We start from the raw sequence: 170340 nt of genomic DNA, 5'->3' as shown, positions 1-170340 counted from the left end.
CCCCCCCCCCCCCCCCCCCCCCCCCCCCCCGCCAGCACGTAGGCCTTGAGGTCATCCAGGGTCTGCTGCATGTGCGCGTCCATCGCGTCCCGCGCCCGGTGCGGATCCCGCGTGGAGAGCGCATCCGCGATCTTCTGGTGGTGGCCGATCGCGTGCGCCTGGATCTCGCGCACTTCCGAGGTCTGGGTCCGCCGCCGTTCCAGCACCCGGTGCAGCGGCGCGAACAGCACGGCCACAAAGACATTCCCCGCGGCGCGCAGGATGAGGTCGTGAAACGCAAGGTCCGCTGCCACAAACGCCGCAACATCGTGTTTTTCATGCGCCGCGCGCATCGCTTCCAGCTCCCCGTAAAGGGTCTTGAGCTCGGAGTCGTTGATCCGCGCGGCCGCCAGCTCGCAGGCGCCCGACTCCAGCATCCGGCGCAGCTCGATCAGCTGGACGGCGGCGGCGGCATCATTCTTTCCCTCCGAGGCTGCCCGGAGAACGGCTTCCAGCGACGCCCACCGGCTCAGCGGGTTCACAAAGGTGCCGCGGCCGCGCTCCACGCTGAGGATCTGCTGGGCCTCGAGGGTCTTCATCGCCTCGCGGACCGTCATGCGGCTGACCTCGTGGCGGGCGCTCAGCTCAAGCTCGCCGGGGACCGCGGATCCGGGCGGGAATTCGCCGGCAATGATGCGGTCCAGCAGTTCGTCGGCCACGACGCCGACCAACGATTTCCTAGCCAATTGTCCCCATTCGCCGTCGCCGAGTTGCGTGATTGACAAGTCTACTTGCGCGTCTTTGTGCCGTGTGCCACACTAGCATTCAAATGTTAGATGTCAGACATCTTACAAATCACTTACGTAGCAGAGTTCCCCACAATGGAGTGCAAGTGCCTTTTGAATCAGAGCTTTTTGAAGCAGATGTGCTGGCCGCCTTCCCGGCCGAGGTCCGGATTCCCGCGCGGACCGTCGCCGCGGCCCTCGATGCCGCCGCTGAGTCGTCCCCCCGGATCCTGGTGGTGCTCGACGACGATCCGACGGGGACGCAGTCCGTCGCGGACCTGCCGGTCCTCACCCGCTGGGACGTCTCCGACTTCACCTGGGCCTTTACCCACCGCATCAACGGCCGCCGCCCGGACGCCGTATATGTCCTGACCAACACGCGGAGCCTTGACCCCGCCGAGGCTGCCGCCCGCAACGAGGAGGTAGTCCGGAACGCCCTCGCGGCCGCCGCCCTCGAAAGTAACGGCGCAGGTTCCAGCGGCACCGGTTCCGGGCTGCGCCTGGGGTTCGTGAGCCGCAGCGACTCCACCCTCCGCGGCCATTACCCGCTGGAACCGGACACGATCGCGGCGACCGTCGCCGCTGTCAGCGGCGAGGTGACGGACGGCGTCGTGATCGTCCCCGCGTTCCCCGACGCCGGGCGCGTCACGATCGGCGGCGTGCACTTCATGCGCGGCACCGGCGACGACGCCGGCAAGCTCACCCCGGTGGCCGAGACCGAATTCGCCAGGGACGCCAGCTTCGGCTTCGCCAATTCCGAACTGGCCAAGTACGTGGAGGAGAAATCCCAGGGCCGCTTTGCGGCGGAATCCGTGATCGTGCTGACCCTGGACGTCATCCGCGCCGCGGGCCCGGACGGTGACCCCCAGGTCTCGGCCAAGGCCATCGCGGACGCCATCGATCCCGCCACCGGCTCCACCCCGATCGTGGCCGACATCGTTACTGAAAACGACCTCCGGGCCCTGGCGCTGGGCCTGCAGGAAGCGGAACGGCGCGGCAAGAAGCTGCTCTACAGGGTGGGTCCGCCGTTTGTCCGCGGCCGCATCGGCCAGGAAATCCGCGCCGAGCTCAGCGGCGAGGAAGCCTACGCGGGGAACACGCCGTCCGACGCCGGCGGCCTGATCGTGGTCGGCTCGCACGTCGGTGTCACCACACGCCAGCTCCAGGCCCTCGTCGAACAGCACAGTTCCGCGCGCATCGTGGAAATCAACGTCGAAAAGCTGCTCGGCGGCAGTGCTGGTAGCTACCTCGACGATCTCGTCCGGAACGTCGTCGAATCCCTGCACAGCGCCGACGTCATCCTCCACACGAGCCGGCTGCTCATCAGGACCGACGACGCCGCCGAGAGCCTCCGGATCGCCCGCACCGTGTCCGCCGCCATCGTCGCCGTGGTGAACCGGACCCTGAAAACCTTCCCGCCGCGCTTTGTGATCGCGAAGGGAGGCATCACGTCCTCGGACGTCGCCGCCCACGGCCTGGAAATCCGCCATGCCATTGTCCGGGGCCCCATGCTGCCGGGCATCGTCAGCCTGTGGGAGCCGGTGGACGGCCCCGCAAAAGGCATTCCGTTCATCGTCTTCGCCGGCAACGTCGGTGACGACCAGTCCCTGGCCCAGGTCACCCGCAAGCTCAGCAACACCTTCTGATCCCCACCCCAAGACCCTCATTTCAATGGAGAAAACCATGAACTACAAAGTCACCGTCCTCGGCCTTGGCGCCATGGGCCTGCCCATGGCCACCCGGCTGGCCACCCAGCTGACCGTCCACGGCTTCGACATCGCCGCACCGCGCCTGCGGCTCGCTGAGGAGGCCGGCGTCCGCACTTTCGCGTCCGCCCGCAAAGCGGCCGAGGGCGCCGACGCCCTGCTGCTCGCCGTGCGCAACGGGGAACAGCTGGACGACGTCCTCTTCGGCGAGAACGGCGTCGCCCCCGTGCTGAAGCCGGGCGCCGTCGTGATCCTGGGCAGCACCGTCGGCACCGACGCCATTCCCGCCACCGTCGCCCGGCTCGCGGCATTTGGCGTCTCCCTCGTGGACGCACCGCTCTCCGGCGGACCCAAGCGCGCCGGCGAAGGCGATCTGCTGATCGTCGTCGGCGCCGAACCGAAGGCGCTCGAAGCGGCCCGCCCGGTCCTGGAGCTGCTCGCCTCCACCCTCACCGTGGTGGGGGACAAGCCCGGCGACGGGCAGGCCCTCAAGACCGTCAACCAGCTGCTCTGCGGGATTCACATCGCCGCCGCGGCCGAGGCAATGGCCCTCGCGGACGCGCTCGGCCTTGACCAGGCCAAGACCCTCGCAGCCCTGGAAGCCGGCGCCGCCGGGTCGTTCATGCTGTCCAACCGTGGACCCCGGATCCTCGAGGCCTACACGGAAAACGGTGCGGAGGTCCTCAGCCGCCTTGACATCTTCGTCAAGGACATGGGCATCGTCGGCAAGGCGACCCGCGCCGCCGGCCTGGCCGCCCCGGTGGCCGCCGCAGCCGAACAGCTGTACCTCCTCGGCCAGGCCCAGGGCCTCGCCGCTGCAGACGATTCCGCAGTCATCAAGGTCCTCGCGCCCACGAAGCGCACCGCCTAGATTCCCCGCAGCAAGTCCAGATCCCCCAAGCCCGACGACGGCGGATCCCCCCTCCGCCGTCGTCGTCGAAACACCCGCTCACTGGCTACAGTGACGTCAAAGGAGACACCCGCATGAATGCCCTGCTCAATTCCCTGATGGTGCGCGCGGCCGACGCGCCCGTCATCAAGCCGGCGGTGGAGCTGGGAACTCCGCTGCTGCTGGCCATCGCCGTGGCCGGCGTCGCCCTGCTGCTGCTCATGATCATCCGCTTCAAGATCCAGGCCTTTGTGGCCCTGCTGACCGTCAGCGTCCTGGTGGCCGTGGCCGCGCAGATCCCGCTCAAAGACGTCTTCACCGTGGTGGCCAACGGAGTGGGAAGCACCATGGGCAAGGTGGCCCTGCTGATCGCCCTCGGCGCAATCCTGGGGCGGATGATCGAGGTCTCCGGCGGCGTGCAGTCCCTCGCCGACCACTTCACGGCCAAACTCGGTGCCCGGCGGGTGGCCGTCGCCCTCACCGCCGTCGGCTTCCTCGTCGCGATTCCGGTGTTCTTCGAAGTCGGCATCATCGTCCTGGTGCCGATCGTCTACGCCTTCGCCAAGATCGCCAATGTCCATCCGGTGAAGTTCGGCCTGCCCATGGCCGGCATCATGCTCGCCATCCACGTGGCCGTGCCGCCGCACCCGGGGATTGTTGCCGGTGCCGGCGTGCTCGGCGCTGACATCGGACTCATCGCCCTGATCTCGCTGGTGATCTGTGTGCCCCTCGGCTTCCTGTCCTACTCGGTAGCATCCATCATGAACCGCAAGGAATACGCACTCCTGCCCGCCGTCAAGAAGCAGGTGGACGAGTTCGGCTCCGCTTCCCTGGTCCGTGCTGGCCACGAGGGCCCGGGCAGCAAAGCCATCGCCCCGCCCCGCCCCGGACTGATCATCTTCCTCATCGCCACCCCGATCGCGCTGATCCTCCTCGGCACCGTGGGCACCCTCGTGATTGACAAGAACAACTTCTGGTACGGCGTCGCCGCCTTCGTAGGCAATCCCGTCTTCGCCCTCCTCGTCGCCGTTGCGCTCTGCTTCTTCCTCCTCGCCGTCCGCCGCCAGTGGTCGCTGACGGAAACCGGAGAAATCTTCGAAGGCGCCCTGCCCCCGATCGCCTCCATCCTGATGGTGGTTGCCGCAGGCGGCGTCTTTGGCAGCGTCCTGCAGGTGAGCGGAATCGGCAAGGCTCTCTCCGAATCCCTCGACACGCTCGGCGTGCCGTTGCTGCTGCTTGGTTTCATCATCTCGCTGGCCCTCCGCGCCGCCCAGGGTTCGGCCACGGTCGCAGTCGTCACCACGGCCGGCCTGCTCTCCTCCGCCGTTGCCGGCGGCGGCTACACCCCGGCGCAGATTGCCGTGATTGTCATCGCCATCGGCTTCGGTGCCCTCGGCCTCTCCCACGTGACCGACGCCGGCTTCTGGGTGGTCGTGCGGTACTACGGCCTGAGCGTCGCCGACGGCCTCAGGACCTGGACCGTGCTCACCACCGTGCTGGGACTGGCGGGCTTCGCCCTAACGTTCGTGGCCTGGCTACTGGTGGGAGGCCTGAGCGCCTGATGCGTGCCCGTCTCGACACCCTGGTCAGTGCCGCCCTGCAACAGGGATCAGCCGTCCCGGCGTTCACCTGCTACGACTTCACCACCGCGCTCGCCGTGGTGGCGGCCGCCGAAGCGGCCGGACGCGGAACCATCCTGCTGGTCTCGCCCAGCACCGCGGCCACGCCGAACGGTCTCCGGCTGATCGCGGCGCTGCGCGGACTCGCCGACGGCGCCAGCGTCCCGGTTGCTGTGCAGCTGGATCATGCCTCGGACCTCGGTGTGATTGCCGGTGCCGTCACCGCGGGGGCCGATTCGGTCCTGGTGGACGGATCATCGCTGCCCTATGAGGACAATATCGCGCTGGTCCTGGCGGCGCGGGCCGTGCTCGACGCCGCCGGAACGGACACGGTGATCGAGGCGGAACTTGGCGGCCTGGCCGGCGACGAGGACAGGGCCTTCGGATCCGACGCCGCAGGCAGCGCCCCGGCGGCCGGCGCGGCCGGGCTCACCGACTCCGCCCAGGTGGAGGACTTCGTGTCCCGGACGGGCGCCCAGCTGCTCGCCGTCGCGGTGGGCAACGTCCACGGCAAGTACCACGGCGAGCCGGAGCTGCGGTGGGACGTGCTGCAGGACATCGCCGTCCGGACCCGCCTGCCCCTGGTGCTCCATGGCGCCTCCGGAATCCCCGCCTCCGAGCTCGTCAAGGCCGCCGCCATGAACGTGGGCAAGGTCAACTTCAACACCGAGCTGCGCACCGGCGTGCTGAAAACCCTTGAGGCGCGCACGGCGGCGCACCGGAGGGATGGCGAGAACCTGCAGGGGCTGCTGGCCGAATGGGACGCCTCGGCCGGGGCCTTCGCGGCCACGGCGCTGGCGACGCTCACCCGCTGACGGGCTGACCCGCTGACGGGCTGGGAACCGGGGGAGGCTAGGATCAGACCATGGTCCTGGCCTCCCTTGTTTTCGTGCTGCTTGCTGCCCTGCTGCACGTCTACATCTTCACGATGGAGTCCATTACCTGGACACGGCCGGCGACGTGGAAGCGGTTCAGCATCACCTCGCAGGAGGACGCGGACACCACCCGGCCGCTGGCCTACAACCAGGGTTTCTACAACCTTTTCCTGGCCGTCGGGGCCCTGACCGGCACGGGCGCCGTCGCCCTCGGCCACGCGGCCGTCGGCTGGACCCTGGTCCTCAGCAGCTGCGGCTCCATGCTTCTGGCCTCGGTCGTGCTCGCCCTCAGCGGCCGCAAGTACCTCCGCGCGGCCGCCACCCAAGGCGTGACGCCGCTGCTCGCCGTCGTCCTCGGGGTGCTGGGGCTGCTGACCGCCTGAGCCGGCCCACCTGGGCCCGGCCGCCTGAGCTTGGCCGCCAACCTGGCCGCCGAGCGTATTAGTAGCCGGCAGCGGAGGCCGGGAACGACGGCACTGGCCGCCGGCCCGGATAAGGCCGACAATGGGGGCAAACACAGCAGCGTTGGCGCTCAACAGCCCAGGAGGGTGCGTTGGCCGGTTCCTTAGGGGGCTCCATGATTCCACCGCGGCGTGCAGAGGCCGGCCAAGTCCTGCAGCCGGAACGCGACCGGGTGATCGATCTCGCCCGCTTCTTCTGCCTTGCGCTCGTGGTGGTGGCGCACACCATGATGGTGAGCCCCGTGCTGAACCCTGACGGCACCGTGACCTCCTACAACACCCTCGGCAACGAGCACTGGTTCGAACCCGTGGTCTGGGTGCTTCAGGTCATGCCCCTATTTTTCGTCGCCGGCGGCATCACCGGCGTGCAGTCCTGGCGCCGACTCCGTGCCCGGGGCGGCAATACCTTCGACTTCATGCAGGCACGGATGCTGCGGCTCATCCGCCCGGCGGCCGTGCTGCTCGCCCTCATGTTTGCCGGGCTCTGGGTGGCGCAGCTTGCAGGCGTCGACCCGCAGGTCGTAGAGCTGATGGTTGCCGGAGCCGGCATGCCGCTGTGGTTCCTCGCCGCATACCTCGCGGCGCAGCTGAACCTTCCGCTGCTGGCGAGGCTGCACGGCCGGGCGCCCTGGCTGACCCTGGCAGTTCTCACCTCGCTGGTGGTGGCGGTGGACTGCCTGCGGGGGACCATGCCGGCTCTGGCCAATCTCAACATGGTCTTCCTGTGGTGCGCCGTGCAGCAGCTCGGATTCTTCCTCGCCGACGGCGGACCGCTGGTCCTCGGCCGCCGCGCGCTGGCGGGCATCATCCTCGGCAGCAACCTGGTCCTCGGGCTGCTCGTGTGGCTGGGACTGTACTCCGGGAACATGCTGGTGAACCTCAATCCGCCCAACCTGACCCTGTTGCTGCTGGGATTCTCGCAGGCCGCCGCGCTGCAGCTCTTCCGCCCCGGGCTGGCGAGATTCGGGTCTCTGGCCACAGTGCGGCGGTTCATCGCAGTGGCCGGACAACGGTCGATGACCGTCTACCTCTGGCATCTGCCCCTCCTCGCGGCGATGTCCGGCCTGCTGCTGCTCACTGACTTTCCCCAGCCGCCAGGGGGAACGGCCGCCTGGTGGTGGGGGCGGCCGCTGGTGCTGCTGGCGTTGATGGGCCTCCTGCTGCCGGTCCTGGCGCTCTTCGGCCGGCTCGAGGAACGCCCGACGTCGCCGGCAACCGCCCCGTCCCGCCCGGCGGCCGCCGTGGTGCTGGCCGCCGTCGTTATCTATGTCCCGGTGGCCGACGCAGCGCTCAACGGACTCACGCTGGGACTGCTTGGCGGGGGAGCGGCGTGTTTCGCACTCGCCGTGCTGCTGCTGGGCCGGATCCCGGTCCGGCTTGTAGCCGGTTCGGGTCCCGGCAGATCGGGCCCGCCATTGCCACGTCCGCCTTTAAGTGCCAATGTCGAACCATGACGGAGAACTCGGCAGCCACTGAAGACACGTTCAGCCCGGACGTAACGACCACCCGGAATGATGAGCTGCACCGCTATGAGCTCCACGTTGGCGGCAAGCTGGCCGTCCAGATCCGCTTCATCGATGAGCCCGGCCACGTGGACTTCATCCACACGGATACGGCGGAGCAGTTCCAGGGCCAGGGGCTCGGCAAGGTGCTGGCGCACTTCGCGCTGGACGACGTCGTGGCCTCCGGCAAGCGGATCATCCCGAACTGCCCCTTCATGTACCGGTACCTGCGCAAGCACGACTCCTATACCCAGTACATAGACTGGCCGGAGCAGCCCCCGGCCGGAGCCTGACTCCCGACCGGCTGCCACCGGCGCGCCAACGGCCGGCGGCGCCTGCTTGTGAGCGGGGCAACAACCTCGTAAAGTTCTGAACAGAGTTATGCAGTTGGCTCTTGGACGTGTCCCTTTGGAGAACCCCATGAACCACAAACTGCGTGTCCTTGTCCGTGTGGATGCCGATCCCGGACCTGTGACCCTCGAAGTCACCGGCTGCCTTACCCAATCAGACTTCCCCGCGCTGCTGCATATTATGCGGCGCGGGGGCCGCCTCGGTGCCGGCACGGATGTCATCATCGACCTCCACGGGTCGTCCCACTTGGACCCGGAGATCCTCCTGCAGCTGAGGTCCATCGCCGACACCAGCGCGGCAGCCGCCGCTCCGGGCATCGACTCCCCTGCCAGGGAGCCGTTCCGGGTCACGCTGGCAGAGCCCGCGGAGCTGCCGATCTGCCTGCTGCACGTCGGATCCGACGGCCTGGTCCTCGCCGGCCTTGAGGGGGAAACCACGGGTCTTCCCCCTGGTCTTCCCGCCGGGGGGCCGCTGAGTCCGGGATTGGCCGAGGCCTGCACCCCGATTGCTGCCGAGCTCAACACCTTCAACGGCCAGGAGCTGTCCGAATACTTCGAAGAAACCCTCGACCCGGCCGCAGCGGTCCGTGCGTTGTCCGATGCCGCCCTGGGACAGCTGTCCGACGCCCTGTACCGCCACCTCGACACCAGCAGCCCGGCTTTTGGCGCGCACACCTGGTACGAGCTGGCGACCGAAGAGCTGCAGAACCGGAACCTCAGCGCCGCGGCCGCCCCCGCAGGGGGTGAACTGGCCGCCGGGCAGGCCCTTGCCTGAGACAGGATCTGGCCGGGTTAGGCTATCGCCATGACTGCACCTGTTGCGATACCGGCCCTCACGACCGCACTGATCACCGGAGGGACCGCAGGGATCGGGGCGGAATTCGCCCGCCAGCTCGCCGAACAGGGGCACAGCCTGGTGCTGGTGGCCCGGGACGCCGCCCGGCTGAAGGCCACTGCCGAGGAGCTGGAGAAACGGTATGGCGTCGGAGTCGAGGTGCTCGCCGCCGACCTTGCGGACGACGCCGGAGTGGCAACCGTCGTCGCCCGGCTCACGGACCCGGCGCGTCCGGTGGAAATCCTGGTCAACAACGCCGGGATGGGCCTGCTGCACTCCTTCGAGGAAAACGATATTGCGGAGGAGGCCAGGCATCTCAAGCTGCATGTCGAGACGGCCATGCAACTGACCCACGCCGCCCTGCAGGGCATGCTCAGCCGCCACTCCGGCAGGATCATCAATGTCGCCAGCGTGGCCGCGTTCCTTCCCCGGGGGAGCTATTCGGCCGCTAAGGCGTGGCTTGTCAGCTTTTCCCGCTGGGCCAACCTCGCGTACGCCAAACAGGGTGTGAAGGTGACGGCCGTCTGCCCCGGGTTCACCCACACCGAGTTCCACGACCGGATGGGCATGGACAAAACGGTGACGCCGCGCTGGATGTGGCTGCAGGCCGACCGCGTCGTGCGTGAAGGCCTCGCCGACAATGAAAAGGGGAAGGCCGTCTCCATCCCGACCAAGCGCTACAAGGTGCTGACCACGGCCGCCCGCATCTTGCCGCCCCGGCTCGTGGCCGGGCCGCCCCGCCGCGCCAAATAAACCGTCAGTGCGGGCGGGCCGGTGGCCGGCGTCGGCGGATCAGGACCACGACAAGGATGCCCAGTCCGGCTCCCATGATGGTCTCGACGGCGCGCTCGGTCACCAGCAGGTGCGGGTCGGCAGGGGCGGCGAGCTGCGTCATCAGCAGGATCACGGGAGTGAAGGACACCATGGCCAGCCCGTAGTGCCTGGTCATGAACAGCTCCGTTGTGAACTGCAGGACAATCACCAGCAGTGCCAGGGCGGCTGCCTCGTGGCCGGGAAACAGCCGGAGAGGCGAGAAAGCCCAGGGAAACAGCACCACGGCAACCACCACAAGGCCCGCCAGGGTGCCAACAATCCGGTGCAGGCCGCGGTGCACGCTGCTGGGCATATCCGCCCCCGCCAGGGGCACCGCGGCGGCTGCCATGGCCCAGTGGGGGTGCCCGCTTCCGCTGAGCACCCCCAAGGAGCCCGCCGCCCCGACGGCGGTGAGGTACCGGGCGGCATGGATCAAGGCGGCCCGGCCTCGGGCCCCGCGCAGCGGCGGGATATCCCGTCCCGCGCCGCGTTCCCAGGCCCGGCCCCGCACCCAGCCGCCAAAGCCGACCACCATGGAAAAGGCGGCGGACAGCGCACCGATCAGGACCGCCGTGTGCCAGTGCACACTGGTGGGGATGGAGGCGCACGCGCCCAGGGCCAGGATGCCGAAGAACGGGCCGTTGGGCTTCAGCGCCACCTTGTCCGCGAACAGTGACCCCGCTGCCGCAAGAAGCGTTTCGATGATGACGAGAACCCAGGAATGGAGCTGGTTTACCGAAAGGAAGACGCCGACGGCCAGCCCGCCCACCAGCAGGAGGGCAGCCTGGCCTTGGTGCCGGAGCCGCAGCTGATGCGGCTCGTTCCGGCCGTACATGCCGGTCAGTGCGCCGAACACCGCGTAGATCATCAATTCCGGGCGGCCCGCGGCGAGAAGCACGAGGGACGGGACGGCCACGCTCACGGCCACGCGAACTGCCGAGACATGGTCCTTGTTGGCCGGCGCCAGGCTGTGCAGGCTGCGAAGCTGCGCGCTGAGGGACTGCACGGGCTCCTCCTTTTTCGGGTTGGCCGGTCTTGCCGGAAGGGTTGGCTGCCCGGCCTGCTGCCGGACGCGCCTAAGGCCCGCCCTGTGTGCTTCCCTCGATGGGCAATCACGCAAGGCAGGCCTCAATGGGCGGGACTTTGCTACAGAATCCGGGTTAGCCGGCCGGGCTCAGGATGAACACTACCGGGCTGCCAGAGTGACAAGCTCAGGCTTTGGCCGGAACCCTTTCGGCGTCGCGGAGCGCCGACGAATCAGCACCCGAACCTGCCGCCGCGGCGGCAAAGGGCATGTCCATTTCCACCAGGTCGATCAGCGGGTTCTCGTCCTGGTTGGCAACAAGCTCCTTGGCCTCCGCCTGCGTGTCCACGCTGGGCATGGAACCCGGCAGGGGGCGCTGGGCCGATTCCTTGAGGAAGTAGATCGCCACGGCACCGATCGCCGAGGTGGCCATCAGGTAGTACGCCGGCATCATGTCATCGCCGGTGGCGCCGATGAGGGCGGCGACGATGAACGGCGTGGTGCCGCCGAAGATTGCCACGGAGAAGTTGTACGCGATGCCCATGGCACCGTAACGGCTCGACGTCGGAAACTGCGCCGGCAGGGCTGAGGCCAGGTTGGCCACGTAGAACGTGACCGGGAAGGCGATCATGCCGAGACCCAGGAGGGTGGACCAGATTTCGCCGACGCCGATCATCATAAACGCCGGTGCGGCCAGGACTACGGTGCTGAGTGCGCCGATCCACAGCACGGGGCGGCGGCCGATACGGTCGGACAGCTTTCCGGTCAGCGGAATGCAGAGGCTCATGATGACCAGCACCGGGATCGTCAGCAGGGTGCCGTGCACGGGGTCGTAGCCCTTGGACTCGGTGAGGTAGGTCGGCATGTAGGACGTCAGGGCGTAACCGGCCGTGTTCGCGGCTGCCACCAGGATCATGGCAACGATCAGTGAACGCCAGTAGGCCTTCACGATGCCGACGGGGCTCTTGGACGCGACGGAGTCTGAGGATGCGGCGTCCTTGGAGAGGATCTCCTGGGCATCCAGGGTGGCCTGGAACTGCGGGGATTCCTCAATCTTGCTCCGGAAGTAGACCGCGATCAGGCCCAGCGGACCAGCGAGCAGGAACGGGATCCTCCAGCCCCAGTCCTCCATGGCGGCCTGACCCAGGGTCAGCTGCAGCACGGAAACGAGGGCGGCGCCGGCCGCGAAGCCGAGGTAGCTGCCCATGTCGAGGAAGCTGGCGAAGAACCCACGCCGTTTGTCCGGGGCGTATTCGCTCACGAAAGTGGTGGCACCGGCATACTCGCCGCCGGTGGAGAAGCCCTGGATGACCTTGAACAGGACCAGCAGGACCGCAGCCCAGATTCCGATCTGCGCGTAACCGGGCAGGAGGCCAACTGCGAAGGTGCTGGCCGCCATGATCATGAGTGTCGTGGCGAGAACCTTCTGCCGGCCAATCTTGTCGCCAAGCCAGCCGAAGATGACTCCGCCGAGGGGGCGCGCAATGAAGGTGGCGGCGAAGGTTCCCAGCAGGAACAGGGTCTGGACGGACTTGTCCGCCTCGGGCAGGAATACCGGTCCCATGGTGGTGATCAGGTAGCCAAACACGCCGACGTCGTACCATTCCATGGTGTTACCCACGATGGTGCCGCCGAGTGCCTTCTTGAGCATCGGCTTGTCGACGACGTTGACGTCAGACTCTTCGAGTCGACGGCGCGTCCGGAGCTTTGGTTTCCTCACACCCGTGGGTGCAATTTGGTTGGTTCCGCCGGCGTTCATAACGCCTGCTGAAGAGTCGGTCGTGCTTCGGTCTTTGGGCATTTGGGCCGCTCCTATGGAGGTCATTTGCTTGCGACTTGTAGCTGCCCCGCTCTGGGCAGACCTTCAATTTTACGCGATTTCCATGGCGTTTCCGAGTTTAGTGCCGTATGATCCGGTGATTCTGCCCCGATCGGGGCCGAACGGCGGAATTCTTTTCCGCTGTTTCACCGCGCCAACGTTGGGAAACCCCATGTCCGCCGGGGCTGGCGCAAACTTTTTCCCGCAAACCCGGCCGGAAGCCGTTTTTTCGGCCGGAATCAGGCCTTTGCAGCGGCGCCGTTCACCCGCAATGAGGCCCCCGCGGGACCGCTCAGAAGGGGTACCCAAGGGATCCGGAAAGCGCTTAGGGTTGAATTCAGCGGAGCGCTGATACAAGCCACACAAGGAGAACAGTCGATGACCAGCAAAGAGAGCAAAAAGAGCAGCGGCAGCGGAGCCGAGGCGGCCGACATGTCCCAGGCCAAGCAGGAGGATGGGAAAGGCATTAAGTCCCGCCTCACCGATGCCCAGAAGGAGATGCTCGCCAGCAAGTCGCGGGGCGGGGCCGCCTCGCAGAGCGTCGGCCACAGCCACAAGCCCACGCACGTCAGCGGCAAGCAGGGCCCGGCCGAGAAGAAAGTCCGCTGGTAGCCCTACAGACATCGCCGGCCGGCCGACCTACGATGGGTGAACACTTCATTTCACAGCGGTAATTGCACAGGGAAAGGAAGAGCAATGGCAGATCATCACTTAGGAGACGAGATTGAGCCTGAGGTGGCCAGCCACTTGGCTGAGTCCATGGATGAGGCTCCTGGCCCCGAGCCTGTGCATCACCTTCCGCCCCCCGCTTCCGAGGGCCATTCCTGGCCGGATGGCAGCGGCAAACACCGCCACCCGAAGGACCGCGATGAGGTCCGCGGACTGCAGAGCCAGCAGGTGGTGGAGGCCGCTGAGCACCGGACCAGCCGCCCGGACATCCCGCACCGCGACAAATGAGAGGACGGCCGGGCCGGCGTTGAGTCCGGCCCGGCCCTATTCGAACACCACGTCTTCAGGCTCCTTGTCCAGCCTCCAGCCGCGCCAGACGGGGTGCCGGAGCTTGCCGCTGCCCGTCCATTCCCCGTAGGTGACCTCCCCGACCAGTCTGGCGCTCACCCAGTGGGCGTCCGAGGCATCGGCCGCGGGCACCTCCTCGAACGGCGAGGTCTTCCGCGGGAGGGCATCGAGTTTCTCGCGGAGTTCCTGGAGCTCGCGGGTGCTGAAGCCGCTGCCCACGCGCCCGACGTAGCGCAGCTTGGAACCGTCCGGGATCCCCAGCAGGAGCGAGCCCACGGACTGTCCGCGCTCTCCCTTGCCCGGCCTCCAGCCGCCGACCACCACCTCCTGGGTGCGTTCGAACTTGAGCTTGAGCCAGGACCTGCTGCGCTGCCCGACGTACCGGCCGCCCGTGCGCTTGGCCATCACGCCCTCCAGCCCCAGCTCCTCGGCGCTTTCCAGGATGTGCCGGACCTCGCCCTCGATCAGCGGGGAAAGCTCGGCCGGGCAGCGGGAGGGGGTGAAGAACGCTTCCAGCATGGCCCGGCGTTTGCTGAGCGGCAGGCGGCGCAGGTCCTGGCCGTTCTCGGACAGGAGATCGAACAGCATCAGCCGCACCGGCGTCGTGGACTGCGCCTTCGCGACGTCCAAGGCACGGGTGAGCTTCATCCGCCCCTGCAGCAGCCCGAAGTCGGGCCGTCCCGAGGGGCCGACGGCGATGACCTCGCCGTCGGCGATGAAATCCTGATCCGGCCAGCAGGAACGGTCCGTCAGTTCCGGGTACGTCGCGGACATGTCATTGCCGTTCCGGCTGACCAGGCTGATCTTCTCCGCGTCCCCGACGACCAGGGCCCGCACGCCGTCCCACTTGAGCTCAAACTGCCAGTCCTTGCCCGGCAGCTCCGCGGCGGTTCCGGCGCTGGCCAGCATCGGCCTGAAGTCCGCCGGGTCGGGCACGGCGCTCTCCGGCGCCGGCGCCTCCGCCGGCGTTTGCGCCTCCGCCGGGGCGGGCCGATTCCTCCCGTCGTGCGGGTCCATCAGGTGGATGAGCCACTGGTCGTCGCCCCGGCCGGTGTGGATCAGCGCGAACCTGCGGACGCCGCCCATGCCGCCGTCGTCCTGGCCGGTGAGGGTGGCAATGACCTCCTTGCCAGCGATCCACTTCTCGCACTCGTAGGTGCCGTGGTCCCAGATGCTGACGGTCCCGGCGCCATACTCGCCCTTGGGAATGGTGCCTTCGAAGGCCGCATAGTCCATCGGGTGGTCCTCGGTCTGGACCGCCAGGTGGTTCTTCGTTTTGCTGGTGGGCACCCCTTTGGGCAGCGCCCAGGACACCAGCACGCCGTCGCGCTCCAGCCGGAAGTCATAGTGCAGCCGGCTGGCGTGGTGTTCCTGGATGACGAACTTCTCCCGGAGCGTGCCGCATTCTGTCGCCGCTGCCGTCGCCGCGCGGTGGCGTTCCGCGGTGAACGGTTCCGGGGTGGAGGCCGCGTCCCGCTTGGCGCGGTACTCTTCCAGCCGCGGGTCGGTGTCGCCGCCGTCGGCGGGCGCTTCTCCGGCGGACGCGCGGCCCGGCGCGCCGCCCGGCTGGGCTGCCGGCCGCCTCCCGCCGGAGATGGCGGCGAAAGGATCCCTGCCGGACCTCACCCGTTTCAGGACCTCCAGGTAGTCCAGCTGGTGCAGGGACGGTGAGTTGAGTTCGCGCCAGGTCCGGGGTGCCGCCACCATGGGCCGGAGCCGCCCTCGCAGTGAATAGGGGACGATGGTGGTCTTCGCGGCACTGTTCTGGCTCCAGTCCACCAGGACCTTTCCGCGGCGCAGCGCCTTCTTCATGTCGCTCACGGCCAGCTCCGGGTGGTCGGCTTCCAGCGAGCGTGCCAGTTCACGGGCGAATTCGGAGATCTGCTCCGAGCTCTGCCTGCCGTCGAGGGCAGCGTACAGATGGATGCCCTTGCTGCCGCTGGTCACGGGCACCGGGTCCAGCCCCACATCCTGCAGGATGGTGCGGGCGAGCTTCGCCACCTCCACGCAGTCGGCCAGCCCGGCCCCCTCGCCGGGATCCAGGTCCAGCACCAGCCGGTCCGGAGGCAGCTGGTTGCCGTGGGAATCAACGCGCCACTGCGGCACGTGGATCTCCAGGGCCGCGATCTGCGCGAGCCAGGCGAGGGTGGCCGGATCGTTGACCAGCGGGTACTGGATGGTCCGTTCCTTGTGCGTGATGGAGGCCCGCGGCACCCACCCCGGGGTCGAATGGTCCAGATTCTTCTGGAAGAACATCTCGCCGGGGGCATCTGCCGTCCCGACGCCGTGCACCCAGCGTTTCCGGGTGGCCGGGCGGTTCGCGGCGGCCGGGATCAGTACGGGCGCCACCGCGGCGTAGTAGGCCAGCACGTCGGCCTTGGTGGTTCCGGTCTCCGGATACATGACCTTGTCCAGATTGGTGACCACCAGTTCGCGGCCGCCAACCCGGACGCGCTCCTTGCTCCTGGCCGGAGTCCTTTCAGCCAAGGGACTTCACCTCCGCGCAACTGTGCTGTTCACTTGATCCATGAGAGCCATCTGGAAAGGCGCAATTGCATTCGGGCTGGTCAACGTGCCCGTCAAGGTCTACAGCGCGACCGAAGACCACGACATCAGCCTGCACCAGGTCCATAACGCCGACGGCGGCCGGATCCGCTACCAGCGCCGCTGCGAGGTCTGCAGCGAGATCGTGGAGTACGAGGACATCGACAAGGCCTACGAGGACGACGGCCGCACGGTGGTCCTCAGCCGCGAGGAGCTCAAGTCCATCCCGGCTGAGAACAGCCACGAGATCGACGTTGTGCAGTTTGTTCCAGCCGACCAGCTTGACCCGATGATGTTCGAAAAGAGCTATTACCTGGAGCCGGACTCCAAATCGCCCAAGGCCTATGTCCTGCTGCGCCGGGCGCTGGAGGACACTGACCGGGTGGCCGTAGTCCAGTTCGCGCTGCGGGACAAAACCCGGCTGGGTGCCCTCCGGATCCGCGGCGACGTGCTGGTGCTGCAGGCTTTGCTCTGGGCCGACGAGGTGCGGGAGGCCAGCTTCCCCGCGCTCGAAACCCCCATCCGCATCTCCGCCCAGGAGCGCGAGATGTCCGCTGCGCTGGTTGATTCGATGGCAGCGGACTTCGAACCGGACCAGTTCACCGACGACTACCAGCTGCAGCTGCGCCAGCTCATCGAGGCGAAGCTGGAGAAGGGCGAGTCGCTGGACACCGAGGAAACCTTTGGCGTCCCGGCCGCCGAGGCCGGCGGCGGCGAGGTGATCGACCTGATGGAGGCACTGAAACGGAGCCTGGAGAAGAAGCGCGGGGCCGGGGCGCCGTCCGCGGACGACACGTCCGCCGCGAAGTCCGCCGCCACGTCCGCGACGAAGCCCGCTGCTAAGCCAGCCGCGGCCAAGGCGGCTCCGAAGGCGCCTTCCGGGGCTGCGGCCAAGGCCGCGCCCAAGTCTGCAGCGAAGGCCGCCCCCAAGACCACTGTGAAGACTGCCCCGAAGACAGCTGCTGCGAAAGCCCCGGTCCGGAGCGCGCGGAAGGAGGCCTGAGCAGTCGGCTGTCCGGCCGGTGGCCACCGGGATCAGGAATTCCTGAGGGCGGAAATGAGCTCGCTTTTCTTCTTCCCCGAGTAGCCCTTCAGGCCGATCTCCTTGGCGCGTTCCCTCAGCTGGGGGACGGTCCAGTCCTCGTAGTCGCCGGCCTTTCCGCCTTTGCGGCCTACAGCCGACCGGCCTCTCTTCGCGGCCGCGTTGGAGATGCGGGCGGCTTTCTGCTTCGACGCACCGTCGTCCAGAAGCTCTTCGTAGAGTTCAGGGTCCTTGATGCTGGGGCTTTCGGAGCCGCGCGGGGAATTCTTCTTCGTAGGCATGGCTACCTCGGACGCTCGGTGGTGGCGGGCCCGGCGGTGTCGTCCACTTCGCCCCGGTCGACTGAGGACCGCCATTCGCCGGTTTCGATCCCGCGGGATTCGATGAACTGTTTGAAGCGGCCGAGGTCTGCGGTGACCTGGCGGCTGTCCGCACCCACGGCCGGGCCGGCCTTTTCCACCAGCCCCTCGGGCTCCCACTCCAGCTCCACGCTGACCCGGGCCCGTCCGGCGCCGAGGGGTTCGAACGTCACGGTGCCCGCGTTGCGGGGCTTGTCCGTGCTTACCCAGGTGATCGTCCGGTCCGGGGTCTGCTCGGTGATCTGGGCCAGGTATTCGCGCCGGACGCCGGCGATGTCGGTGCGGAACTGGAGGGAGGTCTCGTCGATCTGCTCCACGGCCTCGACCCCCTTCATAAACTCCGGGAACGTCCCAAACCGCGTCCACCGGTTGTACGCGGTGGACACCGGGACGTCGACTTCGATGCTTTCCTGCACGCTTGCCACGGGGCTTGCTCCTTCTGCCGGGAATCCGTCCTGCGGCAACCGCCGGTGGCGGTGCCGCGTTTTCCAAACTAGCGGCGACGCCGGGCCATGACAAGCATTTACTAAGGATGCTTAGCGGCGGGTCGGTATGGCATCGGTACCCGCCGGATCACCCGCCGCGACAGGAACTGTGTCCCCCCGCTGCGGGCGGCGGGCACGCCATCCCGTCAGTTCGATGACTGCCAGCGCGAGGACGGTGAGCACGGCGCAGGCCGCGAAAACGCCGTGATACCCAAGCATCGTCACGGCCGCGAAACCGATGATCGGTCCGGAAGCGATGGCCCCAAGCCGCCGGGTGTTGGTGTAGAGGCCGGAATCTCGAGGGCGGCGGCGCCCAGCGCCAGTCCGGCCCACATCACATCGAGGCCCAGTCCGTTCACCACGAATAGCCCCATGACCGACACCGCCGCGCTGTTGGTTGCCTGCAGCGCGATGAAGCCGACGACGACGGACACGAGCACCGGCCTGGAAGTCCCGGCCGCCTCAGGGCCGCCAGCGGCAACGGCCGGAAGGCCGGGCTCGGCAGGGGCCGGCGGCCGCCGGGCAATCATGAGGGCGGTGGTGGCGATGTTGAGGACGGCTACCGCCGCGAGGGCAAGCAGGATGGCCCGGTTTCCCAGCGCGCCCATGATGAATGTTGCCAGCGGCGGCCCGGCCACCCAGGCGACGGAGACGATGGCCCGCGTATTCACGATGTCCGAGGGGCGTGCCCCCGCGTGCTTGAGGTGCGCGAAAAGGAGTGAACTTCCCACTCCGGCGGGACCGCCGAGGGCGATCAGGCCGACGACGGCGACCGGAAGCGAGCTGGTGAAGGCCAGAAGGCCGGTGAGGGCCAGGGTCAGTGCCCCGCATGCCAGCAGGGGCCGCAGGTAGTCCCCGGTGCGGTCGGCGTAGGCCGGCACCAGCAGCGAGGCGACGAAGCCGCTGGCGTTGTGCACGGCAAGCACCCAGCCCACGTCGGCGGGCGTGGCGTTGAACAGCGCGACCAGCAGAAGTGCCAGTGCGGGGTTGAGGAAGGCGAACTGCAGTCCCCACAGCAGCGCGGCTGAGGGGACCAGCCCTCGCCCCTCAGGCATCGCTTCCGGGACCTTGCGGTTTTCTCTTGTTTTTCGAACCCTAGAAGGCTCCGGCCCTTCGGTGGGAGGCCCTGTCTGTACCTGCCTCAGGCGGCGCCGCCTGCACTTAACCCGAAAGCCCGGCCGCACCCTTTCCAGGGTGCGGCCGGGCCTCGTCGTCCCGGCGGCCGGGCCACCGTGAGGTGATGCTATTCGGCGTCGTGATCCGTTTCGAGGATCTGGACCAGGCGTTCGAGGGCGGCGTCGGCGCCGTCGCCCTCGGCGCGCAGGACCACAACTTCGCCGTGGGACGCGCCCAGGCTCATGAGGGACAGGATACTGGCGGCATCCATGGCCTCGTCGACGGGTTCGCCCAGCCGGGCAATGGTGATTTCGAGATCGAACTCGCCTGCAGCCTCGGCAAAGATGGCCGCCGGGCGGGCGTGCAGCCCGACGCGGCTGGCAATGGTGGCGTTACGTTCGGTCATTGGTGCTCCTTGGTTTCAGCGTGCGGAATATCAGCTAGGAAAGGCGTTCCTGGACGGCTCAGGCGGCTACGGGAACCGCCTCCACCGTATCAACCGGCTTCTTGACTGCCCAGCGCTTGAGCCCGATGACGGCGAAGGCAGAGATGACGGTGCCCACCGCGATGGCAACGACGAACATCAGGAAGTTGTCGATGGCGAAGAAGACGAAGATGCCGCCGTGCGGGGCCTTCGATCCCACCCCGGCTGCCATTGAGATGGCACCCGTCACGGCCCCGCCGAGCATGCAGGCGGGAATGACGCGCAGCGGGTCGGCCGCGGCGAAGGGGATGGCGCCTTCGGAGATGAAGGAGGCTCCCAGCAGCCAGGCGGCCTTGCCGTTTTCCTGCTCCGCCAGGCTGAAGAGCCTCTTGTTGAGAACAGTCGAGGCGAGGGCCATGGCCAGCGGCGGGACCATGCCGGCGGCCATGACGGCCGCCATGATCTGCCATGGCGCCTGGTTGGTGACGGAGGCTGCGCCGAGGCCGGCGACGGCGAAGGCGTAGGCAACCTTGTTGACCGGTCCGCCAAGGTCGAAGCACATCATCAGGCCGAGGATGACGCCGAGGGCAATGGCGCTGGCGCCGGTGAGGCCGGACAGCCAGTTGTTGAGGCCCACGGTGATAGCGGCGATCGGGCCGCCCAGGACCACGAACATCAGGCCGGAGGCCACGAGCGATGCCACGAGCGGAATAATGACCACCGGCATCAGGCCGCGCAGCCAGCGGGGGACGCTGAGCTGGCCGATCGAATGTGCCACATAGCCGGCCAGCAGGCCGCCCACGATGCCGCCCAGGAAGCCGGCGCCCATGAACCCGGCAACGGCACCGGCAACGAAGCCCGGGGCGATGCCCGGCCGGTCAGCGATGGCGAAGGCGATGTAGCCGGCCAGCGCCGGGACCAGGAAGCCCAGGGACAGGGCACCGATCTTGAAGAGCACTGCTCCGAGGTAGGCGCCCAGCGGGCCCCAGGCCAGTTCCGGGTACGCCGTGGGCAGGTTGCCGATGGTGTTTTCCGCGAGGATCTTGTCCGCGTACCCAGTGATGTCGTAGCCACCCAGCAGGAAGCCGAGGGCGATCAGCAGACCGCCGCCCGCCACGAACGGGATCATGTAGCTGACACCGGTGAGCAGGGCCTTCTTCAGCTTCGTGCCGAGGTGCTCGCCCTTTTCCTCGGCCTCCTGCTGCGCCTGTTCCTCGGCACCGTAATGCGGGACCCGGCGGGCGTTGGGGTTGTCCGCGGCGGCGAGGGCTTCCTGGACCATCTTGTCCGGCTCGTCAATGCCGCGCTTGACCGGGGCGTTGATGACGGGCATGCCGGCGAAGCGCTCCTTGCCGCGCACGTCCACGTCCACGGCGAAGATGACGGCGTCGGCGGCGGCGATGACGGCGGGGTCTAGCGGCTTGGCGCCGGAGGACCCCTGCGTTTCCACCTGGAGGTCGATGCCTGCTTCCTTGGCCGCGGCCACGAGTGAATCAGCGGCCATGTAGGTGTGGGCGATGCCCGTGGGACAGGCGGTCACAGCGACGAGGCGCTTGGGGCGCGCTGCCCCGGCGGCTGCGGGCTCGGTCGCCGCGGCGGCCGCAGTTGAACCGGCAGCAGCAGCGCCGGCAGCGGCAGCCGGGGCAGCGGCGGAGTGGGCCGCGGGCTTGTCCGCGAGGGCACCTTCGACGAGCTCGACGACCTCAGCCTCTGAGCGGGCGGCGCGCAGGGACGCGGTGAAGTCCTTTTTGATCAGCGACCGGGCGAGCCTCGAGAGCAGCTTGAGGTGCTCCTGGTCCGCGCCTTCGGGGGCCGCGATGAAGAAAATCAGGTCCGCAGGTCCGTCTTTGGCGCCAAAGTCGACCGGCTGGGAAAGCCTGGCCATTACGAGCGTCGGTTCGGTAACCGCCGTCGAGCGGCAGTGCGGAATGGCGATGCCGCCGGGCACGCCCGTGGCGGTCTTCTGTTCCCGGGCGAAGGCGTCCGCGAAGAGGCCTTCGACCTCGGTGGCGCGTCCGTTGGCGGCAACTTTGCCTGCCAGGTGCCGGATCACGTCCTCGGGCGAGCTGCCCAGGTTCTGGTCGAGCTCGACCAGTTCGGTAGTAATGAGCTGAGTCACTGTCAATCCTTCCGGAGGGCCGTGATGGTTACGGCATCGGGGGTAGTTTGGTGGACCGCCGGGACTGTGGAGCCCGGCAGCGAAGCGGCGGCGGCACCATGGGCCACAGCCTGACGGAGGCAATCGGCCGGGGCGGCGCCCTGGCTTGAGGCGAGCAGGTAGCCGGCCAGCGAGGAATCGCCCGCGCCCACCGTGCTCACCGCAGTAACCGGCGGATGCGTGGCCAGCCACGCGCCGTCGGCCGTTACAAGCACCGCACCCCTGGAGCCGAGCGTTGCGAGCACGGCACCCACTCCGGACCGCACGACGGCGGCGGCGGCCACCGCGGCAGCCTCCGGATCCGCTTCGAGTTCCTCGGCGGATTTGTGCGTGGCGAACCCGGCTGCGGCAGCCAGCTCCACCAGTTCCTCGGCGTTGGGTTTGAGGAGATCCGGTTTCCCCAGCGCGTCGCCGGAGATCGCGGCGGCGAGCGGTTCGCCGGAGGAATCGACGGCGATGAGGGGGACCTCGTTGCCGTGATCCATGGAGCGCAGCCGCCGGGTGACGGTGGCGTAGAAGTCGGCCGGGACCCCGGGTGGGAGCGAGCCGGCCAGGACAACCCAGCTGGCACCGCGTGAGTGGTCCAGCAGCAGCCCGATCAGGGCTTCCTGCTGGTCCGCGCTCAGCACCGGGCCGGGTTCGTTGATTTTGGTGGTGACGCCCCCGGGCTCGGTGAGTGCCACATTGCTGCGCAGCGGCGCGCCAATCGGGAGTGCGGCAAACGGGACGTCGCCTTCCCGGAGCCCGGCAAGGACCGGGTCCGCCTCGGCTCCGGGCAGGACGGCGACCGTCTTCAGGCCGGAGGCGACGAGGGCACGGGAGACGTTGACTCCCTTGCCGCCGGATTCCTGCCGGACGGAGACGGCCCGCTGGACTTCGCCGCGGAGCAGTGGGCCGGGCAGCGCCACGGTGCGGTCCAGGCTCGGGTTGGCGGTCAGGGTGACAATCATGCGACCACCACCTCCACTCCGGCATCCGCGAGGGCGTCGGCCAGCTCCTGGCTGGGTTTCGTGTCAGTGATCAAGGTGTCCAGATCTTTCAACGAGGCGAACTGGACCAGTGTTTCGGTGTCCAGCTTGGAGGCATCAGCCAGCACCACAATGCGGCGCGCTGATTGGACGAAGGCAGCCTTGACAGCTGCTTCTTCAGGATCGGGAGTGCTCAGCCCGAAGGCTGCATGGATGCCGTTGGTGCCGATGAAGGCGATGTCCGGGCGGATCCGGCGGGCGGCTTCCACGGTGGACTGGCCAACGGCGGCCTGGGTGATGCCGCGGACCTTCCCGCCCAGCAGGTGCAGGGCGATGCCGGGTTCGCCGGACAGTCTGGCCGCGATGGGCAGCGAGTGGGTGATGACCACAAGTTCCGCACCGGGTCCTGAAATGGCCGCCGTTGCTGCAGTCCGGGCGGCCAGGAGCTCCGCGAGGTACTCGGTGGTGGAACCGGCGTCGATCAGGATGCTGCCGGTCCGGTCCTGCGGGATGAGTGCCAGGGCGGCTTCGGCGATCCGGGTCTTTTCCGGCTGGTGCTGATCAGTCCGGACCAGGATGCTTTCCTCGTTCGTGCTGAAGCGGTCCGGGGATACGGCGCCGCCGTGGACCCGGCGCACGCTGCCGGCGGCTTCGAGGGCGGCGAGGTCCCGGCGGACGGTCTCGGTGGTGATGCTGAAACGCTCGGCGAGGTCCGTAACGCTGGCACGGCCGCTGGCGGTGATGAGCCCAACGATCAGCTGTTGGCGTTCCTCGGCGAACACTGGCTCTCCCTTGCGTCAGTACAGCGGGCCTTCCTGCCACTCCCGTGATAGCCATCACAGGTAGTGGAGTTGATTGACTTTATCTTTGCATTTGTGGCTTTGTCAATGGAAAACAACATGAACGCAGAAGAGTTACCGCCCCTCCCGGGGGACATGCCCAGTGTTCAGGGTGAGGAGTGGGCACATTGGGACTATGTCCAGCCGCGGCTCCGCGGGCTGGGCATGCGCGGGCGTGCGGCCGTGAGTCGTTGGACATGTCCGGTCTTTGCGCCGGGGAGTGGGCATATTGGAACTATGTCCAGCCGCGGCTCCGCGGACTGGGCATGTGCTCTCCGGGGGCCGCGGCCGGGGGAGCCTGCGCGGAAGGCCGGGTGGCCCATATGGCAGATGCCGGGCCAGACCCTGGGTCCGGCCCGGCATCCGGGTCGTTCGTGCGGCGGCGCACCGCGGTGCATTGTGGCGCCCTGGGACTAGATGCCGGCGTCGCGGCTCTCGTTGCGGGTGATGGTCTCGCCGGTGTTGGGATCGACGACGGAGCGGGTTTCACTGACCCGGCGGGTGCGGCTGCGACCCGGAGAGGCCAGGACCAGGGATGCAATCAGTCCGATCACGCCCACCGCCATCAGGATGTAGCCGATCATGGTCTGGTCAACATTGGGGATCAGTCCGGGGGTGACGGCCCACGCCAGGATGGCGCCGAGGGCGATGAGGAAGATTGCGGAACCGATTCTCATGACTTGCTCCTTGTGTCCGGTATGACGGATAGGTATTGCTAAGCATGCTGTCCAGCGTCACGCTACAGCCCGGTGTGTGTTGTTTCAACGATCTGGACGCCGCCACACCGGTCAGTCTTGCCCGGCCCGGGGCTTAACTTCGCACCTTCGGGCCGCCCGGCGCAGCAGATCGCACGTATTCTTAAGGGGCAGGGCGGTGGCGCTCCATGCACCCCGCCCCGCCCGCAGCCCGCCCGCATCCAGCTTCCTGCCCGCTCCCGCACCCCGCCTGCCCCTTCCCGCCCCCGCACTTCCCGCGGGTCCGCGGCGGCTCTCACAGAAATACCGGTTACCCATGCCTGAAGGTTCACCCAAAGTCGTAGTCACCGGACTGGGTGCGGTGACCCCAGTTGGCGGCACCGCAGCCGAGACCCGGGCCGCGCTGCTGGCCGGACGCTCCGGAATCGTGGCCCTCGACGACGACTGGGCCCAGCCGCTGCCCGTCCGCATGGCCGGCCGCGTGACCGTTGACGTCGCATCGCTGCTGTCCATCCCCGAATACAAGAGGATGGACCGGTGCGGGCAGCTCGCCCTGATCGCAGCCCGTGAAGCGTGGGCGCAGGCCGGCCGTCCGGAGGCTGACCCGGAGCGCCTGGCGGTGGTGATCGGCTCCGGTTACGGCGGCCTGGACACCACCCTGGACCAGACCCGGACGCTGGATGCCAGCGGCCCGCGCAGGGTCTCCCCGCACACCCTCACCCGGATCATGGCCAACGGCCCCGCGGCCTGGGTCTCCATCGACGTCGGCGCCAAAGGCGGTGCGCGCACCCCGGTGAGCGCCTGCGCCTCCGGGGCCGAAGCCATCTCGCAGGCGGCGGACATGATTCGGTCCGGCGCGGCGGACGTTGTGATCGCCGGCGGCGTGGATTCCTGCATCAACGGCCTGATTGTCAGCGGGTTCGCGCAAATCCGGGCCCTGTCCACACGCAACGGGGACCCGCAGTCCGCCTCCCGGCCCTTCGACCGGGACCGGGACGGATTCGTGCTGGCCGAAGGCGCCGCGGTCCTGGTCCTGGAACGTGAAGACCATGCCCGCGCCCGCGGGGCCGAAATCCTGGGCGTCGTGGCCGGGACCGCGGTGACGTCCGACGCCGTCGACATCGTCGCTGCCGATCCGGCCACCCAGCGCCGGGTGATGGAAAAAGCGATCGCGGCCGCCGGCCTGGGTGCCGCCGACATCGGCCTGGTCCATGCGCACGCAACCTCCACGCCGGTCGGTGACCGCCTGGAAGCGGAAGCGATCAAGGCCGTGCTCGGAACCCAGGTTCCTGTCACGTCCACGAAATCCCTCACCGGGCACCTCCTCGGCGGCGCCGGCGCGCTCGGAGCCATCGTTATGATCCAGGCCCTGAAGACCGGCGCGGTTCCCGGCATCAGCAACCTGGACCAGCCGGATGATGGGATCGACCTCAACCTCCTCCACAGAACTGTTGAGAGCCAGCCGGCCCGGGCGGGCATCGCCAATGCCTTCGGATTCGGCGGCCACAGCACCGCGCTGGTGATCACCGAAAGCTAGGCTGTTCCGATGGAGACAGTCGTCTGGTCCAAGCCGGAACACGAACGCGCCGGCACGCCGCTGCTGGTGATGATGCACGGCTACGGCCGGGATGAATCCCGGATGGTGAAACTCTTCGACCGCCTGCCAGCCGGGTTCAGTTGCGCTGCGCTGCGCGGCCCCAAGGTGATCGGGGACGGCTACGGCTGGTTCCTGTTGGACTACTTCCTGACCCATGACTTCGCCGACGTCATCTCCTCCACGAATGCGGTCTTCAACTGGATCGAATCCGTCAAGGACCAGCACAGCAGCGTCAGCCTGCTCGGCTACTCCCAGGGCATGGCAATGGCCACCACCCTGCTGCGGCTGCGGCCGGCGCGGTTCCAGGCCGTCGTCGGGCTGTCCGGCTTTGTCCTGGAAAACGAACTCCTGGCGATGAGCGAATCGTTCGACTCGCGGCCGCCCTTCTTCTGGGGCCGGGACCGGGAGGATCTGGTGATCAACGACGCAGCCACGGACCACACCGAGGAATGGCTCCACGAGCACACGCAGCTCACGGCGCGGACCTACCCCGGAATGGGCCACGCCATCTCGGCGGCCGAACTGGTGGACGTCAGTGCCTTCCTCCGCCATTACGTGCTCCGCCAGGAGAGCTGAAACCGGCCCTGTTCATAGCCCGCGGCGCGCCCGCGCGACAGGGGCAAAGGACCCAAGTTCATTCATCCAGTTGCGCGCCAATTTTGTCAGCGTTTAGACTTGTCTTTGGCCATGTTCACGGCCCACAACTTCAGGGGGAAGAAAGGGCTGAGCCCGTGCTGCAGGCCAGGACGCCGCGTGCCACCATTCAGGAGGCCGGCGCACTTTCCATCTGCACCGCCTTCCGGGCCCTCCGGAACCCGCCGAGCATCTCCCGGCCAGTGGCCCAGCAAGGCGCGATTGCACCCAGACTGCTGATTGCAAGACTCCACGGCCACGGACTTCCACATCCCCCATCCAGCCACGTGCTGGGGACCAAACAGGCTGACCGCAGGAACACCCGCCGCCGGCGTTGACCAGCGCCCGGCCCGGGGCGCGCCCGCGGCCCGGAACCTCCGGGGCTTCCCCTCTCCACGGCGCCTCCCGCCGCCGGCCCGCCCGCGCGCCCCACCCACTTCGCTACCGCCGTCTGAAAGGACAACCGATCCATGACTGAGCTTCCCAACAGCACCCCGTCAAGCTGGACCGGGGCCGCCGCGATTCTTTTTGACCTCGACGGCGTCCTGACCCCCACCGCGATCGTGCACGAGCGCGCCTGGCAGGAACTCTTCGACGGATTCCTCGCGACCGTGCCCGGGGTGCCCGGATATCGGGAAAGCGATTATTTTGACCACATCGACGGGAAACCGCGCTTCGACGGCGTCCGCGACTTCCTGGCCTCCCGGAACATCGTCCTGCCGGAGGGCCCGCTGGATGACGACCCGGCGCACAACACCGTCCATGGCCTGGGCAACCGCAAGAACAAGGTCTTCAACGACATCGTCGAGGCCGGCGGTGTTAAACCCTACGAAGGCTCCGTGCGCTTCATCGATGCCGCACTGGCCCGCGGGCTCAAGGTCGCCGTCGTCTCCTCCTCCCGCAACGCCCCGGCCGTACTGAAGGCCGCAGGACTCTCCGACTACTTCCCGGTGGTGGTCGACGGCGTCGTCGCCGTCGCCGAGGGGCTGCCCGGCAAGCCCAGCCCGGCGACCTACGAGTACGCCGCCCGGCTCCTGGGCCTGCCCAGCGAGGACTGCGTCGTCGTCGAGGACGCGGTCTCGGGGGTCCAGGCCGGACGGGCCGGGAGCTTCCACTCGGTGATCGGAGTGGACCGCGGCGCCGGCCGGCAGACCCTGCTGGACGCCGGCGCCACCCTCGTGGTCAATGACCTCGACGAGCTCCTCTAGCCCGGCTTCCGCCCGCACTGCCCCAGCGAACACTTTTCACCGCAAGACTTTACCGCCTGAAGGAAACCCCACCATGGCTCTCATCACCTCGGACCGAGCACGGTTCCCCAACGACCCCTGGCAGCTGGTCGAGACCGTCCACCTCCCCGGCAACGCCGGCACGCTGGAGACGCTCTTCAGCCTGGGCAACGGCCACCTCGGCATCCGCGGCGCCCACTGGTCGGCCGCCGACGCCGATCTTCCGGGCAGCTTCATCAACGGCTTCCATGAGACCTGGGACATCAAACACGCGGAGAACGCCTATGGCTTTGCCCGCACCGGCCAGCGGATCCTCTACATCCCGGATGCCAACAACTTCACCGTGGTCATCGACGGCGAGACCCTCAGCCTGGACGAATCCACCGCGCTGGACTACCGGCGCAGCGTCGACTTCGCCACCGGCGTCTACGAATGCCGGATCACCTGGCTGTGCCGTTCCGGCGCCACCGTCACCACCACCGAACGCCGCGCCGTCGGCTACGAGTCCCGCGGTGCGCTCGGCATCTCGCTGGAACTCGCCGCGGACCGTGACATCTCCGCGGACGTGACCTCCTCGGTGATCAACCGCCAGGACCAGCCGGTGGATGACCACTCGGCCCATGACCCGCGCCGTGCCGGCCGGCACGCCGGCCGGGTGCTGCTTCCCATCCGGCTCGACGGCGGCGACGGCTCGCTGCGCCTGTCCTGGGAGACCGCGGAATCCAAGCAGCGCATCGGCCTGGCCGTGGACCACTGGACGAACGCCGGGGTGCAGCCCTTCGACACCCAGGTGCACGAGGACGACAGCAGCGTCCGCTACGTCCTGGCCGTCGGCGCCGACGAGCCGTTCCTCCTCGAGAAGAGCGTCAGCTACGCCGTCGGGCAGTCCTCCGAGGACCTCGCCGACGACGCGGAGGCAGGCCTTAGGCCGCTCGCGGAGATCTTCGCCGAAAGCGCGGCGCACTACCGCGAGTACTGGACCACGAGCGACATCGTCCTGGCCGGCCAGACCGAACTCCAGCAGGCCGTCCGTTGGAACCTCTTCCAGCTGGCCCAGGCCACGGCCTGCGCCGACGTTGCCGGCATCCCGGCCAAGGGCGTCAGCGGCTCGGGCTACGACGGGCACTACTTCTGGGACCAGGAGGTGTACCTGATGCCGTACCTGACGTACACCAGTCCGGGCAACGCCCGCCAGGTCCTTGAGTTCCGCCACGAGATGCTCCCCGAGGCCAAGGTCCGCGCCGAGGAACTCAGCGTGGACGGCGCCCTCTTCCCGTGGCGCACCATCAACGGACTCGAAGCCAGCGCCTACTACGCCGCCGGCACGGCGCAGTTCCACATCGCCGCCGCGATCGCCTTCGCCACCAACCGCTACATCTGGGCCACGGGCGACCAGGCATTCCAGGAATCCCTGGGCTCCGAACTGCTGATCGAGACCGCCCGGATGTGGGTCTCCCTGGGCTTCTTCGGCAAGGACGGCCTCTTCCACATCCACGGTGTGACCGGCCCGGACGAGTACACCGCCGTCGTCAACGACAACCTGTACACCAACGTCATGGCCCGGTTTAACCTGCGCGCTGCGGCGGCCCTGGACCATGTGGGGATCGACGACGCCGAACGCCAGCTCTGGGAGCAGGCCGCCAACCGGATGCAGCTGCCCTACGACGAGGACCTCCAGGTGCACTCGCAGGACAACGACTTCATGACCCTGGAACCGTGGGACTGGGCCACGCCCCGGTCGAAGTACCCGCTGCTGCTGCACTTCCACCCGCTGGTGATCTACCGCCACCAGGTCCTCAAGCAGGCGGACAGCGTGCTGGCCATGTTCCTGCAGTGGCAGGACTTCACCGCCGAGGAAAAGCGTCGCGCCTTCGACTTCTACGATCCGATCACCACCGGCGACTCCACCCTGTCCGCCTGCGTGCAGGGCATCATGGCCGCTGAGGTCGGCTACGCGGACGCGGCGCTGGACCACTTCACGCACGCGCTGTTCATCGACCTGGACGACACGCACGGCAACACGATCGATGGCGTGCACATCGCCTCCACCGGCGGGGTGTGGAGCTCGCTGGTCAGCGGCTTCGCGGGCCTGCGCGACCAGGGTGCGGTGCCGTACTTCGACCCGCGGCTGCCCTCCGAATGGGACGGTCTGTCCTTCCACCTGAAGATCCAGGGCCGGCTGCTGGAGCTCGACCTCGAACAGGGCGCCATCAGCCTGACCGTGCGGAAGGGCGCACCGCTTGAGGTTGATGTGCGCGGCGAACTGCTCACGATCGACGGCGACACGGTGCGGGTTCAGCTGGCACCGGTTGCCGCGCCGGAGCCGACCATCTTCCCGAGCGGACTTCCGACGGCGTCGATCCCGATCGTGCGCGCCGCGGTCTAACCTCCGCCAAAGCGACGCGGGGTCATTTAGCGCCCATGATCCGCACCGACATGGGCGCTAGCTGACCCCGCGTTGGTTCTCAACTGCCCGCGCGGCGGTCACCGGAACTGTCCGCGGCCCCGATGTCTCCGGGGCCTTCGCCAGCGCCGAAGCTCTCACGGCCGTTGTCCAGCGGATGGGCGAGTTCGTCGGCCGGCATCCGGGCGACGGCGGTGGCGATAACGGCCATCACCGGGCACACCGTCCCGGCGGCCAGGAAGATCAGCCACACCGGCAGCACCTCGGCGGCGGGGCCGGTAAGGGCCATGGAGACCGGCATCAGGGCGAGGGAGACGAAGAAATCCAGGCTCGAGACGCGGCCCAGCAGGTGCGGGGGCACGCGGCGCTGCAGGAGGGTCCCCCAGATGACCATGCCGACGCCGCCGGTGGCACCGAAGATGAACAGGGCCGCGGCCAGCGCCCAGAAGTTGTCCATGATCCCGACGGCGGCGAGCGGCAGGCTGCCCGCTCCCCAGGACACCATCATCACGGTGAGGTAGCGCCGGGGGAGCGGGAACGAGGCCGTGGCCAGGGAGGCAGCGGCACCCCCGACGCCCATGATGGCGAGCAGGAAGCCGAACATCCGGGAGTCGCCGCCCAGCTGGTCGCGGACCACAAACGGCAGGAGCACCTCAATGGGGCCGATCAGGAACAGCACGGAGATGCAGGCCCACAACAGGGTCCACAGCAGCCAGGGGGTGCGGATCGTGTAGCTGACTCCCTCGCGGAGATCGTGCAGCAGGGACGTCCTGGCACGTTCGCCCGGGCCCGAATCAATGCTCTCCTTCGGACCCTCCGCGCCGTCCGCCTCAGCGCCTCCAGCCTCCGCGCCCGCCCCCGTTCCGGGCACGGCTTCCGCGCGTTCCACTCCGGTCCGGGGCTGGCGCCGGAGCAAATTGAGGATGGAAAACGCCAGCAGATGGCACACGGCCACTCCCGTCACTGCGTGCGCGGGGGAGAGGGCGGCGACCAGGATGCCTGCGACGGCGGGGCCGGCGGCCTGCTGCAGCAGGGGCCGCATGCTCCCTTCCATGCCGTTGGCCGCCAGCAGATCCTCCGCCGGCAGGATCCGCGGGAGGATGGCGGAATAGGCGGGGAAGAAAAACGCGGCCCCGACTCCGAGTACAAACGCGCCGAACGCGAGGTGCCAGAGCTGCAGCAAGCCCAGGATGGCCAGCCCGCTGATGCTGGCGATGACGGCGAGGTTGGCGCCCTCCACCGCGATGATCAGGAGCCGCTGCGGGAACCGGTCCGCCGCAATGCCGCCCGCGAGTACAAACGCGACCAGGCCCACGCTTCCCGCCCCCGCCACGAGGGAGAGCTCCAGCGGGCCTCCGCCGAGATGGATCACCTCATAGACCATCGCCACGGCCCACATCCCGGAGCCGAAAATGGAGATGGCCAGAGCCGCAATCAGCACACGGTATTCCCGGTGCGCAAACGGACGGAGGGCCCTCAGGGAGCGCATGGCTCCAGTCTAGGTGCCCGTCCCGCCCGGGAACCGCGAATTCCGGCCGCGAAGGGTCCGATGGAATAGGCGGCGGGGTGTCCGGGTTGCCGCCTAGTGGGACGGGCCACCTCATCGGGTCAGCCCGTTCCGACGTACTGGGCCCGGAAAGCCGCCTTGCCGCCACAACGCGGCGGCGGCCGCCGGCCTGATTGAGCTCGACTACCCAGAATCGGAGATGGTGGATTAATGACTGCCTACAAGACAGTGAACCCCGCGACCGGAGAAACGTTGAAGGAATTCCCGCTCGCTACCGCGGGCGAGGTCGAGCACGCGCTCGCGGCCTCGAAGGACGCCTTCAGGGACTGGCAGACGGCCCCGGTGGAGGCTCGGGCCAAGGTAATTGCCCGCGTGGCCGAACTGTACCGGGAACGCCGCGACGAACTGGCCCGGCTGATTGCCACGGAGATGGGCAAGCCCCTGGCCCAGTCCCGGGGCGAAGTGGGCCTCGTGGCCGACATCTACTCGTACTACGCGGAAGAGGGCCCGTCCTTCCTCCAGGACGAAGTGCTCGACGTCAAGGGCGGCGGCGAGGCCATTGTCCGCTCCGCACCGGTCGGGCCACTCCTGGGCATCATGCCGTGGAACTACCCCTACTACCAGGTGGCGCGGTTCGCGGCACCCAACCTGATCCTCGGCAACACCATCCTGCTCAAGCACGCCGGCAGCTGCCCGCAGTCTGCCCTCGCCATCGAGCGGATCTTCAAGGATGCCGGACTCCCCGAGGGTGCCTACATCAACCTGTTCCTGAGCAATGAGCAGGTTGCCGAGGTCATCGCTGATGACCGCGTCCAGGGTGTCTCACTGACCGGCAGCGAGCGGGCCGGCTCGGCGGTTGCGGAGGTGGCCGGCCGGAACCTGAAGAAGTATGTGCTGGAACTCGGTGGAAGTGATCCCTTCATCGTCCTCGACTCCGGCGACCTCGACGCCACCGTCAAGGCGGCGGTCAGCGGGCGGATGGGGAACGCCGGGCAGGCCTGCACCGCCTCGAAACGCTTCATCATCCTCGAGGACCTCTATGACGCGTTCGTGGAGAAGTTCACCGCCAAGATGTCCGCGATCAAGCCCGGCGACCCGCTGCTGGCTGACACGCGGTTTGGCCCGCTCTCCTCGCAGAGCGCCGCCGACGGCCTGGTCGAGCAGATCCAGGACGCCGTGGACAAGGGTGCCACACTGCGGACCGGCGGACACCACGTGGAGGGTCCCGGCGCCTACGTCGAGCCCACCGTGCTGACCGATGTGACCCCGGGGATGCGGGCGTTCTCGGAAGAGCTCTTCGGCCCGGCGGCGGTCATCTACAAGGTCGCCAGCGTGGAGGAAGCCATCGAGCTGGCCAACGGCTCCCCGTATGGCCTCGGCGGCGCGGTCTTCAGCACCGATACCGAGAAGGCCAAGGCCGTGGCGGACCGGCTGGACACGGGCATGGTGTTCATCAACTCCGTGGCCGAAACCCAGGCGGACCTGCCGTTCGGCGGAGTGAAGCGCTCCGGCGTCGGGCGCGAGCTGGCACGGTTCGGCATGAACGAGTTCGTCAACAAGAAGCTCATCCGGACCCCGCGCTAATTACGGCGGCATCCCGCGGGCAGTTGGGGGCGAATGCGCGACGCCCATCCGCCCCCAACTGCCCGCTCCCGTGCCTGCCGGGGCGCGGACCGACGGGCCCGTGCCCTAGTGTTAAGCCAGGACGAAGCTCAGCACACTTACGGTTCAGGGAGAGGCGATGATGGCCAAGCGAAGCAACCCGGCAATGCGAATTGCCCAGCAGTCAGCACACAACGCGATGTTCGACGCCCAGGGCAAGCCCAAGCCGGGCGTCCACAACGTGCTCCTGCGGGCCGTTGAAGTCCAGCGCCCGCTGGTGCTGGCGAATCTCCGCCGGCTCCAGCGAAAGCATCCGCACGCCACAGCGGCGCAGCTCGCCGCCACGCTGGAACGGGACTACATCATCGCCGTCACCGGCGGCGGCGCACTCGTGGGCGGAGCGGCCGTGATTCCCGGCGTCGGGACCGCAGCAGCGCTGGGCCTCTCGGCGGCTGCCACCGTTGGCTTCCTCGAAGCCACCGCCCTGTTCTCAACTTCCCTCGCGGAACTCCACGGCGTGCGGATGGTGGACCCCGAGCGGGCCAGTACCCTGGTCATGGCGATCATGCTGGGCGAGGAGGGCACTGCACTGTTGAGCTCGCTGAGCGGGCAGGCCGCGGGGCAGGGCAAGGGCCCCACGCAGGCCTGGGGTTCCCTCTTCGCCCGCCGGGCTCCGCTGGCCGGCTTTGGTTCGGTGCGGGAACGGATGCAAACGATGTTCCTGCGGACGCTGCTGAAAAAGCAGGGCACGGCCCTGCTGGGACGGGCGCTGCCGTTCGGCATCGGCGCCGTCGTGGGCGGCGTGGGCAACCGGATCATGGGCCGCGCCGTTGTCGCGAACGCGAAGGAGGCGTTCGGCCCGATGCCGCTGATTATCCCCGGGGAACTGGGGGCCATGGCGGAAGCCGAATCCCCGGCGGCAGTGCACGGCCGGGCCCCCAAGGACGCCAAGGACGCCAAAGACAACAAAGCGAACGGGGGCGGCACATTTTGGATCTGAACGCTGACCTGGGGGAGTCCTTCGGGACCTGGACCATGGGCGACGACGCCGCGATGTTCCCGCTGGTTACAAGCGCCAGCGTCGCCTGCGGGCTGCACGCCGGGGACCCGGTGACCATGCTGGACACCTGCCGGGCTGCCTACGAGCTCGACGTCCGCGTGGGCGCGCACCTCGGCTACCCGGACCTCGCCGGGTTCGGGCTCCGGGCCATGGACATCACCTTCGACGATCTCTTCGGCGCCGTGCTGTACCAGCTCGGCGCCCTGGACGGGGTTGCGCACGCCGTCGGGGCCTCGGTGGACTACATCAAGCTGCACGGGGCGCTCTACGACCGGACAGTGCGCGACGCCGAGCAGGCCTCCGCCGTCGTCGCCGCCATCCAGGCCTACGATCCGGGACTTCCCGTGCTGGGCTTCCCGGGCTCCGCCCTGCTCGGCATCGCCCAGGAGGCCGGCCACCCGGTCTTCGCCGAAGCCTTCGCCGACCGCGCCTACCTGCCCGACGGCACCCTCGTGCCGCGCTCGCAGGACGACGCCCAGCTGCACGACGTCGGCCAGATCACCGAACGCGCCGTGCGCCTCGCGACGAAAGGCGAAGTCGAGGCCGTGGACGGCACCGTGCTCCGGATCGAACCGCACTCGCTGTGCATCCACGGCGACGCTCCCGGCTCGGTCGCCACCGCCGCAGCGATCCGCGCGGCCCTCGAAAGCGCAGGTGTGGAGCTGGAGAGCTTCGCCTGAGCCCGGCCTGGCCGGTCCGTGGCCGGATCCCCCCGCAGGGCTCCTGCCCAGTGCCGTAAGGCCCTATCGGGGCCGAAGTACGGCCCATAGCTTGAGGGCATGACTGCCGGAGGCCCTGCGGGGTTAGATGGACCCGCCTCGGATGCAATGTTGAAGCTGGGCCGTTTTTTCACGAAATGGGACCAGACCGACGACGGCAGGGCGGTGTTCCGTGAGGGCGGCCGCAAAGGCGACATCTTCTACCGGGACCGGTGGAGCCACGACAAGGTGGTCCGCTCTACCCACGGAGTGAACTGCACCGGCTCGTGTTCCTGGAAGGTGTACGTCAAGGACGGCATCATCACCTGGGAATCCCAACAGACGGACTACCCCTCAGTGGGTCCGGACAGTCCGGAATACGAACCGAGAGGCTGCCCGCGCGGGGCGGCCTTTTCCTGGTACACCTACTCGCCCACGCGCGTCCGCTTCCCCTACGCGCGGGGTGTCCTCGTTGAGATGTACCGGGAGGCCAAGGCCCGGCTGGGGGACCCGGTGCTGGCCTTCGCCGACGTCGCGGGGGACCCGGAACGCCGCCGCCGCTACCAGCAGGCCCGCGGCAAGGGCGGCATGGTGCGGGTGTCCTGGCAGGAAGCGATCGAGATCGCGGCCGCCGCTCACGTGAACACCATCAAGACCTACGGGCCGGACCGCTGCGCTGGCTTCTCGCCGATCCCCGCGATGTCCATGGTCTCGCACGCGGTCGGGACCCGCTTCATCCAGCTGATCGGCGGGGTGATGACGTCCTTCTACGACTGGTACGCGGACCTGCCCGTGGCCAGCCCGCAGGTCTTCGGGGACCAGACCGACGTCCCGGAATCCGGGGACTGGTGGGACGCCGGCTACCTCATGATGTGGGGTTCCAACGTCCCCGTCACCCGGACCCCGGACGCACACTGGATGGCCGAGGTGCGGTACCGCGGCACCAAAGTGGTCACCGTCAGTCCGGACTACGCGGACAACACGAAGTTCGCGGACGAATGGCTTCCCGCCCAGGCCGGAACCGACGCCGCGCTGGCCATGGCCATGGGGCACGTCATGCTCAAGGAATTCTTCGTCGACCGCGACGTCCCGTTCTTCTCCGACTACGTCCGCCAATACACGGACCTGCCGTTCCTGGTCCGGCTGGAACGGCGCGACGACGGCTCCCTCACCCCGTCGAAGTTCCTCACCGCCAAGGACCTCCCCGCCGAGTCCCTGGCCGAGGACGCGGCGTTCCGTACCGTGCTGTTCGACAAGAAGGCCGGGCGCCCGGCCGTGCCCAACGGCTCCATGGGATTCCGCTATTCGGGCAGCGGCGAGGGCAAATGGAACCTGGACCTCGAAGGGATCGAACCGGCGCTGTCGCTGCGCGAGGTCTCGGCGGCGAGTGCCGAGATCCTGCTCCCTTGCTTCGAGCAGGCGGACGGCACCGGCAGTGTGCTCCGGCGCGGGGTGCCCGTCATCGAGGTGGAGGGCCAGCTGGTCACCACCGTGTTCGACCTCATGCTGGCCCAGTACGGTGTGGGCCGGGAAGGGCTCCCGGGGGAGTGGGCCGCCGGCTATGACGACGCCGCGACGCCCTACACCCCGGCCTGGCAGGAGGAGATCACGTCTGTCCCCGCCCAGGCCTGCATCCGGGTGGCCCGGGAGTTCGCCCGGAACGCCGAGGAGTCCAAGGGCCGCTCCATGATCATTATGGGCGCCGGAATCTGCCAGTGGTTCCACGGCGACACCACCTACCGGGCCGTGCTGGCGCTCGTGATGCTGACCGGCTGCATGGGACGCAACGGCGGCGGCTGGGCGCACTACGTGGGGCAGGAAAAGACCCGGCCGGCCACCGGCTGGGTGTCGCTGGCCAATGCGCTGGACTGGGCGCGGCCGCCGCGGACCATGATCGGCACTGGCTACTGGTACATGCACACGGACCAGTGGCGGCAGGACGGCTACTCCGCGGACGCCCTGAAGTCACCGCTGTCCACCGGAGCCCTGGACGGTATGCACACCGCGGACGCGCTGGCCCAGTCGGCCCGGCTCGGCTGGATGCCGTTCTACCCACAGTTCGACCGCAACCCGCTGGACCTCGCCGACGAGGCGGAGACCGCCGTCGCCGCCGGAACCGCGGAAGACACCCCCAGCTACATCGCGGACGCGCTCAAGAACCGCACCCTGAACCCGGCAATCGAGGATGTGGACGCCCCGGAAAACTGGCCGCGGACCCTCGTGCTGTGGCGCTCCAACCTGTTCGGCTCCTCGGCCAAGGGCAACGAGTACTTCCTCCGGAACCTGCTGGGCACCCACAACAACGTCCTGGGCAAGGACCACGCCGAGGGCCTCAAACCCCGCGACGTGAAATGGCACGAGCAGGCGCCGGAAGGAAAACTGGACCTGCTGGTCTCCGCCGACTTCCGGATGACCTCCACCACGCTGCTCTCCGACGTCGTGTTCCCGGCCGCCACCTGGTACGAGAAGCACGACTTGTCCTCCACTGACATGCACCCGTTTGTGCATGCCTTCACCCCCGCGATCGACCCGCCGTGGGAGACCAAAACAGATTTCGACATGTTCCACCTGTTGGCCCAGGAGTTCTCCCGGCAGGCCAGGACCCATCTGGGCGTCCGCCGCGACCTGGTCAGCGTGCCATTGCAGCACGACACCCCCGGACAGCTCGCCCAGCCCGGCGGGATCGTGCGGGACTGGCGGGACACGTCCATCCCCGCGGTGCCGGGACAGAACATGCCCATCTTTTCCGTGGTGGAGCGGGACTACACGGCCATCGCGGACAAGCTGGCCGCCGTCGGGCCGCTGGCCGACAAGCTGGGCTTTACGGTCAAGAACGTCACCTACAAACTCGCCGGGCCGTTGGAGCGGCTCAGCCGCTCCAACGGAGTGATGCTCGGCGGCGCCGCGGACGGCCGTCCCGCAATCGACACCGACGCGAAAATGGCGGAGGCCATCCTGGCGTTCTCCGGCACCACCAACGGCGCGCTGTCCGTGCAGGGCTTCAAGGATCTGGAAGTCCGCACCGGCCGGAAGCTGGCGGACCTCTCCGAAGGGTCCGAGGAAAAGTTCATCACCTTCGCCCAGACCCAGGCCGGCCCCGTCCCGGTCATCACCTCGCCGGAGTGGTCCGGCTCCGAAACGGGCGGCCGGCGCTACGCCCCCTTCACCATCAACGTGGAGCGGCTCAAGCCGTGGCACACCCTGACCGGGCGGATGCACTTCTTCCTTGACCACGACTGGATGATCGACATCGGCGAGGCGCTGCCGATCTACCGGCCGCCGCTGGACATGCACCGGCTCTTCGGCGAACCCAAACTCGGCCGGGACGGGCAGCTGGAGGTGGTGGTCCGCTACCTGACCCCGCACTCCAAATGGTCCATCCACTCCGAATACCAGGACAACCTCCTGATGCTCTCGCTGTCCCGCGGCGGTCCGACGGTCTGGATGAGCCCCGCTGACGCTGAAGCCATCAAGGTCAGGGACAACGACTGGGTGGAATGCCTGAACACCAACGGCGTCCTGGTGGCCCGGGCGATCGTCAGCCACCGGATGCCGGCCGGCGTGGTCTACGTCCACCACGCGCAGGAACGCACCATCGACGTGCCGAAGTCCGAGGCGACCGGCCGGCGCGGCGGCATCCACAACTCCGTCACCCGGCTGCTGGTCAAACCCTCGCACCTGATCGGCGGCTACGCCCAGCTGGCCTACGCGTTCAACTACCTTGGCCCCACCGGAAACCAGCGCGACATGGTTGCCACCGTCCGCCGTCGTTCCCAGGAGGTGCAGTACTGATGCGTGTAATGGCTCAAATGGGCATGGTCATGAACCTGGACAAATGCATCGGCTGCCACACCTGTTCCGTGACCTGCAAGCAGGCCTGGACCAACCGTGCGGGCACCGAATACGTCTGGTTCAACAACGTCGAAACCCGCCCCGGGCAGGGGTATCCGCGCCGCTACGAGGACCAGGACAAGTGGCGCGGCGGCTGGGTGCTGAACAAGCGCGGCAAGCTGGTCCTCAAAGCTGGCGGCCGGGTCAAGAAACTCTTCGGGATCTTCGCCAGCCCGGTCCAGCCCGAGCTCAAGGACTACTACGAGCCGTGGACCTACGACTACAAGACGCTCGTGGACGCGCCGCTGGGCGACGATTTCCCCGTGGCCCGGCCCAAGTCCCTGATCACCGGCGAGGACACCAAAATCACCTGGTCGGCGAACTGGGACGACGACCTGGGCGGCTCCGCCGAGTACGGCCACCTGGACCCGATCGTGGAGAAGGTCCGGCGGGAGTCCGAGGACAAGATCAAGTTCGCCTACGAACAGACTTTTATGTTCTACCTGCCGCGGATCTGCGAGCACTGCCTGAACCCGTCCTGCATGGCCTCCTGCCCCTCAGGCGCGATCTACAAACGGGTGGAGGACGGGATTGTCCTGGTGGACCAGGACAAGTGCCGCGGCTGGCGGCAGTGCATCACCGGCTGCCCATACAAGAAGATCTACTTCAACCACAAGACCGGTAAGGCCGAGAAGTGCACCTTTTGCTACCCGCGGGTGGAGGTGGGGCTGCCGACGGTCTGCTCGGAAACCTGCGTGGGCCGGCTGCGGTACCTGGGGTTGTTCCTCTACGACGCCGACGCCGTCACCGCGGCGGCCGCCGTCACTGATCCCCAGGAACTCTACGACGCCCAGATGGATGTGCTGCTGGACCCGAACGACCCCGCCGTCCGGGCCGAGGCCCGGGCCCAGGGCATCCCGGAGGACTGGATCGACGCCGCCCGGCGCTCGCCGGTCTACGCCCTGGCCAAGGTCTACAAGGTCGCCCTGCCGCTGCACCCCGAATACCGGACGATGCCGATGGTCTGGTACGTGCCGCCGCTCTCGCCCGTGGTGGACCTGCTGCGGGACCAGGGGCACGACGGCGAGGACGTCGGCAACCTCTTCGGCGCCATCGACGCGCTGCGCATCCCGGTGGAATACCTCGCGGAGCTTTTCACCGCCGGGGACGCGGACCGGGTCACCACGGTGCTGAAGAAACTCGCCGCGATGCGCTCCTACATGCGCGGCATCACCATGGGCAACGACCCCGACGATTCCATCCCCGAAGCCGTGGGCATGGACGGGCAGACCATGTACGAGATGTACCGGCTGATGGCGATCGCGAAGTACGAGGAGCGCTACGTCATCCCCAAAGCCCACGTGGAACAGGCCCATGACCTGGAGGAAATGGGCTGCTCGCTGGACTTCGAGGGCGGCCCGGGAATGCAGGATTCCTCTCCGTTCGGCGAGGCCAGCGGCAGGCCCGTCCCGGTGGCGGTGGAAACCTTCAACGCCCTCCGGGACCGGCAGACCTCAGACGAGGCTCCCGGCGAAACAACCCTGCGGGGACGAGTTAACCTGCTGAACTGGGACGGCACCGGGGCGCCGCCGGGGTTGTTCCCCGAGAAGGCGTTCGTCCCGGAGAAGCAGGCCGCCCCCGCTCCTCCTCCCGCACCGGCTCCCAGCAGCCGGCCGGGGGAGCAGCCGTGAGCCGGCGCGAGCGGGTCGTCTACCTCGCGGCGGCATGGTGCCTGTCCTACCCGGACGAGGACCTCATCGGCAGGGTGCCGCTCATGCGCGCGGCGCTCGGCGAGTTCCCCGGCGCCGTCGAGGACTTCCGGGAGGTGCTGGGCGCGCTGGAATCCACCCCGCCGATGGACAGTCAAGCCCACTACGTGCGCGAGTTTGACCTCGGCAAACGCCACGCCCTGCACCTGTCCTACTGGACGGACGGGGACACGCGGCGCCGCGGTGAAGTCCTGGGCAACTTCAAGAAGACCTACCGGCAAAGCGACATTCTGGTGGACACCCACGGGGAACTACCCGACTACCTGCCGATGGTCCTCGAATACGCCGCCCGCGTGGACCTCGCCGCCGGCCGCGAGCTGCTGACCCGTTTCCGGGCGAGCCTGGAGATGCTCCGCTTCGGGCTGCTCCGGGACGGGCTTCCGCACGCCCGGATCCTGCAGGCCATCTGCGCCACCCTGCCCGGGAAATCCCCGGCCGACGAGCAGGCCGTGATGCGGATGGCCGGCTACGGACCGCCCACCGAAGCGGTGGGCCTGGACCCCTATGATCCGCGCCTGCTGCCCGTGAAGGGGGCCTGACCATGCTCGCATCGAGCCTGGCCATGCTGGAAGCCGAACCCGGATCCGCCGTCGTCATCTCCGCACTGGACATCGTGCTCTGGGGCGTGCTCCCGTACGTGATGGTCGTCGTCCTGGTCGGCGGGCTTCTCTGGCGCTACAAATACGACCAGTTCGGCTGGACCACCAGATCCTCCCAGCTCTACGAGTCCCGGCTGCTGCGGATCGCCTCACCGCTGTTCCACTTCGGCCTCCTCGCCGTGATCGCGGGCCACTTCTTCGGCCTGGTCATTCCGATGGCCTGGACCCAGGCGGTGGGGATGAGCCAGGAGTTCTACCACTTCAACGCGCTCGTTGTGGGCGGGATCGCGGGGGTGGGGACCCTGGGCGGGATCCTCCTGCTGATCTACCGCCGCCGCACCACCGGGCCGGTCTTTATGGCCACGACCAGGAACGACAAGACCATGTACGTGGTGCTCACCGCAGCCATTGTGTTCGGCTTGTGGACCACCCTGGCCAGTGTCTTCGAGGGCGAGCACGGGCACAACTACCGCGAGACCGTCGCCCCGTGGTTCCGTTCCCTGTTCGTGTTCCAGCCGGATCTTGGGGCGATGGCGGCTGCGCCGTTCTCCTTCCACCTGCACACCCTGGTGGGCATGGCGCTTTTCGTGATCTGGCCCTTCACCCGGCTGGTCCATGCCTTCACCGCCCCGTTCCACTACCTCTTCCGTCCCTACATCGTCTACCGCTCCCGTGACAGGGACCGGGACGGCAACAGGGCAGGCGCCGCGGCGGCGCGGTCCTCCGGCACCGCCGCCCGCCGCGGCTGGTCCGCCGTCGGAACCCGCGACCGGGACACCCGGAACCGCTGAACCGGGCCGGTGTCCGCACCAGAGAACGTCGAACTGAAAGGAAACCCGTGGCCGGATCCGCGTCCCTTCCTTCGGCCGCCCCCGCCGGGCGGACACTCAACCTCGTCCTCGCCACCTCGGCGTCGGTGGTGGGGTTCTGGGCCTGGAACTCCGTGGCCACCCTCGGAGCCTTCTACACGCTGAACCTGCAGCTGAACCCGGCCACTACGGGGGTGCTCGTCGCCATGCCGGTGTTCGTCGGCTCGCTGGGCAGGATCGTCGTCGGCGCCCTGACGGACAAGTACGGCGGCCGGGCGATGTTCACCTTCGTGCTGCTGGCGTCCATCGTGCCGATCCTGCTCGTGGCGGTCGGCGGCACCATGCGCTCCTTCGCCCTGGTGCTGTCCGCCGCGCTGCTGCTGGGCGTCGCCGGAACGGTCTTCGCCGTCGGGATTCCCTTTGTCAGCGCCTGGTATGAGCCGTCCCGGCGCGGCTTCGCCACCGGCGTCTTCGGCGCCGGGATGGGCGGCACGGCGCTGGCCGCGTTCCTGAACCCGCGGCTGGTCGCGGCGATCGGATACTTCCCCACTCACCTGCTGATCGCCGCGATCCTGGCCGGCATGGCGGCCCTGGTCTGGTTCCGAATGAAGGAAGCCCCGGGCTGGACCCGCAACAGCCTCCCCGTCCTGCCCAAACTGGTTGACGCCGCGAAGACCCCGGTCACCTGGAAAATGTGCTTCCTCTACGCCGTGGTCTTCGGCGGCTTCGTCTCTTTTGCCACCTACCTGCCCACCTACCTCCGGGACGTCTACAGCTTCGATCCAAGCGGCGCCGGGGCGCGCACCGCCGGCTTCGCGCTGGCGGCCGTGCTGGCCCGGCCGGTGGGCGGCGTGCTCGCGGACAGGTTCGGGCCCAAGCCCGTGGTGATCGCCTCACTGACGGGCGTCGCGGTCCTCGCCTGGGCGGTGAACCTGCAGCCCGACGGCGAAGTCCCCGCCGGCCTGACGTTCGTCGCCATGGCGGCGGCCCTGGGACTCGGAACGGGCGGGGTTTTTGCCTGGGTCGGTGTGCTCGCCCCTCCCGGGAAAGTCGGCAGTATCAGCGGCGTGGTCAGCGCGGCCGGGGGACTGGGCGGCTATTTCCCGCCGCTGGTCATGGGAGCGACGTACGACGCCGCCACGCACAGCTACTCGATCGGGCTGACGCTGCTTGTGGTCACGGCGCTTGCCGCGCTGGCCTTCACCGTCTTTGTTATGCCGGGCCGGGCGAAAGCGAAGGTCGCGGCCGCCTAGGGCGCCGGGGACCGCCGGACTGCTAGCCGAAGGCCAGATGCGCCACCGTAAAGATCGCCAGCCCGGCGAGGGCACCCACCACGGTGCCGTTGATCCGGATGAACTGCAGGTCCTTGCCGATCTGGAGTTCGATTTTCTGCGAGGTCTCCTCGGCGTCCCAGCGGGCCACGGTATCGGTGATCACGCCCGCGATGTCCGAGCGGTACGTCTTCACGAGGTACCCGGCGGCGTCGCCGATCCACTTGTTCACCTTGCCGGCCAGTTCGGGGTCAACCACCAGCCGGGTGCCGAAGTCGTGAACTGCGGCTTTGAACCTGACGGTCAGTTCGCTGTGCGGATCGTCGACGGCGGAGAGCAGCGCGGCCTTGATGGTGCCCCAGGTGCGGGAGGCGAGTTCGCGGATCTCGGGATCGCCGAGGACCTGCGCCTTGATGCCCTCGGCCCGGGCGATCATCACCGGGTCGTGCTGCAGGTCCTGGGCGAGGTCCTTGAGGTACTTGTCGATCGAGCGGCGGACCTGGTGCTGCGGATCGGACTGCACGGCCCGGGTGAACTTCAGGATCTCCACATAGACCTTGTCGCCCACGAGCCCGTCCACGAACGACGGCACCCACGTCGGGGAACGGTCGGTGACCAGCCGGTTGACCGTGTCCTGATTGTCCCGGACCCAGTCCACCGTGCGGTCCACGAGCACGTCCACCAGGGCGTGGTGGTGCCCGTCCTCGAAGATCCGCTGGGCGACCCGTCCCACCGGAGGACCCCACGGCGGGGCGAGCAGATGCCGCCGGACCATGCCTTCGATCACGGCCTGGACGTCGTCGTCGTTGAGGACCGTGAAGGCTCCGCGGATGACGGCGGCGCCCTCCCGGGCGACCCGTTCGGCGCCGCCGGGCCCGGAGAGCCACGCGCCGGCCTTGCGGGCGATGTCAACGGAGGCCAGTTTCTCCTGGACAACCTGCTCGGACAGGAAATTGGTTTCCACGAATTCGCCCAGCGAGGCGCCGATCTGGTCCTTGCGCTGCGGAATGATGGCGGTGTGCGGGATCTTGAGGCCCATCGGGTACTTGAACAGGGCCGTCACGGCGAACCAGTCGGCGAGGGCGCCGACCATGCCGCCCTCGGCCGCGGCCCGGACGTATTCGAGCCATGGGTACTGCTTCTGCAAGGCGAAGGCGACCACAAAGATGATCGCCATCAGGATCAGCAGCGAGAGAGCCAGCAGCTTCATCTTCCGCAGCGCGGCCGCCTTCGCGGCGTCGCCGGTGGCCACGGTCTCGCGGCGGCGCGGACGGTCGTCCGCGGCTGCTCCGGCGCCGCCAGGGCGCTCCGAACGGGTACTTGGCTCAGTATTCACCTGCATGTGCCCAGCCTAGCCCCGGTTTGGCAGCGGCCGTCGGCTAACGTGGCAGCATGACGCCTGACCAGTCCGCCGCAGCCCGTCCGCTGGTCTACGCCCACCGCGGCTCAAGCGAGGCCTTCGCCGAGCACACCCGCGCCGCCTACCTGCAGGCCCTCGCCGACGGCGCCGACGGCGTCGAGTGCGACATCCACCTCACCCGGGACCAGCACGCGGTGCTGCTGCACGACGCCAACCTGGACCGCACCTCGGACGGGACCGGCCCGGTGGCGGACCGGTCCCTTGAGGAGCTCCGGGAATTGGACTTCTCCTCCTGGAAAGGCGCCAGGATTCCGGAGATTTACGGCGCCAGGTCCACCCAGTTGCTGACACTGCCGGAGCTGCTGGCACTGCTGCGCGCCGCAGGGCGGGAGATCGGGCTGGCGATTGAGCTCAAACACCCCAGCCCCTTCCAGCTCAAGCTGGAGGACCGCGTCCTGGAAGTCCTCCGGTCCGAAGGCTGGGACCCGGCGACGTCCCGGCTGGGCAACATCATGGTGTCGTTCATGAGCTTCAGCCCGGACTCGGTGAAGCACCTGCTGAAGAAAGTCCCGGCGTCCGCTGTGTGCCAGCTCGTGGACGACGTCAACGTCGAGGAGATCCGGGAGGAGCTCGGCCTGGGGGCGCTCACCGGCGCGGCGCTGGCGAACGTGATGAAGGCCGCGCAAACCGAAGCCGAGCGGATCCTGGACGACCGCGAGACGGGCCTGGCCGGGCCGGGCATCGACTACGTCCGCGGGCATTCCCGCACCATCCGGCGCTGGCTCGACTCCGGCCGCCGCTTCCGGGTGTGGACCGTGGACTCGGAGAACGACGTCGCCCTCTGCCAGCAGCTCGGGATCCACGAGATCACCACGAATCGGCCCGCGCAGGTCCTCGCGCAGCTGGCGGCCGGATCCCGGAGCCTCCACTAGACGGGCAGCGTCACGGCCCTAGGCTGCCAGGTCGCGGCGCCGCCAGCCGGCATAGCCCAGCGCCGCGAGCACCGCGGCGGCCACGGTGAGCCCGGCCAGATCCGGCACGCTCCCGGAGCCCACCGGGAGCATCGGGGAGTGCCGGAACGGCGAAAGGTCCATGAGCCAGTCCGGGGCGTTCCAGAGCACCCCGAATTCGCCTAGGGCGACGAAAGCCAGCAGGAGGCCCCAGACCGCCCCGGTCAGCCGGGGCGCCCAGCCAAACACCGCAAGCACGGCGCTGGTCACCACCCACGCGGCCGGGATCTGGGCCACGGCGGCGACGGTGCTGCTCCCCACCAGCGCCGAGTCGTGGACGGCGAAAGCGGCTCCGACGCCGATCGAGACCCCCGCCAGCAGGAGCAGGAAGGCTACGCCGGCCAGGGCGAACGCGAAGTGGCTGCTCGCCCAGCGGATCCGGGTGGTGGCCGTGCCCAGCAGGGCTTCGGTGTGGCCCGCGGCCTCCTCGCTGCGCAGATGGCCGCCCGAGGACACCCCGAAGGCGGCGGCCAGCAGCCCCATGATGCTGATCTCGGCGGCCAGGAAAGCATCCGTCAGGGCCTGCCGGCCGCCCAGCATCTTGATCAGGTCCTGGGCGTTGGGTGAACTCAGCAGCTCTGCCACGTTGCTGACCAGGGATCCGATGACGACGCCGAAAACGAGGAAGGCCACGGCCCAGGCCAGCAGGACGCGGTACTGCAGGCGCACCGCCAGGTCCCAGACGCCGGAGAGCGCACCGACGGCCGGGCCCGGGCGTTCAGCGCGGAGACCCGCGCCAAGGTCGCGCCTGGCGCGGAGTGCAAAAGCCGCGGGGACCAGCACCAGGCACAGGCTCACGGGCAGCACCAGCACCCACCAGCGGTCCCCGGCGAACGCCCGGATCTGCTGGTTCCACCCGATGGGCGACAGCCAGGAAAGCACCGACGGGCCCGGTTCGGCCAGGTCTCCGACGGCGCGCAACGCGTACGTGACGGCCACGACGCCGATGCTGAGTCCGGTGGCGGCCCGGGCGCTGGCGGTCAGCTGGGCCGCCAGCCCGGCCACGGCACTGAACGCCATGCCCGTGGCGGCCCAGCCCAAGCCAAACGCGAGGGAGCCCGCAGCCGGCAGTCCGCCGGCGGCCAGCGCGGCCGCCGAGAGCAACCCCAGCACCACGTTGGCGCCGAGGCTGATCGTGAGGGCGGCCGCCAGCGGGGCGTCCCGGCCCAGCCTGCCGCCGCCGAGCAGTTCCAGGCGTCCGCTCTCCTCATCGCTGCGGGTGTGCCGGATGGCGAGGATCACCATGAGGACGGCCAGGATGGCGGTCATGAACGCGGTGTACTTGATCAGCGAGAGGGCGCCGATGGAGGTGGGATCGTAGATCCGTCCAAAGAGTGCCACCATCGAGGCGGTCGCGTTCAGGGCGGTGGCGGCCTCGACGCGGCTCGCCACATCCGGGTAGAGCTCCGTTCCGGCCAGCGCCGTCGAATAGGCGATCAGGGCGAAGCCGGCGATCCAGAGCGGCAGTAACCAGCGGTCCCGCCGCAGTCCGAGCCTGATCAGGATGCCCGTTCCGGCCAGGGTCTCAGGCACCGCCGGGCCGCCGTCCGCCCGGAGCTGGAACGGTGGACCGGCCCGGGGAAGAGCCGACGGCCGCGGCAGGAACCCCGGCGGGGATGTCACCGTAATGGCGCAGGAACAGGTCCTCCAGCGTTGGCGGATGGCTCGTGAGGGACTTCAGCCCCGCCGTCGTCAGCGCCTGCATCAGGTGGGTCAGGCCGGCCGGGTCCACCTGGGCGGTGACCCGGTGGTTGGTGATGACAACGTCGTGGACGCCGGGCAGCAGGTCCAGCCCGGGCGGGACCGCCGCGACGTCGGCCGTGACCGAGGTGCGGGTCAGGTGCCGCAGCTGCTCAAGCGGGCCGGTCTCCACCACCCTCCCGGAGCGGATGATGCTGACCCGGTCGGAGAGCGCCTCGGCTTCGCTGAGGATATGGCTGCTCAGCACGACGGTGCGCCCCTGCGCGCGCAGTTCGCGGACGCAGCCGCGGAATGCGTCCTCCATCAGCGGGTCCAGCCCGCTCGTCGGCTCGTCCAGCAGGAACAGCTCGGCGTCGGTGGCCAGGGCGGCAACGAGGGCCACTTTCTGCCGGTTTCCCTTGGAGTAGGTGCGTGCCTTCTTGGTGGGATCGAGCTCGAATAGTTCCAGCAGGCGGTCCCGCCGCGCGCGGTCCTGGCCGCCCTGCAGCCGGCCCAGCAGCTCGATCACTTCGCCGCCCGCCAGGTTGGGCCAGAGGGCCACGTCCCCGGGGACGTAGGCCAGCCGGCGGTGCAGGGTCGCCACCTCGCGCCACGGGTCCAGCCCGAGCACCCTGATGGAACCCGCGTCGGAGCGCAGGAGACCCAGCAGCAGGCGCAAGGTGGTGGACTTCCCGGACCCGTTCGGGCCGAGGAAGCCGTGCACCTCCCCGGCGGCCACCTCGAAGTCCAGTCCGTCCAGGGCTGTCACCGCCCCGAAACGCTTTACGACACCCGTCATTTCCACGACACCGCTCATAGTCATCAAGGTACGCCGATCGGCGTACATTGACCCCTGCGGAAAGTCCCGTTTCCGCACGCCAGCCGCGGTTAGCAGGGGGTCTGTGGCTGTGATTGAGTTATTCCATGCCATTTCGCTGGTCCGGCCGGGACACCCAGACCCTATCCGCCGTGGCGATGAGCGCCCTGCTGCTGGCGAGCGCCGCGAAGCACTTCGACGATCCCGGTTTCTTCGGCCCGGTGGTTCCGGACTTCCTCTGCCGCGATGACACCGGCGAGCAGTCCAACAGCCCCCTCGCGGTGCTGTCCCGGGAGGAATGGGTGGCGCTCACCGGCCTGCTCGAGGCGGGAGCCGCCGCCGGACTCCTGATCCCGGCGACCCGTCGCGCGGCCGCGGGCTGCACCGCGGCCATGTTCACCGTCTTCCTCGCCGGACACATCGACGCGCTGCGTAAGGCCTACGGCCCGGCGGGGACCCCCGGCCAGCGACGGGCGCACACCCTGCGGCTTCCGCTGCAGGCACCGCTCATTGCCTGGGCCTGGAGCCTGCGGAACCCCATTTTGGGGAAGCCGCACCCGCGGAAGCCGGTCCGGCAGTGAAACTCCTGCAGTCCCCGGCGGTGCGGGTCGGGCTTTCCATCAGCATCGCCACCGGTCTCTATGGCGTGTCCTTCGGCGCCCTGTCCGTCACCTCCGGGCTCGACTTCTGGCAGACCATGGCTTTGAGCCTGCTGCTGTTCAGCGGCGGCTCACAGTTCGCCTTCATCGGGGTGGTGGCCGGGGGCGGCTCCGGCGTCGCTGCGATGGGCGCGGCCACCCTGCTGGGCATGCGCAACGGCATCTACGGAATGCAGGTCAACGCACTGCTGCAGCCGAAGGGCTGGTTGCGGTTCGCGGCAGCCCACGTCACCATCGACGAGTCCACCGCCACGAGCACCGGCCAGACGGACCCGTCCGAGCAGAAGCGCGGCTTCTGGACTGCCGGCCTGGGCATCTTCGTCCTGTGGAACCTGTTTACCGCCGTGGGCGCGCTGGCCGGCGCGGCCCTGGGCGATCCCAAGCAGTGGGGCCTCGACGGGGCCGCAGTTGCGGCGTTCCTGGGCCTGCTCTGGCCCCGGCTCAAGGGCGGCGAACCTGTGGCGATCGCGGTCGTCTGCGCCCTCGCCACCGTGCTCGCTGTTCCCTTCGTGCCGGCCGGGGTGCCGATCCTGGTGGCCGCGGTGGTTGCGGCAGCCATCGGTTGGTTCAGCCATGGCCGCAGTGACGAGGGACTGGAACCGGACATGGACCCCTACGCCGAACACCCGCACCAGCCTGCACGGCCCTCCGGGGAGGCGTCATGACGCTGTGGATGTGGCTGCTGCTCTCCTGCCTGCTGGCCTACGCCTGGAAACTGCTGGGCTACCTGGTCCCCGCCAGCGTGCTCCGTGACCCGCGGATGTCGCGGATCGCCGGGACCATGACCATCGGGCTGCTGGCGTCCCTGACGATCGTGAACACCGTGGCCTCGGGGCAGACGCTGGCACTGGATGCGCGCCTCGGGGCACTGACCGCGGCCGGCATCGCCCTGGTCTTCCGGGCGCCTTTCCTGGTGGTCGTCCTCGCCGGCGCCGGCGCGGCTGCCGGGCTCCGGCTGCTTGGCTGGGGCTAGCAGGCTGCTCTGTGAGTCGCACCGGTCCAGGATCGCCCGGAGCGGCCTTACTGGTGGCCGACCGCTCCCCGAGGAGCTTTTTCATCTCTGAGGCCATGATGTTTCATGGCCTTTCTGAGTGGATCACGTGCCCGAAAGCGCCCAACGGAGATTTACGTGGGCACGCGGGAATTGATGGGGGGGCATCAGGTGGATTTCATCCGGACTGCTGGTCGCGGCGCAGGCATGGCGAGCGAGTAGTTGTTTACAGCGCCTCAGCGGCGCAGTATGGTGCACCTCTAGCAAGGGTGAAGACCACCTTGAGAACGGAAGGTTGAGCACCATGAAGAAGAGGAAGATTGCCGTGACGGCCCTGGCCGCCGCGAGCTTGGTCCTGGCCCTGCTGGCCGGCGGCCCCACCGTGGCAGCCCAAGCCGCCGACAAACCGCTGATCGGCCTGACTTTTGACGACGGGCCCTCGCCCCAGCGCACCGCGTTCGTCCTCGACGTCCTCAAGCAGAAGGGCGTCAAGGCGACGTTCTTCCTCGAGGGCTCCCACGCCCAGCAGTACCCCGACCTCGTCCGCCGGATCAAGGCTGAGGGGCACGTGATCGGCAACCACTCGTGGGATCACGCCAACTTCCCCGACATCAGCAAGGCGCAGCAAAAGCAGCAGATCGACCGCACCAACGACGCCATCAAGGCCATCACCGGTGAGGCGCCCAAGATCATGCGCTTCCCGTTCGGCAACAGCACCTCTTACTCGTCGGGCTACCTCAAGACCATCGGTATGAGCGGCGGGGTTCTCTGGCACTGGAACGTCGGTAACCCCGGCGACTTCGAGTGCCCCGGTGCGGCCGGCGTCAAGAAGTATGTAATGGCGGAGGCGGTGCCCGGCGCCATCATCCTGCTCCACGACGCTGAGGACGTCCTTTCCTGCCGCTCAACGCAGTGGACGTACTTGGCCTCCACCATCGACGCACTGCGGGCCAAGGGCTTCGAGTTCGGGGTGGTCGCTCCATCCGCCAAGGCCAACCCGATCAACCAAGGCTCCCCGGCCGTCGTGGTCGCGCCCGCCGGAGGCTAGGTGGCGTTTGCGGTTCGCTTCCTGGTCGGAGCGCTCCGGGATCACTGCCTGGATGCCGCGCCGGTGCAGAAGACCCTTTGGCTTTCGAGGAGTAATCCTTGTCCGCCGAGTCCCGCTCCGGGCGGAACGTGCCCTGACCAGACCCGGTCGGGAAACGCTGCGGAGTCCAGTAGGTGCGGGAATATCGGGGAGTCCCCGCCCTGCCCGGGACCAAGCAACTTGACCCGCGGGCGCATCTTGCCGGCACAGAGGCGATGAATCTTCGTTGTCAGCCAGCCGCGGGACCTCCCGATCCCGTGGTCGAGCGGTTCCTCCAACAGATTCACGTAATTCGACAGGTCCACCCCGTGTGGAAGCGGCGGTGGGGTTTCCCGACTGTCTGCGACGTGCCGAAGGTCTCCGCCAGGTCGCGTCAAGGAATTCCCGCCCGGAAACGGTAGATAATGCCCTTGACGATCGGACGGTGGTTTGGAACGGTCTCCCGCGGCTCCCGTCGGAACTGGGCATCAACGATTCAATCCGCTCCCATTGGGCATCGGTGAGGATCGCGGTACGCGACATGTTTCCAGCGCGCCAAAGCCGACAAGAACCAATTGGGAGACTCGCCCTAGCAGCCCCGCCACTTTTGCCGTACCGCTCCGTAACGGTCTTTAGTCCCTACTTGCCGCCGAATCCCCGTGGGAGCATTCGGATATGAGCGACAACGACGATCCGGCTACCCCTGCGCCCGGCAAAGGTCAGCACTCCAAGCCGCACGAACCGTTCGTTCCGCCGGGGGCGGAGTCCACCCGCGAGCTAAGGGAGATGGCCCGGCGCCGGCGGGAGGCTGAAGAGAAACTGCAGCACCACTTGCTGGAAGCCAAAGAGAAGCCCGCGGAGGATTGATGCTGAAAACCCGGCTCTCGGAGCACCTGCAGGATCTGTTGCTGGACAATGAAGTCCTGGAGGATTTCCTCCGTCAACTGTCCGACCTGGCGGCCGATTTCGCCGCAGCTGAAACCGGGCGCCCGGTGGTCTGTTCGGTGCGGGTCGCCCGGAAACGCAGGCCGCTGGCCCTGGCCGCCGGTGACCCCGACGCCGGGGCCCTGGACCGGCTGCAGGACGACGTTGGGGAGGGCCCGGGGCTGGAGGCGCAGCAGACCGGGATGCCGGTGCTGGTGCCGGACACGACGATGGATCCCCGCTGGAGGCGCTACCAGCGGGCGGCTGCCCAGCGTGGGAGCCGCAGTATTTTCGCCGTTTCGCTGATTGACGACCCGGACGCAGCGGCCACCCTGACCTTCCTTTCGACGTCCCCCGAGGCTTTCGACGACGGTGCCGTGGGAGCCTGCGGGGCGTTCGCCGTCCGCGCCGCCAAAGTGACGAAGCTGGCTGTCCGGTTCGAAGCCGCCCGGGGCGTGAACCGGGACCTGCTGATGGCCATGCGGTCGCGGACCGACATCAACCTGGCCACCGGCATCCTCATGGCACAGAGCCGCTGCTCGCAGTCGGAAGCGTTTTCGATGCTGTCCAAGGTCTCCAACACCAGGAACGTCAAGCTCCGGATCGTCGCCGGTGAGATCCTGCGCAGGTTCGACGGCGGTCCCGAGGCAACGGCCTTCAGTGCCTGAAGTCCCACAGCGCCCGCATTCCTACAGCGGCGCTCCGAGGCCGCCGAGCCTGAGGGTGAGCTGCAGCCCCTCTGGCGTTCCCGGCCAGTGCCGGCGCAGGGCATCCTCGCCCGCCCGCGCGATCACGGCGCGCAGGACGAGGGCCACAATAACCACGTCGTCGGCGTACCCGATCACGGGCACGAAATCCGGTACAAGGTCGATCGGTGAGAGCAGGTAGGCCAGGAGCAGGGCTAGCCGGATCCGCACCCCGGCGCCCAGAGTCCGGTCAGCGACCAGCCGCGGCAGAAGTCTCAACAGGTCCGGCAGCAACCGCAACGCATCCTTCATCGTCACCGTTTCCGGGTGCCTGCGCGCATAGCGCCACAGGAGTTCTAGCCGAGCACAGCGTCGAACGCGGTGCCAGGCAGCGGCGCCTGGGGCGGCAGCGGCCGTTGCGGGCGCTCCGTGCGAATGGCGTCCTCGACGAGGGCGACCGGTCGGCGCCAGGCATCCGAGCCTGCCTCCATCGTGTCCACGACGCCGATCAGCATGGCCAGCAAACGGATCAGGTCCGTCATCGAAATGTCGCTGCGCAGGGTGCCCTGGCCCTGACCGCGGCCCAGGAGCACAGCCACGGATTCGATCAGGTCCCCCGTGATCCCGGTCAGCAGCCCGCGCCGGCCGGCGACGGCTCCCAAGAGGTTGGCTTCCTCGCTGGCCACGCCCATGAGCGCATCAATGACACGGAACAGGCCATCGGCGGCGTCCGGTCCGGCGAGGGCCTCCTCAATGACCGGATCGACGATCAGCCCGAGCTGCCGGTGCAGTGCCGCGAGGACCAGTTCTTCCTTGTCAGCGAAGTTTCTGAACAGTGTGGCCGGTCCCACTCCGGCGGTCACGGCGATGGTCTGCAGCGGGACCTCGGGGCCATGCTCCCGGAAGCACTGGCGGGCGGCCGTGATGATTTTGTCCACGTTCCGCGCGGCATCGGCGCGGAGCGGCCTGCGGTCTGCTACCCGGTTCATTTGCCTAGGTTAGCAACGCACGGCCGGGGCCGGGAGATTACTCCCGGGTAGTGACTAATGTGACGGATTCCGCGGATTGCTCCAGGCCGCGTCCGGACCGGGAGGGGGGACAGATCCAGGCCCCGTCCACACCGCCACTAACTGGGAGTACGTGAAAGACTGGTGCCATGTTGTTAGCATTTTCTGTCGCACCCTCAGGCCGTCCCGCGCGCCAGGCCGATGACGCACCCGCCGGTTCGGCGGCCATAGCGGCGGACGAGGCCTCGGTCCACGACGCCGTCGCCGAAGCCGTACGGATCGTCCGTGAATCCGGCCTGCCGAACCACACCGACTCGATGTTCACCACGATTGAAGGGGAGTGGGATGAGGTCTTCGACGTCGTGAAGCGGGCCACCGAGGCGGTGGGCCGCTACGGCAGCAGGGTCTCCCTCGTCATCAAGGCAGACATCCGCCCGGGCTACATAGGAGAACTCAACGGGAAGCTGGACCGCCTGGAACAGGCCCTCGGCGACTAGTGCGGCGGTGCCGCAGGACATCCGGCTCCAGTAGGCGGCCAGCGGCCTACCGCCGGGCCGGGTCAGCTGGAAGACTTGGGGCATGTTCGAGCATCAGCCCACCGCCCGCTGGACCGCCGTCGAGGAATTCCTGTCCGAGGTTGTGGTCCGCCCTGACAGCACCCTGAAACGCGCCGTCAGCACCGCCCGCGAGGCGGGCATGCCGCCTATCGAAGTCGCCCCCACAGCCGGCAAACTGCTCAAACTCCTCGTCCAGCTCGCGGGTGCCCGCCGCGTGCTGGAAATCGGGACGCTAGCTGGGTTCAGCACCATCTGGATGGCCCAGGGGCTGCCCGACGGCGGCCGGCTGATCACGTGCGAATACCTCTCCAAACACGCCGCCGTGGCCCGCGCCAACGTCGACTTCGCCGGTTTGGGCCACCTCGTGGAGATCCGGGTCGGGGCGGCACTCGATACCCTGCAGGCGCTCGCCGACGAGGGTGCCGAGCCCTTCGATTTCGTGTTCATCGACGCGGACAAGGAAAACAACCCGCACTACCTCGACTGGGCCATCCGCCTCGGCAGGCCGGGCACCGCCGTCGTGATGGACAACGTGGTCTGGGAGGGCGCGGTGCTGGACCCCGCCCTGGACGCCGTCAACGCCCCGGGCATCATCAGCGCTGTGAAGATGCTGGGCGGGGACCCCCGGCTGGACGGCACCGTGATCCAGACCGTGGGCTCCAAAGGCTGGGACGGCTTCGCCCTGGCGCGGGTGGTGTAGCCGCGCGGCGGCCATCGCGCCGGCACGGGAGCTACGAGCGGAATCCCGAAAGTGCTAAGTGTGCTTAGATTTATGGAGCGGCCTGGAACTACTCGGCAGTAGCCCGGCCGTCAGGCATGGACGCCGACAGCAGCAGACGCACCTCGAAGGAGAACAGGCCACCACATGAACCGGACCCCCGATTCCCAGCGGCCCCTCGCCGTGCGGATCAGCTCCGCACCGGATCGCCTGGCCGGGCTCAGCCCCCTGCTCGCGGCGGCCGCGTCGGCCGTCGGCGACGTCCCGGCACTGCTGGAGCTGGCCAAAACCGCCGCAGCAGCAGCCCCGAATCCCGGCGAGGGCCGGACCGCGTTCCTGTGGGAAATCCTGGCGTCCGTCACGGCCATTGACGTCGCCGCGGGCCGGGCCATCGAACCCCACTTGGACGCCTCCGCAATCCTCGCCCAGGCCACCGGGCAGGCGGTCCTGAACGGCGGGGACTGCCCGGACGTTGACGGCGTCCACTTCGACGGCGCCTGGGGTGTGTTTGCCGCCGAAGCCGCCGGCCTGCGGCTTGAGGCCAAGCCGGCGGACGGCTGTTTCCTGCTGCACGGTTCCAAACCGTGGTGCTCCCTGGCCGCCCAGCTGGACCACGCCGTCGTGACCGCCCATCTGGACGACGGCGGCCGTGCGGCCTTCGCCGTCGACCTCCATGCCCATGGCGTCAGCTTCGAGGATCCGCAGTGGACCAGCCGGGGACTCACGGAAATCCCCAGCGGCACCGTGCACTTCGACGCCGTTCCGGCCGTGCCGCTGGGCGACTCCGGCTGGTACTACCGCCGGCCCGGCTTCGCCTGGGGCGGCATGGGCGTGGCGGCCTGCTGGCTGGGCGGCGCCGTCGCGGTGGCCCGCGGCTTCACGGATTCCCTGCTCAAGGCGGCCGGCGGCGGCCGCGAACCGGACCAGCTGGCGCTGGCCCACCTTGGCGAGATCGACCGCACACTGACTGCCCTGACCGGATACCTCGCCCGGTCCGCCGCGCGGATCGATGCCGGGGAACTCTCCGGCACCGGGGCCTGGAGCGAGGCCCTCCGGGTCCGCGGCAACATCGCCACCGCCGTCGAACGCATCCAGACGCTGGTCAGCCGCAACCTCGGCCCCGGCCCGCTCGCCTTCGACCCCGTCTACGGAAAACGCATGGCCGACCTCTCCCTCTACATCCGCCAGCACCACGGCATGCGCGACGACGCCCAGCTCGGTGCCCTCACACTCAAGGGGGACCACCCGTGGTGAGCTTCACTCACGAGGACGCCGGAACCAGCGAGGACGCCTGGGCAGCCAGCGGACTGGCTGCCCTTCCGGAACTGCCGCTCGACGCCGGGGAACTCGCCGGGCGGGCGTTCATCGTCCTGGCCGCACACCCGGACGACGAATCCCTCGGGGCCGGCGGGCTGATGGTCCGGCTGCGGAGGCTCGGGGCCCGCATCACGGTGCTGTTGTGCACGGCAGGGGAGGCCTCGCACCCGGACTCACCAAGTACGACGCCGGAACAACTCGCCGCCGTCCGGCTCCGGGAATTCGGCGGCGCGCTCAGGCAGTTGCTCCCGGACCCGGGCTGGCGGTTCCTCGCCCTGCCGGACGGCAGGCTCGCCGACCACCGGGCGGAGGTGCACGCGGCGCTGCAGCGCGCCATCGCAGAAGCTGCCGCTTCGGGACTGCCGGCGGAGCGCATCACCCTCGTGGCGCCCTACCGGCATGACGGCCACACCGACCACGAGGCACTGGGCTCCGCCGCCGCCGAGGCCGCCGGTGCCGGCGGCCACGGGTTGCTGGAGTACCCCATTTGGTACTGGCTCTGGGCGGACGCCGCGGACCCGGCCTGGCAGTCCTGGCTGCGGCTGCCGCTGGATCCCGCCGAACGGCAGGCCAAGGCTGCGGCCATGGCCTCCCACACCTCGCAGGTCCGGGCGCTGTCCGGCCAGCCGGGGGACGAGGTGCTGCTCCCGCCGGCCTTCCTGGAGCACTTCGAACGGCCGTTCGAGACCTTCGCGTGGCAGCGCCCGGCCGCCGCCAGCAGCACCAATTCCTACGCCGCCGCCGACGCGGAAGGCGTCTTCGACGCAGTCCACACCGGAACCGACGACCCCTGGCAGTACACCACCAGCTGGTACGAGCACCGCAAACGCGCGCTCACCCTCGCGGCCCTCCCCGGCCTGAACTACAACGCGGGACTCGAGATCGGCTGTTCGATCGGGACCCTCAGCGTGGACCTCGCGCAGCGCTGCGCCAGCTTCCTGGCCGTCGATGCCAGCGGCGCCGCGCTGGCCTACGCCGCCCGGCGCCTCGAGCACCTGCCCGGCGCCCGGACCCGCCACCTCACCGTCCCGCAGGACTGGCCGGAGGGCCGATTCGATCTGATCGTGGTCTCCGAGGTGGGCTACTACCTCGCACCCGGCGAGCTGGCTCAGCTGTTCGGGCGGGTCGAGGCCGCACTCCTGCCCGGCGGCACCCTGGCCCTGTGCCACTGGCGCCACCCCATCTCCGGCTGGGAGCTCGACGGCGATTCCGTCCACGCCGCCGCGCGCCGCCAGCTTGGCTGGGCAGACGCCGGGCTCTACCGGGAACGCGACTTCATCCTCGAGGTCCTGATCGCGCCCGGGGCCGGCGGGGACCCGCGGCCGGCAGCCACCACCGACCCGGGCCCGGAGAGCTAACCGGAATGGCCGCCCTGCCGCTGCCGCTGCCCCTGCCGCTGCCGCTGCCCCGCGGACACAGCATCGACCGGATCTCCGTCGTGATCCCGGCCCACAATGAGGACGAACACCTGGGCCGGGCCCTGAAGGCGGTGCAGCGTGCCGCCGATGCCCTGCACCGGCGCCGCCCCGACGTGGACGTCGGGGTCACCGTGGTGCTGGACAGCTGCACCGACGGTTCCGCCGGCATCACGGCCCGCTACGTCGCGGCGGACCGGCGCTTCAGCGCCCTTGAAGTGGCCGTCCGCAACACCGGGGCCAGCCGCGCGGCCGGAATCCAGGCCGCCGGCGTCGGATCATCCCGGCGCAGGCCGCCCGGCAAACGCTGGACGCCGCCACCGTGGGCCGGACGGACCTGGCTGGCCAACACGGACGCGGACTCGCAGGTTCCGGAAAACTGGCTCGTCCGCCAGCTGGAATTCGCCGAAGCCGGAGCCGACGCCGTGCTGGGCTCGGTGGAACCGGACCCCGCTGGGATGGACCCGGAGCTGCTCCGGCGCTGGCTGGAACGCCATCCCTTCGAGGAGAACCACCCGCACATCTACGGAGCCAATTTCGGCGTCAGGGCCTCGGCCTACCTGGCCGCCGGGGGCTTCCCGAAGCTCGCCTCGCACGAGGACCGGACCCTGGTGCAAAGCCTCCGGAACCGCGCTTTCACCGTGACCGCCACGGACAGCATGCGCGTGCTGACCTCGGGCCGGATCCATGCGCGGGCGCCGCACGGCTTCGGCGCGTACCTCCGGACGCTGGGACGGCACCGGCCAACTGCGGTCGACTGACGCGGGGGAGGCGCCGGTCCGGTCCGCGCCCCGGACCCGGGCTAGGCTTCGCAGATGCCAAGTTCCCTGGAAGAGTCTGTTGAAGCTGCAGGACTGGCGGTATCCGCTCGCAAGAAACTTTCGCTCGATGCGGCGGCAGACGTGAGGTTACCGGGGCGGTTTGAATCGTTCGGCAGTCAGGGGTAACTGCCACCGCAGCTCCGGGATCACCAAGCATCAGCAACCTAACAATATTGGTGCCGACGCCCCGGGTGACTGTGCGTCTGGCTTCCCGCCGTAGCGACCCTTATGGCTGCGCGAGGGCTCGCTCCAACACCGCTTGATTCCGGGCGACGTAGTGAGCAGCGGCACGCCAGAGCTCTCCATGTCCGTTGATATACATGTCCGCCCAGGGCTGGAACCCAGTCTCGTTCGGGGAGTTCAGGAGATTGAACATCGCTGCTGTTCGTTTCGCCATAGCGGCCGGCAGTGCCTTGCGTAGTGCGTCATCAGCGTCGTATCCGTCAACAACGGCACGAAGCCTCAAGGCAGCGACTTCCACCGGTTGTCCGTCGAACAGCTGGCCGAATGACTGCGCGACGTACGCCAGATCCCACAGCCGCGTGCTTGGGCCGTTGCCGTCCCTGCCCAGCGGCTCCGGAACATCCACCCGGATGACCGGAGCGCACCAAGGTAGTTCTGGAGGCGGCAGAGTTTTCCAGCCAGGGTTTTCGGACGGTGTGACCAACGCGCACAACACTTTCGGACGCATTTCCGCCCGTCAGTTCTTGCTCGTCCTCGACCATCCCAGCAGGCTACAACGAAAGACTGTTGCGGCCAGAGAGCCGGCTCGCCGGCCTCGCCGCCGGGGGCCGCGCACTACGGCTGGGCTGCCAGCGGAGCGACCACGGCGTCGTCCTCGTCTTCGCGGCGCATGGCTGGAAGCGCGAAGGTTGCGAGCAGGCCGAGGAGGATGATGCCGGCCGCGCTGAGGGTGGTGATCCGGGCGGCGGTCACCATTGCCGCCTCGGCCGCGGCCTGGGCGGCCGGACTGCCCTGGGGCAGCGATCCGACCTCGGGAATCGCCGCTCCGGCCGAGTCCTTGACGATCGAGACGATCTTCGTACGGGCATCCGTATCGAGGCCGGGCACTGTGTTCAGGTTCTCGGCGGCCTGGGCGGCCAGGGTCGAGACGAGGAGTGTGCCGAGCACGGCGATGCCGAGTGCTGAGCCGAGTTGCCGGAAGGTGCTCTGCAGGCCGGATGCCTGCCCGCTCTGGCTGACCGGGACATCCGCGAGGATCACGCTCGTCAGCTGGGCGGTGGCCATCCCGACGCCGATGCCGTACAGGAACAGCCAGGCCGCCAGCACCCAGCCGTTCGCGGTGAGGCTGATGCTCAGGCCCAGCCCGGTGATGGCGACGGCCTCGAGTAACAGGCCCGCGCGCACGACGCCGCGACCGCCGAGCCGGCGGGTGAGCTGGGCTGAACCACCGGAGATCAGGAAGGTGCCAACGGCCAGGGACAGGATCAGGAGTCCCGTGTCCAGCGCCGTGTAGCCGAGAGCGCCCTGCAGGAACAGCGGCAGCGCGAAGAGCATACCGAATTCGCCCAGCGCCACCACCAGGGCCGCGATGCTTCCGTAGCGGAAGCTCCGGATGTCCAGCAGCGTGAGGTCAAGCAGCGCCGGTTTGCGGGCGTGTGCCCTGGATCGCTCGACGAGCACGAACGTGAAAAGCATGGCTGCGCCGAGCGCGAAAGCGGCCGGGACCGGGGAGATCGGCCAGGTCCAGCGGAAGCTGCCGGCGGTGAGCTGCTCCGTGGTGGTCAACCAGCCGTAGCGCTGGCCCTCGATCAGGCCGAAGACGAGTGCGCCAAGTCCGAGGATGGACAGCACGACGCCGGCAATGTCGGCACCGCGTTCGGCGTGCGGGTCCTTCGTCTCCGGCACCCAGCGCAAGGTGCCGATCAGGACGATCACGGCGATCGGGATGTTGATCAGGAAAGCCCAGCGCCAGCTGAAGTCGGTGGTCAGCCAGCCGCCGACGAGCGGCCCGACCGCTGCCATGCCGCCGATGGTCGAGCCCCAGATCGCGAAGGCGATCCCACGTTCCCGCCCGGTGAAGAGAGCGTTCACGGTGGAGAGGGTTGCGGGCAGGATCATGGCGCCGCCGGCACCCTGGAGGAGCCGTGCAGCGATCAGGGTCGCGCCGGAGTCCGACATGGCGGCCAGAACGCTCGCGATGCCAAAAACGACGATGCCGACGATGAGCAGACGCCGCCTGCCGAAGATGTCGCCGATCCGGCCGACCGTGATCAGGAGCGCGGCGAAGACCAGCGCATAGACGGAGTTGACCCATTCGGCGTCGGAAGCGGTCAGGCTGATGTCGCGGATCAGCACGGGGAGAACGACATTGACGACCGTGGCATCCATGATGATGATGGAGACGGCCAGGGCGATGATCGGCATCGCTTTCCAGCGCTTCGGGTTCAGCGTGGTGTCGGCAGGGCGGGGAAGCGCATCGGTCACGGTCGTTCCTGATCTCTCGTTGTGCGTGTCATGCAGGAGCTTACTGACGCTTCTGTCAGTATCCTAGGCCTTTGGCAGGAGAACCTCGTAAACTGGAGGCTTCACTGGCCCGCTCACGAAAAGGACTCGCATGCCGAAGATCTCCGCCCCGACCGTTGCGGAGCACCGTGTGCGCCAGCGCTCCGCCCTCCTCGAAGCGGCAACGGAGCTGCTCGTCAGCGGGGGAGTCAACGCAGTGACGCCCGCAGCGGTGGGGGCGGCCGCGGGTCTGGCCAGGCCGAGCGTCTATCAGTACTTCTCCTCCGGCGCAGATATCCTCGCCGCCGTGATCGAGGATGCCTTTCCGCGCGCCAATGCCAGGCTCGCGCTGGCCCTCGACGCCGTGAGCGGGCCGGCCGAAAGGCTCGATGAGTATGTGCGCGTGACACTGCTGCTCGCGAACGAGGGCGCGCACCGGCCGGCCGCCGCGCTTGCCGCCGCGCAGCTTCCGAAGGAGTGCCTGGCCCGGCTGGATGAGTTGCACCGTGAGCAGACTGCGCCGTTCATGCAGGCGCTCCAGGAGCTCGGGGTGCCTGAGCTCCTGATCACGGCGCAGCTCCTGGGCGGAGTGCTCGAGGCGGCCATGGCGGCGGTCGAGTCGGGGGCATCCGTGGACACGGTGACCGAGCGCACCCTGGCCCTGGTGCACATGGCTACCGCTTAGGCGAGCCGCCCTACCGCCCGAGCGGGCCGCGGTGGAGCCTCGCCGGCACCTATTGTGCTGCAATCATTGCCGCCACCTCGACCGCGGCCGGGGTGAGCGTGCCGTCGACCATGGTGAACACGGCATCCATTCGGGTAAGGTGCGACCGGTCGTGGGTCACGAGAATGGTCGCGGTGTTGCGGGCGAGCGTCATCTCCAGAATGAGGTCGATGATCGCCGCTCCGCGTTCCTGGTCGAGCGCGCTGGTCGGCTCGTCAACGATAAGGATGGAGGGGTCGTTCATCAAGGCGCGTGCGATGTTGACCCGCTGGCGCTGCCCGCCGGAGAGCGCGCTCGGGCGCTTGCCGGCCTGGCCCTCGAGGCCGACGGACACCAGCAGGTCGGTGGCCCGGGCCCGAAGCTCCTGTGCGGAGCGCTTCGTCGCGTTCGAACTGCCGAGATGGCCCATGACCTCGAGCTGTTCCAGTGCGGTGAGCGAGGGCAGCAGGTTGGACTGCTGGAAGACGATGCCGATGCGTTCGCGCCGCAGGGTGGCGGTCTGGGTGCGGCTGAGGGTCGAGGCATCCACATCGTCAATCAGTACGCGCCCGGAGTCGGGGGCGATCAGGGCGGAGGCGACGGCCAACAGGCTCGACTTGCCAGAGCCGCTCGGTCCGGTGATCGCCGTGATCGTGCCGCGCTCCACGGCGAGGTTGGCATGGTCGATGGCGGTGACGAAGCCGTCGCCGTCGGGGAAGGTCAGGGTGATGTCGTCGAGACGAATCATGGCGGTCTCCTAGTTGTTCTGGCCGTTGAGGGCCGTCAGCGGGTCTGTCTTGATCACGCTGCGGAGCGCGAATGCGGCCCCGATCAGGCCGAGGCCGACCATGGCGACGGCGGGAAGAATGGTGGTGACCGGGCTGACGACGAACGGCACCGCCGCGGGCAGCATGGCCCCGGTTGCGGCGGTGATGCCGATGCCGAGACCCACCCCGATGACGAGAACCACCAGTGCCTGGCCGAGCGCGTCGCGCACCAGGCTGGCGGTTGACGCGCCCAGGGCCTTCAGTACTGCGATGTCGCCGCTGCGCTGAATGGTCCAAACGGTGAAGAACGCGCCAATCACGAGCGCGGAGATGCCAAGCAGAAGGCCCAGCATCATGCCGAGCGAACCGATCTCGCTCTTGAAGCTCTCGATGGCCATCAGCGACAGCAAGAGGGGGCTCGACGTCGTATTGGCCCGGGCATCCAGTGCCGTGAAGTCCCCGCTGCTGTCGGCCTGTACAGCCAGGGCGGTTGCGAACGGCGCGGCCTTGACGGTCTGCTGGGCGACGATGTCACGCCAGTCGGTGAGGGACATCCAGATGACCCCGGTATGGCTGAATTCGGCGCTCCCGGAGACGGCTGCGACGGTGAACTCGTGCCCGAAGACGGTCACCGGGTCACCGGGATTCGCGTGCAGCGCGGCTTGGGCGCGTTTGGACAGCACAAGCGTGCCGTCCTGGGTGGGCACCGTCTGCTCCGGTGAGATGGAGGTAAAGGTCTTCTCCACGCCGAACAGCGACACGGTCGCCTCGCGGTCATGTGCCGCCGTGACCTTGCTGATGGTGATTCCCAGAGGTTCGACGGCGGTGACGCCGGGTGCCGCACTCCACGCGGTGGCGGATTCCTCGCTCAGCTGCGAGTCGATGAAACTCAGGGTCTTGCCCATTCCCGGCTGGGCCAGCACGACGCGGTCGGCGTGGAACGGCGTCAGGGCGGAGATGTTGGCGTTCGCCAGGCCCTGCGTGAGGCCGCCGAGGAATCCGACGAGAAGGGTGATGAGGAGAACGACGGAGCCGATGAGAATGAATCGACCGCGGGCGAACCGCAGGTCGCGCAGGGCGACGAACATAAGGGATCCTTACTGACAGTAGTGTTGGGAACAGTGTAGATCATCGGATAGACCCGATTGACGCCACCCGGTGACCTTTGGCCCTAACGTGGGCCGACGGTGGGGCGCACCCTCAATCCATGAGCTACCTGACCAGGGCCGGTCTACGGTGTTGCGCCTAAGCGGCCGCGGCCGGCCGTGACGCCGGAGGCCCCCGCCGGGGGGCAAAGCGCCGAGGCGCTCCGGGCCGCTCCCGGGCTGAGCTCCGCGGAGGCGGCGCGGCGGCTGGAACAGGTCGGGGCGAACAGGCTGCCCGAGGCCGGCACAGTCCCCGGCTGGCGGAGGCTGCTCGCCGAACTGACCCACTTCTTCGCCATCCTGCTCTGGTGTGCCTCCGTGCTCGCCTACCTGGCCGGCATGCCGCAGCTGGCCATCGCGATCGTCATTGTGATCCTGGTGAACGGGGTGTTCGCCTACATCCAGCAGGAACGCGCCCAGCATGCCGCCGCGAAGCTCCGCGAGCTGCTCCCGGCAATGGTCTCGGTCCGCCGGGACAACCGCGTCATCAAGGTCCACACCACCGAGCTGGTCCCGGACGACGCTGTGGTGCTGGTTGCCGGCGACCGGGTCCCGGCGGATCTGCGGCTGGCGGTGGCGGCGAGCTGTTCCGTGGACGAATCAATGCTCACCGGTGAAAGCGAGGCGCTTGCCAAGGTTCCCGGCGACACCGTCTTTGGCGGGACCTTCCTGGTCAACGGCCAGGCCGAAGGCATTGTCGCGAGCACCGGCGGTCAGACCCGGCTCGCCGAAATCGCCGCCCTGACGGGAAAGGTCGAGGCGCCGCCCAGCCCGCTGGCCCGGGAACTGCAACGGATCGTCCGCATCACCGCCGCGATGGCCCTGGGCATCGGCGCGCTGTTCTTCGTGCTCTCGCTCCTCGTCGGGATCTCGTGGCGGGACGCGTTTCTTTTTGCCATCGGCGTGATGGTGGCGCTGGTGCCCGAGGGCCTGCTGCCCACGGTCACCCTGTCCCTGGCCGTCGGGGCCCAACGGATGGCGCAGCGGAACGCACTCGTCCGCAACCTCGAAGCGGTGGAAACCCTCGGCTCCACCACGTACATCTGCACGGACAAAACCGGCACCCTCACCCAGAACAGGATGAACGCCGTCGAGGTCTGGACCCCGTCCGGGGTGCTCAGCATCATCGGCGGAGGCTACAGCCCGGAGGCGGAGGTCACCGGGAAGGGAACCGTGGAGGCGCAGCACCTCAGCACCGCCGCGCTCGCCGCCTCCGTGGGCCGTGCCGTGCTCCACGAGGGCAAGTGGGTCGCCGAGGGCGACCCGATGGAGGCCGCCATCCATGCCCTGGCCGCCAGGCTGGCAGGACCCGGGCAAGGCCCCGGGGAGCCGGACGTCTCGCACCGCTTCGCCTTCGATCCCCGCCGGCTGCGGGAGTCCGCCATCGTCGGGACCACCCTGTATGTCAAGGGTGCCCCGGAGTCCGTGGTTCCGCTGTGCGGCGAGGACGGCGCCGGCCGCGCCCTGCGGATGGTGGATGAGATGGCCTCCCACGGGCTGCGGGTGCTGGCCGTGGCGGAGCGGACCCTGCCCGGCCTGCCCGGCGCCAGCTTCAAGCTTGAGGAGGTTGAGCGCGACTTGACGCTGCTGGGGCTGATCGGCCTGCACGACCCGCCCCGGGCCGAGGTCCGGGTGGCACTCGAAGCGGCCCGCGACGCCGGCATCAAAGTGGCCATGGTCACCGGCGATCATGCCTTCACCGCGGCGGCCATCGCCCGGGAAACCGGGCTGATCGGATCGCCCGAACTGGTGCTGGAGGGACACAACCTGCCCGAGGACGACGCCGTCCTGACCGCGCTGCTGGACCGCGACGGCGTGGTGGTCAGCCGCGTCACCCCGGAACAGAAACTGCGGGTGGCCCGCCTGCTCCAGCGCCGCGGCCATGTGGTGGCGATGACCGGCGACGGCGTCAACGACGGGCCGGCCCTGCAGCAGGCCGACATCGGCGTAGCCATGGGGCTGAGCGGCACGGACGTGGCCCGCGAGGCGGCCGACCTCGTGCTGCTGGATGACGATTTCGCCACCATCATCGCGGCGGTGGAGCAGGGCCGCGCCACGTACGCGAACATCCGGCGCTTCCTGACGTACCACCTGACGGACAACGTCGCCGAGCTCACCCCCTTCGTGATCTGGGCGCTTTCCGGCGGCCGGTTCCCGCTGGCGTTGAGCGTGCTGCAGATCCTCGCCCTCGACATCGGCACCGACCTGCTCCCCGCGCTGGCGCTGGGCAGCGAGGCCCCGAGCAAGGGAACGCTGAAACGCGCGCCGGAGCGCAGGCACCTGATGGACCGGGCGCTGATCATCCGGGTGTTCGGCCTGCTGGGCCCGGTCGAGGCACTTTTCGAAATGACGGCGTACACGGCGGTGCTCCTCGGTGCCGGCTGGACCCCCGGGGCGGAACTGCCGGCGTCGGACGTCCTGATGGCTGCCTCCGGCGCCGCCTTCACCACCGTGGTCCTGGCCCAGCTCGCCAACGCCTTCGCCTGCCGCAGCGCCTCCGTACCGCCATGGCGGCTCGGCTGGTTCAGCAACCGGCTGCTGGTCTGGGCCGTGCTGGCGGAACTGGGTCTGCTGGCGGTGTTCCTGTTCCTGGGACCGCTCGCCACCCTGCTGGGCCACGCGCCGCCGTCGCCCGGCGGCCTGGCCGTGGCCCTCGCCGCCATTCCCGCGGTGCTGCTCGCGGACTGGCTGTACAAGATCGTCCGCCACCGCCGGGTCGCGAAGGCCGCGCCGGCCACCAAGGTCTAAAGCCTCTGACATCGGACGGCCCGCCGCCACAGGATGGGTCCAGAGGCGCCGGGCTCCGGGCGGTAACCGCCGTGTCCGGTGCGTTCCTTCCTATTGCCGAAAGCAGGAGCTGCGACATGGCTGAATCCACGGTGCTGTGGTTTGACGAGATCGGGATGGGCGATGTCCCGCAGGTGGGAGGCAAGAACGCCTCCCTCGGCGAACTCATCCAGTCCCTCAAAGCCCAGGGCGTGCGGGTGCCGGACGGCTTCGCGACCACCGCTGATGCGTACCGCCGGTTCATCGAGGCCAACGGGATCGAATCCGCGATGCGCTCGCGGATCAAGGCCTACCGAACCGGTGAAACCTCGCTGCGCGCCACCGGCGAAGCCATCCGGGAGCTGTTCCTGGACAGTGAATTCCCCGAGGACATCGCAGCGTCCATCCGCGCGCACTACCGGGAACTGGGGCAGCGCGCCGGACTGGACCGGCTCTCGGTCGCGGTCCGCAGCAGCGCCACCGCCGAGGACCTGCCCGACGCGAGCTTCGCCGGGCAGCAGGAGACATTCCTGAACATCGCCGGGGAACGCGAACTGCTGGACGCCTGCCGCCGCTGCTACGCCTCGCTGTTCACCGACCGGGCCATCAGCTACCGCGAGGTCAAGGGTTTTGACCATCTCGACGTCGCGCTCTCGATCGGGGTGCAGCGGATGGTGCGCTCCGACGTCGGTGCCTCCGGCGTGATGTTCTCCATCGACACGGATTCAGGTTTCCCCCGCGTGGCCGTGGTCAGCGCCGCCTGGGGCCTGGGCGAAACCGTGGTCCAGGGCACCATCAACCCGGACAAATACCTCGTGTTCAAGCCGCTCCTGGCGGAGCAGGAGTTCACGCCGATCATCGAAAAGACCCTCGGTTCCAAGGACCGGAAAATGGTTTACAGCAGGGGCGGCCACGCACGCACGAAGATGGTGGACACCTCGGGGGCCGAACGCCGCGCGTTTGTCCTGGACGACGCCGAGATCCTCGCGCTGGCGCGCTGGGCCGTGAGCGTCGAGGAGCACTACGCCCGGGCGATGGACATGGAGTGGGCCAAAGACGGCGTGACCGGGGAGCTGTTTATGGTCCAGGCCCGGCCGGAGACGGTCCAGTCGCGGAAGTCGGGCTCCCGGTTCATCCTGCACCACCTGCTGGAAACCGGCACCGTGCTGGCGCGCGGCGCCGCGATCGGCGACTCCATCGCGCAGGGCACGGCGTGTGTGATCAGGAGCGCGGCGGACATCGAAAACTTCCGCGACGGCGCCATCCTCGTCACCGAGATGACCGACCCGGACTGGGTTCCCATCATGAAGCGGGCGGCCGGCATCGTGACCGACCACGGCGGCCCCACCAGCCACGCGGCGATCGTGAGCCGCGAACTCGGGGTCCCCGCCGTCGTCGGCACCGGCAATGCCACCACCGTCCTGGCGGAGGGCCTGGCCGTGACGATCTCATGCGCCGAGGGCGATGAAGGCCGCGTGTACCGGGGCAGCCTCGCGTTTGAAACCGAGGAGGTGGACCTCGGGGAGCTGCCGGAGACGCGCACCAAAGTCATGGTCAACATCGCCAGCCCCGCGGCCGCGTTCCAATGGTGGCGGCTGCCGGCAGACGGCGTCGGGCTGGCCCGGATGGAATTCATCATCAGCACCCTGATCCGGGTCCATCCGATGGCGCTGGTCCACCCCGAGCGGGTCACCGACCCCGGGGAAGCCGAGCAGATCCGCGCCCTGACCAGCGGCTACGCGGACCCGAAGGACTACTTCGTGGACGCCTTGGCCCTGGGCATCGCCAAGATCGCCGCGCCCTACCACCCGCGGCCGGTGATTGTCCGGCTCAGCGACTTCAAGACCAACGAGTACGCGCACCTGATCGGCGGTTCGGCCTTCGAGGAGCCGGAGGAGAACCCTATGCTCGGCTTCCGCGGCGCCTCCCGCTACTACGACGAGCGCTACCGCGAGGGATTCGCGCTGGAGTGTGTGGCCCTCAAGCGGGTCCGGGAAAAGCTCGGGTTCGGCAATATCATCGTGATGGTCCCGTTCTGCCGGACCCCGCAGGAAGCGGACCACGTGCTGGCTGTGATGGCGGAGAACGGCTTGGTCCGGGGTGAGAACGGACTGCAGGTCTACATGATGTGTGAGATCCCGTCCAACGTTGTCCTCGCCGAAAAGTTCGCCACCCGCTTCGACGGCTTCTCCATCGGCTCCAACGACCTCACCCAGCTGGTCCTGGGCGTGGACCGGGATTCGGCGCACCTCGCCTCACTCTTCGATGAGCGGGACGAGGCCGTCATGGCGATGATCAGCGAGGCCATCCGCAAGGCCCACGCCGCCGGGATCAAGATCGGCATCTGCGGCCAGGGCCCCAGCAACCACCCCGAGTTCGCGGCGTTCCTGGTCGGCGAGGGCATCGATTCGATCTCGCTGAATCCGGACAGCTACCTCAGGACCGTTCCGCGGATCGCGGAAGCCGAGAAACAGGCCGCGGCCCGGTAACTCCGCCGGCAGCCTTCTGCCCCGGCGCCCTGGTTCCGGCCCGCTTTCCCGGGCTGAGCGCGCGCAGCGCATTGAGGATGGTGGCCAGGTCCACGAGTTCCTGGGAGAGGGCGCCGGCGATGGCCGGGATGTAGCCGGCCGCGGCGGCGACCATCAGCGCCACGCTCAGCGCGATCCCGATCCAGATGCTCTGCAGCGCCACCTTGACGGTGCGCTGGCCCACCCGCACGGCGGAGGCCACCTTGGACAGGTCGTCGAGGATGATCACGACGTCGGCCGACTCGCCGGCCGCCGTCGAGCCGCGCGCCCCCATCGCGATCCCGACGTCGGCGACGGCCAGGACGGGGGCGTCGTTGACGCCGTCGCCGACCATCATGACCGGGCGCAGCGGTAGGGACCGGACGGCTTCGACCTTGTCCGGCGGCAGGCACTCGGCGCGGACATCCGTGAGCCCGGCCTCGGCCGCGATGTGCTGGGCGGTGCCGAGCGCATCGCCGGTCAGCATGACCGTCTCCGTGACGCCGAGTTCCTGGAGCTCTGCCAGGGTGCGGCGGGTTTCCCGGCGGATCGGGTCGCTCATGACGAGGGAGCCGGCGAATTTGCCGGCCACGCCCACGTAGATGGCGAGTTCGCCGCTGGCCAGCTCCGTTTCCTCGACGCCAGCGGCCGATTCCGCCACGAAATTGGGCTTGCCGACCACCACGTCGCGGCCGTCGAAGCGCGCCCGGACGCCGTGGGTGGCGAATTCGGTGGCCTCCGTGGCGGATTCGAAGACCAGCCCGCGGGTCCGCGCGGCGTCCATTACCGAGGCGGCGAGCACATGGGAGGAATACTGTTCGGCGGAGGCCGCCAGCCCGAGCACCTCGTCCTCGGTGAAGGACCCCGACGCCCGGACCCCAACGAGGGCGGGGCGGCCGTAGGTCAGTGTGCCGGTCTTGTCGAAGGCGACCGTTTTGATCCGGCTCAGCTGTTCCAGGACACCGGCGTATTTGACGATGATTCCGCCGCGGGCGGCGCGGCTCATGCCGCCCAGAAATGCCACGGGGGCGGCGATCAGCAGCGGGCACGGGGTGGCCACCACCAGCACTTCCGCGAAGCGGGCCGGGCTGCCGCTGACGATCCAGCCGACCGCGCCAAGGAGGTAGGCGAGGGCCGTGAACGGAACGGCGTACCGGTCAGCGAGCCGCACCATCGGCGCTTTGCTCTCCGAGGCTTCCTTGACCAGGGCGACGATGCGGCTGTACTGCGAATCCTCCATCCGGGCCGTGACCTGCATCCGGACCGCGGCTTCGCCGTTAAGGGAGCCGCTCATCAGCCCCTCGCCGGCCACCCGCTCCACTGGAAGGCTCTCCCCGGTGAGCGAGGACTCGTCGAAGCTGCCGGATTCAGAGAGCAGGACGCCGTCCAGCGGCACGACCTCACCCGGCCGCACAAGCAGGATGTCACCGATCTTGACAGCCGTGGCGGCAACATCCTCGTGCTGGCCGTCCTCATGGTTGCCGCCGCGTTCCCGGTGGGCCGTCTGCGGGACGCGTTCCAGCAGGGACGTCAGTTCCTTTTTGGCCCGGCCGGCGGCGTAGTCCTCGAGTGCTGTTCCGCCAGCCATCATCAGGACAATGATCATGGAGGCGATGAACTCGCCCACCAGCACGGTGCTGACGATGGCGGTAACGGCCAGGATATCGATGCCCCATTGGCCGCCGATCAGGCGGCGGACCATGCCGACGCCGAGGTAGACGGCCACCGCCAGGGCGTAGACGCTGGCCGCGAGCTGGGCAATCAAGGGCTGCCCGGACAGGAGCAGTATAAGCACCGCGAGCAGGGCAGCGACTGTGCCCGCAACAAGCGGATACCGGAGCAAAAGTTTCACGGATATCCTGCCTTAGCATTCGCGCTATCTTTACGCGTCTTCCACTCTTTCATCCTACTGCGGGGCCCTCCCCGGGAGGGCTGCCCGGGATCAGGTTACGCGGCACCCCTCCGCTGGCGGGCGGCCCGGGCGCAGGTTACGCGGGCGGCCCCCGCGCGGGCGTGAGACGCTGGAGCGGGGCGGCGGAGGACCCGTCCAGGCCCAGCCGGCCCGCATGGTGGGGCGGCGACGGCGCCGCGGGACAGTAACAGGAGGAATGGCGTGCAAAGCAGTTCAGACACCGTTGATACCAGGACTGCCCTGGTGGTTGGGGCCAGCGGAATTGCCGGATCGGCCCTGGTCGACAGGCTCGCCGACACGGGCTGGGACGTGCTGGCCCTGTCCCGCGGCCGGATCCGGCGCAGCGATGTCCGCCATGTGAGCGCGGACCTGCACTCGGTGGAGAACCTGCGTGAAGCCCTGGCCGGCGAACGGCCGAGCCACGTGTTCTACACGGCGTGGTCACGGATGAACACCGAGCAGGAGAACATCGACACCAACGCGGCGATGCTGCGGAACCTGCTCGCCAGCCTCAGCGGCCATCCGGTGAAGCATGTGGCCCTCATGACCGGGCTGAAGCACTATTTGGGACCGTTTGAAGCGTATGCGGCGGGCGAGATGCCGGACACGCCCTTCCGCGAAAGCGAGCCGAGGCTGCCGACGCCCAACTTCTACTACGCCCAGGAAGACGAGTTGTGGGCGGCCGCCGGGAAGCAGGGCTTCGGCTGGTCCGTGCACCGGGCGCATAGGGTGATCGGGCATGCGGTCGGCAACGCCATGAACATGGGACTCACGCTCGCCGTCCAGGCGTCCATCTGCCGGGAACTCGGGCAACCCTTCATCTTCCCCGGCTCCGAGACGCAGTGGAACAGCCTCACTGACATGACGGACAGCGGGCTGCTGGCGGAACACATGATCTGGGCGGCCACCGCCGACGGGGTCGGCGACGAGGCCTACAACATCGTCAACGGCGACATCTTCCGCTGGCGGCGCATGTGGCCGGCGCTGGCCGCCTACTTCGGCGTCGAACCCGTAGGGTACGCCGGCCGGCCCCGCCCGCTGGAACAGCAGATGCTCGGCAAGGAGGGCATCTGGACCGGCATCGCCGCCCGCCATGGGTTGGCAGAACCCGATCTCGCCCGGGTCGCCTCCTGGTGGCACACCGACGGTGATCTGGGCCGGAACCTCGAAGTGGTCACCGATATGAGCAAGAGCCGCCTGGCGGGCTTCACCGGGTACCGCCGGACCGAAGACTCCTTCATCCGCCTGTTCGACCGGTTCCGGGCCGACCGCCTGATTCCGGCAGCGCCCTCCGCCTCAGCCTAGCAACGCGGGGTCACTTAGCGCCCATCCGAGGGGTCATTATGGGCGCGATCTGACCCCGCGTTGCTTGGAAGGGTTGGCGGATACTGGGCACTTCAGCCCTAGTTCGACTGTGGCCGGTGGTGCCACAGTGAAGCATGTGGTCGATCTTTTCCGACCGGCGCCGCTGGCTGCCAGCCGCTGCTGCGGTGCTGTTGCTGGCCGCCGCCGTGGTGCTGGCGGTCGTCTTTTCGGCGGGCCCGCCGTCGGCTGGTCCGGCGGCGGGCAGCCCGACGGCGTCCCCGGCGGTCCCAGCGCCCTCCTCGGCGTCGGGCCCGGCCACCGCCGGCCCGTCGGACAGCCCAACGCCGGGTCTGCCGCCGTCGGACACCCCGCTCCCCAACCCCAGCGAAACGGTTCCGGCCGGGCCGGCCCCGGCACCGTCCATTCCCGAACCCCCTGCTCCCGAACCGCCCGCTCCGGAGCCGCCACCCCCGGCACCCGCCGTCCCGTTCCCCGCCGCCCTCGCCGGACGCGACGTCGAGGTGATCCCGGGGGCCGGGGCAGTTGTGGCGCTGACGTTCGACGCCGGAGCCAACGCGGCCGGGCTGCCGAGCATCCTGCAGACCCTGGCCGCCACCGGTGTCCGCGGCACCTTCTTCCTCACCGGCAACTGGGCCGCCGCCAACCCGTCAGGCGTCGCCGGGATCGTCGCGGGCGGCCACCGGCTGGGCAACCATTCGATGACCCATCCGGGCTTCACCGGGCTTCCGGACGCCGCGATCGGGCAGCAACTGTCGGGAGCCGAGCAGGCCATCCGGGCCGGCGGCGGGGATCCGCGGCCGCTGTTCCGCTTCCCCTTCGGCGAACGCGACGCCCGGACCATCGCCGCCGTCAACGCCTATGGCTACCTTCCCGTCCGCTGGACCGTGGACACCCTGGGCTGGAAGGGCAGCAGCGGGGGAATCAGCGCGCAAATCGTGGCGGACCGGGTGCTCGCCGGGCTTCAGCCGGGGGAGATTGTGCTGATGCACATCGGCTCCAACCCCGATGACCGGACCACCCTCGACGCCGACGCCCTCCCCGGGATGATCGAACGGATCCGCCAGGCCGGCTACAGCTTCACCACCCTCGACGCGCTGCTGCGCTGATGTCCGCCCTTCGAATCCCGGACCGGCCGGACATTGCGCCGGGTCGCCACTGTCGCGTTGACCGGATGCCTGATACGACTATGGCATGACGGAGTCGCCCACCCTTGCCGCAGCCCTGGCGCCCGTCGACGCGGTGATCTTCGACCTCGACGGCGTGGTCACGGACACGGTGGAGCTTCGCGCGGCGGCATGGACGCAACTCTTCGACGAAGTCCTCCAGGACCCGCGGCTTCCTGACGGGACCCGCCGGGACCCTTTCAGCACCGAGGACTACCAAGACCTGGTCGCGGGCCGGACCTGGGAGGACGCGGTGACAACCTTTCTCGAATCCCGCGGCGGGGCCATCCCGATGGGCTCACCGTCGGACGGCTCCGGGGACTGGACCGCGTTCGGGCTCGCGGCCCGCCACCACGAAGTGTTCGAAAAGCTGCTCAGCAACAACCCGGTCCGGGCCTTCCCCGGCACTGCCGACCTGCTCGGCCGGCTGAAGGCGGGCCGGATTCCCGTGGTGCTTGCCACCTCGGCCCGGAACGCGGGGGCGCTGTTGTCTGCCGCCGGGCTCGGGGACGTCTTCGACCACATCATCGACGGGCAGACAGCCCTGGACCGCGACGTCGCGGGCAAACCGGCCCCCGCCCTGCCGCTGGAGGCGGTGCGCCGGCTCGAGATCCCGCCCGCCCGGGCGATGGTCATCGAGGAATCGGTGACCGGCGTGGAGGCCGGCCGGCGCGGCGGCTTCGGGCTGGTCGTGGGGATCGACCGGGCCGGGCGCCGGGATCCGCTGGAAGCGGCGGGCGCCGACGTCGTCGTCGAAGATGTCAGCCAACTGGACATCGGACTCGTCATTTCGCACCCGTGGCTGCTGGTCTACGAGGGCTTCGACCCGGCGCACGAGGGCCACCGTGAGGCCCTCACCACCCTGGGCAACGGGTACCTGGCCACCCGCGGCGCCGCCCCCGAACACCGCGCCGGCGCGGTGCACTATCCGGGCAGCTATCTCGCCGGCGTCTACAATAGCCTGCGCAGTGTGGTGATGGACCAGGAAACGGTCGACGAACACATGGTCAACATCCCGGACTGGCTGCCGCTGGACCTCCGGATCGGCGACGGCGCGTGGTGGTCCGAGGGCGGCCTTGCACTCCGCAGCGAGCGCCGCACCCTGGACCTGAAGCGTGCGGTGCTCACCCGAGAGGCGCTGCTGGAGAACCGCGATGGCCGGCAGCTCAAGCTGCTGCAGCGCCGTCTCGTGTCGATGGCAACGCCGAACCTGGCCGCGCTGGAAACGGTCATCACGGCTGTCGGCTGGGACGGTGCCGTCAGCATCCGCAGCGGCTGCGACACTGGGGTGACCAACTCCAATGTCCCCGAGGACGCGGCGCTGTCCAGCCGGCATCTGGGGTCCGTGGAGGTTACCGCGTCCGAGCCCGGCCCCGGGGTCGCCGGCCTCACCGTGGAAGTCCGGACCGTCACCAGCGGGATCGGGATTGCCCTGGCGCTCCGGACCGACGTCTCCGGGTCCGGCGGCCCGCAGGGGGCAGGGATCCCCGAGGAGCTGGGCGGGCTGCACTCGCACCGCTTCGAGCTTTCCGTGGCTGCGGGGGAGCCGCTGACGGTTCTCAAGACCGTGGCCGTGGCCTCCTCCCGCGACCACGCCATCGCCGCGCCGCTGACCGCGGCCCGGGCCGCCCTGGCCCGGGCCCCGGGCGGTTTCGGGGCGCTGCAGGCCGAGCACGAGGCCGCGTGGGCGATCCTGCTCAAACCGTTCATCATCGAGCTCGACGACGGCTCGCAGGCACAGCTCATCCTGAACCTGCACGTCTTTCATCTGCTGCAGGCACTCACCACCCACACTGCGGAACTGGACGCGGGCGTGCCGGCCCGCGGGCTGCATGGCGAGGGCTACCGGGGACACGTCTTCTGGGATGAACTCTTCGTTCTTCCGCTGCTGAACTCCAGGCTGCCGTCCGTCGCGCGGGAGCTGGTCGATTACCGGTGGCGTCGGCTCGGCGCGGCGCGGGATGCGGCCCGGGCCGCGGGGCTGAAAGGGGCGATGTTCCCGTGGCAGAGCGGCAGCGACGGCACGGAACAGACGCCGCAGCTGCTGTTCAACCGGCGGTCCGGGCACTGGATGCAGGACCATTCCCGGCTACAGCGGCATGTCGGCCTCGCCGTCGCCTACAACGCCTGGCAGTACTTCGAAGCGACCCAGGACCGCGGGTGGCTGACCGAGCACGGTGCGGAAATCATCGTCGACGTCGCGCGGTTGTTCGCGTCGATGGCGGAGCTGGACCCGGCGGAGGACCGCTTCCACCTCCGCGGCGTCATGGGTCCGGATGAATACCACACCGGAAATCCTGGCGACCCCGGCGGCGGACTGAACGACAACGCCTACACCAACATCATGGCGGCCTGGGTGTTCGACCAGGCCGTCTGGATCATGCACTCAGTCCAGGGGTTCGACATGGACGAACTCCGTGTCCGGCTGCTGGTCACGGCCGCCGAAATCGAGGCCTGGGAACACCTCAGCCGCCGCATGTTCGTTCCGTTCCACGACGACGGCGTCATCAGCCAGTTCGACGGCTACAGCGCGCTCCGGGAACTCGACTGGAAGCACTACCGCCGGACCTACGGGCTCATCGAGCGGCTGGACCTGATCCTGGAGGCCGAGGGGGACAGTGCGAACCACTACCGGCTGGCCAAGCAGGCCGATGTCCTGATGCTGCTGTACGTCCTGGGCGAGGACCAGCTCATCGCGTTCCTGGCCCGGCTGGGCTACACGGTCACCTCAGCCCAGATGGCCGCGACGGTGGACTTCTACCTGGCCAGGACGGCGCACGGCTCCACGCTCAGCCGGGTGGCCCACGCATCGGTACTGGCGCAGCGGGATCCCGAGCGGGCGTGGGCGGTGTTCCGTGAGGCCCTGGACGCGGACCTGGATGACACCCAGGGCGGAACCACCAGCTCCGGCATCCATCTGGGCGCGATGGCCGGGACGATCGACGTCGTCCAGCGCAGCTTCGCCGGGCTGCGGATCACCCGCGATGCCCTCGACTTCGCGCCGCGGCTGCCCGTCGAGCTCAGCCGCGTGCGCTTCCAGGTCCGCTACCGGGACCAGATGCTCGCCGTCCATCTGGAACGCGACCGCCTGTCGGTGTCAGCAGCCCCCGGCGACGCCGCCCCGGTGCTGGTGCGGGTCGGGACCCAGCGGGTGCTGCTCCGGGCCGGCCAGGACCATGTGTTCCTGCGGCAGGACGACTGAATCCGCCGGCGCCCACGGCCCGCTAGGGGGAGTCCATCCGGAGCACGGCCGCGCCCGTGACCCGGTCCTCCGACAGGTCCAGCAGCGCCTGGTCCGCGGCCGAGAACGGATAGGACACCGTCGTGGGGCGCAGCGGGATCTCCGCGGCGATGCGGAAGAACTCCTCGCCGTCGGCCCGGGTGTTGGCGGTGACGCTGCGCAGCTGGCGTTCCTGGAACAGTTCCGTGGCGTAGTGCAGCGGCGGGATGTCGCTGAGGTGGATGCCGGCGACGGCGAGGGTGCCGCCCCGGTCCAGGGCACGTAGGGCCGCCGGTACCAGGCTGCCCGCCGGAGCGAAGAGGATGGCGGCATCCAGCGGATCCGGCGGTTGCTCATCGGCGCCGCCGGCAAAGGTCGCGCCCAGCTCGAGGGCCAGAGCGCGCGCTTCCTCAGACCGCGTCATGACGTACACACGCGCGCCCTGGAACAGGGCGATCTGCGCGGCCAGATGCGCGGATCCGCCGAAGCCATAGATCCCCAGCCGTCCGCCGATGGGCAGCTCGGCCCGGCAGAGCGCGCGGTAACCGATGATCCCGGCGCACAGCAGGGGGGCGGCCTCCTCGTCCGAGAAGTTTGACGGGAGCCGGTAGGCGAAGTTCTCGGACACCGTGATGAGTTCGGCATAGCCGCCGTCACGGTCCCAGCCCGTGAACACGGGGGTCAGGCACAGGTTCTCCGCTCCACGCAGGCAGAAGCGGCAGGAGCCGCAGGTCCTGCCGAGCCAGGCGACCCCGATCCGTTCGCCGGGGGAGAACCGCGTGGCGCGGGACCCGCACGCAATGACGTCGCCGACGACCTCGTGGCCCGGGATGACGCCCGGGCGCCGCGGGCGGAGGTCGCCCTCGGCGAGGTGCAGGTCGGTCCGGCAGACTCCGCACACGTGGACCCGCACCAGCACCTCGCCGGGGCCCGGCCGGGGGTCGGGGCGCTCGCCTGCCACGAGGGGGCCGCTTCTCATCGGCCCGGGCTGTCCTACCCGCCAGGCTCGCACGGGTGTCCTCCTCTGCTAGGACCTCCAGCTCCCCTCTGAAGGCAGTGGTCCGGTGGAGCGGTTCAGCGCGTTATCAGGACGTTGCAGCGCGCCTTGTTCAGGACGGTCGTGACCGTGTTGCCCGGGCCTCCCTCCCGGTTGTGGGTTCCAATCACCAGTACCTCGGCCCCGCCGGCGGCCGCCAGCAGTTCTTTGGACGCCGCGTGGCCTTCCCGCAAGTCGACTGAGATCGACAGATGCGGGGCAAGGTTCCGGGCCTCCTCCAGCGCGTGGTCCAGGAGTTCCTGGCCCTGCATCGGGCCATGCCGGCCATGCATTTCACGGGTTCCGCCACGGCTCTGGTCGATGGTGACGATCTGCAGGGTTGTGCCGAGCACTCCCGCCAGCCGTGCGGCGCCGGCCAGGGCCGCGGAGCTCCGGGAGGTCCCGTCGATGCCGACGACGACGGGGCCCGCGGCTTCCCCGGGACCGCGCAGCCGGCGGATCACCATCAGCGGACACGGGGAGGAACCGGCCAGGTCGAGACAGACCGAGCCGGCAAGCTGCCCCAGCACGCCGCCGAGCCCGCGGCTGCTGACCACCAGCAGGCGGGCATCCTGCGCTGCGTCGCGCAGCACCGCCGCCGGGAGCCCTGTTTCCATGACGCCCTCGACGTCGGGCCCGGTTCCGGCGGGGGCCTCCGCCGCGGCGTCCGCAGCGGTTCCGGCTGGGGCGGGTCCTGCAGCCGTTGCCGCGCCCGGGGTTCGAGCAGCCGCGAAGGCCGCGCGTGCCAGGTCGACGCCTTCGGCAAGGATCGCCTCGGCTGAGCGCCGCAGTCCGCTGCCTTCCACGCCTTTGACCGGGCCGAGCTTCCTGGTGAACATCGGCCAGACCCAGGCGTGGACCACGCGGAGCCGGTATTGTCCGGCGGCTGCGTACTGCGCGGCCCACTGGACGGCCTCTTTCGCTGCCTCCGACCCGTCGTAGCCCACGGCCACCGTGGTGCGTTCGGGCCCTGCCGCGGGTGCCGTCATTCGTCCTCCCCGTCAGCTGTGTCCGCCTCCGGGCGGTACTTTGCCCCCAGTAGAACGCGGCGGGCAGGAAAGGGCTAGGGGCTTTGGTCCCGCGGGTTGCGCGGATCCGCGTCCTGGACCCGCCCGGAGCGCGCCGCGGCTCCCGCGTCCGCTTCGCCGCTCCGCTCACGCAGTTCGCGGCCGCGCTGGATGTCTTCCTGCTCACGGGCCTGCAGCTTGTCGCTCTGTTTGGTGTCGCGGGGCGGCAGCTGGATGGTTTCCTCGGCTTCGATGCCGGCCTGGAGCTGGCGGCCACGTTCCATTTCGGCGTCGAATTCGGCGCCGAAGAGCAGCGACATGTTCAGGATCCAGAGCCACAGCAGCGAGATGATGACGCCGCCGATCGTGCCATAGGTCTTGTTGTAGCTGCTGAAGTTGGCTACGTAGAACGCGAAAGCCACGGAGGACAGCAGGAAGACCGCCAGGGCAATGAAGGAGCCAAGGCTCATCCAGCGGAACTTGGGCTGCTTCACATTGGGCGTGGCGTAGTACAGGATGGCGATCGCGAGCACCACGAGCAGCAGGATGACGGGCCACTTGGCGATGTTCCAGACAACGAGGACAGCCCCGCCCAGCCCGATCGCGTTGCCGACGGACTCGGCCACCGGTCCGCTCAGGACCAGCATGGCAGCCAGCAGCAGGACGATCAGCACCGTGGCGATGGTGACGGCGAGCATGGTGCCGCGCAGTTTGATGAAGGGCCGGCCTTCGTCGATTTCGTAGATCCGGTTCATGGCCCGGCCAAATGCCCCGACGTAGCCGGACGCGGACCAGAGGGCGGTGAGGATGCCGAGCACCAGGGTCAGTCCGGCAGCGGAGGAGCTGCTGAGCTGCTCGACCGGCTGGCGGATGGCATCGACCGTTTCTGCGGGCGCGAAGCCCTGGACAATGTCCAGGAGCGCGGCCGTGGTCTTCCCGGCCTGCCCGAAGATGCCCAGCAGGGACACGAGAGCCAGCAGGGCCGGGAAAATGGAGAGTACGGAGTAGTAGGTCAGGGCCGCGGCGAGGTCCGGGCACTGGTCCTTGGTAAATTCGCGCAGCGTCTTTCTGGCGATGTACTTCCAGGAGGGCTTGGTCACCTCGGTGGGGCTGTCCGGTTTGCGGGAGTCGTCCGGGGCGGGGGCCGTGCGGGCCTTGGCGGTGCTGCTCTCCCGGGTTTCGGCGTCGGCGGTGGTGTCTGCCGGGGCGGGGTTCTTGGCCATGGGAATTCTTCCTTTGGGGTTAAGTGCAACGGCCGGCCGTCCGGCGCGTAAGCGCAGGACGGCCGGCCGGGTTCGAACGGGATCAGACCTGCTGGACGTTGTCCTTGGCCTCAACGGTCCGATCCTTGACGTCCGCCACGGCGCCCTGGCCTTCGGCCTTGACGTGTTCGGTGGCGGCGGTGGCCGTGGCCTTGACGTTCTCCACCGCAGCCTGGGCAGGCTCCCTGAGTCCTTCAGCCACGTGCTTGGCGGCATCCGTGAGTTCCGTCGTGAGCGGCTCGGCAGCAGTCTTCAGGGAATCTGCGGCTTCGCGTTCCTTCTGGCTGGCAGGAATCAGGGAGGAGACCAGCAGGCCGGCCCCGAACGCAATCAGACCTGCCGCCAGCGGGTTCCCCTGGGTCTTCACCTTGACCTGCGTGGGGGCATCCCCGATAACTGCCCCGGCGTCGCCGAGGTGCGACCCGGCACTGCCGGTGGCCGAGTGGACATTGCCGGCGGTTTGGTCGGCAGCTCCCATGACTTTCTCCTTCACTCCAAAAACGGCGTCTTTGACGTTTTCTTTGACTCTGTCGGTTTGCCGCTGGACGATGTGGGACGGGGTGACCTTGTCCGCTACGGCATCGACATTCGTGCCCAGCCGCGCGCGGGTTGCTTCAATATCTGCTCGGATGACATCCGGGTTTTCACTCATCGTGTTTCCTCGCTGTATTTAGGGGGTGGGCTTGAGCGTGGGCGGGATTTCCTGAAGCGTCTCTGCGGTCTGGGGCATGCCCTTGATCGCGTTGAGTTCCTTGCGGCCCATGGCTGCCAGGACTGCGGCGACGATTCCCCAGATGATCGCGACAACGACGCCGGACCATCCCAGTCCCATGACGTTCCCAAGCGCCCACCAGAGCGCCAGGGACAGGAACAGCAGGACGAAGTGGCCTGCGACTCCGGCGCCGGCGAGCATTCCGCTGCCCTTGCCGGCGCGGGTCGCCGACTGCTTCAGCTCAACCTTCGCCAGTTCGACTTCCTGCCGCATCAGGGTGGACATGTCCCGCGTGACCTCGCCCAGGAGATCGCCGAGGGACGAGGTTTCGGCCTTCGCGTGCGCGGCGGTCTGGGGCATTTCGCTGGTCATCGACGGCCGCCGTCGAAGGGGTCATCGCGGAAAGGGTCCTGCCGGAGCGGGTCAGTCACCACGGGCTCAGATTCCCAGCGGTCCTGTCGGTTGCCGCCGGCCAGCGGGTCGGCGTCGAGCGGGTTGGGCGGGTAGGTGTCCGCAAAACCCGCGGTCGTGGTTTCCGGGGCCGGCATCTGCACCGGCGGCGGCGGAACTGCCGTCCCGGTGTCAGGGATCCGGGTGGCCGGCATGCCTGTGCCGGCGGCCGCGCCGGGCGTGGACTCGGGGGCGCCTGCGCTGAGGCTGCGGCTGAGCCGGCCTGCCAGGATGCCGGCTCCGGCCGCGAGCAGCAGGAACGTGCCGGGGCGCTGGCGGGCAAAGGATTTCACCTCGGTCAGCAGCGAACCGGGATCGCGGCCATCCAGCCAGCCGGCGACGGCGGAAGACCGCTCGGCGGCCTGGCGCACGAGGTCGGTGGCAACCCCGGGCTGATCGGAGGCTGCGGCCATGCTGTGCAGCTCCGTGGAAATGGAGCGCAGACCTTCGGCGACCTTCTGCTGCTGTGTGCCGGCCTGGTCAGTCAGGTCGGATTTCGCCTGGTGCAGCAGATCCCGGGCGTTCGTCTTGACCTCGGCCGCCACATTGGTGACCTCGGTCTTGGCCGTCTCGGCCACGTTCTGGGCGGAATCCGCGGCCTGGCGCGTCACGTGGGCTGCCTCGTCCTTGGCTGCGTCGGTTTTTGAGGCCCCGCCGTCGGTGGAGGTGGTGGAAGCGCCGTGGGCGCCGCCGTTCGGAGTCGGCGGGAACGTGCTTGCCGGCCGGAGGGGAGTCTGCTGGGTGGCCGTGGGCGTGCCGTAGCTACCGTCCTGGGGCCATGTGTTCTCTGTCATCTTCGCTCTCTTTTCAAGATCGGCTGCTGATCACAACCAGCAATAACTGGAGAGTTAATAGTAAGCATGATTACTAAAGATAGTAAGTACCCTTTGCTTTATTTTTCCCGCGGGTTCCTTCCGGCGGGGCAGTTCAGGTGTCAGCGGCTGGCCCCCGTACAAGCCAGCCACTCCGTCTTCACTCGGTGGGCAGATCAGGGCGGATGTGCGACGCCGGGGCGCCCTGATCTGCCCGCGCGACGCGAACGACGCCGACGCGGGCGCCGCGAATGTCGCCGACGCCCGTCCCCCCGAACGACGCCGACATCGACCCAGGCGCCCCGAATGACGCAGACCCTCGCCGCTCGTGCCCGGCGCCAGGGCTCAGCCGCGGGTGAAGCCCGCCCGACCGGTGAACTAGGCTTGAAACATGAACAAAACGGTCGGTGGCTGATGGCGAAGCGGGGCAGGGCTGCCAGCCGGAGCACCACCGAAAGGACTGCCGGAGTGGTGGATCTGCCGAAGGGCAGCCGTCCCGAGGGGCCCGTGGAGGGCGTCTACTACATCGACACCGGTGACTGCGAGCTGATCGCTGACCAAGACAACTCCAACGGCTGGCTGCTGCGGATCAACGGCGTGATGAGTTCGCACATCGACCTGGCGGATCCGTTGTTCCTCGACTTCGAGTACATGCGCTGGATCTCGGCCCTGGTGGAGTCGCGCTGGCCGCGGGAATCCAGGCCGAAGCTGCGCGCCCTGCACCTTGGCGGCGGAGCATGCTCACTGGCGCGCTACTTCCACGCCGCCTACCCGGAGGCCCGCCAGGTGGTGGTGGAACTCGACGGAAAGCTGGCGGAATACGTCCGCGGCTGGTTTGACCTGCCAAAGGCGCCGCTGATGCGCCTGCGCGTGGGGGAGGCCCGCGAGGTGACTGAAAGCCTGACCCCGCAGACCCGGGACCTGGTCATCCGCGACGTTTTTGCGGGCTCGCTGACGCCGCGGCCGCTAACCACGAGGGAGTTCAACGAGCACGCCAGGCGCGTCCTGGCTCCCGGGGGGATGTACGTGGTGAATTCCGGCGACGCACCGGACCTGAGGAATGCCCGCGAGGACGCCGCCACCATCGCGGACGCTTTCAAGCACACCGCGATCATCGCTGATCCGGCCATGCTCAAGGGCCGGCGCTACGGGAACATGATCATGGCCGGCAGCGACATCCCGTTCGACGACGACCCCGGGCTGGCGCGGCGCCTGCTGGGCGGCGCGGTCCCCGCCCACATCTGGAATGACGCCAAGGTCCGGGCCTTTGCTGCGGGCGCCCCGGTCCGCCATGACCCGGAGGTTCTACCCGCGGGCTGAACCCCGGCCCAGGAGCGCCTCACGGTGGGCTTTCGTCTGTTCGCGCAGGGCCTGCACCACTGCCGCGACGGCGGGGCGGCGCATGGAGTCGGGCCGCAGCACCATCCAGTAGGGCAACAGTTCGGCGAACTCCTCCGGCAGCAGCCTGACAAGGTCCGGATGCAGGTCCGCCGCGAAGCACGGCAGGAAACCGATCCCGGCGCCGGCGCGGGTCGCCTCGACGTGGACGAAGACGTTGGTGGAGCTCAGGCCATCCCGCATCGTCGGCACCAGACGGCGCGGGGCATCCAGATCGTCCACCTGAAGCATGGAATCCACGAAGTAGACCAGCGAATGGGTGGTCAGTTCCTCGACGGTTGCGGGGGTGCCGTACTCCGCGAGGTAGTCGCGGGAAGCATACATGCCCAGCATGTACTCGCCGAGCCGGGCCGCAGCGGCTCGGTGCACCTGCGGTTCACCGACCACCACTTCGATGTCCAGCCCGGAACGCTGTTGGAGCGCCCGCCGCGTCACGGTGATGATCTCGACGCTGAGGCCGGGGTGGTTCCGGCGCAGCCTGGTCACCGCGGGGGCTGCGATGTAGGCGCTAAAGCCGTCCGTTGCGGTCATCCGAACGACGCCGGTGATCGGGTCCGGAACCCGGCCGGGCTCTTCGAGGGTCCGGATCGCCGCTTCCACCCGTTCGGCCACCTGCACGGCTTCCGCGCCCAGATCCGTGAGCTCCCAGCCGCCCGAGGCGCGGGACAATACCCGCCCGCCCAGGGCCTTCTCCAACGCCGCTATCCGGCGCGACACGGTGGTGTGGTTTAGCCCCAGGGATTGCGCGGCCGTGGTGAACTTCGCGGAGCGGGACACGGCCAGGAGCACCAGCAGGTCATCCGGGTTTGCATTCATATCTGCAATTCTGCACATACGGGGTGCCTGTTTGACCATTGAATCGCCAACTTTGTGCGGCAATACTCAGTGGAGTTGCTCAGTGCTGTGCATCGCACCTCCTCTGGGCCGTTGACGACCGCGAACTTGAGGAGTGCAGACATGGAGAGCAGCTTGAACGGGCGTAAGGCCCTGGTGACCGGCGGAGCCGGCGGAATCGGCGCGGCCAGCGTGCGCGCGCTCGCGGCCCGGGGCGCCAAGGTGGTGATCGCGGATGTGGATGAGGCAGCGGCGTCAGCCCTCGCCGACGAGGTCGGCGGCACCTGCTGGGCGGTCAACCTGCTCGACGTCGAATCACTCGAGGCCGTCAGCCTGGACTGCGACATCCTCGTCAACAACGCCGGCATCCAGCGAATCAGCCCGATCGAGGACTTCGACCCGGCCGACTTCCGCCGCATCATCACGCTGATGCTGGAAGCGCCGTTCCTGCTCATCCGCGCCGCGCTGCCGCACATGTACGCGAACAACTTCGGCCGGATCATCAACCTGTCATCCGTGCACGGGCTCCGCGCCTCGCCGTTCAAGAGTGCCTACGTGTCGGCCAAGCATGGCCTGGAAGGCCTGAGTAAAGTTACGGCACTGGAGGGCGGCTCGCACGGCGTCACTTCCAACTGCATCAACCCCGGCTACGTCCGGACGCCGCTGGTCGAGTCCCAGATCGCGGATCAGGCCAAGGTGCACGGGATCCCGGAATCCGAGGTGCTCAGCAAGATCATGCTGACCGAGGCCGCGGTGAAGCGCCTCGTCGAGCCGGAGGAGGTCGCTTCCCTGGTGGCCTGGCTGGCCTCCGACCATGCCGGCATGGTCACCGGCGCAAGCTACACCATGGACGGCGGCTGGTCCGCACGTTGACCAACCACTGATCAATCGCTTGGCTTGTCGTCGCCCTTGTCCTGGTGGTCCTGGTGGTCCTGGTCCTGGGTGGCCGGCTCGGTTGAGCGGCGGATGTAGTCGTTGACAGCCTCCTCTGGAACCCGGAACGAACGGCCCACCCGGACGGCCGCGATGGCGTGCGCTTTCACCAGCCGGTAAACGGTCATCTTGGACACCCGCATTGCAGCGGCGACTTCCGCGATGGTCAGGAAGTGGGAGGACACATTCGCTGAGCTCATGTCTTCGGGCCCGTCCACTATTCTGGGTACCGGAGTTGCCGGTAGTCGTAGAAGACGACGTGCCCGGGGCTGTTGCCGGCTGTCCGGAGGCCAACGAAGGGGGCCTCAATCACGTCCACCGTGCCGAGGTGCCGGCCGTTGAACGGATCATCCCCAATCAGCACTTCCCCCAACCGGAACGGAATCCTCGGCGTTCTGACGAGGCTCACCGTGTTCGAAAGTAGGCGGGCCACGCGGCGTCGCTGGTGTTGTGCCTGCGGAGATACTGGGAACCCCATCGGAACCACTCCTTCGGAACTGTGCCACTCGGACAGTCGACAGGTTCCGGACCAGCTTTGGGAGGGCTCCCAAGCCAGCTTCCCCGGCCGTTCCAATACCGCCGTGAAGCAACTGTAGCCGCCAGCCCCTTTCGTCACACGAGTAACTTCTACCCCTGCGGGACCGGGGACCACTTGGGACGCGGCGCGGACTACTTGCCGGACGGAGGTTCCGCGACATTTCCGACGAAGGCAAGCGTCCCGCCGAGTGCAACCATCATCACGCCCCCGGTCGTGCCCAGCGCGGCGATCCGCCGGGGCGAGCTGGCGAACCAGTGCCGCGCCGTCCCGGCGATCAGGGCCCAGCCGCTGTCCGAGGCCAGGGCGATCGCGAGGAACAGGGCGCCCAGCATCGCGAGCTGCAGCGGAATGCCGCCGGCCGAGTAGTCCACGAACTGGGGCAGCACGGCGACGAAGAAGACAATCGACTTGGGATTGGTGGCCCCGACGATGAACCCTTGCCGGAGGATCTGCCAGGTCGACGCCGGGCGCGGTTCCCCTGCCGCCGTCGGGACCCCGCCGCGGTGCCGGATGGCCTGGATCCCCAGGTAGATGAGATAGGCCGCACCGGCGAACTTGACCAGGCTGAAGAGCAGCACGGACTGGGCCAGCACCACTCCCACCCCCAGCGCCACCGCGGCGATCTGCAGCAGCTCCCCGGCGGCGTTGCCCAGCACGCTCAGAAGCCCTCCCCGGCGGCCCAGGGCGAGCGTCCGTCCGATCACGAAAAGCACGCTGGGTCCCGGTACCGCGATCAGGAGGAGGGCCGCGAGGGCAAAGGCCAGCAGGTTGGGAGCGGGGACCATACCTGAGTTTAACTCCGCCGGGGAGCCTCCGGCAGATCCCGCCGGCGTCCCTACGCTCCCGCCGGAACCTGCGGGAGCCGCGAGGTTTCGTCGGCGAGTTCGGCCCAGGCCCGGGCCCTGGTCGTGGACCCATAGCGCCGTCCCGTGTCTTCGATTGCAGACAAACCCCGCACCGCGGGAGGAGGTGTTGTCCTAACGGATGGGCGTCAGGCGTGGTAGAACCGACCCGGGGCTGAAACTCCATCCGACAGTGAAGGTGATGCATCATGAAAGCCATCGTCCAGGACGTGTACGGCTCTGCGGCTGCGCTGGAGTTGCGCGACGTCGACACGCCGGTGCCCGGGGACAACGACGTGCTGATCCGGGTGCGCGCCGCCGGCGTCGAGCAGGGGGTCTGGCACCTCATGACCGGATTGCCGTATCTGACGCGTGCTTTCTTTGGGCTCAAGGCGCCCAGGAACCCGATCCGCGGCCGGGAAGTCGCCGGCCGGGTGGAGGCGGTGGGGCGGAACGTCGTCGGGTTCCGTCCGGGGGATGAGGTCTACGGGACAGCCGAGGGAACCTTTGCCGAATTTGTCTGCGCCAAGGAAGCCAGGATCGCCAAGAAGCCGGTGAGCTCCAGCTTCGAGCAGGCCGCCGTCGTTCCCATCTCCGCCACCACGGCGCTGCAGGGCCTCCGGGACAGCGGCCGGCTCCAGCCAGGGCAGGACGTCCTGATCATTGGCGCCGGCGGCGGGGTGGGTTCCTTTGCCGTTCAGCTCGCCAAGGCGCTCGGAGCGCAGGTCACCGGAGTGTGCAGCACTGGGAAGTTGGAGCTGGTCCGGTCAATCGGTGCCGATCATGTCATCGACTACAAGCACGACGACTTCGCGGACGGGGCGAGGCACTTCGACCTCATCCTGGACACGGCCGGCAACCGCCCGCTCGCAGTCCTGCGGCGCGCGCTCAAACCCCGGGGAACCCTGGTGATCGTCGGAGGCGAAGGCGGCGGCCGATGGACCGGAGGGTTTGAGCGCTCCCTCCGGGCCTCGATACTCTCCCTTTTCGTAGGCCAGAAACTCAAGGGCCTGATGGCAACGGAGCGGCAGGAGGACCTTCGCTTCCTCGCCCAGCTCATCGACGCCGGCTCCCTCACGCCCGTCATCGATAGGAGCTATCCGCTGGGCGACGCTCCGGAAGCCATCCGGTACATGCATGACGGCCACGCCCGCGGCAAGGTGGTCGTGACGGTCTGAGGCGGCCGTGCGGGCGCCGGCCGGCCCGGCGCCATGCCGGACGCCGTTCCGGGCGCCGGCGGGCCCGGACTCCGGCGCGGGGAGTCCGTCGCGGGTTCGAACTAGACGGACCCGCCACGTGCCAGCCGGTCACGGTCTGCCAGGTAGGCGGCGTTGCCGCGCAGGGCCACCTCATGTCAGGACGGATCCTGTCCTGAGGCCATGCGCTCAGCCGGTCTGCTGCACCGCGAGGACAACGATCGCGGCGTTGATCCCGAGCCCGATCAACCACCAGCGGTTGAAGGTCAGCAGCAGCAGTCCGGCCGAGACCAGGGCGCCCGCGACCGTCACCGGAATCCACCAGGATGCATCCCCGATCAGTCCCAGGCCGCCCAGCCCGAGGATCACGGCGGCCAGCATCGCCAGCACGGACGCCGGCCGTCGGACGTCGCCGGCTAACGGCGAATGGCCGACGTCGAACGGCGCCTTCTCGTCCGGCTTCGGCAGCCAGATGGCCAGATGCACCAGGCCGTGGGCAATCACGAACAACCCCGCAATCCAGCGCATGGCGGCCCTCCTTGCGTCCCGGCCTTGTTTCCCGGCCGACGCGTCCATGCAAGCACCGCCGTGGCGGTGCGGCAAGGGGCGGAAGCCCCTCCGGCTCTGGGCCGTTTCCGATTCCGGCGCAGAAGCACCTCCGCTTCCGGCGGCGGAAGATAGGGGGAAGCGGGGCAATTGTCCGGTATTCCAGACATTGCGGGGCGGGCCGGGCTGTCCGGGACGCCGGCCCGGGCGCATGCTTAAGTACGGGATACCGGACACGCACTATTTGAAGAGGATCCATGCCTGCCACCAGCACCACCGCGCCTGCCGCCGCGGCAGCGCCCAAAGCCGCCCCGCCCAAGGTGGCCTCCAAGGTGCCGGCGGCGGAAAATACCCTGCGCATCCTCAAACTGCTGGCCTCGAAGCGGGGGCCGATGGCGGCGTCGAACATTGCCACCGCGCTGGGGCTGCCGCGCTCCAGCGTTTACCACCTGCTTGGCGTGATGGAGGCCAACGGCTTTGTGCTGCACCTCCACGAGGAGCAGCGCTACGGGCTGGGGATCAGCGCCTTCGAGCTCAGCTCGGCGTATTCGCGGCAGGAGCCGCTCTCCCGCCTGGGCCGGCCGATGCTCGCCTCGCTGGTGGATGTGATCGGCGAAAGTGCACACCTCGCCGTGCTGCACGGCCGCGATGTGCTCTACATCGTTGAGGAGCGGGCCAAGAACCGCCCCTCACTGGTGACCGACGTCGGCGTGCGGCTGCCGAGCCACCTCACCGCGAGCGGGCGGGCCATCCTCGCGGCGCTGCCGAAGTCGCAGGTCCGGGCGCTGTACCCGAACGCGGCGGCTTTCACTGCCCGGCACGAGACGGAGTCGCCGATCATGAAGTATTCGGCGCTGTCCTCGCATCTGGACCAGGTCCGGCAGCGCGGCTACGCCACCGAACACGGGGAGGTCACGCCCGGCTTCGGCTCGATCGCCGCCGCCGTCACCGACCACGTGGGCTGGCCGACTGCCGCCGTCGCCGTGACCTTCCTGGAGGACAAACTGCCGGCGGAGGAATGGCCCGCCCTGGCCGCCCGGGTGCAGAAGGTCGCGGACGAACTCTCGGTCCGGATCCACGGCCGCCCCCAGCCCAACTGACCGGCCACCCACTTCCCACCCCCACCACCTCCAACCACCCACTCCGTCCCCCTGGTTGCGCTATCACTTATGGTGCTCACCGGCACGTTTTAGCAACCGGAAGTGACAGCGCAACGTGGGGGAGGGAAGGCTGCGGGAGCGTCTGGAATCCCGGACAGCACCCGCCCGCAGGCCCTGTTTCCGGGGCCGCCCACAGGCTTTAGTTGATACAGGACCTCATTCCCCTCAAGCCCGTGCTTGACCAACCAATACACGAAGGAGCCCCTCATGGCACCCGCCGATTTCACCACCGGTGCCCGCCCGGTCAAAGCAGCCCGCGGCACCGTGCTCACGGCCAAGAGCTGGCAGACGGAAGCCCCGCTGCGCATGCTCATGAACAACCTGGACCCCGAGGTTGCCGAACGCCCCGATGACCTCGTCGTCTACGGCGGCACCGGCCGCGCCGTCCGGTCCTGGGCGGCGTTCGACGCGATCACCCGCACGCTGGAGACCATGGAAAAGGACGAGACCCTGCTGGTCCAGTCCGGCAAGCCCGTCGGCGTGTTCCGCACCAACGAATGGGCGCCGCGCGTGCTGCTGGCCAACTCCAACCTCGTCGGCGACTGGGCGAACTGGCCCGAATTCCGCCGGCTCGAGGCCGAGGGCCTGATGATGTACGGGCAGATGACCGCCGGGTCCTGGATCTACATCGGCACCCAGGGCATCCTGCAGGGCACCTTCGAGACCTTCGCCGCGATCGCCCGCAAGCTCACCGGGGACGAGGACGGCACTCTTGCCGGCACCCTGACCCTCACCGGCGGCTGCGGCGGCATGGGCGGGGCCCAGCCGCTCGCCGTCACCCTCAACGACGGCGCCTGCCTGATCGTCGACGTCGATGAAAGCCACCTGCGCCGCCGCCTCGGCAAGCGTTACCTCGACGAGGTCGAAACCGACCTCGACACCGCCATCGCCAAGGTCATGAAGGCCAAGGAAGAACGACGCGGCTGGTCCGTGGGCTACGTCGGCAACGCCGCCACGGTCTTCCCCGAGATCCTGCGCCGCCACAACGCCGGTGAGCTCACCGTCGACATCGTGACCGACCAGACCTCCGCGCACGATCCACTGAGCTACCTGCCCGAAGGCATCACCGTCGCGGAATGGCACCGCGAGGCCGCCGCCGACCCGGAGGGCTTCACCAAAAAGGCCCAGGCCTCGATGGCCAAGCACGTCCAGGCCATGGTCGAGTTCCAGGACGCCGGCGCCGAGGTGTTCGACTACGGCAACTCCATCCGCGACGAGGCGCGCAAGGGCGGCTACAACCGCGCCTTCGAGTTCCCCGGCTTCGTCCCGGCGTACATCCGGCCGCTGTTCTGCGAGGGCCTCGGCCCGTTCCGCTGGGTGGCGCTCTCCGGCGACCCGGAGGACATCGCCGTCACGGACAAGGCCATCAAGGAACTTTTCCCCGACAACAAGCACCTGCACCGCTGGATCGACGCCGCCACCGAGCGCGTCGAATTCGAGGGCCTGCCGGCCCGGATCTGCTGGCTGGGCTACGGCGACCGCGCCAAGGCCGGGCTGCTGTTCAACCAGCTGGTCAGGGACGGCAAGGTCAAGGCGCCCATTGTGATCGGTCGCGACCACCTCGACTCCGGCTCCGTCGCCTCGCCCTACCGCGAGACCGAGGCCATGGCCGACGGCTCGGACGCCGTGGCCGACTGGCCGCTGCTCAACGCCCTGCTCAACACCGCCTCCGGCGCCACCTGGGTCTCCATCCACCACGGCGGCGGCGTCGGCATCGGCCGCTCCATCCACGCCGGCCAGGTTTCGGTCGCGGACGGTACCGACCTTGCCGCACAGAAACTCGAACGCCTGCTCACCAACGACCCCGGGATGGGTGTGATCCGCCACGTCGACGCCGGCTACGACCGCGCCGTCGAAGTCGCCAAGGAACGCGGCGTCCGCATCCCCATGCAAGACAAGAACTAGGACTTCACCATGACTCTCACCACGCACTCACCGCTCACCGTCACCCTCGGCTCCAGCGGCGTCACCCCCGAGGACGTCGTCGCCGTCGCCCGCCACGACGCCCGGGTGACCATTTCCCAGGAAGCCCTCGACGCCGTCGCCAAGGTCCGGGCCCACATCGACGCCCTCGCCCACAGCGAGGTCCCGGCCTACGGTATCTCCACCGGCTTCGGGGCGCTGGCCAACCGGCACATCCCCGAAGAGCTGCGCACCCAGCTGCAGAAGTCGCTCATCCGCAGCCACGCCGCCGGCATGGGCCCGGCCGTGGAACGCGAAGTGGTCCGCGGCATCATGTTCCTGCGCGCCAAGACCCTCGCCTCCGGCCGCACCGGCGTCCGGCCCGTCGTGCTGCAGACCATGGTGGACGTGCTGAACGCCGGCATCACCCCGGTCGTCCGCGAATTCGGCTCGCTGGGCTGCTCCGGCGACCTCGCACCCCTCTCGCACTGCGCCCTCGTCCTCATGGGCGAAGGCGAAGCGACGGGCCCCGATGGCGAGCTTTACGGCGCCAAGGGCGCTCGTACCGTCGCCGAGCTCCTCGCCGGGCACGGCATCGAACCCGTCACCCTGGCCGAAAAGGAAGGCCTGGCCCTCGTCAACGGCACCGAGGGCATGCTGGGCATGCTGCTGATGGCCATCGCCGACATCCGGCAACTGCTTACGACGGCGGACATCACCGCGGCACTGAGCGTGGAGGCGCTGCTCGGCACCGACCAGGTGTTCCTGCCCGAGCTGCACGCGGCACTCCGCCCGCACCCCGGCCAGGCCGCCTCCGCGGACAACATGCTCCGCGTCCTGTCCAATTCCCCGATCGTGGCCTCGCACCGGATCAACGACACCAAAGTCCAGGACGCGTACTCGCTGCGCTGCGCCCCCCAGGTGGCCGGCGCCGTCCGCGACACCGTGGACCACGCCGCCATGGTCGCCTCCCGCGAGCTGGCCGCCGCGATCGACAACCCGGTGGTCCTGCCGGATGGCCGGGTCAGCTCCAACGGCAACTTCCACGGCGCCCCGGTCGCCTACGTGCTGGACTTCCTGGCCATCGCCGTCGCGGACCTGAGCTCCATCGCCGAGCGCCGGACCGACCGGATGCTGGATCCGGCCCGCTCGCACGGGCTGCCGGCCTTCCTGGCCGCGGACCCGGGCGTCGACTCCGGCCTGATGATCGCCCAGTACACCCAGGCCGGGCTGGTCTCGGACAACAAGCGGCTGGCTGTCCCGGCGTCGGTGGACTCGATCCCGAGCTCCGCGATGCAGGAGGACCACGTGTCGATGGGCTGGCACGCGGCCCGCAAGCTCCGCCGCGCGGTGGAGAACCTGCGCCGGGTCCTGGCGATCGAACTCGTGACCTCGGCGCGGGCGCTGGACATCCGCACCCAGCTCTCCGGCGGCGAGCTGACCCCCGGGCCCGCCGGCGCCGCCGTGATCGCCGCGCTGCGCGACGTCGTCGACGGTCCGGGCACGGACAGGTTCCTTGCCCCGGAACTGGAAGCGGCGGACGCCCTTGTCGCCGCCGGAACGGTCCGGGCGGCGGCCGAATCCGCCGTCGGAATTCTGGCCTGAGGGAAAACAAAATGCAATTTTGCTGAACAATTTCCGGCGCCTGGGAAATAGTCGGCAACATGGCCAGCGGAGGCCCGGGAACTGTAGTAGAAATGGAAAGTCACACCAATGAAGTTGTGACAAAGAACATATACAAAGGGGTAGAAGTTCATGAAAGCACGCGGGACGGTTATGTCCAGACGCATGGCATCCACAACCACGGTTTCCGACTGGCGGAGCCTGAAGGCCGGCGATCCGGTCGAAATCCTCAAGCATGCGCAGGTTTTGGCGGCCGGCGAAGTCGAGGAAGTCTCGTTGAGCGGCAATGTCCTCTGGCTGGTGCCGGCGGTACCGTCTGAGACCGAGCTCTTCCTGAAATCCGACGGCGTGCAGGTGCGGCGCAGCTAGCCGCACCCGGTCCCACCAGAAAGTCCCTGCCCTGGCCGGCGGGGACTTTCTGCGTTCCGGTGCCCGTTGGACGGTACCGCTCCGTTAGCGCGGAGCAAACGGGGGCGGCCCCAGCAGTTCGATTCCGCCGTTCCGGCGCGCGGACTCCTGCACCTTGCCGAAGTCCACGGGGCCGGTCCCGGAGGGATCCCCGTCGGCGAGTGGTGTGCTCGCGTCCCAGTAGAAGGCCTCGCAGCAGCCGGGGGTGTGCAGGCAGAGCATCCGCGCGGACCCGGAAACCACCATAAAGGCGTGCGGAACACCCCGCGGCGCCACGGCCAGGCCCCCGGCTCCGATCCGGTGTTCGACACCGTCCATGTGCATGATGATTTCGCCCTCGAGGATGTACATGGACTCATCCGAATCGGGGTGCGTGTGCAGCGGCGTCATCTTGCCGCCGTCCATCCGGTCCTCAAACAACAGGAAAGCGCCGCCGGTCTCGGCCGCCTTGGCCTTCCAAGTGTGGACGCCGCCGCCGAAGAACCAGCGGCGCTCGCCCTGTCCTTCCGCGCGGATGATGGCTGCAGGGCTGCTGACCGTTTCCATGGGATCGCCTCTTAGATCGCTTATGGGACACTCGTCCCATCACAAGACTGATGTACCATAAAGTGCATGTCAACCCCCTATCAGGATGCCGGCCGCACCGGCCAGAAGCGCCGCACCCTTGAGGCGCTGGTGGCGGTTGCCCGGGAAGCGGTCGCGGCGGGGGAGACCCCGACGGTTGACAGCACGGCGGCAGCGGCCGGCGTGGCGCGGAGCACCGCCTACCGCTACTTCCCGAGCCAGCGGGAGCTCCTCGCAGCCGCCCACCCGGAAACTGCCAGGAAATCGCTGCTGCCGGCCGACGCACCGGAGGACCCGGAGGCGCGGCTGGACGCCGTCGTCCGGGAATTCACCCAGCTGATCGTGACCACCGAAGCCCAGCAGCGCACGATGCTGCGGCTCTCCCTGGACCCGGACCCGGCGGAGCCGGCACTCCCGCTGCGCCAGGGCCGGGCGATCGCCTGGATCGAGGAAGCCCTCAATCCCCTCCGGGACAGGTTCTCCGCGCCTGAGATCCGTGCCCTGGCCCTGGCCGTGCGCAGCGCGACCGGAATCGAGGCCCTCGTCTGGCTGACCGATATAGGCGGACTCTCGCGGGAGCAGGCCATGGAGTCGATGCGTTGGTCCGCGCGGGCCCTGCTCCAACAGGCCCTCGCCTCCGGGCCCCCGCCGGGGGTCCAGCGCTGACGCGGGCTACCCCAGCAGCGTATTAATCAGCCGCGCCGCCACCTTCGCGGTCCGGTGGTCGAGGTCGAACACCGGGTTCAGCTCCGCGACATCGAGGTGCAGGAGTTTCCCGCTCGCGGCCACCTGGCGGCAGACCGCGCTGATCACCGCCATCGGCACGCCGTACGCGGCCGGTGCGCTCACCCCCGGAGCCACCGAGGCCGGCAGCACGTCCAGGTCGATGGTCAGGTACAGGGCGTCCACCTGCGCCAGGAACGCTGCCACGAAAGTGCGCGCCGCCTCCGCCGAGCAGTCCTCGTCGAGGAGGTAGTCGACGCCGAGGTCCTCGGCCGTGCGGAAAAGCGCCCTGGTGTTGTTCGGTTCGGAGATCCCGACGACGGCGTAGTTCAGTTCGCGGCCCGCGGCGGCTTCCGCGCGGGCCATCTGCAGGAACGGGGTGCCGGAACTGGGCACGGCCTCGTCGCGGAGGTCGAAGTGGGCGTCCAGGTTCAGCACGCCCACACGCAGGCCATCGCGGACCGCCGCCGAGCCGGCCACACCCAGGTAGCTTGCGAATGCGGTCTCGTGCCCGCCGCCCAGCACCACAGGGAGCTGCCCGGCGTCGAGCAGGCTGGTGATGGCGAGCCCGGCACGCGCCTGACCGGCCTCCAGCGCATCGCCGGCCACGGTGACGTCGCCGGCGTCGTGGACTTCCCGGTCGAGGTGGAAAGCGAGCGGGCCAAGGGCGCCGCGGATCGCGGCGGGCGCCGCGGCGGCGCCGGTGCGGCCCTTGTTGCGGCGCACCCCGGCATCGCTGCCGAAGCCGAGGATGACCGCGGGGCGTGCGGAAGCTGGCCCCGCGGTCATCCTCGCCACAGACGCGGGCCCCGCCGCAGACGCAGGCCGGGCCGCAGACGCAGGCCGGGCGCGGCGCGGGGCGTACGGCGTGACGGCCTGCCACCAGCGGAGGTGCTCGGCGCCGTCGCCGTCGAACCGCCCGGTCCAGGGCTGCGGCGGGACATCAACGGCGGGTGCGGGAGAAACCATGCCACTAGCTCACCGCAGCCCGGGCCGGAAAACCAGACGCGCCGCCCTCGAACTGTCCGAAATCCCGGAATCCGCCCCGAAACACCCCCAAACGCCGCCGAGGTGAGACTTCGCGCCGATGTTTTGGACAAACATGGGCGCCAAGTCTCACCTCGGCGGAAGGGGGCGGAAAGGGGCGGGAAGGGCAGGGTGTGGTGGCTAGTGGATGCCCAGCGCTGCCTCGATCGGGCCGATCGCAAAGAACAGCAGGAACGCCGCGGCCACAGCCCACATCAGCGGGTGCACCTCACGGGCGCGGCCCTGGAACGTGCGGATCAGGACGAACATGATGAAGCCGGCACCCAGGCCGTTGGCGATCGAGTAGGTGAACGGCATCAGGGTGAAGGTCAGGAAGGCCGGGATCGCGATGCCCAGGTCCTTCCAGTCGATCTTGCCAACCTGGGAGACCATCATGAAGCCGACGACGACGAGCGCGGGGGCCACCGCCTCGAACGGCACAAGGTTGATCAGCGGGGTGAAGAACATGGCCACCAGGAACAGCAGGCCGGTGACGATTGAGGCCAGCCCGGTCCGGGCGCCTTCGCCGATGCCGGCGCCAGATTCGACGTAGATCTGGTTCGAGGAGACCGAGGCGCCGCCGCCGATGATTGCGCCGAGCGCGTCCACCTGCAGCACGCGGTCCACGTTGGGGATGTTGCCGTCCTTGTCGATCGTCCCGGCCTCGGTGGCCAGGCCCACCATGGTGCCCATGGCATCGAAGAAGATGCTCAGCAGGATCACGAACGCCAGCAGGGTCGCGGCGACAAATCCGAGGTGCTCAAACGCGCCAAACGGGTTGGCCTTGCCGATCAGTGACAGGTCCGGGGCCGCCCATTCGGAGAACTTCGGGGCCACGAGGGACCAGCCCGCCGGGTTGTGGGTCTTGCCGTCGAAGCTGGGGCCGATGTGCAGGGTGAATTCCAGGATCACGGACAGGATGGTCGAGGCAACGATGCCGATCAGTATCGCGCCCTTGACCTTGCGGACCACGAGGGCGATAGTCAGGATCAAGCCGAAGACGAACACCAGGGTGGGCCAGCCCAGAAGCTTGCCATCGAAGCCCAGACCGACCGGAACAGTGGTGCCGGCGACATCCGGGATGCGGCGCACGAAGCCCGCGTTGACCAGCCCGATCAGGGCGATGAACAGGCCAATGCCGACCACGATCGCGGTTTTCAGCCCCTCCGGGACCGCCTTGAACACGGCGGTCCGGAAACCGGTGAGCACCAGGATCAGCATGGTGACACCCGAGAGCACGACCAGGCCCATCATGTCGGGCCAGGTCAGGCCGGGGTTGGTGGCCACCGTCACGGCGACGAAGGCGTTGACGCCGAGGCCCGTGGCCAGCGCGAAGGGATGCTTGGCCCAGGCCCCCATCAGGATGGTCAGGATGCCGGCCACAAGGGCGGTGACGGCGGCGACGGCGGGGAAGCCGAGCGTGTCACCGGAGGAATCGGGGCCCGAGAGGATCAGCGGATTCAACACCACGATGTAGCTCATGGCGAAGAAGGTGGCGAAGCCTCCGCGGATCTCGCGGGAGAAGTTCGACCCCCGCTCGGATATCTTGAAGTACCGGTCGAGTGCAGAGCCCTGCTTAAGCATTAATCCTCCGGGGGATGTGGGTGGTTACTTGAATCCTATTAGGCGGGCACCCGGCGTCCGGCCGATTTCACCTAGTCTGTAAGGAAGCCAACACTAGGAGCAGTTCCATGCGCCTCATCCGACAGTTTCTGCGCGCCCTGCTGGGCGCCGCGATCCTCGCCGCCGCCGTGCTGGGGGCCATTGCTCCGGCCTCGGCCCACGACGTCGCCGAGTCCACCAGTCCGGCCGCGGGCGCGACGGTGGCCGCGCCGCCCGAAAAAGTCTCGGTCACGTTCAACCGGAACCCGCTGGCGCTGGGCTCACAGATCGTGGTCAGCGACGCCGCGGGCACCAACTGGGCCGAGGGCGCCGTGGAGATCGTGGACAACGTCGCCGCGCAGAAGCTCAAGTCCGGCGCCCCGGCCGGGCTCTACACGGTCACCTGGCGCGTCGCCAGCTCGGACGGGCACCCCATCGAAGGCAGCTTCACGTTCACTGCCACCGCCCCGGCCACGGACTCGACGGCGGCTGCCGCAGTTCCCACGATGGGAACCGCCCAGCCGGGCATCACGCCGGAGCCGTCAAAGCCGGCCAGCTCGGCGGAACCCTTCCCGTGGAGCATTGTGATCTTCGTCGGAACGGCGATCGGCATCCTGGTGGTCCTGGGCCTGATGGCCAAGAGCCGGCTCAAGCCGGGCGCCGGCGACCACCCCGAAGGCTGACCGGAAGCAATGCGGGGTCAGCTACGGCCCATCCGGCGCCGCTTGATGGGCCGTAGCTGACCCCGCGTTGGGGTTGGTGAGTGCGCGACGGCGGTCCGGGACGTGCGCGGCGGCGGTCTCGGAAGCAGCGGGGCCGGTTAGGCCGGTGCGGCGAGGGCGTAGCCCCCGGGGAGCGCGGCGGGAAAGCCGTCGGGGTAGACCTTGGCGGAGATCGCCTGGCCCACCACTTTGGCCTGGCGCAGCACTTCCTTCGGCGTCGGCGTGATGAGTTCGCCCACGCCCACGAGGTACATTCCGAGGGCGTGCATGCCCGTCATCAGGTTCTGGCCCGCGGCCATCCCGAGCTCGGAGAGCATCCGGCGCAGCTGGCTGTGGGCGCAGCGGGTCAGGACGAGATGGTCCGCCAGGAGCAGGCCTCCCGGTGTGCGGACGGCCCACTGCTGGGTGGGCCCGCTGACGCCGGCGTCGAGGTGGTCCAGCTGCAGGGCCCGGATGTTGTTGCGGACATCCAGCTTGTGGCTGGCGGCGTAGTTCCGCAGGTGCCGGAGGATCTCGTTGCGCTCCCGCAGGCTGCCGGCGTCGGCCGCGTCGCAGCGTTGCAGGGAGGAAGTGTTGGCCGGCTGCCCGGCACCCAGCAGATCGAGGCCGTCCACGATGATGGATCCCACGCCGCGCCGCTGCAGCTCGCTGGCGACCGCCAGCCCGGACAGACCGGTGCCGATGACGACGGCGGCGGTCCGTTCGATGCCCCCGGATATAGGCATGCTCGACACTGCAGGGTCCCTCCTCGAATGGTTCCAGGTGCCGGGACGCTGCCCCGGACGCGTTGCCCGCTCCGCCCCGCGCCCTCAACGCACCACCAGCCGGCACTGCGTTTCTGAAACACGTGTCTCGGTTCAGCAACGCCTCGAAGACTACCTAACATTCCCCGCCTTGGATAGAGCAGCTGAAACATTGGCTCGTCCGTGGATTTCCGGGCTTTCCCGGCGGTGCGGAGGACCTCATCCGCCGTCATCCGGGGTCACCGGACGACGTGTAAACACTGGGTAAATCCTGGGCGACGTCCGCCTTTCGAATGGTGTTGCTGCCGCTTGATTGTTCCCGGCAAACCGAGAATAGTGAGGAAAACCAGGGGTTCTTGCCCGCAGAATCCGGTGTGCGTCGCCAGTGGACGCTGCACGGGGACACGTCTGGCAGAATAGCCGCAACATCAGGCAAGAATCGCAAGGAGGCGGACCCCATGGGCCGAGAACAGGTTCATCCGGATCCGGCAGGGGATGCCCCCGGCGGGTCCGCAGCTCCCCGGGCGATCGTCGTCGGCGTTGACGGGTCCGACCACAGCAAGTGCGCCCTGGTGTGGGCGGCCCGCGAGGCCGAGCGCCGCCGTCGTCCGCTGCACATTGTGACCGCCTATTCCGTGCCGATCTTTGCTGCCTCGGGGCTCGACGGGGGCTACGCCACGGTCGACGATTCGGTGATCCGCGAAGGCGCGGAGGCCATCCTGCAGCAGGCCGTGAACAAGGTCGCGGGGTACAACATCGACGTCGACGCCTCCGTCGAAAACGGCGACGCCTCCGGCGTCCTGCTGGAAATGTCCGAAACCGCCGAGCTGCTGGTCTTCGGCACCCGCGGCCGGGGAGGCTTCGTCGGCCGGCTGCTCGGCTCCGTCAGCAGTGCCCTGCCCGCGCACTCCAAATGTCCCACGGTCACCGTGCCCCTGATCTGCGCGGACCGGCTGGGCGAAACCACCGACGACCGGCATGTTCTCGCGGAGCGGGCGAAATCCGGGCACGTCCCGGTCGAAAACGTTGTGGTGGTGGGGGTCGACGGCTCTGAACAGGCCCGCGTGGCGGTATTGGAGGCGGCGGCCCAGGCCGAACGGCTCTCGGCGCGGCTGCGGGTGGTGTGCGCCGTCCCGCAGTACAACGGCTCGCTGGCCTGGGTCCCGGCACCGATGGACCGCGAAGCGCTCTTCGCCGACATCAGGGTCCAGCTCGACGCCGGCACCGCCTGGATCCGGAGCCACTTTCCGCACCTCACGGTGGAGAACCAGCTGGTGGATGGATCTCCCGTGGACATCCTCGTCGAGGCCAGCCGGCACGTGGAACTGGTGGTCGTCGGCACCCGCGGCCGCGGCGGCTTCGCCGGGATGCTGCTGGGTTCCACCTCGGACGGCATCCTGCACCACGCCAAGGGCCCGGTTATGGTGGTTCCGGACCGGGACGATCCCCGGCTGGCGGACCGGGTGAACTTCGGGCCCATCCTCGGGGATTCGTAGCCCGGGGCAGTCCAGCACCAGGTCGAGCGACCCGATCGAGCGCGAAGGGAGGACCGCCAGGTGGAGCAGCTCCCCGGCCCCGCTGCGCCGCAGCCGGAACCGCACCAGGAAACTCAGCAGGCCCCGCAGCAGGAACAGCGGCACAAACCGCGGCACGCTCTGGTGCTCGCCCTGGAGCTGGTCGGCGCGGAGCTGCTTCCCGACGTCGGCGGCAAGGCGGCCAACCTCGGTGAACTGCTCCGGGCCGGGCTGCCGGTTCCGGCCGGTTTCTGCCTGACCACGCACGCCTACCGGCGTGCCACCTCGCCCGCCGGACTCGACGCCGTCCACGCCGGCCTGGCCTCCACCGCCCCGGATGACCTTCCGGGGCTCGCCCGCCGGGCCGCCGACGCCCGCCGCCGCGTCCTGGCAGCGGCGGTTCCCGCTGACATCGCCGAGGCCGTCCGGAACGCCTACTCGGCACTGGGACCGGATGTGCCCGTTGCGGTGCGCTCGTCCGCGACCGCCGAGGACCTGCCGTTCGCCAGTTTCGCCGGCCAGCAGGACACTTTCCTGAACGTCGTGGGTTTTGACGCGGTCCTAGCCGCCGTCAGGCAGTGCTGGGCGTCGCTCTGGACGGACCGCGCCGTGAGCTACCGCGCCAGCCACGGGATCAGCCCGTCGACGGTGGCTCTTGCCGTGGTGGTCCAGCGGATGGTGGACGCAGCCGTGGCCGGGGTCCTGTTCACCGCTAATCCGGTGACCGGCAGGCGGCACGAGGCGGTCATCGACGCCAGCCCCGGGCTCGGCGAATCGGTGGTTTCCGGTGCAGTCAACCCGGACCACTTCGTCGTCGACAGCGGCACGCAAACGGTCCTCGAGCGCAGGATCGGGAACAAGAGCTTGGCGATCCGGCCGATGCCCGGCGGGGGAACCGAACGGATCAAGTTGTCCGGGGCCGGGTCGCAGCCCTGCCTGGACGACGCCCAGCTTGCCGCACTGGAGCTCCTTGGCCGCCGCGCCGAGGTGCACTTCGGCGCTCCGCAGGACCTCGAATGGGCCGTCGACGGCGGCGGGGAAGTGTGGCTGACGCAGTCGCGGCCCATCACCACCCTGTACCCGTTGCCGGAGCGGCAGCGGATCCGGGACGGGACACGCGTCTACCTGTGCTTCAGCCTGGCCCAGGGCCTGACCCGCCCGCTGACCCCGATGGGACTGGCAGCGTTCCGGCTGATTGCCTCGTCCGTGGCGCGCGCGGCGCATTTCGACGTTCCTGACCCTCGCGAGGGGCCGGCACCCTATGTCCAGGCGGGTCAGCGGCTGTTTTTCGACCTCACCCCGGTGCTGCGCAGCGCCGTTGGACGGGCGATCGTGCCCCGGGTGTTCGACGTCATGGAGGCCCGCTCGGCGGCAGTGTTGCGCCGGCTGTTCGCGGACCCCCGGTTCGCCGTCACCAGCAGGTCCCCGTGGCGGCTGCTGCGGCATGTCGCGCCCGTGGCAGCCCGGGCCAGGGTCCCGGAGTCGCTGCTGCGCGCCCTGTTCCGTCCCGAGGCCGCGCTGCGCCGGGCGGAACGGTTCGGCGAACGGTTCCGGGCCGCCCTCGTGGTGCCGGTAGGGTCCACGCCGGTGCAGAGGCTGGACCACGTGGAGCGCATCCTGGGACAGGAACTTTTCCCCGTGGTGCCGAGCATCCTGCCGCTGCCCGCCCTGGGCTTTGCCCTGCTGGCAGCCGCCGGCAGGCTGCTGGGACCCGACGGCGGCGCGGGGGCACTGCAGCCGGTCCTGCGGGGGCTGCCCAACAACGTGACCACCGAAATGGACCTGGCACTCTGGCAGCTCGCCTCCGACATCCGGGCCGACGCCGGATCCGCCGCGGCGTTCGACGGCGCTGTGTTCGATGAAACAGGGGTCCCGGAGCTGGTCCGCCGCTACCGGGCCCGCGAGCTTCCCGCCGCCGTGCAGTCCGGGCTGGCCGGGTTCCTCAGCCGCTACGGGCACCGGGCTGTGGCGGAGATCGATGTGGGCATGCCCCGCTGGTCCGACGACCCCGCCCACATCCTCGGAGTCCTGGCCAACTACCTGCGGCTGGAGGACACCGGGCAGGCCCCGGACCGGCAGTTCAGCAGGGCGGCACGCGACGCCGAGGCCCAGATGGAGCGGCTTGCCGCAGCCGCGGAGAAGCGGAGCAGGCTGCGGGCTGCGCTGGTGCGGGCGGCACTGAAGCGCACCCGGATGTTCGCCGGGCTGCGGGAGCTGCCGAAGTACCACATCGTCGAGGCCCTGGCCGCGGTGCGCGGGCAGCTCCAGGCCGTTGGAACGGAACTGGCCGGCTCCGGCTGCATCACCGAAGCGGACGACGTCTTCTTCCTCGACCTGGGCGAGGCCCGCGACGGCCTCGCCGGGAAGCCGCTGCACGACGTTGTGGCGCAGCGCCGGGACGCTTATGCCCAGGAACTGGGCCGCCGCCGCATCCCGCGGGTGCTGCTCTCGGACGGGACGGAACCCGAAGCGCTGCAGGCCGGGACCGATCCCGCAGCCGCGGGGGTGCTGACTGGCACCCCGGCGTCGGCCGGCACGGTGACCGCCGCGGCCCGCGTCATCCTGGAGCCGCAGGGTGCGCAGCTGGAGCCCGGCGAGATCCTCGTGGCACCGTCGACCGATCCGGGCTGGACGCCGTTATTCCTTACTGCCGGCGGCCTGGTGATGGAAATGGGCGGACCCAACTCGCATGGCGCCGTCGTGGCCCGTGAGTACGGGATCCCGGCAGTGGTCGGGGTTCCGGACGCCACCTCGCTGATCGTCACCGGGCACAGCATCACGGTCGACGGCGCCGCCGGCACCGTGGTGCCGGGCGCCCCGCCGGCGGGGCCTTAGCGACAGGGTGGACATGAGCGATGCGCAGGGCCCCCCTCCGCCGGTGCGAGACGAAACCGTGCCGGAACACCGGCAGGAAAACCAGCCGGAAAACCAGCCGGCGGCGACCCCGCCGGCGCAGCCCGGCGTCGACGACCCCTGGCTCCCCGGCTGGCTCGTCCGCCGGCCCCTCACGGCCGGCTGGGCCTGGACGGGATTCTGGGCGGTCCTGATCGTCGCGGACGAATTCCTCGACTTCGCCCGCTGGTCCTGGTACGTGATGGTCGGCATGGCTGCCCTGCCCACCCTGCTGGCGACCATCGCCCTGCTGCAGGGCACGCCACGCCGGTATCTCAAGCCGCGGAAGGACTCCGTGCTGGGGCACTTCTTCGTCCGCTTCCTCGCCCTGACTGCGGCGTTTCTCGTGTGGGGGGTCTCGGTGGTCATGAGCGCCTCGATCTCCACCACCATCCAGTCCCTTGTCGGCGCCTCCGAGCGGGAGGTCACGGCCCTCGGGTTCAATCTCCTGCTGGCCGCGGTTCCCCTCGTGGTATCAGTGCTCTGGCTGGCCTTCATCGTCCGCTGCGCATGGTTCCTCCGGCGGCTCCGCGGCTGGCGGCTGGACCCCGCGCCGGGCGGCCTGCCCAGGAAGTTCCTGCGCGGCAGGCCACGTCTCAGGCGGGTCGTCGTGGGACTCGCCCACCCGGGGTTGTTGCTCGTTGCCGGACTCGGGACTTCGGTCCTCGCGCTCCTGCTCGGGGCGGTCGAGCTGACGCTGAACGTTTTTACCGAGCCTTAAAGCCGGGCCACGACCACGGCGGCCGCACACCCGGACTCCGAGACGGACCAATCCGCCGGTCAGGGGTGAAACGGGCCAATCCCGGGCGTACTGTTGAATCATGAGCTGCAAAGTTGGAGCGCGGTTGCCATGACGCGCAAATGGCTGCGTTGGATCCCCGCTGTGGCGGTGCCCGCCGTGATCGCGGCCGGTGTGCTGTCCGGATCCCTTCCCGCGAGCGCCGGAGACCCGCTGCCGGAGAAGACTCCGCAGCAGGTGCTGCTGATGGTCGCCCAGCACGGCGAAAAATCACTGTCCGGGACGCTGGAACAGAGCTCCGAGATCGGCCTGCCGGACCTTCCGACGTCCGGGTCCGGTGCGAGGTCCCCGGAGACCGCCTGGCTGGAGCTGCTCGCCGGACCCCACACCGCCCGCATTTACCTTGACGGTCCCGGAAAGGCCCGCGTCCAGGTCATGGACAAGATGGCGGAACGGGATGCGGTCACGAACGGCAACGACCTCTGGTTCTACAACTCCAAGGACAACACGGCCGCCCACGCCCAGCTGCCTGCCGATGCCGCCGACCGCCAAGAGGCCCGTCCCGGAACGCAGACCCCCGCGGAGCTGGCCGACAAGCTGCTCGCCAAACTCGACCCGGGCACCGCGGTAACCGTGGGACCGGATACCAGGGTGGCCGGACGGGCAGCCTACAACCTCGTGCTCACCCCGAAGTCGGACGTCACCCTCCTGGCGTCCGTCGCCATCGCGGTCGACGGCGAAAGCGGACTGCCGCTCGGCGTCGAAGTCAAGGCCCGGGGCCAGTCCGGGCCGGCCTTCAGCGTCGCGTTTACCAGCCTCACGCTTGAGGCCCCGGATGCCTCCCTCTTCAACTTCACTCCGCCGCCCGGTGCCACGGTGAAGGAAATCCCGCTGGCGGACCATAAGGCCGATGCCGCCGCACTGCCGCCGGACGCCCGCACAGCGAACGCTGCGAAGCGGCCCACCGTGATCGGAACAGGCTGGGAGTCCGTCCTCGAATTCCCGGCGGGGTCCATCACGCTCCCGGACCAGACCCCGCCTCAAACCGGAGCGCCGGACCAGGCGGCCGCCAACCCGCTGCAGCCTGGCACCGCCGACCCGCGCGGAACCCGGCCCGACGCCGCCGCGCTGCTGGAACAGGCCGCAGTGGCCGTCCCGGGCGGCAAGCTGGTGTCCACATCGCTGGTGAACGTGCTGATCCTCGACGACGGGCGTGTCCTCGCCGGTTCCGTGCCGTTGGAGCGGCTGCAATCCGCCGCCACGCAGCGGTGAACCATCCGGTGACCGCCGCGTGACCGCCGTCGGACCGGCGACGGAACTAAGCATCGAGACCTCCGGTCTCAGCAAGCGCTTCGGACACCAGCTGGCCGTCGACGGCGTCGACCTGGCCGTGCCGAAAGGCTCAGTCTTCGGCTTCCTGGGCCCCAACGGCTCGGGCAAGACCACCACGATCCGGCTGATGCTCGGTCTCGCCGCGGCCACGTCCGGATCCGTCCGGCTCCTCGGCCAGGACATGCCGGGGCAGCTGCGCGAGGTGCTGCCCCGCGTGGGCGCCCTGGTTGAGGGACCGGCCTTCTACCCGTTCCTCTCCGGCGCGGCCAACCTGCACCGGCTCGACGCCGCGGACCCCCACGTTCCGGCCGCCACCCGCGCTGCCCGGGTCCACTCGGCGCTGGAGCGGGTGGGGTTGACGCATGCCGCGGACAAGAAGGTCAGGGCCTATTCGCTGGGCATGAAACAGCGGCTGGGCATCGCCAACGCCCTGCTGGCGCCGCGCGAACTCCTGGTCCTGGACGAACCGACCAACGGCCTCGATCCGCAGGGCACCCGGGAGGTCCGCAGCCTGGTGCGCTCGCTCGCCGCCGATGGCGCCACGGTGTTCGTCTCCAGCCACCTGCTGGCCGAAGTGGAACAAATCTGCACGCACGCGGCCATCATGAGTGCGGGCCGGCTGGTGGCACAGGGGACCCTGGCGGAGCTGCGGCAGGCAGGGCAGGCCCGGATCCGGGTACTGACCCCGGACGCCGGAGCCGCGGCCGAGGTCCTGGCCCGGCTGGGCCTGAGCGCGGCCGCGGACGGCACGGCCACCACTGCGGTGCCCGGCAGCACAGATTCCAGCAATGCGGGTGAGGTGCTCTACGCCCCGCTTCCCGCGGCGGCGACAGCGGCGGCGGGCGCCGGGGCCGTGGCGCCGGAGGCGGTTGTGGCGGCGCTGGTGGCCGCCGGCGTCCGGGTCCGCGGGTTCGCGACGGAACAGGTCAGCCTGGAAGAGCGCTTTGTGGCGCTGACGGGGGAGGGCTTCGACGTTGTCCAGTGAAAAGTCTTCCGGTGAAAAGTCCGGTCCGCGGAATGGGTCCGTTGCCAGCAGTGCCTCCGGCTCCGGCGGCAGCCCCGCCGCGGCGCCCACCCGGCAGGGCCGGTGGGGGCGGGGCCTGCTCGCATCCGAACTCGGGGTGCTCTTCCGCCGCCGCAGGACCTGGGCCATGCTGTGTGCTTTGGCGGCCATTCCGATCCTGATCGCCGTGGCGGTCCGGCTGTCCTCCGCGGTGCCGGCGGGGCGGGGTCCGGCGTTCCTGGACCGGATTACCCAGAACGGCTTGTTCGTCGGCGTGACCGCGTTGCTCGTGTCCGTTCCGCTGTTCCTTCCACTGACCGTAGGGGTGGTCGCGGGGGATACCGTGGCCGGCGAGGCCGGACTGGGAACACTGCGCTACCTGCTGGTGGCGCCGGCAGGCCGGGTCCGGCTGCTGCTGGTGAAATACGCCGGGGCGGTGGCCTTCGCCATCACGGCGCCGCTCGTGGTGGCACTTGTCGGCGCGGCGATCGGAGCAGCGCTCTTCCCGGTTGGCCCGGTCACCCTGCTCTCCGGCGACTCGATCGGCGCGGCCGAGGCATTGTTGCGGCTGCTGCTGATAGCGGCCTACCTCGCCGTCTCACTGATGGGCCTGTCGGCGATCGGGCTCTTTATGTCCACCCTCACGGACGTGCCAGTGGGTGCGATGGCGTCCACGGTGGTGCTCTCGGTGGTCTCGCAGGTCCTCGACGCGCTGCCCCAGCTGGACTGGCTGCATCCGTGGCTTTTCAGCCACTACTGGCTGGACTTCGCGGACCTGCTCCGCCAGCCCATCGCGTGGGATTCCTTCCTCACGAACCTGCTGCTGCAGGGCGGCTACGTCGCAGTCTTCGGTGCCCTCGCCTACGGCAGGTTCATCACCAAGGACGTGCTCTCCTAACGGCGCTCAGTACCGGGCGACCGCCGGGTACAGCTGCATTCCGGACATGGCGGCAACGTCGGTCACGGTAATCCCGGCGTCGGGATTCAGCGCCTGGACCACGCGTCCGCCGCCAAGGTAAATCGCCACATGGTAGAAATCCGGTGCCGACCCCCAGACCAGCAGGTCGCCCGGCTGGGCCTGGGAGAGCGGGACATGCACGGGGGCCTGGGCAAACTGCTGGGAAGCGGTGCGGGGCAGGTGCTTGCCGGCTGCGGCGAACGCGTTCTGGACCAGTCCGGAGCAGTCGAATCCCCGCGCACCGGTCCCGCCGTACTGGTAGAAATAGGGCGCGCCGACCTTGCCGAGAGCCGCCGAGATCGCCGTCTGGTTCGAGCCGCCCGGCGACGGGGCAGGGGCAGTGGCGGGCGGCGGAACGGGCGCAGGAGCGGGTGCAGGAACGGGCGCGGGCGGGGCCGCCGGCGCGGCAGGGGCGGCTGGACCTGGAACGGGGACAACGGGCGCGGGCGGCGGTACGGGGGCAGCTGCGGCCGGTGCCTGCGGACTCTGGTTGACCGGGGCCGGGTTGCCCGGAGCGGCGTCGGGCTGAGGGTCAGCGCTCTGGCCGGAACCCTGGGCGGCAGCCGCCGTGACTGCGGCAAGCCGGTCCTGCTGGCGCTGGCGGTCCAGGGCGTCCACACGGGCCGATTCCAGAGCGACGGTGGTGTTCTTGAGGCTCGCGAGCTGGTCCACCAGCACGGTCCGCTGCGCGCTCGCCTCGGACATCGCCTTCCGCTGGGCGTCGTTGGCACGCCCGGCGTCGAGCTTGCGCGTCTCCGCCGTCCGCGCGGCCTCGTCGGCGGCACGGTTGGCGTCCTCGGCGGCAGCGGTCAGCGATTCGGCGGCGACTGCGGCGGTTTCGGCCGACTGGAAGGCCCTGGTGCGCCCGGCCGTCACCGCTTCGAGTGTGGCGGCCTGTTCCAGGGGGTTGCCGTTCCCGCTGACAAAGCTGCTGAGGGCGGGATTCAGGCCGCCGTTGCGGTAGAGATCGCCGGCGAGTTGGCCGATCTGCTTGCGCATCTTCTGCTCCTCCGCCCCGGCTGCCGAAGCCTTGGCGGCGGCAACCGCGGCGGTGTCGCGCCGGGTCTGGAGCTCGACGAGGGCTTCGCCGTAAGAATTGTTGGCCCGCAAAGAGGCTGCGAGGCTGGCTTCCTGGGCCGTGGAAGCATCCGCCAGGAGGTGGTCGATCGCGGTGACCTGCTCCGCCGTCGCGCTCTCACTGGTCTTGGCCGCGGCAATATCCTCCGGCGACGGAATTTCGGGTGAAGCGGGGACCTGAAAGACCGTGGGGAGCGGGTCTGCGTGCGCGGGCAGGGCCACTGCTCCCAGGAAGACGACGGCGGCGCACAGCGCGGCCGTCTTTCGGCCGGAACCGGTCCAAGTCATGGGCAAACCTCGCTGCAGTGTCGGGCTGGAGCGGGAGAATGTGGATTTCCGGCGCGTGGAAACGTGCGGCTGATCCCCAGCACGGTCGAGGCTACGTGCCAATTGCCACTTTGGCAACACTGGTCACACCAATAACATAAACAACAACTATGTCATTCGGTCACATTCCGGCGGGGCGTGTCGGCTCCAGTCGCCGTCAAGCCCGGCTCAGGCGTGCTGGTGCGATTCGTGCTCCGCATGGGAGAGCGGTTCCAGCTGGAAAGTGCAGTGTTCGGTGTCGAAGTGCGAGCCGAGGCAGCTGACGAGCTTGTCCAGGACCTGGTCGGCGCCGCGGGCGCCCAGGGCCGCATCCTCCACCACCACGTGGGCGGAAAACACGGGCACGCCGGAGGTGATGGTCCAGATGTGGATGTCGTGCACCGACACGACCCCCGCCACCGCGAGGATGTGCTCGCGGATCAGCTGCACTTCCACCCCCTTAGGGGTCGCCTCGAGCAGCACATCCACCACATCGCGGAGCAGGTGCCAGGCCCGCGGCAGGATCATCAGCGCAATCACGATCGAGGCGATGGTATCCGCCGTCTGGTAGCCGGTGACCATGATGACCAGTGCGGCGGCGATCACGGCGAAGGAGCCGAGCAGGTCGCCCAGGACTTCCAGGTAGGCGCCGCGGACGTTGAGGCTCTCCTTTTGGCCGCCGCGCAGGATCAGCAGGGATACGAGGTTGGCGATCGCGCCGAGGACGGCGGCGTAGAGCATCACATCGGTGTGGACCTCGGGGGCGGAACCCATCCGGCGGATGGCCTCGGTGAAAATGACCACCGAGATGACGATCAGCACCAGGGCGTTGGCCAGGGCGGCCAGCACCTCGGCGCGCTGGTAGCCGTAGGTGCGCTGGTCGCTCGCCGGCCGGGTGGCGATCCAGGCGGCCAGCAGGGCAATGAAGACTCCGGCCGCGTCGGAAAGCATGTGGCCGGCGTCGGCCAGCAGCGCCAGGGATCCGGAAACCAGTGCCCCGATGATCTGGATCAGCACCACGGCGAGGGTGATGGCCAGTACCGCGATCAGGCGCTTCCGGTGCTTGGCAGTGCCGGTGGCGGAGGCCGAGATGCCGTGTGAGTGGCTGTGGTCGTGTCCCATGCCTACAAGGCTAGCCCCAGCCGAGCTCGTGCAGGCGGTCGTCGCTGATGCCGAAGTGGTGCGCGATCTCATGGACCACGGTGATCGTCACTTCCTCGATCACGTCCTCGCGGGATTCACAGATGTCCAGGATCGGCTGTCGGTAGATGGTGATGCGGTCCGGCAGCGATCCGGCGTCCCACCACGAGTCCCGCTCGGTCAGCGGCACGCCCTCGTAGAGGCCCAGCAGAACGGTGTCCGGGTCCTCGCCGGGCTGCGGCGTGTAGTCGTCGTCGATGAAGATGGCCACGTTGCTCATGGTCTTGGCGAGGTCCGGCGGGATCCGGTCCAGAGCGTCGTTCACCGCCGCCTCGAAATCGTCTTCGGACATCGGGAACGGTGGGTGGTCGTGGCCGGCCCCGGCCCCGCCGTCGTCCGGGCTGCCCGGACTGCCCGGGCCGTTAGGGCCGTTAGGGCCGTTCGGAACGATCGGAACGATCGGCAGGCCGGGCGGGAGGGAGGCGGGCATAGCTGAAACTCTAGCGCCGAATCAGCGGGACCGGCGCCGGGTCAGCCCCACTCCTACGAGGCAGATGGCGCCGCCCGCCAGGCCCCAGACGGTGGGAATCTCCCCGAGCACCAGCCACGAGATCAGGATCGTGGTGCCGGGCACCAGATAGGTGGTGGCGGCCAGCCGGCCGGCGTCGATCAGCGACAGCGCATAGGCCCAGGTGGTGAAGGCGATCGCGGTGGGGAAAACGCCAAGGTAGACCAGCCCCAGGGTGGCCGGCAGCGGGGCCGCCTGCAGTTCGCCCACCAGCTGGCCGCTGAAGGGCAGGCAGCAGAGCGCGCCGACCATGATGCCGAACCAGGTGGCGTGCGCCGCGGGGAATTTCCGCAGCACCGGCTTCTGCACGATGACACTGACCGCGGCGAGGGCGGCCGCCAGCAGGCAGAGCAGCACGCCGGCGACGTCCGCCGTCGACCGCTGGCCGGAACCCAGTGCGATCACCGCGACCCCGCCGAACGCGACGAGGCTGCCGATGATCAGCCAGCGCGGGAAGCCCTCCTTGAGGATCACCCCGGCCATGATGGCGACCAGGATCGGGTTGACGTTGATCAGCAAGGCGGCCGTGCCGGCGTCGAGGAGGTGTTCGGCGGCGTTCAGCGCGACGTTGTAGCCGCCAAACCACATCACTCCGTAGGACAGGATGGGCCACCATTCACGGCCCCGGGGAAGATTGCCCCTGAGCTGCGGCAGCACCACCAGGCCCAGCACGACGGCGGCAATCGCCAGCCGGCCGAGCGTCAGGGCGCCGGGGGAGAAACTGGGTCCGACGGCCCGGATGCCCACAAAGGCGGAAGCCCACAGCACCACGGTGACAACCACTGCGGCGATGCCGAGCCTGCTGATCTGGCCCGGCTGCGGCGGGTGCTTTGCGGGCTGGAGCGACGGAGCTGGCGGCGGCACTTCGTGGGTGCCGTACGCGTGCATGCTGTCGTGGTGCGTGCGGTCCGGTCGGGGGGAGCCTGTCGGGGCGGTTCTGGCCATGTTGCCAATCTAGTCCGTGCGGCGTCCCGGGGACTGGCGGAAATCGGCCACGTCTAGTCGAGTTCCTGCCAAGGCCGCTGCGCCGGCCCCGGCGCACTCACCGGAGCGGGTGGGAGGCGGCCTGGATAGCCGCTGCGACCTCGTCGAGGGCTGCGGATCCGTGCCGCCATTGCTGCCAGTGGAGCGGCACATCCACGTGCGCCCCGGGGTCCAGGGAGACCAGCGTCTGGCGCCTCAGCTCCTCCGAAACCTCAATTTCGGGGAGCAGCCCCCAGCCCATCCCCCAACGGATGGCTTCGCCGAACTCGTGGGCGGCGGGGACATAGTGCCGTGGCGGCTGGAGTGCCCTGCGGCTCACGGACCGCAGATACCGGTCCTGCAGCTCGTCCTTGTGGTCGAAGACGATGACCGGCGCCACGGCGAGTGTTTCCGTCACCGCCCCGTCGGGGAACCACCGGGCGGCGAAGTCCGGAGTGCAGACCGGCAGGTAGCGCATGACACCCAGCCGCCGGGAGGAACAGCCCGGGGCGGCCTTGGCCGTGGTGGTGATGGCCGCGGCTGCGGCGCCGCTGCGGAGGAGCTCCAGCGAGTAGTCCTGGTCCTCGCGCAGAATTTCCAGCTGGACCTTTGCCGCCACAGCGGCCAGGCCGGGAAGTGCCCAGGTATGCAGGGAATCACTGTTGATGACCAGGGTCAGCCGGACGCTGGAGGGCTCCGCGCCCGGCTGGAGTTCTTCGGCCAGATCGGCCGAGAGCATGTCCAGCTGCCGGGCATAGCGCACCACCGCGTGGCCGGACGGGGTGAGTTCAACGGGGCGGGTCCGCTTCAACACGGGCCGGCCGACCGCGACCTCAAGGGCGCGGACGCGCTGGCTCACGGCCGACGCCGTGACCGAGAGGTGGCCGGCGGCGGCCTCGAAGCTGCCGAGCGCCACGATGGCAGCGAGGGTCCGCGCCTGGTCGGGGTGGATGTCGATCATTAGCTCATCTTATGTTAGCCAAGAAATATTAACTGGTTTCATGTGCCCGCTGCCCCTAGCGTGAAACCTGTGATCCTTTCCCTCGTATCAGGCCTCGCAAGCGGGCTGTCCCTCATCGTTGCCATCGGTGCCCAGAACGCCTTCGTGCTCCGCCAGGGCATCCAGCGCGCGCACGTCCTGCTGGTGGTTGCCGTCTGCGCCCTGTCCGACCTCGTGCTGATTGGGCTGGGGGTGGCCGGGGTGGGCGTCCTTATTGAGCGGGCGCCCGGGGTTCTCGAGGTGGTGCGCTGGGCCGGGGCCGCCTTCCTCCTGGCCTACGGCGGGATGGCGGCCCTGCGCGCGATCCGCGGAACGCAGGCGGCCCGGCCGGCGGCCGGGAAGACGGGATCCTGGGCGGCCGCGCTGGGCACCTGCCTCGCGCTGACGTGGCTGAACCCCCACGTCTACCTGGACACCGTCCTGCTGCTGGGATCCCTGGCCGGCACCCACGGGCCGGACGGGCGCTGGTGGTTTGCTGCCGGCGCGGGGCTGGGCAGTATCGCGTGGTTCGCCGCGCTTGGCGCCGGAGCCCGGTTCCTCGCGCCGGTGTTCGCCCGCCCGGGCAGCTGGCGCGTGCTCGACGGCGGCATTGCCTTGGTCATGGTCACCCTGGCTGCCATGCTCGTAGCCTGAGCTGATCAGCCTTCACGCACGGTTCTTGACAACTATCTTTACTTCACGAAGGAAACGCCCATGTACGTCCCCTCGCATTTCGCCGCCGACCAGGACGCCGTCACGGAGTTGCTCTCCCATCCCGGCGCGGCCAACCTGGTGACCTCCACGGAACACGGACTGCTCGCGACGCTGCTGCCGTTCATCTATGACTCCGGGGCCGGCGAGCACGGGGCACTGCTGGGGCATGTTGCCCGCAACAACGACCAGTGGCGGCTGCCGGCGTCGGGCGAGTCCCTGGTGATCATCCAGGGGTCCGATGCCTACATTTCCCCGACCTGGTACCCGTCCAAAGCCGAACACGGCCGGGTTGTGCCAACGTGGAACTACACCACGGCGCATGTCTACGGCCGGCTCGTCATCCATGACGATCCGGCCTGGCTGGAGGACCTGGTCCGGCGGCTGACCACGGTGCATGAAGCGGCATCGGAACGGCCCTGGACCGTGGACGATGCGCCCGCCCGCTACATCGCCGGCCAGCTCCGGGCGATTGTCGGCGTCGAACTTCTCATCACGCGGGTTGAAGCGAAACGAAAGCTGAGCCAGAACCGGCCGGCTGCCGACGTCGACGGCGTCATCGCCGGGTTGCAGGCCAAGGGTGATCTGGCATCGGCTGCCGACGTCGAGCGGGCGCAGCAGGAGCATACCCGTGGGAGCTGAGCGCTTCCGGCGGCAGCCGCCGCGGATTTTGGATAATCCGGGGGTCTGCCCTTATAGTTTTATAGTCCAGTTCGGAGCAACCCGAAAGGACAAAAACGAAAGGCTTCGGCCCTTAATTTTTGTCTTTTATTCAGTGGGTTTAACCGAATGGCGTCCTGGCCCCCATCGTCTAGCGGCCTAGGACACCGCCCTTTCACGGCGGCGGCACGGGTTCGAATCCCGTTGGGGGTACGCAAGGAACTGGTCAAACCGGATGTGAAAGTCTGGTAGGCTAAAGGCCTTGAAAAATTGCGGTAGCGATACTGCAGAGAAGCAAGAAAATAGCAAGGCCCTGTAGCGCAGTTGGTTAGCGCGCCGCCCTGTCACGGCGGAGGTCGCGGGTTCAAGTCCCGTCAGGGTCGCTCTGATTGCCAGAAGAAATTCCGGCTCTCAAGGTGACGTGTCACCTAGGCTCTGTAGCTCAGTTGGTAGAGCGTTCGACTGAAAATCGAAAGGTCACCGGATCGACGCCGGTCGGAGCCACCAGCTAGAACCCCGCAGTTCCCAGTGTTTTCACGGGATCTGCGGGGTTTTTTCATTGTGCGGGGAAGCCGGCGGTTCAGTCTGAATCGTTGCTAGTCTGCCCAGATTGGGACCAGGCCCCGGGTTTCCCCCTGGTGGAGGGCGCCGGCACAAGGGCGCCGGCGCGGACATGAGTGCGGCTGCGGCCCACTAGATCCAGTGGCGTTGGCCTCCTTCAATGGATTGCGCCCAGTGGATTGCGGCATGCCACGCACACGAGACAGTCGTTCCGATCGCTTACCGCCCTTCTCGACGACGGGCCGGCTTCGCAGATCTTCTTCGCCCGGAACCGAAAACATGACGCTGGCAGTTGCACGACCTTCCGGACCGATTGGCGACGCTTGATCAACTTCCGGACACGCGGACCGTCAGATCAGCTTCAAAGATGCCCAAGATGAGCCTTGCCTGGTCTTGGTAAGGCCGGCATCGGCCGCGACCGCCGCCAGCGCATCAGGCCGGCTGTCATCCCGGTCATCACGACGATTGGTTCCGGCACTGGGTCTCAAGCTCAGTCACGGGCCGGTCTGGACCTGCATTCCGGCCCGGGTTACTTTCCAGCCAGAGCGTTCTTCTTACGGAAGGTGCCGGCGATGGAGAGCTTGCTTGAGTATTGGATGGACCCGTAGCGGAAGAGGTGCACGGCGAGTCTGAGGACGAGGAATCCGGTGATGAAGAGTTCGGCGATAATGATCGCGGATTCGGCCGGGCTGAGGGTGCCGAAGCCGTTCCGGAGCATGGCGGTCACAGGGGCGGAGAGCGGGAAGTAGGAGAAGATCTGCACGATGGGTGCGCGCGGGTCGGAGATGATCAGGCTGATCGCATAGAACGGGGCGAAGATCAGGGCCATCAGGGGCCCGAAGATCGTGCCGGCGTCTTTGGCGGTGGGCATGATCGCGCCGATCGCGACCAGGACGCCGGTGAAGACGGTGAAGCCGCCGAGGAGCAGCAGCGCCCCGACGATCATGGTCCCGGGCTCGAATGTCACGGTCGACAGATCCAGATCTGGTATGGCCAGTTTGTCTCGGAAGAAGAGGTAGCCGACGGCGATGGGGGTGAGGAAGACCAGGATCTGCACGAGGCCGACCATGAACAGGGCGATAACTTTTCCGATGATCAGGGTGGTCGGGTTCAGGGTCGTGAGGATCATTTCGGTGACCCGGTTTTCCTTCTCTTCCAGGGTGGAGTTGAGCATCTGGTTGGAGAGCAGGATGATCGAGATGTAGAAGATCAGCAGGAATAACAGCGGTGGGATGGCGGAGCCGAAGCCGCCGGTGGCCTGGCCGTCCTTGAAGGTTTCGGATTCGGTTTTCACGTCGCCGCTGGCCGCGGCGGTCAGCTGCGGGGATCCGACCTCGGCCTGGGCGGAGGCGGTGAGGAGCTGTTTGGCGACGGCGTCGTACTTGCCGTTTTCGAAGATACCTTTATCCGTCCCGTAGACCTTCACCGGCTGCGTGGCCGGTTCGGCGGGGTAGGCGAAGTACGCCTCCGTCAAACCCCTTTTGACATCCTGCAGGGCCTGTCCGGGGTCGGTGGCCTTCGTCCCGCCCATGGCCGTGGCGATGCCCGGGGTGACGAGGCCGGAGGCGTCGGTGTAGGTGAAGGACACGGCGGCGGTCTTCTGGGCGTCTTCGCTGGCGGCTGTGGAGGAATTGCTCATGTAGATGAGCGCGAAAACAATCGCCATGACGACCGGGATGGACAGCGTTGCGATCCAGAAGCCGCGCTTTTTCATGGTGCGGGTGAATTCGAAGTCCACGACCGTGCGGAGGTTGTGCCGGGCGAAGGGGCGCTTGGGCGGTGCCGGCGGCGTGGGCAGTGCCGGGGCGGGGGATGGGAGCTGGGTGGATGTTTGCTGTGCCATCGGGTTTCAGACCTCCGCCATTTCGTGGTTCTCGCCGTAGACCTTGATGAAGACCTCATCCAGGGACGTCCTGGCGGTGGTGAAGGACCGCACGGCCACGCCCCGGTCGATGAGTTCACGCAGGACGGCCCTTTCGTCCCCTCCGGGGCGGGGGGAGAGTTCGGCGTTACCGCCGGCATCGGTGACGATGTCGTAAAAGGCCGAGGGTGGCAGCGCCCCGTCGTAGGAGAGCCGGTAGCGGGTTCCGCCGAATTGTTCCTGGACTTCCGCGACCGTGCCGTAGGCGCGGGAGGTGCCGTCTTTGAGCAGGATCACCCGGTCGCAGAGGCGCTCGACTTCTTCCATTTGGTGGGTAACCATGATGACGGTCGCGCCGGCGAGTTTTTGTTCTTCGATGATGTCCATCAGCAGGCGGCGGTTGACCGGGTCGAAGCCCTTGGTGGGTTCGTCCAGGATCAGCAGCTCGGGGTCGTTCATGATGGTCACGCCGAGCTGGATTTTCTGCTGCTGCCCGCCAGAGAGCTTATCCAGCCGCATGGTCGCCCTGTCGGCGAGGCCGACGCGTTCCAGGTACTGCCGGGACCAGGCTTTGGCGTGGGTTTTGTCCAGGCCTTTGAGCCGGCCGAAGTAGACCATGACGTCCAGGACAGACTCTTTCTTGTACAGGCCGCGTTCCTCGGGCAGGTACCCCAGGCGCGCCCCGTCGCGCGGGTCGAAGTTTTTGCCGCCGATGTGCAGGGTCCCGGCGCTCGGCTGGTAGATCCCCAGCAGCGCCCGGAGGGTCGTGGTTTTACCGGATCCGTTGCTGCCGAGGAACCCGAACGTTTCCCCGGCCCGGACGTCGAAGGACAGGTCTTTGATGACCGTCGTGTCCCCGAAATCCATCCTGAAATCCTGAATGTGTACCAGCGGCTCCGTGGCCGCGTCCCCCAACGTCATGCCCACCACTGTAACCGGCACATCGCTGACATCCGTCGTGAACCGTCCCAAAATTGTCCGTGTAAACCTGTGGTCGTCGCGGCACCTTTGGGACAACTGAAAGGATGGTCCCGGTTGCGTGGGGTTGCGTGGGGTTGCGTGGGGTTCCGCGGAATATGGGCAACGGGGGGAGTGCCCGGCTTTGAGTGTCCCGATGGAACTGGGGCTTTTCTTCTCTAACGCCAGGCCGACGGCGGCCGGCTCGCCGGGTTAGCCGCTAACCGCCCCTGCCCGCAGCGGGACCCGGACGGGCGCCTTGTCGTTGGCAGGTACTAGGGTGGTCACAAAGAGAAGGGGGAGTGCCTCGTGGAATACCAGAATTCTCAACCCATTCCGGCTGTGGTGCCCGAACTGCCAGTCAACGCGCCAATGCCCGGCGGTGGCCGGACCGTCATTTCCGAAGCCGCCGTCGCGAAAGTCGCGGGCATCGCGGCCCGGGCAGTTCCCGGTGTCTACTCCCTGGGGACAGGTCCGTCCCGCGCGCTCGGCGCCTTCCGTGACGCCGTCGGCAGCTCGGACCACGCCGCCGGTGTCCGCGCCGAGGTCGGCGAAACCCAGGTGGCTGTCGATATCGACCTGGTGGCGCTCTACGGCACGCCCCTTCACGCCCTGGCGGACCAGATCCGGGCTGCCGTGTATTCGGCGGTCGAAGAGCTTGTGGGGCTCCAGGTCATCGAAGTCAACATCGAAATCACCGACGTCTACGTGCCCGGCCCGCCGAAGCCCGGCGCCCCGGCCGAGAACCGGACCGCAAGGGAGGCAATCCAGTGAATCTGACGGTTGTGGGGATCGCAGCGGGTGCCTTCGTGGCGTTCATGGCCTTCCAGTTCGGCGTCTGGGGTTTCCTGGGCGCCCTGCTGTTCATGGGGATCGGAGCCCTGCTGGGCCGCGCCGCGGAAGGGAAACTGGACCTGCGCAGCGTGCTTGACGCCCTCACAGGCCGGCGTTCCTCCTCATGAGCGGCACCGCTGGTGCTGTCCACGCCGCTGCCATGGCAGGACACACCAGGATCAGCACCCAGGCGCTCACCAGCGTGGCGCGGGCCGCCGCGGCGGAATCCCTCGGCGTCACACTGCAGGAGGTCCGGGCCGAGTGGTCGGACGACGACGGTCTCCTGGCCCTGTCACTTGTCGCGCCCATCACCGTCCCCTCGCTCACGGCAGTGCTGCGGGACGCCGCACGGGTCGCGGCCTTCGGCGGTTCCATCTGGGACCGGGCCGTGGCTGCCAAAGCCAACATCCTGGACCGCGTGACCGAGCTGAGCGGTGCCCAGCTGAGCCGGGTGGACATCCGGATCAGCGGCGCCAGCGTGAGTGAAGGAGGCCGGGTCCAGTGAGCCAGGACACCGATCACGATTCCGGCCACGGGAGCTACGGTCCGCCCGCTCCCGGCGCCGCACCTTCGGCGGCCGGTCCCGCCCCCGAGGCGAACGGCGCCGCGGGCATGGCAGTGATCCTCAAGCGCGAAACCCACTCCTCGAGGGCCGTGGCCTCGATCATTGCCGCCGTCCTCGTGATCGCGCTGTGCGGCTATGCCCTCCTCGAAACCGCCGTCCGGGCGGTCGGGCAGCCGCCTTGGCTCGTGGATCCGCAAATTGCGGCGGAGCAGCTGGTGGCGCTCCCGGACGGGGTCCCGCCGCTGTTGCTCGGTGTCCTAGGTGCGGTGCTGGTGATGGCCGGGCTGTTTTTCCTCCTGAACGCGGTACTGCCCGGACGGAGGGCCCGCCATCTGCTGCGGGACCGCCGCGCCGCCGTCGTCGTGGACGACGAGGTGATCGCCTCCGCCCTGGCACGCCGGGCACGGGTGGCGGCCAATTTGAGTCAGGAACAGGTGATGGTGACCGTGTCCCGACGGCAGGTGCAGGTCAATGTCCGGCCGACCTCCGGCGTGCCGCTGAGCCCGGACGCCGTCCGCGCAGCCGTGCTGGATGAACTCCGGGACATGAACCCGTCACCCCTGCCGGACGTTCGAGTCAGTGTCTCCTCGGCAGGGGTGGTTGGCGCGTGAACGGCACCCCCCGCATCCTCAACCGGATCTTGCTCGGCATCCTGGGCCTTAAGCTCCTCGCCATCGGAGTCCTGCTCATCCTGCTCGCGAGCGTTCCCGCCGTGGGACGGTGGTGGCAGGACTGGGCCGCCGGGGTCTGGAGTATCTGGCGTGACCTCTTCGAGCGCACGCGTTTCCCGGGGCGCTCGGAGAGCTGGCTGTGGCTTGTGGTGGTCCTGGCACTGCTTCTGGTGGTCGGCGTGATGGTGGCCTGGGCCGCCCAGCAGGGCAGGGGCAGGGCCAACCTCCTCGTCTCGGAAGAGGACCCGGGCGAGGTGCCCGGAAACGTCAGGATCGGCAGCGCGGTGGCCGAGCAGGCGCTCCGAGCCGCCCTGGCAGACCGTCACGACCTGGCCGGCGTCAGCGTCGCCACCTACGAGTTCCGCGGCGAGCCGGCCCTGAAAATCCGAATCGAGCCACGCCAGGGCGTGGCCCCGCAGCGGCTTGCGGCCGAGGTGTCCGCCCTCGTGGGGGCGCTCGATGTCGCGATCGGCAAACGCACCCCCGTGCTCATTCATATCGGCGCCGGTGCCCGGTCGAGGTTCGGGCGGGCCGAGCGGGTCCGGTGACCCGGCGGGGTGAGCTTCCGGCAATAGGTCTGCACGATGTTTGCGCGGCCCGGCGGGGCTGCCCCGCAGGCCGGTTGCGTTGAAATGGTGCCGATCGGCTCATAAAACTGTGCGCCGCACAAGGGTCTCCTTTCCGTAAAGCTTCTGTGTAAACGCTTGCATTCCTCACCGCATGATGATTATTGTGATGGGCACCACATGAACGCACGCCGTTTTTTGTCCGGTACTCAGCGAGGAGACCCCCCAGAATGAAGAAATCGAAGTTCCTACTTCCCGTAGCCACAGCAGGCGTTCTCGCCATCACCCTGTCCGCCTGTGGCGGCGGAGGAGGCGGCGGTACTGCTGCCGGCGGCAGCGGCGGCGGAGACGCCGCGAACGGCCTGGACGGGCGCGGCCCCATCACCTACGTCCAGGGCAAGGACAACAGCAACGTGGTCCGCCCGCTGATCGACAAGTGGAACGCCGCCCACCCGAACGAGCAGGTCACGTTCAAGGAGCAGACGGACAACGCCGACCAGCAGCACGATGACCTTGTGCAGAACTTCCAGGCGAAGAACGCCAACTACGACGTGGCGAGTGTCGACGTCGTCTGGACCGCCGAATTCGCCGCCAAGGGCTGGCTGCAGCCGCTCAAGGACAAGATGGCGCTTGACACCTCGAAGATGTTGAAGCCGACCGTCCAGGCCGCGTCCTACAAGGGCACGCTGTACGCGGCGCCGGAGTCTTCCGACGGCGGCATCCTGTACTACCGCAAGGATCTGGTCCCCACACCGCCGAAGACGTGGGACGAGATGATGAGCATGTGCTCCATCGCCACGGCCAACAACATGGGTTGCTATTCCGGCCAGTTTAAGAAGTACGAGGGGTTGACGGTCAACGCCTCCGAGGCGATCAACTCCGCCGGCGGCTCCGTGCTGGACAAGGACGGCAAGCCCAGCCTGAACACGCCTGAGGCAAGGGCAGGCCTCGGTAACCTGGCCAAGGCCTACGCCGGCGGCCAGATCCCGAAGGAAGCCATCACCTTCCAGGAGGAGGAGAGCCGCCAGGCGTTCCAGGACGGCAAGTTGCTGTTCCTGCGCAACTGGCCCTACGTGTACAACCTGGCCACCACCGAAGGCTCCTCCAAGGTCAAGGATGTCCTGGGCATGACTGCCCTCCCGGGCAAGTCCGGTCCGGGCGCCTCGTCCCTCGGCGGACACAGCGCCGCGGTCAGCGTCTACTCCAAGAACAAGGCCACCGCGCTGGACTTCCTGAAATTCCTCACCACTGAAGAGACGCAGAAGTTCTTCGCCACCCAGGGTTCGCTCGCACCGGTCCTCGGCTCCCTGTACGGCGATGCCGAACTGGTCGCCAAGCTGCCGTACCTGCCGGTGCTGAAGACCTCGATCGAGAACGCCGTGCCGCGCCCGGTCACGCCGTTCTACCCGGCCGTCACCAAGGCCATCCAGGAGAATGCCTACGCAGCCATCAAGGGTGAGAAGACTGTCGACGCGGCATTGTCCGACATGCAAAAGTCCATCGAGTCCGCTAGCGCGGGACAGTAGGTACATCATGGCAACTGAATTGGGCCCGACGCCGGTCAAGGAACCGGCGTCGGGCGGGGCTCCGGTCCGCCACGCACCCAAGGGCGTCGGGGAGGACAATGTCATAGCGAGCCAGGGCAGGTGGGCAGCGTGGCTCCTGGCGCCAACCATCATCGCGCTGGGAATCGTGATCGTCTACCCGATCATCAGCGCCGTCATAATGTCGTTCCAGAAAGACGCCGGCCTTGACCCTGAGACGGGGCTGTTCGTTGCGGGCGGCGCGGCTGGTTTCTCGAACTACGCCAACTGGATTTTCCAGCAGTGCGCCGCGCCGGACGGCGGAACGGTGGCCTGCCCGCCCGGAACGCTCGGCGCACAGTTCTGGTCCGCCACCGGGACGACCTTCTTCTTCACCATCGTCACCGTCACCCTGGAAACAGTCCTTGGCTTCTGGATGGCAATGATCATGGCGCGGGCCTTCAAGGGCCGCAGCCTGGTCCGCGCAGCCGTTCTGGTGCCGTGGGCCATCCCCACCGCCGTCACGGCCAAGCTGTGGCTGTTCATCTTCGCTTTCGAAGGCATCGGCAACAAACTCTTCAGCACTACGATCCTGTGGACCGGCAGCGAGTGGCCGGCCCGGTGGGCAGTGATCATTGCGGATGTCTGGAAGACGACACCGTTCATGGCGCTGTTGATTCTCGCCGGGCTGCAGATGATTCCCGCCGAGGTGTATGAGGCGGCAAAGGTCGACGGCGCTTCCGCCTGGCAGCGGTTCCGGATGATCACCCTGCCGCTGGTGAAGCCGGCGCTGATGGTGGCCATCCTCTTCCGCACCCTGGATGCCCTCCGGATGTTCGACCTCCCGTACATCCTCACCGGCGGAGCCAACAACACCACCACGCTCTCGATCCTTGTGATCAACCAGATCAGGCAAGGGTTCAACGCTGCCGCGGCCTTGTCCACCATTACGTTCATCATCATCTTTCTTGTGGCCTTCATCTTCGTGCGCTTCCTCGGGGCGAACGTCGTGGAGCAGCAAACCGGCGCAGCTAAGGGGAAGAAATGACCGCCGCGACCGAACTCCGGGCCAGGCAGGACCGTGGCCGCAAGGTGGCGCAGAACCGCGAAAAGTGGGCGAGCGGCCGCACCTACATCAGCGCCGTCGTGATCCTCATCTGGTGCCTGGCTCCGGCCTACTGGATGGTGGTGACGGCGTTCCGCGACGTCGGCTACACCTACGACACCTCGGTGCTGCCGACCCATGTGACCCTGGACAACTTCAGGACGGCGTTCGACGAGTCCTTCGGCAACCACTTCGGCCAGGCTCTGCTCAACAGCTTGTTCATCGGTGCCGTCGTCACGATCGTTTCGCTGCTGATCGGCGTGTTTGCCGCCTACGCGCTGGCACGCTTGAACTTCCGTTTCAAGTACCTGGTGCTCGGCTTCATCCTGGGGGCCTCCATGTTCCCCGGCGTCGCCCTCATCACGCCGCTGTTCCAGCTGTTCACCACCATCGGATGGATGGGCACGTATCAGGCCCTGATCATTCCGAACATCTCCTTCGTCCTCCCGCTGACGGTCTACACGATGACCTCCTTCTTCCGGGAAATGCCGTGGGAGCTCGAGGAAGCGGCGCGCGTGGACGGCTGCACCCAGGGACAGGCGTTCCGTCGGGTGATCATGCCCTTGGCCGCGCCGGCCATCTTCACGACGGCGATCCTGGCGTTCATCTCCTCCTGGAATGAATTCCTGATCGCCAGCCAGCTCTCCAGCGACAAGACCCAGCCGGTGACCGTTGCGATCGCCAGCTTCGCCGGTGCCCAGCCGAACCAGATCCCCTACACGGCCATCATGGCCGCCGGAACGATCGTCACGATTCCGCTGGTGGTCCTGGTGCTGGTCTTCCAGCGCAAGATCGTCGCGGGCCTCACGGCCGGCGCTGTGAAGTGACGGGTTGGCGATGAACAAGGAGCCCAACCACGGACTGGTGCGGAGCGAACACCGCCGCGTCCGCTCCGGGGAGGATTTCGACATCATCATCGGCTTCCTGGGTTTCTGGGCGGTCGTGCTGCTGGTGGTCACCGTCTGGATGGAGGTCACGGCCCAGCCGGCGCTGGGCTGGGCCCTGGGCCTGCTGGCCATCCTCGCGGCGTTGTACGGAATGATCCGGCTGCGCCGCCGCCTGCCGCAAAGAACAGCAACCAGGCGCAACTGAACGCGGGGTCACATCGCGCCCATCCCGGGGGCATTTATGGGCGGTAAGTGACCCCGCGTTGCCTGGGCGGGCAGGTGTTGCCGTGGGGGAGGCGGACTAATCCAGTGCTGCGGAGGCCGCGAGCCGCCTCCGCACCCAGTTGACAAGGGAACACAGTGGCTAAGACAACAGACAGGGCGCAGCGCGGCGGCCACTCCGGCGTCAGCATCGAGGATGTGGCCGCCGCCGCCGGAGTGTCCACGGCCACCGTGTCCCGGGCCGTCCGCGGCCTGCCCAGGGTTTCGCCGGCCACCCGGGAGAAGATCCTGGGCATCGCCGAGGCCCTGGGCTACGTTGCCTCCTCCTCGGCGTCCGGCCTGGCCACGGGACGCACCATGACCATCGGTGTCCTGGCACCGTTCGTCAGCCGCTGGTTTTTCTCCAAGGCCATCGAGGGCGCGGACCGGGAACTGCATGCCCGGCAGTACAACCTTTCGCTGTTCAACCTCGGCGGCCACGGCAGCAACCGTGAACGGCTCTTCAGCAAGACCATGGTCTACAAGCAGATCGACGCGCTGCTGGTGCTCTGTATGGCACTGACGCATGAGGAAATCGAACACCTCCAAAAAATCGACATCCCTATGATCGTCGTCGGCGGACATGTCGAGGAATGCCCCTACATCGGCATCGACGACTACGCCGCCGCCGCAACGGCCGTGCGGCACCTGATCAGCCTCGGCCACACCGAGATCGCCCTGCTGCACGGCGACGACGAAACCGACCTGAACTTCGACGTGCCGCGGGTCCGGATCAAAGCCTTCCAGGACGTAATGGCGGAAGCCGGCCTGAACGTCCGGGAGGAATGGGACGAATGGGGGGACTTCACCGTCCGCAGCGGCCAGGACGCCTTCCGCCGGCTCTGGGACCGGACCGGACCGAAGCCCACCGCAATCTTCTGCGCCTCGGATGAGATGGCCATGGGGATCATCTTCGAAGCCCACCGGGCCGGGGTCCGGGTCCCGGAGGATCTGTCCGTGATCGGGATCGATGACCACGACTTTGCGGAGGCCATGGGTCTCACCACCGTCAGGCAGCGACCGGACGAGCAGGCCGAACTGGGCACCAAGATGCTGCTGGACGAGCTTGGCGGGATCGCCGGGGCGGTGCGCTCCACGGTCGCCCCGCACCAGCTGATCGTCCGGACCACGACGGCGCCGCCGCGGAAAGACCCGCAGTCAGGAAGCGCGGGCCAGCTGCCGGATCGGGATCCAGCGGGACGCCAGCCGCCGGTAGGCGGCGGCAGCGCCGGTCATGTCCCCCTCGGCCAGGCACTCGATGCCCAGCCGCACATCCATGGGTGAGTCGTCCGGGTAGACCTTGTCCGCCACTGCGCCATAGTCCAGTTCCACCACCGACTCCGGGTGGAAGAGCTCCAGCCATTCCGTGAGCTGGGTCAGGTCCTCGAGCATGTCCAGATCCGGCGCGGCGAGGGCCAGGTGGGCAACCGCATAGCGGACCCGCTCCAGGGCTTCGCCGATCGTCGCGCGGATGCGCACGGTGACAATGTGCCCGTCTGATTCCACCACGTCCGTGGGGTCCGACTCCTTGAAGAGGCAGAACCAGCTGAAAGGGATGCCCCAGGTGGAGGCCCTGGTGTGGACGCGGCCGAGCCCCGCCTGCGCCCGCACTTCCTTGATGCGCTCCTGGTGCCTGTCGCGCTGTTCCTCCGGGATCAGCAGCTGGGCCAGCGGCCCATGAATGCCCTCCATCAAGGCGTTGGCGGCCAGCCCGGCGCGGAGCACCAGCTGGCTGGGGCAGTACAGCAGGCTGTCCGGCTCCCCGGCGGCGGGAGTCTTCGCACCGCCGTCGGCAGCAGGCGCTGCCGGGGGAGTGTCGTCCGTGCGGGGGGCAAGGACGCGGACCAGGTCCGTCGCCCCGGTGGGAAACGGGTCCCCGCCCGGGCGGGTGATGCGGCCGAGGGAGGCGAGCAGTTCGGCGTTTTCGACGGCGGCGCGGGAGACGCTCCGGGCGGCCGCCGTGCGCAAGGCCTCCTGCTGCTCCGCCGGGAACGCTTTCAGGGGCTCGTAAACCCGCAGCGCCGAGGAGAACGGTAGCCCGGCCTGTCCGCGGTAGAGGTTGCCGGTCATGGGGCCACGCCGCTTCCCTGGCGGGCGCTCATCAGTCGCTCAGCTCCACGATCACGGGGGCGTGGTCCGAGGCGCCCTTGCCTTTGCGTTCCTCGCGGTCGATCGCGGCGCCGGTGACCCGGGCCGCCAGGGCGGGGGAGGCGAGGACAAAGTCGATCCGCATGCCCTCCTTCTTCGGGAAACGCAGCTGGGTGTAGTCCCAATAGGTGTAGACGCCGGGTCCGGGGGTATGCGGCCGGACCACATCCAGGAAGCCGGCCTCTTCAAAGGCGTGGAACGCTGCCCGTTCCGGCTCGCTGACGTGGGTGAGGCGCTCGGAGCGGAAGTAGTCGATGTCCCAGACGTCGTCGTCCTGCGGGGCAATGTTGAAGTCGCCCATCAGTGCGATCTGCGCCTGGGAGTCCTCCCGGATCCAGCCTTCGGCGTGGGACCGGAGCGTGTCGAGCCAGCTGAGCTTGTACGGCATATGCTCATCGTCGAGGGCCCGCCCGTTGGGGACATAGAGGCTCCATACCCTGATCCCGCCGCAGGTCGCGCCGATGGCGCGGGCTTCCTGCACGGCGTCCTTGCCGTTCTTGCCGAAGACGGGCTGGTCCAGGAAGGTGCGCTCGACGTCGGCAAGCCCCACCCGGGAGGCGATCGCCACGCCGTTCCACTGGCTCAGGCCGAAGTGCGCCACTTCGTAGCCCAGGTTCTCGAACAGCTCCCAGGGGAAGTTGTCGTCCTTGCACTTGGTTTCCTGGATGGCCAGGACATCACAGTCGGTGCGCTGAAGCCAGGCTTCAACGCGGTCGGCACGGGCGCGGAGCGAATTCACATTCCAGGTAGCAATCTTCACAATCCCTAACTTACCGAACTTGGCTGCCGGACGAAGCTGCCCGCCGGGCACGCCCTCTGGAATTTAGTAGGAAGTCCGAGTATATTCAGAGAGGAAGATGACGTGGGTCACAGGCGGCCCCGGCCGTCACTACGGCAATCACACGGTGCAAAGGAGCATTCCATCATGGTTCGCGAACTATCCCATTACATTGACGGACAGCATGTTGAAGGCACCTCGGGGCGTTTCAGCGATGTCTACGATCCGTGCACCGGCGAGGTCCAGGCCAGGGTGCCGCTCGCCAGCGCCGAGGAAGTCCGCAACGTGGTCTCCAACGCGGAAAAGGGCCAGCTCGAATGGGCGGCCATGAACCCGCAGCGCCGCGGCCGGATCCTGCTCAAGTTCGTCGACCTGGTCAACCAGAACCTGGACCAACTCGCCACCTTGCTGTCCTCGGAGCACGGGAAGACCTTCCTGGACGCGAAGGGCGACATCCAGCGCGGCATCGAGGTCGTGGAGTTCGCCGCCGGCGCCCCGCACCTGCTCAAGGGCGAATTCTCGGACAACGCCGGGACCGGCATCGACGTCCACTCCCTGCGCCAGCCCCTCGGCGTCGTCGCCGGCATTACACCCTTCAACTTCCCGGCGATGATCCCGCTCTGGAAGTCCGGCCCGGCCCTCGCCGCGGGCAACTCCTTCATCCTTAAGCCGTCCGAACGGGACCCCTCGGTGCCGCTGCGTCTCGCCGAGTTGTTCACCGAGGCCGGCCTGCCGGCGGGCGTCTTCAACGTCGTCAACGGCGACAAGGAAGCGGTGGATGCGCTGCTGGAGGACCCAAGGGTCCAGGCCATCGGCTTTGTCGGCTCCACGCCGATCGCCCAGTACATCTACGCCACCGCCGCCGCGAACGGCAAGCGGGCCCAGTGCTTCGGCGGCGCCAAGAACCACATGGTGATCATGCCGGATGCGGATCTGGACATGGCGGCCGACGCCCTGATGGGCGCCGGCTTCGGCTCCGCCGGAGAACGCTGCATGGCGATCTCGGTGGCAGTACCCGTCGGCAAAGCCACCGGCGACGCGCTCGTCGCGAAACTTCAGGAGCGGATCGCTGACCTCAAAGTCGGCCACAGCCTGGCCAAGGACTCGGACTTCGGCCCCGTCGTGGCGGCCTCCGCCAAGGAACGGATCGAAGGCTACATCCAGGCCGGCGTCGACGAGGGTGCCACCCTGCTGGCCGACGGCCGCGGACTCAAGGTCGAAGGCTACGAGGGCGGCTTCTGGGTCGGCCCCACGCTCTTCGACAACGTCACCAAGGACATGACGATCTACAAGGAAGAGATTTTCGGCCCGGTGCTGAGTGTGCTCCGCGCGGAGGACTACGACGAGGCCCTGCGCCTGTGCAGCGAACACGAGTTCGGCAACGGCGTGGCCATCTACACCCGCGACGGCGACTCCGCCCGGGACTTCGCCAGCCGGGTCCAGGTGGGCATGGTGGGCATCAACGTCCCCATCCCGGTGCCGATCGCCTACTACACCTTCGGCGGCTGGAAGGCCTCCGGCTTCGGCGACCTCAACCAGCACGGCGCGGACGCGTTCCGCTTCTACACCAAGACCAAGACGGTCACCACCCGCTGGCCGTCCGGCATCCGCACCGGTGCCAGCTTCGTCATGCCGGAAGGCAGCTGATGGCGGGCAAGCACTCCGAGGAGTCCGGCGCGGCGGAGGTGCTGTTCGAACGCCGCGGCCGGCTGGGCGTGGTCACGCTCAACCGGCCCAAAGCCGTCAATGCGCTCACCGCGGGCATGGCGTCGGCCATGCTGGAGCAGCTCACGCTCTGGGCGGACGACGACGCCGTGGCTGCGGTGCTGGTCCGCGGCGCCGGTGACCGGGGGCTGTGCGCCGGCGGCGACATCGTGGCCATCTACCGCGACATGCTCGACGGCGGCGACGCGACGGCCGACTTCTGGGCCGAGGAATACAGGCTGAACTCCTTGATCTCGGGCTACCCCAAACCGTACGTGGCGTTCATGGACGGGCTGGTCCTCGGCGGCGGGGTGGGGATATCCGCGCACGGCTCAGTCCGGATCGTCACCGAACGCACACGGATGGGCATGCCGGAGACCACCATCGGTTTTGTGCCCGACGTCGGCGGAACACTGCTGCTCTCCCGCTCACCGGGGGAGACCGGCACCCATGCAGCCCTCACCGGCGCGCACCTGAGCGGTGCCGACGCACTGTTCCTGGGCCTCGCGGACCACTTCGTCCCGTCCGACAAGCTGGCGGAACTTGCCGGGGCGCTGGAGAACGAACCGGTGGACGCCGCCGTCGCCCGCTTTGCCGAGGAGGCCCCGTCCTCCGTTCTCGCGGCGCAGCAGGAATGGATCGACGCCTGCTACTCAAGCGGTGACGCCGAGGAAATCGTGCGCCGGCTGCGCACCGTGGGCGGCGAAGCCTCCGACGTCGCCGACACCATCGAAGCGAAGTCACCGACCGCCGTGAAGGTGGCGCTGGCATCCCTGCGCCGGGTCAGGGGCCTGAGCCTCGAGGAAGCCCTGGAACAGGAATACCGGGTGGGGCTGCGGTTCCTCGCCGGGCCCGACTTCCGCGAGGGCATCCGCGCCCAGGTGGTGGACAAGGACCGCGAGCCGCACTGGCAGCCCGCCACGCTGGCGCAGGTCAGCCGCGACGACGTCGAATCCTATTTTGCGCCGCTGGGCGACCGTGAACTGATGCTTTCGAAGGAGCGCGACAATGTCTGAACCATCGCCGGCTGAACGATCGTCTGAACCGGGCCGGCCCGGGGCGCCGGGCGGCACCGTCGCCTTCCTTGGCCTCGGCCACATGGGCGGGCCGATGGCCATCAACCTGGTCAAAGCCGGCTATACAGTGACCGGCTTCGACGTCGTGCCGGCCGCACTGGAAACTGCCCGGGCACACGGCATCGCCACCGCGGACACCGCCGTCGAGGCCGTGGCAGGTGCAGCCGTGGTGCTGACCATGCTCCCCAGCGGCAAACACCTGCTGGACGCCTACCGCGGCAGCCCCGGCCAGCCGGGCCTGCTCGCCACCGCGGCCCCCGGCACCCTTTTCCTGGACTGCTCCACGATCAACGTCGATGAGGCCCGCGAGGCCGCCGAACTCGCCGTCGCGGCCGGCCACCGGGCCGTCGACGCGCCGGTGTCCGGCGGCGTCGTGGGGGCCGAAGCGGGCACCCTGACCTTCATGGTGGGGGCGCTTCCGGCGGACTTCGAAACGGTCGAGCCGATGCTGGAGGTGATGGGCAAGCGTGTGGTCCACTGCGGGGAGCACGGTGCAGGACAGGCCGCGAAGATCTGCAACAACATGATCCTCGGCATCTCGATGATCGCGGTCAGCGAAGCCTTTGTGCTGGGCGAGAAGCTGGGCCTCACGCACCAGGCGCTGTTCGACGTCGCGTCCGCGGCCTCAGGCCAGTGCTGGGCGCTGACCACCAACTGCCCCGTCCCGGGACCGGTGCCCACCAGCCCCGCCAACCGCGACTACCAGCCCGGCTTTGCGGGAGCCCTGATGGCGAAGGACCTCAAGCTGGCGCTCAACGCGCTCGAAACTACCGGCGTTGCCGCCAGGCTGGGGCCGCTCGCTTCCGAAATCTACGATAGCTTTGCCGCGGAAGGCGGCGCGGGCCGGGACTTCTCCGGCATCATCACCGACATCCGGGACAAATCCGCACACTAGCCGGGCCCGGGCCCTGACAAGCAGGGCAGCGGACATTTCTGAACAGCAGCTGAGGGGACAGGCATGACGGAGCAGTACACAAACATTCTGGTGGAGCGCCGGGGACGGGTGGGGCTCGTGACGCTCAACCGGCCCAAGGCGCTGAACGCGCTCAACAAAGCCACCATGGACGAAATCGTGGCCGCAGTGTCGGCCATGGATGCCGACCCCGAGGTGGGGGCAGTCGTGCTGACCGGCTCCGCCAAGGCGTTCGCCGCCGGCGCGGACATCAAGGAAATGCAGTCCAAGGGCTACATGGACATGTACGCCGCGGACTGGTTCCGCGGCTGGGAGGACTTCACCCGGCTGCGTATCCCGGTGGTCGCGGCCGTGTCCGGGTTCGCCCTTGGCGGAGGCTGCGAGCTCGCGATGATGTGCGATTTCATCATCGCCGGCGACAACGCCAAGTTCGGCCAGCCGGAAATCAACCTCGGCGTGCTGCCCGGCATGGGCGGCTCGCAGCGCCTGACCCGCGCGGTGGGCAAGGCCAAGGCCATGGACATGATCCTGACCGGGCGGTTCATGGAGGCCGAGGAAGCCGAACGCGCCGGGCTGGTGTCCCGTGTGGTGCCGGCCGCGGACGTGGTGGAAGAGGCACTCAAGGCCGCCGAGGTGATTGCCTCCAAGTCCAAGCCGGTGGCGATGGTGGCCAAGGAAGCTGTCAACGCCGCGTTCGAGACCGGGCTGGCCCAGGGTGTGCTCTTCGAACGGCGCGTGTTCCACTCGCTGTTCGCCACTGAGGACCAGAAGGAAGGCATGGCAGCCTTCACCGAGAAGCGCCAGCCGGACTTCACGCACCGCTAAGCAGGGGCAGGCCTACCATCCTGGGGCGCGCCAACTATCCTGTGACGGGCAAACCGCCCAGCGACGCACCAAAGCCCTGACGCTGCCGGAATTCCGGCAGCGTCAGGGCTTTTGCGCGTCGCTCCTTGACCAATCTCCGCTGGGTGGGATCAGATCAGGATGCTGCAACACAATGAGCTCCCCAGCCGCTCCCTCGGCATCTGCCACAGCCCGAACTCGGAATCCCGCGGTTCACCGCATATTTCTCCCGCTCCCCCGCGGGCCCCCGCCATTCCGGGGATCCGGCCCCGCGTGGTTGCACCCGTAAGGGTTGACGGAGAGGCCCCGTTAACATTCCCGAAACATGGCTGTCACGTGATCTTCACGCCGCGGCGATTCCTGTAACGTGCCCGCAACTTTTCTCCCCCTTAACCGAAACATGGCTCGGCGAAGATTGAATCCGGATCGGGGGGCCGGCGGCGACATGTCCCGGTACGGCGGTACGACAGGAAGGGACACGCAGGTGGAACTCACTGCGGGAAGCATCTGGATGATGGTCTCGGCGGCTCTCGTGCTGCTCATGACCCCGGCGCTCGGCCTCTTCTACGGCGGAATGACCCGGGCCAAGGCTGCGCTCAACATGATGATGATGAGCTTTGTCTCTGTCGGGATCGTCGGCGTCGTCTGGGTCCTGTGGGGCTATTCCATGACCACCGGCACTGGCATCCTCGGCGTGGTCGGCGACCCGTTCACCAGCTTCGGGCTGAGCAACATCATCGGTTCGCCGGACCTGATCAAGGCCGGCTACAGCGCAACCTTCGCCATCATGACCGTGGCCCTGATCAGCGGCGCCATCGCTGACCGGACCAAGTTCACCGCCTGGGCCATCTTCGTCCCCATCTGGATCACCGCCGTGTACTGCCCCCTCGCCTTCATGGTCTGGGGTGGCGGCCTCATGAGCGCCGGCGGAGCGGTCAGTTCCGTTTTCGGCCAGGTCATCGACTTCGCCGGCGGCACCGTGGTTGAGATCAGCTCCGGCACCGCGGCACTCGTTCTGGTACTGATCCTGGGAAACCGGCACGGCTTCGGCAAAGACCCGGCCCACCGCCCGCACAACATTCCGTTCGTCATGCTGGGCGCGGGCATCCTGTGGTTCGGCTGGTTCGGCTTCAACGCCGGCGCCGCCACCACCGTCCAGCAGGCGGGCCTGATCTGGATCAACACCCTGGCCGCCCCGGCCGCAGCCGTGATCAGCTGGCTCGTGACGGAGAAGATCCGGCACGGCCACCCGACCTCCCTCGGCGCAGCGTCCGGCGCCGTCGCCGGCCTGGTCGCGATCACGCCCTCGTGTGCCAACATCAGCCCCCTCGCCGCACTGGGTCTGGGCCTACTCGCCGGCGCGGCCTGCGCCGTGTTCGTGGACTTGAAGTACAAGTTCGGGTTCGACGACTCGCTCGACGTCGTCGGCGTCCACCTTGGCGGTGGCCTCCTCGGCACCCTGGCACTGGGCTTCATCGCCCTTCCGGTCAAAGGCGAAGGCGGGGGCCTCCTCTACGGCGGCGGCCTCCACCAGTTCGTCGCGCAGACTGTCGCTGTGCTCATCACGGTTGCCCTGTCCGGGCTCGGAACGGCCGTGATCGGCCTCGCCATCCACAAGACACTCGGATTCCGGGTCAGCCACGAGGACGAGATCGCCGGCGTGGACCGCTCCGAACACGCTGAGAGCGCCTACGCCTTCGCCGAGCTCGCCCTGAGCCGGTTCAACCCCTTCGGGCACCATGGCCACGCCCCGCACTCCACGCACACGGCGGCGCCCGCCCATGCGATCCGGGCAGCCGAGCGCGAGAAAGAAGACAGCCTCGTCTGATGCACCGACGGGATGGAGAGGACGACGGCGGGACCTCCCGCCGTCGTCCTCTTTCGTTGCGATGGTTCGCTGCCCCGGACCACTGCCCGGGCGGCTGCGGCCCCGATCAGGATGCCGGGTGCGTGAACACGACGTCCGAGTGGGTTCAAATAGTCGCTGCGGTTAGAAGTGTCTGAGATCGACAGCTTGGTGGATCTGAAATTAAAGGGCCGCGCAGTTCAGCACCGGCAGTCCGGCGGCCGCGGCTACCTCTTTTGGGAGGTAGTTGGATGTCCACGCTTTTGGCTACGGTGAGCTGAGTCACACAGCCTGGCATTGGGGCTGACATCAAAGGAGATTGCCATGACCTCAGTTTCACCGACCTCGCCGGCAGGGCTGCAAGCGCCGCCCAGCCGCAAGACCCTGCGCAAGGTTGCCTTCGCCAGCGCCGCCGGAACCACTATCGAGTTCTACGACTTCTTCATCTATGGCACCGCCGCCGCACTGGTCTTCCCGGTCGTCTTTTTCCCGGCGCTCGGCGCCGCGGCCGGCACCATCGCCTCCTTCGGCACCTTCGCCGTCGCCTTCTTCGCCCGTCCCGTCGGCGCCATCATCTTCGGGCACTTCGGCGACCGGATCGGCCGGAAGAAAACCCTCATCACCACCCTGCTTATGATGGGCATCGCCACCGTGCTGATCGGCTTCATTCCGGACGCGAGCACCATCGGCGTGGCAGCCCCCATCCTGCTGGTGGCGCTCCGCTTCGTGCAGGGCCTCGCCGTCGGCGGCGAATGGGCCGGTGCCACCCTCCTCGTGGCCGAATACGCTCCCAAGGGCAAACGCGGGCTGTTCGGCTCCTTCCCGCAACTGGGCCCGTCGGTTGCGTTCGCCCTGGCCAGCGGCACGTTCCTCATCACCAACCTGACGCTCGGGGACAAGTCCGAGGCCTTCATCACCATTGGCTGGCGGGTGCCGTTCATTCTCAGCGCAGTGCTCGTCCTTGTGGGCCTGTGGGTGCGGCTGAGCATCGAGGAAACCCCGGTATTCAAGAACGCCGCCAAGGTCACCGAGGCCAGCACCAAGCTGCCCATCCTCGAATCAATCAAGCGCCAGCCGCGCGAAATCCTGCTCGCCGGCGGCTCCCTGACGCTCCTCTTCGCGTTCTTCTACGTTGGCACCGCCTACCTCACCAGCTATGCGACGAGCCCCACCGGCATGCAGCTGAGCCGGGTGGAAGTGCTGAGCACCGGCATTGTCTCGTCGCTGTTCGTTGCCGCCGCCACCCTGGCCTCCGGCATCCTCTCGGACCGGTTCGGCCGCAAGAAGGTCATCGCCACCTCCTGTATCCTCGCCGTGCCGTGGTCGCTCGCGCTCTTCCCGATTCTCAGTGCGAACACAGTCTTCGCCTTCGGTGTCGGGCTCACCGTGACCCTGGTGATCTTCGCGATCGCCTACGGCCCTGCCGGCGCCCTGCTTCCGGAGCTCTTCGAGACCCGGTACCGCTACACCGGCGCCGGCATGGGCTACAACCTGGCCGGCGTCGTCGGCGGCGGCATTGTCCCGCTTGTGGCGGCCCAGCTTGCCGGCACGTCCGGGGCCTGGTCCGTGGGGGTCCTGCTCGCCGGGATCGGCGTCTTCAGCGTCCTCTGCACCCTGGCGTTGCCCAACCACGAGAAACGGGCGCTGGAAGGCGGAAAGCATCACGCCGCTCCGGAGCTCGCCGACGGCGCCGGAGCCACCGAGCCCGTCTCCCGGCACTAGGGATCCGAACCGAGGCACTTGAGCTAGGGATCCGAGCGGTCCCGCTGTTGGGGGGGAGCGGGGCTTCCGGTGAAACACCGGCGGCCCCGCTTTACGGGATAAACCCCAGCCTGCGGGCCGCAGACACGGCCTCGAGCCGGTTGTGGGCAGACAGCTTGACCATGGCGTTCTGCAGGTAGCTCTTGACGGTCACCGCTTTCAGGCCGAGGCGTTCCGCGGTTTCCTGGTAGGAACAACCCAGTGCCACCTGCGCCAGGACATCAAGTTCCCGGCGGGCCAGCCGGGCCGTGGGATGGACGCCGTCGGCGGGCGGCGGCGCCAGGTGGCTGCCGATGATGTCCAGCTGCCGGGCCAGGTGCGGGTCGGAAACCGTTCCGGCGAGGGAGCGCAGTTCGGCGTGGGCTTCCCGGACGTGTTCCAGCCAGCTCCGGTCCAGGGCCTGGGCGGGTGCGGCCCGGGCCGTGTCGATAATCGAGACCCTCCGGTCCACCTCGTCCCGGACCCGCAGCTCCTCGGCGATCTCGGCGGCCGCCTCCATCCCCTCGCACACAGCATTTTCCCCCAGCGGCGTGCTGTCCCGGCTCGCGATGTACAGCACCGCCCGCGACTGTCCCCGGACCACCACGGGGACGGCCGCCATCGAGGTCAGCCGCTCCCGCCTGACGGCGACGTCGTATTCATGGGTGATTCCCTCGGAGGCGATGTAGTCCTCCACGAGGTAGGGCCGCCGCTGCGTGAAGACCCGGCCGCCGAGACCCGCGCCGGGGACGACGACGACCTGGTGCAGGCTGGACGTGGCGGTGCCAAGGAAGTCCGTCAGCTGCAGCAGCTCACCGCTGGCCAGCCCGGCAAAGAGCACGGCCGGCCGGAACCGTCCGGAGAGCAGGCGCAGCGAGGCGCGGAGCAGCTCCCGGTCGTCGGGGCGGGAATAGGCATTCGGCTGCATGAGTCGTCTCCTGATGCCGCGGAACCCGGTCACCGCTTTGTGACGGGGCGTCAGTCTTGGTCAGGCATTTGAGCCCGGGGGCTCACTCGCTGAAGTCGCCGGCATTGCGGCGGAAGGTGCCCAGGATCCCGATCAGCTGGTCAACGTCATGTTCCGCGAAGCCGGACTGGGCGAACACCTCAGAGTTCAGTGCCGCCGTCGCCCGTTTCGCCAGCGTCCGCCCCTCCGGGGTGAGTTCAATCAGGGTGGTGCGGCCGTCGGTCGGATGCGGCGAGCGGAGGACCAGTCCCGCCTGCTGCAGCCGGTCGACGGCGTTCGTCACCGAGGTCGGATGGACCTGCAGCAGCGCGCTGGCCTTGTTCATGGGCAGCGCGCCGCTGCGGGCGAAGCTGAGCAGGGCGAGCAGTTCGTAGCGGGCAAATGTCAGCCCGAACGGCTTCAGAACCCCCTCGATCCGGGCGAGCAGGATCTGCTGGGTCCGCATGATCGCGGTGATGGCAGCCATCGGCGCCGCGACGTCGGACCAGCCGTGCCGTTCCCAGTTCAGCCGGGCGTCGGCAATCGGATCACGCGGCAGCGGCGTTGCCACGGCACCCCCAGTTTCTCGGCCTGAATCTCATAAGGTTCAGCGTAGCTTTTCGGCCGCGCTTTTCAGCCCGGGGAAGTCGGCTTCGGAGTACTCCGTGCCGAGTCCGGCCGGGACCGTCCCCCCGCCGTGGCGGAGTTCCTCGCTGCGCCGCAGCTCCACGCGCCGGATCTTGCCCGAGATGGTCTTGGGCAGTTCGGCGAATTCCAGCCGGCGGATCCGCTTGAACGGTGCCAGGTGGTCACGGCAGTAGCGCAGGATGTCTTCGGCGAGTTCCGGGCCGGGCTCGTGTCCGGCCGCCAGGACCACAAACGCCTTGGGCACCGAGAGCTTGAGCGGGTCGGGGGAGGGGACGACGGCGGCCTCGGCCACCGCCGGGTGCTCGATCAGCACGCTCTCCAGCTCGAACGGGGACAGCCGGTAGTCCGAGGACTTGAAGACGTCGTCGCCGCGGCCCACGTAGGTGATGATGCCGCGCTCGTCCCGGCTGGCCATGTCGCCGGTGTGGTAGTAGCCGTCACGGAACGCCTCCGCCGTCTTTTCGGGATCGCCGTAATACGCCTTCATCAGCCCGACGGGGCGGGGGTCAAGGCGCAGGCAGAGCTCGCCGTCGTCGCCTTCCGCGCCGGTGGCGGGGTCCACGAGGACGACGTCGTAGCCCGGCAGCGGTTTGCCCATGGCGCCGATCTTGATCGGCTGGCCGGGTGTGTTCGCGATCTGCACGGTGGATTCGGTCTGGCCGAAGCCGTCGCGGATGGTCTGCCCCCAGGCGCGCTGGACCTGGTCGATCACCTCGGCGTTGAGCGGCTCCCCGGCGGAGACCACCTTGGTGGGCGGGTTCTTGAGCAGGGTCAGGTCGGCCTGGATGAGCATGCGCCAGACCGTGGGAGGGGCGCAGAAACTGGTCACGGACTCGCGGTCCATCTGCGCCATGAGCGCCTTGGCGTCGAAGCGCTCGTAGTTGTAGATAAAGACGCAGGCTTCGGCGATCCATGGCGTGAAGACGTTCGACCAGGCGTGCTTGGCCCAGCCGGGCGAGGCCACATTCAGGTGTACGTCGCCCGGTTCCATCCCGATCCAGAACATGGTGGACAGATGGCCCACCGGGTAGGAGGTGTGCGTGTGCTCCACAAGCTTGGCCTTGGAAGTGGTGCCCGAGGTGAAGTACAGCAGCAGCGTTTCGTCGGCCAGGGTCGGCGCGTCCGGAGTGAATCCTTCCGCCGCGCCGGCCGACCCGGTGTACTGCAGGGCGGCTGCATTCTCGGCCCCGTCGCCGACTTCGATCAGGGTGTAGTTGCCGGGGACCCCAGCGAACTTGCCGATGTTGGCGCTGCCGACGGCGGCCCAGTTCGCGCCGCCGCGCTCCACCCGGTCCTTGAGGTCATCGGGTCCCATCAGGGTGGTGGTGGGGATCATGACGATGCCCAGTTTGATCCCGGCGAGCATCAGTTCCCAGAGTTCCACCTGGTTTCCGAGCATGATGATCATCCGGTCACCGCGCCTCACGCCCTGGCCGCGCAGCCAGTTGGCCACCTGGTCGGAGCGCCGGGACAGGTCCGCGAAGCTGCGCCGTGTGGCGGAGCCGTCCTGCTCGACGATCACGAGGGCCGGGTTGTCCGCCTTGGCCGGATCCGCCGCGATCTGGTCGAACCAGTCCAGGCCGAAGTTGAAGTGTTCAAAGCGTGGCCACTGGAATTCGCTGCGTGCCGCCTCGTAGTCCTTGCGGAGATCAAGCAGGCGGTCGCGTGCTGCGCGGAATTCCTCAGTGACTGTCATGGTGCACCTTTCGAAGTCTGGTGGCGCAGCCGCTCTAAGCCCGGCGCCGTTGCCCGGGGATCACCAACTGCCTAGTGATCCCCATCACTGTGCAATATACTAGGACATCCAAGGGTTTGGAAGAGCCGACCCGGTTCATGACCGGATCACTACGAAGGGATACATGCCCGTGCAGCCACAAGGACGTGCCAGCGGACAGAGGGTCACCGACGATGGAACGGCGCCGGAAGGCGTGGCGGCGCCACCCTTTCCGGATGCGGACCTGATGTACATCGTCGATCTCCTGCCACCGGAGGAACAATCGCGCTACCAGGAGATCCGGGACTTCCTCCAGTCCCGGATCCGGGCGGCCTCGATCGATTACTGGAACCGTGAAGAGTTCCCCTTCGGGCTGCTCGCCGAGCTCGGCAAGTACGGCCTGGGCGGCCTGCAGACGGACGGCACCTCCAAGCTGTTCAAGGGCCTGATGTATGTCGAGGTGGCCCGCGCCGATGTGTCCCTTTCCGCGCTCGTGGGGATCCACAACGAGTTGATCGTGGGCATGATCGACCAGCTCGGCTCCGAGGAACAGAAGGAGCGCTGGCTGCCGGGGCTCACCGCCTTCACCCAGATCGGTGCCTTCGCCCTGACCGAACCGGACCACGGTTCGGACATCGCCGGCGGGCTGGCCACCACGGCCCGGCTCGAGGACGGCGAGTGGGTCATCAACGGCGCCAAGCGCTGGATCGGCGCCGGCACCATTGCGGACTTTGCCCTGGTCTGGGCGCGTGATGTCGCGGACCAGCAGATCAAGGGCTTCATCGTGGAAACGGACCGCCCCGGTTACACCGCCTCAAAGATCGCGAACAAAATCGGGCTGCGGATCATGCAGAACGCCGACATCGTGCTCGATGAGGTCCGCATTCCGGAGACCAACCTGCTCCCCGGTGCCACGGACTTCTCCAAGGCCAACGAACTGCTGCGCGATTCGCGTGCGTGGGTGGGCTGGCAGGCGGCCGGCATCCAGCTGGCCGCGTTCGACGTCGCGCGGTCCTACTCGCTGGAGCGGAAGCAGTTCGGCAAGGAACTGGCGCGCTTCCAGCTGATCCAGCAGCAGCTGGCCGAGATCCTGGGCAACGCGTCGGCCTCGCTGTCGCTGATGGCGCAGCTGGCCAGGATCCAGGAAGACGGCAAGCTGGAGATGGTCCAGGCCGCGATGGCCAAATCCACCACCACCCGGCTGGCGCGGGCATCGGTGGCGATGGGGCGCTCGCTGATGGGCGGCAACGGGATCAGCACCGACTACGAGATGGGCAAGCTCTTCGGCGACGCCGAAATCCTCTACACCTACGAGGGCAGCTATGAGATCAACTCGCTGATCGTGGCCAGGGCCGTGACCGGCAAGTCGGCTTTCGTTTAACCGGGTTCGGGGTCCCGCAGGTGCCGCGGGATCCCGTCAGGGCTGGAAACGGTAGCCGATGCCAGCCTCGGTGATCAGGTGCCGTGGAGTGGCCGCCTCCGGTTCCAGCTTGCGGCGGAGCTGTGCCATGTAGACGCGGAGGTAGTTGGTCTCCTTCGCGTAGGCCGGACCCCACACCTCGGACAGGAGCTGCTGCTGGGTGACGAGTTTTTCCGGATTCCGGACCAGCACCTCCAGCATTTTCCATTCAGTTGGTGTGAGCCGGATGTCCTGGCCGTCGCGGGTGACACGGTGTTTTCCGAGATCCACGGTGAAGGCATCTGTCATGATGGCCGCCGGCTGGTCGGTGTCCGCGCTGCGGCGCAGCAGGGCGCGCAGCCGGGCAAGGAGTTCCTCCAGCCCGAACGGCTTGGTGAGATAGTCGTCGGCCCCGGCGTCTAGGGCATCCACCTTGTCCTGTGAACCGTGGCGTGCGGACAACACGAGAACGGGAACACGGCTCCAGACCCGGAGCTTCCGGATCACGGCGGCCCCGTCCATGTCGGGGAGCCCAAGGTCCAGGATCACGAGGCCCGGCGGGTGTTGCTGGGCGGCGAGCAGTGCCGAGCGCCCGTCAGCCGCCGTGGCAACGTCGTAGCCGTGGGCCTGCAGCGTGATCCTCAGCGCCCGGAGCAGGTAACTGTCGTCGTCGACTACCAGGACGGAGGTCATACGGCGTCCGTCCCGGAGGAAAGGATCGGCGGTGCGTGGTGGCGCCCGACGACGGCCGACTGCGGCTGCAGCGGGGCCTGGACCGGCTCCGCCTGGAACGGTGCCCCGGCGGAGAGGGGGAGGCTGATCACCATGGTGAGTCCGCCGCCCGGCGTCGCCTCGGCTGTCAGCCTGCCGCCCATCGCCTCAGTGAATCCCTTGGCGACGGCGAGGCCGAGGCCCACCCCGGTTGCTTGCGTGGCATCATCCAGGCGCTGGAAGGGGCGGAACATGTCCACGACCCGATCCGCCGGGACCCCCGTTCCGTGGTCGATGATGCGCAGCTCCCCGGCCGGGAGGCCATTCACGCTGACAGCCCCGAGACCGCCCGCGGAGCCGGTAATCACAATGTCGGATCCGGGGGCGTACTTGACGGCGTTCTCCACGATGTTCGCGATGACACGCTCGAGCATGCCCTCGTCCGCCTCGACCTCTGCCATGTTGGCGGGGAGTTCAACGCGCACCCGGCCCGGAGCGATCCCGTGCAGTCCGCCGGGAATGACCTCGTACCAGCGCACTGCGCGCAACAGCGGCTTGATCGAATCGGACGTGATCCGGGACATGTCCAGCAAGTTTCCCACCAGCACCTCCAGCCGGTCCGAGCAGTCCTCGATGGTCGCCAGCAACTCCTGCTCCTCGTCCCGGGTGTAGCGGACGCCCTCCTGCCGAAGGGCTCCGACCGCGAGCTTGATTCCGGCCAGCGGAGTGCGGAGATCGTGGGAGACGGCGCGGAGGATCGAGGTCCGCATCGTGTTGCCTTCAGCGAGCTTCAGGACCTCGGACCGGCTGGCCTGCAGTTGCTGACGTTCCAGCTGGGCCATCAGATGGACACCAAAGGCCCCGAGCAGCCGCCTGTCGCTGGCCGGCAGCACCCGGCCGGTCAGGACCAGGCACGTGACGGCGTCGATCCATTCGACGTTGTCACCCGGGATGTCCGCCCTGCCGGGGCCGCCCCCGGCGCCGTCACCGAGGGACGGAACGTCGCCGGCACTGGCGATCAGCTGCCAGCCCCCGCCCGGATGGCCCGCGGCCCCAGCGCCGTCACCCGCCCGGCCGCCGTCGTCGTCAGCCCGGCTCAAAAGGGCCGCGCCCCGGACCTGGAAGACTTCCAGCGCTTGTTCCAGCAAACCGACAAGGGTGTCCTCCGAACCGGCAGCCCCGCGCGAGAGGTCCGCGAGGGTGGCTGCCTCCGCACTTGCGAGAGCCGCTTCCTTGGAACGCCGCGCGGAGAGGTCCACCACGGTGGCGACTGCGGCGGACACTCCGACAAACACCAGGAGGGCCAGCGCGTTCTCCGCATCGCTGATGGTCAGGTTGCCCACCGGCGCAGTGGAGAAGTAGTTCACCAGCAGGCTGCTCCAGAGCGCCGCGAGCATCGCGGGCCACAGGCCGCCGACCAGGGCCACGGCGACGGATCCGGTGAGTTGGACGAGGACGGTGGTGGCCAGGCTCCTTTCCGGGATCACCGCCAGCAGAAGCTCCAGCAGGGCAGGAAGGCAGACGGCCATCACAAACCCGGTCGTCACGCGGACACGGCCCAGGTCCCGCCGCCGTGGCACCCCCGGGCCTGTGCGCTCTGCCGGCCGGGACACGATGTGGACATCGATGGCACCGGCTCCGCGGACCACCCTGGCTCCGGTGCGCCTGCCACGGAGGCCCGTCAGCAGTCCGGACACGCTGCCGCGGCGTGGCATTCCGATGACGATCTGGGTCGCGTTGACGCTCCGGGCGAAGTCCAACAGCGCGGTGCCCGGATCGTCGCCGGCCACAACGTGGTAACTGCCGCCCAGGTCCTGGACCAGGCGGCGCTGTGACTCGAGCACCTGCGGAGATTCCGCGGCCACCCGGTCCGCTGCACGCACGTGCACCGCCAGGAGGTCGCCGCTGTTGACCCGGTTGAGGATGCGTGCCCCGCGGCGGATCAGGATCTCGCCTTCCGGGCCGCCGGGCAACCCGACGACAACCCGCTCCCGGGCCGGCCAGCTGGTTTCGATCCCTTTTCCCGCCCGATAGCTTGCGAGCCCCTCGTCGACCCGGTCCGCCAGCCACAGCAGGGCCAGCTCACGCAGGGCCGCCAGGTTGCCCGGACGGTAGTAGCCCGCGAGCGCAGCATCGATCCTGTCAGCGGCGACGATCTTGCCGTCCGCGAGGCGCTGCCGCAGGAGCTCCGGGGAGATGTCCACCAGCTGGATCTGCCCGGCCCGCCGGGCGATCTCATCAGGCACGGTCTCCGCCGGCCGGTCCTCGGTGATGGTACTGACAACGTCGCTGAGGGATGCAAGATTCTGGACGTCCAGGGTGGAGAGGACGTTGATGCCGGCGTCCAGCAGTTCGTCAACGTCCTGCCAGCGGTGGGCGTTCCGGCTGCCCGGCGAATTGGTGTGGGCATACTCATCCACCAATGCCGTGGCGGGCCCGCGGCGGATCACCGCGTCCAGATCCAACTCTTCGAGATGGAGCTCCCGGTAAGGGACCCGCGCGGCCGGGATGAGCTCAAGCCCCGCCAGCAGGGCGCGTGTGTCCCGGCGGCCGCGGTCCCGGGCGAACGCGACGACGACGTCCTCGCCGCCATCGCGCAGCCGGTGTCCTTCACGGAGCATCGTGTAGGTCTTGCCGACGCCGGGTGCAGACCCCAGGAAGATGCGCAGCGTTCCACGTGCCATGGAGCCATTCTTGCATTCGCGTCCGCTTCCCGGAGGGCCGCGCTGCGTCAGGGATTCGTCAAGATCCCCGCCGGGGCTGGGAGGTGGCGGCCGGCCGCTGCTAGTTTCACAACTGGGAGCAGTGCGGCGCCCGCACCAGCAGACCGCGCCGTGAAGGAAGGAAGACATGACCACACTGAGCAGGCCGCCGGCAGACCCGTCGGCTCCGCGGCCACGCGCCGGGGCGACGATGAGGAACTGGCTGTTGTTCGGGCTGCAGGACAGCAAGGGCAGCCACCAGGGCCCGGGCGGAGTGCCCACGGCCCACGAGAAAAAACACTCCTGGTGGCAGGTGATGTGCCTGACCGGCGTCGACTATTTTTCCACGCTGGGCTACCAGCCGGCGATCGCCGCGCTCGCCGCGGGCGTGATCTCGCCGCTGGCGACCCTCGTGCTCATCCTCATCACGCTGCTCGGCGCCCTGCCCGTCTACCGGCGGGTGGCCGGCGAGAGCCACCGGGGCGAGGGCTCCATCGCGATGCTCGAGCGGCTCATGCCGCGCTGGGGCGGCAAGCTGTTCGTCCTGGTCCTGCTGGGCTTCGCCGCAACGGACTTCATGATCACCATGACGCTTTCGGCTGCGGACGCCACGGCGCACCTGATCCAGAATCCGATGGCCCCGGGCTGGTTGCAGGGACAAAACGTGTTGATCACGCTCTTCCTCCTGGCGCTGCTGGGTGCTGTTTTCCTCCGCGGTTTCAAGGAGGCCATCGGTGTCGCCGTCGTCCTCGTCGCCGTATATCTGGGGCTCAACCTGGTGGTGCTGGCCGCTTCCGTCTTTGATGTATTCACCCACCCCCTGGCGGTGGACAACTGGTGGCAAGCGATCTCCACTTCGCACGGAAACCCGCTGCTGGCTGTCGGCTTTGCCCTGCTGGTCTTCCCCAAGCTGGCACTGGGCCTGTCCGGGTTCGAGACGGGGGTGGCCGTCATGCCCCAGATCCGGGGACACGACAGCGACACCGAGGACAATCCGGCCGGCCGCATCGCGGGCGCCCGCAGGCTCCTGACCACCGCTGCCGTGATTATGAGCAGCTTCCTGATCGTCAGCAGCTTCACGACCGTGGTGCTCATCCCGGAGCAGGAATTCCAGCCTGGTGGCCAGGCGAACGGGCGGGCACTGGCATTTCTGGCCCACGAACTTCTCGGGGTGGGGTTCGGCACCGTCTATGACATCAGCACCATCGCGATCCTCTGGTTCGCCGGGGCCTCCGCCATGGCCGGGCTGCTGAACCTGGTGCCCCGCTACCTGCCCCGCTACGGCATGGCCCCCGGCTGGGCACGTGCAGTCCGGCCGCTGGTGCTCGTCTTCACCCTGGTCGGATTCCTGATCACCTGGCTCTTCAACGCCGACGTCGACGCGCAGGGAGGTGCCTACGCCACCGGTGTGTTGGTGCTGATGACGTCGGCGGCGGTGGCCGTGACGCTCTCGGCCCGACGTCAGCGTCAGCGCAAACGCACGGTCGGGTTCGGCGTCATCGCCGTCGTGTTCATTTACACCACCGTGGCGAACGTCATCGAACGGCCCGAAGGCATCCGGATCGCCTCGGTCTTCATTATGGGGATCATCGTGATTTCGCTGCTGTCGCGGGTCCGGCGCTCGTTTGAGCTGCACGCCACCCACGTCCATCTGGACCGCGCGGCGCTGGAATTCATGTCCGATGAGCTGGAGGGGCCCATCCGGATCATCGCCCACGAGCCGCTCCGGATGAGCGCTGAGGCCTACCGGCAGAAACTGGAGTCCGCCACGGAGGTCAGCCATTTGCCGCTGGGCTACCGCGCCCTTTTCCTTGAGGTCGTTGTGGACGACTCCTCCGACTTTGAGACGGAGCTCGCCGTCCGCGGCATCACCAGGCACGGCTACCGGATCCTGGAAGTCCATGGACCTGTGGTTCCGAACACGATCGCCTCGGTCCTGCTGCACATCCGCGACGTGACCGGCCTGATGCCGCACATCTACTTCCGCTGGACCGAAGGGAATCCAGTCAGCAATCTCCTGCGGTTCCTGGCCTTCGGCGAGGGCGAGATCGCTCCGGTGACCCGCGAGGTGCTGCGCGAAGCCGAACCGGACGTCACCAAACGGCCGTGGGTGCACGTCGGCTGACTTGCGGCCGCAAGGCAAATGGCAGCCCCAACAACAAACGCCCCTCCCGAGGAAAAACCTCGAGCGGGGCGTCTGTGGTCTTAGGGAAAGCATGGCGGCCGGCTGGCCGGTGCTGCTATCCGGAGTACTTAGAGCGGGCGGATGTTCTCGGCCTGCGGGCCCTTCGGGCCCTGGGTGACGTCGAACTCGACCTTCTGGTTCTCGTCCAGCGAGCGGTAGCCGCTGCTGGCGATTGCCGAGTAGTGGGCGAAAACGTCGGCTGACCCGTCATCCGGGGCAATGAAGCCAAAACCCTTTTCGGCGTTGAACCATTTAACTGTGCCTGTAGCCATGCCATATCCTTCTGAAATGCTGCTGATCTCCGGCGGCCCGGAGGCCAACGGCTGCGGAGACATTCGTCCGCTGTTGCCCAACCTACGGGTCCGGGGGCCGCGGTGCAAGAGGCCAACGGGGGCATTTCGTCCCGTCCCCGGACTATAGTCGGGGCAATATGACAACAATCTCGGTGGTTATCCCTACCCGGAACGACGCTGACATGCTCGCGGGCTGCCTCGCCGCACTCGCCAGACAGACCCGTCAGGCTGATGAAATCGTCGTTATAGACAACGCCAGCACGGACAAAACCGCAGATGTCTGTGCCGCCGCGGGCGTGCGGCGGATCGCCGTCGAACTCCCGGGCATCGCCGCGTCCACGGCGTATGGCTTCGACCAGGCACGCTTCGAGCTGATCGCCAGGCTGGACACGGACTCGGTTCCGCCCGCCGACTGGCTCGAACGGGTTGCAGCCATCCTCGAGAAGGCAGGTCCGCTGTCCGCCGTGTCCGGTCCCGGCGATTTCTACGGGGAAACCCGGTTCGCCCGGTGGGTGGGCACGAGCGTCTACATTCCCGGGTATTTCTGGGCCATCGGCTGGCTGCTGGGGCATCCTCCACTGTTTGGCTCGAACTTCGCCCTGCGCTCGGACGTGTGGGACCGTATCCGCGGCTCCGTCCATCGCGGCGTTCCGCCGGTCCACGATGATCTGGACATTTCCTACCAGATCCCGCCCGAAGTGACGGTGATCGCGGACCGCTCGTTGCGGGTGCAGGTCTCAGCGCGGCCGCTGGCGGACTGTCACTCCGTCGGGAGCCGGCTGGCGATGGCGTGGACCACTTTTGCCATCGAGTTCAGGCAGGAGGGCCCGTTCCGGCGGCGCCGCCGCCGGCGCCAGTGGGAACGCGACCACCCGCGTCACACGGATCCGTAGAGCGCGATCAGGTCCCGGCTCATCTGGTGCGGCGAGGTCTCACTCGGGCTGTGGCCGCCCCGGTAGACCGCGATGCGCGCGCCGATCGACTGCGCGAAGCGGCGGTGGAGCGCCAGCGGCCAGAGGTCGTGTTCGCCGACGGCGACGAACTTCGGCAGCGACGCCGCGGCCAGTGCCGCCCGCAGATCGGGTGCGTGCTGCATCAGCCCGAAGATGTCGCTCACGGAGCTCCGGCGGGTGAAGCGGAACCGGTATTTAACAAACCGTGTCCGGTTGGGTGGGACATGCACGACGTTGACGCGGATGCCCCAGATCATCAGCGCGGCGCCGACCCGCGGGCTGGCCCAGCCGCTGAACCGGCCGATGCGCTGCACGCCGCGGAAGCTCTGGCCAGGCTCGGGCGGGCAGCTGAGCAGCGTCAGGCTGCGGAACTTTTCCGGACGCCGGGAGAAGGCCAGCTGGGCGACGATCGCGGCAAAGGAATACCCGACGACGTGTGCGGGCCCTTCTTCGGCGTCGAGCATGGCGAGCAGGTCGTCGGTGAACAGGTCGTAGTCGTAGTGGGCGCGCGGGGGCACCAGGTTTTCGGGGCCAGCCGCGGCCGATTCGTACTGGCCGGCGATGTCGCAGCTCAGGACGTAGTACCCGGCAGCGGCGAGCTCGGGAAGCATCAGGACAAAGTCTTCCTTGGATCCGGTGGCCCCGGGGACCAGGAGCACCCGCGGGTTACCCGGCGTGCCCATGGACACGGTGGCGAGTGTTCCGCTGGGGGCCTCAAAGCTGCCCCGGACAGCGCCGTTGGGGAGGGCGGCCCAGTCCACGTCGCCCAGGGCGGCATCTCGGCGGGCGGCTTCATCAACCAGCGCCGATCCGAACCCCTCAGGTTCCGGACTGTTCTGTGCGTTGCTGCCGGCAGACACCATGGACTAAACATAGCCCGGCGCGGCCTTGGCTGGGGCGGATCCGGCAGGAGTGGCGGCGCTTGGGCCCGCCGGCGCCTACGTCACTTTGCGCACGAAAGCGTGCAGCCGGCGGTACACTTCCTGCGATTCCGGGTAGCGGAAGTCCTGCTGCCAGGTGTGTTCGGTGTTGGAACTCTCCCAGTCGTAGATGAGGCTGTCCACGGGGACGGAGTGTTCGCGCAACCGGGCGATGAAGTTCAGGTTGGCGGCGTAGAAGAAGTCCCGTTCCGAGGTGGTGACAAAGACCGGCGGGAAGCGGGCATCCAGCCATTCGATCGGGGAGAGGAAGCCCGCACCCTTGCGGAGCGCCTCCAACCTGGCCCCGCCAAGGCCGCGGCTCCGGCCGCCGGAACGGAGGGCGGGCAGCAGCATGCGGATGAAGTTCAGGCTCAGCACGAAGCCCTTCTCGAAGAAAACGGAGAAGTCCACCACGCTGCAGTGCTGGACCAGGCCCTTGAAATCGGAGGCCGGCACAGCCGGTGTCAGGCCGTGGTGCCGCGCCAGTTCCGGCCGGAAGCTGGCCGCGGTCAGGAGGGCCGCGATCTGGCCGCCGGCGGAGTCGCCGCCGAGCACGATCCGCGACCCGTCGCCGCCATAGCCGGCAATGTGCTGCCGGACCCAGGCCAGTGCGGCGTTGGCGTCCGCCAGGACGTGGGCCATCTGGAACCGCGGTGCCTTCCGGTAGTTCACGTTGACCACCACCATGCCGCCCTCGGCCTGGCTCGCGCAGTACTTGGTCAGCGAAGCCTTGTCGCCGGACGTCCAGCCGCCGCCGTGGAAGTACACGTAGACCGGCAATCCGCGCGGCACGCGGTCGCCGGCTGCTGCGGCGCCGGGCGCTACGGCGCCGCCGGGACGGGACGGCGTAATGACGTCAAGGCGGTGCCCCCTGATGCCGTCGCCCACGAAATCGATGTCATGGAAGTATTCGACGCCGGTAATCGGGTCGACGTTGAAACGGGAGTTCTCGCTGGCCTTCACCGAGTGCATCAGCAGCCGCCAGGTCCACACCGGAACCCGCCGCAGGACGTTCCTCGCCTTGCGGGCCGGTGCGAACGTGCCGCCGGAGGGCTGCGGCTGGCGCCGGGTCAGCTCAAGCGACGACTGGTGGTGCGTTGGCTGGTGGGCCGGTGTGGTCATGGTCCCATTCTATCTGGCACAACTGTGCTACAGCTGTGAGGCCAGCCTGCCCTGCCTCGAAGCACGCGGCGGCTGCGGGACGGGTTGCCGGGATTACGGCTCCTCGCGGATGGTGCCGGCCGCGCCGTCCACCGTGACCGTCTGCCCGGTCCGCAGCCGCGTCGTGGCGTCCGGGACGCCGACGACGGCCGGGATGCCGTATTCGCGGGCCACCACGGCCCCGTGGGATATCACCCCGCCCATTTCCATGACCAGGGCGCCGGCGGTCAGGAACAGCGGGGTCCAGCCGGGGTCCGTCGAAGGCGCCACCAGGATTTCGCCGGGTTCCAGATGGGCGCCCACCGGGTCCATGATCACCCTGACCCGTCCGGTGGCGGTGCCTGCCGAGGCAGGTGTCCCGGCCAGGGCGCCTGGGGCGGGCTTTTTCGCCATCATCGCGGCTTCGACGTCGGTGCCGTCGGACAGCAGCAGCCGGGGGATGCGCCGGCGTCGCAGTTCAACGTCGTAGAGCCGGCGTCGGTCCGCGACGATGCGGTGCAGATCCGCCCCCCGCAGGCCGACCCGGAGCTCGTCGAAGTCGAGGAAGAACACGTCGTCGGCGGCGGCGATGGTGCCGGCCGAGGCCATGTCCGCGCCGATCCGCAGCAGCTGCTGGTGCATTTCGGCGAGCACCAACACGATGTAGAACTTGGGCAGTTCGCGCATTCCCGCCAGTTGCCGCACACGGCGCAGGCTAAGTTCCAGCGCCCGGGCGCGCCAGGGGCTCCGGGCCCGCGTCCGGTCCACCAGGCTGCGGATCCTGTCCTCCGCGTGTTCCGTTGCCCGGGCAAACTGCCGGTCGGGGGCCTGCTCCGGGTCCTCGACGCGGAGGTAGTTGGAGATCATGCCGAGGATGTGGTCCGGCTTCTCGGACCAGCGGGGCATGCCGAGGTCGATTTCCGCGACTGCGCGGTGGCCGTAGCGGGCGAGGAATCCGCGCACACCGGCCTGGGCCTGCGGCGGCAGTTTGCCGGCCAGGTACGCGGCCGACAGGTCCTCGGGAGGCTTCGTCAGGAACTCCCCCCGCGATACCGGGTCGTCCCCGATGGACACGGCAAGCCGCCAGAGTTCCAGGTCCATTTCGGTCGTGATGTTGTGGGGGAGGCCGCGCAGGACAGCCTCCAGCTCCCGGGGCGCCGCGATGCCGCGGAGCAGCCTGCGGGCCACGGCCAGCATGACGTAGCCAAGGGACGGCCCGGGAAGGGTGGCCTGGATCAGGCCGCCGATCGTCCGGTCCAGGATGGCCCGGGTGTAATCGAGCCGCTGAACAGCGCTGGCGGGTTCGGCGAGTGAGAGCCCGGATTCGAGCTGTTTCCCGTACTTCTTCGCCCGGCGCAGCTCGGCGGCGGGACGGAATGCGGGACGGAGCATGGCGGGAATGAGCCGCAGCATGACGACGACGATGTCCGTTTGTTCCGTGTCGCCATTGCGCGGGGCGGTATGCGGGAGCCTGCGTCTGGCAGCGGCTTCGCGGAGGGACTCCCGGAAGGAGTGCTCGATAAGGCTGAACCTGGGGTCCTCGAGCAATGCCGGCATCACGGCACCGGACCTGCCGTCAGCCAGGGGGAGCACCCGCAGCAGGTAGGCGCGGCCGTACTTGTTGCGGGCCACCGCCGTCAGGTCCACGTACATCCGCAAGCCGGGATTGACGTACCGCCAGGGGCCCTTGCTGTTCCGCATCACCTCGAGGACGGCCAGGCCCATCGGGGTGATGGGCCGGGTCAGCCCCTGGAACAGGGTCCCGCAGAGGTACACCCGGGTTGGGGCCGCGGCGCCGGCTGCGGCGTCTTCAGGCGCGGGCTCCGGCAGCGGATACAGCGTGGTGATCGGGCGTGACTGCGTCAGCCAAAGCTTGCCGCCGGAGTCGATCGCCCATTCGATATCCTGCGGCGCCCCCAGGAGGCGCTGGACGCTGTCTCCCAGGGCCGTGAGTTCCTGCAGCTGGGCGTCGTCCGGGCCAGGGCTCAGCCCGGGTTCTTTGCCCCCCGGCGTCCGCGACGTGACCCGGCCTGATGCTGTCTCCAGCACGAACTGGTCCGGGTTGACGGCTCCCGAGACGACGGCCTGCCCCGAGCCCGGGCCGGCGTTTATGAGCGTCTCCGTCCGGGTCCCGGTCACGGGGTTGGCAGTGAACAGCACCCCCGCGGTGGCGGCGTCGGCCATGGCCTGGACGACGACGGCGAGCCCGACGTCGCGGTTACTGATCCCGTTGGCGGACCGGTAGGCCACCGCCCGGTCGCTCCAGAGGGACGCCCAGCAGCGCCGGACCGCCTCCACCACGGCGTCGGCGCCGACGACGTCGAGATAGGAGTCCTGCTGGCCGGCGAAACTGGCGAAGGGCAGGTCCTCCGCCGTGGCCGAGGAACGGACCGCCACCGGCAGAGCGCCGCCCATTGCCCCGTAGGCGGTTCGGACGGCGGCATCCACCGCGGACGGGATCGGAGACTCCCCGATCAACGCCCGGGCCCGCCCGGCAGCAATGCCGAGGGCCGCCCTGTCCGTCCCGGTCCCTGTCCCGGATCCGATCGCGTCGAGCTCGGCCGCGAGGGCATCAAGCCCGGGTGGTGCCGCCAGTTCATAGGCGACAGTGGTCAGGCAAAACCCTGACGGGACCGGCAGCCCGGCCGCCACGAGTTTGCCAAGGTTCAGGGCCTTTCCCCCCACGAGCCGCAGGGCAGCCGCTCCGGCCCCGCCGAGGTCCAGGACGAGAGGTTCAACGGCGGATTGCTGCGCCGGCGGGGTGTCAGCGACGGAATCCACGGCCCGCTCCTACGGAAGGTCCGCTGGACTGCCGTTGTCCTCCCACATCACGTCCAGGTTGCGGAACACCGGCGGCCCGTCGCAGAGGGCCGCCATCCGCCCGGCGAAATCGGAGGTCTCGGGTCGCGCGGAGTTCTCCATGGCCGAATCGTAGGAATCGAATTCGACCAGGGTGAGATATGTTCCGGGGCGGTCGCGGTCCGCGGTGGCAAGGATCCGGCGGAAGGTGGGCGCCGTGGATCCTTCGGTCCGGGATGGCCGCCCCAGGGCTTCAATTTCCTCGATGCGGGAGGTCTGGAATTCAATGATCTGCACAAACCTTGCCATGACGGCTCCTCGACGACGGCGGCGGATGCTGATGCGCTTCACGCTAGACCCAGCGCATGTGCAGTACAAGAGCCAGAAAACGGGCCCGCACCCGGGCCCGCACCCGGGCCCACACCCGGGCCCGCGCACCTGCCCGCGGCGCCGCCGTCGGACGCTCCTTAGGGGATCAGCAGGACCTTGATGGCGCGCCGCTCATCCATTGCGCGGTAGGCCTCCGGGGCTTCCTCCAGCGGCATCACAACGTCGAAGACGCGGCCCGGATTGATCGTGCCGGCGAGGACATCCGCCAGTAGTTCCGGGATGTAGGTCCGTGCCGGGGCCATGCCGCCGCCAATGGAGATGTTCGTGTCGAAGAGGTAGCGCAACGGGACCTCGCCGCCGCCGGTGGGGACGCCGACGAAGCCCAGCGCCCCGCCCGGACGGGTGCTGTGCAGCGCCTGTGCCATCGACTCCTTGGTCCCGACACACTCGAGGACGGAATCGGCGAGCACTCCGCCGAGGAGTTCGCGCACCCTGGCGACACCGTCGTCCCCGCGCTCCTCCACGATGTCGGTGGCCCCGAATTCGCGGGCGATCGCCTGCCGGTCGGCGTGGCGGGACATCGCGATGATCCGTTCCGCACCGAGCCGCCGGGCGGCCAGCACCCCGCAGAGCCCGACGGCGCCGTCGCCCACCACCACGACGGTCCGGCCCGGGCCGGCCTTCGCGGCGAGGGCCGCGTGGTGGCCGGTCGCCATGACGTCGGAGAGTGTGAGCAGGCTCTTCAGGAGGGCTTGGTCCGGTTCCGTGATCCCGGGAACCTTGACAAGGGTGGAGTCGGCGAGCGGGACGCGGACCGCCTGGCCCTGGCCGCCGTCGACGGCGTGGCCCGTGTCGTCCTTGCCGCCCCAGCCGGCCAGGTGCTCGCAGGCCACGGTGACGCCGTTGAGGCACTGGGGGCAGGCGCCGCAGCTGATCACGAACGGCGCGATCACAAGGTCTCCGACCGCCAGGCTGGTGATCCCGGAGCCGACGCTCTCCACGGTGCCGATAAACTCGTGACCAATCGCGGTGGGCTTGTGGATGGGCCGCACGCCGCGGTAGGGCCACAGGTCCGACCCGCAGACGCACGAGGCGGTGACCTTGACGACGACGTCGGTGGGCAACTGGACGGTGGGGTAGTCGCGGTCCTCGACCCGGATGTCACCGGGGGCGTGGATGATGGTGGCGCGCATGGGGGCTCCTCGGGTTGCAGGCTGGGCTGGGACTGAGTTTAGTCCTCCGCTTCCGATCACCACCCTGATCTACGGTTCGGCCCTTGTGCTTGCCGCCGTCCCTGCCCTTGTATTGATCGCCAGGGGCACCAGCACAAACGCCATCAACCTGCCGCCGCATCGCCGGCAGCCTCCTGAAAGGAATTGACATGACCTACACGCTCCCAGCCAACATCGCGGAACGGCCCATTACCGTCATCGGCGGCGGAACCCTGGGCCGGCGCATCGCCTTGATGCTTTCGCTCCAAGGCGCCGAAGTGCGCGTCTATGACACGGACCTCACCGTGGCCAAAGCCGCGATCGAGTACATCGCCACGCAGCGCCACCGCGCCGTGGAAGAGCTAGGCGGTAACCCGGCGGTCCGTCTTGCGGCGAGGGACAATCTCGCCGACGCCCTCCGGGATTCGTGGCTCGTGGTCGAGGCGGTCCCGAAAAGCTTGGCCTCAAGCAGGCAATCTTCGCTGACCTTGACCAGCTGGCCGCCCCGGACGCCGTGCTGGCCAGCAACTCTTCGTCGTTCGCTTCCTCGGAATTCATTGGCGGAGTGAACAGCCCGGAGCGTGTCCTGAACATGCACTTCTACATGCCGCCGGACGTGCGTTCGGTGGAGCTGATGTCCAGCGGCCAGACCGACCCGCAGATCATCGAGCTGCTCATGGCCGAGCTGCCGAAGTACGCGCTGGTCCCGCACCGGGTGCGCAAGCAGAGCACCGGGTTCATCTTCAACCGGATCTGGGCAGCGATCAAGCGCGAATCGCTCCTGGTCGTGGCCGAGGGCGTGGCCGAACCGCGCGACGTGGACGCCTTGTTCGCCGACGTCTTCAAGTCCGAAACCACTCCCTTCCGCTTTATGGACGAGGTGGGCCTGGACGTGGTCCTGGACATTGAGAACCACTACTGCGAACTGGCCGGGGTGGAGAACAAATCGGCTCCCATGCTGGAGGAATACATCGCGAACGGCTGGCTGGGAGTCAAGAGCGGCCGAGGCTTCTACAACGACTACACCTGACCCCCCACACCCCCGCCCCACCACAACAGCCAACGCGGGGTCAGATACGGCCCATTAAGCCCCCCGGCATGGGCGGTATCTGACCCCGCGTTGGTTCTTGCTGGTACTTCTAGACGGCTTCGAGGACGCTGACGTAGTTGGCGATCCCGACGCCGCCCATGTTCTGCACCGCAGCCCGGCGCGGGTTGGCCAGTTGCATGCCGCCAGCGGTGCCGGTGAGCTGCATCGCGGCGATGACATGCTGCGAGACGCCGGTGGCGCCCACGGGGTGGCCCTTGGCCTTGAGGCCGCCGGAGACGTTGATGGGCAGCTTGCCGTCCTTGAAGACCCAGCCTTCCTCGACAGCGCGGGCGCCCTGGCCCGGTTCGGTCAGCCCCATGGCCTCGTACATCAGCAGCTCGGCGATGGTGAAGCAGTCGTGCACCTCGGCGAAGTCCAGCTCATCGAGCCCGACGCCGGCCATCCCCAGCGCGCGCTGCCAGGAGGCACGCGTCGCGGTGAAGGCGGTGGGGTCCCGGCGCGCGGCGGGGAAGAAGTCGTTGGCCTGGCCGAAACCGGCGAGCCGGACGGGCGCGGTGACCCCGCCGGTCGGGGCGAGGCTCAGCACGACGGCGGCGGCGCCGTCGGACACGGGCGAGCAGTCGGTGCGGCGCAGCGGGTCCGCGACCATCGGGTTCTTGTCCGAGACGGTCCGGCAGAACTCCTCGCCGAGGTCCTTGCGGAGCTGGGCGTAGGGGTTGTCGACGCCGTTGCGGTGGTTCTTCGCGGCGATGGTGCCCAGCACGTCCGAAACCGGCCCGTAGCGCTTCTCGTAGTGCTTGGCCACCTCGGCAAACAGCCCGGTGAAGCCGGTGCTGGAGGCCTTGCCCGCCATGTCGTAGTCCGCGCCGAGCAGGGCAGCCCCGACGACGTCGGCCCCGGCCTGGGTCATCTTTTCGGCGCCGATCACGAGCACGGTCTTCGCGGTTCCGGCCAGCAGCGACTTGGTGCCCTGCTGGAACGCGGCGGACCCGGAGGCGCAGGCGTTCTCGACCCGGGTGGACGGGACGTTGGCCAGTTGCTCCGAGACCTGCAGGGCCAGCGAGGACGGGAACGCCAGCGGCATCATGCCGGAGTTGAACTGGCCGAGGTAGATTTCGTCAATCTGGCCCGGCTCGATCCCGGCGTTGCCGATCGCTTCCGTGGCGACCTGGACGATCAGGGATTCCAGGGTCTCGTCCGTGAGTTTGCCGAAGCGGCTGTGGCCCCATCCCGTCAGCAGGACATCTTTACCGAACTGTTCGCGCAGGCTCATGCCGTGGCTCCTTCAAGGGTGGGGGTGGTGTCGAGGGACGGGGCGAGGTCGAAGCCGGCTTCGGTCTTCCCGCGGAGTTCCTCCACGGTGACGCCGGGGGCGAGGCGGGTCAGCGTGAGCTGCCGGGCGCCGCCTGTTTGTTGGTCGACCTTCACCAGGTCAAACACCGCGAGGTCGCTGATGATGCGGTCAACACAGCTCAGTCCGGTCAGCGGCAGGGTGCATTCCGTGACGATCTTGGGAGTGCCGTCCTTGGCGTTGTGTTCGGTGAGGACCACGACGCGCGGGGTGCCGGCGACGAGGTCCATGGCGCCGCCCATGCCCTTGACCATTTTGCCGGGGATGGTCCAGTTGGCGAGGTCGCCGTTCCCGGAGACCTGCATGGCTCCCAGGATGGCGACCTTGACGTGGCCGCCGCGGATCATGCCGAAGGAGGCGGCGGAGTCGAAGATGCTGCCGCCGGGGAGGACCGTGACGGTCTGCTTGCCGGCGTTGATGAGGTCGGCGTCCTCCTCGCCCTCGTAGGGGAACGGCCCCATGCCGAGCAGCCCGTTCTCGCTCTGCAGGACGACGCGGACGCCGTCGCGCAGGTTGTTGGCGACCAGTGTGGGGATGCCGATGCCAAGGTTGACGTAGTCGCCGTCGTTGAGTTCTTCGGCCGCGATGGCGGCCATTTCATTCCGGGTCCAAGCCATGATGTTTCTCCTGAAGAAAGTAGGGGCGGCGCTCAGGCCGGAACAGGTGCAGTTTCCGCGGCGGCGGCGGCTTCGGTGCGGGGGCGGACCGTCCGCTGCTCGATGTCCTTGACCCGGGCGCTGGCCTGCACGAGGCGCTGGACGAAGACGCCGGGGGTGACGATGTGGTGCGGGTCCAGCTGGCCGGGCTCCACGATCACTTCGGCTTCGGCCACCGTCACGGTGCCGGCCGTGGCCACGACGGGGTTGAAGTTCTGGGCGGTGTAACGGTAGATCAGGTTGCCGTCGGTATCGGCGGTGTGCGCGTGCACCAGGGCCACGTCGGCCTTGATGGCGCGCTCCTGGACGAAAGTCTCGCCGTCGAACTCGGCGAGCGGCTTGCCTTCGGCGACAAGGGTCCCGACGCCCGTCTTGGTGTAGAACGCCGGGATGCCCGCGCCGCCGGCGCGGAGGCGCTCGGCGAGGGTGCCTTGCGGGGTGAACTCGACCTCCAGCTTGCCGGCCAGGTACTGCTCGGCAAAGAGTTTGTTCTCGCCCACATAGGAGGCGATGACCTTGCGGACTTGTCCGGCTTCGATCAGGAGGCCAAGGCCCTTGCCGTCCACGCCCATGTTGTTGGACACCACGGTGAGGTCTTTGACGCCGGAATCGCGCACCGCCTCGATCAGGTCGGCCGGGATGCCGCTGAGGCCAAAGCCTCCGACGGCGAGCGTCATGCCGTCCCGCAGTACGTCCTGCAGCGCGGCGGCCGCTCCGGATTTCAACTTCGACATCGCATCTCCTCATTGAGCTCTTGATGCAATCCACTTTGTGGACTGTTCCTCTGCTGTTGGAGCCTACGGTGCCGAAATAGGGGCTGTCAATGGACGACTTTAGCCCCGAACGTGCCGTTTTTACAGTGTGGACGGTAGACTGGGAGATGTCCACAATATGGATAGTTTGGGTGGATCTAACGCAAAGTCCGAGGAAAAAGATGTCTTCATTACCGGTCCAGGGCGCACAAGTCGTCAGCCGCGTCGCGTCCCTGCTGCGCATTGTCGGACGGAAACCCGAAGGTTCCCCGCTCGTGGAAGTCGTCAGGGAGTCCGGGCTCACCCGCCCCACCGTGCACCGGCTGCTTTCCTCGCTGGCCTCCGAGGGCCTGCTGGACCAGGACCCGCAGAGCGGCAACTGGGTGCTGGGCCCGGAGATCCTGCTGATGGGCTCCGTGGCCTCAACCCGCTTTCCGCTCGAGGACATTGCCCGGCCCAGCCTGCGCAGGCTCGCCGAGGAGACCGGCGAAAGCGCGTTCTTCTCCATCCGCCGCGCCGCCGAGACGGTGTGCCTGCTCCGGGAGGAGGGCAGCTTCCCGGTGCGGTCCTTCGTGCTGCACGAGGGGGTCCGCTTCCCGCTCGGGGTCGCATCCGCCGGCACCGCCATTATGGCGTTCCTCCCCGAGGCGGAGCAGGAGGAACTGTTCGCCGGCTGGGCCGCGCATGCGCGCGATTTCGCGGCCGCGCACACCGAGGCCCTGGTCCGGGAGAACCTGGCGAAGACGCGCCAGGCCGGCTACTCGGTCAATCCCGGGCTGGTTTTGGAGGGCAGCTGGGGGATGGGCGCGGCGGTCTTTGACCAGCGCGGCCGCCCCGCCTGGGCGTTGTCGCTGACCGGAATCGAGCCGCGTTTCAAGGGGGAACGGCAGGAGCTGCTGGGCCGCCTCCTGATGGAAGAGGCCCACCGGATCTCCACCCTGCTGCAGGGAACTGCAGGCGCCGTCTAGTGGGTGTCGCTTCGCGGACGCCGTCTATCTGGTGCCGCTTAGCGGGTGCCGGGGCCCAAGGTGTTGTGGGCTGCCGCGCAGGTCGAGTTCCGGCGTCGTGGCTTACCGGCTGCTGCCGCCGTCGCGGGGCACATCGACCCGGACGCGCCGGCTTTTGGCGGGGAAAGTGTCCAACCCGGGCTCAAAGTTCCCCCGCGCGGCCGGCATCCTGGCGCCGGCTACTTCCACCAAGTGTCGAAGATGGTGACGGGGACGGTGCGCTTGTGCCGGGTGCGGAGGTATTTCTGCTCGATCAGCTCGGCTGCGGCCACGGGGATGTCGTGGCCTTCGAGGTAGTCATCGATTGTGTCGTAGCTAAGGCCCAGTTCGTCCTCGTCGGTGCGGCCGGGCTGGCCGTCGAGGAGGTCGGCCGTGGGGACTTTTTCCCAGATCCGGGCCGGGGCGCCGAGTTCGGCGAGCAGGGCACGGTTCTGGCGCTTGTCCAGTCCGAACAGTGGCAGGATGTCGGCGCCGCCGTCGCCGTACTTGGTGAAGAATCCGGTGACTGATTCCGCGCCGTGGTCCGTTCCGATGACGAGGTAGTTGTGCTCGCCGGCGAGGGCGTACTGGGCGATCATGCGGGTGCGGGCCTTGGTGTTGCCCTTGTGGAAGTCGGAGATCCCGTTGCCGACGGTCTCCTCGAATTCGTCCTCGAAGCCGTCCACTGCGGCGGAGATGTTGAACGTCCACTCGGTCTTGGCCCGGATGAAGTCCAGGGCGGCCTGGGCGTCGTCCTCGTCGTGCTGCACGCCGTAGGGCAGGCGGACGGCGACGAAGTTTGCGTCCACACCTTCGGCTGCCAGCTCTTCGACGGCAAGCTGGGCAAGCCGACCCGCGAGGGAGGAGTCCAACCCGCCGGAAATCCCCAGGACGAAGCCCTTGGTGCGGGTCGCCTTGAGGTAGTCCTTGAGGAACGTGACGCGTTTGCGCACCTCCCCGGCGGGGTCGATCCGGGGCTGCACGCCCATTTCTTCAATGATTTTCGCCTGGAGTTCGCGCATGCCTCACAGCCTAGTCAGCAGTGTCAACCGGGCCCAACTATGTCCGTCCGGCTGGCGCTGCGGATCTCGGCCCGCGCGGCGCAAGAATGCCTCGCGCTACGCGAATACCGGCGCGCCGGATATTTGGCGCCGCGCGGGCCTGAAGCGCGGCGCGGGCCTGAAGCGACGCGCGGGCCTGAACCGGCCGCGCGTGTGTTGATGCGCCGCCTGAGCCGAAACCGCCCACGCGCCCGGAGCCGCCGCGAAATCCCCTCCCGCGGCACCCCGGGCAGGCGTAGCGTATGGCCATGGAGAAGACCGGATGCGTGGTGGTTGGCGGCGGGCCGGCCGGAATGATGCTGGGACTGCTGCTGGCCCGGGCCGGGGTGGACGTGACGGTGCTGGAGAAGCACGCGGACTTTTTCCGGGACTTCCGCGGCGACACGGTCCACGCCTCGACCATCAGGCTGATCGATGAACTGGGCCTCGGCGAGGAATTCCGGCGGCTGCCGCAGAGCCGGTTGAGCAACGTCGCCTTCCCGGTTCCGGGTGGGCCGCCGGTGACGGTGGGCAACTTTGATACGCTCCCGCCGCCCTACAACTACGTTGCCATGATGCCGCAATGGGACTTCCTGAATTTCCTGGCCGACGCCGCCGCGACGGAACCGTCATTTACCCTGCGGATGAATCACAGGGCCACGGCGCTGGTCCGCAACGGCGGCCGGGTGACCGGAGTCCGCTACCGGACCGCCGCGGGGGCAGAGGGCGAGCTCCGGGCGGATCTGGTGGTTGCGACGGACGGCCGCCATTCCACCCTGCGCGCCGCGGCCGGGCTGCCCCCGAAGGATTACCCGGTGCCGTTCGACGTCTGGTGGTTCCGCCTGCCGCGCCACGCCTCCGAGCCGGGCGCCGTGGCGGGAATCGTTCCTGCGTTCGGCCGGGGTGAGGCCCTGGTGGCGCTCAACCGCACCGATTATTACCAGATGGGGTACCTCGCACCGAAGGGCACGGACGCCCGGATCCAGGCCGAGGGCGTCGGGGGCTTCCGACGCCGGATCGCGGCGCTCCGCCCGGACCTCGCCGACCGGGTGGACGCCATCGCTTCGCTCGAGGAGCTGCACTGGCTCGACGTGCGGCTGGACCGGCTCCGCCAATGGCACATCAACGGGTTGCTCTGCATCGGCGATGCCGCGCATGCCATGTCCCCTGCCGGCGGGGTCGGGATCAACCTCGCCATCCAGGACGCCGTGGCCGCCGCGGATGTCCTGGCTTCGGCTCTGCTCCGCGGACGGGTGCCACGCACCGAGCTGGCCAAGGTCCAACGACGGCGGCAGAGGCCCACGGTAATCGTCCAGACCGTGCAGCGGATCCTGCACCGCCTGGTGTTCGGGCCGATCATGACCGGGCAGCGGTCGGGGGCGCCCGCAGTCCTGTTGTTCCTGGGCAGGCGCATCCCGGCCATCGGCAGGGTGATGCCACGCTTCATCGCCTTCGGGCCGCGGCCGGAGCACGCGCCCGCTTTCGCACGGCGTGCCCCGCAGCGCTCATAGGCGGGGCACGGCAGCCGGCGCACCCCGCGCACAGCCGGCTCACCCCGCGCACCCGCGGCGCCGCACGTTCTCCGGTCAGGCGCCCCAGGGGCACCGTGTGCTCAGCCGTGGGCTGCGAGGTAGCCGATCAGCCCTTTCACGGTAGACACCGCGGGGTAGTCCCGCTCCGGGATGTCGACGCCGGTGGCCGTGTCGATCGTTTCGACCAGCCGGAGGAAATCCAGCGAATCGAGTTCGAGGTCCTGCCTCAGCCGGGCGTCCTCGTCCACCTCGGCGAGGTCCACGTCCGGTGCCACCTTGCCGATCGCAGCCTGCACGGCCGCCCGGGCATCCTGTTCGTTCATGGTTCCTCCCGTTTCACGTTCCCGTTACGATCCCGCCCGGTTCACAGTTCGTCCGGCTTTTGCAGCAGCTCGTCGATCCGGGTCAGGTAGCGGCCACCGCGCAGCCCGTCGCTGACCCGGTGGTCTGCGGAGAGGGTGGCGATCACGGCGGGCCGGACGCCCAGCATCCCGTTCTGCGCCCACGGCTGTTCCATCACCCGGCCGAAGCCGACCATCGCGACCTGCGGGGGATAGATGACACCAAAGACGCTCTCCACGCCCAGATCCCCCAGATTGGTCACTGTGATGGTGGGATCCGCCATTTCGGCGCGCTGGAGCCGCCCGGCCCGGGCACGGCTGACGAGGTCACGGAGCTGCTCCATCAGCACGTCCACGGCCAGGGTGTCCGCGTCATGGATGGCGGGGGCCACGAGGCCGCCCTGGCGCAGGGCGACAGCGACGCCGAGGTGCACGGACGCGCTGGGCCGGAAGCCGTCGTCGTCGTCGTAAAAACCGTTGACCTCCGGCACTTCCTTGGCCGCAAGCGCCGCGGCCTTGAGCAGGAGTGCGGAAGGCACCAGCCGGGAGGCCACCGGCCGTTGCGCGTTGACGGACTGCATCCAGTCGACGGCGGCACGCAGGTCAAGCGTGGTGCTGAGGTAGTAGTGCGGGATGGTTTTTTTCGAGCGTGACATCAGGGTGCCGATGGCGCGGCGAAGGCTGGCGACGCGCTCCCTTGCTTCGGCGGTCCTCCCCGTGGCCGGAACTGCCGGAGCCGTTACTTCCTCCGGGACGCCGGCGACGGGCACCGCAGCTTCAGGGGGGAGTGCGGCCGCAGCGTGCTGCACGTCCGCCACGGTGACGGCGCCCTCCGGGCCGGTCCCGCTGACAGCGGAAAGATCGACGCCGAATTCGGCGGCGAGCCTCCGCGCCCGGGGGGAGGAGCGCACCCGCCCGGCGGACGGGATGGCGGCCACAGCGTGCTCCACATCTGCGCGCGTGATGGCGCCGCCCTTGCCGGTGCCGTGGATCCTGGCGGTATCGACGCCCAGCCGGTGTGCCAGGTGCCGCACCGGAGGGGCGATTGGTGGGGCCTCCTTGGCCGCGGCCGCCGTGGCGGGACCCGTCGTGGCGGTCCCCGAAGCGGCGGGTTTGGGGAGCGTGGGCGCGGGCGCCTCATGGCGCGGAGCGCCGACCTCGGCCGGGGTCTGGGTGATCCGGGCCAGCGGGGTTCCGATCGGCACCGTTTCGCCGAGGTCCACAAGCAGTTCGGCGACCACGCCCTCCTGGAAGGACTCCACGTCCATGACGGTCTTGTCCGTGTCCACCACCGCCACGAGGTCGCCGCGGCGGACGTAGTCGCCGGGCTTGACCAGCCATTCGACGATCTTTCCGTGCTCCATGTCCGCCCCGAGGGAAGGCATCAGGAACTCACCCACCGGCGCTGACCGCCTGCCTGGCCGCCGCAACGATCCGGTCCACCGACGGCAGCGCCGCGAGTTCCAGCTGCTTCGCGTAGGGGATCGGCACTTCGGCGCTGCAGACCCGGCCCACCGGGGCATCCAGGTCATAGAACGCGTTCTCGGTGATCCGGGCGCTGATTTCCGCGGAGATGCTTCCGCTGCGCCACCCTTCGTCCACGACGACGGCACGGTGGGTCCTGCGGACGGAGGCGAGGATGGCGGCCTCGTCGAGGGGACGGAGGGTGCGCAGGTCCAGCACCTCGGCGTCGATGCCCTCGGCCGCGAGCTGCTCGGCGGCGTCGAGCACGGCGGGAAGCGTTCCGCCGTAGGTGATCAGGGTGATGTCGGCGCCGGTCCGCCGGATCGCGGCGGTGTCAATGTCCACCGGTCCGGCATCGTCGTCGAGCTCCCCGGTCACGTTGTAGAGAGAGCCGTGTTCGAAGATCAGCACCGGATCCGGGTCCTCCAGCGCGGTCCACAGCATGCCGCGGGCGTCGGCCAGCGTGGCGGGGGCGAGGATGCGCAGGCCAGGGATGTGGGCGAACCATCCCTCCAGGCTGTGCGAGTGCTGGGCGCCGAGCTGGCGCCCGGCGCCCGTGGTCATCCGGATCACGATCGGGACGTTGAATTGTCCGCCGGACATGTGCAGCAGGCTCGCCGCGTTGTTTACGATCTGGTCAAGGGCCAGCAGGCTGAAATTGACGGTCATGATCTCCACGATGGGGCGCATTCCGGCCAGAGCCGCACCGATTCCGGCCCCCACGAAACCGGACTCCGAAAGTGGAGTGTCGCGGATGCGTTCCGGGCCGAACTCCTCCAGCAGCCCCAGGCTCACAGCGAAGGACCCGCCGTAGGAGCCCACGTCCTCGCCCATCAGGAAGACCCGTTCGTCGCGGAGCATGGCCTCGCGGATCCCGGCACGGAGCGCCTCGCGGTAGCTGGATTTCATGGCCCGCTCCGCCCGCTCCCAGCGCCTGCTCTGTCATCCCCGGCGCGCTCGCTGTAGACGAAACGGGTGAGGTCCTCCAGTGGTTCGGGCGTCCCGGCCTCGGCGAAGTCGACGGCGGCGGCTACCTCGGCGTCGGCGTCGGACTGCAGTTGTTCCCACTCCTGGGCCGTGAGCTGGCCGGCGGCCTCCATCGCGGCGCGCAGCAGGTTGATGGGGTCACGCTCGAGCCAGCGGACGACCTCGGCTTTGTCACGGTACCGTTCCGGGTCGAACATCGAGTGGGCCCGGAAACGGTAGGTGCGCAGCTCCAGAAAATGCGGTCCGCCGCCGGCACGGACTGCTTCGACGGCATGGCGGGCGGCGTCTTCGACGGCGACGACGTCCATGCCGTCCACGGCCCACGCCGCGATCTCGTAACCCGCGGCCTTGAGCGCGATGTCCGTCTGGGATTCCGAGCGGCCCAGCGCCGTCCCCATGGCGTAAAGGTTGTTTTCGCAGCAGAACAGCACGGGCAGCTGCCAGAGCGCGGCGAGATTGAGGCTCTCGTGGAATTCACCCTCCGCGACGGCGCCCTCGCCGAAGAAGCACACGGTGACGCGGGAGCGGCCGGACATCTTGTCTGCGAGAGCCATGCCGACGGCGAGCGGCAGCCCGCCGGCGACGATCGCGTTGCCCCCGTAGAAGCGGGTGGCGGCGTCGAACAGATGCATGGAGCCGCCCCGGCCCCGGCAGCAGCCCTCGACGTGGCCGTACATCTCGGCCAGGATCGCCCCGGCGGGAACCCCGCGGAGCAGGGCGTGGCCGTGTTCCCGGTAGGTGGCCAGGACGGCGTCCTCCGGGGCGAGGGTTTCCAGGACGCCGGCCGCCACCGCTTCCTCCCCTATGTAGACATGCAGGAAGCCGCGGATTTTGGCGGCGCTGTACAGCTCGACGCACTTTTCCTCCAGCCGTCGGACGCGCAGCATCTGCAGCAGCAGGTGGCGGCCGTGGGCCGGGTCCAGGGTCCGGACCGGCGGGTCGAGCGGCCCGGTCACGGCTGCACCTCCGGCCGCTGTCCGGCCGCTTCCGAGGCCCCTGGAAGGGAAGCCCCCGGTTCCGGTGGCCCAGGTTCCGCCGCCCCCGGAGGCGTCTCGATCGTGGAGGTGTCGCCCTCCGGCAGGCCGAGCTCGCGGGCCTTGAGCAGCCGCCGCAGGATCTTGCCGCTGCGCGTCCGGGGCAGGGCCGTGGTGAAGTCCAGCAGCCGGGGCGCCACCGCCGGGCCGAGCCGCTTGCGGGCGAATCCGATGATCTCCAGCTGCAGCTCCTCGGAGGGCTCCCAGCCCGGGCGCAGTTCCACGAAGGCCTTGACCACCTCGCCGGCCACCGGGTCCGGGACCCCGATCACCCCGGCTTCGGCCACGGCCTCGTGTTCCATCAGGGAGCTCTCCACCTCGAACGGGCCGATCAGGTGCCCCGAGGACTTGATGACGTCGTCGCCGCGGCCGACGAACCAGTAGTACCCGTCGGCGTCGCGCCTGGCCAGGTCGCCGGTGAGGTACCAGCCGCCCACGAAGCAACGCCGGTAGCGCTCCTCCTCGTGCAGGTAGCCGCGGAACATGGAGGGCCAGCCCGGCCGCAGGGCCAGCTCGCCGACTGCGTCCGGCTCCGTCACCAGGACCGCCTCGGCGTCGCGGACGATCGGCTTGTCCTGGGCGTCACGGGCCACGATGCCCGCCTGGACACCGGGCAGCGGCCGGCCCATCGAGCCGGGGCGGATCTCGGTGGCCGCGTAGTTGGAGATCATGATGCCGCCGGTTTCGGTCTGCCACCAGTTGTCATGCACGGGCTGGCCGAATGCCTGCTGGCCCCAGACGACGACCTCTGGGTTGAGCGGCTCGCCGACGCTGGCGACGAACCGCAGGGCGGAGAGGTCGTGGCCCTGGGCGCGGTCCGCCCCGGCCTTCATCAGCATCCGCAGCGCTGTCGGGGCGGTGTACCAGACCGTGACGTGCTGTTCGGCCAGGATCCGGTACCAGCGGTCCGCGTCCATCTCCTCCTCGTCCACGATCGTCGTGACCCCGTGGGTCAACGGCGCGATCACGCCATAGGAGGTTCCTGTGACCCAGCCGGGGTCGGCCGTGCACCAGTAGATGTCTTCCGGGTGCAGGTCCAGGGCGGAGGTGCCGGTCGCGTGGTGGGCCGTGACGGCGTCGTGCACGTGGATGGCGCCCTTCGGGGTTCCGGTGGTGCCGGACGTGAAGTGCAGCAGGGCCATGTCCTCCGCCTGCGTCGCGGCGATTTCGGCCTCCGCCGGTGCGGCGCGCATCAGCGCGGCGAGGTCCAGTGTCCCCGGGTCCGGGTGGCCGTCGGCGTCGGTCAGCAGGACGTGCTGGAGCTCCGGGAGTGAGCCGCGGAGCTGTGCGATCTTCCTGCGGTAGAGGGCCCGGGTGGTGACCAGGGCGCGGCCGGAACCCAGCTGCAGCCGCTGCCGCACGGGCTCGGGGCCGAAGGCCGAGAAGAGCGGGCAGAACACGCTCGCGTTCTTGAGGGTGCCGAGCACCGCGATGTAGAGCGCCGGGCCGCGGCCGGTGAGCGAGAAGACCCGCTCGCCGCGACCGATGCCGAGGCTGCGGAGCACCCCGGCGAAGCGGTTGGTTTGTTCTGCCAGTTCGGCGAAAGTCAACGAGTGGCTGCTGCCGTCGGCCCGGATGAACCGCAGCGCCTCGTGGCCGGCGTGCCCCCCGGCGGCGTGCCGGTCCACCGCCTCATAGGCGATGTTGACGCCGCGGCCACCGGGCAGCCCGGACAGTTCGTGGCGGGCTTCGTCCCAGGAAAAACCCGAACACGCCGCGTCATAGTCCACCAGGTTCGGCCGGACCCGGAAGCTGCCGACGTCCTTGGGGATGGTGGGCCAGCGGGTCGATGGTTCCGTTCCTGCCGTCATGGTTCCATCGGACTCCCGCCCGGCTGGGGTGCCTAGAGGACAAAGGCCCGACGGGTACTTCCCGGCGGTCTCCGGCAGGCGGCCCGACATCTAAGCGGCCGGCGGGGGATCCGTTACCTCCCAGCCACTAAACTGGGTCCCATGACTGCCAACAGTGCCCCTGCAGCTGACGCCGCTGCCGCCCGTGCCCGCCTGCTTGAACTGATCAAGGAGCTGGCCGTCGTCCGCGGCAAGGTCATCCTCTCCAGCGGCGCCGAGGCCGACTACTACATCGACCTGCGCCGGATCACGCTGCACCATGAGGCGTCCAAACTCGTCGGCCAGGTCATGCTCTCGCTGCTGGACGACGCCGGGATCGACTTTGAGTGCGCCGGCGGCCTCACCATGGGCGCCGACCCGGTGGGCACCGCGGTGATGCACACCGCTGTCGACGCCGGACGCCCTGTGGACGCCTTCGTGGTCCGCAAGGCGCAGAAGTCCTACGGCATGGGCCGCCAGGTGGAAGGCCCGTCCGTCGAGGGCCGCAAGGTGCTGGTGCTTGAGGACACGTCCACCACCGGCGGCTCCGCGCTGACCGCCGTCGAAGGCGTCCGCAAGGCCGGCGGCAACGTCGTCGCCGTCGCCGTGATTGTGGACCGCGACACCGGTGCCAAGGAAAAGATCGAGGCAGAGGCTGGGGTTCCCTACCTCTTCGCCTTTGGCAAGGACGAACTCGGCCTCAGCTAGGCCGTTCGTCCCCCAGCGGACGCGTGTGGACGGTGGATTGGCCGTGATTTATCATTTTCTAGTAGCCACCAGACCCCCGGAGACCACGCGCCATGCTCCTTCCCGAAGAGATCCTCGAACCCCTCAGCACCGTTGACCAGATCCAGAACCTGATCCTGGACAGCGCCGATTTCGAGGACTTCCTCAATGAACTGGCACGGTTTTCCGCCCACCAGGTGGCGGGGGCCGGCGACGACGCCCTGTGCGGCATCACGCTGTTGCGGGACCGCAAGGCCGCGACCATCGGCTGGAGCAGCGACTCCGCCCGCGAGGTGGATGAGATCCAGTACCGGCTCTCGCAGGGCCCGTGCCTGACGGCGGCGCAGGAGGAACGCGAAGTCTACGTCCCGGACCTGTTTGATGAGGACCGCTGGGGGCCGGACTACGCCAGTGCCGTCGCTTCGCACGGCCTCCGCTCGGTGCTCTCCGTGCCGTTCCATCTGCAGGGCGACGCCCAGGCGGCACTGAACCTGTATTCGGACGTGCCGCACAAATTCGACGGCGATGTTGCCGCCCGGGCGCGCGGCTACACCCGGGAGATCTCCCAGGCGCTGCGCCTGGCCGTCCGCTTCTCCCTGCACACCGACAGTGCCACCAACCTCCGCGCTACCCTCGAATCCCGCACCGTGATCGACATGGCGATCGGGATTGTCATGGCACAGAACCGCTGTGACCAGAAGACAGCGGTCAGGATCCTCACCGACGCGTCCAGCAATGGCAACGTCAAGCTGCGTGACATCGCCGCTTCCCTGGTCCAGTCCGTGGGCGGCACCGCGACCCGCACCCATTTCGAGGAACCCGGCCGGAGAGTGGCGGGCTGAACCGGTAGCGCCATATGACTTGTGCGCACCTTCGGCGGCCTATAACCTGAATGAGGTTGAGCCGTCGGCCATAGACACCCTTTTTTGGAGTACCTATGGACAACTCGTTGAACGCTCAAGTTAAGCTGGACATCGCCTCGGATGTCGTCCGGATGGACGTCCGGGGGAGCCTGACGCAGCTCTCCCGCCCCACCTTGATGCAGCTGGTTTCCCGCGTCCGCCGGCTGGGCATCACCTCGCACATCCGGGTGAATCTCGGCCTCGCGACCTTTGTGGAATCCGCCGCTCTCGCAGGGCTCCGCAGTGACCTCAACGTAATCGACGGCGCCGCAGGGCTTGTGGACATGGCCGGCGCCTTGCCGAGCTCGTTCGGTGTCTCCCTGGAACTTGACCCGTTCGTGGAAAACATCGCCGCCGCGCTCCCGTCCCTCGATCTGTCGACGGAGTTCACCGCATCCATTGACACCTCTGGAACGCGGCCGCTGAACGTGTACTCCGACGACGAACTTCTGGCCGCCAGTGACTCCGTCTTCGGGCTGCTGGACAACCCGGCGGACATGGCCCGATCCCAGCTCCTCGCGACCTATGACGAAATCGGCCTGGAAATCAGCCGCCGCCAGGTCGGCATCGACACCGTCCAGCGCGGCGCCGGCCAGGAAATCAGCCGCCCCGCAGCGGGCAACAGCAGCATCGAGCGCGCAAATGTCCGCATAACCAGCCTCCCCGAAGCGGACCGGGAACCGGAACCGGTGTAGCCACGCGCCCAGCCGCCGGGCTGTGGCCGAGCTGTTATCCGGCGTCGTTTTCTTATCCGTGTTCCTCCGTGGCTACGGTAGAGATGTGCCGCGTGAGCCGGAGGTTGAGGACGCGGGCGGGGCCAGCGAGGCCGACGCCCGGGTGCTGCGGCATGCCGCGGAACTGAAGAGATTTTCCCGGCGGGGTTTCCTGACCGGCGCCGGTGCCGCCTCGGTGCTGGCGGCCGACATGCTGTTCACCCGGCGGGTGCAGGCCGAACGACGCGTCCACAAGATCCTCACGGTGCCGGACCAGACGGCCGAGAAGTACTTCCCCAACGCCAGCTGGTTCCTCTTTCCCGGCTACAAGACGAGCTGGGAGGAGGCCCAGTGGATCCTCAACGCGCTGCGCGGGGCGCTGAACAAGCGCGGCCAGCTCGCCGCCGTCGGATACTCCAACGTGGGCATCGACATCGACCAGATCGTGATCGCCATCGTCGAGCACGCGCGGGCCCACCAGCTCACCAAGTTCTACTTCTATGGCCACAGCTTCGGCGGAATGGTGGCAACCCAGGCCGCCGCCCGGCTCCGGGAGCTCCATGGCATTGAGGTGGCCTTCATCCTGCTGGATTCCAGCCCCTACAGCAAGCACGACGTGCTGGACCAAAGCTGGTTTGAGGGGGTGGTGTTCCTGTACGAGAGCGGCTTCCGGTTCCCCTCGGTGCTGCGCGGCGGCTACGAACTGGGCGAGCGGATGCTGAACAAGGACGAGCGCAGCTGGGGGCAGGTCCTGGACCAGACGATGGAACAGCTCTCGCCGATCGCCCCCTCCAGCGTGCTGATCCAGTCCGAGTCCGCCTACATCTACCACTTCGACGCCACCCGTTTCGCGGGAAAGCTGGGCGGGACCCGGATGGCCTTCATCGGCAACCCCCGCGACCGGACCGTGGACTACGAGAGCGCCCGGGACTCCTGGTCGCTGACCTTCAAGGACAACATGGCCTCGGACTCCCTGCGGACGGACGGCGCCCGGCCGGCGCACGCCAGCCCGGGCTGGAGTCCCTTCGTCTACCGGCCGATCATCGAGGAACTCGAGGACGAACTCTTCCCGCTGCCCTCCGGCGGAGGCAAAAAAACCGCCATCTGATGCGCGGACCTAGATCTGGTTCTTCAGGTCCGCCACGGAGTTCAGGATCTGGTTGGGCCGGAACGGGTACGCGGCGATGTCGTCCTTGTGGGTGATGCCGCTGAGCACCAGCACCGTGTGCAGCCCCGCTTCCATGCCGGCGATGATGTCGGTGTCCATCCGGTCACCGATCATGGCGGTGGTTTCCGAATGCGCGTCGATCTGGTTCATGGCCGAGCGGAACATCATCGGGTTCGGCTTGCCCACAATGTAGGGCTCCCGGCCCGTCGCCTTCGTGATGAGCGCCGCGATGGCGCCGGTGGCAGGCATCGGCCCATCCTTCGAGGGCCCGGTGGCGTCCGGGTTGGTCGCGATGAACCTCGCGCCGCCCAGGATCAGCCGGATGGCCATGGTGATGGCTTCAAAGGAGTAGGTCCGGGTTTCGCCGAGCACCACGAAGTCCGGGTCCTGGTCGGTGAGGATAAAGCCGGCCTCGTGCAGCGCCGTCGTGAGGCCCGCCTCGCCGATCGTGTAGGCGCGGTTGCCCGAATCCGAGCCGCGGACCTGGTCCTTGAGGAACTGGGCGGTGGCCAGGGCCGAGGTCCAGATATTCTCCTCGGGAATTTCCAGGCCCGAGCTCTTCAGCCGTGCGGCGAGGTCCCGCGGCGTAAAGATGGAATTGTTGGTCAGGACGAGGAAGCGCTTTGAGGTGTCCACCCAGCGCTGGATGAGTTCAGCGGCGCCCGGGATGGGCTGGTTTTCGTGGACCAGGACACCGTCCATGTCGGTCAGCCAGCACTCAATCTCCTGGCCGCTGCGGTACACGGATTTTGTTGAACGCACTTGGTCCGGGTTGTCCCTGTGCTCTGCCTGCTGCTCCGCCATGCTGTCCTCCGCCGATAATGTGCCGATGCCAGTCCCAGTCTAATGTTGAGTCGTGACTGAACCCGAGATTCCCAGCGAAACCCTTTCCGGCAGCTTGACCGCAAAAGAGGGCGGGACGGCGGCCGGGGCAGCTGCCGGGACGGAGGCCGATGCGGAGCCCAAGGCGGAGGTCGGCGTCGGGCCCTGGGAAGGGGAACTGCCGCAGGGGGAGCACTGGGATCCGGACCTCCTGGCGGACGGCGACCGGCGCAACGTGGTGGACAAGTACCGCTACTGGAAGCACGAGGCGATCGTGGCGGACCTCGACGCCAGGCGCCACAACTTCCATATCGCGATTGAAAACTGGCAGCACGACATGAACATCGGTACCGTCGTGCGCACCGCCAATGCGTTCCTCGCCAAGGAAGTTCACATCATTGGACGACGCCGGTGGAACCGCCGCGGGGCCATGGTCACCGACCGCTATCAGCACATCCGCCACCACCCCACCGTCGCGGACTTCGTGGCCTGGGCACAGGGGGAGGGGCTGGCGATCATCGGGATCGACATCTTCCCGGACTCCGTGCCGCTGGAGACCTACGAACTGCCCAGGGACTGCGTGCTGGTGTTCGGCCAGGAGGGCCCGGGGCTGTCCCCCGAGGTCCACGAAGCCGCGGTGGACACCCTGTCGATCGAGCAGTTCGGCTCCACCCGGTCGATCAACGCCGCCTCGGCCGCGGCCATCGCGATGCACGCCTGGATCCGCCGGCACGTCTTCAGCCAGCTCCCGGGCTAGCATGGGCCTGGCGGTACCTGCCCTTAACCCGCGGGGAACCGCGGCGGAACCCGCCGGACACCCAGGCGAAGCCGGATATTACAGGCCCGAGTGACCGGAAACACTGCCCCCGGCGCAGGAATGGCTAGGATGGTTCCTAGCCGACGAGGTTCACTCCAGGGTCAACCAGCCCGCAGACGAAATTCACTTTAGGAGTCAGCATGCCCATTGCAACCCCAGAGATCTACTCCGAGATGATCGACCGC

At 68.4% G+C, this 170340-nt stretch carries 152 protein-coding genes, 3 tRNA genes and 3 pseudogenes; 90 read left to right on the top strand and 68 right to left on the bottom strand.

The genetic code is table 11. The annotated features are described in order from the left end of the window. On the bottom strand, positions 1 to 725 hold a 725-nt coding region (locus QCD75_RS02555), incomplete at its 3' end, for a FadR/GntR family transcriptional regulator (RefSeq protein WP_301225434.1). Positions 726 to 871: 146 nt separating this feature from the next. Between QCD75_RS02555 and QCD75_RS02550 the strand changes: the two genes are divergently transcribed. The 9 genes from QCD75_RS02550 to QCD75_RS02510 all read left to right on the top strand — a co-directional run bounded on the left by QCD75_RS02550 (position 872) and on the right by QCD75_RS02510 (position 9754). Continuing rightward, positions 872 to 2410 (top strand): four-carbon acid sugar kinase family protein, encoded by a 1539-nt coding sequence (locus QCD75_RS02550; protein ID WP_301225414.1) that lies wholly within the window; start codon positions 872 to 874, stop codon positions 2408 to 2410. A 25-nt stretch (positions 2411 to 2435) separates the two neighbouring features. Continuing rightward, positions 2436 to 3341, top strand: coding sequence for an NAD(P)-dependent oxidoreductase (locus QCD75_RS02545; protein ID WP_441005427.1), 906 nt, complete (start codon positions 2436 to 2438; stop codon positions 3339 to 3341). 113 nt (positions 3342 to 3454) lie between these two features. Beyond that, complete coding sequence (locus tag QCD75_RS02540) at positions 3455 to 4921, top strand: GntP family transporter (RefSeq protein WP_301225410.1); 1467 nt, start codon at positions 3455 to 3457, stop codon at positions 4919 to 4921. After that, the gene (locus QCD75_RS02535) at positions 4921 to 5793 is read left to right on the top strand and encodes a class II fructose-bisphosphate aldolase (protein ID WP_301225408.1); all 873 of its coding nucleotides are present in this window, start codon (positions 4921 to 4923) and stop codon (positions 5791 to 5793) included. The genes QCD75_RS02540 and QCD75_RS02535 overlap by 1 nt, the downstream gene beginning before the upstream one ends. Positions 5794 to 5843: 50 nt before the next feature. Continuing rightward, positions 5844 to 6236, top strand: coding sequence for a DUF1304 domain-containing protein (locus tag QCD75_RS02530; RefSeq protein ID WP_301225406.1), 393 nt, complete (start codon positions 5844 to 5846; stop codon positions 6234 to 6236). A 194-nt stretch (positions 6237 to 6430) separates the two neighbouring features. Next, positions 6431 to 7768 carry an acyltransferase family protein gene (locus QCD75_RS02525; protein ID WP_301225404.1) on the top strand — a complete coding sequence of 446 codons (1338 nt, stop codon included), beginning with the start codon at positions 6431 to 6433 and terminating at the stop codon, positions 7766 to 7768. Then, positions 7765 to 8109, top strand: coding sequence for a GNAT family N-acetyltransferase (locus tag QCD75_RS02520; protein ID WP_301225402.1), 345 nt, complete (start codon positions 7765 to 7767; stop codon positions 8107 to 8109). The genes QCD75_RS02525 and QCD75_RS02520 overlap by 4 nt, the downstream gene beginning before the upstream one ends. A gap of 127 nt (positions 8110 to 8236) precedes the next feature. Beyond that, the gene (locus tag QCD75_RS02515; RefSeq protein ID WP_301225400.1) at positions 8237 to 8941 is read left to right on the top strand and encodes a hypothetical protein; all 705 of its coding nucleotides are present in this window, start codon (positions 8237 to 8239) and stop codon (positions 8939 to 8941) included. 30 nt (positions 8942 to 8971) lie between these two features. Further along, positions 8972 to 9754 carry an SDR family NAD(P)-dependent oxidoreductase gene (locus QCD75_RS02510; RefSeq protein WP_301225398.1) on the top strand — a complete coding sequence of 261 codons (783 nt, stop codon included), beginning with the start codon at positions 8972 to 8974 and terminating at the stop codon, positions 9752 to 9754. Between the two features lie 4 nt (positions 9755 to 9758). Here the strand turns inward: QCD75_RS02510 and QCD75_RS02505 are convergent, their stop codons facing one another. Then, positions 9759 to 10820 carry an FUSC family protein gene (locus QCD75_RS02505; RefSeq protein ID WP_301225396.1) on the bottom strand — a complete coding sequence of 354 codons (1062 nt, stop codon included), beginning with the start codon at positions 10818 to 10820 and terminating at the stop codon, positions 9759 to 9761. A gap of 205 nt (positions 10821 to 11025) precedes the next feature. Then, positions 11026 to 12639: an MFS transporter gene (locus QCD75_RS02500; RefSeq protein WP_301225394.1), complete on the bottom strand. Its 1614-nt coding sequence runs from the start codon at positions 12637 to 12639 to the stop codon at positions 11026 to 11028. A 396-nt stretch (positions 12640 to 13035) separates the two neighbouring features. Between QCD75_RS02500 and QCD75_RS02495 the strand changes: the two genes are divergently transcribed. Both QCD75_RS02495 and QCD75_RS02490 read left to right on the top strand, forming a co-directional pair. Continuing rightward, positions 13036 to 13269: a hypothetical protein gene (locus tag QCD75_RS02495; RefSeq protein WP_301225392.1), complete on the top strand. Its 234-nt coding sequence runs from the start codon at positions 13036 to 13038 to the stop codon at positions 13267 to 13269. Positions 13270 to 13353: 84 nt separating this feature from the next. Further along, positions 13354 to 13614 (top strand): hypothetical protein, encoded by a 261-nt coding sequence (locus QCD75_RS02490; protein ID WP_301225390.1) that lies wholly within the window; start codon positions 13354 to 13356, stop codon positions 13612 to 13614. A gap of 36 nt (positions 13615 to 13650) precedes the next feature. Here QCD75_RS02490 and QCD75_RS02485 read toward each other — a convergent pair whose 3' ends face one another. Continuing rightward, positions 13651 to 16161 (bottom strand): ATP-dependent DNA ligase, encoded by a 2511-nt coding sequence (locus tag QCD75_RS02485; protein ID WP_301225388.1) that lies wholly within the window; start codon positions 16159 to 16161, stop codon positions 13651 to 13653. 40 nt (positions 16162 to 16201) lie between these two features. Between QCD75_RS02485 and ku the strand changes: the two genes are divergently transcribed. Next, positions 16202 to 17221, top strand: a complete 1020-nt coding sequence (ku, locus tag QCD75_RS02480; RefSeq protein ID WP_301225385.1) for a non-homologous end joining protein Ku — start codon at positions 16202 to 16204, stop codon at positions 17219 to 17221. 32 nt (positions 17222 to 17253) lie between these two features. Here the strand turns inward: ku and QCD75_RS02475 are convergent, their stop codons facing one another. From QCD75_RS02475 to QCD75_RS02440, 8 genes are all read right to left on the bottom strand, one after another. Further along, positions 17254 to 17541, bottom strand: a complete 288-nt coding sequence (locus QCD75_RS02475) for a DUF7218 family protein (protein WP_301225383.1) — start codon at positions 17539 to 17541, stop codon at positions 17254 to 17256. Positions 17542 to 17543: 2 nt separating this feature from the next. Continuing rightward, positions 17544 to 18044, bottom strand: coding sequence for an SRPBCC family protein (locus QCD75_RS02470; RefSeq protein ID WP_301225381.1), 501 nt, complete (start codon positions 18042 to 18044; stop codon positions 17544 to 17546). Between the two features lie 281 nt (positions 18045 to 18325). Further along, positions 18326 to 19159 carry an MFS transporter gene (locus QCD75_RS02465; RefSeq protein ID WP_301225379.1) on the bottom strand — a complete coding sequence of 278 codons (834 nt, stop codon included), beginning with the start codon at positions 19157 to 19159 and terminating at the stop codon, positions 18326 to 18328. A gap of 188 nt (positions 19160 to 19347) precedes the next feature. Beyond that, positions 19348 to 19626: an HPr family phosphocarrier protein gene (locus QCD75_RS02460; protein WP_056428072.1), complete on the bottom strand. Its 279-nt coding sequence runs from the start codon at positions 19624 to 19626 to the stop codon at positions 19348 to 19350. Positions 19627 to 19684: 58 nt separating this feature from the next. After that, positions 19685 to 21763, bottom strand: a complete 2079-nt coding sequence (locus QCD75_RS02455) for a PTS fructose transporter subunit IIABC (RefSeq protein ID WP_301225375.1) — start codon at positions 21761 to 21763, stop codon at positions 19685 to 19687. 2 nt (positions 21764 to 21765) lie between these two features. Next, positions 21766 to 22752, bottom strand: a complete 987-nt coding sequence (locus tag QCD75_RS02450) for a 1-phosphofructokinase family hexose kinase (protein ID WP_301225374.1) — start codon at positions 22750 to 22752, stop codon at positions 21766 to 21768. Beyond that, the gene (locus QCD75_RS02445; RefSeq protein ID WP_301225372.1) at positions 22749 to 23552 is read right to left on the bottom strand and encodes a DeoR/GlpR family DNA-binding transcription regulator; all 804 of its coding nucleotides are present in this window, start codon (positions 23550 to 23552) and stop codon (positions 22749 to 22751) included. Before QCD75_RS02445 ends, QCD75_RS02450 begins: the two co-directional genes overlap by 4 nt. 470 nt (positions 23553 to 24022) lie before the next feature. Then, entirely contained in the window at positions 24023 to 24286 is a 264-nt protein-coding gene (locus QCD75_RS02440) for a DUF6458 family protein (protein ID WP_226759824.1), read from the bottom strand. 334 nt (positions 24287 to 24620) lie between these two features. Between QCD75_RS02440 and QCD75_RS02435 the strand changes: the two genes are divergently transcribed. From QCD75_RS02435 to QCD75_RS02420, 4 genes are all read left to right on the top strand, one after another. Next, positions 24621 to 25841 carry a beta-ketoacyl-[acyl-carrier-protein] synthase family protein gene (locus tag QCD75_RS02435; protein WP_301225368.1) on the top strand — a complete coding sequence of 407 codons (1221 nt, stop codon included), beginning with the start codon at positions 24621 to 24623 and terminating at the stop codon, positions 25839 to 25841. 9 nt (positions 25842 to 25850) lie between these two features. Continuing rightward, a complete protein-coding gene (locus tag QCD75_RS02430) occupies positions 25851 to 26477 on the top strand; it encodes an alpha/beta hydrolase (RefSeq protein WP_301225366.1) in 627 nt (208 codons plus the stop codon). Between the two features lie 527 nt (positions 26478 to 27004). Beyond that, on the top strand, positions 27005 to 27742 hold the full coding sequence (locus QCD75_RS02425; protein ID WP_226759344.1) for an HAD family hydrolase: 738 nt from the start codon (positions 27005 to 27007) through the stop codon (positions 27740 to 27742). 73 nt (positions 27743 to 27815) lie between these two features. Then, complete coding sequence (locus QCD75_RS02420) at positions 27816 to 30146, top strand: glycoside hydrolase family 65 protein (protein WP_301225363.1); 2331 nt, start codon at positions 27816 to 27818, stop codon at positions 30144 to 30146. A gap of 79 nt (positions 30147 to 30225) precedes the next feature. On the opposite strand, the gene QCD75_RS02415 is transcribed toward QCD75_RS02420, so the two are convergent. Next, positions 30226 to 31653 (bottom strand): MFS transporter, encoded by a 1428-nt coding sequence (locus QCD75_RS02415; protein ID WP_301225361.1) that lies wholly within the window; start codon positions 31651 to 31653, stop codon positions 30226 to 30228. A 228-nt stretch (positions 31654 to 31881) separates the two neighbouring features. Here QCD75_RS02415 and QCD75_RS02410 point away from each other — a divergent pair, with 228 nt between their 5' ends. The 8 genes from QCD75_RS02410 to QCD75_RS02375 all read left to right on the top strand — a co-directional run bounded on the left by QCD75_RS02410 (position 31882) and on the right by QCD75_RS02375 (position 43292). Further along, on the top strand, positions 31882 to 33255 hold the full coding sequence (locus QCD75_RS02410; protein WP_301225359.1) for an NAD-dependent succinate-semialdehyde dehydrogenase: 1374 nt from the start codon (positions 31882 to 31884) through the stop codon (positions 33253 to 33255). A gap of 160 nt (positions 33256 to 33415) precedes the next feature. Further along, on the top strand, positions 33416 to 34273 hold the full coding sequence (locus QCD75_RS02405; protein WP_301225432.1) for a hypothetical protein: 858 nt from the start codon (positions 33416 to 33418) through the stop codon (positions 34271 to 34273). Then, positions 34264 to 35013 (top strand): LamB/YcsF family protein, encoded by a 750-nt coding sequence (locus QCD75_RS02400; protein ID WP_301225357.1) that lies wholly within the window; start codon positions 34264 to 34266, stop codon positions 35011 to 35013. The genes QCD75_RS02405 and QCD75_RS02400 overlap by 10 nt, the downstream gene beginning before the upstream one ends. Positions 35014 to 35112: 99 nt before the next feature. Next, the gene (locus tag QCD75_RS02395; protein WP_301225355.1) at positions 35113 to 38823 is read left to right on the top strand and encodes a nitrate reductase subunit alpha; all 3711 of its coding nucleotides are present in this window, start codon (positions 35113 to 35115) and stop codon (positions 38821 to 38823) included. Further along, positions 38823 to 40553 carry a nitrate reductase subunit beta gene (narH, locus tag QCD75_RS02390; protein ID WP_301225353.1) on the top strand — a complete coding sequence of 577 codons (1731 nt, stop codon included), beginning with the start codon at positions 38823 to 38825 and terminating at the stop codon, positions 40551 to 40553. The genes QCD75_RS02395 and narH overlap by 1 nt, the downstream gene beginning before the upstream one ends. Next, entirely contained in the window at positions 40550 to 41170 is a 621-nt protein-coding gene (narJ, locus tag QCD75_RS02385; protein WP_301225351.1) for a nitrate reductase molybdenum cofactor assembly chaperone, read from the top strand. Before narH ends, narJ begins: the two co-directional genes overlap by 4 nt. Positions 41171 to 41172: 2 nt before the next feature. After that, the gene (gene narI, locus QCD75_RS02380) at positions 41173 to 42021 is read left to right on the top strand and encodes a respiratory nitrate reductase subunit gamma (protein ID WP_441005426.1); all 849 of its coding nucleotides are present in this window, start codon (positions 41173 to 41175) and stop codon (positions 42019 to 42021) included. Between the two features lie 47 nt (positions 42022 to 42068). Then, entirely contained in the window at positions 42069 to 43292 is a 1224-nt protein-coding gene (locus tag QCD75_RS02375) for an MFS transporter (protein ID WP_301225349.1), read from the top strand. Positions 43293 to 43314: 22 nt separating this feature from the next. Here QCD75_RS02375 and QCD75_RS02370 read toward each other — a convergent pair whose 3' ends face one another. After that, positions 43315 to 44520 carry a DUF445 domain-containing protein gene (locus QCD75_RS02370; RefSeq protein ID WP_226758887.1) on the bottom strand — a complete coding sequence of 402 codons (1206 nt, stop codon included), beginning with the start codon at positions 44518 to 44520 and terminating at the stop codon, positions 43315 to 43317. A 182-nt stretch (positions 44521 to 44702) separates the two neighbouring features. Between QCD75_RS02370 and QCD75_RS02365 the strand changes: the two genes are divergently transcribed. Then, the gene (locus QCD75_RS02365; protein WP_301225345.1) at positions 44703 to 45602 is read left to right on the top strand and encodes a glycerophosphodiester phosphodiesterase; all 900 of its coding nucleotides are present in this window, start codon (positions 44703 to 44705) and stop codon (positions 45600 to 45602) included. An 18-nt stretch (positions 45603 to 45620) separates the two neighbouring features. Here the strand turns inward: QCD75_RS02365 and QCD75_RS02360 are convergent, their stop codons facing one another. Further along, positions 45621 to 47213, bottom strand: coding sequence for an ABC transporter permease (locus QCD75_RS02360; RefSeq protein ID WP_301225343.1), 1593 nt, complete (start codon positions 47211 to 47213; stop codon positions 45621 to 45623). Beyond that, entirely contained in the window at positions 47206 to 48177 is a 972-nt protein-coding gene (locus tag QCD75_RS02355; protein ID WP_301225341.1) for an ABC transporter ATP-binding protein, read from the bottom strand. The genes QCD75_RS02360 and QCD75_RS02355 overlap by 8 nt, the downstream gene beginning before the upstream one ends. Before the next feature lie 107 nt (positions 48178 to 48284). On the opposite strand from QCD75_RS02355, the gene QCD75_RS02350 reads away from it, so the two are divergent. The 6 genes from QCD75_RS02350 (at position 48285) to QCD75_RS02325 (ending at position 52485) form a co-directional block, all read left to right on the top strand. Further along, entirely contained in the window at positions 48285 to 48758 is a 474-nt protein-coding gene (locus tag QCD75_RS02350) for a DoxX family protein (protein WP_301225339.1), read from the top strand. Further along, positions 48755 to 49501 carry an AzlC family ABC transporter permease gene (locus QCD75_RS02345; protein ID WP_301225337.1) on the top strand — a complete coding sequence of 249 codons (747 nt, stop codon included), beginning with the start codon at positions 48755 to 48757 and terminating at the stop codon, positions 49499 to 49501. The genes QCD75_RS02350 and QCD75_RS02345 overlap by 4 nt, the downstream gene beginning before the upstream one ends. Continuing rightward, complete coding sequence (locus QCD75_RS02340) at positions 49498 to 49809, top strand: AzlD domain-containing protein (protein ID WP_301225335.1); 312 nt, start codon at positions 49498 to 49500, stop codon at positions 49807 to 49809. Before QCD75_RS02345 ends, QCD75_RS02340 begins: the two co-directional genes overlap by 4 nt. Positions 49810 to 50131: 322 nt before the next feature. Further along, positions 50132 to 50875 carry a polysaccharide deacetylase family protein gene (locus QCD75_RS02335; RefSeq protein WP_301225333.1) on the top strand — a complete coding sequence of 248 codons (744 nt, stop codon included), beginning with the start codon at positions 50132 to 50134 and terminating at the stop codon, positions 50873 to 50875. Positions 50876 to 51568: 693 nt separating this feature from the next. After that, positions 51569 to 51760: a hypothetical protein gene (locus tag QCD75_RS02330; protein ID WP_226760627.1), complete on the top strand. Its 192-nt coding sequence runs from the start codon at positions 51569 to 51571 to the stop codon at positions 51758 to 51760. Next, positions 51760 to 52485, top strand: a complete 726-nt coding sequence (locus QCD75_RS02325; protein WP_301225329.1) for a GAF and ANTAR domain-containing protein — start codon at positions 51760 to 51762, stop codon at positions 52483 to 52485. The genes QCD75_RS02330 and QCD75_RS02325 overlap by 1 nt, the downstream gene beginning before the upstream one ends. Positions 52486 to 52622: 137 nt before the next feature. Here QCD75_RS02325 and QCD75_RS22350 read toward each other — a convergent pair. Then, positions 52623 to 52704: pseudogene (locus QCD75_RS22350) on the bottom strand (YkvA family protein); the annotation flags it as partial. Between the two features lie 155 nt (positions 52705 to 52859). Beyond that, on the bottom strand, positions 52860 to 53492 hold the full coding sequence (locus QCD75_RS02315) for a TetR/AcrR family transcriptional regulator (protein ID WP_301225327.1): 633 nt from the start codon (positions 53490 to 53492) through the stop codon (positions 52860 to 52862). Positions 53493 to 53659: 167 nt separating this feature from the next. Here QCD75_RS02315 and QCD75_RS02310 point away from each other — a divergent pair, with 167 nt between their 5' ends. The 5 genes from QCD75_RS02310 to QCD75_RS02290 all read left to right on the top strand — a co-directional run bounded on the left by QCD75_RS02310 (position 53660) and on the right by QCD75_RS02290 (position 58278). After that, positions 53660 to 54007, top strand: a complete 348-nt coding sequence (locus QCD75_RS02310) for a thiamine-binding protein (RefSeq protein ID WP_301225325.1) — start codon at positions 53660 to 53662, stop codon at positions 54005 to 54007. Between the two features lie 82 nt (positions 54008 to 54089). Beyond that, a complete protein-coding gene (locus tag QCD75_RS02305) occupies positions 54090 to 54767 on the top strand; it encodes an O-methyltransferase (protein ID WP_301225323.1) in 678 nt (225 codons plus the stop codon). Between the two features lie 165 nt (positions 54768 to 54932). After that, a complete protein-coding gene (locus QCD75_RS02300; protein WP_301225321.1) occupies positions 54933 to 56039 on the top strand; it encodes an acyl-CoA dehydrogenase family protein in 1107 nt (368 codons plus the stop codon). Then, positions 56033 to 57460 carry a bifunctional PIG-L family deacetylase/class I SAM-dependent methyltransferase gene (locus QCD75_RS02295; RefSeq protein WP_301225319.1) on the top strand — a complete coding sequence of 476 codons (1428 nt, stop codon included), beginning with the start codon at positions 56033 to 56035 and terminating at the stop codon, positions 57458 to 57460. Before QCD75_RS02300 ends, QCD75_RS02295 begins: the two co-directional genes overlap by 7 nt. 5 nt (positions 57461 to 57465) lie before the next feature. Next, positions 57466 to 58278, top strand: a complete 813-nt coding sequence (locus tag QCD75_RS02290; protein ID WP_301225317.1) for a glycosyltransferase — start codon at positions 57466 to 57468, stop codon at positions 58276 to 58278. Positions 58279 to 58564: 286 nt separating this feature from the next. On the opposite strand, the gene QCD75_RS02285 is transcribed toward QCD75_RS02290, so the two are convergent. Both QCD75_RS02285 and QCD75_RS02280 read right to left on the bottom strand, forming a co-directional pair. Further along, positions 58565 to 58927: a hypothetical protein gene (locus QCD75_RS02285; protein ID WP_301225315.1), complete on the bottom strand. Its 363-nt coding sequence runs from the start codon at positions 58925 to 58927 to the stop codon at positions 58565 to 58567. 209 nt (positions 58928 to 59136) lie between these two features. After that, positions 59137 to 60786 (bottom strand): MFS transporter, encoded by a 1650-nt coding sequence (locus QCD75_RS02280; RefSeq protein WP_367400619.1) that lies wholly within the window; start codon positions 60784 to 60786, stop codon positions 59137 to 59139. Positions 60787 to 60916: 130 nt separating this feature from the next. Between QCD75_RS02280 and QCD75_RS02275 the strand changes: the two genes are divergently transcribed. Next, positions 60917 to 61489, top strand: coding sequence for a TetR/AcrR family transcriptional regulator (locus QCD75_RS02275; protein WP_301225313.1), 573 nt, complete (start codon positions 60917 to 60919; stop codon positions 61487 to 61489). A gap of 49 nt (positions 61490 to 61538) precedes the next feature. Here QCD75_RS02275 and QCD75_RS02270 read toward each other — a convergent pair whose 3' ends face one another. Both QCD75_RS02270 and QCD75_RS02265 read right to left on the bottom strand, forming a co-directional pair. Further along, on the bottom strand, positions 61539 to 62255 hold the full coding sequence (locus QCD75_RS02270) for an ABC transporter ATP-binding protein (protein WP_301225311.1): 717 nt from the start codon (positions 62253 to 62255) through the stop codon (positions 61539 to 61541). A 9-nt stretch (positions 62256 to 62264) separates the two neighbouring features. Continuing rightward, a complete protein-coding gene (locus tag QCD75_RS02265; RefSeq protein WP_301225309.1) occupies positions 62265 to 63362 on the bottom strand; it encodes an ABC transporter permease in 1098 nt (365 codons plus the stop codon). A gap of 177 nt (positions 63363 to 63539) precedes the next feature. Here QCD75_RS02265 and QCD75_RS02260 point away from each other — a divergent pair, with 177 nt between their 5' ends. Both QCD75_RS02260 and ppsA read left to right on the top strand, forming a co-directional pair. Further along, positions 63540 to 66167: a cation-translocating P-type ATPase gene (locus QCD75_RS02260; protein WP_301225307.1), complete on the top strand. Its 2628-nt coding sequence runs from the start codon at positions 63540 to 63542 to the stop codon at positions 66165 to 66167. Positions 66168 to 66283: 116 nt separating this feature from the next. Beyond that, complete coding sequence (gene ppsA / locus QCD75_RS02255) at positions 66284 to 68674, top strand: phosphoenolpyruvate synthase (protein ID WP_301225305.1); 2391 nt, start codon at positions 66284 to 66286, stop codon at positions 68672 to 68674. Here the strand turns inward: ppsA and QCD75_RS02250 are convergent. Next, on the bottom strand, positions 68622 to 70544 hold the full coding sequence (locus tag QCD75_RS02250; RefSeq protein WP_301225304.1) for a heavy metal translocating P-type ATPase: 1923 nt from the start codon (positions 70542 to 70544) through the stop codon (positions 68622 to 68624). The genes ppsA and QCD75_RS02250 overlap by 53 nt on opposite strands. A gap of 261 nt (positions 70545 to 70805) precedes the next feature. Here QCD75_RS02250 and QCD75_RS02245 point away from each other — a divergent pair, with 261 nt between their 5' ends. The 3 genes from QCD75_RS02245 (at position 70806) to QCD75_RS02235 (ending at position 76295) form a co-directional block, all read left to right on the top strand. Then, on the top strand, positions 70806 to 71909 hold the full coding sequence (locus tag QCD75_RS02245) for an SDR family oxidoreductase (RefSeq protein ID WP_301225302.1): 1104 nt from the start codon (positions 70806 to 70808) through the stop codon (positions 71907 to 71909). A gap of 134 nt (positions 71910 to 72043) precedes the next feature. Beyond that, complete coding sequence (locus QCD75_RS02240) at positions 72044 to 73036, top strand: polysaccharide deacetylase family protein (RefSeq protein WP_301225300.1); 993 nt, start codon at positions 72044 to 72046, stop codon at positions 73034 to 73036. A gap of 85 nt (positions 73037 to 73121) precedes the next feature. Next, positions 73122 to 76295, top strand: a complete 3174-nt coding sequence (locus QCD75_RS02235) for an HAD family hydrolase (protein ID WP_301225299.1) — start codon at positions 73122 to 73124, stop codon at positions 76293 to 76295. A gap of 22 nt (positions 76296 to 76317) precedes the next feature. Here QCD75_RS02235 and QCD75_RS02230 read toward each other — a convergent pair whose 3' ends face one another. The 6 genes from QCD75_RS02230 to QCD75_RS02205 all read right to left on the bottom strand — a co-directional run bounded on the left by QCD75_RS02230 (position 76318) and on the right by QCD75_RS02205 (position 81574). Further along, positions 76318 to 77325 (bottom strand): zinc-dependent alcohol dehydrogenase family protein, encoded by a 1008-nt coding sequence (locus tag QCD75_RS02230; RefSeq protein WP_301225298.1) that lies wholly within the window; start codon positions 77323 to 77325, stop codon positions 76318 to 76320. A gap of 62 nt (positions 77326 to 77387) precedes the next feature. Further along, a complete protein-coding gene (locus tag QCD75_RS02225; RefSeq protein WP_301225297.1) occupies positions 77388 to 78338 on the bottom strand; it encodes a universal stress protein in 951 nt (316 codons plus the stop codon). 74 nt (positions 78339 to 78412) lie between these two features. Further along, on the bottom strand, positions 78413 to 79579 hold the full coding sequence (locus tag QCD75_RS02220) for a YihY/virulence factor BrkB family protein (RefSeq protein WP_301225296.1): 1167 nt from the start codon (positions 79577 to 79579) through the stop codon (positions 78413 to 78415). An 82-nt stretch (positions 79580 to 79661) separates the two neighbouring features. Then, a complete protein-coding gene (locus QCD75_RS02215; protein ID WP_301225293.1) occupies positions 79662 to 80270 on the bottom strand; it encodes a DUF3618 domain-containing protein in 609 nt (202 codons plus the stop codon). 18 nt (positions 80271 to 80288) lie between these two features. Then, entirely contained in the window at positions 80289 to 80702 is a 414-nt protein-coding gene (locus QCD75_RS02210) for a phage holin family protein (RefSeq protein WP_301225291.1), read from the bottom strand. Beyond that, complete coding sequence (locus QCD75_RS02205; protein ID WP_301225289.1) at positions 80699 to 81574, bottom strand: hypothetical protein; 876 nt, start codon at positions 81572 to 81574, stop codon at positions 80699 to 80701. Before QCD75_RS02205 ends, QCD75_RS02210 begins: the two co-directional genes overlap by 4 nt. A 432-nt stretch (positions 81575 to 82006) precedes the next feature. Here QCD75_RS02205 and QCD75_RS02200 point away from each other — a divergent pair, with 432 nt between their 5' ends. Next, positions 82007 to 82912 (top strand): spermidine synthase, encoded by a 906-nt coding sequence (locus QCD75_RS02200; protein WP_301225287.1) that lies wholly within the window; start codon positions 82007 to 82009, stop codon positions 82910 to 82912. Here QCD75_RS02200 and QCD75_RS02195 read toward each other — a convergent pair. Then, positions 82898 to 83806, bottom strand: coding sequence for a LysR family transcriptional regulator (locus QCD75_RS02195; RefSeq protein WP_301225285.1), 909 nt, complete (start codon positions 83804 to 83806; stop codon positions 82898 to 82900). The genes QCD75_RS02200 and QCD75_RS02195 overlap by 15 nt on opposite strands. Before the next feature lie 141 nt (positions 83807 to 83947). Between QCD75_RS02195 and QCD75_RS02190 the strand changes: the two genes are divergently transcribed. Next, on the top strand, positions 83948 to 84697 hold the full coding sequence (locus QCD75_RS02190) for a 3-hydroxybutyrate dehydrogenase (RefSeq protein WP_301225283.1): 750 nt from the start codon (positions 83948 to 83950) through the stop codon (positions 84695 to 84697). An 11-nt stretch (positions 84698 to 84708) separates the two neighbouring features. Here QCD75_RS02190 and QCD75_RS02185 read toward each other — a convergent pair whose 3' ends face one another. The 3 genes from QCD75_RS02185 to QCD75_RS02175 all read right to left on the bottom strand — a co-directional run bounded on the left by QCD75_RS02185 (position 84709) and on the right by QCD75_RS02175 (position 86080). Beyond that, entirely contained in the window at positions 84709 to 84957 is a 249-nt protein-coding gene (locus QCD75_RS02185; RefSeq protein ID WP_301225281.1) for a helix-turn-helix domain-containing protein, read from the bottom strand. 17 nt (positions 84958 to 84974) lie between these two features. Further along, the gene (locus QCD75_RS02180) at positions 84975 to 85166 is read right to left on the bottom strand and encodes a hypothetical protein (protein WP_301225279.1); all 192 of its coding nucleotides are present in this window, start codon (positions 85164 to 85166) and stop codon (positions 84975 to 84977) included. Between the two features lie 260 nt (positions 85167 to 85426). Continuing rightward, complete coding sequence (locus tag QCD75_RS02175; RefSeq protein ID WP_301225277.1) at positions 85427 to 86080, bottom strand: LysE family translocator; 654 nt, start codon at positions 86078 to 86080, stop codon at positions 85427 to 85429. A gap of 266 nt (positions 86081 to 86346) precedes the next feature. On the opposite strand from QCD75_RS02175, the gene QCD75_RS02170 reads away from it, so the two are divergent. Then, positions 86347 to 87315 (top strand): NAD(P)-dependent alcohol dehydrogenase, encoded by a 969-nt coding sequence (locus QCD75_RS02170; protein WP_301225275.1) that lies wholly within the window; start codon positions 86347 to 86349, stop codon positions 87313 to 87315. 207 nt (positions 87316 to 87522) lie between these two features. On the opposite strand, the gene QCD75_RS02165 is transcribed toward QCD75_RS02170, so the two are convergent. Beyond that, on the bottom strand, positions 87523 to 87861 hold the full coding sequence (locus QCD75_RS02165; protein ID WP_301225273.1) for a hypothetical protein: 339 nt from the start codon (positions 87859 to 87861) through the stop codon (positions 87523 to 87525). Positions 87862 to 88136: 275 nt separating this feature from the next. Here QCD75_RS02165 and QCD75_RS02160 point away from each other — a divergent pair, with 275 nt between their 5' ends. The 4 genes from QCD75_RS02160 to QCD75_RS02145 all read left to right on the top strand — a co-directional run bounded on the left by QCD75_RS02160 (position 88137) and on the right by QCD75_RS02145 (position 92933). Next, entirely contained in the window at positions 88137 to 88979 is an 843-nt protein-coding gene (locus QCD75_RS02160) for an IclR family transcriptional regulator (protein ID WP_301225271.1), read from the top strand. A 267-nt stretch (positions 88980 to 89246) separates the two neighbouring features. Next, complete coding sequence (locus tag QCD75_RS02155) at positions 89247 to 90944, top strand: urocanate hydratase (RefSeq protein ID WP_301225269.1); 1698 nt, start codon at positions 89247 to 89249, stop codon at positions 90942 to 90944. Positions 90945 to 90953: 9 nt separating this feature from the next. Then, positions 90954 to 92546 (top strand): histidine ammonia-lyase, encoded by a 1593-nt coding sequence (hutH, locus tag QCD75_RS02150; protein ID WP_301225268.1) that lies wholly within the window; start codon positions 90954 to 90956, stop codon positions 92544 to 92546. 150 nt (positions 92547 to 92696) lie between these two features. Then, positions 92697 to 92933: a hypothetical protein gene (locus tag QCD75_RS02145; RefSeq protein ID WP_301225266.1), complete on the top strand. Its 237-nt coding sequence runs from the start codon at positions 92697 to 92699 to the stop codon at positions 92931 to 92933. Positions 92934 to 93017: 84 nt separating this feature from the next. On the opposite strand, the gene QCD75_RS02140 is transcribed toward QCD75_RS02145, so the two are convergent. Beyond that, positions 93018 to 93518 carry a cupin domain-containing protein gene (locus QCD75_RS02140; RefSeq protein WP_301225264.1) on the bottom strand — a complete coding sequence of 167 codons (501 nt, stop codon included), beginning with the start codon at positions 93516 to 93518 and terminating at the stop codon, positions 93018 to 93020. Between the two features lie 66 nt (positions 93519 to 93584). Here QCD75_RS02140 and QCD75_RS02135 point away from each other — a divergent pair, with 66 nt between their 5' ends. Next, positions 93585 to 94202, top strand: coding sequence for a TetR/AcrR family transcriptional regulator (locus QCD75_RS02135; RefSeq protein ID WP_301225262.1), 618 nt, complete (start codon positions 93585 to 93587; stop codon positions 94200 to 94202). A 6-nt stretch (positions 94203 to 94208) separates the two neighbouring features. On the opposite strand, the gene hutG is transcribed toward QCD75_RS02135, so the two are convergent. Then, the gene (gene hutG, locus QCD75_RS02130) at positions 94209 to 95228 is read right to left on the bottom strand and encodes a formimidoylglutamase (protein ID WP_301225260.1); all 1020 of its coding nucleotides are present in this window, start codon (positions 95226 to 95228) and stop codon (positions 94209 to 94211) included. Positions 95229 to 95426: 198 nt separating this feature from the next. After that, positions 95427 to 96869, bottom strand: coding sequence for an NCS2 family permease (locus QCD75_RS02125; RefSeq protein WP_301225258.1), 1443 nt, complete (start codon positions 96867 to 96869; stop codon positions 95427 to 95429). Between the two features lie 107 nt (positions 96870 to 96976). On the opposite strand from QCD75_RS02125, the gene QCD75_RS02120 reads away from it, so the two are divergent. After that, the gene (locus QCD75_RS02120; RefSeq protein ID WP_301225256.1) at positions 96977 to 97570 is read left to right on the top strand and encodes a copper resistance CopC family protein; all 594 of its coding nucleotides are present in this window, start codon (positions 96977 to 96979) and stop codon (positions 97568 to 97570) included. 137 nt (positions 97571 to 97707) lie between these two features. Here the strand turns inward: QCD75_RS02120 and QCD75_RS02115 are convergent, their stop codons facing one another. After that, positions 97708 to 98334, bottom strand: coding sequence for an FAD-binding protein (locus QCD75_RS02115; RefSeq protein ID WP_301225254.1), 627 nt, complete (start codon positions 98332 to 98334; stop codon positions 97708 to 97710). Between the two features lie 476 nt (positions 98335 to 98810). On the opposite strand from QCD75_RS02115, the gene QCD75_RS02110 reads away from it, so the two are divergent. The 6 genes from QCD75_RS02110 to QCD75_RS02085 all read left to right on the top strand — a co-directional run bounded on the left by QCD75_RS02110 (position 98811) and on the right by QCD75_RS02085 (position 106730). After that, on the top strand, positions 98811 to 99848 hold the full coding sequence (locus QCD75_RS02110; protein WP_301225252.1) for a universal stress protein: 1038 nt from the start codon (positions 98811 to 98813) through the stop codon (positions 99846 to 99848). A 162-nt stretch (positions 99849 to 100010) separates the two neighbouring features. After that, positions 100011 to 102701 (top strand): PEP/pyruvate-binding domain-containing protein, encoded by a 2691-nt coding sequence (locus tag QCD75_RS02105; protein WP_301225424.1) that lies wholly within the window; start codon positions 100011 to 100013, stop codon positions 102699 to 102701. A 43-nt stretch (positions 102702 to 102744) separates the two neighbouring features. Next, entirely contained in the window at positions 102745 to 103479 is a 735-nt protein-coding gene (locus QCD75_RS02100) for a hypothetical protein (protein ID WP_301225250.1), read from the top strand. 129 nt (positions 103480 to 103608) lie between these two features. After that, the gene (locus tag QCD75_RS02095) at positions 103609 to 104769 is read left to right on the top strand and encodes a LolA family protein (protein WP_301225248.1); all 1161 of its coding nucleotides are present in this window, start codon (positions 103609 to 103611) and stop codon (positions 104767 to 104769) included. Positions 104770 to 104788: 19 nt separating this feature from the next. Continuing rightward, the gene (locus tag QCD75_RS02090; RefSeq protein ID WP_301225246.1) at positions 104789 to 105814 is read left to right on the top strand and encodes an ABC transporter ATP-binding protein; all 1026 of its coding nucleotides are present in this window, start codon (positions 104789 to 104791) and stop codon (positions 105812 to 105814) included. A 166-nt stretch (positions 105815 to 105980) separates the two neighbouring features. Continuing rightward, the gene (locus tag QCD75_RS02085; protein ID WP_301225244.1) at positions 105981 to 106730 is read left to right on the top strand and encodes an ABC transporter permease; all 750 of its coding nucleotides are present in this window, start codon (positions 105981 to 105983) and stop codon (positions 106728 to 106730) included. A gap of 6 nt (positions 106731 to 106736) precedes the next feature. Here QCD75_RS02085 and QCD75_RS02080 read toward each other — a convergent pair whose 3' ends face one another. From QCD75_RS02080 to QCD75_RS02060, 5 genes are all read right to left on the bottom strand, one after another. Further along, a complete protein-coding gene (locus QCD75_RS02080) occupies positions 106737 to 108155 on the bottom strand; it encodes a C40 family peptidase (RefSeq protein ID WP_301225242.1) in 1419 nt (472 codons plus the stop codon). 207 nt (positions 108156 to 108362) lie between these two features. Beyond that, positions 108363 to 109295 carry a cation diffusion facilitator family transporter gene (locus tag QCD75_RS02075; protein ID WP_301225240.1) on the bottom strand — a complete coding sequence of 311 codons (933 nt, stop codon included), beginning with the start codon at positions 109293 to 109295 and terminating at the stop codon, positions 108363 to 108365. Positions 109296 to 109305: 10 nt separating this feature from the next. Continuing rightward, on the bottom strand, positions 109306 to 109803 hold the full coding sequence (locus tag QCD75_RS02070; RefSeq protein WP_301225238.1) for a metallopeptidase family protein: 498 nt from the start codon (positions 109801 to 109803) through the stop codon (positions 109306 to 109308). Between the two features lie 21 nt (positions 109804 to 109824). Then, on the bottom strand, positions 109825 to 110826 hold the full coding sequence (locus QCD75_RS02065) for a DMT family transporter (protein WP_301225236.1): 1002 nt from the start codon (positions 110824 to 110826) through the stop codon (positions 109825 to 109827). Positions 110827 to 110923: 97 nt separating this feature from the next. Then, positions 110924 to 111805: an ArgP/LysG family DNA-binding transcriptional regulator gene (locus QCD75_RS02060; protein ID WP_301225234.1), complete on the bottom strand. Its 882-nt coding sequence runs from the start codon at positions 111803 to 111805 to the stop codon at positions 110924 to 110926. Between the two features lie 69 nt (positions 111806 to 111874). Between QCD75_RS02060 and QCD75_RS02055 the strand changes: the two genes are divergently transcribed. From QCD75_RS02055 to QCD75_RS02035, 5 genes are all read left to right on the top strand, one after another. Beyond that, entirely contained in the window at positions 111875 to 112477 is a 603-nt protein-coding gene (locus tag QCD75_RS02055; protein WP_301225232.1) for a LysE/ArgO family amino acid transporter, read from the top strand. 60 nt (positions 112478 to 112537) lie between these two features. After that, entirely contained in the window at positions 112538 to 113176 is a 639-nt protein-coding gene (locus QCD75_RS02050; RefSeq protein WP_301225229.1) for an FMN-binding negative transcriptional regulator, read from the top strand. Between the two features lie 158 nt (positions 113177 to 113334). Beyond that, a tRNA-Glu gene (locus tag QCD75_RS02045) sits at positions 113335 to 113407 on the top strand. A gap of 96 nt (positions 113408 to 113503) precedes the next feature. Then, a tRNA-Asp gene (locus QCD75_RS02040) sits at positions 113504 to 113577 on the top strand. Positions 113578 to 113625: 48 nt separating this feature from the next. Beyond that, positions 113626 to 113701, top strand: a tRNA-Phe gene (locus QCD75_RS02035). A gap of 583 nt (positions 113702 to 114284) precedes the next feature. Here the strand turns inward: QCD75_RS02035 and QCD75_RS02030 are convergent. Together QCD75_RS02030 and QCD75_RS02025 are read right to left on the bottom strand one after the other, a co-directional pair. Continuing rightward, positions 114285 to 115598 carry an ABC transporter permease gene (locus QCD75_RS02030; RefSeq protein WP_301225227.1) on the bottom strand — a complete coding sequence of 438 codons (1314 nt, stop codon included), beginning with the start codon at positions 115596 to 115598 and terminating at the stop codon, positions 114285 to 114287. Positions 115599 to 115604: 6 nt separating this feature from the next. After that, positions 115605 to 116483 (bottom strand): ABC transporter ATP-binding protein, encoded by an 879-nt coding sequence (locus tag QCD75_RS02025; protein ID WP_301225225.1) that lies wholly within the window; start codon positions 116481 to 116483, stop codon positions 115605 to 115607. A gap of 399 nt (positions 116484 to 116882) precedes the next feature. On the opposite strand from QCD75_RS02025, the gene QCD75_RS02020 reads away from it, so the two are divergent. The 10 genes and pseudogenes from QCD75_RS02020 to QCD75_RS01975 all read left to right on the top strand — a co-directional run. After that, positions 116883 to 117347, top strand: a complete 465-nt coding sequence (locus tag QCD75_RS02020; RefSeq protein ID WP_301225223.1) for an Asp23/Gls24 family envelope stress response protein — start codon at positions 116883 to 116885, stop codon at positions 117345 to 117347. Next, positions 117344 to 117535, top strand: a complete 192-nt coding sequence (locus tag QCD75_RS02015) for a hypothetical protein (protein ID WP_301225221.1) — start codon at positions 117344 to 117346, stop codon at positions 117533 to 117535. The genes QCD75_RS02020 and QCD75_RS02015 overlap by 4 nt, the downstream gene beginning before the upstream one ends. Further along, a complete protein-coding gene (locus tag QCD75_RS02010; RefSeq protein WP_301225219.1) occupies positions 117532 to 117912 on the top strand; it encodes a hypothetical protein in 381 nt (126 codons plus the stop codon). Before QCD75_RS02015 ends, QCD75_RS02010 begins: the two co-directional genes overlap by 4 nt. 107 nt (positions 117913 to 118019) lie before the next feature. After that, complete coding sequence (locus QCD75_RS02005; protein WP_301225422.1) at positions 118020 to 118583, top strand: DUF6286 domain-containing protein; 564 nt, start codon at positions 118020 to 118022, stop codon at positions 118581 to 118583. After that, complete coding sequence (locus QCD75_RS02000; RefSeq protein WP_301225217.1) at positions 118580 to 119191, top strand: hypothetical protein; 612 nt, start codon at positions 118580 to 118582, stop codon at positions 119189 to 119191. The genes QCD75_RS02005 and QCD75_RS02000 overlap by 4 nt, the downstream gene beginning before the upstream one ends. A 248-nt stretch (positions 119192 to 119439) precedes the next feature. Then, positions 119440 to 120735, top strand: a complete 1296-nt coding sequence (locus tag QCD75_RS01995) for an ABC transporter substrate-binding protein (RefSeq protein WP_301225215.1) — start codon at positions 119440 to 119442, stop codon at positions 120733 to 120735. 7 nt (positions 120736 to 120742) lie between these two features. Then, positions 120743 to 121780, top strand: a complete 1038-nt coding sequence (locus QCD75_RS01990; protein ID WP_301225213.1) for a carbohydrate ABC transporter permease — start codon at positions 120743 to 120745, stop codon at positions 121778 to 121780. Further along, positions 121777 to 122664, top strand: a complete 888-nt coding sequence (locus QCD75_RS01985; protein ID WP_301225211.1) for a carbohydrate ABC transporter permease — start codon at positions 121777 to 121779, stop codon at positions 122662 to 122664. Before QCD75_RS01990 ends, QCD75_RS01985 begins: the two co-directional genes overlap by 4 nt. Before the next feature lie 10 nt (positions 122665 to 122674). Further along, positions 122675 to 122929, top strand: coding sequence for a hypothetical protein (locus tag QCD75_RS01980; protein WP_301225209.1), 255 nt, complete (start codon positions 122675 to 122677; stop codon positions 122927 to 122929). A 155-nt stretch (positions 122930 to 123084) separates the two neighbouring features. Continuing rightward, positions 123085 to 124131: pseudogene (locus tag QCD75_RS01975) on the top strand (LacI family DNA-binding transcriptional regulator); the annotation flags it as partial. 12 nt (positions 124132 to 124143) lie between these two features. On the opposite strand, the gene QCD75_RS22345 reads toward QCD75_RS01975, so the two are convergent. Then, positions 124144 to 125055: a hypothetical protein gene (locus QCD75_RS22345; protein ID WP_301225208.1), complete on the bottom strand. Its 912-nt coding sequence runs from the start codon at positions 125053 to 125055 to the stop codon at positions 124144 to 124146. Between the two features lie 31 nt (positions 125056 to 125086). Continuing rightward, the gene (locus QCD75_RS01965) at positions 125087 to 125893 is read right to left on the bottom strand and encodes an exodeoxyribonuclease III (RefSeq protein WP_301225207.1); all 807 of its coding nucleotides are present in this window, start codon (positions 125891 to 125893) and stop codon (positions 125087 to 125089) included. Between the two features lie 165 nt (positions 125894 to 126058). On the opposite strand from QCD75_RS01965, the gene QCD75_RS01960 reads away from it, so the two are divergent. The 6 genes from QCD75_RS01960 to QCD75_RS01935 all read left to right on the top strand — a co-directional run bounded on the left by QCD75_RS01960 (position 126059) and on the right by QCD75_RS01935 (position 134015). Continuing rightward, complete coding sequence (locus tag QCD75_RS01960) at positions 126059 to 127558, top strand: CoA-acylating methylmalonate-semialdehyde dehydrogenase (protein ID WP_301225206.1); 1500 nt, start codon at positions 126059 to 126061, stop codon at positions 127556 to 127558. Continuing rightward, the gene (locus QCD75_RS01955) at positions 127558 to 128631 is read left to right on the top strand and encodes an enoyl-CoA hydratase/isomerase family protein (protein WP_301225205.1); all 1074 of its coding nucleotides are present in this window, start codon (positions 127558 to 127560) and stop codon (positions 128629 to 128631) included. The genes QCD75_RS01960 and QCD75_RS01955 overlap by 1 nt, the downstream gene beginning before the upstream one ends. Continuing rightward, the gene (gene mmsB / locus QCD75_RS01950; RefSeq protein ID WP_301225203.1) at positions 128624 to 129586 is read left to right on the top strand and encodes a 3-hydroxyisobutyrate dehydrogenase; all 963 of its coding nucleotides are present in this window, start codon (positions 128624 to 128626) and stop codon (positions 129584 to 129586) included. Before QCD75_RS01955 ends, mmsB begins: the two co-directional genes overlap by 8 nt. A gap of 63 nt (positions 129587 to 129649) precedes the next feature. Next, the gene (locus QCD75_RS01945) at positions 129650 to 130429 is read left to right on the top strand and encodes an enoyl-CoA hydratase (protein WP_301225201.1); all 780 of its coding nucleotides are present in this window, start codon (positions 129650 to 129652) and stop codon (positions 130427 to 130429) included. A 502-nt stretch (positions 130430 to 130931) separates the two neighbouring features. Next, entirely contained in the window at positions 130932 to 132275 is a 1344-nt protein-coding gene (locus tag QCD75_RS01940; protein WP_301225199.1) for an ammonium transporter, read from the top strand. 342 nt (positions 132276 to 132617) lie between these two features. Beyond that, positions 132618 to 134015 (top strand): MFS transporter, encoded by a 1398-nt coding sequence (locus QCD75_RS01935; protein WP_301225197.1) that lies wholly within the window; start codon positions 132618 to 132620, stop codon positions 134013 to 134015. 91 nt (positions 134016 to 134106) lie between these two features. On the opposite strand, the gene QCD75_RS01930 is transcribed toward QCD75_RS01935, so the two are convergent. The 3 genes from QCD75_RS01930 to QCD75_RS01920 all read right to left on the bottom strand — a co-directional run bounded on the left by QCD75_RS01930 (position 134107) and on the right by QCD75_RS01920 (position 137323). Next, a complete protein-coding gene (locus QCD75_RS01930) occupies positions 134107 to 134961 on the bottom strand; it encodes a LuxR C-terminal-related transcriptional regulator (protein ID WP_301225195.1) in 855 nt (284 codons plus the stop codon). Positions 134962 to 135043: 82 nt separating this feature from the next. After that, complete coding sequence (locus QCD75_RS01925) at positions 135044 to 135550, bottom strand: MarR family winged helix-turn-helix transcriptional regulator (RefSeq protein ID WP_226759470.1); 507 nt, start codon at positions 135548 to 135550, stop codon at positions 135044 to 135046. Between the two features lie 36 nt (positions 135551 to 135586). Continuing rightward, on the bottom strand, positions 135587 to 137323 hold the full coding sequence (locus tag QCD75_RS01920; protein ID WP_301225190.1) for an AMP-binding protein: 1737 nt from the start codon (positions 137321 to 137323) through the stop codon (positions 135587 to 135589). Positions 137324 to 137588: 265 nt separating this feature from the next. Here QCD75_RS01920 and QCD75_RS01915 point away from each other — a divergent pair, with 265 nt between their 5' ends. Continuing rightward, on the top strand, positions 137589 to 138722 hold the full coding sequence (locus QCD75_RS01915) for an acyl-CoA dehydrogenase family protein (protein ID WP_301225420.1): 1134 nt from the start codon (positions 137589 to 137591) through the stop codon (positions 138720 to 138722). 36 nt (positions 138723 to 138758) lie between these two features. Here QCD75_RS01915 and QCD75_RS01910 read toward each other — a convergent pair whose 3' ends face one another. After that, positions 138759 to 139433 carry a response regulator gene (locus QCD75_RS01910; RefSeq protein ID WP_301225188.1) on the bottom strand — a complete coding sequence of 225 codons (675 nt, stop codon included), beginning with the start codon at positions 139431 to 139433 and terminating at the stop codon, positions 138759 to 138761. Continuing rightward, complete coding sequence (locus QCD75_RS01905; RefSeq protein ID WP_301225186.1) at positions 139430 to 142135, bottom strand: ATP-binding protein; 2706 nt, start codon at positions 142133 to 142135, stop codon at positions 139430 to 139432. Before QCD75_RS01905 ends, QCD75_RS01910 begins: the two co-directional genes overlap by 4 nt. 166 nt (positions 142136 to 142301) lie before the next feature. Between QCD75_RS01905 and QCD75_RS01900 the strand changes: the two genes are divergently transcribed. Then, positions 142302 to 144278, top strand: coding sequence for an amino acid transporter (locus tag QCD75_RS01900; protein WP_301225184.1), 1977 nt, complete (start codon positions 142302 to 142304; stop codon positions 144276 to 144278). Positions 144279 to 144406: 128 nt separating this feature from the next. Here the strand turns inward: QCD75_RS01900 and QCD75_RS01895 are convergent, their stop codons facing one another. After that, complete coding sequence (locus QCD75_RS01895; RefSeq protein WP_013599688.1) at positions 144407 to 144610, bottom strand: cold-shock protein; 204 nt, start codon at positions 144608 to 144610, stop codon at positions 144407 to 144409. A 158-nt stretch (positions 144611 to 144768) separates the two neighbouring features. Between QCD75_RS01895 and QCD75_RS01890 the strand changes: the two genes are divergently transcribed. Next, positions 144769 to 145524: a glycosyltransferase family 2 protein gene (locus QCD75_RS01890; RefSeq protein ID WP_301225159.1), complete on the top strand. Its 756-nt coding sequence runs from the start codon at positions 144769 to 144771 to the stop codon at positions 145522 to 145524. Here QCD75_RS01890 and QCD75_RS01885 read toward each other — a convergent pair. The 5 genes from QCD75_RS01885 to QCD75_RS01865 all read right to left on the bottom strand — a co-directional run bounded on the left by QCD75_RS01885 (position 145509) and on the right by QCD75_RS01865 (position 151966). Continuing rightward, positions 145509 to 146447 (bottom strand): alpha/beta fold hydrolase, encoded by a 939-nt coding sequence (locus QCD75_RS01885; protein WP_301225157.1) that lies wholly within the window; start codon positions 146445 to 146447, stop codon positions 145509 to 145511. The two genes, QCD75_RS01890 and QCD75_RS01885, sit on opposite strands and share 16 nt — an antisense overlap. Before the next feature lie 75 nt (positions 146448 to 146522). Beyond that, complete coding sequence (locus QCD75_RS01880; RefSeq protein ID WP_301225155.1) at positions 146523 to 147626, bottom strand: alpha/beta hydrolase; 1104 nt, start codon at positions 147624 to 147626, stop codon at positions 146523 to 146525. A gap of 93 nt (positions 147627 to 147719) precedes the next feature. Then, on the bottom strand, positions 147720 to 150425 hold the full coding sequence (locus QCD75_RS01875) for a PEP/pyruvate-binding domain-containing protein (RefSeq protein WP_301225153.1): 2706 nt from the start codon (positions 150423 to 150425) through the stop codon (positions 147720 to 147722). A 9-nt stretch (positions 150426 to 150434) separates the two neighbouring features. Further along, positions 150435 to 150752: a hypothetical protein gene (locus QCD75_RS01870; RefSeq protein WP_301225151.1), complete on the bottom strand. Its 318-nt coding sequence runs from the start codon at positions 150750 to 150752 to the stop codon at positions 150435 to 150437. A gap of 158 nt (positions 150753 to 150910) precedes the next feature. Next, positions 150911 to 151966, bottom strand: coding sequence for a zinc-dependent alcohol dehydrogenase family protein (locus tag QCD75_RS01865; RefSeq protein WP_301225149.1), 1056 nt, complete (start codon positions 151964 to 151966; stop codon positions 150911 to 150913). 188 nt (positions 151967 to 152154) lie between these two features. Here QCD75_RS01865 and QCD75_RS01860 point away from each other — a divergent pair. Then, positions 152155 to 152609 (top strand): annotated as a pseudogene (locus tag QCD75_RS01860) (3-hydroxyacyl-CoA dehydrogenase NAD-binding domain-containing protein); the annotation flags it as partial. Next, positions 152589 to 153014, top strand: coding sequence for a 3-hydroxyacyl-CoA dehydrogenase family protein (locus QCD75_RS01855; RefSeq protein WP_367400620.1), 426 nt, complete (start codon positions 152589 to 152591; stop codon positions 153012 to 153014). The pseudogene QCD75_RS01860 and the gene QCD75_RS01855, both read left to right, overlap by 21 nt. A gap of 109 nt (positions 153015 to 153123) precedes the next feature. Here QCD75_RS01855 and QCD75_RS01850 read toward each other — a convergent pair whose 3' ends face one another. The 3 genes from QCD75_RS01850 to QCD75_RS01840 are packed head-to-tail and all read right to left on the bottom strand — an operon-like array spanning position 153124 to position 155776. Continuing rightward, positions 153124 to 154308, bottom strand: coding sequence for an acetyl-CoA acetyltransferase (locus QCD75_RS01850; protein WP_301225145.1), 1185 nt, complete (start codon positions 154306 to 154308; stop codon positions 153124 to 153126). Further along, positions 154305 to 155003, bottom strand: coding sequence for a 3-oxoacid CoA-transferase subunit B (locus tag QCD75_RS01845; RefSeq protein ID WP_301225143.1), 699 nt, complete (start codon positions 155001 to 155003; stop codon positions 154305 to 154307). The genes QCD75_RS01850 and QCD75_RS01845 overlap by 4 nt, the downstream gene beginning before the upstream one ends. 32 nt (positions 155004 to 155035) lie before the next feature. Further along, positions 155036 to 155776 (bottom strand): CoA transferase subunit A, encoded by a 741-nt coding sequence (locus QCD75_RS01840; protein WP_301225141.1) that lies wholly within the window; start codon positions 155774 to 155776, stop codon positions 155036 to 155038. Positions 155777 to 155976: 200 nt separating this feature from the next. Here QCD75_RS01840 and QCD75_RS01835 point away from each other — a divergent pair, with 200 nt between their 5' ends. After that, on the top strand, positions 155977 to 156762 hold the full coding sequence (locus QCD75_RS01835) for an IclR family transcriptional regulator (RefSeq protein ID WP_301225139.1): 786 nt from the start codon (positions 155977 to 155979) through the stop codon (positions 156760 to 156762). A 218-nt stretch (positions 156763 to 156980) separates the two neighbouring features. On the opposite strand, the gene nadE is transcribed toward QCD75_RS01835, so the two are convergent. Then, entirely contained in the window at positions 156981 to 157802 is an 822-nt protein-coding gene (nadE, locus tag QCD75_RS01830; protein WP_301225136.1) for an ammonia-dependent NAD(+) synthetase, read from the bottom strand. A 287-nt stretch (positions 157803 to 158089) separates the two neighbouring features. Here nadE and QCD75_RS01825 point away from each other — a divergent pair, with 287 nt between their 5' ends. After that, the gene (locus QCD75_RS01825; protein WP_301225134.1) at positions 158090 to 159331 is read left to right on the top strand and encodes an FAD-dependent oxidoreductase; all 1242 of its coding nucleotides are present in this window, start codon (positions 158090 to 158092) and stop codon (positions 159329 to 159331) included. 101 nt (positions 159332 to 159432) lie between these two features. Here QCD75_RS01825 and QCD75_RS01820 read toward each other — a convergent pair whose 3' ends face one another. From QCD75_RS01820 to acsA, 5 genes are read right to left on the bottom strand one after another with little or no spacing between them, the layout of a single operon-like run. After that, entirely contained in the window at positions 159433 to 159675 is a 243-nt protein-coding gene (locus QCD75_RS01820) for an acyl carrier protein (RefSeq protein ID WP_301225132.1), read from the bottom strand. A 41-nt stretch (positions 159676 to 159716) separates the two neighbouring features. Beyond that, positions 159717 to 161078, bottom strand: coding sequence for a 2-oxo acid dehydrogenase subunit E2 (locus QCD75_RS01815; RefSeq protein WP_301225130.1), 1362 nt, complete (start codon positions 161076 to 161078; stop codon positions 159717 to 159719). Positions 161079 to 161085: 7 nt separating this feature from the next. Then, positions 161086 to 162066, bottom strand: coding sequence for an alpha-ketoacid dehydrogenase subunit beta (locus QCD75_RS01810; protein ID WP_301225128.1), 981 nt, complete (start codon positions 162064 to 162066; stop codon positions 161086 to 161088). Further along, positions 162063 to 163100 carry a pyruvate dehydrogenase (acetyl-transferring) E1 component subunit alpha gene (pdhA, locus tag QCD75_RS01805; protein WP_301225126.1) on the bottom strand — a complete coding sequence of 346 codons (1038 nt, stop codon included), beginning with the start codon at positions 163098 to 163100 and terminating at the stop codon, positions 162063 to 162065. The genes QCD75_RS01810 and pdhA overlap by 4 nt, the downstream gene beginning before the upstream one ends. Beyond that, a complete protein-coding gene (gene acsA, locus QCD75_RS01800; protein ID WP_301225124.1) occupies positions 163097 to 164989 on the bottom strand; it encodes an acetate--CoA ligase in 1893 nt (630 codons plus the stop codon). Before acsA ends, pdhA begins: the two co-directional genes overlap by 4 nt. Positions 164990 to 165130: 141 nt before the next feature. On the opposite strand from acsA, the gene pyrE reads away from it, so the two are divergent. The 4 genes from pyrE (at position 165131) to QCD75_RS01780 (ending at position 168456) form a co-directional block, all read left to right on the top strand. Then, positions 165131 to 165715, top strand: coding sequence for an orotate phosphoribosyltransferase (gene pyrE, locus QCD75_RS01795; protein ID WP_301225122.1), 585 nt, complete (start codon positions 165131 to 165133; stop codon positions 165713 to 165715). A gap of 92 nt (positions 165716 to 165807) precedes the next feature. Next, on the top strand, positions 165808 to 166575 hold the full coding sequence (locus QCD75_RS01790) for a GAF and ANTAR domain-containing protein (RefSeq protein WP_301225120.1): 768 nt from the start codon (positions 165808 to 165810) through the stop codon (positions 166573 to 166575). A gap of 107 nt (positions 166576 to 166682) precedes the next feature. Continuing rightward, positions 166683 to 167330, top strand: a complete 648-nt coding sequence (locus QCD75_RS01785; RefSeq protein WP_301225118.1) for a hypothetical protein — start codon at positions 166683 to 166685, stop codon at positions 167328 to 167330. Positions 167331 to 167415: 85 nt separating this feature from the next. After that, positions 167416 to 168456, top strand: coding sequence for a thioesterase domain-containing protein (locus QCD75_RS01780; protein ID WP_301225116.1), 1041 nt, complete (start codon positions 167416 to 167418; stop codon positions 168454 to 168456). 9 nt (positions 168457 to 168465) lie between these two features. Here the strand turns inward: QCD75_RS01780 and QCD75_RS01775 are convergent, their stop codons facing one another. Beyond that, a complete protein-coding gene (locus QCD75_RS01775) occupies positions 168466 to 169320 on the bottom strand; it encodes an HAD-IIA family hydrolase (protein ID WP_301225114.1) in 855 nt (284 codons plus the stop codon). Positions 169321 to 169414: 94 nt separating this feature from the next. Here QCD75_RS01775 and QCD75_RS01770 point away from each other — a divergent pair, with 94 nt between their 5' ends. Further along, complete coding sequence (locus QCD75_RS01770; protein ID WP_301225416.1) at positions 169415 to 170095, top strand: TrmH family RNA methyltransferase; 681 nt, start codon at positions 169415 to 169417, stop codon at positions 170093 to 170095. Positions 170096 to 170340 lie beyond the last annotated feature (245 nt).

This window comes from Arthrobacter sp. PsM3, assembly GCF_030433895.1.
In the GTDB taxonomy this organism is placed as follows: Bacteria; Actinomycetota; Actinomycetes; order Actinomycetales; family Micrococcaceae; genus Arthrobacter.
This window is presented reverse-complemented; position numbering and strand designations above follow the sequence as displayed.

Excerpts from the sequence above, each read along its gene's own strand:
- QCD75_RS02545 (WP_441005427.1), top strand. The coding sequence starts at position 2,436 with ATGGAGAAAACCATGAACTACAAAGTCACCGTCCTCGGCCTTGGCGCC.
- QCD75_RS02540 (WP_301225410.1), top strand. The coding sequence starts at position 3,455 with ATGAATGCCCTGCTCAATTCCCTGATGGTGCGCGCGGCCGACGCGCCC.
- QCD75_RS02535 (WP_301225408.1), top strand. The coding sequence starts at position 4,921 with ATGCGTGCCCGTCTCGACACCCTGGTCAGTGCCGCCCTGCAACAGGGA.
- QCD75_RS02530 (WP_301225406.1), top strand. The coding sequence starts at position 5,844 with ATGGTCCTGGCCTCCCTTGTTTTCGTGCTGCTTGCTGCCCTGCTGCAC.
- QCD75_RS02525 (WP_301225404.1), top strand. The coding sequence starts at position 6,431 with ATGATTCCACCGCGGCGTGCAGAGGCCGGCCAAGTCCTGCAGCCGGAA.
- QCD75_RS02520 (WP_301225402.1), top strand. The coding sequence starts at position 7,765 with ATGACGGAGAACTCGGCAGCCACTGAAGACACGTTCAGCCCGGACGTA.
- QCD75_RS02515 (WP_301225400.1), top strand. The coding sequence starts at position 8,237 with ATGAACCACAAACTGCGTGTCCTTGTCCGTGTGGATGCCGATCCCGGA.
- QCD75_RS02510 (WP_301225398.1), top strand. The coding sequence starts at position 8,972 with ATGACTGCACCTGTTGCGATACCGGCCCTCACGACCGCACTGATCACC.
- QCD75_RS02500 (WP_301225394.1), bottom strand. The coding sequence starts at position 12,639 with ATGCCCAAAGACCGAAGCACGACCGACTCTTCAGCAGGCGTTATGAAC.
- QCD75_RS02495 (WP_301225392.1), top strand. The coding sequence starts at position 13,036 with ATGACCAGCAAAGAGAGCAAAAAGAGCAGCGGCAGCGGAGCCGAGGCG.
- QCD75_RS02490 (WP_301225390.1), top strand. The coding sequence starts at position 13,354 with ATGGCAGATCATCACTTAGGAGACGAGATTGAGCCTGAGGTGGCCAGC.
- ku (WP_301225385.1), top strand. The coding sequence starts at position 16,202 with ATGAGAGCCATCTGGAAAGGCGCAATTGCATTCGGGCTGGTCAACGTG.
- QCD75_RS02475 (WP_301225383.1), bottom strand. The coding sequence starts at position 17,541 with ATGCCTACGAAGAAGAATTCCCCGCGCGGCTCCGAAAGCCCCAGCATC.
- QCD75_RS02465 (WP_301225379.1), bottom strand. The coding sequence starts at position 19,159 with ATGCCTGAGGGGCGAGGGCTGGTCCCCTCAGCCGCGCTGCTGTGGGGA.
- QCD75_RS02460 (WP_056428072.1), bottom strand. The coding sequence starts at position 19,626 with ATGACCGAACGTAACGCCACCATTGCCAGCCGCGTCGGGCTGCACGCC.
- QCD75_RS02450 (WP_301225374.1), bottom strand. The coding sequence starts at position 22,752 with ATGATTGTCACCCTGACCGCCAACCCGAGCCTGGACCGCACCGTGGCG.
- QCD75_RS02440 (WP_226759824.1), bottom strand. The coding sequence starts at position 24,286 with ATGAGAATCGGTTCCGCAATCTTCCTCATCGCCCTCGGCGCCATCCTG.
- QCD75_RS02435 (WP_301225368.1), top strand. The coding sequence starts at position 24,621 with ATGCCTGAAGGTTCACCCAAAGTCGTAGTCACCGGACTGGGTGCGGTG.
- QCD75_RS02430 (WP_301225366.1), top strand. The coding sequence starts at position 25,851 with ATGGAGACAGTCGTCTGGTCCAAGCCGGAACACGAACGCGCCGGCACG.
- QCD75_RS02425 (WP_226759344.1), top strand. The coding sequence starts at position 27,005 with ATGACTGAGCTTCCCAACAGCACCCCGTCAAGCTGGACCGGGGCCGCC.
- QCD75_RS02420 (WP_301225363.1), top strand. The coding sequence starts at position 27,816 with ATGGCTCTCATCACCTCGGACCGAGCACGGTTCCCCAACGACCCCTGG.
- QCD75_RS02415 (WP_301225361.1), bottom strand. The coding sequence starts at position 31,653 with ATGCGCTCCCTGAGGGCCCTCCGTCCGTTTGCGCACCGGGAATACCGT.
- QCD75_RS02410 (WP_301225359.1), top strand. The coding sequence starts at position 31,882 with ATGACTGCCTACAAGACAGTGAACCCCGCGACCGGAGAAACGTTGAAG.
- QCD75_RS02405 (WP_301225432.1), top strand. The coding sequence starts at position 33,416 with ATGGCCAAGCGAAGCAACCCGGCAATGCGAATTGCCCAGCAGTCAGCA.
- QCD75_RS02395 (WP_301225355.1), top strand. The coding sequence starts at position 35,113 with ATGACTGCCGGAGGCCCTGCGGGGTTAGATGGACCCGCCTCGGATGCA.
- narH (WP_301225353.1), top strand. The coding sequence starts at position 38,823 with ATGCGTGTAATGGCTCAAATGGGCATGGTCATGAACCTGGACAAATGC.
- narI (WP_441005426.1), top strand. The coding sequence starts at position 41,173 with ATGCTCGCATCGAGCCTGGCCATGCTGGAAGCCGAACCCGGATCCGCC.
- QCD75_RS02370 (WP_226758887.1), bottom strand. The coding sequence starts at position 44,520 with ATGAAGCTGCTGGCTCTCTCGCTGCTGATCCTGATGGCGATCATCTTT.
- QCD75_RS02365 (WP_301225345.1), top strand. The coding sequence starts at position 44,703 with ATGACGCCTGACCAGTCCGCCGCAGCCCGTCCGCTGGTCTACGCCCAC.
- QCD75_RS02355 (WP_301225341.1), bottom strand. The coding sequence starts at position 48,177 with ATGAGCGGTGTCGTGGAAATGACGGGTGTCGTAAAGCGTTTCGGGGCG.
- QCD75_RS02350 (WP_301225339.1), top strand. The coding sequence starts at position 48,285 with ATGCCATTTCGCTGGTCCGGCCGGGACACCCAGACCCTATCCGCCGTG.
- QCD75_RS02340 (WP_301225335.1), top strand. The coding sequence starts at position 49,498 with ATGACGCTGTGGATGTGGCTGCTGCTCTCCTGCCTGCTGGCCTACGCC.
- QCD75_RS02335 (WP_301225333.1), top strand. The coding sequence starts at position 50,132 with ATGAAGAAGAGGAAGATTGCCGTGACGGCCCTGGCCGCCGCGAGCTTG.
- QCD75_RS02330 (WP_226760627.1), top strand. The coding sequence starts at position 51,569 with ATGAGCGACAACGACGATCCGGCTACCCCTGCGCCCGGCAAAGGTCAG.
- QCD75_RS02325 (WP_301225329.1), top strand. The coding sequence starts at position 51,760 with ATGCTGAAAACCCGGCTCTCGGAGCACCTGCAGGATCTGTTGCTGGAC.
- QCD75_RS02315 (WP_301225327.1), bottom strand. The coding sequence starts at position 53,492 with ATGAACCGGGTAGCAGACCGCAGGCCGCTCCGCGCCGATGCCGCGCGG.
- QCD75_RS02310 (WP_301225325.1), top strand. The coding sequence starts at position 53,660 with ATGTTGTTAGCATTTTCTGTCGCACCCTCAGGCCGTCCCGCGCGCCAG.
- QCD75_RS02305 (WP_301225323.1), top strand. The coding sequence starts at position 54,090 with ATGTTCGAGCATCAGCCCACCGCCCGCTGGACCGCCGTCGAGGAATTC.
- QCD75_RS02300 (WP_301225321.1), top strand. The coding sequence starts at position 54,933 with ATGAACCGGACCCCCGATTCCCAGCGGCCCCTCGCCGTGCGGATCAGC.
- QCD75_RS02290 (WP_301225317.1), top strand. The coding sequence starts at position 57,466 with ATGGCCGCCCTGCCGCTGCCGCTGCCCCTGCCGCTGCCGCTGCCCCGC.
- QCD75_RS02275 (WP_301225313.1), top strand. The coding sequence starts at position 60,917 with ATGCCGAAGATCTCCGCCCCGACCGTTGCGGAGCACCGTGTGCGCCAG.
- QCD75_RS02270 (WP_301225311.1), bottom strand. The coding sequence starts at position 62,255 with ATGATTCGTCTCGACGACATCACCCTGACCTTCCCCGACGGCGACGGC.
- QCD75_RS02265 (WP_301225309.1), bottom strand. The coding sequence starts at position 63,362 with ATGTTCGTCGCCCTGCGCGACCTGCGGTTCGCCCGCGGTCGATTCATT.
- ppsA (WP_301225305.1), top strand. The coding sequence starts at position 66,284 with ATGGCTGAATCCACGGTGCTGTGGTTTGACGAGATCGGGATGGGCGAT.
- QCD75_RS02240 (WP_301225300.1), top strand. The coding sequence starts at position 72,044 with ATGTGGTCGATCTTTTCCGACCGGCGCCGCTGGCTGCCAGCCGCTGCT.
- QCD75_RS02235 (WP_301225299.1), top strand. The coding sequence starts at position 73,122 with ATGACGGAGTCGCCCACCCTTGCCGCAGCCCTGGCGCCCGTCGACGCG.
- QCD75_RS02225 (WP_301225297.1), bottom strand. The coding sequence starts at position 78,338 with ATGACGGCACCCGCGGCAGGGCCCGAACGCACCACGGTGGCCGTGGGC.
- QCD75_RS02220 (WP_301225296.1), bottom strand. The coding sequence starts at position 79,579 with ATGGCCAAGAACCCCGCCCCGGCAGACACCACCGCCGACGCCGAAACC.
- QCD75_RS02215 (WP_301225293.1), bottom strand. The coding sequence starts at position 80,270 with ATGAGTGAAAACCCGGATGTCATCCGAGCAGATATTGAAGCAACCCGC.
- QCD75_RS02210 (WP_301225291.1), bottom strand. The coding sequence starts at position 80,702 with ATGACCAGCGAAATGCCCCAGACCGCCGCGCACGCGAAGGCCGAAACC.
- QCD75_RS02205 (WP_301225289.1), bottom strand. The coding sequence starts at position 81,574 with ATGACAGAGAACACATGGCCCCAGGACGGTAGCTACGGCACGCCCACG.
- QCD75_RS02200 (WP_301225287.1), top strand. The coding sequence starts at position 82,007 with ATGGCGAAGCGGGGCAGGGCTGCCAGCCGGAGCACCACCGAAAGGACT.
- QCD75_RS02195 (WP_301225285.1), bottom strand. The coding sequence starts at position 83,806 with ATGAATGCAAACCCGGATGACCTGCTGGTGCTCCTGGCCGTGTCCCGC.
- QCD75_RS02190 (WP_301225283.1), top strand. The coding sequence starts at position 83,948 with ATGGAGAGCAGCTTGAACGGGCGTAAGGCCCTGGTGACCGGCGGAGCC.
- QCD75_RS02185 (WP_301225281.1), bottom strand. The coding sequence starts at position 84,957 with ATGAGCTCAGCGAATGTGTCCTCCCACTTCCTGACCATCGCGGAAGTC.
- QCD75_RS02175 (WP_301225277.1), bottom strand. The coding sequence starts at position 86,080 with ATGGTCCCCGCTCCCAACCTGCTGGCCTTTGCCCTCGCGGCCCTCCTC.
- QCD75_RS02170 (WP_301225275.1), top strand. The coding sequence starts at position 86,347 with ATGAAAGCCATCGTCCAGGACGTGTACGGCTCTGCGGCTGCGCTGGAG.
- QCD75_RS02165 (WP_301225273.1), bottom strand. The coding sequence starts at position 87,861 with ATGCGCTGGATTGCGGGGTTGTTCGTGATTGCCCACGGCCTGGTGCAT.
- QCD75_RS02160 (WP_301225271.1), top strand. The coding sequence starts at position 88,137 with ATGCCTGCCACCAGCACCACCGCGCCTGCCGCCGCGGCAGCGCCCAAA.
- QCD75_RS02155 (WP_301225269.1), top strand. The coding sequence starts at position 89,247 with ATGGCACCCGCCGATTTCACCACCGGTGCCCGCCCGGTCAAAGCAGCC.
- hutH (WP_301225268.1), top strand. The coding sequence starts at position 90,954 with ATGACTCTCACCACGCACTCACCGCTCACCGTCACCCTCGGCTCCAGC.
- QCD75_RS02145 (WP_301225266.1), top strand. The coding sequence starts at position 92,697 with ATGAAAGCACGCGGGACGGTTATGTCCAGACGCATGGCATCCACAACC.
- QCD75_RS02140 (WP_301225264.1), bottom strand. The coding sequence starts at position 93,518 with ATGGAAACGGTCAGCAGCCCTGCAGCCATCATCCGCGCGGAAGGACAG.
- QCD75_RS02135 (WP_301225262.1), top strand. The coding sequence starts at position 93,585 with ATGTCAACCCCCTATCAGGATGCCGGCCGCACCGGCCAGAAGCGCCGC.
- hutG (WP_301225260.1), bottom strand. The coding sequence starts at position 95,228 with ATGGTTTCTCCCGCACCCGCCGTTGATGTCCCGCCGCAGCCCTGGACC.
- QCD75_RS02125 (WP_301225258.1), bottom strand. The coding sequence starts at position 96,869 with ATGCTTAAGCAGGGCTCTGCACTCGACCGGTACTTCAAGATATCCGAG.
- QCD75_RS02120 (WP_301225256.1), top strand. The coding sequence starts at position 96,977 with ATGCGCCTCATCCGACAGTTTCTGCGCGCCCTGCTGGGCGCCGCGATC.
- QCD75_RS02115 (WP_301225254.1), bottom strand. The coding sequence starts at position 98,334 with ATGCCTATATCCGGGGGCATCGAACGGACCGCCGCCGTCGTCATCGGC.
- QCD75_RS02110 (WP_301225252.1), top strand. The coding sequence starts at position 98,811 with ATGGGCCGAGAACAGGTTCATCCGGATCCGGCAGGGGATGCCCCCGGC.
- QCD75_RS02095 (WP_301225248.1), top strand. The coding sequence starts at position 103,609 with ATGACGCGCAAATGGCTGCGTTGGATCCCCGCTGTGGCGGTGCCCGCC.
- QCD75_RS02085 (WP_301225244.1), top strand. The coding sequence starts at position 105,981 with ATGCTGTGTGCTTTGGCGGCCATTCCGATCCTGATCGCCGTGGCGGTC.
- QCD75_RS02080 (WP_301225242.1), bottom strand. The coding sequence starts at position 108,155 with ATGACTTGGACCGGTTCCGGCCGAAAGACGGCCGCGCTGTGCGCCGCC.
- QCD75_RS02075 (WP_301225240.1), bottom strand. The coding sequence starts at position 109,295 with ATGGGACACGACCACAGCCACTCACACGGCATCTCGGCCTCCGCCACC.
- QCD75_RS02070 (WP_301225238.1), bottom strand. The coding sequence starts at position 109,803 with ATGCCCGCCTCCCTCCCGCCCGGCCTGCCGATCGTTCCGATCGTTCCG.
- QCD75_RS02065 (WP_301225236.1), bottom strand. The coding sequence starts at position 110,826 with ATGGCCAGAACCGCCCCGACAGGCTCCCCCCGACCGGACCGCACGCAC.
- QCD75_RS02060 (WP_301225234.1), bottom strand. The coding sequence starts at position 111,805 with ATGATCGACATCCACCCCGACCAGGCGCGGACCCTCGCTGCCATCGTG.
- QCD75_RS02050 (WP_301225229.1), top strand. The coding sequence starts at position 112,538 with ATGTACGTCCCCTCGCATTTCGCCGCCGACCAGGACGCCGTCACGGAG.
- QCD75_RS02030 (WP_301225227.1), bottom strand. The coding sequence starts at position 115,598 with ATGGCACAGCAAACATCCACCCAGCTCCCATCCCCCGCCCCGGCACTG.
- QCD75_RS02025 (WP_301225225.1), bottom strand. The coding sequence starts at position 116,483 with ATGGATTTCGGGGACACGACGGTCATCAAAGACCTGTCCTTCGACGTC.
- QCD75_RS02010 (WP_301225219.1), top strand. The coding sequence starts at position 117,532 with ATGAGCGGCACCGCTGGTGCTGTCCACGCCGCTGCCATGGCAGGACAC.
- QCD75_RS02005 (WP_301225422.1), top strand. The coding sequence starts at position 118,020 with ATGGCAGTGATCCTCAAGCGCGAAACCCACTCCTCGAGGGCCGTGGCC.
- QCD75_RS01995 (WP_301225215.1), top strand. The coding sequence starts at position 119,440 with ATGAAGAAATCGAAGTTCCTACTTCCCGTAGCCACAGCAGGCGTTCTC.
- QCD75_RS01990 (WP_301225213.1), top strand. The coding sequence starts at position 120,743 with ATGGCAACTGAATTGGGCCCGACGCCGGTCAAGGAACCGGCGTCGGGC.
- QCD75_RS01985 (WP_301225211.1), top strand. The coding sequence starts at position 121,777 with ATGACCGCCGCGACCGAACTCCGGGCCAGGCAGGACCGTGGCCGCAAG.
- QCD75_RS01980 (WP_301225209.1), top strand. The coding sequence starts at position 122,675 with ATGAACAAGGAGCCCAACCACGGACTGGTGCGGAGCGAACACCGCCGC.
- QCD75_RS22345 (WP_301225208.1), bottom strand. The coding sequence starts at position 125,055 with ATGACCGGCAACCTCTACCGCGGACAGGCCGGGCTACCGTTCTCCTCG.
- QCD75_RS01960 (WP_301225206.1), top strand. The coding sequence starts at position 126,059 with ATGGTTCGCGAACTATCCCATTACATTGACGGACAGCATGTTGAAGGC.
- QCD75_RS01955 (WP_301225205.1), top strand. The coding sequence starts at position 127,558 with ATGGCGGGCAAGCACTCCGAGGAGTCCGGCGCGGCGGAGGTGCTGTTC.
- mmsB (WP_301225203.1), top strand. The coding sequence starts at position 128,624 with ATGTCTGAACCATCGCCGGCTGAACGATCGTCTGAACCGGGCCGGCCC.
- QCD75_RS01945 (WP_301225201.1), top strand. The coding sequence starts at position 129,650 with ATGACGGAGCAGTACACAAACATTCTGGTGGAGCGCCGGGGACGGGTG.
- QCD75_RS01935 (WP_301225197.1), top strand. The coding sequence starts at position 132,618 with ATGACCTCAGTTTCACCGACCTCGCCGGCAGGGCTGCAAGCGCCGCCC.
- QCD75_RS01930 (WP_301225195.1), bottom strand. The coding sequence starts at position 134,961 with ATGCAGCCGAATGCCTATTCCCGCCCCGACGACCGGGAGCTGCTCCGC.
- QCD75_RS01920 (WP_301225190.1), bottom strand. The coding sequence starts at position 137,323 with ATGACAGTCACTGAGGAATTCCGCGCAGCACGCGACCGCCTGCTTGAT.
- QCD75_RS01915 (WP_301225420.1), top strand. The coding sequence starts at position 137,589 with ATGTACATCGTCGATCTCCTGCCACCGGAGGAACAATCGCGCTACCAG.
- QCD75_RS01910 (WP_301225188.1), bottom strand. The coding sequence starts at position 139,433 with ATGACCTCCGTCCTGGTAGTCGACGACGACAGTTACCTGCTCCGGGCG.
- QCD75_RS01905 (WP_301225186.1), bottom strand. The coding sequence starts at position 142,135 with ATGGCACGTGGAACGCTGCGCATCTTCCTGGGGTCTGCACCCGGCGTC.
- QCD75_RS01900 (WP_301225184.1), top strand. The coding sequence starts at position 142,302 with ATGACCACACTGAGCAGGCCGCCGGCAGACCCGTCGGCTCCGCGGCCA.
- QCD75_RS01895 (WP_013599688.1), bottom strand. The coding sequence starts at position 144,610 with ATGGCTACAGGCACAGTTAAATGGTTCAACGCCGAAAAGGGTTTTGGC.
- QCD75_RS01890 (WP_301225159.1), top strand. The coding sequence starts at position 144,769 with ATGACAACAATCTCGGTGGTTATCCCTACCCGGAACGACGCTGACATG.
- QCD75_RS01885 (WP_301225157.1), bottom strand. The coding sequence starts at position 146,447 with ATGGTGTCTGCCGGCAGCAACGCACAGAACAGTCCGGAACCTGAGGGG.
- QCD75_RS01880 (WP_301225155.1), bottom strand. The coding sequence starts at position 147,626 with ATGACCACACCGGCCCACCAGCCAACGCACCACCAGTCGTCGCTTGAG.
- QCD75_RS01870 (WP_301225151.1), bottom strand. The coding sequence starts at position 150,752 with ATGGCAAGGTTTGTGCAGATCATTGAATTCCAGACCTCCCGCATCGAG.
- QCD75_RS01865 (WP_301225149.1), bottom strand. The coding sequence starts at position 151,966 with ATGCGCGCCACCATCATCCACGCCCCCGGTGACATCCGGGTCGAGGAC.
- QCD75_RS01855 (WP_367400620.1), top strand. The coding sequence starts at position 152,589 with ATGCCGCCGGACGTGCGTTCGGTGGAGCTGATGTCCAGCGGCCAGACC.
- QCD75_RS01850 (WP_301225145.1), bottom strand. The coding sequence starts at position 154,308 with ATGAGCCTGCGCGAACAGTTCGGTAAAGATGTCCTGCTGACGGGATGG.
- QCD75_RS01845 (WP_301225143.1), bottom strand. The coding sequence starts at position 155,003 with ATGGCTTGGACCCGGAATGAAATGGCCGCCATCGCGGCCGAAGAACTC.
- QCD75_RS01840 (WP_301225141.1), bottom strand. The coding sequence starts at position 155,776 with ATGTCGAAGTTGAAATCCGGAGCGGCCGCCGCGCTGCAGGACGTACTG.
- QCD75_RS01835 (WP_301225139.1), top strand. The coding sequence starts at position 155,977 with ATGTCTTCATTACCGGTCCAGGGCGCACAAGTCGTCAGCCGCGTCGCG.
- nadE (WP_301225136.1), bottom strand. The coding sequence starts at position 157,802 with ATGCGCGAACTCCAGGCGAAAATCATTGAAGAAATGGGCGTGCAGCCC.
- QCD75_RS01825 (WP_301225134.1), top strand. The coding sequence starts at position 158,090 with ATGGAGAAGACCGGATGCGTGGTGGTTGGCGGCGGGCCGGCCGGAATG.
- QCD75_RS01820 (WP_301225132.1), bottom strand. The coding sequence starts at position 159,675 with ATGAACGAACAGGATGCCCGGGCGGCCGTGCAGGCTGCGATCGGCAAG.
- QCD75_RS01815 (WP_301225130.1), bottom strand. The coding sequence starts at position 161,078 with ATGCCTTCCCTCGGGGCGGACATGGAGCACGGAAAGATCGTCGAATGG.
- QCD75_RS01810 (WP_301225128.1), bottom strand. The coding sequence starts at position 162,066 with ATGAAATCCAGCTACCGCGAGGCGCTCCGTGCCGGGATCCGCGAGGCC.
- acsA (WP_301225124.1), bottom strand. The coding sequence starts at position 164,989 with ATGACGGCAGGAACGGAACCATCGACCCGCTGGCCCACCATCCCCAAG.
- pyrE (WP_301225122.1), top strand. The coding sequence starts at position 165,131 with ATGACTGCCAACAGTGCCCCTGCAGCTGACGCCGCTGCCGCCCGTGCC.
- QCD75_RS01790 (WP_301225120.1), top strand. The coding sequence starts at position 165,808 with ATGCTCCTTCCCGAAGAGATCCTCGAACCCCTCAGCACCGTTGACCAG.
- QCD75_RS01775 (WP_301225114.1), bottom strand. The coding sequence starts at position 169,320 with ATGGCGGAGCAGCAGGCAGAGCACAGGGACAACCCGGACCAAGTGCGT.